The organism is Sphingobacterium sp. UGAL515B_05 (assembly GCF_033097525.1).
Classification (GTDB): domain Bacteria; phylum Bacteroidota; class Bacteroidia; order Sphingobacteriales; family Sphingobacteriaceae; genus Sphingobacterium.
In genome coordinates, this window is record NZ_CP109907.1 from 5,996,779 (window position 1) to 6,227,464 (window position 230,686).

Annotated in this window: 170 protein-coding genes, 1 tRNA gene, 1 other RNA gene and 1 pseudogene (2 of these 173 running past the window's edge); 69 read left to right on the plus strand and 104 right to left on the minus strand. The window is 40.4% G+C overall.

What is annotated here, in order from left to right; genetic code table 11:
• Window positions 1–1,269 carry the 5' portion of an inositol-3-phosphate synthase gene (locus tag OK025_RS25135; RefSeq protein ID WP_046675789.1) on the minus strand. Its footprint begins 60 nt before the window's first position, so the window shows 1,269 of its 1,329 coding nt (coding positions 1–1,269); the start codon lies at window positions 1,267–1,269; its stop codon lies off the left edge, out of view.
• Between the two features lie 637 nt (window positions 1,270–1,906).
• Here OK025_RS25135 and OK025_RS25140 point away from each other — a divergent pair.
• Window positions 1,907–3,766 (plus strand): CocE/NonD family hydrolase, encoded by a 1,860-nt coding sequence (locus tag OK025_RS25140; protein WP_317667480.1) that lies wholly within the window; start codon window positions 1,907–1,909, stop codon window positions 3,764–3,766.
• Window positions 3,767–3,850: 84 nt separating this feature from the next.
• On the opposite strand, the gene OK025_RS25145 is transcribed toward OK025_RS25140, so the two are convergent.
• A complete protein-coding gene (locus OK025_RS25145; RefSeq protein WP_317667481.1) occupies window positions 3,851–5,059 on the minus strand; it encodes an MFS transporter in 1,209 nt (402 codons plus the stop codon).
• Window positions 5,060–5,148: 89 nt separating this feature from the next.
• On the opposite strand from OK025_RS25145, the gene OK025_RS25150 reads away from it, so the two are divergent.
• A complete protein-coding gene (locus OK025_RS25150; protein ID WP_317667483.1) occupies window positions 5,149–5,943 on the plus strand; it encodes an AraC family transcriptional regulator in 795 nt (264 codons plus the stop codon).
• Between the two features lie 402 nt (window positions 5,944–6,345).
• Window positions 6,346–7,653: an NYN domain-containing protein gene (locus tag OK025_RS25155; RefSeq protein WP_317667484.1), complete on the plus strand. Its 1,308-nt coding sequence runs from the start codon at window positions 6,346–6,348 to the stop codon at window positions 7,651–7,653.
• 666 nt (window positions 7,654–8,319) lie between these two features.
• On the opposite strand, the gene OK025_RS25160 is transcribed toward OK025_RS25155, so the two are convergent.
• Window positions 8,320–8,985, minus strand: coding sequence for a DUF2625 domain-containing protein (locus tag OK025_RS25160; protein WP_317667485.1), 666 nt, complete (start codon window positions 8,983–8,985; stop codon window positions 8,320–8,322).
• 203 nt (window positions 8,986–9,188) lie between these two features.
• Here OK025_RS25160 and OK025_RS25165 point away from each other — a divergent pair, with 203 nt between their 5' ends.
• Window positions 9,189–9,719: a YfiT family bacillithiol transferase gene (locus OK025_RS25165; protein WP_317667486.1), complete on the plus strand. Its 531-nt coding sequence runs from the start codon at window positions 9,189–9,191 to the stop codon at window positions 9,717–9,719.
• 77 nt (window positions 9,720–9,796) lie between these two features.
• On the opposite strand, the gene OK025_RS25170 is transcribed toward OK025_RS25165, so the two are convergent.
• Genes OK025_RS25170 through OK025_RS25180 form a run of 3 tightly spaced genes read right to left on the minus strand, consistent with a single transcriptional unit; the run spans window position 9,797 to window position 15,080 of the window.
• The gene (locus tag OK025_RS25170; RefSeq protein ID WP_120334747.1) at window positions 9,797–10,024 is read right to left on the minus strand and encodes a hypothetical protein; all 228 of its coding nucleotides are present in this window, start codon (window positions 10,022–10,024) and stop codon (window positions 9,797–9,799) included.
• Window positions 10,025–10,027: 3 nt separating this feature from the next.
• Entirely contained in the window at window positions 10,028–12,577 is a 2,550-nt protein-coding gene (locus OK025_RS25175; protein ID WP_317667487.1) for an SEL1-like repeat protein, read from the minus strand.
• A 25-nt stretch (window positions 12,578–12,602) separates the two neighbouring features.
• Window positions 12,603–15,080 carry an SEL1-like repeat protein gene (locus OK025_RS25180; protein ID WP_317667488.1) on the minus strand — a complete coding sequence of 826 codons (2,478 nt, stop codon included), beginning with the start codon at window positions 15,078–15,080 and terminating at the stop codon, window positions 12,603–12,605.
• 174 nt (window positions 15,081–15,254) lie between these two features.
• Between OK025_RS25180 and OK025_RS25185 the strand changes: the two genes are divergently transcribed.
• Together OK025_RS25185 and OK025_RS25190 are read left to right on the plus strand one after the other, a co-directional pair.
• Complete coding sequence (locus OK025_RS25185; RefSeq protein WP_317667489.1) at window positions 15,255–15,812, plus strand: hypothetical protein; 558 nt, start codon at window positions 15,255–15,257, stop codon at window positions 15,810–15,812.
• A 48-nt stretch (window positions 15,813–15,860) separates the two neighbouring features.
• Window positions 15,861–16,421: a hypothetical protein gene (locus OK025_RS25190; RefSeq protein ID WP_317667491.1), complete on the plus strand. Its 561-nt coding sequence runs from the start codon at window positions 15,861–15,863 to the stop codon at window positions 16,419–16,421.
• A 163-nt stretch (window positions 16,422–16,584) separates the two neighbouring features.
• On the opposite strand, the gene OK025_RS25195 is transcribed toward OK025_RS25190, so the two are convergent.
• The 5 genes from OK025_RS25195 to OK025_RS25215 all read right to left on the minus strand — a co-directional run bounded on the left by OK025_RS25195 (window position 16,585) and on the right by OK025_RS25215 (window position 21,459).
• A complete protein-coding gene (locus OK025_RS25195; RefSeq protein WP_317667492.1) occupies window positions 16,585–17,289 on the minus strand; it encodes an NUDIX hydrolase in 705 nt (234 codons plus the stop codon).
• A gap of 3 nt (window positions 17,290–17,292) precedes the next feature.
• Window positions 17,293–18,204 carry a hypothetical protein gene (locus OK025_RS25200; protein WP_317667493.1) on the minus strand — a complete coding sequence of 304 codons (912 nt, stop codon included), beginning with the start codon at window positions 18,202–18,204 and terminating at the stop codon, window positions 17,293–17,295.
• Window positions 18,205–18,373: 169 nt separating this feature from the next.
• Complete coding sequence (nadE, locus tag OK025_RS25205; protein WP_317667495.1) at window positions 18,374–19,156, minus strand: NAD(+) synthase; 783 nt, start codon at window positions 19,154–19,156, stop codon at window positions 18,374–18,376.
• Window positions 19,146–20,636, minus strand: coding sequence for a nicotinate phosphoribosyltransferase (locus OK025_RS25210; protein WP_317667496.1), 1,491 nt, complete (start codon window positions 20,634–20,636; stop codon window positions 19,146–19,148). Before OK025_RS25210 ends, nadE begins: the two co-directional genes overlap by 11 nt.
• A 10-nt stretch (window positions 20,637–20,646) precedes the next feature.
• The gene (locus tag OK025_RS25215) at window positions 20,647–21,459 is read right to left on the minus strand and encodes a hypothetical protein (protein WP_317667498.1); all 813 of its coding nucleotides are present in this window, start codon (window positions 21,457–21,459) and stop codon (window positions 20,647–20,649) included.
• 684 nt (window positions 21,460–22,143) lie between these two features.
• Here OK025_RS25215 and OK025_RS25220 point away from each other — a divergent pair.
• The 3 genes from OK025_RS25220 to OK025_RS25230 are packed head-to-tail and all read left to right on the plus strand — an operon-like array spanning window position 22,144 to window position 24,288.
• Window positions 22,144–22,635, plus strand: coding sequence for a hypothetical protein (locus OK025_RS25220; RefSeq protein WP_317667500.1), 492 nt, complete (start codon window positions 22,144–22,146; stop codon window positions 22,633–22,635).
• A gap of 2 nt (window positions 22,636–22,637) precedes the next feature.
• A complete protein-coding gene (locus OK025_RS25225) occupies window positions 22,638–23,594 on the plus strand; it encodes a hypothetical protein (protein WP_317667501.1) in 957 nt (318 codons plus the stop codon).
• Window positions 23,595–23,610: 16 nt separating this feature from the next.
• Entirely contained in the window at window positions 23,611–24,288 is a 678-nt protein-coding gene (locus OK025_RS25230; protein WP_317667502.1) for a YiiX family permuted papain-like enzyme, read from the plus strand.
• Between the two features lie 14 nt (window positions 24,289–24,302).
• On the opposite strand, the gene OK025_RS25235 is transcribed toward OK025_RS25230, so the two are convergent.
• Genes OK025_RS25235 through OK025_RS25265 form a run of 7 tightly spaced genes read right to left on the minus strand, consistent with a single transcriptional unit; the run spans window position 24,303 to window position 32,754 of the window.
• Window positions 24,303–25,274 (minus strand): Gfo/Idh/MocA family oxidoreductase, encoded by a 972-nt coding sequence (locus tag OK025_RS25235; protein ID WP_317667504.1) that lies wholly within the window; start codon window positions 25,272–25,274, stop codon window positions 24,303–24,305.
• Window positions 25,267–26,478: a M20 family metallopeptidase gene (locus tag OK025_RS25240; RefSeq protein WP_317667506.1), complete on the minus strand. Its 1,212-nt coding sequence runs from the start codon at window positions 26,476–26,478 to the stop codon at window positions 25,267–25,269. Before OK025_RS25240 ends, OK025_RS25235 begins: the two co-directional genes overlap by 8 nt.
• A 40-nt stretch (window positions 26,479–26,518) precedes the next feature.
• The gene (locus tag OK025_RS25245) at window positions 26,519–28,084 is read right to left on the minus strand and encodes a sodium:solute symporter family transporter (protein WP_317667508.1); all 1,566 of its coding nucleotides are present in this window, start codon (window positions 28,082–28,084) and stop codon (window positions 26,519–26,521) included.
• Complete coding sequence (locus OK025_RS25250; RefSeq protein WP_317667509.1) at window positions 28,065–29,456, minus strand: hypothetical protein; 1,392 nt, start codon at window positions 29,454–29,456, stop codon at window positions 28,065–28,067. The genes OK025_RS25245 and OK025_RS25250 overlap by 20 nt, the downstream gene beginning before the upstream one ends.
• A 3-nt stretch (window positions 29,457–29,459) precedes the next feature.
• Entirely contained in the window at window positions 29,460–30,227 is a 768-nt protein-coding gene (locus tag OK025_RS25255) for an SDR family oxidoreductase (protein ID WP_317667510.1), read from the minus strand.
• Window positions 30,228–30,243: 16 nt separating this feature from the next.
• On the minus strand, window positions 30,244–31,422 hold the full coding sequence (gene dgoD, locus OK025_RS25260; protein WP_075991901.1) for a galactonate dehydratase: 1,179 nt from the start codon (window positions 31,420–31,422) through the stop codon (window positions 30,244–30,246).
• A 9-nt stretch (window positions 31,423–31,431) separates the two neighbouring features.
• Window positions 31,432–32,754, minus strand: coding sequence for an aspartate aminotransferase family protein (locus OK025_RS25265; RefSeq protein WP_075991900.1), 1,323 nt, complete (start codon window positions 32,752–32,754; stop codon window positions 31,432–31,434).
• A gap of 160 nt (window positions 32,755–32,914) precedes the next feature.
• Here OK025_RS25265 and OK025_RS25270 point away from each other — a divergent pair, with 160 nt between their 5' ends.
• A complete protein-coding gene (locus tag OK025_RS25270; protein ID WP_317667512.1) occupies window positions 32,915–33,712 on the plus strand; it encodes an SMP-30/gluconolactonase/LRE family protein in 798 nt (265 codons plus the stop codon).
• A 33-nt stretch (window positions 33,713–33,745) separates the two neighbouring features.
• Here the strand turns inward: OK025_RS25270 and OK025_RS25275 are convergent, their stop codons facing one another.
• The 6 genes from OK025_RS25275 to OK025_RS25300 form a co-directional block, all read right to left on the minus strand.
• Window positions 33,746–34,384, minus strand: coding sequence for a GntR family transcriptional regulator (locus OK025_RS25275; protein ID WP_201670606.1), 639 nt, complete (start codon window positions 34,382–34,384; stop codon window positions 33,746–33,748).
• A 66-nt stretch (window positions 34,385–34,450) separates the two neighbouring features.
• Entirely contained in the window at window positions 34,451–37,099 is a 2,649-nt protein-coding gene (locus OK025_RS25280; RefSeq protein WP_317667513.1) for a hypothetical protein, read from the minus strand.
• 4 nt (window positions 37,100–37,103) lie between these two features.
• Window positions 37,104–38,096 (minus strand): DUF4466 family protein, encoded by a 993-nt coding sequence (locus OK025_RS25285; RefSeq protein ID WP_293955354.1) that lies wholly within the window; start codon window positions 38,094–38,096, stop codon window positions 37,104–37,106.
• An 8-nt stretch (window positions 38,097–38,104) separates the two neighbouring features.
• Entirely contained in the window at window positions 38,105–38,500 is a 396-nt protein-coding gene (locus OK025_RS25290; RefSeq protein ID WP_046676362.1) for a hypothetical protein, read from the minus strand.
• Window positions 38,501–38,525: 25 nt separating this feature from the next.
• Window positions 38,526–40,358 (minus strand): RagB/SusD family nutrient uptake outer membrane protein, encoded by a 1,833-nt coding sequence (locus OK025_RS25295; RefSeq protein ID WP_317667516.1) that lies wholly within the window; start codon window positions 40,356–40,358, stop codon window positions 38,526–38,528.
• An 11-nt stretch (window positions 40,359–40,369) separates the two neighbouring features.
• The gene (locus OK025_RS25300) at window positions 40,370–43,555 is read right to left on the minus strand and encodes a TonB-dependent receptor (protein ID WP_317667518.1); all 3,186 of its coding nucleotides are present in this window, start codon (window positions 43,553–43,555) and stop codon (window positions 40,370–40,372) included.
• A gap of 376 nt (window positions 43,556–43,931) precedes the next feature.
• Between OK025_RS25300 and OK025_RS25305 the strand changes: the two genes are divergently transcribed.
• From OK025_RS25305 to OK025_RS25330, 6 genes are all read left to right on the plus strand, one after another.
• Window positions 43,932–45,452: a PQQ-dependent sugar dehydrogenase gene (locus OK025_RS25305; protein ID WP_317667520.1), complete on the plus strand. Its 1,521-nt coding sequence runs from the start codon at window positions 43,932–43,934 to the stop codon at window positions 45,450–45,452.
• Between the two features lie 5 nt (window positions 45,453–45,457).
• Entirely contained in the window at window positions 45,458–46,690 is a 1,233-nt protein-coding gene (locus tag OK025_RS25310) for an Nramp family divalent metal transporter (RefSeq protein ID WP_294184576.1), read from the plus strand.
• A 7-nt stretch (window positions 46,691–46,697) separates the two neighbouring features.
• The gene (locus tag OK025_RS25315; protein ID WP_294184578.1) at window positions 46,698–47,720 is read left to right on the plus strand and encodes an NAD-dependent epimerase/dehydratase family protein; all 1,023 of its coding nucleotides are present in this window, start codon (window positions 46,698–46,700) and stop codon (window positions 47,718–47,720) included.
• Window positions 47,720–48,781: a dihydrodipicolinate synthase family protein gene (locus tag OK025_RS25320; protein WP_317667523.1), complete on the plus strand. Its 1,062-nt coding sequence runs from the start codon at window positions 47,720–47,722 to the stop codon at window positions 48,779–48,781. The genes OK025_RS25315 and OK025_RS25320 overlap by 1 nt, the downstream gene beginning before the upstream one ends.
• A gap of 172 nt (window positions 48,782–48,953) precedes the next feature.
• Window positions 48,954–49,862: a helix-turn-helix domain-containing protein gene (locus OK025_RS25325; RefSeq protein ID WP_317667525.1), complete on the plus strand. Its 909-nt coding sequence runs from the start codon at window positions 48,954–48,956 to the stop codon at window positions 49,860–49,862.
• Between the two features lie 146 nt (window positions 49,863–50,008).
• Entirely contained in the window at window positions 50,009–51,202 is a 1,194-nt protein-coding gene (locus OK025_RS25330; RefSeq protein ID WP_317667526.1) for an MFS transporter, read from the plus strand.
• Window positions 51,203–51,462: 260 nt separating this feature from the next.
• Here the strand turns inward: OK025_RS25330 and OK025_RS25335 are convergent, their stop codons facing one another.
• The 8 genes from OK025_RS25335 to OK025_RS25370 form a co-directional block, all read right to left on the minus strand.
• Window positions 51,463–55,638 carry a two-component regulator propeller domain-containing protein gene (locus tag OK025_RS25335; RefSeq protein ID WP_317667527.1) on the minus strand — a complete coding sequence of 1,392 codons (4,176 nt, stop codon included), beginning with the start codon at window positions 55,636–55,638 and terminating at the stop codon, window positions 51,463–51,465.
• A gap of 62 nt (window positions 55,639–55,700) precedes the next feature.
• A complete protein-coding gene (locus OK025_RS25340) occupies window positions 55,701–58,400 on the minus strand; it encodes a glycoside hydrolase family 88 protein (RefSeq protein WP_317667529.1) in 2,700 nt (899 codons plus the stop codon).
• 58 nt (window positions 58,401–58,458) lie between these two features.
• A complete protein-coding gene (locus tag OK025_RS25345) occupies window positions 58,459–59,646 on the minus strand; it encodes an alginate lyase family protein (RefSeq protein WP_317667531.1) in 1,188 nt (395 codons plus the stop codon).
• A gap of 17 nt (window positions 59,647–59,663) precedes the next feature.
• Window positions 59,664–62,234: a glycoside hydrolase family 95 protein gene (locus OK025_RS25350; protein ID WP_317667532.1), complete on the minus strand. Its 2,571-nt coding sequence runs from the start codon at window positions 62,232–62,234 to the stop codon at window positions 59,664–59,666.
• Window positions 62,235–62,240: 6 nt separating this feature from the next.
• Complete coding sequence (locus tag OK025_RS25355) at window positions 62,241–64,712, minus strand: glycoside hydrolase family 2 TIM barrel-domain containing protein (protein WP_317667534.1); 2,472 nt, start codon at window positions 64,710–64,712, stop codon at window positions 62,241–62,243.
• A gap of 35 nt (window positions 64,713–64,747) precedes the next feature.
• Complete coding sequence (locus tag OK025_RS25360; protein WP_317667536.1) at window positions 64,748–66,193, minus strand: alpha-L-fucosidase; 1,446 nt, start codon at window positions 66,191–66,193, stop codon at window positions 64,748–64,750.
• 25 nt (window positions 66,194–66,218) lie between these two features.
• Complete coding sequence (locus OK025_RS25365) at window positions 66,219–67,787, minus strand: RagB/SusD family nutrient uptake outer membrane protein (protein ID WP_317667537.1); 1,569 nt, start codon at window positions 67,785–67,787, stop codon at window positions 66,219–66,221.
• Window positions 67,788–67,814: 27 nt separating this feature from the next.
• Entirely contained in the window at window positions 67,815–70,904 is a 3,090-nt protein-coding gene (locus tag OK025_RS25370) for a TonB-dependent receptor (RefSeq protein ID WP_317667538.1), read from the minus strand.
• A 271-nt stretch (window positions 70,905–71,175) separates the two neighbouring features.
• On the opposite strand from OK025_RS25370, the gene OK025_RS25375 reads away from it, so the two are divergent.
• The 5 genes from OK025_RS25375 (at window position 71,176) to bglX (ending at window position 82,782) form a co-directional block, all read left to right on the plus strand.
• Window positions 71,176–74,061 (plus strand): triple tyrosine motif-containing protein, encoded by a 2,886-nt coding sequence (locus OK025_RS25375; protein ID WP_317667539.1) that lies wholly within the window; start codon window positions 71,176–71,178, stop codon window positions 74,059–74,061.
• A 265-nt stretch (window positions 74,062–74,326) separates the two neighbouring features.
• Window positions 74,327–77,428 (plus strand): TonB-dependent receptor, encoded by a 3,102-nt coding sequence (locus tag OK025_RS25380; RefSeq protein ID WP_317667541.1) that lies wholly within the window; start codon window positions 74,327–74,329, stop codon window positions 77,426–77,428.
• A gap of 20 nt (window positions 77,429–77,448) precedes the next feature.
• On the plus strand, window positions 77,449–78,879 hold the full coding sequence (locus tag OK025_RS25385; RefSeq protein WP_317667543.1) for a RagB/SusD family nutrient uptake outer membrane protein: 1,431 nt from the start codon (window positions 77,449–77,451) through the stop codon (window positions 78,877–78,879).
• A 76-nt stretch (window positions 78,880–78,955) separates the two neighbouring features.
• Window positions 78,956–80,341 (plus strand): glucoamylase family protein, encoded by a 1,386-nt coding sequence (locus tag OK025_RS25390; RefSeq protein WP_317667544.1) that lies wholly within the window; start codon window positions 78,956–78,958, stop codon window positions 80,339–80,341.
• A 164-nt stretch (window positions 80,342–80,505) separates the two neighbouring features.
• Window positions 80,506–82,782 (plus strand): beta-glucosidase BglX, encoded by a 2,277-nt coding sequence (bglX, locus tag OK025_RS25395; RefSeq protein ID WP_317667545.1) that lies wholly within the window; start codon window positions 80,506–80,508, stop codon window positions 82,780–82,782.
• Window positions 82,783–82,866: 84 nt separating this feature from the next.
• Here bglX and OK025_RS25400 read toward each other — a convergent pair whose 3' ends face one another.
• From OK025_RS25400 to OK025_RS25420, 5 genes are all read right to left on the minus strand, one after another.
• Window positions 82,867–84,201 (minus strand): sulfatase-like hydrolase/transferase, encoded by a 1,335-nt coding sequence (locus OK025_RS25400; RefSeq protein ID WP_317667547.1) that lies wholly within the window; start codon window positions 84,199–84,201, stop codon window positions 82,867–82,869.
• A gap of 73 nt (window positions 84,202–84,274) precedes the next feature.
• Window positions 84,275–85,885: a RagB/SusD family nutrient uptake outer membrane protein gene (locus tag OK025_RS25405; protein WP_317667548.1), complete on the minus strand. Its 1,611-nt coding sequence runs from the start codon at window positions 85,883–85,885 to the stop codon at window positions 84,275–84,277.
• Between the two features lie 34 nt (window positions 85,886–85,919).
• The gene (locus OK025_RS25410; RefSeq protein ID WP_317669788.1) at window positions 85,920–88,790 is read right to left on the minus strand and encodes a TonB-dependent receptor; all 2,871 of its coding nucleotides are present in this window, start codon (window positions 88,788–88,790) and stop codon (window positions 85,920–85,922) included.
• Window positions 88,791–89,015: a hypothetical protein gene (locus OK025_RS25415; protein WP_317667549.1), complete on the minus strand. Its 225-nt coding sequence runs from the start codon at window positions 89,013–89,015 to the stop codon at window positions 88,791–88,793.
• 438 nt (window positions 89,016–89,453) lie between these two features.
• On the minus strand, window positions 89,454–90,440 hold the full coding sequence (locus OK025_RS25420; protein WP_317667550.1) for a hypothetical protein: 987 nt from the start codon (window positions 90,438–90,440) through the stop codon (window positions 89,454–89,456).
• A gap of 310 nt (window positions 90,441–90,750) precedes the next feature.
• On the opposite strand from OK025_RS25420, the pseudogene OK025_RS26870 reads away from it, so the two are divergent.
• Window positions 90,751–92,009, plus strand: a pseudogene (locus OK025_RS26870) (cytochrome ubiquinol oxidase subunit I).
• Window positions 92,010–92,015: 6 nt separating this feature from the next.
• Window positions 92,016–93,092, plus strand: a complete 1,077-nt coding sequence (cydB, locus tag OK025_RS25435; RefSeq protein WP_317667554.1) for a cytochrome d ubiquinol oxidase subunit II — start codon at window positions 92,016–92,018, stop codon at window positions 93,090–93,092.
• A gap of 9 nt (window positions 93,093–93,101) precedes the next feature.
• Here the strand turns inward: cydB and OK025_RS25440 are convergent, their stop codons facing one another.
• The 5 genes from OK025_RS25440 to OK025_RS25460 all read right to left on the minus strand — a co-directional run bounded on the left by OK025_RS25440 (window position 93,102) and on the right by OK025_RS25460 (window position 97,742).
• Entirely contained in the window at window positions 93,102–93,728 is a 627-nt protein-coding gene (locus OK025_RS25440; RefSeq protein ID WP_317667556.1) for a response regulator transcription factor, read from the minus strand.
• 12 nt (window positions 93,729–93,740) lie between these two features.
• Entirely contained in the window at window positions 93,741–95,708 is a 1,968-nt protein-coding gene (locus OK025_RS25445; RefSeq protein WP_317667557.1) for a sensor histidine kinase, read from the minus strand.
• Window positions 95,709–96,062: 354 nt separating this feature from the next.
• Complete coding sequence (locus tag OK025_RS25450; RefSeq protein ID WP_317667559.1) at window positions 96,063–96,617, minus strand: NADPH-dependent FMN reductase; 555 nt, start codon at window positions 96,615–96,617, stop codon at window positions 96,063–96,065.
• Entirely contained in the window at window positions 96,617–97,114 is a 498-nt protein-coding gene (locus OK025_RS25455) for a DUF2480 family protein (protein WP_317667560.1), read from the minus strand. Before OK025_RS25455 ends, OK025_RS25450 begins: the two co-directional genes overlap by 1 nt.
• 1 nt (window position 97,115) lies before the next feature.
• Window positions 97,116–97,742, minus strand: coding sequence for a superoxide dismutase (locus OK025_RS25460; RefSeq protein WP_317667562.1), 627 nt, complete (start codon window positions 97,740–97,742; stop codon window positions 97,116–97,118).
• A 229-nt stretch (window positions 97,743–97,971) separates the two neighbouring features.
• Between OK025_RS25460 and OK025_RS25465 the strand changes: the two genes are divergently transcribed.
• From OK025_RS25465 to fabF, 3 genes are all read left to right on the plus strand, one after another.
• On the plus strand, window positions 97,972–98,556 hold the full coding sequence (locus OK025_RS25465; RefSeq protein WP_198386071.1) for a helix-turn-helix transcriptional regulator: 585 nt from the start codon (window positions 97,972–97,974) through the stop codon (window positions 98,554–98,556).
• An 85-nt stretch (window positions 98,557–98,641) separates the two neighbouring features.
• Entirely contained in the window at window positions 98,642–99,235 is a 594-nt protein-coding gene (locus tag OK025_RS25470) for a TetR/AcrR family transcriptional regulator (RefSeq protein WP_317667564.1), read from the plus strand.
• A 62-nt stretch (window positions 99,236–99,297) separates the two neighbouring features.
• Window positions 99,298–100,536, plus strand: coding sequence for a beta-ketoacyl-ACP synthase II (fabF, locus tag OK025_RS25475; protein WP_317667565.1), 1,239 nt, complete (start codon window positions 99,298–99,300; stop codon window positions 100,534–100,536).
• Between the two features lie 852 nt (window positions 100,537–101,388).
• Here the strand turns inward: fabF and OK025_RS25480 are convergent.
• From OK025_RS25480 to OK025_RS25490, 3 genes are all read right to left on the minus strand, one after another.
• Window positions 101,389–102,891 (minus strand): SusD/RagB family nutrient-binding outer membrane lipoprotein, encoded by a 1,503-nt coding sequence (locus OK025_RS25480; protein WP_317667566.1) that lies wholly within the window; start codon window positions 102,889–102,891, stop codon window positions 101,389–101,391.
• A gap of 54 nt (window positions 102,892–102,945) precedes the next feature.
• Window positions 102,946–106,179 (minus strand): SusC/RagA family TonB-linked outer membrane protein, encoded by a 3,234-nt coding sequence (locus OK025_RS25485; protein ID WP_317667568.1) that lies wholly within the window; start codon window positions 106,177–106,179, stop codon window positions 102,946–102,948.
• Window positions 106,180–106,582: 403 nt separating this feature from the next.
• Complete coding sequence (locus tag OK025_RS25490; protein WP_317667569.1) at window positions 106,583–107,467, minus strand: AraC family transcriptional regulator; 885 nt, start codon at window positions 107,465–107,467, stop codon at window positions 106,583–106,585.
• 505 nt (window positions 107,468–107,972) lie between these two features.
• Here OK025_RS25490 and OK025_RS25495 point away from each other — a divergent pair.
• From OK025_RS25495 to OK025_RS25505, 3 genes are all read left to right on the plus strand, one after another.
• Complete coding sequence (locus OK025_RS25495) at window positions 107,973–109,361, plus strand: Xaa-Pro aminopeptidase (protein WP_317667570.1); 1,389 nt, start codon at window positions 107,973–107,975, stop codon at window positions 109,359–109,361.
• 78 nt (window positions 109,362–109,439) lie between these two features.
• Window positions 109,440–111,614 carry a S9 family peptidase gene (locus OK025_RS25500; protein ID WP_317667571.1) on the plus strand — a complete coding sequence of 725 codons (2,175 nt, stop codon included), beginning with the start codon at window positions 109,440–109,442 and terminating at the stop codon, window positions 111,612–111,614.
• 22 nt (window positions 111,615–111,636) lie between these two features.
• On the plus strand, window positions 111,637–113,310 hold the full coding sequence (locus tag OK025_RS25505) for a M1 family metallopeptidase (protein WP_317667572.1): 1,674 nt from the start codon (window positions 111,637–111,639) through the stop codon (window positions 113,308–113,310).
• Window positions 113,311–113,558: 248 nt separating this feature from the next.
• Here OK025_RS25505 and OK025_RS25510 read toward each other — a convergent pair whose 3' ends face one another.
• The 13 genes from OK025_RS25510 to OK025_RS25570 form a co-directional block, all read right to left on the minus strand.
• Complete coding sequence (locus OK025_RS25510; protein WP_317667574.1) at window positions 113,559–115,790, minus strand: S9 family peptidase; 2,232 nt, start codon at window positions 115,788–115,790, stop codon at window positions 113,559–113,561.
• A complete protein-coding gene (locus tag OK025_RS25515; RefSeq protein WP_317667576.1) occupies window positions 115,777–117,201 on the minus strand; it encodes an APC family permease in 1,425 nt (474 codons plus the stop codon). Before OK025_RS25515 ends, OK025_RS25510 begins: the two co-directional genes overlap by 14 nt.
• Window positions 117,202–117,207: 6 nt before the next feature.
• Window positions 117,208–118,980, minus strand: a complete 1,773-nt coding sequence (locus OK025_RS25520) for a DUF885 family protein (RefSeq protein ID WP_317667577.1) — start codon at window positions 118,978–118,980, stop codon at window positions 117,208–117,210.
• Window positions 118,981–119,011: 31 nt separating this feature from the next.
• The gene (locus OK025_RS25525) at window positions 119,012–120,274 is read right to left on the minus strand and encodes an NAD(P)/FAD-dependent oxidoreductase (protein ID WP_317667578.1); all 1,263 of its coding nucleotides are present in this window, start codon (window positions 120,272–120,274) and stop codon (window positions 119,012–119,014) included.
• A gap of 40 nt (window positions 120,275–120,314) precedes the next feature.
• Window positions 120,315–121,313 carry a 4-hydroxyproline epimerase gene (locus tag OK025_RS25530; protein WP_182332804.1) on the minus strand — a complete coding sequence of 333 codons (999 nt, stop codon included), beginning with the start codon at window positions 121,311–121,313 and terminating at the stop codon, window positions 120,315–120,317.
• 35 nt (window positions 121,314–121,348) lie between these two features.
• Entirely contained in the window at window positions 121,349–122,806 is a 1,458-nt protein-coding gene (locus tag OK025_RS25535) for an aldehyde dehydrogenase (NADP(+)) (RefSeq protein ID WP_317667579.1), read from the minus strand.
• 169 nt (window positions 122,807–122,975) lie between these two features.
• A complete protein-coding gene (locus tag OK025_RS25540) occupies window positions 122,976–123,875 on the minus strand; it encodes a dihydrodipicolinate synthase family protein (RefSeq protein WP_317667580.1) in 900 nt (299 codons plus the stop codon).
• A 407-nt stretch (window positions 123,876–124,282) separates the two neighbouring features.
• Window positions 124,283–127,378, minus strand: coding sequence for a CusA/CzcA family heavy metal efflux RND transporter (locus OK025_RS25545; RefSeq protein WP_317667581.1), 3,096 nt, complete (start codon window positions 127,376–127,378; stop codon window positions 124,283–124,285).
• A gap of 1 nt (window position 127,379) precedes the next feature.
• Window positions 127,380–128,486: an efflux RND transporter periplasmic adaptor subunit gene (locus OK025_RS25550; protein ID WP_317667582.1), complete on the minus strand. Its 1,107-nt coding sequence runs from the start codon at window positions 128,484–128,486 to the stop codon at window positions 127,380–127,382.
• Window positions 128,483–129,757 carry a TolC family protein gene (locus OK025_RS25555; RefSeq protein ID WP_317667583.1) on the minus strand — a complete coding sequence of 425 codons (1,275 nt, stop codon included), beginning with the start codon at window positions 129,755–129,757 and terminating at the stop codon, window positions 128,483–128,485. Before OK025_RS25555 ends, OK025_RS25550 begins: the two co-directional genes overlap by 4 nt.
• A gap of 90 nt (window positions 129,758–129,847) precedes the next feature.
• Complete coding sequence (locus OK025_RS25560; RefSeq protein ID WP_317667584.1) at window positions 129,848–131,194, minus strand: HAMP domain-containing sensor histidine kinase; 1,347 nt, start codon at window positions 131,192–131,194, stop codon at window positions 129,848–129,850.
• 2 nt (window positions 131,195–131,196) lie between these two features.
• Window positions 131,197–131,877 (minus strand): response regulator transcription factor, encoded by a 681-nt coding sequence (locus tag OK025_RS25565; protein ID WP_317667585.1) that lies wholly within the window; start codon window positions 131,875–131,877, stop codon window positions 131,197–131,199.
• Window positions 131,878–132,157: 280 nt separating this feature from the next.
• Entirely contained in the window at window positions 132,158–132,688 is a 531-nt protein-coding gene (locus OK025_RS25570) for an NAD(P)H-dependent oxidoreductase (protein ID WP_317667586.1), read from the minus strand.
• Window positions 132,689–132,842: 154 nt separating this feature from the next.
• Between OK025_RS25570 and OK025_RS25575 the strand changes: the two genes are divergently transcribed.
• Window positions 132,843–133,205 (plus strand): winged helix-turn-helix transcriptional regulator, encoded by a 363-nt coding sequence (locus tag OK025_RS25575; RefSeq protein WP_317667587.1) that lies wholly within the window; start codon window positions 132,843–132,845, stop codon window positions 133,203–133,205.
• A gap of 29 nt (window positions 133,206–133,234) precedes the next feature.
• Here the strand turns inward: OK025_RS25575 and OK025_RS25580 are convergent, their stop codons facing one another.
• From OK025_RS25580 to OK025_RS25595, 4 genes are all read right to left on the minus strand, one after another.
• The gene (locus tag OK025_RS25580) at window positions 133,235–133,732 is read right to left on the minus strand and encodes a DinB family protein (RefSeq protein WP_317667588.1); all 498 of its coding nucleotides are present in this window, start codon (window positions 133,730–133,732) and stop codon (window positions 133,235–133,237) included.
• A gap of 368 nt (window positions 133,733–134,100) precedes the next feature.
• The gene (locus OK025_RS25585; RefSeq protein ID WP_317667589.1) at window positions 134,101–135,783 is read right to left on the minus strand and encodes a glycoside hydrolase family 32 protein; all 1,683 of its coding nucleotides are present in this window, start codon (window positions 135,781–135,783) and stop codon (window positions 134,101–134,103) included.
• A 244-nt stretch (window positions 135,784–136,027) separates the two neighbouring features.
• A complete protein-coding gene (locus OK025_RS25590) occupies window positions 136,028–137,443 on the minus strand; it encodes a Gfo/Idh/MocA family oxidoreductase (RefSeq protein ID WP_317667590.1) in 1,416 nt (471 codons plus the stop codon).
• Window positions 137,444–137,454: 11 nt separating this feature from the next.
• Window positions 137,455–138,846: a DUF1080 domain-containing protein gene (locus OK025_RS25595; protein WP_317667591.1), complete on the minus strand. Its 1,392-nt coding sequence runs from the start codon at window positions 138,844–138,846 to the stop codon at window positions 137,455–137,457.
• Between the two features lie 855 nt (window positions 138,847–139,701).
• On the opposite strand from OK025_RS25595, the gene OK025_RS25600 reads away from it, so the two are divergent.
• On the plus strand, window positions 139,702–140,187 hold the full coding sequence (locus OK025_RS25600) for a hypothetical protein (protein ID WP_317667592.1): 486 nt from the start codon (window positions 139,702–139,704) through the stop codon (window positions 140,185–140,187).
• Window positions 140,188–140,219: 32 nt separating this feature from the next.
• Here the strand turns inward: OK025_RS25600 and OK025_RS25605 are convergent, their stop codons facing one another.
• Entirely contained in the window at window positions 140,220–140,792 is a 573-nt protein-coding gene (locus OK025_RS25605) for a Crp/Fnr family transcriptional regulator (RefSeq protein WP_317667593.1), read from the minus strand.
• A 288-nt stretch (window positions 140,793–141,080) separates the two neighbouring features.
• Between OK025_RS25605 and OK025_RS25610 the strand changes: the two genes are divergently transcribed.
• Entirely contained in the window at window positions 141,081–141,575 is a 495-nt protein-coding gene (locus tag OK025_RS25610; protein WP_317667594.1) for an STM3941 family protein, read from the plus strand.
• Window positions 141,576–141,781: 206 nt separating this feature from the next.
• Here OK025_RS25610 and OK025_RS25615 read toward each other — a convergent pair whose 3' ends face one another.
• A complete protein-coding gene (locus OK025_RS25615; protein ID WP_317667595.1) occupies window positions 141,782–142,933 on the minus strand; it encodes an AAA family ATPase in 1,152 nt (383 codons plus the stop codon).
• A complete protein-coding gene (locus tag OK025_RS25620; RefSeq protein WP_201665078.1) occupies window positions 142,891–143,589 on the minus strand; it encodes an RNA ligase family protein in 699 nt (232 codons plus the stop codon). Before OK025_RS25620 ends, OK025_RS25615 begins: the two co-directional genes overlap by 43 nt.
• Window positions 143,590–144,063: 474 nt before the next feature.
• Between OK025_RS25620 and OK025_RS25625 the strand changes: the two genes are divergently transcribed.
• From OK025_RS25625 to OK025_RS25645, 5 genes are all read left to right on the plus strand, one after another.
• The gene (locus OK025_RS25625; RefSeq protein ID WP_317667596.1) at window positions 144,064–144,717 is read left to right on the plus strand and encodes a hypothetical protein; all 654 of its coding nucleotides are present in this window, start codon (window positions 144,064–144,066) and stop codon (window positions 144,715–144,717) included.
• Between the two features lie 197 nt (window positions 144,718–144,914).
• Window positions 144,915–145,313 carry a hypothetical protein gene (locus tag OK025_RS25630; RefSeq protein WP_317667597.1) on the plus strand — a complete coding sequence of 133 codons (399 nt, stop codon included), beginning with the start codon at window positions 144,915–144,917 and terminating at the stop codon, window positions 145,311–145,313.
• Between the two features lie 19 nt (window positions 145,314–145,332).
• On the plus strand, window positions 145,333–145,902 hold the full coding sequence (locus OK025_RS25635) for a hypothetical protein (protein WP_317667598.1): 570 nt from the start codon (window positions 145,333–145,335) through the stop codon (window positions 145,900–145,902).
• Window positions 145,903–145,971: 69 nt separating this feature from the next.
• Window positions 145,972–146,505 (plus strand): GNAT family N-acetyltransferase, encoded by a 534-nt coding sequence (locus tag OK025_RS25640; RefSeq protein ID WP_317667599.1) that lies wholly within the window; start codon window positions 145,972–145,974, stop codon window positions 146,503–146,505.
• A 558-nt stretch (window positions 146,506–147,063) separates the two neighbouring features.
• A complete protein-coding gene (locus OK025_RS25645; protein ID WP_075991829.1) occupies window positions 147,064–147,597 on the plus strand; it encodes an NADPH-dependent FMN reductase in 534 nt (177 codons plus the stop codon).
• Window positions 147,598–147,997: 400 nt separating this feature from the next.
• On the opposite strand, the gene OK025_RS25650 is transcribed toward OK025_RS25645, so the two are convergent.
• The 7 genes from OK025_RS25650 to OK025_RS25680 all read right to left on the minus strand — a co-directional run bounded on the left by OK025_RS25650 (window position 147,998) and on the right by OK025_RS25680 (window position 157,939).
• Window positions 147,998–149,146, minus strand: a complete 1,149-nt coding sequence (locus OK025_RS25650; RefSeq protein ID WP_317667600.1) for a TlpA disulfide reductase family protein — start codon at window positions 149,144–149,146, stop codon at window positions 147,998–148,000.
• Between the two features lie 8 nt (window positions 149,147–149,154).
• Window positions 149,155–150,345 (minus strand): thioredoxin family protein, encoded by a 1,191-nt coding sequence (locus OK025_RS25655; RefSeq protein ID WP_317667601.1) that lies wholly within the window; start codon window positions 150,343–150,345, stop codon window positions 149,155–149,157.
• 76 nt (window positions 150,346–150,421) lie between these two features.
• Window positions 150,422–151,870, minus strand: coding sequence for a RagB/SusD family nutrient uptake outer membrane protein (locus tag OK025_RS25660; RefSeq protein WP_317667602.1), 1,449 nt, complete (start codon window positions 151,868–151,870; stop codon window positions 150,422–150,424).
• Between the two features lie 12 nt (window positions 151,871–151,882).
• A complete protein-coding gene (locus tag OK025_RS25665; RefSeq protein WP_317667603.1) occupies window positions 151,883–155,491 on the minus strand; it encodes a SusC/RagA family TonB-linked outer membrane protein in 3,609 nt (1,202 codons plus the stop codon).
• A gap of 94 nt (window positions 155,492–155,585) precedes the next feature.
• Window positions 155,586–156,725, minus strand: coding sequence for a FecR family protein (locus OK025_RS25670; protein WP_317667604.1), 1,140 nt, complete (start codon window positions 156,723–156,725; stop codon window positions 155,586–155,588).
• A gap of 96 nt (window positions 156,726–156,821) precedes the next feature.
• Window positions 156,822–157,415 carry an RNA polymerase sigma factor gene (locus tag OK025_RS25675; RefSeq protein WP_317667605.1) on the minus strand — a complete coding sequence of 198 codons (594 nt, stop codon included), beginning with the start codon at window positions 157,413–157,415 and terminating at the stop codon, window positions 156,822–156,824.
• Between the two features lie 176 nt (window positions 157,416–157,591).
• Window positions 157,592–157,939 carry a helix-turn-helix domain-containing protein gene (locus OK025_RS25680; RefSeq protein ID WP_317667606.1) on the minus strand — a complete coding sequence of 116 codons (348 nt, stop codon included), beginning with the start codon at window positions 157,937–157,939 and terminating at the stop codon, window positions 157,592–157,594.
• Between the two features lie 112 nt (window positions 157,940–158,051).
• Here OK025_RS25680 and OK025_RS25685 point away from each other — a divergent pair, with 112 nt between their 5' ends.
• The 6 genes from OK025_RS25685 (at window position 158,052) to OK025_RS25710 (ending at window position 162,640) form a co-directional block, all read left to right on the plus strand.
• Window positions 158,052–159,116, plus strand: coding sequence for an NADH:flavin oxidoreductase (locus OK025_RS25685; RefSeq protein ID WP_317667607.1), 1,065 nt, complete (start codon window positions 158,052–158,054; stop codon window positions 159,114–159,116).
• Between the two features lie 150 nt (window positions 159,117–159,266).
• A complete protein-coding gene (locus OK025_RS25690; protein WP_317667608.1) occupies window positions 159,267–159,920 on the plus strand; it encodes an alpha/beta hydrolase in 654 nt (217 codons plus the stop codon).
• 318 nt (window positions 159,921–160,238) lie between these two features.
• Window positions 160,239–161,297: an SMP-30/gluconolactonase/LRE family protein gene (locus tag OK025_RS25695; RefSeq protein ID WP_317667609.1), complete on the plus strand. Its 1,059-nt coding sequence runs from the start codon at window positions 160,239–160,241 to the stop codon at window positions 161,295–161,297.
• A gap of 331 nt (window positions 161,298–161,628) precedes the next feature.
• Window positions 161,629–161,943, plus strand: a complete 315-nt coding sequence (locus OK025_RS25700) for a hypothetical protein (RefSeq protein ID WP_317667610.1) — start codon at window positions 161,629–161,631, stop codon at window positions 161,941–161,943.
• A gap of 32 nt (window positions 161,944–161,975) precedes the next feature.
• Window positions 161,976–162,296 (plus strand): hypothetical protein, encoded by a 321-nt coding sequence (locus OK025_RS25705; RefSeq protein ID WP_317667611.1) that lies wholly within the window; start codon window positions 161,976–161,978, stop codon window positions 162,294–162,296.
• Window positions 162,297–162,307: 11 nt separating this feature from the next.
• Window positions 162,308–162,640 carry a hypothetical protein gene (locus OK025_RS25710; RefSeq protein WP_317667612.1) on the plus strand — a complete coding sequence of 111 codons (333 nt, stop codon included), beginning with the start codon at window positions 162,308–162,310 and terminating at the stop codon, window positions 162,638–162,640.
• A 12-nt stretch (window positions 162,641–162,652) separates the two neighbouring features.
• Here OK025_RS25710 and OK025_RS25715 read toward each other — a convergent pair whose 3' ends face one another.
• Window positions 162,653–163,423: a DUF72 domain-containing protein gene (locus OK025_RS25715; RefSeq protein WP_317667613.1), complete on the minus strand. Its 771-nt coding sequence runs from the start codon at window positions 163,421–163,423 to the stop codon at window positions 162,653–162,655.
• A 196-nt stretch (window positions 163,424–163,619) separates the two neighbouring features.
• Between OK025_RS25715 and OK025_RS25720 the strand changes: the two genes are divergently transcribed.
• A complete protein-coding gene (locus tag OK025_RS25720) occupies window positions 163,620–164,729 on the plus strand; it encodes a glutaminyl-peptide cyclotransferase (protein ID WP_317667614.1) in 1,110 nt (369 codons plus the stop codon).
• A gap of 64 nt (window positions 164,730–164,793) precedes the next feature.
• On the opposite strand, the gene OK025_RS25725 is transcribed toward OK025_RS25720, so the two are convergent.
• Together OK025_RS25725 and OK025_RS25730 are read right to left on the minus strand one after the other, a co-directional pair.
• The gene (locus OK025_RS25725; RefSeq protein WP_317667615.1) at window positions 164,794–165,669 is read right to left on the minus strand and encodes a hypothetical protein; all 876 of its coding nucleotides are present in this window, start codon (window positions 165,667–165,669) and stop codon (window positions 164,794–164,796) included.
• A 26-nt stretch (window positions 165,670–165,695) separates the two neighbouring features.
• Complete coding sequence (locus tag OK025_RS25730; protein ID WP_317667616.1) at window positions 165,696–166,196, minus strand: hypothetical protein; 501 nt, start codon at window positions 166,194–166,196, stop codon at window positions 165,696–165,698.
• A gap of 386 nt (window positions 166,197–166,582) precedes the next feature.
• Here OK025_RS25730 and OK025_RS25735 point away from each other — a divergent pair, with 386 nt between their 5' ends.
• The 3 genes from OK025_RS25735 (at window position 166,583) to OK025_RS25745 (ending at window position 167,743) form a co-directional block, all read left to right on the plus strand.
• A complete protein-coding gene (locus OK025_RS25735) occupies window positions 166,583–166,831 on the plus strand; it encodes a redox-active disulfide protein 2 (protein WP_317667617.1) in 249 nt (82 codons plus the stop codon).
• A gap of 7 nt (window positions 166,832–166,838) precedes the next feature.
• Window positions 166,839–167,069, plus strand: a complete 231-nt coding sequence (locus OK025_RS25740) for a hypothetical protein (protein WP_317667618.1) — start codon at window positions 166,839–166,841, stop codon at window positions 167,067–167,069.
• A 113-nt stretch (window positions 167,070–167,182) separates the two neighbouring features.
• Window positions 167,183–167,743, plus strand: a complete 561-nt coding sequence (locus OK025_RS25745) for a GNAT family N-acetyltransferase (protein ID WP_317667619.1) — start codon at window positions 167,183–167,185, stop codon at window positions 167,741–167,743.
• 90 nt (window positions 167,744–167,833) lie between these two features.
• On the opposite strand, the gene OK025_RS25750 is transcribed toward OK025_RS25745, so the two are convergent.
• The 3 genes from OK025_RS25750 to OK025_RS25760 form a co-directional block, all read right to left on the minus strand.
• On the minus strand, window positions 167,834–170,080 hold the full coding sequence (locus tag OK025_RS25750; protein WP_317667620.1) for a GH92 family glycosyl hydrolase: 2,247 nt from the start codon (window positions 170,078–170,080) through the stop codon (window positions 167,834–167,836).
• A gap of 34 nt (window positions 170,081–170,114) precedes the next feature.
• Window positions 170,115–172,400, minus strand: coding sequence for a GH92 family glycosyl hydrolase (locus OK025_RS25755; RefSeq protein WP_317667621.1), 2,286 nt, complete (start codon window positions 172,398–172,400; stop codon window positions 170,115–170,117).
• A gap of 357 nt (window positions 172,401–172,757) precedes the next feature.
• The gene (locus tag OK025_RS25760) at window positions 172,758–175,895 is read right to left on the minus strand and encodes a GH92 family glycosyl hydrolase (protein ID WP_317667622.1); all 3,138 of its coding nucleotides are present in this window, start codon (window positions 175,893–175,895) and stop codon (window positions 172,758–172,760) included.
• A gap of 809 nt (window positions 175,896–176,704) precedes the next feature.
• Between OK025_RS25760 and OK025_RS25765 the strand changes: the two genes are divergently transcribed.
• Window positions 176,705–177,466, plus strand: coding sequence for a response regulator transcription factor (locus tag OK025_RS25765; RefSeq protein WP_317667623.1), 762 nt, complete (start codon window positions 176,705–176,707; stop codon window positions 177,464–177,466).
• 2 nt (window positions 177,467–177,468) lie between these two features.
• Here the strand turns inward: OK025_RS25765 and OK025_RS25770 are convergent, their stop codons facing one another.
• A complete protein-coding gene (locus OK025_RS25770) occupies window positions 177,469–178,161 on the minus strand; it encodes a hypothetical protein (protein WP_317667624.1) in 693 nt (230 codons plus the stop codon).
• Between the two features lie 117 nt (window positions 178,162–178,278).
• Window positions 178,279–179,028: a ThiF family adenylyltransferase gene (locus tag OK025_RS25775; protein ID WP_317667625.1), complete on the minus strand. Its 750-nt coding sequence runs from the start codon at window positions 179,026–179,028 to the stop codon at window positions 178,279–178,281.
• A gap of 273 nt (window positions 179,029–179,301) precedes the next feature.
• Between OK025_RS25775 and OK025_RS25780 the strand changes: the two genes are divergently transcribed.
• Window positions 179,302–179,652 (plus strand): DUF2200 domain-containing protein, encoded by a 351-nt coding sequence (locus OK025_RS25780; RefSeq protein WP_317667626.1) that lies wholly within the window; start codon window positions 179,302–179,304, stop codon window positions 179,650–179,652.
• Between the two features lie 33 nt (window positions 179,653–179,685).
• On the opposite strand, the gene OK025_RS25785 is transcribed toward OK025_RS25780, so the two are convergent.
• Both OK025_RS25785 and OK025_RS25790 read right to left on the minus strand, forming a co-directional pair.
• Window positions 179,686–180,945, minus strand: coding sequence for a PQQ-binding-like beta-propeller repeat protein (locus OK025_RS25785; RefSeq protein WP_317667627.1), 1,260 nt, complete (start codon window positions 180,943–180,945; stop codon window positions 179,686–179,688).
• A 95-nt stretch (window positions 180,946–181,040) separates the two neighbouring features.
• The gene (locus OK025_RS25790) at window positions 181,041–182,249 is read right to left on the minus strand and encodes a DUF1343 domain-containing protein (RefSeq protein ID WP_317667628.1); all 1,209 of its coding nucleotides are present in this window, start codon (window positions 182,247–182,249) and stop codon (window positions 181,041–181,043) included.
• Between the two features lie 224 nt (window positions 182,250–182,473).
• Between OK025_RS25790 and OK025_RS25795 the strand changes: the two genes are divergently transcribed.
• Together OK025_RS25795 and OK025_RS25800 are read left to right on the plus strand one after the other, a co-directional pair.
• Window positions 182,474–183,340, plus strand: a complete 867-nt coding sequence (locus OK025_RS25795; RefSeq protein ID WP_317667629.1) for a helix-turn-helix domain-containing protein — start codon at window positions 182,474–182,476, stop codon at window positions 183,338–183,340.
• Between the two features lie 175 nt (window positions 183,341–183,515).
• Window positions 183,516–185,036 carry an acyl-CoA dehydrogenase family protein gene (locus tag OK025_RS25800; protein WP_317667630.1) on the plus strand — a complete coding sequence of 507 codons (1,521 nt, stop codon included), beginning with the start codon at window positions 183,516–183,518 and terminating at the stop codon, window positions 185,034–185,036.
• An 82-nt stretch (window positions 185,037–185,118) separates the two neighbouring features.
• Here OK025_RS25800 and OK025_RS25805 read toward each other — a convergent pair whose 3' ends face one another.
• Window positions 185,119–187,032: an AAA domain-containing protein gene (locus tag OK025_RS25805; protein WP_317667631.1), complete on the minus strand. Its 1,914-nt coding sequence runs from the start codon at window positions 187,030–187,032 to the stop codon at window positions 185,119–185,121.
• Window positions 187,033–187,245: 213 nt separating this feature from the next.
• Between OK025_RS25805 and OK025_RS25810 the strand changes: the two genes are divergently transcribed.
• The 3 genes from OK025_RS25810 to OK025_RS25820 all read left to right on the plus strand — a co-directional run bounded on the left by OK025_RS25810 (window position 187,246) and on the right by OK025_RS25820 (window position 188,704).
• Window positions 187,246–187,584, plus strand: a complete 339-nt coding sequence (locus OK025_RS25810) for a cupin domain-containing protein (protein ID WP_317667632.1) — start codon at window positions 187,246–187,248, stop codon at window positions 187,582–187,584.
• A gap of 124 nt (window positions 187,585–187,708) precedes the next feature.
• Window positions 187,709–188,410 carry a BlaB/IND/MUS family subclass B1 metallo-beta-lactamase gene (gene bla / locus OK025_RS25815; RefSeq protein WP_411567710.1) on the plus strand — a complete coding sequence of 234 codons (702 nt, stop codon included), beginning with the start codon at window positions 187,709–187,711 and terminating at the stop codon, window positions 188,408–188,410.
• 220 nt (window positions 188,411–188,630) lie between these two features.
• Window positions 188,631–188,704 (plus strand) — tRNA-Ala (locus OK025_RS25820).
• 62 nt (window positions 188,705–188,766) lie between these two features.
• Here the strand turns inward: OK025_RS25820 and OK025_RS25825 are convergent.
• Window positions 188,767–189,195 (minus strand): nuclear transport factor 2 family protein, encoded by a 429-nt coding sequence (locus OK025_RS25825; RefSeq protein WP_317667634.1) that lies wholly within the window; start codon window positions 189,193–189,195, stop codon window positions 188,767–188,769.
• A 342-nt stretch (window positions 189,196–189,537) separates the two neighbouring features.
• On the opposite strand from OK025_RS25825, the gene OK025_RS25830 reads away from it, so the two are divergent.
• Window positions 189,538–190,740 (plus strand): hypothetical protein, encoded by a 1,203-nt coding sequence (locus OK025_RS25830; RefSeq protein ID WP_317669789.1) that lies wholly within the window; start codon window positions 189,538–189,540, stop codon window positions 190,738–190,740.
• Between the two features lie 3 nt (window positions 190,741–190,743).
• On the opposite strand, the gene OK025_RS25835 is transcribed toward OK025_RS25830, so the two are convergent.
• Window positions 190,744–191,868 carry a lipid II:glycine glycyltransferase FemX gene (locus OK025_RS25835; RefSeq protein WP_317667635.1) on the minus strand — a complete coding sequence of 375 codons (1,125 nt, stop codon included), beginning with the start codon at window positions 191,866–191,868 and terminating at the stop codon, window positions 190,744–190,746.
• A gap of 260 nt (window positions 191,869–192,128) precedes the next feature.
• On the opposite strand from OK025_RS25835, the gene OK025_RS25840 reads away from it, so the two are divergent.
• Both OK025_RS25840 and ybaK read left to right on the plus strand, forming a co-directional pair.
• Entirely contained in the window at window positions 192,129–193,805 is a 1,677-nt protein-coding gene (locus OK025_RS25840) for a helix-hairpin-helix domain-containing protein (protein ID WP_317667636.1), read from the plus strand.
• Window positions 193,795–194,271 carry a Cys-tRNA(Pro) deacylase gene (gene ybaK, locus OK025_RS25845; protein ID WP_317667637.1) on the plus strand — a complete coding sequence of 159 codons (477 nt, stop codon included), beginning with the start codon at window positions 193,795–193,797 and terminating at the stop codon, window positions 194,269–194,271. The genes OK025_RS25840 and ybaK overlap by 11 nt, the downstream gene beginning before the upstream one ends.
• 1 nt (window position 194,272) lies before the next feature.
• On the opposite strand, the gene OK025_RS25850 is transcribed toward ybaK, so the two are convergent.
• From OK025_RS25850 to OK025_RS25885, 8 genes are all read right to left on the minus strand, one after another.
• Complete coding sequence (locus tag OK025_RS25850) at window positions 194,273–195,040, minus strand: methyltransferase domain-containing protein (protein WP_317667638.1); 768 nt, start codon at window positions 195,038–195,040, stop codon at window positions 194,273–194,275.
• A 42-nt stretch (window positions 195,041–195,082) separates the two neighbouring features.
• On the minus strand, window positions 195,083–196,066 hold the full coding sequence (locus tag OK025_RS25855; RefSeq protein ID WP_317667639.1) for a lipoate--protein ligase: 984 nt from the start codon (window positions 196,064–196,066) through the stop codon (window positions 195,083–195,085).
• A gap of 132 nt (window positions 196,067–196,198) precedes the next feature.
• Window positions 196,199–197,203 (minus strand): glutathione synthase, encoded by a 1,005-nt coding sequence (locus OK025_RS25860; protein WP_317667640.1) that lies wholly within the window; start codon window positions 197,201–197,203, stop codon window positions 196,199–196,201.
• 13 nt (window positions 197,204–197,216) lie between these two features.
• Complete coding sequence (locus OK025_RS25865; protein WP_317667641.1) at window positions 197,217–199,049, minus strand: flavohemoglobin expression-modulating QEGLA motif protein; 1,833 nt, start codon at window positions 199,047–199,049, stop codon at window positions 197,217–197,219.
• A complete protein-coding gene (locus OK025_RS25870) occupies window positions 199,039–199,818 on the minus strand; it encodes an N-formylglutamate amidohydrolase (RefSeq protein ID WP_317667642.1) in 780 nt (259 codons plus the stop codon). The genes OK025_RS25865 and OK025_RS25870 overlap by 11 nt, the downstream gene beginning before the upstream one ends.
• Before the next feature lie 818 nt (window positions 199,819–200,636).
• A complete protein-coding gene (locus OK025_RS25875) occupies window positions 200,637–201,923 on the minus strand; it encodes a Glu/Leu/Phe/Val dehydrogenase dimerization domain-containing protein (RefSeq protein ID WP_317667643.1) in 1,287 nt (428 codons plus the stop codon).
• Window positions 201,895–203,022 carry a 4-hydroxyphenylpyruvate dioxygenase gene (gene hppD, locus OK025_RS25880; RefSeq protein WP_317667644.1) on the minus strand — a complete coding sequence of 376 codons (1,128 nt, stop codon included), beginning with the start codon at window positions 203,020–203,022 and terminating at the stop codon, window positions 201,895–201,897. The genes OK025_RS25875 and hppD overlap by 29 nt, the downstream gene beginning before the upstream one ends.
• Window positions 203,023–203,053: 31 nt before the next feature.
• Window positions 203,054–204,211 carry a homogentisate 1,2-dioxygenase gene (locus OK025_RS25885; RefSeq protein ID WP_317667645.1) on the minus strand — a complete coding sequence of 386 codons (1,158 nt, stop codon included), beginning with the start codon at window positions 204,209–204,211 and terminating at the stop codon, window positions 203,054–203,056.
• A 317-nt stretch (window positions 204,212–204,528) separates the two neighbouring features.
• On the opposite strand from OK025_RS25885, the gene OK025_RS25890 reads away from it, so the two are divergent.
• Complete coding sequence (locus OK025_RS25890) at window positions 204,529–205,503, plus strand: fumarylacetoacetate hydrolase family protein (protein WP_317667646.1); 975 nt, start codon at window positions 204,529–204,531, stop codon at window positions 205,501–205,503.
• A 10-nt stretch (window positions 205,504–205,513) separates the two neighbouring features.
• Window positions 205,514–206,413 (plus strand): flavin reductase family protein, encoded by a 900-nt coding sequence (locus tag OK025_RS25895; RefSeq protein ID WP_317667647.1) that lies wholly within the window; start codon window positions 205,514–205,516, stop codon window positions 206,411–206,413.
• A gap of 93 nt (window positions 206,414–206,506) precedes the next feature.
• On the opposite strand, the gene OK025_RS25900 is transcribed toward OK025_RS25895, so the two are convergent.
• The 5 genes from OK025_RS25900 to OK025_RS25920 all read right to left on the minus strand — a co-directional run bounded on the left by OK025_RS25900 (window position 206,507) and on the right by OK025_RS25920 (window position 211,843).
• Window positions 206,507–208,264: an aromatic amino acid hydroxylase gene (locus tag OK025_RS25900; RefSeq protein ID WP_317667648.1), complete on the minus strand. Its 1,758-nt coding sequence runs from the start codon at window positions 208,262–208,264 to the stop codon at window positions 206,507–206,509.
• Between the two features lie 133 nt (window positions 208,265–208,397).
• Entirely contained in the window at window positions 208,398–209,597 is a 1,200-nt protein-coding gene (gene tyrS / locus OK025_RS25905; RefSeq protein ID WP_317667649.1) for a tyrosine--tRNA ligase, read from the minus strand.
• A 240-nt stretch (window positions 209,598–209,837) separates the two neighbouring features.
• Window positions 209,838–210,677 carry a hypothetical protein gene (locus OK025_RS25910; RefSeq protein ID WP_317667650.1) on the minus strand — a complete coding sequence of 280 codons (840 nt, stop codon included), beginning with the start codon at window positions 210,675–210,677 and terminating at the stop codon, window positions 209,838–209,840.
• Window positions 210,678–210,904: 227 nt separating this feature from the next.
• Entirely contained in the window at window positions 210,905–211,324 is a 420-nt protein-coding gene (locus OK025_RS25915; protein ID WP_046675658.1) for an SH3 domain-containing protein, read from the minus strand.
• Window positions 211,325–211,336: 12 nt separating this feature from the next.
• Entirely contained in the window at window positions 211,337–211,843 is a 507-nt protein-coding gene (locus tag OK025_RS25920; RefSeq protein WP_313183466.1) for a BON domain-containing protein, read from the minus strand.
• 233 nt (window positions 211,844–212,076) lie between these two features.
• Between OK025_RS25920 and OK025_RS25925 the strand changes: the two genes are divergently transcribed.
• Window positions 212,077–213,180 carry a DUF695 domain-containing protein gene (locus OK025_RS25925; RefSeq protein WP_317667651.1) on the plus strand — a complete coding sequence of 368 codons (1,104 nt, stop codon included), beginning with the start codon at window positions 212,077–212,079 and terminating at the stop codon, window positions 213,178–213,180.
• A gap of 60 nt (window positions 213,181–213,240) precedes the next feature.
• Complete coding sequence (locus OK025_RS25930; protein WP_317667652.1) at window positions 213,241–213,864, plus strand: murein L,D-transpeptidase catalytic domain-containing protein; 624 nt, start codon at window positions 213,241–213,243, stop codon at window positions 213,862–213,864.
• A gap of 36 nt (window positions 213,865–213,900) precedes the next feature.
• On the opposite strand, the gene OK025_RS25935 is transcribed toward OK025_RS25930, so the two are convergent.
• The gene (locus OK025_RS25935; RefSeq protein WP_317667653.1) at window positions 213,901–215,403 is read right to left on the minus strand and encodes a hypothetical protein; all 1,503 of its coding nucleotides are present in this window, start codon (window positions 215,401–215,403) and stop codon (window positions 213,901–213,903) included.
• Between the two features lie 141 nt (window positions 215,404–215,544).
• Between OK025_RS25935 and yiaA the strand changes: the two genes are divergently transcribed.
• Complete coding sequence (gene yiaA / locus OK025_RS25940; protein ID WP_046675653.1) at window positions 215,545–216,012, plus strand: inner membrane protein YiaA; 468 nt, start codon at window positions 215,545–215,547, stop codon at window positions 216,010–216,012.
• 110 nt (window positions 216,013–216,122) lie between these two features.
• On the opposite strand, the gene OK025_RS25945 is transcribed toward yiaA, so the two are convergent.
• The gene (locus OK025_RS25945; RefSeq protein ID WP_411567684.1) at window positions 216,123–217,460 is read right to left on the minus strand and encodes a sigma-54-dependent transcriptional regulator; all 1,338 of its coding nucleotides are present in this window, start codon (window positions 217,458–217,460) and stop codon (window positions 216,123–216,125) included.
• Between the two features lie 228 nt (window positions 217,461–217,688).
• Between OK025_RS25945 and OK025_RS25950 the strand changes: the two genes are divergently transcribed.
• The 3 genes from OK025_RS25950 (at window position 217,689) to OK025_RS25960 (ending at window position 221,945) form a co-directional block, all read left to right on the plus strand.
• Window positions 217,689–219,284, plus strand: coding sequence for an ABC-F family ATP-binding cassette domain-containing protein (locus OK025_RS25950; RefSeq protein ID WP_317667654.1), 1,596 nt, complete (start codon window positions 217,689–217,691; stop codon window positions 219,282–219,284).
• A gap of 287 nt (window positions 219,285–219,571) precedes the next feature.
• The gene (locus tag OK025_RS25955) at window positions 219,572–221,308 is read left to right on the plus strand and encodes a GMC family oxidoreductase (RefSeq protein ID WP_120334875.1); all 1,737 of its coding nucleotides are present in this window, start codon (window positions 219,572–219,574) and stop codon (window positions 221,306–221,308) included.
• A gap of 4 nt (window positions 221,309–221,312) precedes the next feature.
• The gene (locus tag OK025_RS25960; protein WP_294184724.1) at window positions 221,313–221,945 is read left to right on the plus strand and encodes a gluconate 2-dehydrogenase subunit 3 family protein; all 633 of its coding nucleotides are present in this window, start codon (window positions 221,313–221,315) and stop codon (window positions 221,943–221,945) included.
• Between the two features lie 54 nt (window positions 221,946–221,999).
• Here OK025_RS25960 and OK025_RS25965 read toward each other — a convergent pair whose 3' ends face one another.
• Window positions 222,000–222,899, minus strand: a complete 900-nt coding sequence (locus OK025_RS25965; RefSeq protein ID WP_075994703.1) for a flagellar motor protein MotB — start codon at window positions 222,897–222,899, stop codon at window positions 222,000–222,002.
• Between the two features lie 103 nt (window positions 222,900–223,002).
• Window positions 223,003–223,527 carry a hypothetical protein gene (locus OK025_RS25970; protein ID WP_317667655.1) on the minus strand — a complete coding sequence of 175 codons (525 nt, stop codon included), beginning with the start codon at window positions 223,525–223,527 and terminating at the stop codon, window positions 223,003–223,005.
• Between the two features lie 487 nt (window positions 223,528–224,014).
• Here OK025_RS25970 and OK025_RS25975 point away from each other — a divergent pair, with 487 nt between their 5' ends.
• The 4 genes from OK025_RS25975 to OK025_RS25990 all read left to right on the plus strand — a co-directional run bounded on the left by OK025_RS25975 (window position 224,015) and on the right by OK025_RS25990 (window position 229,071).
• Window positions 224,015–224,389, plus strand: a complete 375-nt coding sequence (locus tag OK025_RS25975) for a hypothetical protein (RefSeq protein WP_317667656.1) — start codon at window positions 224,015–224,017, stop codon at window positions 224,387–224,389.
• 65 nt (window positions 224,390–224,454) lie between these two features.
• Window positions 224,455–226,428 (plus strand): transglutaminase domain-containing protein, encoded by a 1,974-nt coding sequence (locus OK025_RS25980; protein ID WP_317667657.1) that lies wholly within the window; start codon window positions 224,455–224,457, stop codon window positions 226,426–226,428.
• Window positions 226,425–228,326: a DUF3857 domain-containing transglutaminase family protein gene (locus OK025_RS25985; protein WP_317667658.1), complete on the plus strand. Its 1,902-nt coding sequence runs from the start codon at window positions 226,425–226,427 to the stop codon at window positions 228,324–228,326. The genes OK025_RS25980 and OK025_RS25985 overlap by 4 nt, the downstream gene beginning before the upstream one ends.
• 28 nt (window positions 228,327–228,354) lie before the next feature.
• Window positions 228,355–229,071 carry an HAD family phosphatase gene (locus OK025_RS25990; protein ID WP_317667659.1) on the plus strand — a complete coding sequence of 239 codons (717 nt, stop codon included), beginning with the start codon at window positions 228,355–228,357 and terminating at the stop codon, window positions 229,069–229,071.
• Window positions 229,072–229,194: 123 nt separating this feature from the next.
• On the opposite strand, the gene OK025_RS25995 is transcribed toward OK025_RS25990, so the two are convergent.
• Window positions 229,195–230,586 carry a sigma-54-dependent transcriptional regulator gene (locus tag OK025_RS25995; protein ID WP_153846152.1) on the minus strand — a complete coding sequence of 464 codons (1,392 nt, stop codon included), beginning with the start codon at window positions 230,584–230,586 and terminating at the stop codon, window positions 229,195–229,197.
• Between the two features lie 67 nt (window positions 230,587–230,653).
• Window positions 230,654–230,686: RNase P RNA component class A (gene rnpB, locus OK025_RS26000), an RNA gene on the minus strand (it continues 347 nt past the right edge of the window).

Sequence of the window (230,686 nt, forward strand, 5' to 3'; positions counted from 1 at the left end):
TTCACCCATAATGTGACGCAATGTATTTTGCAATTTCATCAATTGTTTGAAGATATCGTGTTCAGGAGGTAATCCCGGAGCTGTTTGAGGAGATTTCAAGTAAAATGATAACCACTCTTGAATACCCGACATACCCGCACGTTGAGCCAAATCAATAAACAAAGCCAAATCCAACGCAACCGGAGCTGCTAAAATTGAATCGCGACACAAGAAATTGATCTTAATCTGCATTTTGTAACCCAACCAACCGAAGATATCGATGTTATCCCAAGATTCTTTATTATCGCCGTGTGGAGGATAATAGTTGATACGTACTTTATGGTAAAGATCACCGTATAACTCAGGGTTCTTTTTCGCATCCAGAATTTCTTCCAATACCGATAATTTAGAGACCTCTTTTGTTTTGAAATTTTCAGGATCATCTAATACTAATCCATCCCGGTTACCTAAGATATTCGTCGAAAACCAACCTTCAACACCCAAAGCTCTCGCTTGAAGACCAGGTGCAACAATTGTTTTCATCAATGTTTGACCTGTTTTAAAATCTTTACCTGCAATTGCCACACCGTTTTCATGCGCCAACTCAACAATAGCTGGAACGTCACATGTTAAATTTGGTGCACCATTTACATACGGAGCTCCCTCTTTCAATGCCGCATAACAATAGATCATGCTTGGTGGAATGCGTTGATCATCATTGTCTAATGCTTCCTCTAATTTAGCTAAAGTTGAAAAAGCTTCGTTTGTTTCAATATAACGCTCAGTAGATCCACACCATACCAATACAACACGATCTAATCCGTTTTTCTCTTTAAATTCACGAATATCACGTTGCACGGCATCTGCCAATTCACGGCGAGTTTTTTCAGATTTGATGTGCGTTCCGTCCAAATTTTTCACAAAATTACGGTCAAACACAGCTTTCATTGGTTGGATTGCCTCCAATTCGGCCTTAACAGCATCCAATTGGCCTTGCTCCAATACCTGTGCTTTTGATGCAGCCTCGTATACGTTATCCTCATATACGTCCCATCCACCAAAAACAACATCTTCCAATTTTGCTAAAGGGACGAAATCTTTAATTAATGGATTTCTGTTCTCAGTGCGTTTACCCAGACGGATTCTGCTCAATTGAGAAACAGATCCGATTGGTTTTGAAAAACCTTTGTTTATAGATGCCACACCAGCGATTAATGTTGTAGCCACAGCACCTAATCCCGGAATAAGAATACCCAATTTTCCATTGGCATCTTTCACTTGTTGTCCCATATTAATTCTATATACTTAAATTGTTATTTAATTGATGTATTATGATAAAATAATTCTTAAAATTAGCTTAAAAAAACATATTTCATACCACCGCCCACTTAATTTATAAAATCGTGACAAATACCAATACAAACCCCATTCGAAACCTAAAGAAATAATCTGAAAATGAATTATTATTTAGTGTTCTACTAATCCATCTGATTGAAATTTAACGTTTTTAGCTAAAGCTGTTAACCCAAAAAATAATTCTCCTTAATTTTACTCAATATATTAAGATTCGAAAACTAATCCAAATTCCATCCAAAAAAAGTTTTTCTTTCTTAAAAATTGGTCAATTTTTCTTTTTCTATTCGCTATAAATATGACAATAAAATTGGAAAATGGTTTTGGTAGCACTAACTTTAGCCTAAAATCTAAATACAGGCAATGAATCTATCGTTCAATTTATAAACGAACAGCTGTTGATCCGCTCATTGTAGCTGGAGAAATGGTCTGCCAAACGATAACGCGATGACAAATTTAATTGTATCGCATAGCGCCTAAGGTGCATAAGAGTATCCATAGCATTGCAAAAACTGAAACCAAGTGTAAAATTATAATTTACACCAAAGAATGTACTGAACAAATAATTATCTGAATGAAAAATACAATTTCGTGCCTAACTTTAGCGCTTTTAAGCGCAAGCCAGTTACATGCTCAAACAGCTGCCGACTCGGCTTATGTTAGAGATCATTATGAAAAGACCGAAGTAGCAATCCCCATGCGAGATGGGAAAAAATTATTTACTGCGATCTACAGTCCAAAAGACAAATCCAAGAAATATCCAGTTTTGCTCAATAGAACGCCCTACACGGTTTCTCCTTATGGACAGAACGAATACAAAAAAAGCTTGGGAAACTTTCCCCAAATGATGCATGATGGCTATATTTTCGTTTACCAGGATGTCCGTGGCAAGTGGATGAGCGAAGGTGATTTTGAAGATATACGTCCGACCACGTACAGCAAAGATAAAAAAGCAATCGATGAAAGTACGGATACCTATGATGCGCTTGAATGGTTACAAAAAAATCTCAAAAACTATAATGGCAAAGCCGGGCTCTATGGGATTTCCTATCCAGGATTCTATTCTACCGTCGGATTGGTCAAAACACACCCGAGCTTGAAGGCAGTCTCCCCACAGGCTCCCGTAACAGACTGGTATATCGGCGACGACTTCCACCATAATGGCGTATTGTTTCTTCAGGATGCATTTACATTCATGTCAACCTTTGGTGTCCCTCGTCCAAAACCCATTACACCGGATCAATTTAAGGGCAAAATTCAGATTAAAGAAGCCGATAAATATAACTTTTTTGCAGAAGCAGGAACAGCACGGGAACTCAAAGAAAAATACTTTGGTGACTCCGTACAATTTTGGAATGACCTGTTTAAACATCCCGACTATGATGATTTTTGGAAATCGCGTGTGATCACCAATTCTTTACAGGAGGTAAAACCAGCTGTGATGGTGGTTGGTGGTTTCTTTGACGCGGAAGATGCTTATGGAACATTTAAGACCTACCGATCGATTGAGGATAAAAGCAAAAAAAACAACTCGATTTTAGTCGCGGGACCTTGGTATCATGGCGGCTGGGTTCGTGCAGAAGGAAACTATTTAGGTGATATCCAATTTGAGAAAAAAACCAGTATTACTTATCAGGAACAATTTGAACAACCGTTTTTCAAATATTACCTAAAAGATGAAGGAAACTTCGCCCCTTCCGAAGCTAACATTTTTGTCTCAGGCAGCAACGAATGGAAACATTTCGAACAATGGCCGCCAAAAAATGTAGAGACAAAAAAACTATACTTCCAACCTCAGGGGAAACTTGGATTTGACAAAGTTCAACGTACAGACTCCTGGGATGAATATGTAACAGACCCTAATAAACCTGTTCCGCATCAAGGTGGGTTAATTCAAAACCGAACACGGGAGTATATGGTAGATGATCAACGTTTCGCGGCTAGTCGCCCTGATGTCATGGTTTATGAAACAGAACCGTTGACCGAGGACCTGACGATAGTAGGCCCAATCAAAAACTTTCTCAAAGTCTCTTCAACAGGCACAGACGCGGACTATGTTGTCAAACTGATTGATGTATACCCGAACGATGCTGCAAGTTATCAAGGAAAAACAATGGCTGGATATCAAATGATGGTACGTGGTGAGATCATGGCGGGGAAATACCGAAATGGTTTCGATAAAGCGCAGGCCTTGACTCCAGGTATGGTCGAAAAGGTGAATTTTGAAATGCCAGACGTTGCGCATACCTTCAAAAAAGGACATCGCATTATGGTTCAGGTACAAAACTCATGGTTTCCGCTGGCAGAACGAAATCCACAGGTATTTTTACCGTCTTATACAGCCACCAAAGCTGATTTCCGTAAAGCTACCCAACGTATTTTTCACGATGTGAACAATGCCACATACATCGAATTTTCTGTCCTCAAAGATTAACAGGTAAATTCGAAAGCCAGCGCTTAAGAGCTAACTGAAAAAGGCTACATCAGCTAAACACCTATGCCTGATGTAGCCTTATCTTTAATCTTCCGCTACATACTTATCTTCGCCGGCCTTCCATCCTGCAAACAATAAAAGTACGATACTCCCCGCCAAAAAGTAGAACGAGTAATTCCAGGTAGCATCTATTTCGTGCAGCCTACCAAAGACCGGCGGACCAAAAGCCGCAATAAAATAGCCAACAGACTGCGCCATGCCCGATATTTTGATCGCATTTGCCGTTGATCTAGCTCGCAGGGTAAAGAAGAGAATAGACAAACTGAAAGACAGTCCATTGGAAAGTCCCAACAATATGGCGGCAACATAAATTCCCTGAAGCTTGTAATGCCAGAATATAAAGATACTTCCAAGCATGCCTATCGCAACAGCAGTTGCCATTAAACGTTGATCCTTCATCCGATGAGCCAAAATAGGTCCGATGAACATAATGGGAATCATGGCAATTTGGATCAAAAACAGCAACCAGCCCGTATCCTCCTTTGGCATACCATAATCGACCAATACTTTGGGCAACCAAGAAATCAAGCTGTAGTAAATCAGGGACTGAATACCCATGAATAGGCTGATATACCAGGCCAATCTAGACTTAAAGATATGCCCGATTCCACTTGCCGCTTGTCTATTTTCAGTAGTACCTTGAGCTTTCTTTCGGCCTAAACCATCAAAAAAAACAACAATAAGGGATAACAAGGCTAAGATCACCCAAACACCCAGTGAGCCTTGCCACCCAAGACCGGTCCATTCACCCAATCGTAAACTAAAACCCGAAGCGAAAGCAGCAGTGAGATTCATTGCTACCGCAAAAATCCCTGTCATCAGCCCAATCTGCTTTGGAAAACTGGTTTTTATATAACCAGGTGTAACGACATTGCCCACACAGATCCCAAGTCCAATTAAAAAAGATCCCACAAACAGCGTTGGCATATTGCCCCAGACCCGAAGCACAATCCCAACACTCAATAGCATTAAACCAAACAATAAAAAACGATGCATGCCCAGTTTATGCGAATATCGACTTACTGCGACAGAACAGCTCGCAAACATAAAAAGGGGAATTGCCGTCAATAGGCTGCTTTGAAAGCTATTTAATTGTAAATCTTCACTGATTTGCCCCAGTACAGGGCCAACGGCTGTAATTGGCGACCGCAGATTGGTTGAGACCATAACAACAACTAATATGGATAACCAGGTCCAAGAAATAGCTGTGGATACTTTTATATTTTTTTTCATAATAAAATCGCGCTATACATGTAATGATCGTTCGCAAAGATATACCTGAAATTTTAATTAAATTTGCCATTAATTTAATTTAAAACGACATGGATCAAACAAATCATACATTGACAATTGAACGCATTCAGAAATCAACCTTTGTCTGGTTTGAAGAAAACTGGATACACGACAACGAGCTGCACAGTCATCGCAAAGGCCAGTTGATTTATGTCGAACAGGGTTTTCAATACCTTACCGTCGCAGGAAAAATGTATTTACTCCCCCAAAATCACGTTGCCTGGATTCCCTCTGGTGCATTACATAAAACCAACTCCCACTCTGAGCGCATCAAGCTTATGGTACTTTTTTTTGATACTCCACAATTTGACAGCGCACAAGACCAGTTGTTTTTCAGTCAGGTGCAGCTATTTTCTGCGCCTAAAGTATTACGGGAAATGATTTTGTATTGTGAAAAATGGTCGAAATTGATTGAAGCAGATAAACATGAAAAAGTTTTCTTGGGTGCTTTACTCCATGAACTGCCCTATTTCGCCGCACAATTGCTCCAACTTGGGATCACCCTTCCTCAGGAGAATAGACTTCAAGCCGTCTTAAATCACCTACATGACCATTACACAGAAGCCTGCACCTTAGACGAGATTGCCCTGTTGTCCAATCTTTCGCTCCGAACTATTGAGCGCCTTTTTAAAAAGGAAACCGGAATGACACTTGCAAAATATCAGCAGTTACTCCGCATTATCAAGAGTTTGGAACTTCTTAGCACAAAACAATTCACCATCTCCCAAATTGCATATAAAGTCGGTTATAAAAGCGTACAAGCGTTTACCAATAGCTTTTATGCTGTAATGAAATATAGACCTTCGAGCTTCATGGTGGACTAGTTTCAGCACAGCTACAGGCAACTTGTAGCTGAACAGCCACAAAATCCAGAACGTTTTAAAAAAATAGTAATGAATAGTTGCACAGGTGTAATATTTACACTATCTTTGTATCATCATAATTTAGGTTTATAATTGGTTATTTAAGGTTTTCATTCTCCCCGTTTGAAAACCTTTTTTTTTCACCGCCCCTCAAATCATTTCACCGCTCTACAAACGTAATAAATCCCCCCTACACCCAAACAAAAGCAGCAGATAGCATGTTCTAAAAAATAGCATTCAAATTAATTCTAAAAAATTAAAGAAATTCTTTAACAATACTGTATTTTTAACAAATATATTCAGATCAGAAAGGTCACACGAATAGAAATGAGTTCAAATATTGAAAAAATAATCTAAACATATATGGCAGAACATGGGGATTTGCAAATCGCAATACTAATCGATGCGGATAATGTATCTTATCGAAAGATCGAAGAGATTTTGAATGAAGTCAAAAGATACGGGATTCCAACCATCAAACGCATCTACGGAGACTGGACCAACCATTATGTTGAAAAATGGAAGGACAAACTTCTTACCCACGCGATTACCCCCATACAACAATACAGTTATACCCAAGGCAAAAATTCTACTGATTCCGCATTAATTATTGACGCCATGGATATTCTGCATTCAGACAGAGTGGGCGGATTTTGTATTGTATCGAGCGACAGCGACTTCACCCGCTTGGCCACGCGCCTCCGGGAATCAGGCAAACTTGTAATCGGTATAGGTGAGAAAAAGACACCTAAACCCTTTATCGCCTCTTGTGACAAGTTTATCTATGTGGAAATTTTCGAAAAAAATCAAAAGAAAGAAATAGTCATAAAGAAAAAACAGCTAATTCAACCCAAATCTGCCCCGGTTGACAACCCGGCAAGTATAGCGGTACTGGATGAAGACACCCTAGAACTTTTAAAAGACACTGTCGATGATACAGCTGATGAAAATGGCTGGGCTTTCCTAGGTGAAATCGGAAGTCTTTTCAATAAAAGGAAACCTGATTTTGATGCGCGAAATTACGGATACGACAAGATGTCCCACCTTTTTAAAGCCTACAAGGAAGATTTTGAAATTGAAGAGCGGAACACCGACAAATCCCGCATAAAACACTATTATATCCGTAATATCATTAAACGTCCTTTATCGGCTGTCGCACCTACTCCGCCGATAGAAACTACGAACAAAATTATTCCGGCCGTGGCTGTAAATACAACTGAAAAACCAGCGAATCAAAACAACAGAAAAAAAGGAAGACAGGAGAAAAAACATCAAGATAAAACAGTCCCTCTAACAACAGAAAAAGAGGTTACGCAAAGCGCAGAGTCACAGGAACAAAAAACAGAAACGACAGCCCCAGCAGCAGCTATTTTACCAACAAGCATGCTGTTTCCTTCTGAAGGCAACAAGATTACTGCAGATGATGTAAAAAAGTCACAAATAAGAATCACAAAAGAATTCAAACCTTTATTTCCGACCAAATCCCAAAAATTAAGGATTATGATCAATGCTGGAGAATACGAATGTAATTTTACCTATCGGGGCAGAGGTTTTCACGTCCTCAAATTAGGAAAAGAAGCGGCCACCCAACTAGGACTCATCGAGGGGATCCAAATACAAATTGTCAGACTAAACGAGGTTAGCTTTAGTCTCCAGAATAAATCTGCATAGATTTCAGTTCGCAAATCCCCTTAACTACTTAGGCGATAGGACAACAACACATTTTCCTATCGCCTAATAAAAGAATAAAAACAGTACGCTTGACTAGCTTTCCAGACTTTGTAAGATCATCTTCCCCAACCGGATAAGATCTTTGGATTCAAATCAATTTGCCCACATCATGAGCGCATATCAAGCACCCTTTTCAAAAGACTTATTATATCCCCTACTTCTTCCCTGTAACAGTAATTAGTAGACAAACGCCAATTGCTCGTCTATTGTCCCTTCATTGAATCACAGATTCAAAAATCGTCTATAATCTGTACGCAAAAAAATGGAAAATCCAACTTCTTTGTGCATAGCACAAGGTATTACGATTTTATTATCATCTTATCTTTTAACAGCGGGATAACTAGGGGATAACAGGGGGTTAACAGGGGGTTAGCAGGGGTAAATCCCTGTTAACCCCCTGTTATTACCTTGCAAAAGTAGTGTAACAGCGTTATTAATGAGGAATCTGATAGGAGATTGGGAATAAGCTAAATTCCACCATTGAAAATAAAAGCGATAAAAAAACGGCCAGGAGTGCTTCCGTGGCCGTCATATTCGGTCTTCGTCATATTCGGTCTTATTTACCATAAGCTGCCTGCTTATCGTATTAGAATAACACGACAAGGGTTAGCGTCTTCCTGCAAATTCCATCGTAAAGTGGTAGTTCTCATCGATTGCCATTGGCTTGCGATCTACTTTACGAAAGTCGCGTGCTTCTTCAGTCCATAGAAAAGGATAAAACGAAAAAACTTGATTACCAGTCAAGGATTTGACGTCTTCACTCCAGTCTTTCCATTTAAATGTTTCATAAAACTGTCTGATATCCCCTTTCAAAGCCCAAAAAACAAAGTCCGAATAGCCACATTCCAAACTTTCCCATTGCAAGGTATCTTGAGCAAAATAATAGACCTGTCCAATAGCATCTCCCAGAGCGCCGGCATTGATGGCAAAATAACCACCCAAAACATCGTCAGCTATAAGAAGAAATCCTCCTTTTTCGCCTTCCTTGTCAAAACTCTTGCCCTTATTCCACTCCATAATTCCACGGTTCAACTTTGGCGAACCGGAGCCTAAAATCCGCAGCCAGCCACCATCGATTAGTATACCACCGCTCCGATGAATAATGGCTCCCATCGGAGATTTTGTCGTAATTTGTGCCCTTAAAAGTTCCTCATCGGCCCGCTTAGGGTTTTGAGGAAGCACTTCATATGAATTTGTCGCTTCCTTCAACCAGCCCTCAACCAGCTTCCATCCCGAATTACTTGTATCAATCAGTTCTTTTAGACTTTTCATTTCTTGTGCTTTTATATGCCCTGGTCAACTATCCTCCAACCGACCGGGAGACTTCCTGTTTCTATCAATTTTGCCGAAATTACCACAATTCTTTATCGCATCCAAATTACAGCCTGCACAAGAACGTATCGAAAAAAAATATTCATCGAAAACATGAACATAAAGATTAGGAACCTTGCATCTATTTTAAGTAATTTTAGATTATGCAACATGAATTAGAAAAACTCAGATACCCCATAGGTCGTTTCGCGATACCCGATGTAATTGACAGCTCCCTGTTGAATGACTGGATCAAGACAATTGCAGATTTTCCGGCTCGGTTAAAATCCGAAGTCGGCGACCTTACGAACAGTGCGCTAGAGAAGCGTTACCGTCCTGACGGCTGGACGATACGTCAGGTCGTTCACCATTGTGCCGACAGCCATATGAATAGCTTTGTCCGCTTCAAATTGGCCCTAACGGAAGAAGATCCAACCATTAAATTATATGAAGAAAAATTGTGGGCCGAACTTCCCGACGCCAAAATAATTCCCATAGAAAGTTCGGTAAAATTGCTTGAAGGTCTACATGAACGTTGGGTCATACTGCTGAAAAGCCTTTCAGCTGAACAACTTGAAAGGGGATTTATTCACCCTGTTACCAAAAGACTAATTTCTTTAAAGGTCAATATAGGCCTGTATGCATGGCATTGTAACCACCACCTCATGCATATTGTCAACGCCAAAAACCATTGATGGAATTAAATAGCACAATGAACCTTTGACTGGCAGTCAAAAGATCATTGTGCTAAATTCACTTTATTGCCTTCACTTTACGACAATGACATCGCCCACAAAAAGGCCAGCAATCCTGCAATCAGGAGTCCAATAAGGCCCGACAGAAAAAACGACAGAAAATAATACCCCGCGGTTCGTGTTTTCTTCTTTACGATATGAACAATACCTACCGTTAACGTATAAATCGTTCCAAATCCAAAAAAAACAATCATGATCAAGTCGATCAGAATGCCACTAAAATCAATATTTGCTGATGATAACATGATTTACTTTTTCTTTTTAAATAGTTTACTAAAAAAGGAAGAACTTGCATTTGAATCTTCGGACTGATTATCCCATTGCAATAAATCCTGTTCGATATCCAGTTCATTGGTTTTTGCGAAACCTAACCAATGGACAAATTTTTCCTGATTTCTAAATGTAGGATCATTCTTATAATAATCCAATAAGCGCGCTGTGGCACTTTCGTAAACGCCGTAGTCATTGGCACGCTCAAAATAGTGGATCGCTTTTTTACTGTCCTTTTTAAATTTCAGTCCCTGATCATAGAGCAATCCATAATAGATATTGGAATAACTATTTTCCTTATCTCTTTTCAAGTAAACCAATAGACGATCGTAATCTTCCAAACTGTAATAGATAGCGGCTATATTGCTGTTGTTTTCAACTAATTTTAATTCCGCTTTCTGATAATAAGTGAGGGCTTTTTCCAGATCTTCTTCAACATAGGTCCCACTTGAATAAAAGTAACCTAAGTTGGACAAAGCATAGCCATTCCCCAACTCGGCTCCTTTTAGGTAAGCATCAAATGACTTTTTCAAGTCTTTGTTATAGCCGATTCCATACTGAAAGAGGTAGCCAATTGCATTCCAGGCAGGGGCATATTCTTTTTGGGCGGCCTGTTCATAATATTGAATTCCCCTGTCCAAATCTAAAAAACGATTGTCTTCGCTATCGGTATCCGTAAAGATATTCCCAAGTTCATGCATGCTGCTTTCATTTCCCTGGTCGGCAGAAAAGGTAAAATAGCGCATCGCCTTTTCAACATCGCCCTGCCGGTAGCAGTCTAAGGCCATATGATACAAGGTATAACTATCATAGCTGGATTCAAAATTATCGCCCTTTGCATTCTTCCATCGTTCAAAAAAACGGCTACATACATCAAAATCTTCCCCTGACAATTGATCCAGCTTCTTCAGAAATTGGCCATATTGTTCTTCCTGAATTACTTCCACACCATCGTAGCCTTTTTTATATAAGAGGTCACCTTGCAATAACATCAGATCCTGATAGTGATTGACGCTTGCACAGACATAATCATAGGCGGAGCTGAGGGCCCTTTGCACTGCGTCAAAATAGTAATATCTTCCCGCATGGTCTTTCAGAATAAAATAATCCATCACAGCAGCATATACAATTTTCACATAGTGCGTTGAGAGCGGGATCAGCCAGGCCTTTTCAGCAGCCTGATAGATCCCACTTCCGGCAGCTGTTTGGATGATATAGCAATCCCAGGCACCATTACCGAAATCAGTTCCCCCTTGAACGGATTGCATTACCAAGTCTTGCAGTACATAGGCACGGGCTTCCAGATCGTACAAACGAATGCTGCCGGAATCGGCAAAGAATAATGCACCTCGACCGTTTCCAGCATTGAGTATATCAACATCTTTGACCAGGATAGTTCCATCTGGAGACAAAACAGATTTTTTCTTTTTGTTATTCAAATTGACCGCATAAAAATCAAACAGCAGTTCGCTCAGTGCACCACTGGCAAAAGCACCAAGTAAAATACCACTGTTGGAATAATAATGACGCAGTTTATTTTCGGGAATATCTTGATAGATAAATCCATCATAATCTATGTCAAACGGTTTGTCTGCACCAACCACATTAAAGAACCGACCTTGGGCGTCGATAATGTAGTATTGCTGATCTTTCTTTCCCTGGTAATAACCGTAAGCAAAATCTTCGAGTTCATCATATTCAAGCGGTATGATTATTTCTGCGTTCCCGATGTTGATCAATCCGTATTTTTTAGCTAAGCTCACCTTACCAACGGTTGATCCAGCCCCATATTGGGCTGGCGCTGCCGAAGAATAAATACAGGGAATAGTTTCTTCGCCGCCCCTATTCAAATAACCGAACAGGTCATTTTTCTTTATGGCAGCGATCCCTTCATAGTCAAAATCACCAATTTCCTGATAGCTTGCTTCGACCTTCACCTCCCCTTTTGCATTGCGTATCCCCCAAAGCCCCTGATCTTCAAAAAATTGATTATCCAGACTATTAATCGCTTCGCTATTCCACCAGCCCAAGCCATAGTTGCCCCATTCCAGCTCGAGCATCGCTAAAAAAGAGGTATAACCAGCGGGTACCAAAATAGATTCGAGCTCAGCTATGGACTGTTTTTCGATTGCTTTTTCATAGGGCAAATTCTTCTCATAGATTTCAAATGCAAAATCTTTTGCCTGTTGACTATGTTTAACATCGCTCATGTTAAATACATCACTCGCGTTTAGCTGGAAGTAATCAAAGGGCAAACCGTCCAAAAAATCGAACAGTTTCCCGATAGCTGCCATGGCCAACGCATCTGAATTTAACCTATATTCATGAATGAGCAAATCATAAAAAGCGCGAAGCTTACGGATTCCAAGCTCCTTTTCGGAATAAACCAAGGTACCTTTTGCCTTCGGATTAGCAGCAAATAAGGGTAAAAAAAGCGGCGGAATCACATAATTCCATTCCCCTAAATAATGCGGAAAGTAATCTTGATCCTTCTTATCTGTATTGTAAATATATATGCGATGAGCCATTTTCTATGGGATAATAATTCTCTTCCTATTGATCAATTTCAACAGTATTTTCTTTAGCAAAATTTAACCAAAACTCGTATTTATCCGCGTTTGCTGCAGCTCCATGCGCAGCATACAGCTGCAGCAAACGATTGACAGCATAGGCATACACGTTTTCTTCATTGGCTTGTTCATAGTAACGGATCGCTTTTGGCAAACTTTGTTTAACGCCCAGTCCTTCCTCATACAAAATCCCATAATAAATAGCAGCAAATTGATTTGTGGTATCCCTTTTTAAATAACGCAATAAGTTCGCGTAATCTTGTTTTTGATAATAGATTTCTGCCATTTGCGCATCGTTGGGGATACCCGCTTTTTCAGCTTGTTTAAAGTAATCTAAAGCTAAGGCATAGTCCTGCTCCACATAGGCTCCTTCGTAATACCAATTCCCTAAGTTGCTCATGGCTTGTGCCTCTCCAAGCGCAACAGCTTGCTGATACCCTTTTAAGGCCTTCGAAATATCCAATTCAACACCATGCGCTGTCGCATAGAGAAAGGCCCAGTTATTCCATGCCTGAGCATGGTTCTGCGCCATTGCCTGTTCATAGAAGAACTTTCCCTTTGCGATATCCATCCCTTCGTAGCTTGTGTCTGTATAGATATTTCCAAGGAAATATTGGCAGTCTGCACTGCCCCGATCGGCCGCGATTTTGAGCAGCCGAATGGCTTCGGATACCTTCCCTTCAGCATCGAGCTTCTTCCCCTTTTCAAGAAGTGTGTCATTATCGAAATACTGTTCATATCCATCACCCTTGCGTTTCGTCCAGGCTTGATAAAACTGCACAAAATAGCTTTGATCACGCCCCTGTAACTGATAACGTTCTGTATATAAATGCCCAAATGCTGTTTCGGGTATCTCTATCACATTCCGGTTTAGGTCGAGATGAAAGATCTTCTCTCCCTTAAAAAGCAACAGGAGTTCGCCTGAAATTGCCTCAGGTGCTGGATAATGAAAAGGCGAACACATATAATCGTAATGCTCACTGCAAAAGTTTAGCTTCGTATCGAAATAGCGCATTCCAGCAGGACAGTGTATGCGCATAAAATCCAAAAAGCAATGTTCGATTTTCTGATGGTCAATAACAGGTTCAAGTAACCATTCCCCTCGAAGAGCATCATAAATCCCCTGTCCTTGAGCACAGCCTACGACAAAAATATCTTTACGGTATTGCTGTATGCTATCTACAGCTACTTTATCTATCAGGCTATCCATCAGTCGAAATACCCCCTGCTCAAGCGAGTAAATCTGCCATCTTTTATTTTTGAGATAGGCAATACTTCGATAGCCATCCAACACGATGATCCGGTCAATTCCTTCATCCAAGATATTACCATCGGGTTGAATGACGGCAATTTTTGGCTGTAGCTTATTGGGTTTAATCCAAAAATATCGATTGGCTAGCGGCTCCAGACTACCTTCCAGAAAAGTCCCTAAATACTGACCGTCCATTCGATAATATTTCCTTTTTATCGTTCCTTTTTGCCGGTTATAGAACAGCTTGTTATAGTCATACATAAACGGCTCGGGTGCAGGATCTGAAATAATCAATCGTCCTTCAGCCGAAAGGAGAATGTGGCTATCTTCTTGTCTTGCGTTTATAAATCCATAGGCGATCCAGTCGAGTTCATCATAGATTGCAGGTATACTCAGCTGTTTGGCATCCAAATGCAGTACCCCACGTTTTCCTGCCACTTCCACTTCAGCGTAATTGTTCCCATTGATATGCCGGGCATCGAAAGCGTCACTATATCGACAGGACAGCAGTTCAGCGCCACTAGCATTAATATAGCCATATAGTCCATTTGATTCAACGACCGCAATCCCCTGGTCATTGAATTCAAATATCTCATCGTAAACCGCCTCAACCAAAATATCACCTTTGGCATTTTTTAATCCTTGTTTTCCTTCCACTTCGAAAACCTCCGCTCCTTTCTCCTGCACAAGCTCCTCTGCCCATAAGCCCAAGCCATAATCAATCCAATCGGTTTGAAGAGCGTCTAAAAATGAAGTATAACCAGACTCTTTCACAAGCGGGGCCAGCAGATCTAAGGACTGTTCTTCGACCGCTTGTTCATACAAAGCGGCCTTCATTCTTATTTCTGACACCCAATCTTTGGCCTGCTCCGCGTCATTTTCTTCATTCATGGTAAAAACATCGCGTCCATCGATTTGAAAAGTATCGAAAGGCAAAGCCTCCAAAAAATCAAACATCCTGTTGACAGGCTCAAAATATATTTTTTTATAATGCAATTGATACCTATCAGCCAACAACGCATAAAAATAGCGCAGTAGTGCGATCCCATCTTCCTTGTTTGCATAAAGCTGGCTGCCTTTGGACCGGATATTGGCGGAAAATAAAGGTAGCATCAGGAAAGGAATTTCATAATTCCATTCGGCCAGATAAGAAGGATATGTTTCTTTGGTCTTGAGATTTACATTATAGATATAAATACGATGTGCCATGTGCTAATTTTTCTGTTTGTCGTTGTATCGCAGTAATCCGTTCCATACGACAAGAATCATGCGAATGCTGTAAAAATACCGTATTTATCATTTTTTTTATTTAGCGGAAAACAGGGATTTTTTTCTCAGCCTATTTCAGGCAACTTTGGTTTGGATTTTGTAACGGAAAGAACAATGAATCATTTCAAATACAGTTATTATATCGGCGCATTGATACTTCTTTCATTGCAAATTGCCTGTCAGGAAAAATCAAAGCCACAGGAAGCACACCTAGCTCCCGCAAAAACGACGGAAAGGCCAGTCAAAGATACTGTCTTAAAAGACACCGCATTGCCAATACACGCCAAACTGGATAGTATTGACCATGCCAATGCGCAAAGTGTACTGGAATCTGATGAAGTCACCAAAGCTTACGTGAACTTGACTGCTAAAGACAGTATTATACGCCTGCATTCCAATATACGTATAGATCATCGCTTCTTTGGCTATGAGCAAGCAGACACACAGGCTAAGAAGCTGCTTTTATTTTCCATCTTTACCAACGATGTGGCAGATAATCCTTACCAACTTAAACTGGGTGCATATTACGATACCTCTGGCTTAGACAGTAAGGGCTCAAAACTAAAATATGTGGACACAAAGGGTGATTTTGTGCAAGCTAAATTCATCGATTCGACAGATATACCGGTATGCACGATCTATTTTGAAAAAAAATGGGTCGATATCGAATAAAAAACAAGTAAAACCTATTAAAAAAAGTTCAACTAACCTAAAACAACCATGAAGTTCACTATAAAAACTATTTTTCTACTCTGTATAGCATTGCTTTTTAGCTGCCAACAAAAGAATGAGGCTAAAAAAACAGCCATTGCAGTTAGTACTCCCGCCAGTATAGACACTTTACAGAAAAAGGAGGCGATGAAATTCACATCCAATGATGACCTGGCTCTTTTTAATCAGCTTTATCCGATTGCTATTCTTCAGCCGGAGAGCAAAAATAGTTTCAAGAAATATGGTATCGAATTTTCAGGAATATGTTATGCCTGTGATCTTGCAGAAATCAAAATAAATAAAAGACAGCTGCTTTTGGTCAATGTCTGTGATTCCAATGAAATCTATCAAATTAAAGATTTCACGTATAATGTTCGTGATAGCAGTCTCACGATTAAGACCAAAAATCATGAGTTTTCCTTCAAGAAAATAGAGAAAGAGCCTATTTTCGAATTACAAATCAAAGGGGATTCGTTGTTGCTAAAGAATAAACGTATCGCAAAATACTACACCCAAAAATCTTTGATCGATCAATTTGAAGTACATGATTGTGGTGATTTTCAGGGTTAGCACCGGCTTGATTTCGTTGGTGTTCACGAATAGCAACAGATCAGGAGAATAAAACAATCCCGATTATTAATAGATTGACCTTATACGAATTAGACAGGATAAGAACAGGCAGTATTTCATTTCTGCCTGCTCCACCTGTTCTACTTATACTTCAAAATAAAACTTATACTTCAAAATAAAACCCCGATTCAGTAAGTTCTTTATATTTTACCCTGTCAAAACTATAAATCTTCGCAGCCCTGGCACGCCGATCTTTCTGCTTATCACTGTGGTCGATCAATAAACCCATGCTGAGGATTTTTTTTCGAAAATTCCCACGGTCAATTGACCGTTGCAAAACAGTTTCATACAAATTGTGCAAATCGGGCAAGGTAAACTGTTCGGGCAGAAGCTCAAAACCGATCGGCTGATAACGTATTTTCCCTTTGAGCCTTTCGATGGCGGTATTCAAGATCTGTTTATGGTCAAAAGCGAGGTCTTTATTTTCATCAATGCCAAACCATTTTACAGCTTCAATATCCGCACCCGCTTCCAAGATATACGTTTCAGGCTTGACAAGCGCATAATAAGCAATACTGATCACTCTTCCGCGCGGATCACGTGTTAAGTCTGAAAATGTATAAAGCTGTTCAAGGAAAATATCCTCGAGACCGGCCTCCTCCTGCAGTTTACGTAGCGCACAGTCGTCGGCGCTTTCATCTTCCCGAATAAAACCTCCAGGAAACGCCCATTTTCCCAAGAAAGGTTCTATTGCACGTTTGGTCAATAATACCTTAAGCTGGTTTTTATCAAAGCCGAAGATCACACAGTCAACCGTTACCGCAGGTCTCGGATATTCATATACATATTTTTTTGCTGAGCTTGCCATGTACTACAAATTTACTTCGGTTGACAATTTGATCTGTATCCCATATTTTTCTTTTAAAGCGTCAAACTGCAGAAGGGTTTGCTCTTCAAATCCGGCAATCGGCGACATGCAGTCGATCAACAAGGTGATACGGGAGGTGATGGACCAATCATGTTCAAAATATTCCAAAATCTGCACCGCCGAAGCCAATACGCAATGGCTTGAGGCCTCTCCCGCAATATAAATGGCATCGTGTGCCCGTATTGCTTCAAGCACAGCATGGTTGACAAATTTATTACCATCATACTCGGCTTTAATAATACCATACATTTCCGTATTCGGATCCTGTCCTTTGTAAACCAAAACTGGTTTTACCTGACGCACAGCACTATGAAAATAGAGCATATTCGTAAATTGACTCTCAAGCTGTGCGCCAGAGGTCCCCTCCAAACAGTGGTATGGCCAGATACATAATTGTTTTTTTCCCTCAGCTTCCAAATGCTGAAGATAATCCAGCGCTAAGGCTGTATGGCCATTCACAGCACGCCAGATACCGTCGCGGACATCAGCATAGCGAATGATGGTAAATGGCTCCGGATGATTTCCTTCCATATTCAGCCACCAGTCGGCATGGAAAATCTGCATCATCGAATGGCAATCAAGACTGCACATCACTTGTGTCAGAGAGCCTAAATTACGGTACATCCATTGTGTTAGACGCTGAACATCTGCTTTGGAACCATTGACCGCAAGACTCCCAATAGATTCCATAAAATCGTTCTGAACATCTATTGCCAAAAGCAGCGTCCGTTTCACGTCTAAAGCTGCAGGCCGGACCTGCTCCTTTTCTGCCAATGCCAGCATTGCCGGTATATTATCCCTTTTGCCGCTGGCAATATGCTGCACATCGACAATCTGATCAAATGGTGTTATCATGCTATTCATTTTATTTAATCAATATCTATTTCAACGCCGCATTTTTTACGCAAAACGATGAAGCCATTAAACTTTTCTTCCAGTTAAAAATCATTTTCATTAAAACATTGTTTTTGTCTCCTGTTAGCTGCTATGGAGTGCTTGCGTCGATTGCCTTAACTAGTTAAAATTAACCCTTGAACGTAGGCACTGCTGCAAACTTGTGCGCAGATTGTTGTATACGTTTACGAATAAGTTCATCTATAACCGGGTCGCCCGATGTACCTTTCAAAATAAACCCATCGATTTGCGCATAAGTCATTCCCAGTTCATCTTCATCGGTCTGTCCTTCCCAAAGGCCGGCAGACGGACTTTTATACTGAATAGATTCGGGTACGCCCAGGTATTTTGCCAAGGTATATACTTCCTGTTTGGTCACCATTGCCAACGGATTCAGATCGTAGGCGCCGTCGCCCCATTTCGTAAAATAACCTACTGTAGCTTCGGCCATATTCCCCGTACCAATAACAAATCTACTGCCCAGTTGCGCAAATTGATACAAATATGTCATGCGCACACGTGGGCGAATATTTGCTAGGCTCAAGGCGCGGTTAGCGGCTGTGGCTCCGGCGACAAATTGTTCTTGATGAATTGCCAAGGCATCCACAGCAGGCTGAATGTCAAACACATGAAACGGAAAATCAAACTTCTGAATAAGCTCCATCGCATGCTGATGGCTTTTACTATTATTCATATCGCTGCCATAGGGCATCATGATCAAGTGAACATCCACTTGTGCCAGACGGCATAAGCAGGCCACAACACTGCAGTCGATACCACCGCTCATTCCTAGTACAAGTCCCTGACGGCCGGCAGATTTCACTTGCTGAGCAATCCAGGATGCCATCAATTGTGCATACTGTGCAACGTTTTCATCCTGGATGAAAAACGGTTTGTTTACGCTATTTTCCATATACTCGAATTGTTTCAGTTTTCAATCTATTCCTTATTTCTTCAAAACGCGTTGTGTGTGTAAATTCACCGTCCAAATAACAGGTTTGGAGTAGGTTTCTACTTTCCAGTTCAGCTATAGTTTGTGGATTCAGGTTATCTATTAAACGAAATTCATCATTTTCAAATACCACAGCCACCATACCCTTTTGTGACTTCTTAAAGTTTCCCGTATCTGTAGCCGGACGTTTCTGAATTGCTTTAAATTCTCCATTGACAATTTCGGCAGTTCCTTTTAACGCAAAACCAAAAGTATCGCGTGTAACATATTGATAGGTATAAGAGCCTATTCCCAATATGGTATTGGTGGAAGCAAAGCCCTTATCGAGCAGACCTTGACATATTTTATCGGCTCTATCCACTGTAATGGAATCACCATAAACCACTCCGATATGTGGATCCAGCTCCTTAAATCCCTTGCTGTTGGTCGTACCGCCAAAAAGTTCAAATAAACGTTCGACAATACCTTTCTGAACAGTACTGCGATCAGATGCCACATCACCACAGATAATTTTTACAGGATCGCCACTATCGGGGCGAATAACAACTTTTCCTTCCCTAGCCATAATAACATCTTTCAGTTTCGGCAATACATTGTCAACTACATTCCAGAGGTCATACGTATCCGATACGATGGAAATATTTCCACTTGGGTATACCTTGGTAATCAGATGCCGAAATGCTTCCAATTCATCCTCACCGTAGGAACACATCACACTGTGCTCCGTAGACGGAGTGTACATCATCACATCACTTTCTGCATGATAGTAGGATTTCAGATACTCCCTAACGGAAAGCGTAGCTGAGACACCGAAGCTCAACAGATGCCCCCCAGCTGTACGATAAGCCGTTTCAGGAGAGCCCATGCCACGCATGGAAAAATCACCAGCTTGGGTAAAGACTTTATTGACGTCGCCCGTTTTCTCGGCAAAACCCGTCAATAATCTTTTATAGCGATCTGCAATTGTCGCTGCTGTCATCGGTGACCAGATATAGGCCGATAATTGTGTCTCCAGATAACCCGGAAGCCAGAAAAAATTGGGATGTGTATTTTCAATGGTAAACATTGGCACGCCAATAGGCACCAGGCTGCCTTCCGGCAAAGCATTTACTTTGATTGGAAGGTACCCCAGTCGATGTAGGTCGCGAATATGTTTCGATTCATGCATCGAGGCGAACTTTGCGTTTGTATTTTCAAAAACAGCTGCTATTGCCTCTTCGTAAGCCGCCACGACCTCTTCTTCCGGTTGAGCAAAAAAGTTTGCATCAAATGAATTCGTGATTTCGGCCAAGGCCCCCTGTAATCCAAAAAACACAACATGACTAATGCCTTCTATGCGTGACATGCGTGGCGTCCAAGTCTCATAAACCCATTGCGTATGTGCAGGGTATTGATCCTTATGGCACAATTTATAACCATCTGTCCAAAGTATTGGATTCATGCTCATTGATTTAAACATAACTTTCAGTCGTTAAGTTGATATAATTTATTTTGGGGTGCTCGGTATCCATCATGGAATTGGTGGTAAAGACATTGGTTATGGGTGAATCATCATCCAGCAGATTCCCTTTAAAAATTCGGGGTTCGCAATGTGTGACCAAAAGATAGACTGCACTGGCTCCCATTTCTTTCAATATTTTCCCGGCCCAAAGAAATGTTCCCCCTGCCGAACACAGATCATCGACAATAATACATTTTGCGCCGAGCGGAATATCTCCGGCTTTAAGTTCCATCCCTTCGATCCGGCCTGTTTGTGGATTCCGCTTTTTCTCAAAAACACAGCTATTTTCATAGCCGCTGTTGATGTAACGTGCCGCAGCTCCTTTATCCGGGAAAACAATCCGATCTGATTCCGAAAAATCAAGTTTTTCCATTAATTGTGGCAACCAGTCCAATGCCGGATAAACCCCAACACTGTTCGCCAGCAGCTCCAGCGTCACATTGGAATGCGGTTCGACAACAGATACTGCATCAAATTGCAAACTATTGATAAACTCCGACACATATTTCAATGTGAATAAATCACCTTCAATTTTGCGATCCATACGGCTATAAGGCATATAACGGATCAGTAACCGACAAGTTTCAGCTTCGGTTTCATCCAATCGCTTTTTGACAAAAAGCAAGCGGATTAAATCCCCGTCCTCCTGATAAGTAAATTCAATGAGATTGTTCTTTAAGATCAACTGATCAAAATCTTTCACTTTTGTCTCCCCATTTGGAAATTGCTCTGTGACTATCTGATGCTTATTTAATACAATCATAGTTTTTAATTTTGATTTTCACTATTGAGTACTTTTTACTCAACAAATATGAAGATTAAATTTAAGCTTGCAAAATATGTTGAGTACTTTTTACTCATAAAATCAAACAACAACACATATAACACTGTATATCAGTAAAATAATTTAAATAAAACAACGTAGCAAAAAATTCATCCCCCATTTCTAAATAGTGAACATGAAACTGATTTCCTGATTAGCATATAGCTAATCAGGATAAGTATTAAATCGAAACATACGGATACCAACTCATATCTAATAACAATTTTTAATCACTATTTAGACAGTCATTAGTCATTGATTATACAGTATATACTGAGCCATCACTGAACAAGCAATGAACAAACAATGTTAAAAGGTAAAATTTGATGCCGCTCTGATCCCTTTTTTTGCTACTACGGCTTTCCGCTCTTCGTTTGATAACGGGTCAAAAGAAAAACACGTACTACAAGACAGAAAAATGCGATGCAAATGTTGACTACACAGGCCTATAGGAAATGTTCAGATGATAAAAAACCGCTGAGAGACAGTTTCAATAAAAATTAGCTGATTATAGGGATTGAAATTTTGCGATAAAACATGATCTTTGTCTATACCAAAGTCACAAAATTCTTTGTCAGCCCACAAATGTGCTAGCAAAGAATTTGAATTACTTAAGCATAAAGCATGGAATTAGCCAATCTTATCAAACAGGATATTGAGTCAATCTTACAAATTGAATCTCAAGACATCAAACAATTGGTCGAGGACTATCGCGAAGACTTAATGGATGCGGATACCTATGACGCCATTGATGCGTACAATATGCTCTATTCGAATATTTACGAAATGTCCGAGGAAGAATACCTGGATGCTTTTCGTACGCTGGGAGAAGCCTATCCAAACTTTGGCAAGGCCGATGAAAATGACGTCAAAAAATCCATCGCTGAATTGGAACGATTAAAAAATGCTTTTAATGAACTACAACTCCATACAACAGAAGGCAAACAGCTTCTAGCATTGCAATTAGCGGTTTTGGAACTGGACATTCAGGTCTATCAAAAACAAATCTTGTCGCCGACTACACTTGAGATACAAGCTGAGATCAACTTACTGGAAACCGAATCGTTTGGATTAACCAATCAGATCAATCAGTTTTTAGAACAATACCACGATTAGTCATGCGATCATTTTATCCAATGAATCGCTTAGGGTTAAAAAGAGGTCTTTGCCTTCTTTACTTACTAGCCGGCCTTGCAACATCGTTGTTTGCAGATCAAAACAAGATCGTTTTTCAGTCACAGCAGCAGCCAGGAAACAGTCTACCCTTTTACATTACGGACCAAGGGACGCTTTGTTATAATTTGCCTGTGGACACCATGGGCGTATACGCTATACAGATCAATCTCAACAGACTTTTCCCGACCGCAACTGCGGAGCATCTTCGTTCAAAATATTATAAACTATCAGACAGCACAATAACAATAATCAACTATGCCGAACCGGCTATCTCCATCAACTATAGGGTTACTGAAAACAACTTTGTAATACCAAAATCCTCCAATTGGCTCGCGGACTATCAACCTGAATTTCAATTCATCGCTTTGGACAGCCTCAGACACATGGAGAACTTATTCGACACGAACGATTTGAACGGCCTAATGCAGCTGGAAGCAACCAAGCTCCCTTTTGAAAATATACTTTTATTTTTTAGTCAGCTGCATGGATTTTCTACAGTGGAGGAGTTTAGCAGCAATGCCATTCATCGGATTTTAGAAAAGGATCAGTATGCTATTGCCAAACAATTTCATCACTTATTTCTGACCAGAAACAGACAAGTCGATGATTTCGAAGTACTGAAGGCGGCGATAGAAAAAAACGACATGGATTTTATCCGTAAAAGCTCTTTAAATAGTCTGAACCGTCTGGGTATAGATGAAGTTAAAGCCGATTATAGCTTCACACAATGTACACTACTAGGAAAAGCGATCTTAATGAAAAACAACATAGCCATAGCGTATCTTTTGCAGAAAGGTGCCGCTAAAGAGAAAGTATATCAGTATGGATCCGACGTATTATCTGCTTTTCAACTCGCCGAAAGGACCAAGTCGAAGAAAATCATTAAACTATTTCAGTAAATTCAGAAATAAAACAATGAAAAAGACACTTATTTACCTGATATCCCTTGTTCGTTATCTTGTGATCACCGCAGCGCTAACACTGCCAGTTCATGCGCAAAAAAAGCCAATGGGTCCTAAGCAATCGAAGGCTAATTCAAAACTACCCCAATTCAACGATGGCGATATGATCTTTCAGTCTTCTATTTCACCGCAATGCAAGGCCATCCAATTAGCAACGCGTTCTCTGTATTCCCATTGTGGGATTATTTTTTACGAGCAAGGCAAACCCTACGTACTGGAAGCCGTACAGCCCGTAACTGTTACGAAGTTAGAACACTGGATTCAGCGTGGCGAAAAGCAGCATTACGCGGTCAAGCGCCTCAAAAACGCAGATCAGCTACTGACCAATTCGAAACTGGCCAAAATGAAAGCAATCGGCAAAGATTTTATCGGCAAAAATTACGACGCGACATTCGAATGGTCAGACGATAAGATCTATTGCTCGGAATTGATCTGGAAAATATACCAGCGTGGAGCAGGCATCGAAGTTGGGAAACTTGAGAAACTGAAAGATTTTGATTTAAGCAGCCCCGAAGTGAAAGCTAAGCTGAAAGAGCGTTATGGTAACAGCGTTCCGCTGAATGAAACGGTCATATCACCCGCCTCAATTTTTAATAGTCCATTGTTGATTACGGTGACGAGTAATTATTAAGCAGGCTCGCCCCCCTATTTTTGAAGTTGAACAACATTTCCGCCATTTAATTTACTTTCTTCGGCTGCATCTATAAATGCGCATATTGCCAGGGTTTCCTTTTCGTCAACCGGACTTACACCTGTTTCGAAAAACGGAAGGATCTTATCCAACAATGGGCCGTATCCCATAAATTGTCCCAAATGGACAATCTGATCTTTCAAAAAAACCGTTCCGCCAAAATCATCCTTTCCCTCGCGAATGCCCCGAAGTGAGGCAATTCTTCCATCCGCCCACTCCCCAACATAAAACGAGGTACCTTGTTCCTGAATCGTTTTTACCGAGCGGCATCCCGGTCCCATCAATGCAAATAACATTTCGACCCCATGGATTCCATACCAATACAGATCCTTATGCGAAGGCTCCGTTACTGCCGGACAATAGACATCTGCGCCTATTACCTTAGTCCTATCCAACTCCTGAAGTCCGGTAATATAACGCAAGGAGCTTGATGAAAAAACAGGGCAACCGTAGTTTTTTGCCGCCTGAAAAATTTGGAAAGCGTCCCTATAGGAATTCGCTATTGGTTTATCGATAAATAAAGGTTTTTTAGCTTTGATTACTTGAAGTGCCTGCTCCAGATGAAGATTTCCATCATTTGTCTCCAAAAACACATAGTCTACTTTTTTCAATAGCTCGGCAATACTTGATACAATCGAAACACCGAGCTGTTGCACTTCAGCTGTAATTTTCGGAATACGCTCAATACTTAAGGGAATTGTTTTGCTTCCGTAGGGATAAGCCGCAACAACCCTGTATTTTCCGTAGGGATGGTTGCTAGCAGCCGTATTAATCGCTCTTGTAAAAGCAACAGCGTGTGTAATGTCTAGCCCAATGATCCCTATCTTTTTTACGTTATCATGCCCAGAGAACACCTTATTATTCGCATTAACGGCATAGGATAATCCAAATGCAAAGGAGGACATCAAGAATTTTTTTCTATTCATTTGATTCATTCAAAAGGGAAATAGCTGCATTGACTAAAACAGCGATTGATGTTTCGAAAGCCTTTTCATCCAGATTGAACTGTGGATTATGAAGACCATATTGTGTGGTATAATCGTCATTATTTGTGCCTATCAACATAAACAGCGCGGGATAACGATAAGAATAATAAGCAAAATCCTCGGCTGCCATCCAGATTTCGAGATCTTGTGGCACACTATTCCCCATCGTCTCCGCAATAATTGTTTTGACTTTTTGCGTTAACGCGGGATCATTATAAAGCGCGGGATAACCATGCCGGACTTCAACTTCTACCTTTGCACCAAGCGATACAGGAAGCGTTGCCGCTATTTCAGCAACCATTTCCAGCGCCTCCTTGCGCCACACCTCATCCATTGTACGAAATGTTCCGGCTAATTTAACTTCCTCGGGAATAACATTGGCAGCACCATCTCCAATAAAACGACCAAAGGTCAATACAGACGGTACATCAGGGTTGGCTTTCCGACTGACAACTTGCTGTAATGTGGTGAGTAACTGCGCGCCGATCATAATGGGATCAACAGCCCGATGTGGCTCCGCAGCATGGCCACCACGTCCCTTAATGGTGAAATAGAACTCGTCGCTCGAGGCCATAAATCGCCCGGAACGTAAACCGACTTTTCCTACAGAAACACGGGGACTTACATGTAAACCCAGCACAGCTTTAATCGTTCCACCAAAAGATTCCAGAATCCCGGATTCCAAAACCTGAATCGCTCCGCCAGGAATCTTTTCCTCAGCAGGCTGAAATAGCAGAACAATTTTACCGGAAAACTCCGTTTTATAATCATTTAATATGGACGCCGCCCCCAATAGATTAGCCGTATGAAAATCATGGCCACAAGCATGCATGACACCACTATTCTTCGATTTATATCCCACATCATTTTGCTCGTCTATCGGTAAAGCATCAATATCTGCCCGTAACACCACAATATCATCACTCGCCGATTTTTGACCGGTTAGCACAGCCACAACACCTGTTTGAGCGACAATCTCAAATGGTATACCCAATTCCCCGAGTTGTTGCTGAATATAGGCGCTTGTCTCGTATTCTTGAAAGGACAATTCAGGATGCTGATGGATATGTCGGCGTATTGCAACGATTTTCGGAAAAATGGTCTCTATCTTGGTATTTAATTCTTTCAGTATTGGCTCGATCATCTGGATAAGTTTTAAAAGTTTAACACTTCAACAAGTTAAGCTAAAAATAACGTACATAAAAATAGAGCACCAATACCGTTATAATTATCCACCATACCGTCGGATTTCGAAATCCACGGTAAGCGGCTTTATCCTGAACCGGTACCTGAAAAGAATCGCCGGTCAACACAAGATTTTTTAACCTTGCTTCTGAGACCGCAGGTGTCAACAAACTGACTACTGCGCAAGCAATCATACAAGTCCAGAATACAATACCTGTTCTATTAAAAAACGGCATTTCAGGTAAGGCGTATTCCAAAAGTAAAGAAAGCGGAATTGTCAGTAAACCTGCTGTCAAAGCACCCTGCGATGTGGTTCTTTTCCAAAAAACCCCCATTAAAAACATTGTTGCAATGCCTGGCGTAAAAAGACCGTATAGATTCATCAAATAAAGGAAAACTGGTTTATCCGAATAACTGATCAATACAACCGCACTTATGATTCCGAGCACGATAATAGCGACTCCGGCGCGCTTACCAAAACGGACTGCTTCGTAGTCACTTGCATTTTTATTAATATACTGGCTGTAGATATCGACGGTCAGAATTGTTGTACAGGAATTGATCGCTCCTGAAATATGGGACATGATGGCCGAAATTAACCCTGCCATCACCAAGCCAACCAAACCTTTGGGCAATAAGGTTTCCACGAGTGTCGCAAACAGTAAATCGGGCTGATCGAGATGCGGTAGGAATTTTGGAGCCACCAATGCCGGAATAGTAATAATCAAGGGAACCAAAAATTTAAGATAGTCACCAAAGATGACCCCCATGCGCCCATGCCATTCATTTTTTGCAGCCAATACGCGCTGCACAATAAATTGGTTCGTAGCGCAATAAAACACGCTGATACACAACAGTCCGCCTAAATACATCGTCCAGGGAAAGTCAGGATCAGATGCGGGATAAAACATTTTCCAATCCTTGGAGGATTCTACCACAGACTGAAAACCTCCTGCCGCATCAATGGTGGCAAAAGTTAATACTATTCCGCCCAGCACCAAAATGACAAGCTGTACCATCTCCGTCCATATCACCGCTTTTAGACCGCCTAAAACGGTATATAAACCGGTCAAAATTGCCATTCCAAAAATACTGTATAAAATAGGAATGCCGAATAAAGCGTGCAGCGACAGACCGCCCAAATAAAGAACGGCGCCAATCTCCACAAAAACATAGGTAAACAGGATCAAAATAGCGTACAACACGCGGGTAGCGTTGCCGTATCTTTTTTCGAGGTACTCAGGAATCGTATAGAAACCGTTGCGGATATAAAAAGGGAGAAATATCCATAACAATGCATTAAAACCGATGAGAATCGCTCCCCATTCCAGGGTGATCGCCACAAAACCGCGACTATAAGCGGCCCCCATAGCGCCAACGAGATGATGACTGCTGATATTTGCGGCGATGATACTTCCGCCAATTATCCACCAGGGCAGCTTATCACCCGCAAGAAAATAATCCCGCTTCGAGGCGGAGTTTTTTTTCGAAGCGTATAAGCCCAATACCACTATACCAATAATATATACGGCAAAAATAACGACATCAATCCAATCGAGTTTCATCGGTCAATAATGTTTGAATTCCTAATTTAGTTTGTTCAATAAGTATTTCAAGACCGCCGCTGGCATAGGGGCTTTGCCACACAGCATAAATATCCTTATCATAAAGCTCCTTCGGTGCGAGATACCCCACATAGCCATTCGCGATATTGATAAAAACGATCGTATGATCTGGAAATTGGGCTCTCACTTCGATTTGATAACAGGAATAGGCTTCGTTGGCCTGCGCCACCAACACGGCATCGCCCATTTTCCAGATCCACACCGGAATAATAGCTTCCTGTTGATCTCCAATGGATTTACGGGTATTATATTTCCGCCAAAGGCGATCTTTCATAACACGATCCGTACAGCGTTCGTATTCACTCAAAATTGCTTCGGGACTAGGCAGTTTTTTGTAAGGCACTTTAACAGCTAATACCCTTTGCTTAAAATCGATTGGAGCGGTCTGTTCCCGAAATCCCCAACAGGCCAGTGGAGCCCCCGAAATCAAGGATTCCTTAAAAACCCAGTTTTTATGACTATGCTGTTCCTGGGCCAGCGTCGCGAGAACAGCATAACCCAACTGCTTTCCGTTAGCTTCGACCAGTGCTGGATCCTTTACATACTGTCTCCGTGGAGCTAAATCACCTGATGCGCCCTGTAAAAAAAGACAAGGCACGGATAACGAGCGCTCTACAGTATTTCGCATTTCGCCCACAAAATCAGGCGAGAGCAGATCATTCTCGTGAGCAAAGCTTGTTGGGTGGCAGGCATAATTACAAATAACCGCTTTCAAGCTTTCAGTTTCATCATACAGCCGTCCGACCAACAAGGTTGTATCTGCTGCTTTCAATGGATTGTAACCAATCAAATAATGAGAATCTACCTCCAGATCGCGGTTGCTGGCCAAATCGCATACACCATAGTTCCAGGTTAAACTTCCCTTAAATAGCCCATTTTGTGCCATTTCAACACAAGATATCGCCTGTTGTTTGAGGAATTCAAGGTACGGCAAAATCAGTTCACCTCCAGGTTGCGCTGCATCTGCCGAACAGATACTAGGCCCCGCATGAGTATGCGATAGCGCAAAAATCAGCTGCGATTCAGCCAGATTGAAATGACTGAGCAATGCTAATCGTAAATTTTGTTCATCAGCGGCATTTTTCCACCAGCCTAAATCAGCGGTTAACAGAATTGCAGGCAAGCCATCGCAGGATTTCATATATAGACAATGCATCATCAAAGGCTGATGAACAGCCGTTGCCCGGTCAAATGCAGCCGCCCCCCAATTACGGGAATAGATGCCGATCGGAGGAGTAATATCACATTGGCTAAGTCCAAATCGTCCGTACAAACTACCCGTCGTTTCTTTCAAGAGGTCTTTCTGTTTCATACACTAAGGTCTAATCAAAGACAGTCCACCATCCATTACAATTGCGGTACCAGTCATATGTTTACAATTGTCCGAACAGATCCATAGCACCTGTTTAGCAACCTCTTCGGCTTCTATAATCTGACCAAGTGGCACCACAGCCTTTGCTTTCATTTGAAGTTCGGCGTTTGATGACCAAACCACTTTGCTCAACCCGGCATTGACATAACCTGGTGCAATCTCGTTGACACGAATTCCGTATGCTGCATATTCAAGAGCCATGGCCTGGCAAAGCATCCGCAGGCCCGCCTTAGAGACACTATAGGCCGGTAAATTTTGATGTACGGCATGTGCAGCCCAGCTACCCATAAAAATGATCGAGCCCGCAAGCTCAGTCTCCACAAATGACTTCGCACAGGCATTCGCCAGGAAGAATGAACCGTCGAGATTAACGGCCATTTCATTCTTCCATTCCTCGTTGCTTAACGTGCTGAAGTCTTTAATAGTGACACATGCGGCATTCGCGATACAGATGGATATTGCGCCCAACTCCTGCCTTATGCGTTTCACCCAGGCGTCCACCTGCCTGGCGTCTGCAACATCGACCTGATCATAAAACAAACGTGCTCCAGCATCATCCAACAAGGGCCACTGCGCTCTCGCCGCCTGTGGTTCAAACCGATCCGAGATGCATACAATTGCCTGCTGGGTCAAAAATGCTTCAGCCATAGCCCTTCCGATATCACCAAGTCCCCCACTGATCAATACGACTTTATTCTTATATTCCTCCATGATCGCTATTTTTAGACTACCAATCCCCTACACTACCGTCTTTATAGAAGGTTCGCTGCAATATTTCCTGTTGAAAAGGATGCTTCTTTACCTCTTCTTCATTAATTTCAATACCCAAACCGGCGCGCTTATTCGGCAGAACAATCCGCCCTTTCTCTTGAACTGTAAACCCTTCGGTAACCACGTCCTGGCGCCATTCAACGTCCTTATGCACACTTTCGCAAATAATATAGGATGGTGTTGCAAATCCCAGCTCAATGGAGGCGGCCGTACTCACAGGTCCCTGCGGGTTATGTGGCGCCATAGATACACGGTAAGCATCAGCCAAAGCTGCGATCTTACGCGCTTCAGAGAGACCGCCACAATGGGTAATATCAGGTTGAATCACACTCACTGCCCGCTTCTCGAGCATATCCCGAAATGCATGCACTCCGATCAAACGTTCGCCTGACGCAATAGGTGTCGTCACTGCCCGTTGAATCAAGGCAATATCTTCCATGGTTTCTGGCCAACATGGCTCTTCAAAGAAATACAGGCCATATGGCTCCAATGCTTTCGCAAATTGCATCCCCATACGTGGGCTTGGCCGCGCATGGCAATCCACCATAATATCAATATCGTCGCCAACAGCGTCACGCATGGCCTTCACGCAAGCTTCAGCATATTTAATTGGACGGAGACCTTCCAACGACATGGTCTCTGGGACAGCCATCGATTTAAAAGCGGTAAAACCCTCATCAACAGCTTTCAGCGCAAGATCACCAAACCGCTTGGCATCATCCGGAGCAGTCTCATAAAAATCCTCCATGCGACCTCCACCTAAATGACAATACAAACGGATATAATCACGCACACGGCCTCCCCACAGCTCGTGACAAGGGACATTGTGAATTTTACCTAGAATATCCCATAAGGCGATGTCAATACCACTGATGGCCGTGCCACGAACGATCCCGTTTCCATGCCAGAAGTGTTGTCTATACATCATCTGCCACAGGTATTCAATACGACGCGGATCTTCACCGATCAACAATTGAGAAATATCTTTGATTGCTCCGACCACACTTTGCGTATGCCATTCCAAGGTGGCTTCGCCCCAGCCCCAAAGTCCGGGCTGATCGGTAATAATTTTGACAAAAATCCAATTTCGCATGCGCGCATGGCACACAAAGGTTTCAATAGCGGTTATTTTCATAGTTAGGGTTTACAAACTTTTTATTACGCGTTCAGTTGCTTCTAAAGTCCGATCAATATCATCCTCCGTATGCGCAAAGGAGATACTGCCTTGTTTAATTGGTGCCGGGAAATTGAAAATCCCCTCCTTAATAAGCTTTTTACGATATTGGGTATCCAGTTCAAAGTTGTGGTTATCCAAAATATCATGAAAATTGACTGGCGCATGGTCCATAAAATATGTACAGAAGGCAGATCCTTGACGTGCGACATAAAATGGTACGCCTAATTTAGGAAATATTTCGTTATATCCCTGTTCCAAACGCGCACCAAGTGCTTCTACGTGCTCATAAACTCGATGCTCCGAGCTGCCTAATTTTTTCAATGTTGCAATTGCAGCGGCAGTCGTTAAAGGAAAAGCATTAAAAGTACCGGCAATCATCACCCGCTTCGACTTATCAGGATCTACAAAGTAATCCATGTATTTTTTCTTTCCTGCAATAACACCCAATGGGTAGCCGTTTGCAACCGCCTTTCCGAAAGTTGAAAGATCCGGCTGAATACCACAGATCGACTGATAGCCCCCCAGCGCATGTCTAAATCCAGTTTTCACTTCATCAAAGATCAACAGAAACCCATGCTCGTCCGCCATCTTGCGTAAGCCTTCCAGGTAACCTTCCTTTGGCTTTACAATACCGATATTCTGAAGAATAGGCTCCAACAAAATACAGGCAACATCATATTTTTGAACCACATACAGCACACTTTCCAAATCGTTATAGTTGACAATGTGGACTAAATCGCTGTGATTTTTGGGAACGCCAGCACTTAATGAATCGAATGGATATTCTCCCGGACTTTGATATGAGCCAACATCTGCACGTTGACTGATCACATTGCAGGCCACATCGTTATGCCAGCCATTGTAGCCCCCCTGCATAACAATCACATGATCACGCCCTGTTACTGCACGGGCAATACGGATCGCATGGTAAGTCGCTTCCGATCCTGTAGTTGTAATCTGCACACTCTCTACCGACGGAACAGACTGACAAAAAAGCTCCGCAAACTCACCTTCCAGTAACGTTGGCCCAGCCCCCATCAATACCTGCTGCTCCTGCAATGTCTGTAACACTGCGGCGTTCACATCAGGATCATTATGCCCCAAAAAGGATGCAGCAAATCCAGCCTGATAATCGATGTAGCTGTTCCCGTCAATATCTTCGACCAAACTACCATTCCCTTTGACGAAGCAGATATTCGGATCTGACTTCCGATTTAACGATACCACTCCACCAGGTATCCATCTTGCATTCTCCCGCAGTATCGCGGCTGATTTTTCATTTTCTTGCATGCCTATTAAAAGTTTTGCTATTTGTTATTGTTATAATTGGGCGATCACCGCCACACATGTTGCAGTCATCAATAATTTGTATTTTAATACACCTTATTTTATGTATACCAAATTACAATATTTTTGTATACATTTAAAATAAATTTTAAAATTTTTAAAAATGAATATTCTCATTGAAGGACTTCTTTTTCCAGAAGGCCCCACTTTCGACCGGGAGGGTGGTATATGGCTTGTGGAGAAAGAAGCAGGAAACTTGATCTATTACAAAGACAATCAGTATAGCAGAATAGCTGTGAATGGACATCCCAACGGAATTGCAATCGATAAAAACGGGATAATATGGTTTTGCGACTCACAACAAAACAGCATCCGTTGCTATGATCCCTTCGACAAAACCACGACGACAATAGTCACGGAAATCGCAGGAAAGCCATTAAAAATGCCCAACGACTTATGTTTTGATACCGAAGGGAACCTACTATTCTCCTGTCCGGGAAGTGACCTAGAAGATGGCACAGGTTACATCTGCTGTCTACATAAACATGGTGCGCTTACGAAGATCCACACAGGCCTTTTTTACCCAAACGGATTGGCCTTTGCAGCAGACAACTGCACACTTTTTGTCGCTGAAACAGGCACAAAATGGCTCTGGAAAATGCACTGGAACAGCTTGACACAACAGGTGGAAAACATCGAAAAATTCATAGAAACAGGCGGTAGTATCGGTCCGGACGGCATAGCTCTCACGCAGGACAATTATCTTTTTGCAGCGATTTATGGATCGCAACATATCCTATGCATTGATACCAAAAACAAGACGACCGAGAAAATACCTACGCCGGGGAAGAATCCAACAAATTGTGCTTTAGACCCAAAAGGCATTCAGGGACTTATGATTACAGAAGCTGAAAAAGGGCAATTGTTGCAGTGGGACAGCACAAAAAAGGGTCTATTGTAAACAATAGACCCATTATAAAAATCCAAAAAAATATTAAACCAGTTCCAAGGCTTCTTGCTCGCCCCGATCCAGATGATGAACCAAAGTGGTATAAGCTTTATTCCAGTCATCCGCTTTCAGCGCATCAACAATAGCCCGATGCTCCTTCTCCGTATCCAGGTAATCTTCCATCTGCCCCATAATAGCCCCAAGCTTCATATGGAATAAGGGGATGTTACTATTCTTGTAAATAGCAATCAACCTTGAATTGCAAGTTCCCTCAATAATACGCTCATGAAAACGAACATCCGCCTCGCAAGCACCCCCATAATAACCTTTACTGACCATGTCAGAAAAATCGTTGCAGATCAGTTCCAAATCTTCGATAAGCTCTTTACTTTTCTTTGAAAACAGAATCTTTAATGCACCTATCTCCAACAGCTCACGCAGCTCACGAATATCCTTCACATCTTCGACCGTCATTTTCTTCACAAAACAGCCACCTTTTTCACCAAACTCAACCAGACTCTCCCCTGCTAAACGCATAAAAGCCTCACGAACAGCCACTCTACTCACCGCCATCTTATCCGCCCAAGCACTTTCCACCAATCTTGCCCCGCCAGCCAGCTGACTGGACAAAATTTTCTTACGTACTTCTAAATAAACTTTATAGGCAAGCGAATCCTCTTTCATATTGTATACAATTTTATGCAAAAATAAGAATACAAAATCATTAAAAAAATTTAAACAATGTATTCTTTAATTAATCTTTCCCTCTTGGGCTTCATACGGCCTTCCCGGCGACAAATAAATAGTTTCGGCTTTAGATTTCCAACTGGTGGTATGATTTCCTTTCAGGACATTTATATTAAAGCTACTATTTTTTAATGAACTTTTCATATTCCAGAAACCATCTTTCAAACCGACCACAACAACTTCATACTGTTGATCTCCCGGCACCACAAATTCAATGGGCTCATCAAGATATTGATTTGGTTTGGCCACCACCAGTAGACGATCAGCCACTCTTATGAGGTAATAATTCGCTTTTTCCTCCGAATACACCGGTAATTTTGAAGAGCCACTCTCTGTCATCTGAAAAACCGAAGCGTAACTGGCCTGATCACTTTCCTGCTTGGGTGAAACCATAATCCGTGTTCCCCTAGCCTCCGGCCAAGGAGACTTGACCTGATAAAGATCACCAAAAACAAAAGCAGTCGAATCACCCGAATACAATTTCACTGCACACTCTTTTAACTGTGGCTTCAGCAAATCAACATAAGTAGAACCGGCTGCGTTTTTAAATTTACTAGTTAACACAAAACCTGTTTCACTTCGTACCGGCTTTTCAAGCGTATTGATCTGCCAATAGGGTTCGAATTTCTTATCATTGGTCTTAAGCTCATCCAATAAGACAATGACAGCAGGCACATCCTTTCTCTTCAAATTCAAAAACAGGAAACTTTTTGCATAGGATTTTACTTTAGCTGTATATGCCGCCGTTAGATCCATATTGAAATAGCTATAGCTCGGCTGAATGGGATCGTTACCAAATGCGGATGCCCTGATCTCTCCCGTATGGTACCAGGAATCATTTAACACCTCGTCAACCGTGCGCGGAAAACGCTGACTAAACCGAGTCCCACCATCATTTGTTTTGGTCCTGAATAAAAGCGGTTCCGCAGGATCACGCACCAACAGCATGCTGTGTGCAACCGAACGCTTATTAAAGTTAAAATCATAAGGGGAACCATACGAAAGATACAAACCAAGATCACCAACCTGAATACCATGATGATAAATCTGCAGTGCACCTGCATCGGCATGCTGATGATTGCCAAAATGATAACCGCCACCTTTAATTTCTGCAACCACATCGGAACTTCCGTTCTCTTCGCTCCAGCCTGTCCGGGCAACCATAGACCCTAAAATAGGTCCAAAATCTTTCGTCAACGGCATTTTCTGGCGATCAAAATCAGGCTTCAATTTTGGATCATCCAAGAGGAGAAACAAGATTGGATTGTCGGGCAAACCGCCCTGTTTGACAAACTCAGCCTTAATTACCGGATTGCCTGAATAGGCATAACAAAGCAGCATGGTCTGTGGATTTTTCCAATAAAAATCAGCACTGCTGTTGTACTTTACATTGAACATATCGCCGTCGCGTAACATTTTTCCATCAGGCGTGCGCATATACAGCCAATAATAGGGCATATTCTTGATATTATCGTCAAAAACCGGATAACCGAGCATGCGATAATACAACCAGGCTCCATGCATTTCCCACCCAAAACGATAGCCACCGTAATCAACACCTTGATTATGGCGCGGAGACTGATACTCAAACTTGCGCATGGGCACCAACTCTTCCAAAATAGAATACGAAGTATACTTGTAAGGTACCGGATCCTCGTCATATAAAGCAATACTCATTGCCAGCAGATCGCGCGACACCTGCGCCTCATTCCCATGCCCATTGATAATACTTTCGATACCAAAAAAGGGAGGCCAGCCAATTTCCATATCTTGCGCCAGACGCATCATATTTTTATGCAGACTGGTCTTAAGGTGCACATCCAATAATGCGTAGCACCAGTCATACACCAGTGCACCCGTATAAATTGCACGTCCCAACTCGCGTGTAATATCACCATAGGAAACATTCCCGAACTCCAACATCGTCAAGTATTGATCGGCCAGCCTGACCGCTTCCCTGCCTATTTTTTCGTCACCGGACATGAGGTAATAAAACGCTTTTGATTCAATAGCACGTTCGAGCTTTTCATCGTAAAACATTTCCTTATTCGAATCAAAAACAAATTGAACAGGTTGTTGCGCAAGTGTTTTCACTTTCCCCCAAGCTTCCAGATGCTCCGCTTCTTCCAACCGCCCTTTAACGACCGGCAAAGACTCGTTGTTAACCCATAGTCTCGGGTGACCTGCGGGCGGAACAATCTTTGGTTTATAGTTTTCTGCTACAGCTGGTGCAACCGGAGGCACAAAGGCATTAATCGAAACAGCTTTCATCTTAAAATAAGCGGGCAATCGCATGCCCACCGTCTGCTTCCCTTTCTCAAAATAAAATTTACCAAGATCTTGCTTCGCACCTTTAAAACTATCAAATACAATTCTTTTGGTCGATCGTGCAGCGCGAACATCAATACTCGCGTACAGCGTCATCATACCTGTTTTATCTGCAGCCTTAATTTTATCCAAATCGGTAACCTCACCTTCAGAAACCAAGGTATAGACACCTGCTGTCGGAACATCCACCTGCACCCGTAGGCGCTGTCCATTTCCTTTTATTGAAGTAACCTTTGCCTGTTGTCCATAGGAGGTTCCAAGGATCGCTATAAAAGCGACCCCCAGCATAGTACCTTTAACTTTTAGCCATATCCTTACACCCATATCCTTATTTTACTTGCAGCCTTTTTACACTGATCTTCATTTCTTTCGTGGTATTATTGACGCTATTTACATATACATAAGCATTGTATTTGCCATCAGCCGTTTGTACCCATATCCCGGATTCAGCTTTTAGATTAATCGCAAAATCTGGCGCATCAACAAACGATTTATCTTTCAAATCCACATCGTCCACAAATACACTGTATTGCAATCGCGCCAGTTGCTGGTCGCGCACCGTCCAAGCCTTCACGATCTTCGTTTTATTTGTCAACCCTACAGGTAAGGTGAAGCTCGGCAAATAGCCAGCATCCGTCGTGGGAGCAACCAAAGAATGTGCATAAGTCACCGTTGGCAATGCCCGGTACAAATAGACCAAATCAATCTTATCCGGGTTTGCTGCCGCTTCGGTAGCAGTATACCATTTTAGGTCGGCCACAGAAAAAAAGCAGGCCGCGCCGTCTTTTCCGATCAAGTCCAAAGCCATATCCATATTACGAATCGCATAAGCTTCGGTCTTCAACGCAATTTCCTGCCCATTACTGGACCTCGCCCTGAACGTAAAAGTGACCGATTTACCTTTTGCTGCTGCCGGTATTTTGTAGCTATAACGCAGCGTTGAAGCGGAGGTATCTTTTGTAAATTTCACCTCCATGCTATTCCCATTTACTGTAGCAGGGTCGCCAACAACAACACCCACATCTGCCCCCGTACTACTGGTGTAGTACGATTTGTTTTCAAGTACAGTACCTTCATCGCCCGCAATACTGGCTTCTACAGAAATTGATGTAAGTTTCCCCTGATCCGGCAAAATCGCCGCAGCATAAGCAAAGTCCATGGTAGCCCCAACCACATTTGGTCCTAAAGAGCGCTTAATAATATCGTTTTGCAAACCATCTTTTGCTGTTGGAATTTCATAAGCCTCTTCTTTACAGGAACCGAACAACAAGAGCCCAAATCCGATGGACAACAGCCCTATTTTTAAATAATTTGTTTTCATCAGCTTACTTATTTTTGTACTGTCAAATAAACTTTATACGTCTTACGAACCTTTCTATTTCCAGACACGACAGTCCATTCACGTGGCGTATCCAAATTGGAAAAATCTTGTTTTCCTAAAATCTTAGGATCTAACACCGCATCGGTGACCAATGAAAATTGTGGGTATAGATTTTTCAAATCCGTACCAAAGAGCACCTCCACTTTTATGGTTTGCTCAACGGTATCCACCAACGCAGCTTTTGTACGTACCGTCTGAAAATCGGCGCCCAACAGTTCAAAACTACTGACATAACATTCCGACCTGGTCGTGATCAACAAACCATCCTCATCCATTGGATAATCATCCTTACAACCGGACAAGCTAACGAACAGCATACCGATTAAAAATAATGTATATTTCATTTTATTACAGTCAAGTGTTACCATATTATTTCCAAGGTATATTTTGTGTTAAATTCGGATTCCGCGAACGTTCTGTTTCCGGAATTTGATAGATATAACACTTTTGATAAGTCAATTCAGACTCATTGAAGAAAAAGCGTTCCCAATTATTTCCAAAACTATCCTGGAACCATTTTCCATCACCATAAGGTTTGCCAAACACTGTTTCCAGTTTACGCCATCTCCTCAAGTCAAATGCGCGCTGCCCTTCGCCAAACAACTCAACAATTCTTTCCTGCTCTATGGCATCGAAAAATGCATCACGAGACGAGGTTTTAGCTCCAGCAAGCGCAGGTAGGTTACCACGACGCCTAACCTTATTAACCAAATCAATTGCGTCCGCCTGTGGACCACCAATCTCATTGGTCGCTTCAGCATACATCAGGTATACGTCAGCAATGCGCATCAAAGGCCAATTGTAATTTCCATCACTACGTGCCACACCACCATAATTGCGCACAAATTTACGCGATTGCAATCCCGAGAGATTTGTGGTATTATCGGTAAAGGAAGTTTTGTAGGAGACACCGTTAACCGTCACCGCAGCTCCCCAAGTTTTGTAGATAAAGGGAATATAACCTGTGGTCTCCGTAGGGCTCATACTCATAATCAATTCGTAATCCCACAACAAAGTCGCTTTCATGCGATAATCGCGGTTACGGTACGACTCAGGGTTCACCGCTGAATTTGCCGTAGTACGTGCTGCAGGATTTTTCACCGGATCTAGCTGAACCATCTTTGGTAAGAAATCTCCTGTAATGGTAGATTGGTAACGATCGGCCAATTCATAGCGCGGAATCGCCTGATTCTGTCCTAAAGACACCAATGGCCCCGTCCATACCCGCTGATATTCCTCACTTTGTTTTGTTCCCACACCGCCATGGGTAAGCACCATGACCATTTCCTCATCTTGGCTCAAGTTGCCGGTAGAAGGTATAAACATGTAGTAATAATTTGGGAGCACATCAGCCTTCCCCAATTCACCCCATTGACCTGGATCACCATTTCTAAACATTTTGATGCCAAAATCATTGATTACACGTTTAAAATCAGCAGCGGCCGCAGTATATGCCGTTTTAGCCTCTGTAGCAGATTGTACAAATCCATCCAATTCAGGCCATCCGTTTTTCTTCCACGAACCCCAATACAATTGAAACTTACCACGAAAGGCCAATGCAGCAGGCTTACCGGCACGACCAATTGCAGACCCCTTTTTGGGCAATTTGTCCACCGCATAGTTCAAATCAGCCATAATAGAATCTTTCAGCTGTGCAATAGGCATTCTCCGCACCGTATCAGCCTCTGCGGGAGCTGGTGCCGATTTATAAAAATAAGGCACATCACCCCATAGGGAAATCAATCTAAAGTATGCAATGGCGCGCAACAACTTGGCCTCCGCCACGATAATTTCCAGGGTTTGTTTTACAGCATCAGTTTTTGCTACGGGCAACAAACGCGTATTGGTATTTTCGATCACAAAGTTAGAACTGAATATAGATCCATACAATGCTCTATACATTGCCGATGCACCGGAGCCATAATTCATCGGACTATTGACCGTTAATGAAATAGGTGCCGCACCAGTATTGTACATTTTAAGGAAATCTCCATGTCCATCGAAATGATAGTCGCGATCAAAACAAGGCCTAAATATGGAATAGTTCGCCATTAACGCAGCAAGCGCGTCATTTTCGTCCACCCAGAACGTTTCGGAGCTTGGCGTTGTTGTTGGATTCTGATTCAACAAATCTTTGCGACATGCGGACAAACCAAGAAGCAGCAAAGAAGAAATAAACAATATGTTATATATCGATTTCATAAGTTCAAATATTATAAGTCAACATTCAGTCCAACCACAAAACTCTTCGTCATCGGATAAGCATCATTGGTATAGGTACTTTTCTCCGGATCTAAGCCTTTAAAACTTGTCAATACCGCTAAATTATCGACCGAACCAAATACACGTAACTTCTGGATGCCCAGCTTCATCAGTAATTCTTTCTTAAAAGTATAGCCAAGCTGCAGATTTTTCACCCTTAAATAAGACATGTTTTGCAGCCAAAATGTGCTCAAATACGCATTTGGACTCGTTGATCCTAATGTACTTGGAAGCAACTTAGGATAATCAGCATCGCGATTGTCCAGGCTCCACATATTATTCCACTGGTCCTCAGTAATAGCCTGATTTGCCGTTCCTAAAAAGTTCGAATTCGCTTTGTTCATCCAAAATTCCTTTCTTCCTGTGGCAGCCTGCAACAGGAAAGAAAAATCAAAACCTTTGTAGTCCACCGAACCTCTAAATCCGTAATTCACCTTTGGTCTACCCAGTTGATAAGCTGGATATGCTACACGGTCATTCGCATCCAATTTGCCATCACCATTGACATCTTTCAACAAAATATCTCCCGGGGAAGCGCCCTGAGGAACAGCATTATAGACATCCTGCCAAGACTGAGCAATGCCCAACGATTCGAAAGCATAGATAAAATTATAAGGCATATCAATAAATACCGAACCTCTTTGCAACTGCTCATTCCAGGACAGCAGCTTGTTCTTGTTATACCCAACATTAAAGTTCAGCATGTAACCCACATCGCCCTTTCGGTCATTCCAGGTAACATTTGCTTCCAGCCCTTTATTCATCATATCACCAATATTACGTCGGGGGGCAGTGAATAAACCCGTCAGATGCATAGATACATCCGAAGGCCTGTTCATACCAATCGTCTTTCTTTCGTAATAATCCAGCTCCGCAGTCAGTTTATTTTTAAAGAATCCAAGATCCAAACCAAAATTAAACACACGTGTCTTTTCCCAGGTAAGGTCATAGTTGATCAGTTTCTTATTGATCAACCCTTTGACAACAGACCCTGTTCCTGTACTATTGTCAATCAAATAATAAGGACTAGAGACCAAAGATTGCTTCTGCTCATACAATCCGACACCACTATTATTCCCCAAAGAACCATAAGAAGCTCTAAATTTGGCCGAACTCATCCTGATCTTTTCCTTAAATGCCGACATAAATACCTCGTCTGAAATCCGCCAGCCCACTGCCGCTGATGGAAAAAAGCCATATTGATCACCCGGCAAGAAACGTGATGAACCATCTACCCGGAAGTTCCCTTCAAACATATACTTTCCGAAGGCCGTATAATTTAATCGTCCAATATAAGAACGCAAACCTTCTGCCGATGATGATCCCGACACATTTTGCACGTCTTCAGAAGCGCCATCAATTTCATGTAAACTAGGATGCAAACGATCTAAGCGACTACCTGCCAAAACACGATTGTTCCAATATTCTTCTGAATACACGGCCAAAGCAGAGAAATTATGGTTAGCGCCAAACTTATGATCGTAACTCAATTTGAAGTTCAGCTGGGTTTTGTAATTGTTTCGGTCTGTATTATATATCCCATCATTTGTCGGCACAAGATCCCGGATAGACAATCCCGTCCGGATGTTATATAATTTTGTCGGCATATCTGCCTTCCATTGAAAACGCGTATCATAATTTAGGGCATAATCCACTTTAGCCTCAAATCCTTTAAATGGCTTCCAGTTTAAATAACCATTCACCAAAGCCTGCTTTTGATTCATGTGGTTTTGGTTGCGCGTCATGTAATCTGCATAAATATTATTGGCCTGCGGACTTTCATTGTAAGACATTGCACCGCCATAAAAACCGGTAATAGGATCATAAGGCAATATACCTGCTGGTGAGGTAAACAGATCCATCCCACTTGTCGAGTTGGCAGTCATACCGTCTTCGTAGTTATAACGGTAATCGGACCAGTTTCCGGAGAACCGCACTCCAGCACCGATGGTGTTGGTTACTTTGGTTTCGAAGTTAAATGCAGCATTATAACGTTTAAAATCATTATTGATCTGTATCCCCTTCTCATCCAGCATACCGACAGACAAATAGTAATTATTATTTTCAGTCCCCCCATTAATGGAAACATTATAATTCCCACTTTGACCATTGCGGAGAATAACATCCCACCAATCGGTACTTGGATATAATCTCGGGTCGATCATACTCAATGCCAACCATTCGTCGATGGTTCCATTCTTAAAATTGAATGCAGATGCGGCCGTATTATAGGCCTGTGCCCTTTGAGTAGCCGTCATCGCTTTTGCATAATTATTGACAAAATCAAAAGAGCGGGTAGGTTTCACCAGCGATTTGTTGGCACTAAAGGAAATAGCCGTCCTACTGTTTCTTTTACCAGACTTTGTCGTGATCAATACAACCCCATTGGCCGCTCTGGAACCGTATACTGCAGCGGAAGAAGCATCTTTTAGTACGGTCACACTTTCAATATCATTCACATTCACACGATTCATATTGACATCGGGCATTCCATCAACCACGATCAGCGGTCCAGCACTGTTGACCGTCCCCAATCCCCGAATCAAAAGATCCGCTGCATTATTTCCGGCCATTCCGGAGTTTTGACTTACGGCCAAACCAGGAATAACACCTTGCAATGCCTGCGAGGCATTGGAAAGACCCCGACTCGAGGTCGATTGATCAAAATTGACACTGGCCACAGCACCAGTCAAGTTGCCTTTTTTCTGCTTACCATACCCCACCACAACAACCTCATCCAGTGCATTTTCGCTCGCATCAAGCACCAAAGCCTGCACATCTTTCCCCGACACCACTTTTGTATTAAAACCGATTAACCGAAATTGAATCTGATCGGAAACGGACCCCGTTAATTTAAAACGACCTTCTTGATCCGTAACGGTAACAGTTGCATTTTTAAGGTTACGCACTTCTACACCGGACAGTGGCTGCCCTTTGGCGTCCAGCACCTGCCCGACAAGCTGCTGCTGAAATTTAGCTAAACCCGACGAAGGGTTTAAAACATCCGAGATCGGAATCTTTCCATTGTTAAGGGAAGAAGGTACATTTGCCAATGCAGCCATCGAAATAAAAGGTAGCCCCACCAAAAGGCAACTCCTGTTTATTACATCCCGGATTTTAATCTGCTTTAGTATCATGAATACTCAGGTTAAAGTGGTTAAATAAATGATTTATAAGCTCTTTAGTTTATTGGTATTTTTTCAGGAAACATAACGCTCGACCCTAATATGGTCTAAATTGTATTTCCATCGCTATCATAGTGAATACAATAATATATATTTTTTGTATACAATTCAATATTTTTTTTACTTTTTTACAAAAATAGGCTGGCTAACAAGTTCGTGACAATTCCACAACACCGCTCTTTTAGCTGTGTAATTATAAACTAAATCGTATTTAGCCTAGGCTGATAAAATATTTTTGTATACAATTTTACTTATTTTTTGTATATTTATTTTTATTCAACTACATTTGACTAACCAAATAAATCAAAGGAATAACCGTAGATCCTATATGAAAAAACAAACCTATATTTGGCTTGTATCGCTGATCCCGCTACTATCCTCCTGTTCTTCCGAGACGGAAAGGGAAAGTAAGCCAATAAATAACATCCAACTGGAGCACAGCATACTATCGCTATCAAAAGAAGCTACAAAACTCCATGTGCCATGGGATTTACAATATGACCGGATCAACGATGCCATTCTGTTTTCTGAAATTGGAGGAAGTATACGAAAACTGGATACTAAAACAAAAGCTGTTACTTTAGTGGACAGCCTCACCGACGTTTACCACCAGCGCACGTTGGGACTATTGGGAATGGCACTGTATCAACCCGAACAGCAACAGGCCTATCTTTACCTTTCTTACACCAGCAAAAAGGACAGTCTCATTTTCTCCAACTTATACCGCTACGATTATAGTCCGGTGGGCAAGTTGTCAAACCCAAAATTGCTTTTACAGATTCCTGGAAACACCGGACACAACGGTTCGAGGGTTATTGTTTCGACAGACAAAAAAGTATATTGGGCTACAGGAGATGCAGCAAGTGATACCTTTGCGCAAGACAGCACCTCATTAAATGGCAAAATCTTACGCCTCAATCTCGACGGGAGCATCCCAAAAGACAATCCAATTGCAAACAGCTATGTCTATGCATGGGGATTTCGGAACATGCAGGGACTTACCCATGATGCAAAAGGCTTAATTTACACATCCGAACATGGCGATGCCATCGAGGATGAAATTAACCTGATCCAACCCCTAAAAAATTATGGCTGGCCGCAGATCGAAGGTATGATTGATACGGAAAAGGAAAAAACTATTGCCAAAAACTCCCCAAGACAGGAGCCTATTAAATCGTGGACTCCGGTCGTTGCACCATCCGGTATGGCGTATTACAGTTCCAATGTTATCCCTGAATGGCAACATAGTCTATTGCTCGCGACTTTAAAAAATCAGTCTTTACGTATCCTAAAATTATCCGCCGATGGTCAACAGATCATCGATGAGAAGATCCTATTCAAAGATCAACTTGGCCGGCTAAGATCCGTATTGACCTTACCCAATGGAGACATTTACTTCTGTTCAAGCAACCGTGACTGGAATCCGCAAAGGGGATTTCCAAAACCCGATGACGATGTGATCTATCGTCTCCGTATTACCGATAAAGCCTCTGCACCAATGATTAAACCCCTTGCAGCCAACACGGCCAACTCCCCTGCCAAAAGTGGTCAGGCATTATACGAAGCCTATTGCGCATCTTGTCATAAAGCAGATGGAAAGGGACTTACAAATACCTTTCCCCCATTAGCCAATTCATCTCTTGTCAAAGGCGACCCAGCACCGCTATTGCAGGTTATCCTCCATGGACTGAAAGACAAAACAATAAACAACGTCAAATACGAAAGTGCAATGCCATCTTTTTCATTCCTGAAAAATGAAGAGGTCATTGAAATCACCAATTATATCCGCACACACTTTGGAAATTCTGCCCCTAAAATCAACCAACAGCATTTAACCTCATTACGATAAATTTCATGGAAAATAACCTCGAGCCAAAACCCTCTTTATTGAAAAGTTGGCTATCCATCTTGGGTCCAGGCATCATTACCGCCGCCCTGGTTTTCGGGCCCAGCAAAATGACCATCACATCAAAAATGGGTGCAGACTATGGCTTCTCTCTATTATGGGTTGTCGTCGTCGCCATCTTTTTTATGATGGTTTTCACCAATATGGCGGCACGTATCGGTATCGCGAGAGACGAATCTTTACTTGTTTTAATTCGCCAGAAATTTGGTAAAACAACATCCATCATCATTGGCCTCGGAATCTTCCTCGTTGCAACCTGTTTTCAATCGGGGAACGCGACAGGTGTCTCTATTTCCGTTTCGGAAGCAACGGGGACAAACCCCAAAATATGGATCATCGTTTTTAATGTCATCGGTATCCTACTGTTGTTCTTCAAGTCTTTCTACGCGCTATTGGAAAAGCTTATGCTTGGACTTATCATCCTGATGTTATTTGCTTTTCTTTCTACAGCCATTATGATAAAGACACCCGCACAGGACTTTTTCTTAGGTTTTATTCCCAGCATCCCACCTTCATCAGTAGGTTTGATCATCGCTTTTACGGCTTCTTGCTTTTCGATTGTGGGCGCATTTTATCAAAGTTATCTTGTTCAATCAAGAAGAAAATTATCGGCCAACAAACAACGTACTGAACGACAGATAATCGGTAGCCGAATAGGTATTATTATTCTTGGCATCATGAGTGCAGCCGTTATGGTCTGTGCGGCAAATACGCTTCATCCCCAAGGGATCAAGTTAAATTCTGCCGCTGAGATGGGCCGTGCACTGGAACCGCTTTTGGGAACCTATGCTTCACACCTCTTTTTTATCGGTCTCTTCGGTGCCTCCTTTTCCTCCTTGATCGGCAATGCCGTATTAGGCGGATCCTTACTGGGCGACACCTTTGGCTTCGGCAACGATCTCAATCACCCTAAAGTGAAACTCTTTATTTCTTTGGTCATGATTTTTGGATCTGCCATCGCGCTTATCTTCGGAAACCTTCCCTTGGAGCTTATTGTTTTTGCGCAAAGCATCACCATTTTTTTAGTTCCCTTTATTGGTATCATCCTCTTTCTGATCGCGAACGACAAAGAAATTATGGGCACGCTCAGAAACAGCCCCTTAACGCGATTATGGGCTATACTCGGACTCATATTACTCGTTTTTCTTGCTTTTAGTAATCTCTATAATTTAATCAAATAATTCAGACATGGACCATAACAATTTAGCGGAATTGGAACAGCAGCTGCTTGCACCATCATTAGATCTAATTGAAGATATAAAAAAGATACAAGGTGATATCCTTTTCCTAGGTATTGGCGGAAAAATGGGGCCAAGCATGGCAAAACTAGCCATGCGGGCTATTCAAGCTGCAGGAATAGACAAAAAGGTCATTGGTGTTTCGCGTTTTTCAACCAAGGAACTTCAACAGGAACTGGAGGATCTAGGCATAAAGACAATCGCCTGTGACCTATTGAATGAGGAAGAACTCAAAAAGATCCCGCAGATTCCGAACGTCATTTACCTCGCAGGACATAAATTCGGCACCACAGGAAATGAAGATTTTACCTGGGCGATGAATACCTATCTTCCCGGAATGGTGGCTTCTCATTTTCAAGATTCCAACATTGTTGCTTTTTCTTCGGGTAACGTACTTCCATTTGTACCGATAAGCAATGGCGGCGTTTCTGAGGAAAGAACTCCGGAGCCTGTCGGCGAATACGCGCAATCCTGTTTGGGAAGAGAGCGTATATTCGAGTATTTTTCGAAGAAAAACGGTACACCTACCCTGATCTACCGATTGAATTATGCGGTGGATTTTCGCTACGGTGTGCTCGTAGAAATTGCCAAATCGGTCAAAGGGCAGCTCCCAATAGATTTGACAACCGAAAACGTCAACGTCATCTGGCAGGGAGATGCCAACGAAATTGCCTTAAGATCATTACTGCACTGTCAGTCTCCAGCCAAAATACTGAATGTCACGGGACCGGAAATCCTTTCTACACGATGGATCGCAGAGCGTTTTGCTGAGCATTTCAACACAAGGCCGATATTTGTAAATGAACCCGCCGGAACCGCTTTACTCAACAATGCGTCCGAATGCCATCGTTTATTTGGCTATCCGAAAACAACCATACGCGAAGCGATAGACATTACTGCCAAATGGTTGACCCAAGGCGGCGAACTATGGAATAAGGACACGCATTTTCAAGAACGAAAAGGAAAATTCTAATGAAAACTTTAGACAACAAATTACAACAGTTGCTTTGGGAAGGAACGGTTATTCCGGCACACCCCCTTGCCTTAAATGAGGACCGCAGCATTGACGAGACGCATCAACGGCTCCTGACGCAATATTACATAGCCAGTGGAGCCGGTGGAATCGCCGTAGCTGTACATTCAACCCAATTTGAAATCCGTGACCCCGAGATCAACCTTTTTGAAACCGTATTGAGATGGGCTAGCGAAGAAGTCGAGAAAGCGGCACTCCAACGACCATTTATCAAAATTGCGGGCATCTGCGGTGACACAGAACAAGCTGAACAGGAGGCAACGACTGCACTTAAATACGGTTATGATATTGGACTATTGAGTATGGGCGGCCTGCAGAGCTGGACTGAAAATGCCATATTAGATCGAGTCAGAGCAATAGCAGCCATTATTCCTGTCTTTGGATTCTATCTTCAACCCGCCGTTGGTGGCCGTATTTTCTCCTATTCCTTTTGGCAGCAGTTTGCCGAAATCGACAACGTTGTCGCTATCAAATGTGCGTCGTTCAACCGCTACCAAACATTAGACGTTATGCGTGCTATAGCCAACTCCAGCCGACGAGATCAAATTGCTATGTACACGGGCAATGATGACAATATTGTCAACGATCTGATGAGCGTGTATAATTTCCCCGTAGCGGGAGAAAACGTCGCCATAGAGTTTAAAGGTGGACTATTAGGCCACTGGGCTGTTTGGACGGCAAAAGCTGTTGAACTCCTTCAGGAAATAAAAACATACAAACAGGACCCCAATAACCTCCATGCGAGTCATCTCCTGAGCAAAGCGATTGCTGTAACAGACAGCAATGCAGCTTTTTTTGACCCAGCAAATGCATTCCATGGCTGTATACCAGGCTTACATGAGGTGCTCCGCAGACAAGGCCTGATGAAAGGGACCTGGTGCCTAAACCCCAACGAAAATCTATCCATCGGACAGCAAGAAGAAATTGATCGTGTATATAAAGACTACCCAGACTTAAACGACGATGAATTTGTCAAGGAATTTTTAAAATCGAGATCCTAATAATCGCTTCCTTATAGTCGCTTCCTTTTATAATGTCTCATCACCCGGGCTAGTCATAGCTAACGAGGTGATGGGACCTTTCTTTTTGTTCCAATTCATATTTTACGAATCAATGACCGATTAGGAGAAATAGTACACTGCATGAAATGTTTGATTTTTATAACTTTGCATCATGACAACTTCCGAAAATATTATTGATTTCTATCAGCGGGTATTTCGAGAATCCAATTACCCATTTGGCTCCTCGCCCGAACAAATTTCTCATTTTAACATATTTTCACGTGAGCATTGTCCCTTAAAATCACCTTACAATAGAAAAGATTACTTCAAAATATCCCTCATGATCGGCCAGGGTCAATTGCATTATGGCGATCAATGGATCCCTATTGACCGTCCCGCACTTGTATTTTCAAGTCCGCTCGTTCCCTACTCTTGGGAAACAGACAATCCGGATCAGAAAGGATGGTTCTGTCTTTTTACGCAAAAATTCATTCAGGAAGACAAACATTATAACCATAACATTCTCGAAAGCCATTTTTTCAACCCTAGTGGTAGCCCAGTCTATTTCTTAACGAAAGAGCAGGTCGATCTTTTCGATCACATTTTTCAGCGTATGAATACCGAACTGCGCTCTGATTTTGCGTTCAAATATGAAATTATCCGGAATCAGTTACAGTTACTCGTTTTAGAAACGTTAAAACTAGCACCAAATGAGGGCATATCACCTTACCAAAATGCAAACCAGCGTATTTCCCATCTTTTCCTAGAACTTTTGGAACGTCAATTTCCGATTGACACCGAAAATTTACTTCGTTTTAAAAATGCAACGGATTACGCGCAACAGCTCAACATCCATGTCAATTCGCTAAACAGGGCTTTGAAACAAAATACAGGAAAAACTACGCAAGAACTCATCGCACTGCGCATCACACAGGAAGCAAAGGCACTCCTTCAACATAGCAGCTGGAACATCAATGAAATCGCTTATGCCTTAGGTTTTGAAGAACCGGCGAACTTCAGTAATTATTTCAAAAAACATGCTGGTGTACCACCTTTAGCCTTCCGCAATAAGTCTGTTTGATTTTCACAATAATTTGTTTGAATTCTATATCTTTCGAAACAGGCAATGATACTACTTTTGTCGACATCATATTTACATGGCCAAAGAGAAAAAAGTGGCTGGTAGCATAAACGTCCATAGAGACGGGAAATTTAAAAAATTAGAGGATGGAAAAAAACACTAAACCACAGCAATCTTTTATCCCGACGATACTAGCATTTGCACTTGTTCCGATTACGGGACTTGCCACCGACATTTATCTTCCGTCAATGCCACAAATGGCCCAGGAGCTTGGCTTGAACGAAAGCAAAATCCAGTTAACACTTTCGCTTTTTCTAATCAGTTATGGTGTTGCACAGTTCTTTACAGGGGCACTGGTTGACGCTTGGGGAAGATATCGCATCAACCTCATATCGCTTTTCCTTTTCATTGTCAGCTTTTGGATCACAGCAAGCACACACGATATTTGGGTTATTTACCTGATGCGCATCCTTCAGGGAATCTTATCGGCATTTGTGGTCATATCAAAACGAGCCTACTTTGTGGATGTCTATGAAGGCGAGCAGCGCAAACACTACCTCAGCATTATGACCATCGTCTGGTCGATCGGGCCCATTGTCGCTCCTTTTATTGGTGGCTACCTCCAAACACAATTTGGTTGGCGTTCTAACTTTATGGTTCTGGCCGTTTACAGCGCCCTACTTTTTATCCTTGAACTGATCTTCTCTGGCGAAACAATCAAACAGAAAAAACCACTCCATATCAGCTACCTGATCGGCGAATTTAAAATGATGCTTAAAAGCAATGATTTCACCTTTGGTATAGTCATGTGTGGTATATCCTACGGTCTCGTTATGTTCTACAATCTCAGCGGCCCGTTTTTTATTGAACATCAACTGGGATATAGTGCAATTACAACCGGTTATACCTCACTTATTATGGGTTTGGCTTGGATGTGTGGTGGTTTTATTGGTAAAGCCCTTATTAAAAGAGCCTTGGTTCCAAAATTGAGAATCGCCAATTTTATTCAGATCAGCCTGATTGTATGTATGCTGATCGTCTCACCTTACCTGTCAAACTTATATACATTGACATTTTTCGCATTTGCCGTACATTGCACTGCAGGATTTATTTTTAACAATTATTTCAGCTACTGTTTGGGCAGGTTTCCACTGTCTGCAGGTATCGCCGGTGGATTGGTTGGCGGAATTACCTACCTCCTTACCTCTTCACTCAGTTACATCACCGTCAGCTTGGTAAACCCTTCTTCGCAGTTTCAGATTGGATTAGGTTATGGCATATTTGCGCTGTTGGGATTGACCACTTTATACGTTATTCGTAAGCTGGTCAAAAGCGTATAAACTATGCGCTGGTTCTTCCAGCGACAGGTCAACAACAACCTGTAGCTGACCAACTACAAAACAGTTTTTAAAAGGTGAATTATTTTTAAAATAGTATTAAAAACAACTATATTTGTTGCATCATAATTTAGGTTTATAATTGGTTATTGAAGGTTTTCATTCTCCCCGTTTGAAAACCTTTTTTTTGCCTCCAAAAAAACCTTCGGTCTGCTTTTAGGGCTGCTGATGCTTACCCAATCGTGGAGACCTTTGCTTATTTTTTAATTGCTGCTTTCCTTGATACCGAATTTTTCAACATAGGTACGTGGACTCTCCTTATAGAATTTCTTAAATGTTTTGCTAAAATATTTTGGATCATTAAACCCGACCTGATAAGCCACCTCACTGATACTCAAACCAGTATCGTTCACTAAAATATAGGCTGCTTTCTTAAGACGTACCATATTAATAAATTCAACCAAATTCAGTCCCGTTTGCTGCTTAATCTTGCGGTACAAAACAGAGCGGCTCACGCCGATGGCTTTTGTAAGATCCTGCACTCCAAAATCTTCACAGCCCAGATTTTCTTCGACAACCTTCAATACCTGATCCAAGAAACGTGTTCTTTCGGGCAGATCTGTTCCTTGTGCTCCAAGAAGATAATTCTGCACAAATTTTTCCTCCAATCGTTTCCGCGTCTGTATGATGTTTGAAATTTTCTGAATGAGATGTGGCATACTGAAGGGCTTGGTAATGTAGTCATCTGTACCGATTTCAAACGCCTCTGTGATATAAGGATCAGCTGTACGGGCTGTCAAAAGAATCACAGGAATATGATTTGAACTACTATCGTTTTTAATCTGCTGCAAAAGTGTGATTCCATCACAGTTGGGCATCGTTACATCTGAAATGATAATGTCGGGCTGTCTTGCTTGTACCAATTCCAGCGCCTCAATACCATCATTAGCTTCTAAAACAATATATTTTTTCCGTAAGTTTTCACACAGAAAACAACGAAGCTCCACATTGTCCTCGGCAACAAGTATGATTGGCTTATCTTCATCCGCTGCAGAAGGCTCAATTTCTGTTTTTGTAGCATCCACATGTGGCATATCGGCATCCGCAGGGTCTGAGCATATCGTCGCTGCAGTACCGTCTAAAACCATAAGCTCTTCGACGAGGACATTCCCTTGGGGCAGGCTGATCCGAAATACTGTATTGAAGTCTGCCGGCTCCTGTGCCATATTACTTTCAACAGTGAGTTTTCCGCCGTGCAGCTGTATGATCGAACGACAGAGTGCTAAACCTATTCCGCCATTGGTAGCCGATAGGCCTTTTGCATTGGCCTGATAAAATTGTTCAAATACAAAAGGTATATCTTTGGATGGGATTCCACGCCCCGAATCCCAAACGGATACAAGCAGTTTCTCCAACTCGCCTTCTCCTTCTAGCTCAACCTGTATCTTTATTTTACCCCCCTTGTCCGTAAATTTAAACGCATTATAAATCAAATTGACAAGGACTTTTTCAAATTGCTCCGGATCAAAACCTCCAACATAATCAGGGCTTACCTTATTATCCAGGAAAAACTGAATATTATTTTTCTCGGCAATAAAGTGAAAATTCTGGCGAATGTTTTCCAAATACGTAGCAACATGAACCTTTTGGCAAAACAATTTCATCTTTCCGCCTTCATGTTTTCTGAAATCAAGCAGCTGATTAACCAGATTCATCAAGCGATCCGCATTTCTTGTTGCATAACCGAGATGCTCCTGTGCATATGCTGAAAGCGAGCGATCGTCTTTTAATTGATTTAACGGCCCAATAATTAATGACAATGGCGTACGGAATTCATGGGAGATATTGGTAAAGAAATTCAGTTTTGCTTCATGAAGCTCCTCCTGTTTTTCCGAATCTATTTTCCGAATCAAAAGGTCTTGTTTCAATTTATTTCTACCGTGGAAAAATCGGATCACCAAAAAACTGACCGCAGCAAAAAGAAGAAAATAGCCGCTATAGGCCCACCATGTCCTCCATGGCGCTGGCAGCACTTTAATCTTCAAAACCGTTGCCTTTTCGTTCCATACCCCGTCGTTGTTGGCCCCTTTAACCCAAAGCTCGTAAGTACCGGGGTCTAAATTGGTATAAGTAGCCACGGGATTGCTCACATAATTCCAGTCTTGGTCAAAGCCTTTTAGATAATAAGCATATTGATTTTTCTCCGGATGAACATAATTCAATACACTGAATTCCAAACTAAAAACATTTTGATTGTGATCAAGAATTAATTCATCCATCATGGATATATCTTTAGGAATAACACCATCGAGGCCCGGGAGAACTGTTTTATTGAATAATTTCAACTCCGTAAACTGAATGGGGGGAATGTAATTATTGACACTTAAACTATCCGGATTAAATAGGGTGAAGCCCGAGAAGCTTCCAAAGGCAAGTTTTCCGTCCCGCAACATTGCTGCTGCATTTTGAATATATTCGTTACCGGGAAGACCATCGATCTTCGTATAGGTTCGTACATGACCAGATAGGGGATCGAAACAAGAAATCCCCGTATTTGTGCTCAACCACAATTTGTTTTTCAGATCACTTAGAATAGCAAAAACATTGTTGATCGGCAATCCGTTTCGCTCATTAAACCTTTTGAACGCTTTCTTCTCTGGAAGATAAAGATTCAGCCCGCCCATGTACGTACCGATCCAAATATGTCCTTTCCGATCTTCATGGATACTCACAATATCATTTCCGCTAATTGAAAGGGAATCCTTCTTGTCATTTAGAAAGGAAACAAATTTATCGGTCCCTGCTAATTTTAGATTTAAACCATTTGAAGTACCAATCCATAGATTACCTTTTGAATCCTCCAGTAAAGCGCGCACCATATTGGAACTCAACTGCTTTCTGGCAACGTTAAATGTCTGGAAAGTTCCTACTTTCTGGTTTTTACGAAGTACCTGTAGTCCTCCGCCGAAAGTGCCAATCCAAATATCGCCATTGCGATCCTCTAAGATCGCATACACATTATTATTTGCCAGGCCATTACTTACATTGGGGTCGAAACGAAAATGTTCATAGCCTTGCTGTCCCTTTCGTCTTAAATTCAACCCACCATCATAAGTACCTACCCATAAATTCCCTTCCTTATCTAAACAGATAGACTTCACATTATTATGACTTAGGCCATTCAGGTTATTTTTATCGTGACGTTCACTAAAAAAAGAATTCGTACGCCGATTAAAATAATTTAATCCTCCCCCCTCAGTTCCAATCACCAGTTCTCCCATAGCATTTTCAACAAATGCACTCACCACATTGTAACTTAAGCTATTGCGTTTAGATTGATGGGTGAAATTCTGAAAATTAGGAATATCCTTGTCATAAATATTAACCCCTCCAAAATAGGTTCCAATCCAAATAGACCCCCGCTTATCTTGAAATATAGGGCGAATGGAATTATTGCTTAAGCTATTGGGATTTCCATCGTCTGCCTGGATAAAAAGCAATTTTCCGTTTTGATAAACATATAGGCCATTGAATGTTCCAATCCAAATCTTTCCATCATCTGTTTTTTTTAAGGACCGCACATCTTGATTAGCCAAACCTGTATGATTTCCCTCTTCGGTTAACGAGGATATTTCGTCTGTATTCTCATTGATAATCCGAATACCATTATATTTTGTACCTACCCAAAATATACCTGGACTAACTTCCAAAACAGCCTGAAACCGTTGATTAACCTTATTATCTACCGATTTCTCTTTGAAGTAAGTCCGTAGCACCTTTAAGCTATTTCCATCTTTCGATGCGGCTTGCATGAGTACAATGGCATCATCGGTACAAAACCATAATCGCTTTCTGCGATCCTCATACATGGTGCGAAAATTACGATAGTATTCTTTTCCCTGGCTTCTTTCAACGGTAATCTCATTGAAGACCAATTCCGCTTCAGGATGCCGGCCCTCTTTGATCTTATACAAGCCTATATTTGTCGCAATCCAAATCTTACCGTTGGAATCCTGAAAAATCTGGTGAACGTTGACATCCATTTTCCCACTGCTACTCTCTACCGTAGGTAATGGTATACGGCTAAAATTGTCTGATTCTCGATTGTATAAATTCAGACCTGTCATTGTCCCTATCCAAAGCCGCCTTTTGTTATCTTCCGTAATCGCTTGAATAAAGTTGTGCTCTAAGGAAAGGCTATCTTGCGGATTACTGCGATAAATTGTAAACTTTCGGGCGTCGTATTTATTTAAGCCATCACGGGTACCAATCCACATAAAACCCAAATGATCTTGGGCTATAGCGAAAACACTGCCTTGAGACAAACCTTCGTTGACATCCAAGTGTAAAAAACGATAGTTTTTTTCCTGCGCATGCAAAATAGAAATTAAAGCTAACGCACAGCAAAAACAGCGCATAAAAACACGTAATGGCATCATAAGGTATATAATTGAAATGGATGATAAAAATAATCATTCCATTGAATAAATACGAACAAGAATCACTTTAATCGATCTTTTAATTGTTGCTCATAAAGTGAGCCGATCGACATTATTCTGTTTTGATTTTCCCAGTAACCAGCATTTCTATTTTTCAATCTTCCAGCTACTTTTTCTCCCTTTACTCCTATGGCAAAATTTTGTCCGGAAGCCCAGGGCTGTTGTACTGCAGCACTTTTGACCGTACAATTCCATAAGACTTGTGTCACCCCAGCCCAGCCATGTCCACTTCCCCAGTTACCGCGGTCCTGAACATTAATTTCACCATCCGTTACGATTTGATCGTATAAGGTTCCAACAGCCCATCGATGATGTGGACCGATATCCGCATGTGTTCGCTCCGCGCTAGAAAGGCTAAAAACGTTTGGACCGAGGGTCCTAGCCCCTGTTACGTAATCATGGCGTCCTTCCGTGGTATAAAGTTCTTTAAATAAATTAAGCTGACCGTCATTATTGAATGAATACCTTCGGCCACCTGTAATTTGAGATTTTCCATCCAGACACCGCGACTTCATTACTGTAATCTGTTTGGCAAAAGCGCCAAGACTCACCGCCGCATAACCAAAATAACGCGCGGTAATATTGCGCACCCAACCATTCGCTATTTTATCCATATCAATTGCAATCCAGCCGTGGTTTTCGTCTTCATCACTTACAAAATCGGATTCGAAACGTATATTTTCGATTCCAACTTCACTTATACGTCCGTCAAAGGTGTAAGGAATGACAGCCACTTTTCCATACCTCGGATCAATCGCCATCACCAAGGGATTATCAAAAAATACAGAGTCACCTTTAATGGCCAAAATAGTACGTTCAAAATTTAGCTTATATTCCCGCGCGGTCCACTGTTTCGTCCCTTCTCTCTTTTCAATTTGGTTCATTCGAAGCGCTTCGATCCAGGCATCGTTCATCTCATACGAGAGCAGTACCTGCTCGCCCACTTTCCTTTCCTTCGCATGATCGATTAGGACATATTTAGCCCCTACAGGTCCATATCCATTCTTAACAAACTGTTTTCTTGCCTGGTCCACTGAATAACTACCTGTACCTGAAATCTTCAATAAGCTCCGTTGGTGCTGGCCTGTAGCTTTAAGCAGGGTTTGCCCTATTGCATCGCCCTCCCCTCTCAACACGACACCGCTGGCGTGAATTTCCAAGCTTCCAGGTATATTGTACAGGCCTTTTTTCAACAAAATAGCCCCTCTATAACCATTTTTATCAAGTGGTTTTGCCGATACAGCATCGATAGCCTGCTGTATAATTTGTTGATCATCGCCATTTACGCTGGGTTTTACAGTAATCACAACAGGAACATTGGGCAGCTTTTGATCACCTTGATGATAGCCCACATGGCTAAAGTCGGGGATTAGATTTCCCTGTGCATCTGGAAAATAGATCAATTGTCCCGCTGGATTTTTCCGGACCAGATCCGATTGAACTTTTCCGGACTGTAGATCTTCTTGCCGATGCAGTGCTTCCAAAAAGTAATAATCGGCATAACTCAATGGTTTATCCACTTCAGTATTGGAAGGTTTCGATCCTGTACTGTGTAATAATATAAAACCTCTACTTTTATTTGGTGGCGACATGTAATTGTCTATCAGATTCGCCAATATGGTCTGTGCTTTTGCACGATAATCTTTCCCTTGGTTGCTATACGTGCTTAATTCCAACAGCCCCGACGCTATGACTGTCGCTGCCGACACATCCCGTGGTTCATTTGGAATATTCGGCGCATCGAAATCCCAGTAAGGGATCAAGTCTTTCGGCATATTGGGATGTGAAAACAGCCAATGCGCAACTTTTTCGGCTTGCTGCAGATATTTCGGATCTCCAGTTTCTCTGTAACACATCGTATAGCCATACAGTGCCCAGGCTTCACCCCGCGACCATGTCGATTCATCACTTAAGCCCTGATGGGTGTTTTTATGCTGCACAGCTCCTGTTTTCGGATTATAGTCTATTACATGGTATGTGCTGTAATCTGGCCTAAAATGATTTTTTAGCGTTGTATTGGCGTGGCTCACCGCAATATGATAATAAGTAGAATCTCCCGTAAGTTTGGTTGCTTCAAACAGCAATTCTAGATTGAGCATATTATCGATGATGACCGGAAAATCCCAGCGATGGCTATTGTGATCCCACGAACGTATACAGCCGACTGTCGGATTGAAGCGGGTTGCCAGCGTTTGGGCAGCCTGAACAAGCACCTCCCGGTACTGTGGATTTGCGGTTAACCGATAACCGTTTCCTACACTACAGTAGATCTTAAAGCCCATATCATGGGTCTTTCCATTAAATTGCTCCGCTTCGATCGAACGTGTCGTTTCTGAAGCAAGATCTCTCCACGTTTGTTTTCCCGATTTTTCGTAGAGATACCACAGGACGCCAGGGAAAAAACCACTGGTCCAGTCCCCCCTTTTCACGGCGACCAGTTTGTTATCTGAGGAAAGCGTACGTGGCGATACCAAGGATGAATCACTTTTTTTCAAGAGCTGCAATTCTTTATAAAGTAGCTCAGCTTGTTGATCTGCAAGCCCCCAAGCTTTTTGCAGCTGCTTTGTGCTCTGTGCCTCAACATGTTGAAAAGCACACAAAATTCCAGTCAAAAAGAGTGCTTTGGCAATAGATGACCTTTTTAAATTCCGAAAGCGCAAAAAGAGGGTATATCTTCGCAAAGACGTCGCATTAACATTCATGTTATCTGTAGGTTTTTAAGGTGAAATGGTTAAATTATTTTATAAGGGGGCTAGGAAATCAAAGCCATATAATTGGGTTGCGAATGGGTAAATTTCGAATAACCTCTTCTTGTTCGGGTGCATGATCAAGCTTTTCCCAAAGCTGCAGATAGTCTTTATTCTGGAAAGCCGCTGCCGAAAAGACAAGTGCCGGATGTGCAATTGGCCATTGATCCCAATACATGACATCTTTCTGGTAAGGCCATTTTTCTTTAGCTGCAATATAGGGGACCATAAAATCAATTCCCGTTTTTATGTTCCGCCCATCAGACAATGTATACTGCCAAAGGGAGGTGTTGGTCTTGGACAAAATCTGGCAGATCATGGCCATCGCATCCAGATTAAACAACGCGTATCCATAAGGTTTTGTCCGCTGTAATTCCCTCGGGAAGCTACCATTAGCGTCCATTTGATTCGGCAGCAGCACATGCGCATAACGATCTGCACATGTATTGAGTAATACAGTGTCTTGCACTAAACTCGAAAATGCGGCTACCTGCATCACCCAACATGTACCATGGTTGTTGGCGGCATTCATTTCATCGATACCATATTGATGCGTTGTAAGCCAGCGTAAATAGGCCGCAAACCAGCGATGTATGGCATCCTTGGCTGCCTGTGGAAAATTGGGGTCGTTTTCAAATATCTTTACGCCCTGTGCAACTTCCATCAGATGAATGGTATCAATAATGCCTATTCCGCGCCCTGTAAAACGCCCTTGTATAGCCTGCGCATAAAGAAGATTCGGATTCATCATCGTTTCTGCATCAACGAACCAAGCCTTTAAATGACGAAGTGCCTGCTGTACATATTTTTTATCCGGATTCAAACGATAGGCTGAGGCCAGTGCGCCCACGATTCGGCTGAAGCGGATCATTGCTTTACGATGTTCAACGAAATTGGCCGGATTAGTCATCCCATCCCGTTGGATATAGGGTGCAGCTGGATCTTTGGGATCGGGCCACCAATAATCGCCTTCAGAATAAAAATCATGAATACCCCCGGCACTCCGGACCGCGCTATATGCTGTCACAGTCAATGGTTTCTGCTTCATCGCCCATTTGGACTGCTTTAGAATAACAGGACGCAGCGTCTGGATGATCTCCTGCTCAAAAACACCTTCCTTAATTTTTGCCTTCAAAAATAAGGGGGAAATTACGATCCCGAGAAGACAGCCCATGATGCGAACAATTGATTTAGATTTCATTTTTCCTGTATTTTGATTTATAGCGGAACAATACGATACCGTTTACCTTTTATGGTCTCAAATTGAACTTCGAATGTTTTCGCAACTGCTAACGATGGCAATTTGGACGGATCAGCGATCGTATACGGTAGTTGTTCCGGTTTATATAATAGCGTATTGTCTGTGACAACTGCCTGATTTGATTCGATGCCGACAACTTTAACGGGTAAAGGTGTACGCAAACGACAAACACCTCCAATATTGGATATGATCATTGCTTCGGTCAATCCGTTATTTTTCCAGGCAATGTCTACGGTAAAGTTTCCCCTGGCCTTAATTCCTTTAATCGTCCCAGCAGACCATTCATCAGGTAGAGCCGGCAATAAATGAACAGCACCATCGTGACTTTGCAGCAACATTTCAGTCATTCCGGCCGTAGCACCAAAATTACCGTCAATTTGAAAAGGTGGGTGTGCATCAAATAAATTCGGATAGGCTCCACCACCGCTCATCTGAGCACGATCCAATTTAGGATCGATAAAATTTAAGGCATCCTTGAGGATTTTATAGGCATGATTTCCATCCTGAAGCCTCGCCCACCAATTTGTCTTCCAGGCCATCGACCAGCCGGTACTGACATCGCCCCTTAAAAGCAATGAACGCTTGGCGGCCGCAGCCAAAGCCTTGTTTTCCGCAAGACTGATCTGATTGCCCGGGTATAAACCAAATAAGTGGGAAATATGCCGATGCTGATCTTTTGGATCATCCCAATCTTTAAACCACTCTTGTAATTGTCCATATTGGCCCAACTGATAGGGATAAAGCTTTTCCTTCGCTTCTTCTAGTGCAGTTTTAAATTCAGGATCAACACCCAATATCGTACATGAACGAATAACAGCGGTAAAAAGCTCACGAATGATCGCCATATCCATCGTAGAGGCCATGGTCAATTGATATTCTTTACCTGCTATTTTAATTGTATTTTCAGGTGAAGTGGAAGGATTGGTCACGAGATATTTACTTCCTGGATCTGCAATCAGCCATTGCAGCATAAATTGGGCCGCCCCTTTCATCAATGGGTAGGCCTTCTCCTTCAAGAAAGTTTTGTCACCCGTAAAGCGATAGTGTTCCCATAAATGTGTGCTCAACCAGGCACCTGCCATAGGCCATGCCGACCAGCGTGGCATTCCTTTGGGATCCCAATCATATCCGCCCGGAGGGGAGGTTTTAGCCCATAGATCGGAATTATGATGCACAACCCAGCCCTTATCGACATGATAATTTATCGATGCTGTTTTAGCCCCGTTGATCGCCAGCTCCTCCATAAAATCAAACAAAGGCTGATGACATTCTGCAAGATTGGTATTTTCCGCAAGCCAATAATTCATTTCTGTATTGATATTGGTCGTGTAATTACTTCCCCACGGTGGCTGCACATGATCATTCCAGATCCCCTGTAAATTTGCAGGCCTTCCTCCTTGCCTGGAGCTGGCAATCAACAAGTAGCGTCCAAAATGATAATACAGCGTCAGAAGCCCCAAATCGGCAGGTCCTTTGGAAAACTGCATGACACGCTGGTCTGTAGGTAATTTATCATGAGCAGAAGTACCGGTCAGCGCAAAGGCTACACGATTGAATAGCGTTTGATAATCCCTTTGATGGTTCGCAAGTAAGGTCTGAAAATTCTTTTTGGAGACCGTATTCATGCGTTTTTTTGCGAGCAGCGTAGCATCTTTACCTTCCTGACTCGGAGACTTATCAAAACCGTTAAAGCTTGTCGCTTCTGTCAAAAATAAAATCACCTCATCAGCGCCTATAATTTTAAGCTTATCCGGCTCTTTTTTCACCAGACCACCGGTAGTTTTTACACTGACCTGCATCGCAAAGGTCATCCCTCTTCCGCCAACACTATCGTACACCACCTGTTGGGGTTCATAATCCCTATTGGCGACAAAACTCGGCGCCTTACCCTGAAGGGTCAGTTGATTATCCCCTTGGGTCGAAACGCTATATCGGAGCTTACTGGTCAAGGAAAGATCCAAGGTAATTGATTTTTTCTTGTCTGCTTTCAATCGAACCACCAATGCTTTATCCGGAAAGCTGACAAAACTTTCCCTTTGGTATCGAACACCTTGATACGAATAGCTCACCTGATTGATCGCTCGTTCAAGATCCAGCTCCCGTTTATAATCTTTGACCTTTTTTTCGTCCTGATGAAAGTCCAACCATAAATCGCCCATGGGTAGATACCGAGCAGAATAAGGTCCTTGCATTTTCTTCCAAAGAACTGCTGCCTCTTCATATTTTCCAGCAAAGATGGCTTGGCGCACTTGGGGTAAGACCTGCGGGCCGTTTTGATTATTGCCCGCATCGGGTTCACCCGACCACAGCGTATTATCGTTAATTTGAAACCTATCTTTACTTAGCCCTCCAAAGACCATCGCTCCTGTTGTGCCATTTCCAAGTGGCAGTGCCTCTTCCCACAGTGTGGCCGGTTGATTATACCAAAGCTTCAGCTGCGGCGAATTGCTTTGTGCACGGCATGGAGCAATCGTCCCCAGGAGGCCGAGCAGTAAAAAGAAGTTCAAATGATTCGTTGCTTTTAACATCTTGTGTTATTTTTCTATCGTTAACAAGGTACTCTTTGATCCTTCCATCCGGCCCGATATCACTGCGCTCCCCGAAGGCAGTCGAAGTTTAATTAATGCACGACCATTGTAGGCCTGTACTTTTTTCGACCCCGTAGAAGTGCCTTGATCGACGATCAACTGACCATCGCCTGTTGAACCAAAATAGATCCAATCCTTTGCATCGAGACAGGGGGTATTGGTATCGTCCACAATTTGGGCTTGCACAGTGATCACTTCGCCTTCCGCAGCAATCTGTTCGACAAGCAATTTGGCTGGTTTACCCCATTTTTTTGTCTGATATTGCTGTTCAATTTCATCCACTAGAATTTCCCGTCCGTTTTTCGCGACAGCTTTAATCTGATTGTTTCCTTCGTTCAGTTTCACCATCCAGCGCAAACCTGCCGCTGGAAAATCTTGGCTATTCCTTTTCTTTAATCCTTGACTTTCTCCATTGACAAAAAGCTCAACCTCACTGGCATTGGAATATACCTTTATCATTTTCAACTCCTCTTTTTCACCCCAACGGACCGGCCAAGTATGACCATAAATATGCAGCATTGGTTTAGCGGTCCAATACGACTGGAATACGTAGTACGATTCTTTTTTGGTAAAATCCCGTTCAACAACACCCTTCTGATTGACATAAGGCACCGGATTGTCTGGCCGTACCGGAGTTGAAAAATCTTTAAATGGCCAATAGGCTGTTCCCGTGAGCCAAGGCATTGTTTCTTGTTCCTTTAAGTGCCAATCGATGAGATTACAGATGTAGCTTTCACTCCAATCGCCATCTTTAGAAACCCGTGCTGCACCACCAATGAGCGACGCATCGCCTGCCCGTTCATCTGTTGTGCCATCACCTTTGATTTTAGCTAAAGCGCGATCAGGGTCTTCTGCATGTCGTCTTGCATGACTATCCCCGCCCCACTCCACATGAAGGAAATGTTTTACCTTTTTCATTTCTTCTTCGGACGCTGTTTTATAGTCGGTATAAACACCTCTATACCAACCCGCCCAAATGGAGGGCGAATAAACATCAACAATATCTTTACAGAAATCACAACGTCGTATCGCTGTTTTCCGGCTCGGGTCCAATTGATGAGCTAAGCCATTGAGTTCACTCATATAAGCCCTTATCTTCGCCTGATCAAACTCCGTAAAATCACCGGGCCAATCATTTTCATTACCAAGCCCCCAGATAATGACCGATGGATGATTATAATGCTGTTCAATCATATTGGTTAACATCCGTTTTCCCTGAAGTTGGTAGACCTCACCACCTAATCCACCTCTGCACCATGGAATCTCTTCCCAAACCAAGATACCCAGACTATCACAGGCCTCAAGCACTTTACGACTCTGCTGATAATGTCCCAAGCGTATAAAGTTTACGCCCATCTCTTTCATCAGGGTCATCTCTTGTAGAATCTGATCGTCAGTCATTGCTGCAGCAACACCGGCATGGTCTTCATGACGATGGGTACCGCGAAGCAAAAGCCTTTTCCCGTTCAGCAGAAAAGGACCTTTTTCTTTAAACGCTACATGTCTAAAGCCAAAGATGCTCTCTTCTTTAAATACTTGTCCATTGCTTTTGATTGTCGTAACTAAGCGGTATAAAGCCGGTTGATCAGGACTCCAAAGCTGTGGCTTCTTAACCAGGAATTGTCCAAATTCAAAATTTAATGCTCCCTTATTAACTTTTGGTTGCTGGGTTTGCACGATTTTTCCAGCAGGGTCATAGAGCTGCGTTTCGACTTCAAAATTTGCCTGAGCCGAAAATGGCATCAGCCGTCCGCGGACGTTGACCACTCCCTGCTTACCATCGGCCCCTACCGACGCCTCAACAAATACACGCTCCAAAGCTGTCTGCGGAACATATTTGAGGTTTAGATGTCTGTAAATACCTCCATAGACGTTAAAATCAGACAGATCAGAAGGGATCATTTCGAGATCACGTGAATTATCCACACGAATTGAAAGCGGTATTTTGCCCTTAAACTGTTTTTTAAAAGCAGCTGTTTTTTTAAACTTTTCAACGGCATCTGTAATGTCCACAGTCCATTCGTCGTATCCGCCAACGTGCTCCCCAACTTTAATTGTATGGATATAAACAGCTGTCTTTTGTCCGGCTCCTTCAAAATGAAGAAGGGTGTGACCATTTAAATAGGGGTTATCGATCTCCAGCGATTTTCTGTACCAGCTTGGCCCCTGATAATAATTGATAGCTGGATCAACAGCGTCCAGCGCATTATAACAGTGCGGCAGATTTATCTGCTCCCAAAGTGGGACAGACTCGGGATTACCGGCTCCCACCGGTCTTACAGCTTCCCAGATCCCCCCCAGATCGCTCTTTAAGAAATCCCAGCCTTGATCAATCCGCTTAACTTCCTGAGCGTGGAGCTGAGGAACTCCAAAAGTCAGCAACAACGCAACTATTTTATTCAATCTACTTTTCTTCATTATGCTATTTTAGTATCTGCTTTTCATCTTCGGCCTTACTCGTCCAAAGCTCCAGTTTTCATGTTCTTTGCTCCGGGCCCTTTTTCGCGCTTAAATTTGCCAGCCACTTCGATCTTAATCACTGTAGCAACAGCATCAATGGCTTGCTCAGGCACGGCAATCTGAATACCATTGGCATTCGATTTTACCTTTAACACTTGATTATTGGCTAAAAGACGAGCTTTTAAAACTTTATTTTCAATCGGAAGTTCAACTATCCCATTTTTTGGCCAGTCAAATACAGAGACATACAAATAAGTCCGCTTTCCATCTTCCTTCATGGTACATCTCCCCCATTCAAATGGCTGTAAAGGACTACTCTTGGTCGCGTAGACTGCTTCACTATTGGCTTTCATCCATTGGCCAATTACAGCCAAACGTTCTATACTCTCCTTTGGAAAGGATCCATCGGGTTTTGGACCAACGTTCAACAGGTAGTTTCCACCTTTGGAAGCAATATCAACGAGATTGCGGATCAAGGTTTCGGCAGACTTCCATTTATGATCCGATGTGCGGTAGCCCCAAGTGCCATTCATGGTCATACAGGTTTCCCAATGTTTGCCTTCGAGTTCACTCCAATCTGGAATTTTTTGCTCCGGCGTTTTTGTATCGCCGGGAAAATTAGGCCGTTTCAATCGATCATTTGTGATAATATTGGGTTGTAATGCCAATTGGTCCTGAAGCATATTTGCGGCTTCGTCGGTCATATTGGTTGGTGTATCCCACCATAGCACAGCAATATCCCCATAGTTACTCAGCAATTCTTTGACCTGAGGAACAGATACATTTTTGATATAGTCACTAAAACTCGCTGTTTCTTGTTTGGGATCCCAATGGCCATGATGTGCTAGTGTGTAATCATCTATACGGGTTGAATCTGGATTAGGCCAGCCTTCTCGCATTAATTTACGGGCAGCCGATCCACCAGCGTTATTCCAATCCTGCGCCTGTGAGTAATAAAAGCCAAGTTTCAGGCCATATTTTCGGCAGGCTTCGGCCAAAGGTTTCAAAACATCTTTTCCGTAAGGCGTCGCATCCACCATATTCCACTTACTCGCTTTTGTTTCAAAGAGCGCAAAACCATCGTGGTGTTTGGCCGTGATAATCAAATATTTCATCCCGGCATCTTTCGCCATGCGTACCCATTCGTCTGCATTATACTGCGTGGGGTTAAATTGCTTTGCCATCGCCTGATATTCATCAACCGGAATTTTAGAGCGGTTCATAATCCATTCTGCTCCACCACGTGCCTGTTCGTGCCCCTGATAAACACCGCCAAACTGCGCATATACTCCCCAATGGATAAACATGCCAAACCGGGCTTCCTCCCACCATTTCATACGTACACTATCGGGCAAGCGATTTACTTGCGCATACAATAATTCCTTACTCATTCCCATGATGAGGACAAGTGTCAGCAACATTTTATATAGAGCTTTCATACCTTAATTTTTCACAGTTCTTCATTTAGAAACCTGGTGTTTGTTTAAAATTGTCATTACCTAAACTTTTGGCCATATCTACCTCAGATTGAGGTACTGGCCATAAAGTATCTCTGGCCATAAATAACCGTGAAGCTCCATCTGGATCCTTGGTTTTATCCATCACCTCTTTGATCATCCCCCAGCGTTTCAAGTCAAAATAACGTTGCCCTTCCAAAGCCAATTCAATCCTCCGCTCATGACGGATAATATCGCGGAATTCATTTTTTGTCAAGGAACCGCTAAACTGTACGAGCGGCATTTTCACATCAGCCCTGGATCTTACCTTATTCAATGCGTCTACGGCTGTCTGATCAGGCCCGGAACTTTCATTTTTCGCTTCTGCGTACATCAATAAAATATCTGCATAACGTAAGAATACCCAATCCTGATCGCTTTGTGTCGCGTAACTTGTTGGCCATTTCGATTCGTTGATATATTTTCTCGGTAAAAAACCACCCAAAACCCCTTCGGCAACCGGATCAAAAGCAGAAGATGCTGTGGTACCTCGCCACACACCGCGGTACATGATTGTCGACTTCAACCGTGGATCTCTATTTTCGTAAGGATTTTTAGCATCGTAAACCGTCGATTCTTTAATATCCTTTCCATCAATGGCGTAATAAGAATCCACCAGATACCCCAACGGTTGTATCGTCTTCAGATAAGAATACATCATATCTGCCGGGCTATACATATTGGGTGGTAAAAATCGAGCGGAGAACATGATTTCAGGATTGTTATTTTGTCCAGGTTTTCGGAACAGATCACGGTAACCACCCTGATAGATCGAAAACTTGTTTTCATCCATAACAATCTTCGCTGTTGCCGCTGCCTCGGCCCATTTTTTTGCAGTCAATAACACCTTTGTTTTGTAACCTAATGCAGATCCTCTCACCGCATGTCCCTTATAGCCTGTATTTGGCAGTTTTTCACTCGCGTAATCTAAATCTGCTAAAATCGCTTCGATAACGTTGGTTTTAGGTGTTCTACCCAGCCGAATACTCGCATCGTCCATACCTAGGGGTTCTAAAGTCAATGGCACATCACCGTACAGATTGGTCAACAAAAAGTAGTAATGGGCGCGGATAAAACGAGCCTCTGCTTTATATCGGTCACGGTCCTGCTGGCTCATGCTTGTAATGCGGTCAATATTGGCAATCAATTTATTACATGCCGCAATGGCCTGATACGAAATCTCATACCCCTCAGATTGCATTCCGCCGGTTGTTGAGGAGATTCCGGATCGCGAAATAATATTGAAGTTATTGGAGGTACTGGACACAAAGGCATCGTCTGAAAGCCCATCCCAAAACATACTTGCTCCCCCCCAACCACCGCGTGCATTCGATGAAGATGTCGAATTGTATCCCCGGCAAAGAAATTCATAACAGCCCGATAGTGCCAAATCAGCATCAGTCTGCGTTTTCCAAAAGGTTGATTCCGAAATTTTATCCGTTGGGTTTTTATTTAAAAAATCTTTTGTACAACTACCTAGTGAAGCTAGGGCAGCTAAGCTTAGGTATAGATATGTTTTTTTTACGCTATTTTTCATCTTTAATTTTTTTTAGTTACCACTAGATTAGAATGTGATGCTCGCTCCAAATGCGAATACTTTATTCTGAGGATGAGTCACATAACGCCCTGATGTTGCACCACCGCTTGATGAAACGCCGCGTTCGGGATCTAAACCGGGGAACTTGGAGAATGTGACCAGGTTATCCGCCGCAAAATAGATGCGAAGGCCAGAAATACCAGCTTTGGACAAGGTGCTCTGTGGAATAGAATAGCCTACCTGAATATTTTTAAGACGCAGGAACGATCCATCTTTTAAAAAGAAAGTCGACGCGGTCCGTACGTTATTTGCGGCAGGGGTATTTTCAGCACCAACGATTGGAAGCGATGCATTGGGGTTTTCTGGAGTCCAAGCGTCCATCCAGTCGCGGGTGAATGTACCACCTTGCCTGAAAGGGACTATTCCCCATTCACTTACAAATATTTTTTGCCCCTGAGAACCGAAGAAAAAGGCTGTAAAATCAAAATTCTTCCATACAGCCGTCGCATTAAAGGAATAATCGAAATCTGGATAAGCGCCCGGCACGACAATACGATCATTATTGTCCACAACTTTATCGCCATTTACATCGGCAAATTTCAGATAACCCGGTTGTGCTGGAATCTGTTGCACCGGAGAGGCTGCCACCTCTTCCTTAGATCGGAATATACCCGTGTTCTCCAAAAGATAAAAACTACCATAAGGTAAACCTTCCCGGATAATGGTATTGCCCGAGATACGTTCGGCTCCATATTTCATCACCTTATTGCGATTGGCCTGAATATTTCCATTGAGGGTCAGCGATACCGCTCCAATTTTATCACGGTACTGAAGACCGAGCTCTATACCTCTGTTACGCAATTCACCATAGTTTACGGTCGGTGCAGTCAGCCCAATATAAGAAGGGAAAGCCGTAGATGCGGATAAAATATCTGATGTTACTTTGTTATACCAATCGAAAGAAGCGGTCAATTTGTTGTTCCATAGTCCGAAGTCCACACCGAAATCCAGGACTTTGGTACTCTCCCATTTGATCCTGTCATTAGCCATGGCTACCTGACGAGCCCCCTGTTGGAGTGTTTCATCAAAAGGATAAGCAAAAGAAGAATTGTAAACAATCTGATAAGGATAGTTACCAATATTCTGATTACCCAGTGTTCCAATGGAGGCTCTTAATTTTAGTTCATTAACGACCGCCTTCAATTTCGGTCCATAAAAGGTTTCATCCGAAACTTTCCAACCTCCGGATAACGAAGGGAAAAATGCCCATTTTCTATTTTCAGGAAAACGTGAAGACGCGTCGTAACGCGCATTACCTTCGAGTAGATACTTACCTTTGTAGTCATAGTTTAATCGACCATAGTAAGACCTTAATGACCATTCATTGGTTACACCGCTATTAGACTGTTGGCCAGCTCCGCCACCATCAAGCTCAAGCAAATCATTGTTGGGAAATTGCAACCTACTTCCGAACAATTTTTGCGTTTTATTATATTCTGCCTGGGTTCCTGCCAGTACTTTCATGTTATGATTTCCAAAAGACTTATCGTAAGTCAGTTGTGTATAGCCCACCGGGTACACATTGTTGTCGTCCGTTACTTCTAGTCCTTGACCACCTACATCAAGCTGTCTGGCGGGTAGGTCATCGGGTTTGGCGAACCACATGTATTGATTAATTACAGGTTTGTTGGTATAGTTTTTTGTAAAGCCATACGTCAATCCGCCGCTAGTCTTCCAATCCAGTCCATCCAATATTTTCACATTTAAAAAAATATTGCCTTGCATAAAATAATTGTTCAGTCTTGTAAATGCATTTTCAGCAACTGCAACAGGGTTTTTATTTGGGGACTGAAAAGGATATGCCCTAGACGTATAACGACCACTACCATCTGGTAATACAGGTCCATAAAGTGGTGATTGACTAATGGTAGACAAAAACTGATCTTCACTACCATTTCTAGGGTATTTCCGATCGCCATAATTCAAGGTAATACTTGAACCAAAACTTATCCGTTCATTGATTTTAGAGCCTAGGTTAAGCTGTAGATTATACTTTTTAAAAGAAGTCCCGATCATAATATCAGGCTGATTGACGTAGCCCAGTATGACGTTGTAATTTGTTCCTCCGGCACCACCACTTAAGCTTAAATTGTGCGTTTGCACCGGGACAGTTCTAAAGACAGCATCTAGCCAATTAAAATCGGGATATAATTTTTTATCTGTTGTATTTTTGTAGGCATCAATCATCTCCTGGCTAAAGGAAGCATTTGGATTTGTGACACCGGAGTTTTTATTTGCCTGATTATACAGGTTCATATAATCAACGGAATTATACACGAGGTCTGGAAGAGCTGAGGCTTTGGTAATTCCGACATTATAATCGTAGCTCAGTTGTGTTTTTCCAGCTTTACCCTGTTTTGTCGTTACCAGAATAACCCCATTTGCTGCTCTTGCCCCATAGATAGCGGCTGAGGCAGCATCTTTCAATACGGTGATATTCTCAATTGCTTGAGGATTTAAATTTTCCAAACTCCCGGGAATACCATCTACGATAACCAATGGCGCAGACGAAGCCCCATACGACCCCAATCCGCGAACCTGGAGATTCACATTTTCATTCCCTGCTTCTCCTGATCCTTGCGTAACACGAAGTCCGGGCATGCGACCTTGAAGTAATTGCGTTGGATTTGTAGCGATACGTTTGTTAAGCACCTTTCCATCGACAGCAGCAACAGCACCGGTTAAATTACTTTTTTTCTGGGTACCATAGCCTACAACAACCACTTCGTCAATCAGACTACTGGACTCCTGGAGAACGAGATTAATGTGATCTTTCTTATTGACCTGGACTTCGGCCTTCTCTTTGCCTACCAGCGAAAATATCAGGACATCAATATCTCGCGCAAGAATCTGATAATTGCCGGCCCCGTCGGTTACAGTGCCGTTTTTCACCCCCTTTATCTGTACTGTAACCCCCGCAAGAGGCTCGCCTGTTGAGGAGCTTACTTTTCCGGATATCTTTATTTGCGACTGGGCAAGCACCACTGGTGCAGACATGCTCATCAACGAAAATAAAAGTAACCCCTTCCCTACCGTTTTGGTTATCGGTGTTATCATAGTTGTTTTGGTTTATTTGGTTATTTAACAAAGTAAATGAACTCAAATATCAAAAATCGTTCACAGCAAAAGGAGTATTTTTTGTTCAAATAGGTGGAATAAATAGCTTCATTCCTGATTTTCAACACAATTAAATGGTTCCATCGGTTCAGCTCCAAAATAAGATGGAGATCTGCCGGAGCTCCCAGCGCTCCGTACGACGAGGGAGATTATCAATTCTGCGATAAAATCGATATATTGTCCCCAAAATCAGTTTAAAGTGAGGGAGTCGATGACAACAAAAAAATATAGTAACGTCTATATCTTTTGGTTTTGCAGCATTTTATTTTTTTTAATGCACCCTGGCTATTGCCAGACAATCATACCTACAGGAACACCTTTTGTAAAACAATACAAAAAAGACCAATACAAGGCTGGAAATCAGAACTGGTCTTTGGCGGTCGATAAAGATGGTCGCATTTATAGTGCAAATACCGAGGGGCTGTTACAATTTGATGGACAATACTGGCGTATCTTTCCACTACCAAATCACTCAACAGTCCGAAGTGTTGCAATAGGTAAAGACGGAAAGATTTACACAGGTGGAAGAGGTGAATTTGGCTATTGGACTTCCAAACCTTTCGGAAACTTGACCTATCATAGTCTCTCTAAACTTGTGCAGGACAAAACCTATTTTCCAAACGAAGAAATCTGGAAAATCATTGTTGAGGGCCAACGGGTATTTTTTCATACATTTTCCAAATCCTATATTTGGGAAAACAATCGTATACGGCAGCTAACGGCTAAAGGTGAACCCTTTTTATTTCCGCATCAGCTCAATAACAAGCTATTTTTCGAACAGCTGCCAAGTGGTCTGCATGAATTTAAACAGGATAAACTTATCCCTGTAAAAGGAAAAGATGCCTTGAAAGACAAAAATGTACTTGCCATCTTACCTTTCGACGCAACGACCTCGCTTATTGCTACTTCGCGAAACGGCCTTTACCTGATGAAAGCCGATGGAACCATCCTACCTTGGTCTGTTCCGGCAAACCAGCTCTTGAGCCAATCACAAATAAACAATGGCTTATACCTCTATGACGGACAATATGCTTTTGGCACCATCCAAAACGGTGTTATTGTCATCAATAAAAATGGTCAGGTCATTCAGCATATCAATAAAAACAATGGTCTCCAAAACAATACCGTACTCAGTATTGTGAAGGACAATCAGAAGAATATATGGGTGGGACTGGATAATGGTATAGACCGCATTGAAATCAACTCGCCTTTATCATTTTACACAGATTTTATCGGAAAAATTGGTACGGTTTATACATCAATTATCTATCAGGGAAAAATCTATCTTGGAACTAATAAGGGATTATTTACAAGTGAATGGAAAGGATTGACCAATTACAATTCATTGAATTTCTCCCAGATTCCAAATTCTAATGGTCAGGTTTGGACATTAGCGCTATTTGGTGATGAGTTGATTTGTGGACATAATGATGGAACCTTCAAATTGGTTAATGGGCGACTCGAAAAGATTTCACAGATCACTGGCGGCTGGATATTCAAGCCTATATTTGGCACGAAAAACATCCTTCAAGGCAACTATACAGGTCTTTCGAAATTCACTTTCGATGGCATTAAACTCCAGTTCGTCCAGCAATTCGCTGGCGTTAAAGAACCGGTTCGGTTTTTAGCGCAAAAAGATAACCATACCTTTTGGATTGGCGATTGGGGCCAGATACAACTACTCGGATTTGATGCGAATTTCCAACAGGCAAACATTTTATTTTCCTCCAAACAGGACAGTATCGCTTCAAAAAGGCAATTTACGGGGATTTACACATTAGAAAATAATCTTGTATTTGCGACAGACAGCGGATTTCTCCAGTTCGACAATATTGTAAAAAGATTCAGCTATGCCGATGAATTAAACACAGCATTAGGCACCTATAAAAATTCAAATAAGGTCATACCGATCAATACAAACAGCTACTGGTTTATTCAGAAGACTAAAATTGCTAAAGTAGATTTTGACAGTAAGGGCAAACTTCATATTGACTCCAATCTGCTCAGTCCCTTACAGGATCGAATGATGAATAACTATGAAAACATCCTCCCTATTGAAAACCAATACTATCTCATCGGTTTAGATGATGGATTTGCGATCTATCGTCATTCCGATAAATCACAAAAATATCGGTTGCCACTTCCACAAATAGCACAACTTATCAACTTGACAACAGGACAGGTTATTATTCCAGATTCAGCGTTTAAACTATCATCATCGGACAATAATCTTAGAATTAGCTTTTCAAGTCCATATTATTCGTCATCTCCGATTCAATACCAATATTATCTCGAAGGTTACTCGGACAATTGGTCCGAATGGAGTGAGACTGCTTATCAAGATTTCACGAATCTACCTTATGGAAAATTTCAAATTAAAATAAGGGCGAGGGACAATATGGGCTTGGTTTCAGAAATCCAAACTTTTTCCTTTACTATTCGGTATCCATGGTACCTCTCCTGGTGGGCAAAGACATGCTATGTACTGGCTATGCTAGCGCTCATCTATTTAGCTTATCGACTTAATCTTCAGCGGGAGCGCAAGCGTCAGTTTCAAATACGGCGAAAATGGCTGGAAGAGAAAAAGATTGCCTTGGAACGCGAAACGGAGCAAAAAGAGAAGGCCTGGATCAAACTTAAAAATCAGCAATTAGAAGATCAGCTTCAATTAAAAAATAAAGAACTGGCCAATGCGGCACTCAATATCGTTTACAAAAATGAGATGTTGAACAATTTACACGACGAGCTAAAACAACTTAGAGATGCTGACGGCAACAAACTGAGTTCAGATGAATTGAAAAAAATAAACAAGCTCATCGACGATGCCCATAATGACGATCGTGACTGGCATATTTTTGAAAGAAGCTTTAACGAATCACATGAGAATTTTTTCAAGAAACTGAAACAAGAATTTCCTGATCTAGTCCCCAATGATCTCAAATTATGCGCCTATTTAAGGCTCAATATGTCGAGTAAGGAAATTGCCTCATTACTTAACATTAGTACGCGCGGTGTCGAGATTAGACGCTATCGATTACGCAAAAAGCTGGGCATTCCCACAGACAAAAACCTCTCTGAATTCCTGATGGAACGTTAAATTCCCATCACAATCACTACATCATTACCACACACGAGCTTTAGTGTATAAAACACACTAAAGCTCGTATTATTTTGCATAAAAAAGCAACATAAAAAACTGACTATCAAAAATATAAAATACAAAAAAAGATAAACTGAGCAAGCTAAAATTTCATGTAGTAGTGATGTGAAAATGTTAAACTTTGGCAAAGTTGTACTACATCAACATATTTGCTTCAGGGAAATAACCAACGTATTTTAAACAAACACCAAAAATTAACGATATGAGGAATCTATCCGCATTATTTTTGACATCCATGGTCGTATCTGTTGCCTATGGACAAACTTCCATACAAGGAGTGGTCAAAGATGGCTCAAGCATGATCTCCATGCCAGGCGTCACCATCAGTATCAAAGGGAAAGCAGTAGCTACAAAAACCGACGCAACGGGGAAATTTCAGATCAACGCCTCTCCTACCGACTCATTGGTCTTTAACTTTCTGGGTTATCGCACACAAACCGTCTACATTGGCAATCAAACGCAACTCAATGTATTCTTAGAAAATCAAAACCAAGCACTGGAAGAGGTTGTGGTTATCGGTTACGGTACGCAAAAAAAAGCGGATCTGACCGGATCGATCAGCTCCTTGAAATCATCCGATATTACAAAGCAACCGGCCATGTCTGCTATGCAGTCCATACAGGGTAAAGCTGCCGGTATCAATATTATTGCCAACGAAGCTCCAGGCTCCTCACCCAACGTTATTGTCAGAGGTCTGGGAACAGCTCTAGGCGGAAGAAATCCACTCTATATCGTTGACGGTATCGCACAGACGGACATCAATAATATCAATCCATCCGATATCGAATCCATGGATGTTTTGAAAGATGCATCTTCGGCTTCAATTTATGGTCTTCGGGCCGCAAACGGTGTGATCCTCGTGACCACGAAGAAAGGTAAAACTGGGACTCTTAGTATTAATTATGAAAGTTATGCTGGGATGAAGAAGATTCTTAACCGGGTTAAGATGGCTAATGGAGAACAATTCCGGACTTTCTTTAATGAAAGTCAAAAATATCAGGATCAAGATAAAAGGTGGTTACTGTCAGAAAACCAGCATAATGATACAGATTGGTATGATGAACTAATAAAGACGGGGACCGTTTTTAATAACTCCATCAATATATCTGGAGGAACTGAAAAAGTAGATTATTTTGTTTCAGCAAACAACTTTACCGAAAACGGTATTCTTGACGGCTCGAAATATGTTAGAAATACGATCAGAAACAACAACATCTACAAGTTTTTGGACAATAGACTTAAGTTTACCCAAAATCTGAATCTCACCATTACAAATTCTACACCAAAACCCAATGGAGCTTTCACAACAGCCTACAAACAATCCCCATTAGTTCCTGTAATGTATGATAACGGGCGTTATGGAAAGGGTATTGTAAATCAAACTACCGGTGTTGTTGGCTATGAAAGAAATCCAGGTGAGATCGTTGGTAATATAAACTCTATTGGAAATCCGGTCTACGAAGTACTTAGAAACAATGAGAAAATCAATACATTAAGACTACAAGGTAGTTTCGAAGGTGAGTTTAAAATTACAGATTATTTAAAAGTAAACTCCCGTATTGGTGGAAATAAATTCTACTCGAGAAATAGAGTTTTTTCGGATATAAAGGATGCATGGCTCAATGGTGATCCACTTCGTACAGCTCAACAATTTGAAGAGTTTAAAGCGAAAAACACCGAATCCTTAGAGTATGCTAATAATAGTTTGAGTTATGAGACTCTGGAACAGTTCCGTTGGTCTTGGGAGAATTTCTTAACATTTAACAAGAAATTTGACAAACACAGTGTCGAAGCTGTCTTAGGTATGTCGCGTGAAAAGTATGACATCAACAGCATGATGAGCGACAAAGGTTATGATGTCCCTCAAAAACCACAATACTGGAGTATAGATCATGGTTCGGGCGCATATAAAGTGGAAAGCAGACAAATCTATTATACCCCGCGTGCCCTGGCATCTTACTTCGGTCGCGTTCAATATAATTACGACAGTAAATACTATTTAACAGCTACTTTACGTCGTGACGGTTCAAGCGTATTCCGTAACACCGGAAAATATTGGGGTACATTTCCATCCATTGGTTTAGGATGGACAGTAACAAATGAAGGCTTCATGAAGGATGCTACATGGATTAATTTGTTGAAAGTTCGCGGAAACTGGGGTAAATTAGGTAATCAAGATATCCCGTTAAATGTTTCAACCATATTAACGAGCCCTACAAGTTCTTCTTACAACTATGTATTTGGCCCTGAGCGAGATATGGTATTTGGAAGTGCGTACGGCACACCGGCAAAAAACTTAAGCTGGGAGGTGACGGAAGAAACTGGCGCCGGATTGGATTTCGCATTTCTAAACAACCAACTTTCAGGTTCCATAGACTATTATCATAAGATGAATACCAATGCGATCTTGTTAGTCACACCGACATATACCTCTGCCTATGAAGATAAGTTTTATGATCATGGCGCAAAAATCCTAAATCAAGGTGTGGAAGTCGCCTTAAATTGGAACAAACCCATTTCTCCAGAATTTAGCTATTCCGTCGGTGTAAATTATTCTTACAACAAAAACACTGTTAAGGAGGTTAAAGCGGCTTACGATGGGGACCAAGGCGGAAGTCTTAACAATGGTGAGCTTACAAAACAGCTTCGTGTTGGACAGCCAATATACGGATGGTGGATGTATGAAATGAACGGTGTTTGGCAAAATCAAGATGAAATAAATTCAAATGCGAGACAAGGATCTCCAAAACCGGGATATTTGCGTTATACAGATGAAAACGCTGACGGCGTTATTGACTCCAGAGATCGTAAATTTTTCGGATCGTTTCTACCTAGTTCTACTTACGGTATTAATTTAGGAATTAATTACAAAGCGATCGATTTTAACGTTTCAGGATATGGGGTCGCGGGCAATAAAATCTACAACGGGATGAAAAGTACGCGCATCAATGGCGGAGAAAACATCGCTTTAAGTACTTTTGAAAACCGCTGGACAAAAGAAGGTTCTACTAACTCACATCCTGGAGCAGAAAGAGATTTTCTACCTTCCAACTATTATCTGGAATCAGGCAGTTATTTTCGTATAAATAACATCACATTGGGCTATACTTTTAATAATCTTTATAGTTCTAAATCAAAGCTACGTTTGTATGTGACTGCACAAAATCCGTTTATCTTCACCAATTACAGCGGTTTCTCTCCTGAAATTGCGGGAGATGGTAGTCCAAATCTAACTTCTGGCATAGAGCTATCAGCCTATCCTACAACGCGTAATTTCCTATTCGGACTTAACATGCAGTTTTAATCCTTTTAAAAATCAACGTAATGAAAATCAATAAACTTTATATAGCAATTCTACTTAGTGCGGGGATCGCACTACAGGGTTGCAAAGACAATAATTTTTTGGATGTTCCTTCTAGAGAAAGGGTTGAGGCCGATGATAGCGAAACTCCTTATACCCCAGAGCAATTCGTAAATGGTATCTACGGTATGTTTACGGAGTGGGACTACAGCTTCTCTTTCTTAGGAATCACTGAAATCATATCGGATAACGCTGACAAAGGCAGTTCATCCACTGATGCGGGAGGTGATAAGTTGCTTTTGGATAACCTGACTTATACCTCAACAGCTGGTTCGTTCCAAGCCCTTTGGGTTAGATGGTACAAATCAATCGGTCGTGCTTCTCAAGCAATTGAATTTATTGAAAAAGCCGGACTGACAGATGCTGCTTATAAAAATAGATTAATTGGTGAAGCTCGGTTTCTTAGGGCGTTAAATTATTTCTACCTTGTACGTGGATGGGGTGATGTGCCTATCCAAGACCGTGATTTGATAAAGAGAGAACCCGCAGCTGAAGTTTACGCCTACATTGAAGCAGACCTACAATTTGCTATTGATAACTTGCCCGTCAAATCTGCCTATGCAGCAAAAGATTTGGGCCGAGCAACCAAAGGTGCGGCACAAGGGCTGCTATCGAAGGTATATCTGTACCAAAGTAAATGGCAACAAGCTGCTGATATGGCAAAAGCTGTTATTAATTCTGGGGGCTATAGCTTAGAAACTGATTATGCAAAAATCTGGCGATTAGAAGGGGAAAATGGTCCCGAATCGCTCTTTGAATGGCAGGCCCGAGGTAGTTCAATTGCCCATGGCATCCAACAATATAGTCAAGTGCAAGCGCCTCGTGGTGGAGCAGTCAATTTAGGCTGGGGTTTTAATATCCCAAGTCAAAATCTATTGGATGCATTCAATGCAGAAAAAGATAATATCCGCCGTGATGCTACAATTATTTTCAGAGGTGAAACACTGTACGATGGCCGTCTGATTGACAATGGTGTAGAAAATCCAATGTACAATGAAAAAGCGTATTCATCTGCCAATGGGGGGGCCGCAGATGGCGATAAAAACGTGCGCTATCTCCGTCTAGGCGAAATTTATCTTATTCTGGCCGAAGCCGCAAATGAGGTTGGTAATAGCAGCGAGGCGCTGAATGCACTAAATACTGTCCGTACACGGGTAAAATTAGCCAATGTAACGACAACTGACCAAGCACAGCTACGCCAACTGATCTGGAAAGAAAGACGCCTTGAATTAGCATTTGAGCACGACCGATGGTTCGATCTGATCCGTACAAAACAGGCTAAAACGGCCATGGCTGCAAACGGAAAAACATTCCAGGATAAGATGATGCTCTTCCCAATTCCGGAAAATCAACGTATCCAAACACCAGAAATGCCGCAAAATACCGGTTGGTAACTATATAAGTAAAATAACTCCGTTCAAACGACCTATGGTCGTTTGGACATTTTTTCAAGAATTAAACAACATATCCATGAGAAAACGAATAGCATATCCAGCACTTAGCGGTATAGCTTTGGCGCTTATTCTCAGTAGTTCGTGCCAAAACGCTACTAATAGCAGTCCAGACAGTCCCTCAAAAATTGATTCAACCAGCGGAAGCAAGATCAATGAAGATTCGCTATTGACCAATATTCAGCAACATACATTTCAATATTTTTGGGAAGGTGCCGAACCTACTTCCGGTCTCGCCAGGGAACGCATCCATATGGATGGTGTTTACCCTCAAAATGACCGCAATGTCGTGACCATAGGTGGTAGTGGCTTCGGACTCATGGGTATGATTGTCGCGATGGAACGCGGGTTTATCAGCCAGGATCAAGGCGTTCAAAAGCTGGATCACATCATGGATTATCTAGGCAAAATCGAACGGTTTAAAGGAGCCTGGGCACACTGGTACGATGGAGAACTGGGTACAGCGAAACCCTTCAGTGAAAAAGATAATGGCGGTGACATTGTTGAAACTGCATTCTTAGCCCAGGGCCTAATCGCCATTCGGGAATATCTAAAAGATAAAGATGATTCTGCCCAACTAGTTGCCAAAAAAGCAGATAAACTATGGAAAGAAATCAATTGGAATCATTATACAAATGGGCAAAATGTTATCTATTGGCATTGGAGTCCTAAATTTAACTTTCAACAAAATCACCCTGTCAGAGGATACGACGAATGTCTTATTACCTATATTTTAGCAGCCTCCTCTCCTACTTACCCTATTGCACCCCAAGTGTATCATGAGGGTTGGGCAAGATCTGGTGCAATTAAAAGCTCCGCTAAAAAATATGACATTCCGCTCGTACTGAAGCACAATGCCAAAGAAGGTGAAGTGGGACCGCTATTCTGGGAACATTACTCCTATTTAGGATTGAGTCCCAAAGGATTAAAAGACCAATATGCAGATTATTGGGAAGCGACAGGCAACCATGCTAAGATAAATTTGGCTTATGCAGATCTAAACCCAAAAGGCTATAAAGGTTACGGTTCGGATAAAGGCTGGGGCTGGACGGCCAGCTATTCCATCAACGGCTACAATGCACATCACCCAGACAACGACCCTGGTGTGATCTCGCCGACAGCAGCTTTGTCATCCATGCCTTACACCCCACATGAAAGCATTCAGTTTGCACAATACCTAGACAAACAACTCGGCAATAAAGTCTGGGGTAAATATGGCTACTATGATGCCTACAGTGAAACAGCAAATTGGTATCCACAACGTTATCTAGCCATCGATCAGGGGCCTATTATTGTCATGATCGAAAACTATAGAACAGGTAAAATCTGGGAGCTATTTATGCAGGCCCCAGAAATTCAACAAGGACTAAAAAAACTCGGTTTTACAAGTCCTTATTTAAAATAGTGGTCTGTGGAATCATTTTCAATCCGTCACACGTTGAGAATGGTTCCTTCCACGAAAACAACAGGACATCCCATCAAAGACGTTCAAGAGTCATCTTGAGCGCTTTACATAAACTTACCATGTAGCGAGGGAAGCAAAATCCATGCGCACAAAAAAATAATACGATGAAAAAAGTAGTAGGTACTTTCCTTCTTGCATTTCTCGCCTGGCATACCAGTCCAGCGCAATCCAATCAGAAAATGGACACGTTCATTGATCAGCTTATGGCTAAGATGACTGTTGACGAAAAGATTGGACAACTTAACTTGGTAACCGGTGGTGAAGCGACCACTGGAACCACAGTATCCACGGGTGTAGAAGCGAAAATTAAAAATGGTCAAATCGGCGGGATTTTCAGCATGAGTACACCAGCGAAAATCCGCAAAACACAGGAAATAGCGATCAAGCAATCCCGGTTAAAAATACCCATCATTTTTGGGATGGATGTTATTCACGGGTATCGTACGGTGTTCCCAATTCCTTTAGGTCTTGCCGCTACCTGGGACATGAACTTGATTCAACAATCTGCACGTATAGCAGCCGAAGAAGCGACCGCCGATGGAATTAATTGGGCATTTTCGCCCATGGTAGATATCTCGCGCGATCCACGCTGGGGCCGTATTTCCGAAGGTGCGGGTGAAGATACCTATCTAAGCTCTCGGGTTGCTGAAGCCATCGTCCATGGCTTCCAAGGGGATAACCTGGCAGCACACAACACCATGATGGCCTGCGTGAAACATTTTGCCTTATATGGTGCCGCTGAAGGTGGCCGTGATTACAATAGCACCGATATGAGCCTCCACCGCATGTACAATGAATACTTACCGCCATACAAAGCGGCTTTAGATGCCGGTGCAGGAAGTATCATGACATCCTTTAACGATATCAATGGTGTCCCTGCCTCGGCAAACAAATGGTTAATGACTGATGTCTTACGCAAGCAATGGGGCTTTAAAGGATTGGTCGTAACCGATTACACTGCGGTAAACGAATTAACGGCACACGGCCTCGGTGACCTCCAGCAGGTTTCTGCCTTAAGCCTCAATGCTGGGGTTGATATGGATATGGTCGGTGAAGGATTTCTGACGACGCTAAAAAAATCTTTGGATGCTGGAAAAGTCAAAATTGCGGATATTGACAGGGCTTGCCGTTTTGTTTTGGAAGCCAAGTATAAATTAGGCTTATTTGACGACCCTTATCGCTATTGTGACGAAAAACGTGCAAAAACTGTGATCGGATCGGCTGCCAATCATGCCAAAGCCAGAGAAATTGCAGCAAAGTCATTTGTTTTGTTGAAAAACGAAAACCAAACGCTTCCATTAAAAAAAACAGGAACAGTTGCTGTCATTGGCCCGTTAGCCAATTCAGGTCCAAATATGCCCGGAACCTGGAGTGTCAGTGCTGAATTGGACAAAACAGCCTCTTTAGTTGAGGGAATGAAGGCCGTGTTAGGCAATAAAGTAAATATACTCACCCATCTCGGAAGTAATCTGTTGGAAGATCCTATTTACCAAAACCACGCAACCATGTTCGGCCGTACCATCGCACGCGATTCCCGAAAAGAAGAAGAGATCATTGCAGATGCACTGAAAGTTGCCCAACAATCAGACGTCGTTGTGGCCGCGCTTGGTGAAGCGTCTGAAATGTCAGGTGAAAGCTCAAGTCGCTCAGAACTGGATATTCCGAAAAATCAACAAAATCTGTTAAAAGCACTATTAGCAACAGGAAAACCAGTTGTACTGGTATTATTTACAGGTAGACCGTTAACCCTTACCTGGGAAGATGCTCACGTGCCCGCAATATTAAACGTTTGGTTTGGTGGAACGGAAACAGGAAAAGCAGTTGCCGATGTTTTATTTGGGGACGTCGTTCCTTCAGGAAAGATTACGGCCACCTTCCCACGCAATGTCGGTCAGATTCCGATCTATTATGCGCACAAAAACACGGGCAGACCTTATGGAAACTCGGGTGATTTTGAAAAATTCAAATCAAATTACCTGGATGTAAGCAATTCCCCACTCTATCCTTTTGGTTATGGATTAAGTTATACAACTTTTACCTATAGTGACATCCGTCTTGACCGCAACACAATTGACGATAAAGGTACTCTTCAAGCAAGTATCGACATCAGAAATACCGGAAATTATGATGCGGAAGAAACCGTGCAACTCTATATCCAGGACTTAGTTGGCTCTGTCACTCGTCCCGTAAAAGAATTAAAAGGATTTCAAAAAATATTCCTCAAAAAAGGCGAACAAAAAACTGTAAACTTTAATATCAAAGTAGACGATCTTAAATTCTTCGACAACAACCTCAATTATGTTGCCGAACCAGGGAATTTCAAAGTCTATATTGGTTCGAACAGTCGCGATGTAAAAGAAAAAGAATTTGAATTGCTTTAAATCTATTGCATCTGTATAAAAAAACAAGGCGGCCTTTAGGAAATAAGGGCCGCCTTGTTTATGTTAGGTTGTCGTTATGTCTACCTATTTCATATTTCCATCAAAGCTTTCAAACAATACACGTAATTCCGCCGCTTTTTCGGGATAGTCCTTTAAAATATTGGTTCTTTCACTCGGATCCCAGGCAATGTTATGTAATTCTTCAATAGCATCATAGGGTTTGCCCGAAATCTGATTGACTCCGGCTGCTATCCGCCGATACTTCCAGTCGCCTGACCGAACAGCCTCAACATGTCCATAATTCACCAAAAATATCGGTCTATGTGCTGTTTTTAAGTCTTCCGATTTCCCGTTCAACAAAGAATCGATCGCTTGGCCATCAATGGATTTCTTCGGCAAGGATGCACCAGTCCATTTGGCTATCGTAGGCAATACATCCAAGTTGCTAATTGCCTGCCGAATAACTTTTCCTTCTTGTGCATAGCCTTTGCCATAAACAATGAAAGGTACACGGACACCACCTTCTGTTGTTTCGGCTTTCGAACCTTTGAAGACTCCAGCAGTACCCACATGCCAATTTTTTGTGGCATGATCGTCAGACATCCGCGATGGATAGGATATCCAGGGGCCATTATCACTTGAAAAAATCAAAATGGTGTTATCGGCGAGGCCTTTTCGCTCAACCGTTTTCCAGAGCTCCGAAAAATTATGATCCAACTCCTGCATCACCGCACCAAGTGGGCAAGCATTTTGCTGATCTGCAAATCGGTTCTTTTTATTGGCAAATGCCAAAGGAAGATGCGGAAAATTATGTGCATAGTATAAAAAGAATGGATGATCTTTATCTTGATCTTCTATAAACTTCACTGTTTCTTTGTGATAAAGTGAGCTCAGGTCCGAATCATCGGGCGCAACGACTTCGGGTTTCCGATTCCTGAAGATTTTAATGACAGAATCTGTCTTTACATAAGGATCGCGGTAGTCGTGGCTATACAGCATGCCATAAAAAGAATCGAAGCCTTGCTGATTAGGATGATGGTAAGTCTGTTTATCCCCTAAATGCCACTTCCCGATTAACGCAGTTCTATAGCCTACCTTTTTTAATAATTCAGCAATCGTTTCCTCGTCATCAGGCAAACCTAAATTGGAGCCCGGACCGATCGGTGCGGGAAGATTATAACGGGAAGCATATCTTCCTGTTAATAAAGAAGCTCTTGACGGTGTACAGGAGGGCGTAGAAACCATAAAGTTTGTTGCTCTCACGCCCTTACTGGCGATCGAATCCAAAAAAGGGGTTGAGATATTCGGACTTCCATAACAACCAATGTCGCTATAACCAAGATCATCGGTCAGAATCAAGATAATATTAGGCTTTTTTTGCTGGGCATTGGCAAAAGCCACCAGTAAAAATAAAGCCATAGAGGTCATAAGTTTAGTGTATCGCATCATATTTGTATGAGTTAATTGGATTCGTGCCACAAGATAACAATTTTTACCAATTTGGATTCTGTTTTAGATTCGGATTGAGGTTAATTTCCCGTTGAGGAATGGGCCAGAGATAATGCTTTTTAGAATCAAAAACACGGCTTTCGGAGGCTGCTTCAACGACAACTGCTTCGCCGTTATTATTTTGATACGTGATGCCATACACTTTACCAGGAACAACCTTTTCGGCCGTTTTCCATCGTCTTATATCCGCGAGATGCAATCCCTCAAATGCCAGTTCAACCGTACGCTCGCGACGAACCAACTGGCGGAGTTGCTCTTGATTTACTTGATTACTTATTATAGGAAGTTTTACATCAGTGCGTGAATTTCTAATTTGGTTGATGGCTTCGTAAACACTGCCATCAATTTCGCCAAGCTCAATCTTTGCTTCCGCATAGGTCAATAATATCTCAGCATAACGCAGTAGCATGATATTCAATCCACTTTTTGAAGGGTTTGCCAAATCTTTTTTATCAATATACTTCTTTATATTGAAACCTGTTGTGGAAGCAATATAGGTACTCCCCACAGCATCAGCAGTGCCACTATTGGGTGCCGGATGAAAAATAGCACCATTGGGAAGCGGATCGCCATCCAAAAAAATTGAAAAAGTAAGCCTCGGGTCGCGATTTTTATAGGGATTTTTGGGATCATAACCACTATTGGGATCCGTAATTACCAACCCACTGGAAGTCTCGTAACTATCTGTCAAGGCTTTGGTAGGCACATAGGTACTCTGCCCATTTTGCTGGCTATAGGGGGCTAAGAGGTTAAAAACACTTTGCGTGTATATATTTTCCAGAAATTGCTTATCCAACAGCACCTCTTTGTTATTTTCAGCCGCATACGTAAACAGATTTGCATACAAGGGGTAAAGCTCAAATCGTTTGCTATCGATAATCGTTTTTGCGGCTTTTGCTGCTGCTGCAAATCGTCCTGCATATAAATCTGACCGTGCTTTCAGGCCCAATGCGGCCCAACGGGTTATGCGCCCGATATCGTTACTGGAGTAGCTTTCAGGCAAACTTGCCGCAGCCAGTTCTAATTCGGTGTCAATAAAATCGTAAATTTCTTTAAGGTCAGCGCGTTGTACCGCCCTTCCCTCTTCCAAGGTCAGCGGTGCTTTTACCAAAGGTACCCCACCAAATAAATAGGCCAATTTGATATATTGATAGGCTCTTAACACACGAGCTTCGCCGATAAATCTGGCGATTAGTGCTTCATCCCGGCTGCCCTCGATTTTACCAATATTCGCTAAAAAGTAATTGGCCGCCCCGATTCCTTTATAGGCGCTACTCCAGGTATTGTACAATCGGGAGCTTGAAGCGTCATAAGTACCAAGCTCGATATACGCATCCACAGCGAAAGGCTGATTGACATGCGCTATATCCGTCAATGCATCCGAATAGAAGATTTCCGCTCCATCAAGATCATTGTAGAGCGCATTTACAGCAAGCTCCGCATCGGCTTGGCTCTTCCAAAATATATTTTCTGACAGACGGTCTGTTGGTACGGAATCCAACAGATTCTTATCACAGCCAATCAGCATAAGCAAAAACAGTCCGAAACTGAAAATCCAGTTTCCTTTTTGATATAGATATTTGTAAAAATTCATGAGTTTTCAATTAAATAGTATAGTAACATTCACACTACAGGGTCAAATTCACACCCAGTGTATAAAGTCCAGTTTGCGGATAATATACTGCCCGTCCAGATTCCGCTTCGGGATCCAAATTCCATTCGTTCAATTTTGAAATTGTCCATAAATTTGTCGCGGATAGGTATACCCGTAGTTTGTTGATTGCTGTCTTTCCGATTGCATTTAGGGGTATTGTATACCCAACCTGTATATTTTTCAGACGCAGATAAGAACCATTGACCACTAAACGGTCCGACGTTGCGACATTACGCAAATCATATTTGACCACGCGTGGAAAGCGTGCATCGGTATGTGTCGGTGTCCAATAATTGCCTGTGAATATTTCATGTGTAAACCCTTCCTGATTTCCCATCTCCGCCAAAGCACCTGACAAACGCGTATCGACTTTCGCTGCTCCTTGAAAAAGGAGATCAAGATCAAAATTTTTAAAACTGAAACTCCCATTAATTCCGAAGGTATATTTGGGAAAGGAATTTCCGATGGCGGCCATGTCATTTGCATTTATTATACCGTCGCCATTCAAATCCACATATTTCACATCTCCGGGCTTCGTATTGGTGGCATACGTAGCACCATAAGCTTTAATTTCCTCCGCAGACTGGAAGATACCGTCGGTCTTATATCCCCAAAGGGTATTGATCGGTAGCCCTTTGGCAATGATATACCTTGGGTCGATATCCGACCCTGCGATATAGGGTCCTGTACCTTTTAGATCTGTTACTTCATTATGGTTGATACTAAAATTTGCATTTAATTGGTAAGCAAAAGCCCCAGGAGCACTTGGTCTTTTCTGATAATTTGCACTAAATTCCCAGCCACGATTCAGTACCGTTCCAGCATTTTGGGGCGAAGGTTTTAATCCCAAAACGGCGGGAATATCCAGATTCAGTAAAATATCGTCGGTAACCTTGTTATAATAATCCAAGGTAAATGTCAAGCGATTGTTTAGGAAAGCGGCATCCAGACCCAAGTCATACTGTGTCGTAGACTCCCAACCCAATTGCTGATTGGCATAACTGTCCAGCCGATAGCCCTGTACAGATTTACCCCCAAAATCATATCCTGCAGCGATCAAGGCCGAATAATAACTATACAAGTCGACAGATTGGTTTCCCGTCTTTCCCAAGGAAGCACGCAACTTAAATTCGTTCAACCAACTTCCTATGGGTTTCAAAAACTCTTCCTTGGATAGTAGCCATCCCGCTGATGCCGAAGGGAAAAAACCATATTGTTTGTCTCCCGTAAAACGGGATGAACCATCATAGCGACCATTCACTTCAAGCAGGTACTTGCCCTTCCAATCGTAGTTTACCCGACCAAAAAAAGAGCGCAAGCCATACTGCACATCATAGCCGCTATTATTTTTTGTAGGGTCGTCAGCGCCCTGCCCAATAGAGGTTATGTCATTGTTGTAGAATCGTTCACGATAGGCCGTAAGATAATTTTGGTAATTGTGAATCTGCGAATACCCAGCTAATGCCTTGATATGATTTGGCCCTGCCGTCAACTGATAGGTCAACAGGTTGTTCCATGTATACTCGCTGCTATTATCACGAATTTCGGTTAACGAATTGATCGGAAAGCTCTTTACGATCCCTGTATTTCGGTCTTTATTGTCAAAAGCGTTCAAAAAGGTTTTGCTGTTATTGAGGTTTACCCTAACACCAAATTGGGAAGTAAACAACAAGTTTTTCGCTAATTGAATGTCCGTTTTAACGATGGAGCTTAGGTAGTTTTCATTTACCTTTTTAAAACCACTTTTTTCAATCAACATTAAAGGATTATTTCCTTGTGTACTTAATCCGTAGGTACCATCATCATATTTAGGCACCACCCACATCGAGCCATGGAGAAAGTTATTGATCGGATCACGTCCGGGCTCGGCGGCTTTGCTATATCGGTAGTTTATACTTCCCGTAAAATTAAGCCAAGAAGTTGCTTTGTAATCGTTGTTTAGCCGAATATCCGCCAATTCAGCCCCATAATGCTCAATAATACCATCCTGCTTGTTATAACGAACCGCCAATCTAGAGCGCAGGATCTCATTTCCACCAGCGAATGACAAAGCGTGGTCTTGCTGAGGAGCCGTTTTCAACAACGTGTCAAACCATGTATTCGGTAAAGGATATTTTTCACGATCAGTTGCCGTTTGGTAAGCCGTAATGGATTCATCACTAAATCGTGCTGGTACCGTCAGTCCCGCATTACGGTAAGCGTCCTGTTGCAGTTGGAGGTAGGATACGGCATCCATTTGCTTTGGCTTATTAATTGATTTCTGTAAAGCGTAATAACCATTATAATCAATCACAACATGTCCAGATTTTGCACTTTTGGTGGTTACAATAATGACACCATTGGTCGCGCGTGATCCATATATAGCCGTGGAAGCAGCATCCTTCAGGACTGAAATTGAGGCGATATCATTGGGGTTTAACTTGGACCAGGGTTGTTCGATTCCATCCACGATGACCAAAGCATTATTCTTGCTGAGATCATAGCCACTGGTGCTGCTCGAATTGGTATTAAATGTAGTCAGTCCTCTGATTCGAATATTGGCAGCTGATTGTCCTGGTTTTCCACCAAGGTCTTGTACAGTTACCCCCGGCAATAGGCCCTGTAAAGCTTGCTGCGTATTAGAAACCGGTCTTTTCGTCAGTTTATCACCATCAATACTGGCGATTGAATTGGTCAACGAGATTTTTTTCTGCGTTCCATAGCCAACGACGACCACTTCATCAAGGTCCTGTGTAACTGGATCCAATTCAATTTTCGTGGGAGATTCGGAAACTAACACGGTCTTTTTTTTGTAACCAATGCGCGAGAGTGTAATCGAAAAGGGTAATTTCTGTCCCGTTACAATTTAAAAAAAACCTTTTTGATCTGTTGTAACAACGTGAGTTACGGCTTCGAGTTGAATGGTTACGCCTTCAAGAGGTTGTTTAAGCTGGCCATCATATACATATCCCGATAAGGATGCATTGACAATCGGTCTAACATCTGTTTGCGCATATACCTGATGCCCAACGCCAGATAATAGTAAACATAGCGACAAGGTAGAATACCGGAGTACCCTAAGATTTTTCATAGATAAAGTATTAATGGTGAATACGAACAAGTGCCAACGCCAATCGAAAACTTGTTTTTATTTTGAAGACATGGGGGGAAGCGAGCGCTTCCCCTGCTGTCAGTTTGAGAAAAGATAAGGGAAATTATCCTATATGCACATTCGCATCTTTCTTACATCAGGGGATTTAGCCTTCAAAGACTTTACAGTAATACTTACGAAAAATGTGCTTTTACTAATTTTGATATGTTCCATAATAATGTGTTAATTCGCCACGCTGAAAAGTAATACATGTTTTCAACCGCGACCTGTTATCTTCTCACAAATATAGAAGTAATTTCAATATAATCTACCAATTCTATAGATTTTATTAAAAGAAATAAATAGGATATGCAGCAAGGCTATAAAAGCGAGCTGGTAGGCTTAAAAGATTGTCGATTAGGGATAAGCAAGAAGCTTCTATTGTAGTGTTTTTAGATAGGTTTTAATCAGCAGTATTCCTTCCTCATGAAGTACAGTAGTTCCCTTTTGAGGCATATGCATCTCTCCCAATGTAGACATCCGTCCAATAATCTTAGCTTGTTTCAACCAAATTCCAGTTTCATTGAACGGACTTTCATACCTCAGATCCAGCATGGTCATATAAGCGGTTCCTTTAGGGTTATGACAATGGGCGCAATTGATCTCGAGATAAGCTCGGGCACGATTTGCAGTCGATTGTCCAATATCTTCATAACCGGGTAAACTATTGGAAACTTTCAACGATTTCAGATCGAGCGCTTCCATCTGGGTCAACCGGACCAGTTGTTGGATGCTGTCACGATCGTGAACGATTATCCGGTTTAGATTTCTGATCTTCGGACCTATCGGGAGCAGCTGATTTCCTAGTCGATGGCATGCCATACAATCCTTTCGCGAAGGAATAATATAATTTGTTTGTCGCTCGACACCTTTGTTGTCCAAAAACGAGACATGCATGGAAGCACTGTCCATCAACAGAAAAGCTTCATCTTGGGTCGCATTCCATTGATAGGTAGCTGCGTTCCACTGTCCGTCTTTATGAATCAAAAGACGCGTTTCAAGCAGCCGCTGTCTCGAATCGCCTACCGCATCTCTCGGGGGATAAAAAAAAGTTTTGGCAATGATGGTACCATCGGGGAAGCTGGGCAAACCATCGTCTGAGGCGATCATTTTTCCTCCCTTAGGAAGAAAGATGACACGCTTTTTATCGGTATAGTCTGTAAATAAGGCCGAAGCTAATTCATAAGAAACCCCCTGGTCATTTGGAACAAGATCAGCAATTTTGCCCTTGAATAAATTGTAATCAGATAATTTATCCCGAAACACAATATTATCTTTAGCGACAGTTCCCCGCCCCGTATTATTCAGTATAATAAAAAGTATGGGGATCAATAAAACACCCATCAAAATTAGCACTTTTTTCATTTCCCTAATGCTCTTCTACCCTTCCGTCATTATCTTAAATTCGGACGAAGATAAGATAAAAAAGAGATTACAGCGGTGGATGCCTTGTTTTGATTTTCAGATTTTACTCTTAAGACAGAAAACAATAAAAAAACAGTTATTTTATCAAAATAAAAAACAGTTTCATGGATATGGATATATACGCAAATAAAATGGCTATATTTAACTGTCTTTTAACCAAAACTTCGGCTACATGGAAGATATGATTCTCTATAATCGACTTCAGTTCGCATTTACAATTACATTCCATTATTTATTCCCTCAATTGACCATGGGTTTATCCTTAATGATCGTCTATTTCAAATGGAAATTTCTGCAAACAAAAAATGAAGACTACAACCATGCTTCCAAGTTTTGGATGAAAATCTTTGCGCTAAATTTCACCATGGGCGTTGTAACAGGCATTCCCATGGAATTTCAGTTTGGTACCAACTGGGCCAAATTTTCTGAACTTACCGGTGGTATTATCGGACAGACCTTAGCCATGGAAGGTATGTTTTCCTTTTTCTTGGAATCTTCATTTCTAGGGATGTTTCTTTTTGGAGAAAAGTTGCTGGGGCATAAACTCCATTTTTTATCTGGACTCATGGTCTTTATTGGATCTTGGGCCAGTGGTTTCCTGATTATCGCCACGCATTCCTGGATGCAGCACCCTGTTGGGTATGAGATTCTCGAAAATGGTAAATTTGTACTGAACAATTTTAGTGCATTATTCAGTAATCCATGGTTATGGCCATCTTATCTACATAATCAAGCCGCTTCATTGGTGACCAGCTCGTTTTTCGTTGCTTCTATTGGAGCCTTCTATCTGTTAAGTGACAGGCATAGTAAGTTTGGAAAGATCTTCGTTAAAAGCGGCGTTATTTTTGGCGCTATTTCCTCCGTTATGCTGGCGTTTCCTACCGGAGACCTTGCAGCCAAAAATGTAGTCAAATATCAGCCCGCAGCCTTTGCTGGCATGGAGGGAATTTTCAAAACTGAAAAAGGGGGATCAGAGATTATTCTGATCGGTCAACCGGACATGGAAAACAAAAAATTGGACAATAAGATAGCCGTGCCGAATGTATTGAGCTTCCTGACCTACCAGCGTTGGGATGCAGAATTAAAGGATTAAATGAATTTGACCAATCTTTACATCCAACGAACGTGCCCGGACTGTATTACAGTTATCACATCATGGTAGGTTTGGGTACCATATTCATTGGCATTATGGTCCTTGGAGCGCTACTGCTTTGGCGGAACAGGTTGTATCAAACGAAATGGTTGTTGTGGATCATTATGTTTATGATTCCTTTCCCCTACATCGCGAATACTGCAGGCTGGTATACGGCGGAACTGGGACGACAACCTTGGCTAGTTTATAATCTCATGCGCATGGTAGACGGTGTATCCCCTACCGTATCTTCTGGAAATACATTATTTACCTTTCTCGGCTTCGTTGGTTTATACATTCTTTTGGGTTTGTTATTTCTGATGTTAGTCTTGAAGATTATTAGAAAAGGTCCTGAAACGACAGTTGCATTAACCTAATTAGCTATGGAAATATTCTGGTTTATCGTATTAACTTTCATGCTGGGAATTTATATCGTACTCGATGGGTACGATTTTGGGGCGGGAATTGTCCATCTATTCTTTGCTAAAACCGAACAGGAGAAAAAAGCTGTTACTAACGCGATTGGGCCGTTTTGGGATGCCAATGAAGTCTGGCTCATCGCTTCCGGCGGTGTCCTATTCTTTGCTTTCCCAACGCTTTATGCCTCCTCTTTCAGTGGATTTTACTTACCGCTCATGCTTGTATTATGGTTGCTTATTTTTAGAGCGATAAGTCTTGAACTCAGGGGGCAGGTTCACCATCGGCTTTGGGAGGCTTTATGGGATAAAGCTTTTGGTCTAGCAAGCCTGTTGCTGGCACTTTTCTTTGGCGCTGCCCTAGGCAATGTCGTTCGCGGAGTAAACCTAGGTATGGTAGAAAATGGTGTATCGACCCAAGAGCCATATTATTTCTTCTTAGCACTTTGGAACCCGACATTTGACCCATTAGCCCAACATCAAGGCATTATAGACTGGTTCACCATCATATTAGGTTTAGTTGCCGTCGTTACATTAACAATCCACGGTGCAGGCTGGGTCATTCTGAAAACATCCAGCACACTAAATACCAGATTAAAGAATATTGTTTTTAAACTCAACTTTGTCTTGCTTATCCTCGTCCTACTATCGGCCTATGTATGGCATTATGTGAAACCCATCTCCTTAAACAATCTTCAAAATCATTATTGGCTGTGGATATTTCCTTTGATTGCTGCTGTTGGATTACTTGGACAATTTTGGATCAAGACCTTTAAGAAAGATGGTATTGGCTTTCTATTTTCATCCCTGTTTATACTGGGGAGCTTTGCCACGACCGTTGCTTCCATGTTCCCTATATTATTGCCTTCAACGAATGACGTAAATCCATCCTTGACGATTCAAAATGCTGCAGCACATGAATATGGTCTTTCAGTTGGTTTAGGCTGGTTTATGTTTGCAGCAATTCTGGTGGTTGCTTATTTTATTATCCAATTTAGGGTCTTCAAAGGTAAGCTTGATGACGTCGGTTACGGTGACCACTAAGAGCGGCCTCTATTCGAGTCCCAACAACTTATGTTTCATCGCATGCTGTACAAGTTCAATCATATTTTTAACTTTAAATTTAGTCAGGAGATTGCGCCGATGCGTCTCCACGGTAACTGGACTTAAAAATAACTGCTCGGCGATTTGGTTCGTAGTAAGTCCATTAGAAATCAACCTCAAAATCTCTTTTTCACGCTGTGTAAGCCTGGGGAGACTGCTGATCGTAGAAATTGCACCGCGATAAAGTTCTTTTGCCCGATCACAAATTGCTTCTTTGCCGTCCAGGCCGAGCTGTACACAGCCCAGAAATTCTTCGTTGCTAACATCCTTTAAGATATAGCCATTTCCGCCAGCCTGCATAAACTGAAAAATAAGATTACCATCGGCCAAATTGCTCAATGCAACAATAGGAATTATAGGAAACAGCTTCCTCACCTGAGTACAGACATCTACTCCATTTGTCTGCAACAGTTGCATATCCATAAGTAGGAGATCCGCTTTCGTGGCCTTTAAAAATTCAATTAACGCAATTTCTTCCAAAAAGGGATATACAAGATACCCATCCTGATTATTGAGAAAAGAGGCAACACCTTCCAACAATAAAGGATGATCGTCTAACACTGCAATTATCTTCATGACTCAGCCTATTTAAACAGTTACACCAATTTCGATTTGAGTTCCAGATCCGAGCTTACTCTGAATATCAATTGATCCATTGATCCATTTCACTCTATTGACCATGTTATTTAAACCCAATCCATAATTTAACACAGCGGAATCAAAGCCTTTGCCATTATCCTCAACGAGGATATGCAGTACTTCGTCCGATTTACTTACCTGAACGATAATTGCATCTGCGTTTGCATACTTTAATGCATTTGAAATGGCCTCTTGAACAATTCGATATATGGCCAATCCTTTTTGAAAATCCACATTCAATTCAGGTTCATAGTTTTCAAATTGGATCGAAACATGACTATTTTTCATTGCTATACACAGTTGCTCCAATGCTGCTATCAATCCAAACTGACGCAACGATTCGGGCATTAGATTATGGGATATGCGCCTTACTTCGCCTAAGATATCGTTTAACTTCTGCGGCACTTCATCAGTCAAGAGTGTACTCTTTCCTACATCACCAGCAATCTTAAATTTTAGACCTGTTAACATACCACCTATGCTATCATGCAGATCTTGGGCTATACGCTGACGCTCCTGCTGCTCCCCCTTGAGCATAGATTCCGAAATTTGCAGCTGTTTTTCCTTTTCCAATTTGTCCAACACGATTTCGTGGTTGAGCTGAATCTGTGTATTGAGCTTCCGTTGTTTTCGATAGAAAAAAGCAACAAAAAGCACAATACAAAAAAGCAAAACGGCAATACCCAAAACGAGAAAAATCCGAAATTGGTTACGGTCCTTTTCTGCGCGTAGATTCAAAATTTCTTTTTCTTTTTCAACGGTCTTATATTTCGTCTCCATCTCATTCATTTTTTCCAGCAATTGGACCTTCTGAATGCTATCGGATAGTTTATTTGCCATATTGGACATCTTCAGCGCATCCTGATAATTACCCATCAGCTCATTCACACCCGCCAGTTGACTGTACACAATTTTACTGTTGTAGAGATCTCGCGTTAATAATCCATTTTTCACGATTTCCTCCAACTGCAGTTTAGCATCAGCATACTTTTTCTGCAAGAGATAAACATTAAATTTTCTGAACCGCATCATCTGAAATAATTTCCAATTGTTCATTTTCACCGACCAATCCAAACCGATATCCAACAGGCGAAGGGCTTCATCAGTTTGTTGCTTTGTGGTAAAATAAAGCGCCTCATTGTAATAGTAGTTGGGTAATTGAGAAGAATTCGGGTAATCGTTCAGGAGCTGTTTGACTTTGTCCAACAGTACTCTTGCTTCTTTGGATTTCACCTGATAACAATAATTACTGACTGTATTGAGATAAGCCACCACAAGTGCAGCACTCGGCGGTTGCTGCTCGAGCTGTTTTATGGCCAATTGATGGTATTCATCGGCTTTTGCAAGCTGATTGGACGACATAAACGTCATGCCGATCATCGTATTTATACTACCTTCCATGATGGGATCATGTGCTTTCGCATAAGGCAGACACTTCCCGTTAAGGATATCCAGAAAATCAGCAAATCCTTTTTTAGGAAATCGAATTAAGCCCAGATTATACCAAGCTTTGGCCAAAAGCCCCTGCTGAAAAGGCTTTTGTGCATTTCCAAGGAGGTCTACACATCGTTGGGCTTCAACTCCTGCATTTTTACTATCCAGAAATTGCCCATAATAAAAGCTTTTGTAAAGTGCCCCCATCGCCTGTAAGCTCCGGAACGGTTTGGCTAACCGCTCCCCCTGTTGCATATGATCCCAAAATTTGCTCGTATCTCTAAATCTATAATAATCTGCCAAATAAAAATGCTGCATTGCTTTCACACTGTCCCCCGAGCTCGATAGCAATAATTTTTCCGCATCAGATCGATATTTATTTTCATCCAATGGCAAAAAACTCTGTGCAGCTACAGCATGTACAGTAAAGTATACTATAAAAAATGCAATTATCTTCGTTAACTCTTTCAACTGAAACATCATTAATCCAATATCTTAATCATTTAAACAATTAAACTAAATGGGGCCTTTTCAGCCAATGGTTTCATAATATGTAATAAGAAAGTCTTACGGTGGTTAAAGACTTCTCTCTACCTCTAAATTTGCCGTCGATGAGGCTTCTTCAAAGTCGACAATAGAAAATATAGATCGGAAAACCGCGTAATCAAATGGCGGGTCCAAAAAACAAAGATATATCTCCGCGATGAATTGCTAAAGACATTCTTTTACTTTTTTGAAATTAATTGTCCAGATAGGGCTTGGCTAATCTATTTAAATATAGGCTAAAACATCTCTCGTTAATAAAAAAGCCTCTCGATAATTCGAGAGGCTTTTTTATTAACGATATTCGCTACTCTTTTTCGTAGCAATATCGATCAGCAAGTCCAGCTTACACTGGTAAGCCGAAGACAGCACATTTGGATTGTCGGACTCAAAAAGCGCAGATTTCATGATGGGCACACTAAAGGGCAATGTCCAGGCGCGGAGCGACTTCGCGATAGCATCCATTGCATTAATGCCCTGTAGTGCATGTACACCATCGGCCCAACAAACCAGTCCGATATGTTTATCCGTCAGGTAAGCCGGTTTATTTTTAGCACTGACTTCAAGCCAATCCAAACAGTTTTTCATGACACCGGGAATACTTCCATGATAAAGCGGAGACAACCAAAAATGTATATCTGCCTCAAGAAATAAGTTATTCATAATCTTGACCGCATTGGGTACCCGATTGAGGCTCAAATCAAATAAGGGTATTCCGCTATCAGCCAAATTAAAAATAGTATTTTCAACACCCCTTTGGTTCAGTTGGTCGGAAAAATAGTGTGACAATTTTCCCGATGTAGATTCTTGCCTTCTTTCCAAGGCGCCATTGAATAGTAATGCTTTCATTATACTTTCCCTTTTTTAAAAATAACTTTTGGCATACCAACCTCACCATACATCAACGTCTGGACAATAGGAATCAAACGTTCTGTCGCCAACATATAAAGTGACGCCGGAATATTAGGGCGGGCCCTTATGACAACTTTTTGCTGCTGAAAATGCGACAAATCCATCGCTTGCAAAGCCTGCATCCACAGGTCTATTTCCAAATCCTCCATCGCCTTAAAATCGTAATACGCTGCAACAGGATGAAGTTTTTCCGCCAGGGCCATATAGACCCAAGGCGGGATAATTGCGTCCACAGAACAGCTAATGGCAACCGCCTTATTTCGAAAAGCAGACCAGTCCACCGCCGCCAAAGCTTCTCTGAATTCTTTTTCTTTAACGATTGCTTCCTGATACAACAATGTTTTGATATCAAAACTTAGGATAGCAAGATTGGTCTTAAAATCAATTAGATCTAAAGCCAATATACCCGTGTTTTCAACTTTATTGATAAACATATCAAACCAAGCCTGCAATCACAGTATCGTATTTTTGTTCAACAACAGACCAATCCAAAAGCGACCAAAATGCATCCAAATAATCGGCTCTTTTATTTTGATATTTCAAATAATACGCATGCTCCCAAACATCGACCCCCAAAATAGGGAAACCTCTGCCGATCGATTGTGTATCCATCAGCGGATTATCCTGATTGGGAGTAGCTACGATAGCTAAGGCGCCGGAATGTTTTACATAGAGCCAAGACCAGCCCGAACCAAACTGCCCAAGTCCAGCATTTTTGATCTGGGCTTTGAGCTCTTCCAAAGAACCAAAGGCAGCGTTTATCTCATCGGCTAACTTCCCTGTGGGTACCGTTTTTGGATTGGGCGATAAAATTTCCCAAAATAGCGTATGGTTAAAGTGACCGCCGCCGTTATTGCGTACTGCTGGGCTATATTTACTTACGCTTGTTAATATATCCAATAGATCGTCAGCTTCGCCTGCTGTTCCTTCCAATGCCTTATTTAGATTGTCAACATAAGCTTGATGATGCTTTTGGTGATGAATCGTCATGGTCTCGCGATCAAAATATGGTTCAAGCGCCGCATAGGCATATCCTAACTGGGGTAATTGAAATTTGTGCATAGTTTTATTGTTTTTATGATAAGTCAAAACTAGAGAATCAAACTTAATAAAACAACTAAATAGTTGTTTTATTAAAGTCATAAAAATAAATCAAAAAGGATAAACCTATTTTTGAAACACATTTTAGGACAAAAAATAAAAACACTATCTTTGCTGATGTTATATAAAACAACTTTTTTATTGTCAAATGCAGAAGAATCCAGCTGATCGAATATTAATGTTATTAAAAATGCGCCGAGAAGCCACTGCAGCTTTGATTGCAACAGAGTTGGCTATAACAAAAGAAGGGGCCCGTAAACATTTATTGAACCTCGCGAATCAAAACCTGATTGTCTCCAATGCCCGGAGCGAAGGTATAGGCCGCCCCTCGACTTATTATAGTCTGTCACCACAGGGCATGGCAAGATTTCCAGATAGTCACGCCGACATTACAGTACAACTGTTGCAGTCGATTAAACAAGTGCTTGGCGAGAATGCTTTGGATCTACTTATTAGTGATCGGGAGTCCAAAGTATATCAAAAATATACTGACGCGCTATCGGATATTGAATCCATCGAAAAAAAACTTGAAGTTATTGCCGCAAAAAGAACGGAAGAAGGCTATATGGCAGAATGGAAAAAAGAGGCCGACGATTATCTGCTCATTGAAAATCATTGCCCCATATGTGCAGCAGCAACAGAGTGTCAGGGTTTTTGCCGTTCAGAACTGAATAATTTTCAGCAACTTATCGGTCCGGCTTATCGTATCTGTAGAACAGAATACATCATCGAAAACGCCCCACGCTGTACCTATCGCATTTCAAAGGCGAAATAAATCCAATTTATAAGGCATTCCTGCACAAATTATTAATATACCAAAAAGTATTTTTTATATTTGCATTAAAAGAACAGGAATAATCATGTCAAAAGCAGAACAGACACGGCAATTTATCATTGAGAAAACCGCGCCCATCTTTAATAAAAAAGGTTACTTTGCAACTTCTCTCTCGGACATCACTACCGCAACAGGCTTAACAAAAGGAAGTATTTATGGTAATTTCAAAGACAAAGATGACCTAGCCACCCATGTCTACACCTATCAGAGCAGAAAAATATCAGAAGCTGTTAATCAACAGATTACTCAACAAAAAACATCCTTAAAGAAGCTATTGTCTTTTATTGATTTTTACAAAGATAATTTCAAAAACATCGCAGCTTCAGGAGGTTGTCCCATGATGAATGCGGCCGTGGAAGCCGATGATTCGCTATCTTTTTTAACCCCCAAAGTCAGACGTTCCTTTGACCTTTGGAGACAGCGGCTAATTCTAATTCTTGAAGAAGGAGTTGCCAGCGGTGAATTTAAACAGCATATTTCTGCTGAAAATTATGCCATCACCTTTATGGCGATGGTCGAAGGCGGAATCTTGCTTTCCAAGATTTCCGGCCGAGGAAAAGATCTTGCCATTGTATTGGATAAAATGAAGGAAATGGTGGATCGGGAGATCAAGGCTTAATTTTTTTTACCAAAACAAATACCAATTGGTATATTCATAAGTTTATATTAAAATAAAAAGAGATGAAAAGAGTTGTAATAACTGGCATGGGAACAATTAACCCGCTGGGAGAAAACATAGACATATTTTGGGATAACATTTTGCGAGGCGAAAACCACACAACACTTATTAGCCGTTTTGATGCTTCGTTGTTTCGAACGCAGATTGCAAGTGAAATTAAACACTTTCAACCTGAAAAATACTTAGATAGAAATGAGATTAAACGGAGTGATCTCTTTACGCAATATGCTTTATACAGTGCAGCGCAGGCAATGGAAGATTCGGGACTAGATCTCGATGCCATGGATCCATTTGATATCGGTGTCATCTGGGGTGTTGGTCAGGGCGGCATGGAAACTTTCGAAAAAGAAGTAGAAGGCTACGTGACAGGAGATTACAAACCACGATTCAGCCCTTTCTTTGTTCCTAGACTTATCGTCAATATGGCTTCAGGCATGATTTCAATGAAGTATGGTTTAAAAGGAATCAATTACACGACCGTATCGGCTTGCGCCACATCCAATACGGCCTTTATGGATGCTTTTAATTACATTAGGCTCGGCAAAGCCAAAGTCTTTATAAGCGGCGGTTCCGAAGCCCCCATTACCCCGGCTTCCGTTGGCGGCTTTTCTGCCATGAAAGCCATGTCAAGCCGGCATGATAGCCCACAGACCGCAAGCAGACCCTTTGACCGGGATCGTGATGGTTTTGTTATGGGTGAGGGAGCTGGAGCACTCATCTTGGAAGAATACGAACATGCCAAGCAAAGAGGTGCAAAAATTTACGCAGAGCTTGTCGGAGCTTCAATGACCGCAGATGCTTACCATATGACCTCACCCCATCCAGAAGGGATAGCGGCAGCAAAAGCCATGTCTCTGGCTTTGGAGGAGGCTAAAATTAATACTAGTGGGCTCGACTATTTAAATCTTCACGCGACTTCAACGCCAGTTGGAGATATCGCCGAACTTAAAGCCGTACAACGGGCTTTTGGAAAGCTAAATAATCTATGGGTCAGTTCCACCAAATCAATGACAGGACATTTACTTGGGGCAGCCGGCGCTATCGAAGCGATCATTGCCATAAAATCCATCAACAATAATGTAATTCCGGCAACAATTAATATCGAAAATATCGATCCCGAGATTCCCGAGGGAATTCAAATTGTAATCAATCAGCCCTTAGAAAAACCTGTTCAGACTGCGATGAGCAATGCTTTTGGTTTCGGTGGGCACAATTCGAGTATCGTTTTCAAAAAGATTTAATTTTTTTTGAAATAACTCTTGACAAAGTGTAATAAACACACTATCTTTGTACTATCATAATTTAGGTTTATAATTGGTTATTTAAGGTTTTCATTCTCCCCGTTTGAAAACCTTTTTTTATGCCTATTTTTTTCACCAACTGTTATTTTTATATCTGCTTTTTTGGATCGCCATCCTTGTTAATGCCCAAATTACTTTAACCCTATTTCTGGAAGAGCCTAGGTTGACAATCAATTCCACATTTATTCAGTTAAGTTTGCTCGCGCCTTGAGAACAGCATGCTGGAGAGCACATTCTGTGGAATAAGAGATACCGCCCTTTTAACCATTGGCGCGGTCCTTTATAAATAATTAAGATAAACACTAAAGCAGTTACATAGGTATATCAACGTTTAACTAATCACAATTTTCAATCAATGTTTAAACAGTAATTAGTCACTAATTATTCAGTCCCTACTGAGTCATCACTGAGCAAGCACTGAACGAGCACTGAACGAACACTGAACAAGTATTGTCGAAAGAGATAAATTAGTACCTACTTGATCTCCATAGTTGCTTCGAAAAAATCGCATTACTTCCTATTCATTCTTGCATGCTACAGAATCCCTTTGGTATTACTAAGCTTGGTCGTGGAATTAGCCCGCATGGTTAGTTATCCGCAAAAGGTCTGCCGTGGATAGAACGGGATCCACTATTGGTCAGTATCAAAAAGAAGACATTCTAACTGATACACGCACATTTGAATTCAGAATGTAGTAAACAAAATATCGATTTACTGATGCGATTTAAGGGCTATAAAAAAAACAGCGAGACAACCGAAGTTGCCTCGCTGCATAAAAATAAACATATGAAACTAAAATTTTCCTGTTCGTTTATCCCACCACATCTGTTCACCCCACACATAATCTTTTACTTTAGTAGCGGCCGCTTCCACATTTGCTGTATTGTTTACATATTCACTGTTCGGATATGGTACACGCCAAGGTTGATCGTTATGATCCTTTCCATAAATGGAATTAAGGGATGGATAATTTGTTGATGGAATCCCTGTTCTTCGATATAAACTCCAAGCTTCGTAATTCTCCTTGAACAGTGCAACCCACATATCCCACCAAATACGTTCCTTTGTATTATTCCACTCTCCTGCTCCTTTTAAATACTCATTTGTAGCGTCTTGAGAAATACCATTTTCAGCCATGGATAAATTCACTGCCTTTTCATAGGCATCTTTTGCTGTAATCTTGACGTTGTACCCCAACATTGCGGCTTCAGCTAAATTATAGTAGGTTTCACAAGATTTAAAAAATGGTACGGATCCAGCAGGATCGCGTATATACTTATCACCAATCCAAGAAATAGTATCTAATTTTTTAGGTCCCGATGTTAATCCATTTTGATAACCAAGATATGCTCCGACATTATTTTTTGTCGCTATCGTAGCTATTCTAGGATCCGCTGTTTCAAGCATATGGTCAATAAAAATATCAGACAAACCCCAATTGTCAATGCGTTTTCCATAAACTCCGGAATTATACCATGGTTCTAGATATGGAAGTGCTCCGGGGAACTGAACCGCAGTATTTTCTCCATTGTTCTCAATCAGCGGATATTTAGTTGGACTGGCTGCAATTTCTTCTATAGTGGTTTTAGCTAAACTAGATGATACTCCGGAAATACGTATTGCCATTCTAAGCCGTAATGAGTTACAGAATTTTTGCCATAAAAGCATCTGATCTTTGAGAGATCTATCTTTGTTCCAGTAAACAATATCGAATTCTCCAAGTTCATCTTCACCAATCCCAGCAGCCATTTCATCAGCGATACTTTTCAGATCTGCCATCACTGCAGGATAAATATCCTCCTGTTTGTCATATTTTGCCAATAATATACTCCCATCTTCCGGCTTACCTTTCAATGCTTCAGAATAGGGAACATCGCGCCATCCCTCAGTTAATAAAAACCACATGTAGTCCCGCCAGATTCGGCTAACAGTTCTTATATTTTTATATGCATCTGCTTTTGCTTCTGTCTTTGCAAGAATATCTTTAATTTGTGTATTGTTATAATAACAATTATACCATCGATTACCATATGTATTATTCGTTGGATTTAATCCACCCAGGTAATCCATGTATTGAATCTTAACAATATATCCTGCAAATGTTCCATATCCATCGATATCACCTCCAAAAGATTCCGCAGTGTTACGGAGTATATTGGTCAACATATTTGCAGGTGGAACATCCGGTAAAGCATCGGGATCAGTATTGATCTCGGCAAATTTTTTAGTACATCCAGAAAAAATCACCATAGAGATTATGACTGGCATACTTAGTTTCTTTAATAAACTTTTCATAGTTTCTTATCTATTTTAAAATAATAGAATCGATTTTATTATTCTCTAATTCTGTTAAAATGAAAATCCTAATTTAAGTCCGATACTTCTCGAAGAAGGAACTGTAGCTTGTTCAAAACCTATTCCTCTGCTATCACTGGAAACACCGCTTGTTTCTGGATCAAGGCGCATCGTGTTTGATTTATGTACCCAAAGCAATGCTAAATTAGAACCGATCAAAGATACATTGGCACGTTTGATCCCTTTAATCCTGCTATAAATATGAGAAGGAACAGTATAGGTTAGATAGGCTTCACGTAATTTAAGGAATGAGCCATCAAAGACGTAGCTTTCTGAAATTCCGCCTGATTCGAACCAATCTTGAGCATTGGTCTCAATGGTGTTAGTTACCCAGCCACCATTACCATCCGACATAACAAAACGCTCGTTGGTCATTACATCCTTACCAGCGACAATTGCTCTTTCGCGAACACCGTTTGCTGCGGTAACTTCTGCTACCCCTGTTGTATAGGCATGAGCCATAGTCTGGGACCAAATATCCCCTCCTTTTCGGAAATCGAGCATAAAACCAAAACTGAAATCTTTATACCTAAAATCATTTCGGATACTTGCTAAAAAATCTGGAGTGACATTACCAATGACTTGACTTGCCTTTGAAGCCACTAGACCACTGCTATTAACTTTAATAGCTCCTTTCATTGGGCCGTCTTCAACGCGATCATATCCCGTACCTTTCAATGCGCCCCATGCCTCACCGACTGTTGCTGTATTTGCGATTCCCCAGGTCCAACCCACTTGATAGGTCTTTAAATTCAATTCTGGATATAACTCTAAAATCTTATTTCTATCTCTAGAAAAATTAACTGTCGTAGTCCAATTTAAACCATTCTCATTTTTTAAAATGTCGCCTCTTAATTGTAACTCTACCCCCTTGCTTTCAATATTACCCGCATTCAATACCATATTACTAAAACCAACTACATTCGAGGTCGTCACTGGTAGAATTTGTTTTTTCGCATTTTTATGATAATAAGTAAAATCAGCATGGATACGATCTTTCAAAATACCAATCTCAGTTCCTACCTCCCATGTATAAATCGCTTCTGGTTCTAAATTGTCTATTGCAAATGTCATACTCTTATACATTTGTGCTAAACCATTGAAGGCATTGGGTTGGGCATAATAGTAATTCCCATTACGATAAGGTGTGGTAGCATTACCTACCTTAGCAACGTTCAAACGTAATTTCCAAAAAGACAACACGTCGCTTCTTAGATTAGCAAAAGAGGTGGTTGGAAGCCAGCTTAAACTTGCCGAAGGATAAAAAAATGATTTTGTTAATGTGGATGACCAATCATTACGGGCTGTTGCATCTAAATACAATTGATCTTTCCAACCAATGGAAGCCTGACCATAGATTGAATTTGAACGATTGTGTGCATGATCCATATTGGTAACAGCATCGCCTATTTTATTTGTGATCGTATACACACCTAAAACAGTTAAACCACTGGCTCCTAAACTATTTGATTCAAACTGATTATCCCTATAGTTTAAACCAACCAATCCCAAAACATCGAAATCACCATATTTTTTATTAAAATTTGCGAGAAAATCAGCATTAAATTCAGAGTTACTGCTCTTAATTTCATTGAAACTTCCAAGCGGGTGATCGTAGTTATAATAATTCCGTTCGAAAATATTTGTATGATAGTAGTCCAAGCCTACTCGCCCCTCAAATTTTAGAAATTCGAAAGGTTGGTAGTACAGGGATGATTTACCAAAAATGCGATTTGTCTTTAGGGAATTCAACGAATTATACATTGAATAATAAGGATTCATATGATAATTGGAATTCCAATTATAATAGGTGTAATTTCCCTGTTCATCTCTTTGATTCCAATTTTTCTTCAAATCTTGCATGTCAACTTGACGCCCGAACCAAATCAAACCGTTCATAGGATTAGCACCATCATACCCCTGCATAATTAAGTTTCCACTTTCAGTCCGTGTGAAAGTAGACATGATATCATATGAAAACTTATCATTAATTTGATAAGTATTATTTAGTTGTGCCGAATATTTTTTCTGATCGGTGTTAGGTACCGTTCCTTTTTGATCACGAAAAGATAAAGAGGCACGAGTTGAAGATCGATCATTTTTTGCCAAAAGAGAAAGGTTGTGATTCTGCGAATAGCCCAATTGAAAAAAGTCTTTTACATTATTCGGGTGCGATATCCAAGGCGTTGCCTGTCTTACGCCATTCACTACTGGACTGTTAAACTGAGGTAACTGTAGTCCAATATCCAACCTCGGGCCCCATGATTCGTCAAAACCGTCATTAATACCACCTCCGGCACCATTTACATAAGAAAACGAACTATCTTGCGCAAACTGTTGATATGTTATTCCCTTACCTTTTGCCAGTAGCCCATAGTTATATTCATCACCTCTAGAACCCTGGCCATATAAATTCTGATACTTAGGAATTGTAGATGCCTGATCTACAGTAAAATTTCCATCATAAGACAATACAACACCATTTTTTGCTCTTTTTCCTGATTTTGTTGTAATCATTAGTACTCCCTTACCAGCCCGCATACCGTATAAAGCTGCAGAGCCCCCCTTCAAAAGGGTAACACTTTCAATATCTTCTGGATTGATATCATTTAACCCTGATCCGTAATCCACCCCGCTATACGTGTTATCACCTGTACGTTGCGTCGTATTTGACATTGGTACCCCATCTATTACCACCAATGGTTGTTGATCAGAAAGTAAAGAGGTATTTCCACGTACTGAAATCCTTGCTGACGCCCCTACAGCTCCCCCAAATTGATTAACTTGGACGCCAGCAACTTTTCCAGATAGTGAACTTGTAAGATTCAACTGACCCGCATCTGTCAATTCTTTAGCTTTAACTTCCTGAATTGCTGCTCCTAATGATTTTTTAGAGCGCGTAATCCCCATCGCTGATACGACTACTTCGTCTAGACTCGTTTCATCAGGTTCAAGCTTAACCTGAATTGTACTCTGATTGGTTAAGTTAACTTCTTTACGACCATAACCGATAGCCGACACACTTAAAGTACCAGCTTGCTTATAGTTAATCGTAAATTCACCATTTTGTCCAGTCTGTGTTGCTGTTCCATCCCGAAGTGTGATTGTAACCCCGGGGATAGGTTTCCCGTCTTGGTCGACCACCTTCCCCTTTAAAACTGTTTGCGCATATACTGCCGAGCTTACCAAGACAGTAGCGGCTAGCATAGCAATGCTTTTTCTGTTCATAAGTTTAGTTTCAGATGTGTTAGTTTATAGTGCTTTTTATAACAACTAAGTTAGAGGTACGGAGCTTTTCTTGTTAACCGAATTTTGACAAGTATTGCCCAGTTCTTAACCCAAAGTGTTAAATATTTAAGACTGCGGTCCCGCCAAGAACTATTCATTTAAAATACAGCTAAAACCTTAAACCTGAAATCTGCGGATTTTTAGGATGGTGGTCTATTCAAAAAATATCAGCGGTAAAATCCCAAAAAAGTTTTATACTCTTTTAGAATTTTACCGCTGATACAATATATATTCCGGTGCCTATGGAATCAGATTGATAGCTAAATTGATTAGAACACGAGACTTATCTAATATCGCGATCTGAAGTTTTCCGCGATTTAAATCCCGATTGGAATTTCATACACTAAATGACAGAATACAATGTTTGTTTATACTGCTGCACATATTCCTTTGGATTACAGCCCACAATTTGCTTAAAAACCCGATTAAAATTAGTGATGCTATTAAACCCACAGTTGTAGGCAATAAAAGAAACGCTATCCAAGTGATCCTCATTTAACTGGTTACAAACTTCCTTCACTCTTATCCGGTTAAGATAAGTCACAAAAGTAACACCGCAATGCTTTTTAAAATATCGACAAAATGCCTGCGGAGTAAGATTTGCATGATCAGCAACATCTTCCAGCGTAATTTCGTCTTTATAGTGCTCCTTAATATAATTACAGATGAAATTAATGCGGTTTGATCCATGCATTGTATCAAAGGCCACTTCTACCCGCTCGTTACATAGCGCATCTGCCTCCCGTGAAATATTTGCCAATGCTCTTAGTAAATAAAAAAAGTGCATTAACTTCTCCATCTGATCAGCGGAATTCAATTGACAAACCCGTTCCGATATCTGCTCAAAATACCTCTCCGGCACCTTAAATCCTCTGGAATTATTATAGATAAATTGATTCAGCGATTCAAATTCATCCAAAGAAAATAGTGATTTCAGCTTACCATTGGGATCAAAAAAGATAGAAACAGAACGTGATTCATTGGAAAGACCGTCTTGGGACGCTGACTTAAAAACGTGAGGTTGATTCGCCCCTAAAAAGAATATATCATTTTCCTTAAAGGGATGTAGCGTATCTTCAACAATCAAAATTCCACTACCTTTTTTTATCCACATTAACTGAGCTTCCTGATGACGGTGAAAATAAGGATAGAAAGTTTCCAAAACATCTTCTTGAACAGTTAAACTTTGCCCTCGGGTTGTTGGCACGTTAAATTGAAGCGTTTTCATAGTTTATTTAGTTTTATGTTTACTGTTTAGTAATATAAATATAACAACTACAATGGAAGATTACTTCTTGCAAACAAAACATAAAAATACTATACCAAAATATGTTTAGAATTCGACAATATTTAATAATCCCTAAGAAATATGCAAACCAAAACAAAGAATTCACATTAAAAATTCACCAGCAGTAAAAAAATGGGTTAAAATACAATTAGACTTTGATAAATTGTGCAAATTATTATTCAACAGAAAGGCTGAACTTTATTTAATTTCGTTGTTTGACCTTTTTAGAGACAAAATGGCGAGCATATTCATTTGTAACAACAGCAAACACTACACTATCAAAGATAGACCTTTAAATAAATGATTTTGACATGCATAAATTTTACGATATTCGTATTAGACAATAACCCGCTAGGTAGACAATTCTACTTCAAGCCGAAGCAGATTACAAACAATTCATGATTCTAGCACAACAAAAACAGTACTTCCTTTAATTTCCAAACTTATGTTCAAAAAAGAAATATTTCTTAATCGCCGAAATAATCTGTTATCAACGTTCACAACTGGCAAAATTCTTTTGTTAGGCAACATTGAAAATCCGATCAATTTTGAGCACAATACTTATCCGTTTCGCCAAGACAGCAGCTTTTTGTATTATATCGGTATCAAAAGTCCACGTTTGGCGGCTGTATTGGACACCGAAAAAAACGAGACCATCCTATTCGGCGATGAAATGACCATTGACGATATTGTGTGGATGGGGCAACAACAGACTTTAGCTGAAAAGGCTGACCTTTCTGGTATCAGCAAGGTCCTTCCTTTCAATCAACTCTTCGACTACCTTAGCAAAGGAAAACAGGAAGATATTCACTACCTTCCTCCTTATCAGTCGCATAATAAGTTATTACTTGAGCAGCTAACCGGCCGTCCCGCAAATCAGCTCCAACCTTCTGAGGCTTTGATTAAAGCTATCGTTGCACAACGGAGTATCAAATCGGCCGAAGAAATTATCGAAATAGAGAAAGCCGTAGATATTGCTGTTGATATGCACCGCATTGCTATGCGAATGACAAAACCTGATCTTTACGAATATCAGATCAGCAATGCCATGCAACATTTTGCGCAAGATCAGGGAACCTCCTTCTCCTATCCGCCGATAGTCACAAAAAGGGGTGAAATTCTACACAATCATATGCAATTTCATCAGCTTTATGAAGGTGATATCCTGCTTAATGACTCGGGCGTGGAAACAGCTATGGGTTATGCTTCGGACCTGACCAGAACCTTTCCCGTAGGAAAACGTTTTACGGCTTTACAGGAGGAAATTTACCAGATTGTCTTACATGCGTTTAAATCAGCAGAGCAGCTGCTGACATCCGGAATTCGTTTTAAAGAAATACATTTAAAAGCCTGTGAAGCGCTTGTAGATGGACTTATACAAACTGGCTTCATGAAAGGCAACGCGCAAGATGCAGTCACGAATCACGCGCATGCGCTTTTCTTTCAATGTGGATTAGGCCATATGCTCGGTCTTGATGTGCATGATATGGAGGATCTTGGTGAACAATATGTAGGCTATACCGAAGCTGAGCCAAAAGATACCAAGACTTTTGGAATCAAATCGCTGCGGCTAGGTAAGAAATTGGAGGCTGGCAATGTGCTAACCGTTGAACCCGGCATCTATATTATCCCGGAATTAACGCAGCTTTGGGAACAGCAAAATTTACACAAGGACTTTATCAATTATGATTTCTTAAAAAAACATCTCGATTTCGGTGGGGTCCGTATTGAAGATAATTATCTTATTGAAACAGATGGATACCGTCGTTTAGGAAAATACCTTGAACGCGAGATTCAGGAGATCTATCAACTCAAAGACAATCCAATTGATTAATTAACGAACAACTAACATAATGATAAACCCAAAAAGTAAACTTAAATTCTTTTGGGGTCAACTCAAACAGATAAACAAATGAACAGCATTAAACAGTCGATCTTTATTATTCTAATACTGATTTTTCAGGTTCCAGCTTCCCTTTTTGCGCAGCGACTCTGGACAGATCATGGTGATCAATATTATGAATTTTCCGACAAGGGAATAGAAATGGTCAACCCTAAAAATGGGGTGCGCTCCATCTTCCTTTCACAGCAATCGCTTATTCCGAAAGGCGCAACGGTCGCCTTGAAAGTCGAAAATTTTTCCATTTCCAAAAACAAGGAGCTTATATTGATCTATACCAATAGTAAAAGAGTTTGGCGCGAGAATACAAGAGGCGATTATTGGGTTTACAACAAGAAGACCAATCAGTTGCAGCAACTAGGCCAAAAATTCCCGACCTCACAACTGATGTTTGCGAAATTTAACCCACAAGCAGATAAAGTCGCCTACGTTAATAAAGCCGACCATAATGTTTACGTGGAAGATCTCGCTAATGGCAGCATCGTTTCCGTTACCAAAGATGGAACAGACCGTTTAATCAATGGTACTTTCGACTGGGTATACGAGGAAGAATTTGGCTGTAAAGATGGTTTCCGCTGGTCGCCGGACGGTGCTTCCATTGCTTATTGGAAGCTTGATGCCCGCAACATCCGTAATTTTCTGATGATCAACAATACGGATAGCCTCTACTCCTATACCATTCCCGTGGAGTATCCTAAAGTTGGACAATCGCCGAGTGCCTGTTCGATATGGACCTATGAAATTGCCACTGGAAAAAATACCATGCTGAATATCCCGGGAGATCCCAACCAGCACTATATTCCCCGCATGGAATGGTGTCTTGATAGCAAGCAGGTTATCCTAGAGCAGCTCAACAGAAAACAAAATGAGAGCAAAATTTATACCGTCGCTCTCTCCGATAATAAAGCGCAAAATATACACCAGGAGCAAAGCGACTCGTGGATTGATATCAAAGCACGATGGAACAACAATGATCCTTCGGGATGGGACTGGGTTCAAGGTGGCAAGGCCTTCATCTGGGTCTCGGAAAAGGACGGCTGGCGCAAAATCTATCAGATTGATTTATCGGGCAACGAGAAGCTGGTTATGAAAGCGGACTATGATATGATCAATCTTGACTTTTTCGATCCGAAAAATGAAACGATTTATTTTACCGCCTCTCCAAACAATGCAACGCAGAAGTATCTGTATAGTGTATCAACGAAAGGCGGAATTCCAAAAAGACTGACCCCGGCCTCATACGAAGGCACCTGCGATTATGATATTTCAAAAGACGGTAAAATTGCCATCTTCAGCTTTAGCAACCGGGCAACCTTAAAACACAATGCCGTTATTGAGTTACCGACACACAAAATACTCGTAGACTTTGATTTTAAACGTGAAAAGAAAGTCAGCGATGGTATTGCCGAGTTTTTTAAAGTTAAAACAACGGACGGTATTGAGTTAGACGGCTGGATGGTAAAACCACTTGATTTCGATCCCAATAAAAAGTATCCTGTCGTCTTTATGGTCTACGGCGAACCAGCATCACAAACTGTATTAGACAATTTTGGTGCAGGTTATAACAGTTTATATAAAGGAAATATGGCGCAGGATGGCTACATTTATATTTCTTTGGATAATCGCGGAACTCCTGCTCCTAAAGGCAGCTTGTGGCGAAAAAGCATCTACCGCAATATCGGACAGCTCAATATTCGCGACCAGGCTTCGGCAACACAAGAAATTCTGAAATGGCCTTTTGTCGACAGTTCACGCGTGGCCGTCTGGGGCTGGAGCGGTGGCGGATCAAGCACGCTTAACCTACTGGGACAATATCCTCAAATCTATAAAACGGGTATTGCTATTGCAGCTGTAGCAAATCAGCTCCTTTACGACAATGTATACCAAGAACGCTACATGGGCCTCCCTCAGGAAAATCTTGCAGACTTTGAAAACGGCTCGCCGCTGAAATATGCAAAAAACATCAAAGGTAACTTACTCTATATCCATGGAACCGGAGACGACAATGTGCATTATCAAAATGCAGAAGTCCTGATCAATGAACTGATCAAAAATAACGTGCAGTTCCAGTTGATGTCTTACCCCAACCGCAGCCATTCGATCAGCGAGGGACAAGGCACGCATGAGCATTTAAAAACATTATTTACAAACTATCTAAAATTACATTGCCCTCCGGGTGGAAGATAGACCGAATAGTTATCATTTACAGATGAAAAGAATACTATTATATGCACTGGGAACCTGTGGTCTACTGACCGCAGGTATACAGCAATCAGCAGCACAGCTGATGAAAGAAAAAAATGACTTCACAAGAGCGGATTCACTGCGCGGATATCTGTCACCGCTGCGAACCTGCTACGATATCCAATATTATCATTTGGATGTTAAGGTAGATATAGACAATAAGTTTATTTCGGGTTCAAACCTTTTCCGTTTCAAGGCCACAACTGATTTTAATCGCCTGCAATTTGATCTTTTTGCAAATCTCAACGTAGACAAAGTCGTATATAAGGGGAAAGAACTTTCCTTTACCAGAGAACACAATGCTGTCTTTGTCGAATTTCCTGCGACTATCAAGAAAGGAATACAGGAAGAGTTTACGGTATATTACGAAGGCCATCCTACAGAAGCGGTCAAAGCTCCCTGGGACGGCGGCTTTGACTGGAAAAAAGATAGCAATGGAAAGCCATGGGTGGCAACGGCCTGCCAGGGTATGGGCGCGAGTGTCTGGTGGCCAAACAAAGACCATCAATCCGATGAAGTGGATAGTATGCTGATTTCCATCGCTGTCCCAAAAGAGGTGATGAATGTATCCAATGGACGTTTGGTCAAGGTAGAAAAGATGAAGGATGGTTACACCAAATACCACTGGAAAGTTGCCAATCCAATCAACAACTACAATGTCGCCATCAACATCGGCGACTACGTTCATTTTAAGGAAAAATACAAAGGTGAAAAAGGACCATTGGATATAGACTACTATATTTTGCGCGAAAACGATACGGCAGAAAAAAAAGCCCATCTTCAAAAAAACGCCAACCAGACCTTAGAAGCCTTTGAACATTGGTTTGGTCCATATCCCTTCTATGAAGATGGCTATAAACTTGTTGAAACCTACCATACCGGCATGGAACACCAGAGTGCCATCGCCTACGGTAACCATTACCAGAATGGCTATCGCGGCGGAGATGCGTCTGGAACCGGCTGGGGACATAAATGGGATTTTATTGTGGTCCACGAATCTGGTCATGAATGGTTTGGCAACAATATTACTTCAGCTGATCTGGCAGATATGTGGATCCACGAAAGCTTCACTAATTATTCCGAAGGCTTATTTATCGACTATTTCTATGGTAAGGAAGCCAGCCAGGCTTACGCCCATGGTATCCGGAGCGGGATCCAAAATGATAGCCCCATCCAGGGCCCCTACCACGTAAATAAAGAAGGATCTGGGGATATGTATCCCAAAGGCGGTGTTATGCTCAACATGATCCGTACGATGATCGACAATGATGAAAAGTGGCGGAATATTCTCAGGGGATTAAACAGCAAGTTTTATCACCAACAAGTCGATTATACTGATGTTGTCAACTACGTAAGCCAGCAGTCCGGTCTAGACCTGTTAAAAGTATTTGAACAGTATGTAAAACATACTGGCATTCCTACACTGGAGATCAAACAAGATCCTTCAGGCAGAATATTGGGTCGCTGGATCAGCGAAGTCAAAGGCTTCCATATGCCCATACATATTGGCGTAAAAGGTCAAAAAAGAGAACTTATCCAGTTGGACCAACATTTCAGACCGATTAAAGTGGCCGGTTTAACAAAAGAGAATATCGATATTGATACGTTTAACTATTATGTCGGCGTATTGGTCGAATAAAAACAGCTTCAACGTTACCAACATGAAATAAACACAGCGCCCCAGAAAGTTAGCTACTTTCCGGGGCGCTGTGTTTTTGAACCACTCTTATCGCTTCATACCTATTCCCAATTGAAATAAAACCTTCATGACTTCGCAGACTCCAACAGCAATAAAAGCATACCGAAGGTCCTTTCAATAAGATCCAGACTCGTTCAGGAAAAACAGGAAATAGGCCTGCATTAGCGGATTATTGTCCTGATGAAAGATCAATACTGATTCCAGGCAGGCGGATCTACGCCAAGAAGATGTTTTACAAAATAGTCCCTTCTTTTTCGTTCACCATAATCTCCCCCGGAAGAATGCCCCATCCCAGGAACCATGATAAAATCATGATTCTTACGCGCTTTGATCAACGCATCAACCAATTGGAAAGTGGATGAAGGATCCACATTATCATCAAGTTCTCCAACAATCAGCAAAAGATTTCCTTCCAGCTTAGCGGCATTTTCGATATTCGAGCTAGCCGCATATTCAGGACCTACAGGCCAGCCCATCCATTGCTCGTTCCACCATATTTTATCCATTCGGTTATCGTGACAGCCACAGGAGGAAACGCCAACTTTGTAAAACTCGGGATGGAATAACAACGCGCCGGTTGAACTTTGCCCCCCAGCAGATGTGCCATAAATCCCTACCCTGCCGATATCCATGTATTTATATTGCTTTGACGCGGCCTGCATCCAGGCAATTCGATCCGGGAAGCCCGCATCTTTCAGATTTTTCCAACAGACATCATGAAAAGCCTTTGAACGATTTGAGGTCCCCATGCCGTCGATCTGTACCACAATAAAGCCCAATTCGGCGAGTTCGTACATCCCGCTCGGGTTGCTGTAAAATGATTTTGGTACGAAAGAACTATGGGGTCCCGCATAAATGTATTCGATGACAGGGTAGCTTTTAGCGGGATCAAAATTCGTCGGCCGAATAATAATCCCCCAGATATCCGTTACGCCATCACGTCCCTTGGCTTTAAAAACCTCTGGTGCACGCCACCCTGTAGTTTCGAGCAGACTACTGTTTGTTTTCTCCAACTCCATGATAATACCGCCATTTTTGTCGCGCAATACTGAAATTGGCGGCTGATCGACCCGGGAATACGTATCCACAAACTGCGAATAGTCTTTATTGAAAAAAGCTTGATGATTTGCATTTTCTTCGGTCAGCAGTTTTAAGCCCTTTCCGTCTAAACCGATAGCGTAATAGTGGACCAAATAGGGATCTTCTGCGGCATTCATTCCGCTGCCTTCGAAAATAACCGTTCGTTTTTCAGCATCAACATGCACAACTTTCCGAACAACCCAGTTTCCTTTCGTTATCTGGTTCTTTACTTTTCCAGTAATTCCATCATAGAGATACAGGTGGTTCCATCCATCACGCTCAGAGGCCCATACAATCTCCTTTCCATCGGCCAGATCCTCCCGGTATTTCTTGCCGCTATAATCAATAAAGGTCTTATTCTGCTCTTGAATTAGAAAACTCGAGTTACCGCTATTTGCATCCATCTGCATGACGCCATAGACTTGATGCCCCCGTTTGTTATACTCGAAGGTAAATGCTCTGCTGTCATCGCGCCAGGAAAGATCCGAAAGGTAAAATTGATTTGGTATGAGTGCAGCATCAAACACCGATAGTCGATCTTTTTCAAGATCATATAAGATAGGTAGTTTTTGCGCAAGCTCATCTCCGGGCTTCACGTAATCGCGTGTCTGAATTTTAGGCTGCAGTTGATCTTTAGGAGAAGATTCAATAAGCGTCAGTTGCCTGATCTCTATTTTTTGAGTTTTTACTGTAGCCAGCTTACGACTATCAGGTGCCCATTGAATATCATTGCTATAATAATTTGCCGTGTTGCCGTCAAAGGTAATTTGTCGCGCTTCTTTTGTGTTTCCCTTTATTGCCAGGAATACATTATTATTGCGGATAAATGCCACATGTTTTTTATCTGGAGACTCAACTTCCCTATAGGCATTTCCCTGTTCACGCTGCCCCCAATAGCGCGTATTTCGATCTTTATTTCCACTTGCAGCGCCCTGGCTCAATTGCGAGGAACGACGGTTCCAGATCCACAGGTAGCCCGCGATATCGAGCGACACTTGATCCTGGTCCAGCAATTTTATCTGATCATTGGAAATAACACGACTTTCGATTTTCCGCCCTAGTTTTTCATCCACTAACGAAAATACTTTCGTCAGATCAAACAGCTGTTCTTTTGTTTTTGCCTGGGGATTGACCAAAATATACTCTTTTCCCTGCAACGTATTTCGATCATACCAAAAGAGATCCCCCTTATCATTCCAAGAAAACTGGCCGGGCAGATTTTCAATTTTGTTGGTCAATTGTTTTTTTAGGTTTTGTGCACGTGTATAATCTGCCAAAGTTCCTTGACCAAACAGAAACTGTGCCGACAACAACAAAACCGCTGTACTAAGAAACTTCATACTTTCTTCGCTTAGGATTGATTAAATAATAGATCGGGATACCCAATAGTGCAATGATAATGCCTGGCCAGGTATAGTTGGGTTTGAAAATGACCATCAACCCAATAAAGGCAAGTCCCATCAGAATATAAAGAACGGGAAGAAAAGGATAGCCAAATGCTTTATAGGGTCTGTTCAAATCTGGACGTGTGATACGGAGACGAATAATACCCGCAATCGCGAGTACATAAAATATGACTACCACGCAGGTAATCATGTCCAATAAATCACCATATTTTCCGCTTAAACACCATATTGACGCAGCGGCACATTGTATCCAGAGTGCCCAGGCAGGTACCGCATGCGCATTGAGCTTACCCGCCCTTTTAAAAAACAAACCGTCTTTGGCCATAGAATAATACACCCTCGCTCCTGCCAGGATAATCCCATTATTACAGCCAAAAGTGCTGATCATGATCATAATGGCTATAATAGTAATCCCAAAAGGACCAAAAACCTCTTGTGCGACACTCATGGCTACACGATCTTTTGGTGCATTGACCATAGCTTCCAAAGGCAATATGCCGGTATACATCAAATTAGTCAGAAGATAGATCACAGTAACTAGCAAAGTCCCTAATGCAAGACTCAAGCCGATATTACGCTGTGGATTGTTAATTTCGCCAGCCACTGCGGAAGATGAGTGCCAGGAATCGCTGCTGAAGAGCGCACCGACCATAGCCGCAGAAAAAGCACCCATTGCTGAAAATCCATCATAGGATGTGTAGGTTCCATCCGTATTTAAACGGCGCATTGACCAAAGAGATATATTGTCCCAGTTCCAAGTCCAAACTTCATGTTTCAAAGCCAGGAATCCAAAGAGCAACAAGAGCAACAGACTCCCGATCTTGATCAATGTGATGGATGTCTGTACGCGCTTTCCGCTATTTACGCCTCTTGAATTAATATAGGTTAATACAATAATGACGGCAATTGCCAGCAGCTGCGCTGCCGATACCCGATAATCTGACCATTCTAGCAGGTAAACATCTTCATCCATAGAAGGGAAGAGATAGGCTGTAAATTTCGCAAAAGCTACCCCCACAGCCGCTATAGTCGCAGTTTGTATAACGGCAAAAAATGTCCAGCCAAATACAAAACTTAACACTGGCCCATAAGCCTCCCGTAGGTAAATGTATTGTCCTCCTGCCTTTGGAAACATCGCACTCAATTCTCCATAGCTCAACGCTGCAGTCAATGTCATAAAACCACAAATCAGCCATACGACCATCATCCAGCCTGCAGACCCCGTGTTGCGCGCAATATCCGCAGATACAATAAAAATCCCAGAACCGATCATACTTCCAACCACCAGCATAGTGGCATCCAGTAACCCGAGAGACTTTTGAAAAGTTTGTTTCGACTCACTCATAAACACCTAGTTATTAAAATGATAAAACTTCCAGTTTGTCTCATAATCGGGGGTTAACTTCTCGCCCTTGATAATCGCTCTCAACATTTCCATCGGTAGATAATTTTCTTTGATCACACGGTCATGGAATGCAGCAAATGACATTTTCCCTTGATCTACGACCTCCTCTTTGATACGCATCAATTGCAAGCCGCCTACGAGATAGGCCAGCTGATATAGAGGATCATAGGAACCTTCAAACGATCTCTTTACTTCACCGTGCGCATTAGCCGACTCAAATCCCACGCGGTTTACCAGATAATCGATGCATTGCTGCGGCGTCCACTCCCCTAAATGAAATTTAATACTAAAGGTTATTCTTGCACAGCGATGCATGCGCCAAAATAACATCCCGATTCGCTCCTCCGGAGTTTTTGCAAATCCCTTGCTATACAGCAGCAATTCCCAGTACAATGTCCATCCTTCCGTCCAAAATGGCGTATTAAAAGCCTCTTCGCGGTAAGGCTTGTAACGCCTATTCATGAAATATTGCAGATGATGACCGGGAATCAATTCATGCTGGACTGTGCCACGGGAGAAATAAGGATTATTGCCACGCATACTCATCAGTTTCGCCTGCTGATCCATCGTGTTTGTCGGATAGGATATGCTAATTTCCCGTCCGCCTGTAAAAAAGGGGTTGACCCGCTGCCGTTCAGGTGTCATCATGATCATGCCCCAAGTCTCATCTGCCAGCTCAGGAATAGTCATGAGTTTATTTTGTTCAATAAATTGCTGTGCATCGTTATACAATCTCATGATGAGCTCCGGCTGTTCTCCAATGGGTACGTAGGAGTTTTTAACCTTTTCCTGTGCAGCCCGCCAGTCATCGCCGAACCCCATTTCACGGCTCGCTTTCAATAACTCGGCCTCACACCATTTAAACTCCTGATCAGCCAATTTTAGAAGATCGGCAGCTGTATAACTGATCATTTCTGCTTTGAGCCTTCGGTTTATCTCTTTTTCCCCAATAGGCCAACCAGCAATCTGGCTATCATCATCAAACACTTTCCAATCACTTTTTGCGGCCAATTTCTCTTTATAATCCGAGAGCTTGCCTTTCACCTGCTGAAATATAGCCGGTACCCACCAGGTAAATTCAGGGTCGTATCCATTATAGAAATCGAAGGTGCTGGTGATCCTTAAGTCCAGTGAATTTAATAAGGCAACCAGAAAGTTAACATCTGAATAAGGAATATTGGTCTTTTCCTGAAGCGCAGCTATTGACCGATCGATTTCACCGGCGACCAGCGTCAGCTCTTTCGCGACATCTTCTCCTGCCAGACGCTTCCCCCTACGGCGTTCCTTTTCAAGTGCAAAAATTCGCTGTGCGAAAGGTAAATACACGGATAACCGGTTGTAATTCGACTCATCTTCTTTCAATGAAAGCAGATCACTTTTTAGTTTGCGCTTCAGTAAGATAAAATCTACCTGCCCCGATGTTTCGAGTTCTTCATAGGGGAACTTGTCCAGCTTCTTCAAATATTCGTTATCCAAACGCTGAAGACGTGCTAACTGTTCGGGCGAAGCGGCAGCCCGCTGATTGCCCCAGCCTTTGGGCATAGGGCCATAAAAATAGTTTATCGCCTCAACATCATGCCCATATTGCACAATATAAGGCTCTATAGGAGTTGTATGGTCGTATAATTTCATCTTTTGTGCATGCATGGAGACCGGGAATAGAAAGAGTAGTCCATAAAACAATGTTTTGGGAGCTATAAAAGAAAAAGAACGATTCATAATTCGGGTGTTGGTTTACAGCATAATTTTATCAGTCGAAACGATCAGGTCTAAAACCAGCGATTTCAGACTCTATTTTCTGTCCTGCCAATAAATCTGCAACAACTTTCCCATAGGCAGGGCCCAAGCTCAAGCCCATCATACCACCCCCACCGGCAACTAGGACATTATCAAATTTTTTCAATCTTCCCAGATAGGGCAATCCATCAGGCGAGCAGGGTCTGTAACCATACCATATTTTTTCGCTTGGGTAATCGACCTTCAATTCCGGATAATATTTTGGAATGGATTCCACAATTCCGCGGACACGATTTTCATAAATTTTGTCATTTGCTGGTCCCAATTCCATCGTACCGCTGAATCGGATCTGGCCATTCATGGGTGTTACAGCAACACGAGCCTCCAGTAATAATGCCGCATGATTCAATGTATTCTCTTTCTCGGGTTGATACATAAAGGAATACCCTTTTCCCGGCATAAGCGGTGTATTTACGTGCAACTTTGATGTGAGCTGCGGCAAATAAGCGCCACCAGTCAAGACAAAAGCATCCGCCTGAAAACTCCCTTTGTTGCTGATCGCCTCTTTCACCTTATTTTCGGCTGTTATAAATTTACTGACCTCAGTTTCTTCGAAAAAAGCTACGCCTGCGGCTTTCAAATATTGAATCAATTGCCGCATTAACTTTGGTGGATATAATTTTCCGTCACAGCGATAAAGTATAGCACCTAAAACATCCAGCTTCAGATTAGGCTCCAGTTCTTGAACGGCATTCCCCTCCAAAATATCGACATCAAGTCCAAGATCCTGGGCACGATGGGCCAATTCAATTTCTTCATGCTGCATTTCCTTGGATTTATACATCATCAGGATCCCGTTCTGCTTCAGTTCAAAATCAAACCCCTCCTCCTGCGCCAATTCATCATATAATCTGCTGCTGTAAAGATTCAAATCACGTATTGCAGTCGCATGCTGTTCTACGTGTGAGCGATTAGCATGTTTTAAAAACTTCAATCCCCAATTGATCATTCGTGGATTTAGCGAAGGCCGTACATAAAAAGGGCTTTTACTATTGAACATCCACTTTATCCCCTGCGCTACAATACCGGGGGCAGCCAAGGGCGTAAAATGACTGGGGACAATCATGCCGGCATTGCCATAAGAACAGTTATTGTCCAAGGTATTTTTTTCGAGGATTTTCACATCCCATCCGTCTCTTACAAGGTAATAGGCGGAAGCAAGTCCTGCAATTCCTGCACCAACGACGACAACCGTACCTCTATTATTTTCTTTCACGTTGCTCTTGTCTTATTAATTTTTTAAATCACCTGAACTATTAAATCACCTGAAAACCGCCAAAATAAGGATCCTCATCATCCAAAAAAATGGTATTATAGCCTGTTATCCGTGCCCAGCCTTCGATGGATGGGACAATGGCCGGTTTGCCATCCACGGTTGTTTCAGCCTCAATTTTACCGGTAAATTGTGAACCGATATAACTTTCATGTATAAACTCCATCCCTTTCTTGAGTTTCCCTTTAGCATACCATTGCGCCATACGGGCTGATGTACCTGTACCACATGGTGAACGGTCCAATGCATTGTCGCCAACCAGTACTGCATTGCGACCCGACGAGTTGGGTAGTTTAGGATCCCCTGTCCATTGGATGTGAGTCAATCCATGTATATTAGCATCTTCGGGATGAACAAAAGAATATTTTTCGTTCAGCAGCTGACGGATTATTTTTCCATAATGAATGAGCTGGCTGGCTGAATAGGAACTGATATCTTGAAAATTAGTCTGCGGATCAATAATGCCGTAGAAGTTTCCACCGTAGGCAACATCGACGCTGATGTTGCCTAGATCCGGGCAATCGACCGTTAAGGCTTCAGCATATAAAAAGGACTTGACGTTCGTAAGCTTTACACTTTTCACCTTAGGTCCCTCTTGAACATAATCGATATGTACAAGTCCAGCCGGAGTTTCCAGCCTTAATTTTCCGGGAACTTTAGGTTGAACGAGCCCCTCCTCAATGGCAATCGTCACCGTACCGATCGTTCCATGTCCACACATCGGCAGACAGCCGCTGGTTTCAATGTAAAGGACACCAATATCATTTTGCGGATCAAAGGGCGGATAAAGCATACTGCCGCTCATCATGTCATGCCCTCTTGGTTCAAACATCAATCCCATACGGATCCAATCGTACTCACGTATAAAATGCAACCTGCGCTCCATCATGGAATTCCCCTGTAATAATGGGGCTCCTCCTGCCACCAATCGAACGGGACAACCACAGGTATGCGAATCAATGCAAAAAAAAGTCTTCTTCATTTCTGATCACTTGTTTATATGGTCATTTGTTTCTATTATGCTTTAGTCCATTGCTGGTTGACCAAACGGTCAATTTGTAATGGGTTTCCGTCTTGTAGTTCTTTAGGCAAAAATTCATTTGGCCAATTTTGAAAACTAATGGGGCGAATAAAGCGCTTTACCGCATCGGCCCCTACAGAAGTAAAACGCGCATCTGTGGTTGCCGGATACGGTCCGCCATGATGCATAGCATACTGTACTTCAACCCCAGTTGGCATACCCTGAAACAAAAGCCTTCCGCATTTGTCCTGTGCAATTGAAAAGAGTGCCTGGCATTCGCGGATGTCCTGCGCCGATGCCGCAAAAGTGATGGTTATCTGTCCTTCGAGCTGCTCCATTACATTTTTCATTTCATTGAGGTCCGCACAGGATATAATTAGCCCAAAAGGTCCAAAAACCTCTTCCAATAACTTAGGATTAGCCAAAACTTGGCTTGCTTCCGCCTCAGCAAGCAGGGCCTGCGCAAAATCTTGCGCTGTATTATCCTGCCCTTCTTCCAATATACTGACACCATCGTATTGAACCATTTCCCCTTTTAAACGGTTGTAGCTATCCAATATTCCTGCGTGCAGCATTTTGCCGGTAGAAGCAGCTTGAAGTTCCTTCTTCAACTCCGCTTTAAATCGATCCAGCTGTTCGCCGCCGACACTTACTAAAACACCTGGATTGGTACAAAATTGGCCAACACCTAAAAGCAGTGAGGCAATATACTGCTTAGCAAAAGGTTCCAGATTATTCCCTAAGTAGTCCGGTAAAAGAAAAACCGGATTTACGCTCCCCATTTCGGCAAATACAGGAATAGGATCAGGTCTTGACTGGCCCAGGTCAAATAAAGCTTTCCCGCCACGGAAAGAACCTGTAAATGCGACTGCTTTTACGAATCTGTGGCGGACCAATTGTTGTCCAGCAGCAAATGAATCCGACAACACATGATTAAAAACGCCACTTGGGGCTCCTTGTTTTGAAATCGCCCGATCAATAGCGTCAGCCATTAATTGCGAAGTTTTAAGATGAGCGGGATGTGCTTTTACGATAACCGAACAGCCGGCACCAATGGCACTGGCTGTATCCCCACCTGCCGTTGAAAAAGCAAAAGGAAAGTTGCTTGCGCCAAAAACCACAACAGGACCTAGCCCTTTATTATACTTCCGTAAATCAAATTGACCATTTGGGTCACGATCTATCCGTGCTTCACTGTATAAACCAGTTCGCACAGCATCGGCATATCGACGCCATTGATTGACCGTTCTCGCTTTTTCACCTTGCAGTCTACCCAAAGGAAGGGCCGTTTCCAGATGGGCCGTTTCAATCAGGATGTCTCCCAATGCCTCAATTTCAGCGGCAATGGCATACATCAATTCCGCCCGTTCAATGACATCAGTTTTTTGAAGAAACTGAAATCCAGCCTCCGCCTGTTTTACGACGTAATCAATCTCATTTTCGTTTCTATCCATTCCTTTTGTTTTCATTGTAAGTATCTATCTTCAAAAATCAATAAAAACCTTCCTGATATCTTTATTCCTTGCGGCTTTAAATATAATAAGAAGGTCCTTTTCGCTTATTTTTACCCGGTCCTAAAAAGGAAATTTTCTGAACCTTCGTCCAGAAAGTTCAGAAGCATTCCTATAATTGTGGTCTAGTTGCGATTGAATCTGCAATAATTTTTTTAACACGTTGTTCTTCCTCGCCGATCAATGGCAATCTGGGAGCGCGTGTATAAGGTGTTGAAATTCCTTCTGCTGTCGCCGCCAATTTAATATATTGGACCAATTTAGGATGAATATCCAATTCCAATAAAGGCATAAACCAACGGTATATTTCTACAGCTTTACTGTACTCGCCAGCCTTTACAAGATCGTACATGGCCACAGTTTCTCTTGGAAATGCGTCGACCAGTCCAGCAACTAAACCATCAGCCCCTAACATCAAAGACTCAAGCCCCAACGTATCTACACCAGCCATAATCTTTAATCGATCACCAAAACGATTTTTCAAACGCGTGATATTTGTTAAATCTCGTGTAGACTCTTTCACTGCCTGAATATTTGGTTCCAATAAGAGTTCCTCAAACATATCCAGCGATACATAAGTACTATAGTCAACAGGGTTGTTATAGATTAAGATTGGCAATTTGGTGCTTTGTGCAACAGCACGAAAATAAGCGACCGCTTCTCTATCATCAGCTCTATAGCGCATCGGTGGCAATAACATCAAACCATCTGCGCCCAATTCTTCACTAGTCTGGGCCACTTTGATCGCTGCAGCAGTTGTATTTTCGGCAATATTTAGCAACACCGGTACACGTCCATTAACAAGTTTCAACGCATATGTCAATAAATCATACTTTTCTTCTGTACTCAAAACACTTGCTTCACCCAATGATCCAGCGATAATCAAACCGTGAACACCTCCATCCAATTGTGCTTCAATGTTTTTACCAAACATATCAAAATCCAAATTTCCATTTTCATCAAATGGTGATAACATTGCAGGATAAATTCCTTCCCATTTAAATTGTGCCATAGCGTATTATTTTAATATTTCTTTATCACAAATCTATTTGGAATAGCGAGGTCAATCTTCTTATGAATTAATCAACACTGACCTAATATTGACCTTTTCTAGTAAACACAACTCATGAAGAAGCGGAAGAATGGCTTTCTAATTTTAAATACAGATTTATAACTTATTTCAGCAAAACTTCGGATTAATGCTTTTAACGTTGAAATTTGATTTCAGTAACTTAAATGTAAGTTCAACATTTATAACAAGATTTACAAAAAATAGCATGTAAAAGATATATATACATGTTTATCGGCGTAAAATTCTGACAGCTATTATGGAATGAATAGCTGCAGATTAGAAATAACAAAGGTTGCACTGTCTGACAGGCAACCTTTGTATCGTATATAATAATTAAAAATGGGTAACTAATCGCGGCTCTCCTTTTTATAAGAGAAGTAAAAAACGATTGGCAGTACGGAAAACGATAGAATCATACAAATAATCAATCCGCCGACAATCATAATAGCCAAGGGTTTTTGGATTTCAGATCCCATTCCGTTTGAAAGTGCAGCCGGCAACAGTCCCATTGCCCCCATTAACGCAATCATTAGGATGGGTCTGATCCGGCTTTTTACAGCTTCATAAATAGCGGGTTTCAAGCTCATTTTATTCAACAGATTTTCTTTCATTATCCCTATTAAAACAATGCCGTCAATCGTGGCTACGCCAAAGAGAATAATAAATCCGATACCCGCCGAAATTCCAAATGTTGTCCCAGTAACCCACAGCGATACAAAACCGCCTATAAAAGCAAATGCCAGTGTCAGCGAAGAGATCAACGTATCTTTGACGTTGCCAAAATTGGCATACAGCAAGAGTAAAATCAAAATAAGAGAAATTGGCACAACATTCATCAACTGTTTTGTAGCCCGTTCCTTGCTTTCGAATTCTCCGGCCCACACGACCTTATAAGATTTGGGCAATTTAACATCTTTTTCTATTTGTTTTTTTGCATCTGTAATTGTACTTCCCAAATCCCGCCCTTCAATGTTGAAGCCAACACCGATATAACGGGAATTGCCCTCTCTGTAAATAAATGCCGGACCGGTATGATAATCTATTGTTGCGATCTCCCGAAGCGGTACTTTCTGATCATTCATTGTGGGAATGATGATATTTCCGATCTTCTCAGGATTATCACGATACGATTTTTGGAAGCGGAGACGTACATCAAAGATGCGTTCGTTTTCATAGAAATGTGTCACAGATTGCCCGCCGATAGTCATTTCGATCACAGATTGCACATCCTTGGTCGAAACACCATATTTGGCCATTTTTGAATCATGCAGCTGAATCCTTAGTTCAGGCAAACCGATATTTTTGAAAACATTGATGTCCGTAATACCGTTCACCTTTTTAAGTGATTCGGCAAACTTATTGGCTTTATTTTCTAAATCTTGCAAATTCTCACCAAAAATTTTGATGACCAGCGGACTTTTTACTCCAGCTACGTACTCCTCTACATTATCCTGGATCGGCTGGCTAAAACCAAAATTTATTCCCGGAAAAGTCTGTAGACTATCCCGCATCTGACTGATCAATTTCTCTTTTGACAGCTTTCTTTTCCACTCGCCTTCGGGTTTCAATTCAATATTGAATTCAATATTGAAAAAACCGGTTGGATCTGTACCATCATTGGGGCGGCCTGTTTGCGTCATGATAAAATCAATCTCGTCAAATTGCTTCATCAATTTTGCTTTCATGGTTTTGGTCAGCTTCACAGATTCCTCCAGGTTGACACTATTGGGTAAGGTTGCGCGGACATAAATTGCACCTTCATTCAGTTTCGGAAGAAACTCTGAGCCATAATGGCTAAACCGAAAAATACAGACGAGCAAAGCTGCAATAAAAATCGACAATGTCCATTTTGGATGGTCGAAAGCTTTCCTAAAACCTTTAAAAATGGCATTGCGGCTGACCTTGGTGATCTTATTCTCATCTTCTTTGATATTCTTTTTCAATAAGTATTTACACATCGCGGGCACATAGGTCAAACTCAGGATCAAGGAACCCAACAAGGCATAACCGAGCGTAAAAGCCAACGGTGAGAACATCTTTCCTTCCACCTTTTGAAAAGAGAAAATCGGCGTCAATGCGACAATCAAGATCAGTAGGGCAAAAAAGATATAGCCTGCTACAGAGCCGGCACTTTTCTTAATGATTCCTAGTTTGGAGATTTTATTAAAGCGTTCCGTCCCGAGCCGATGAGCCTCTTTTTCCAAAGAGACAAAAACAGTCTCCACGATGACCAGCGTTCCTTCGAGCAACAATCCGAAGTCCAATGCCCCCATGGAAATCAAATTTGCAGGGAGCCCCTGTATTTTCAAACAAATAATCGCAAATAGGAAGGCCAATGGGATCACCGATGCAACGATAAAGGTTGTCTTCCAATTGTTTAAAAAGATAAAGACAATAATCGAAACCAGAAGAACTCCTTCTATCAGGTTTTTGGAAACCGTATGCACGGTATTATTTACCAGTTTTGTGCGATCAATAACGGGTTCAATCTTGACATTTGCAGGTAAAATACGTTCATTCAGCTCCGCTATTTTTTCTTTTAACTTTGTCACAACTGCAGATGGATTTTCTCCCCTGAGCATAATGACGATTCCCTGGACAAGATCATCTTCCTGGTTGAGTCCCACCTGCCCAAGTCGCGGTTTTGCCCCCAGTTCGATTTCGGCTACATGCTTGACTAAAATCGGTGTATTGCCGACCACCTTGATCAAAATATTACCGATATCATCAATCTTATCCAATAGGCCTACCCCACGCACAACATAGGCTTGATTTCCTTTCTGGATCACATCGCCCCCCACATTGATATTCGAACGCGAAACGGCTTCATAAACATCCAGTGGCGATAGGTTATAATTGGCCAATTCTGTTGGATTGATCTTTATTTCGTAGATCTTTTCCTCGCCCCCGAAACTGACGACATCCGCCACGCCGGGCACACCGACAAGCTCCCGTTCAATCACCCAATCCTGAATAGCGGAGACTTCCTTGATCGGAAGATTACTCTTGATAACATAACGAAAAATTTCTCCTGTCGCACCAGATGGTGGTTCGATGGAGCTTTCGGCCCCTTCTGGTAAATCAATGGAGCGCATCTTATTACCCGCATATTGCTGCGCATAGAAATCCGCTACCCCATCCTCAAACTGAATTGTTACCACAGATAGACCAAACAAAGAGATAGATCTTACATCCGTCTTCTTTGGAATGGTATTCATTTCTTTTGTAACAGGCAGTGTAACGAACTTTTCTATTTCTTCAGCACTGCGCCCGGGCCACTGCGTGATAATCCTGACCCGTGTGTTGGTCACATCCGGGAAAGCCTCAATCGGCGTATGGAGGTAGGCATATATCCCGCCGAACAATAATGCCAGCGTAAAAAACAGGACAACCAAGGAATGTTTCAATGAGAATGAAACAATATTTTGTACAACTTTCTTCATCCTATCTATTTATCAGTTCATCAAATACGATCAGCTCATTTTCGGTCAGCACCTGATCTCCCTCGGCCACACCAGATTTGACAAAAGCATATGTTTCATTCTCAGCGACAATATCAACTGCTTTAACCGACAAGTCGCAGTCATTTTTGTAGCGTACAACGAAATTCTGATTGTTATGGAGGATAATGGCATCCTTCGGAATTGCCAGCATACGCTCTTCCTGTCCCGAAACGGCCTTTTCGACCAGTACATCCACGCTCATGCCCGGCTTCAATCTCAGGTCTTTGTTCAACAACTTTACGCGCGCTTTGACCACACGTTCTTCCGGATCAAAGAAGTTGGCTACCTGATCAATATAACCGTCAAAAGTTTCACCTTTATAAGCCAGTGTAGTGATCTTGACAGGAGCCCCATTTTTGACAAAAGGTAAATTATTTGCATAGATATTGACCGAAACCCACACCTCATTCAGTTTACTGACCGACAGCAAATCGGCGTCATCGCCAACAGTCATACCAGGACTCACCTTTTTATCTACGATATAACCAGCTTTGGGTGCACGGATGTAAAACACACCATTTTCCGAGGAGCCATTCAGCAAACTCATGTTCGCTTTCACATGGCGGATTCCAATCTGCACGGCTTTCAATTCACTTTCCATCTCCTCCAGCTCCCGCTGGGAAGCCATACCATCTTTCAGCAGGCTACGCAGGCTAAGCAATTTACTCTCCGTCAGCCTCTTGCTATTTTCCAGCTCCCGCAGCTCCTTTCCTAAGTCATTGACCGAGGTCCCTTTAAGCGATACCAGAATCTGTCCTTTTTCTACATAATCACCCATCTTGACCGAAACAGACTGCACGATACCGGGTATAGGGCTCTTTAACGCAGCAAGTTCATCCTGATCGTATTGAATGACCCCATTTAAAGCGATCTGTTCAAAGACAGTCCGCTTCTGTATCGAATCAATTTTAATTTGATTTTTAAAGTCGGCGCTAAGACAAAAGCCTTTAGCAGCAGGAATAGGCTGCTCATCAGTTTTCGCCGGCTGACAGCTCCACAATAAACAAATAGATAGCAGTGTCAATGGCGTTAAAAAATTACTTTTCATGAGACAATATCCTTTCCGATCAAGTACGTCAGTTCCTCCTTATACTGAAGATATCTCGCCCTGCGTTCCAATATTGATTCTTTGTTTTCCATATAATTATTGATAAAATCTATAAATTCAACGATGGTCAGTCTCCGTTGTTGGAAATTGCGCACATAGCGTTCTAGCGCTAGGTCCAATTTACCATCAAAGCCCATATCCGTTGTCTTCAAACTCAGTTCAAGGTTGCTGAGCCGCTCCGAAAGGAAGTCGATCTCCCGTTCAATGTCGATACGAAATTGCTCGATTTCCACTTTATTTTTATCAAGCTCCAGTTTAGCGATTTTGATATTCCCCTGGTTTCGGTTAAACAGAGGAAGGTCCATAGCAACCCCAAGCCCTATAAAATCGCGCATGATATTTCCACCACGGTCGTAATTCATGGAGACCTGCAAATCTGGTATACGTTCGGCCTTTTCTATTTTCAGCTGAGCATCGCTTTTTTTCAATTCGTTATGGATGATTTTATAGTCGCTGCGATTGTCGAGGGCCATCGTTTTCCACTCTTGTGTTTTTCTCTGGAGAAAATGCGGTATGCCGATCGTATCTGATATAGTGAGTGCGGTCCCCTTGTCTCCGAGATAGCGCGCAACCTCATTCATTTTTGTGATTTTTGCCTGTTGGATTTCATTCAGTTTGTTACCAAATGCGATAGACTCGCTTTGAATCCTGAGATAGTCCATCTCACTTACATTGCCTTCTTTCCACTGATTTTGGTATGATTTTGCCAACGTCTGAAAGATATCCACCTGACTATTGTATAACTTCTCCTTTTCCTGCAGGATCTGCAATTCGAGACATTGGCTCCGGAGATCATATTTTAGGTTCCGCAGCAATTCCTCAAATTGGAGCTGGGCATTTTCTTTTTTAAGAAGCTGCAATTGCACCCTTTTTTTTCGTTTGCCAGCCATTTCGATGGTCTGTTCCAGTTCGATCGCCACCTGCTGGTACCTACCGTAATTTCCGATCAGTGCCGGAAAGGATTCGCTGGAAGGGTTTTTCCAAAGATTGACTTCGGAGATGGAAATCGTTGGATTGGGCCACAACTTTGCCTGAAGCACGGCAGCTTCGGCTTGCTGCATATGAAAACGCTGTGCCATTAAGGTCAGGTTATGAGCAAGGAATACCTGCTCGATCTCCGCCTTTCGCAAACGGTTTTCAACCGCCTCCTGCGAAAATAGCTTGCTATTCAGGCCAAGAAGTAAAAATAATGTAATACGTAGTTTTCTCACTTAATTTTGAATTTCCACAAAACTAAATGACAGGGATTACAGGCAACTTTAGGTTAAATTAAAGTTTGATTAGAAGGGATTAGAAAATGATTAGAATTGAGGGAATAATAGGGATACCGTTGTACCTAGATCATTTGAACGAATATCAAAGTCTACCCCTTGATCCTTAAATACAATCTGCGCAAAAGAGAGACCTATGCCGCTGCCCTTAACTTTACCAACATTTGATCCTCGATAAAAAGTCTGTTTCACAGACTCCAGTTCGGCTTGTGGGATACCAATACCACGGTCTATGATTTGCAAAGACAGTCTGCCATTTACACCTGTCATTCGGACAAGAACTTCCTGCCCATTTGCATATTTAAGTGCATTTTCGATTAAATTGGAAATAGACAGGCTGACGAGCATCTTATTGCCGCGAAAATTAAAGTATTGTGGTTCTTCTACCTGTATATCGATTTTCAATGGCACGGCAAATGATCTCGAAAACTTAGGAACAAGATCCCATACGATCTCGTCTATGCGAAAGGTTTCCAGTGAACGTTTCAGGGCCTGATCTTCGGTCAGCAATAGAAAATTACCAATAAGCTGATTCAGAAAATTCACATGCTCAGTAATGGTTTCGGCCAATTCATGATATTCTGCTTCACTTCTGACCTTTGTACCGAAGACCTCCATTGAGCCCAAAATTCCCGCCAAAGGTGTTCGAAACTCGTGTGAAACATAACTGACAAAGTTCTTTCTAATAATCATGTTTTCACTGATCCGACGTAGGAGCGCATTATAACTTTCAATAAGATCTTGTAGTTCGTCCTTCGTTTTTATAGTCGTTAGAGGCTCCTGAATCGTGTTTAAATCCTTCTGCTGAATTTCTTGGATCACTTTACGAATGGGTAGATAAGCATATTTACTCAACCAAACCGACAGCAAGGCAATACTGATCAATGCAACGAGAAAAACAAAGACAAGTGTAATGAGCAAACGATTCAACTGATGATCAAAGTCAGCACTAGATTCTTTGACAAACACAAAGAAATCGCCCTGATTATCTGGATAATACAAACCAAAATAAAAGCTATCTTCTGTTTTAAAATAAATCGTTTTGTCTGTTTTCAGCTGGTTCAGTAAATCCTTATTAATTTGACTATCAAAACGCATACCGCCATAACTTACTTTTCCTTCGGCATTATACACAGCTACCATCGCACGCTTGACCAAACTTTCATATTGATTTTTGGACTCTAGGTGCTTTAGAGGACTCTGCTCATCTGCCTCGAGGTAATAAATGCCGGCTATTTTCGCATTTTTTTCGAGGGAACTGATCAGATGTCGTTCCGAGGAATTATAAAATATCCAGTAGATGACTAGCGTTGCAAGCCCAAAAATAATGGTGAATACCAGCGTAGAAAAGAGTGTAAGCCGAATTTTTAAATTCATTGTCAGTCCGTTGTAAGCATATAACCGACTCCTTTCACCGTTTTGATAATGGAGGTATTGCTCCCCTCATCAACCTTACCTCTTAGATAAGAAACGTACACATCGACGACATTGGTGCTGTTATCAAAATCGATTCCCCAAACGGCCTGCAAGATTGCAGTCCGTGAAAGCGTTTTATTCCGATTTTCGATCAGATACTTAAATAGTTTAAATTCTTTGGGGGAGAGATCGACATTTTTACCATTCTTATGAACTTCATAACGTTCAAGATCCACTTTTAAATCACGAATTTCTACGCTGCTATCCTTTGGCACGTTTTTATAATTGTCCCGACGTACCAGGGCTTTGATACGGCTCACCAATTCCTTAAAGGAAAACGGCTTGACGAGATAGTCATCGGCACCACTTTCCAAGGCCTCGACCTTATCTTCAATCTCCCCTAAGGCGCTCAAAATCAATATCGGAATATGATTTTTTCGATACCTGACCATCTTCGTAAACTGGATACCATCTATTCCGGGCAGCATGATATCAAGTACAATAATATCCAAAGAATCTGCATTGATCCATTCACGTGCAGCTTCCGCAGATTCAACTAAAATGACTTGGTGCCCCATTTCTTCCAGACCTTTCACCACAAAGCTGCTAATCCGGCGATCGTCCTCTACTAAAAGTATCTGCATATTATACGCTGTTTATTTTTATGCGGGATTATAAAAATTGCGAATTCCTCCCGGAATTCTACAAGTATACGAATTTACAATTTAATCACTCAGTGCCCCATAGCGGTTTGGTTACGACATCACGACCAATACCAAGCCAATTCAGGGGTAAAATATTGCACATCTTATAATTTGTTTATATTTAGCTTAACAATTCGGCAAGGAATCAATATGAACACAGTATTGCGCTCCAACAGGAAAAGAAGTCATGAGAGCAGTTGTTGACATATGAATTCACTGACTATAACTGCTCCAAAAAACTGAGATACTGCGAAACACTTTGCGCTATCCATTCTTTGGATGACTCTTTTTCTATTCCGTAAAAGACGAAAGGCTTTTGATAATTCGCTTTAACATAGTCAAAAGTAATTTCAAAAGGACTTGTTAATTGCTCCATACTATATTTATACTTACCCGTAACCCCATACTCCTGCTCGTCTATCCCAGCCGAAATCGCTAATGCGATTTTCTTTCCTTCCAGTTTATACCCACTTTTTTTACCGTAAGCCCATCCGTAGGTAAGCACCTCATCCAACCACTGCTTAAAAAAAGGCGGGCAGTTAAACCAATAAAAGGGGAATTGAAATACAATTTTATCATATTTCTCCATCATCTGCTGTTCTGCCACGACATCAATTTTACCATCCGCATAGACTTGGTGCAAGTGATGGATATCATAACGATCGGATTGGTTTTGCAATGCCTCAACCCAACTTTTATTCACGAGGGAGGTGGCAAAATTAGGGTGAATAACGACTATTAATGTTTTCATATTTTTATTTATGTATCTATGCACAAGTCAGCAGGTCTAGCCAATTCATTGCGGCAATTTTAATAAACGACATGACTGTGATTTAAAAGTAGCGACATAATTCTTATTTTGCCCTATCTGTAACCCAATGTTAGGTACTATAAAAAATGTGCGTATGACTAAAATCAAGACGAGTTCCACTAACTTTTCAAATAAAAAGCAACTTGAGCGTAATTGCCCCGAAGTCTTTGCCGCTAATGTGCTTGGTGGTCAATGGGCACTAGCCATTTGTTGTTATCTCATCAATGGCGCGCTACGTTATTCTGACATCAAAAGATGTTTACCTGGTATCACTGAACGGATGCTCACCCTACAATTGCGAAAGCTGGAAGAGGATCACATTATAAAACGTACTGTATATGCAGAGGTACCGGCACGCGTACTCTATGAGCTGACTGCGCTGGGTTATGAACTCAAACCAATTATTCAAGAACTTGGGAAATGGGGAGAAAAGTTACAACAAGTTCAAAAATCATAACCTCTAGCGGACAAAAATATAGTTTGTTTTTAATTGATACATCGTGCCGTTACCAGTAATTGGCCAACATGGCGCTGTGCATGCTCGGCAGCGTGGAACAACAAACCAATCAAGGTCGTAGGAATTCGTTTTCTACCCAAAAAACGCACTTCCGTCAAGGTTTCCGGATCAATTAACGCTAGTTTTTGCACAGATTGCTGAATCTGTCGGTGTAAGTTTTCTACAAGCGCTGTTACGCTCACATCGCTATTTTCTATACCTTCCCTATGGAGGTCGTCAAATTGCTCATCCGACAAGGATTTGTTTTCGGCATAAGTAAACATGCGATCGATTACCCCACGAATATGTTGCAGGTGAAAACCTATACTGGCATTACCTCCCGGTTTTGTCCAAAGTTGGGCTGAAGATAGTTGTGCAGTATACTTTAAAACATCTTCTTCAACCTGCAAGAGTGTATGAGCAACAGGTTGGAGAAGAGCAGGAACCCCTTCAATAGGTCCACGCATCCATACTTCTAAATTTTCCATGCTTCTAAAATAGCTAATTGTCTGCAACTGATGCTTTTTAAATTCCACGAAGCCAAAGCGTGCAAAAAGAATACAGAAGGCAGTCTGTTTTCGGTAAAAATACAGTTTACTCCTATAAAAATAGGTACTTCCAATAGCTTGTTTAAAGAAGATTAAATTATTTTTTAAAATAAATTTGCATAGTGTAGGAAATACACTTACCTTTGTATCATCATAATTTAGGTTTATAATTGGTTATTTAAGGTTTTCATTCTCCCCGTTTGAAAACCTTTTTTTATGACCAAAAAGTATAATCTTCCAGCACCATTTTTATCAACTTACCGAATTGAGAGAAACAGTCTCTCCATTGTCGTTATATCATACAAGTATTATTTAAGCCATATACTGTCAAGCGTATAGAGGTCGGCAGATTCCAATACGGCTTCACCATTAAAAGCGAGGAGCTCATAAGTTATATTATTCCGATCAAAATTATAATTTATGGGCATGTAAACTTCTCCATTTTGCGCAAAAAGTTCGAGCCCAGTCCGATCTACAAACAACTTGAATACTAACTTTTTATTTCGTAAAGGTACTATGGCCCTCACATTATCAACAAGGAGCTCTTCCGTCGAAACGTTATAATTAATTGCCAGGCCCCGCACATTGATCTGAATATTTTTGGCTTGTTGTGGATCGATGACCAAATCCAATTCAGCAATTTCAGCGTTGAACTGCTGAAACAAACTTGAATCGTTCGAACTAATTTTCTTTCGGTTGATGCTGAGTTTTTCTTTTCTTAATTTTTGCAATTCTGTCACCGGCTCCCGAAAAAGGCGAATACCCTTTTCCGTACTTTTCAATTTGAGTTCCATTGGAATACTCATGGATTGATTAAAAGCGGAGTTCCCTTGATTTGTATGTGTGCGCCACCAGCCGATTTCAATGCGTCGCTTCTTCGGTTCATTGCTAAAAGTTTGCGCGGCATAATAATCACGACCATATTGACTAAACAGGCGTTCGATCTCAAGATGAAAAGATTTTCCATCAAACTCTCCGATCGCATATTGGCTATTAGCCCCCGTCAAAACCCATTTTTTATTGTTCGGGTTACCGTCTACCGCCAATTCAAAGAATTCGGGACACTCAAATAAATAACGGTCATTACCCCGCCCGCCTTTTATTTTGCTCGCAAATGTCCATATTTTTAAATCCTTTGAGGTAAAAATCTGCATCGTGTGTTGTTCCTGTTCCTCTTCAACATAAAGCACAAGAACCCATTGCTTTGAGGGGGCATGCCAAATTACTTTTGGATCTCGGTTTCCTGCTGTTATTTTATCCAAAATATGGTTTGGCATTTTCTCAAATTTCTGACCATCCAAGCTGTATGCCAATCCCTGTCCCCATGATTTCTCCGCAGCCGTATAAAACAGGATCATGGGGTTTGTTACCCCATTTTTTCCAAAACCAGCGGTATTGTTACTATCCACGACAGCTCCACCGCTAAACATGACGCCAGATTCGTCTGGATATAAAGCCTCTCCCAATTCCTTCCAATGCAACAGATCGGAGGACACGGCATGCCCCCAATGCATATTGCCCCAATTGGTTCCATAGGGATTATGTTGAAAAAACAGGTGATATTGTCCATTAAAAAAGACCAGACCATTCGGATCGTTCAACCAACCTCTCTTGGCCGAAAAATGAAATTGTCCCCTTCGATCTTCAGCATAGACCTTATCGTTATCATCGGTATCGCTCTGTGCAATAGGATTAAACAAAGGAATTTCTTTGTCTGATGTATTTGCCACCACCTTAAGCTGATGTCCCTTCCACTTCCCTATATCAAGATAGGCTATCCAATCATAGGTACTATCTGCCAGTTCGACATCAAACCACCTTACTTTATCGTTTCCCAGCCATACCTCAACATGACGTTTGGGAGCACCATTTTTAATTGGAATTTTAAGATACCGATGGGTTGCCTGAAAAGATTGGGTTGATAAATTTTGACCATTGGTATTAAGGACCAATGCTACAATGCTTATAAAGAGCAGGGATACTTTATACATGACGTTAAGGTTTAAAAATTGAATTGCTGCATCACAAATATACCTAAGGGAGGAGAATTACTTTCTACTAGGACTGATCAAAATAGCGCTGATCTGTCTCAATTTGTTTGGGATTATCATGCTTTTCCCACCTTTTCTTTTATATAATGAGCAAGCAAATCGTACATTTCAGGAAAGACTTTTCAAAAATAAAAAGGGCAATGTGAACATTGCCCTTTACTTTCTATAACCAGTTACTGGTCCATTACATCTTATAATACTGCTCCCAGCCTCTTGCAGGTGGAGGACCTGCTAAGAGTGCATTGGCAAACTTATCATTCGTCACTTCTTTTGTCTGTGTATTCAAGATCAACTTACTGTTTAAACGTTGTGCAATTACACCTAAGCAAAACACCTGGCTCAAAGGACCTGCAATTTCAAAAGCCGAGCGGGTTTTTTCTTCGCCTTTACAACCTTTTAAGAAATTAGCAAAGTGGTTTGATGGTGATTTTGGCACTTCCGGCAGCCTAGATTCCATGTCCTTGGCTTTCGCTTCGGGAATAATCTGCAAGGTACTGGCATGGGAACCACCTTTGAATATCAAATCCTTGCTATAGATAATTTTCCCAGGATTTAGTTTGGCAGGCTCCAATTTTCCTGTACTCGGTGCAGGAATATTAGGATCCAATCCAGAAACACCATAGCCTTCGGGTATAGGTGGCAAATTATCCAGTCCATCGTACCAATTGATATCTACAGCTGGCATCTTTTTCCTTTTTGGGAAATGAAATTTTAAGGTTGAAGACATGGGGAAAAAATAGGAATTATACCCATCGAGCTTCACCGCGGACACTTCTGTCGGAAGCCCCAAATCTAAAAATTCATGCGCTGTATCCAATATATGTGCACCCCAATCGCCCAATGCCCCCATTCCAAAATCATACCAACAACGCCACTGACCATTTACAAAATCCTTATTATAATTATGACCTATGGTCTGCATTTGCCAAAGATCCCAATCTAATGTTTCGGGAATCATCTCTGCGGCAGGAAAACCCTTCATATTCACATCCCAACCATGCCATCTACGCGGCATATTCATGTGTGCATCAATGCGCGTCACATCCTTAATAATACCGGCATCTTTCCAGGCTTTAAACTGAAAGTAATTGGCTTCGGAGTGCCCCTGATTTCCCATTTGGGTAGCAAGTTTAGGGTTTTTCCGGGCTTTATTTGCCATCAGTTCAACTTCTAGGAATGTTCTCGCCATAGGTTTTTCCACGTAAACATGTTTACCCAAATCCAGTGCAAGCATTGTTATGGCAAAGTGCGAGAAGTCGGGAGTCCCGACACTTACAGCATCGATCTGATTTCCCATTTTGTCAAACATCACCCGAAAATCCTTAAACTTAGGTGCATCGGGAAACATTCCCAAAATTTCCTGCGTATGTTTCGCACCAAGATCAACATCACAGAGCGCAACAATATTACAAAGTCCTGTTTTATAGAGCTCTTTAATGATGTCGGCAGCCCTATTTCCCAAGCCTACACAGGCCAGATTGACACGCTCATTTGGCTTGGCCAAATTGATATTTCCCAAGACGCTATTAGACAACATCACAGCTCCTGCAGCGATAACAGACTGTTTAACAAAGCTTCTGCGCGATAAATAATGATTCATAAGAGATAAGCTTAATTCGGTGTATTGATTTTGATACTGCGAAATGACACACGATCACCGTGGTCCTGGAGAAGAATAAAACCTTCCTTCGCTTCGCCAAAGTTTTCCCAATCTTTATATTTGCTGATCTGAACCAAGTCTTTAAACGCTTTTGAGCCCCGCTCATAAGACAGCATCTTAATTCCATTTAAATAGTGTTCAACTTTGTTATCTGCTGTAACAACAACCCGACCTCTATTCCACTCACCGATCGGTCTACGTGCGCGATCATCACGATTGGACGTAATGAGATCATAAAGCGATGCCAACGTACGATTTCCATCGCGTCCCAACTTCGCGTCAGGGTGTAAAGCATCATCCAGCACCTGATATTCCAAACCAATAGCAGATCCTTTTGATTTTTCTTTTAAAGTCACAAAATACTTAACGCCACTATTTGCTCCCGGACTAAGCTTAAATTCAAATGAAAGATCAAACACAGCGTATTTATCTTTTGTGACGATATCACCACCATTGGTTGATTCTCCACCGTCGGATTTCTGAACAGTCATTTGTCCATCCTTAACTTCCCAGCCACGTTCCGGAAATTTATCGCCATGTATACTCCGCCAGCCCTTATTGGTTTTACCGTCAAACAAAAGCTTAACCCCCTTCTTCTTTTCAGCATCAGCCAAGTCATTTGGCTTCAAGTTCACGATATAAAGATCTTTTGGAAAACCTTTTGATTTGAGGTCGGTTGTTTTTATTTTAATATTCTTAAAGTACACTTTCTTTCCGTCCAGTTTAGGTGGAATACCATGCACCTGCAAGCCGATAAAACCAGACCTATCGATCGTATCAACGACATAAGCAACAGGAATATCATTGATCCAAGTGCGCAGTTCATCACCAATGGCTTCAATTCGAATATGATTATATTCCTCTACTTTATAGGCTTTTTTAGCATTTTCATTTAAATCGAGTGGATAAATCCATCCACGACGCGCCTCATCATAGATTCCACCTGTCCATGCACGGGCAGAGGGGTCTATTTCTACTTGCCTTCCATATACACGTCCGCGCCCATCGTTAGCCTTTGGATCAAGATGGCTTCGGGTCTGAATACCTGAGTTTGTTTCATTACCCTCAAGTTTAACATCCAGCTCCAATATGAAATCACCATATTCTTTTTCCGTGATTAAAAAAGAATTGGGCGTACCTTTTGTCATTCGACCTACGATAGCATCTCCCTCTATAGAATAAGGAGCTTTTCCTCCAACAGATTTCCAACCATTTAGCGTTTTTCCATCAAAAAGGTTTGTCCAACCTTTCTCATTACTTTTATCTGCCTGAGCATACGACAAGACAGCATTGCTGACCATAGCTGCCATTAAAACAGATTTAAATAGTGCATTTCTTTTCATTGTAAAATTTAATCTTGGGTCTATCAACCCGGTTTATTTATTCATCATTGGTTCGTCAATCAGAACAAAATCGAGACCTCCTAAATTGAAAACCTGTAGACGGTGCTACGTGTAACTTTCAAGCCGGATAGGACTTTATTTACTTATTGGCTATTGATTCAATTGACTTAGTCAAACAATATATTAATTAATATAAGCGAAATGAATTAAATGATATGATTTATTTACGAAAACGTTTGAATCAGTATAACAAACAGATCATTTCATTCAAACATAGAGCGAGCACAGTCAAGCCCAATTATTTATGACCTGTCAAATAAGGGACACAACAATGTTCCGGATAAATTATGCAAAATAGGCCTCGGTTACTACCTATAATAGCGTATGGACAAATTAGGTTCAACACCCCTATGCTCCTACTATGTAAGTAATATGGATCCACAGTGAATGCACAGTTAAAAAGTGGAATCACTGTGGACTCAACCTGCTTACAGTACGAATTTGATCATACCAAAGTAATGAGATGGTACCTAACTAATCCCCCATAAATATGGAGAGATGCTACAAACTTCAAATAAAATGCGATAATTCGTTCATTGAGGTACTTATACGAGCAATTTATATTATATTGGAAAAGCAAATAAAAACAATCAGTAAAAAATTTGGAGAATACGAAAATTATACACAACTTTAAAGCACAAACACCTGCTCTAAACAGGGTACAAGTTAACAAAGGAAATTTTTTATTTTAAAACGAGGATTTTATCTTAGAATCGCTCATAGACAAAAGTCTAAATTAGTTTTTTTGCAGAAAAACTTACTTTTACTTAATGTACAAACAGTAGCATATAAAATATGACAACCAACCCCATTAAGGTATATACAGTAGTTTCAAAAGAAGTAAAAGAAGATCCAGATTTATTCACCAATCTGGAAGGTGTCTTCTCAACATATGAAAAAGCACAGGAATATATTGATCACTTTTTTGGTAATGCTAAATATGGTTATCGATCTATTGTTACGACCTATTTAGACCCCTTTCAAGAAGAAATCCAAAATAACGATTCTTATTATAGCATTTCATCTCAATTAATGGGGCCACATTTAGAAGTTGAGATCTGTAAGACTTCTTTTGCCGTCGTCCTCTCTGAAGTTGAGCAACTGCGCATCGATCCAGCAACCTCTGAGAAACCGCTGGAATTAAACCTGCATTGTTTTGCAGTTTCGGAAGAAAAGGCAATGGAAAAATTCGAGAAATTAGCTAAAGATTATGCTAACGAACACAACATTCAATTTCAAATTCAACCCTTCCGTATTGCAGATTCGGACCAATGCTATTAACCTGTAATAACAGTAAGATTTTAGCAGGTTTTTCAGAAGTTTATTTTTTTTCGGATTTCACTTAAATATTCTGGTGTGAACCCCAGGTATGAGGCAATGAGGTATTGCGGAACACGTTGGACAAATTGGGGATATTTACGGCGCATATCATGGTAAAATTCCTCTTTGGATAACGAAAATAGGTACTTAACCCGCATTTGTGCCGCAGCATATGCTCTTTGGTACACAAAGCGAAAATATCGTTCCATGACAGGAAATGCCGCGAGCAATTTTTCCTGATTTTCTTGGCTGATATAAACCACATCGGACTTTTCCACCGCCTGAATGTAAAACGAAGTGACAAGCTTATGTTCGAAAGCCATATTATCTGTCATCCACCAATTTTCTATAGCGAATTCAGTTGTTTGTTCAACACCTTTTTCATTGACAAAGAATTTACGTAAAACACCTTTCAATACAAAAAAATGATATTTGCAAACCTGACCTTCTTCCAGTATGTTTTCTTTTTTCGCGACCGATTTCATCTTAAAGTAACTCAATATTTCCTCTAATTCAATCGGATCGATATCGATAAATTTCTTCAAATGTTCTTTAAGTTCTTCCAACAGTCCATCAATTTATTGTACAAACAAAGCTACTCATTCATTTTATCAAAAAAAAGACACGCGGTACCATTTCAATTAAGCCAATACGGAAGGGATGACAAGATAAATTCAAGTAATACGAATAATCATTCAACAAGCACGATTCATAAATCGGAATAGTTTCAATGCCTTTTACCCCCTACCTTTATAACAGGTGCTCCAATAATATGATTAACAGATTGGAGCTATGATGAAAATGGCAGGCTCCATTTTTTGCAGAGTTTGTACTTTTTGAAAAAAGAGAAAGCAATGATCAAAATTAATTTTAGCAAAGGAAAAATTATCATTAGCATGCTGCTATGTTTTCTTCCAGCAGTCATTGGGTTATATGCCTGGTTATACTATGATTTTATTTTTAAACTAACCTCGACGATATGGGTACTCGTGGCCGCATCGGTTTTTTATCTTAGACTACAACAGTTAAACCGCTATCGAAGAGGAGAGGCCGCACTCATTATAGATGAGCATATATTACTAAACAACAGCATATTGAAACCGAAGCAAATCCCATGGACGGATATCGATTATTTTGTTACTGGTTTATATCGGACAAATTCTATTTTTATAAAACTAAATGACCTTTCATCGCTAAAAAAAGAAAAAACAAGCCGTCTAATTCATTTATTAAGCTTTATTGACCGTAATCTATCAACAAAACCTGCATCTTTTTGGATCGATATAGATGTCATCGATATCAAAGAAAAGGAGCTTATGGCTCTGTTGCTACAGCGACTAAAAATGTAGCTGTACATCGGCGTTCCCCAAAAAAAGGTAGTCTAAAAAAATCAGCCCCTTATCCATATAAGTGGGCTGATTCGCATTTATTATATCTAACACGGTTACATCAGAAAATATCCTTGCTATAAAAACGCAAAATTTTGAGATTTAGTACTTTATTTAATTCTTAAAATCAATTCAAAAATATTAGCGGTTCAACCGTAAAAAACCATCTACGCGGTAATATAGATAACCTCATGGGCTTCTGTTAACTGGGGAACTTCCAAATTATGAAGCATTTTATCCAAGACAGTTTCTGGTAGTGGGTACTCTCTATCGCTATTCTGCGCGCGCCAAATCTTATAGGGTTTTTCAACGTATAACAATTTCACATAAGCTTGATAGCTGACAAAAAGATCGATCAATTGTTTTCGCATCTGGGAAGTTATATTGGTGGCATTCCAGATAAAATCCTGTCCACAGCGTAAGTATTTTTTTGCCTGCTCTTTTGCTTCCTGTACAACCCATCCGTTTCTCTTTTTATCAGTAGGATCAATGCGATATTTGCGTCTGATGTCATCCAAACTAATAACAGGGAGGTCAGTATTCATCGCTAAAATCTGATAATCTTTGCCCATTCCCGGCAAACCTGAAAGTACAGTCACGGTGGATTTGAATGTATCAAAAGGCACATAATCAACATAGCTATTGTTTCCATTAAAATATGTAAATCGTGCATTTTCGGACAAAAAAGAACGTGTGGCATCCCAGCAGCCAATCTCTTTACTATACAGTTCGAACATATCCAATGCGTAGAGCAAAGCATCCAAATCGGCACAGTACCTTCCTTTAGCATCTGCTTCGGCCAACAACTTAAGTTGGGCCATATTGACACTCAATGACGCCTCCAAGGCGCTCTTCATTGGATCGACTTTTTCCATCAACCACAATGGCAACCCATGATAGCGTACCAATGCGACAATTTCCTCCCGTAATGCAAAAGGGGTCTCCACATCACGAAATAAAATCTCCCGTGCGGTCTGTGCTCCTCTTTTGGCATGATTTGGAGAGCTGATACGACCATCTGCAGCGACAATTGTCGTTGATCTCTTCTCGACATCATGCAATAAAGCGGAAGCCCAGAGGAGCTCCTGCTTTTGATAATCCAGATTCCGGTATTCAGGCAATCCTTCCAGCTGCTGTAATACCATTTGGGTATGAATCGCGACATTCCCTTCGGCATGATGTAAAGGGTCTTGTTGTACCTGTTCCATATCCCTGACCCAAGAAAATTGCTTCTCTAAAGCCGACCAATTCTTATTTACTGCTATTGTCCATTCCATTAGAAATCCCTCCTTTCCCAAATCATTTTTGTTCTTCGCCATGATTTTGTCCAATGTTCGTCGGTCTGCACATGTCCTTTTCTAACATATTTAAAAACATTGTGCTGAAATTCACTGACAGTATACGCATCAGCATTTCTGCAGACTAACCCCTCCATCGTACATGCTTCTCCAGTTTTAGGGTCAACCGATCCAAATTTAGAAGACTGCATGGCCAAATTTTCGACTGAACGCCGAAGTTCCAACTCAGTCAAACCCTTTACAATTTCAAGTTTTAAAACAGGTACAGTAGGCAAATCAAATAAACTGGCATAAAAAGTAACTTCTTCCCATGAAAGCCACTGATCTTTAATTCGAGCAGCAAAAACATAATAATAGTGCTCAAGTTGCACATATTCGATAGAATGCACAGCATAAAGATTTTCACCAAAAAACTCTAAATCATCCAGATCGTTTTTTAATCTAGACCAATGCTCCCGAAGCTGAGCCGTCCATGGCGACGTGGTCGGAGCTGCATGGGATCGTGCAAATACTCCACGCCGTGAAAGGCAATTATTTTCACCATCTAATTTTTCTGTAAATAACAATTTATGGAAAGATTGTATATCCTTCCAATAATGTTGATTAAAACGATCGTCGCTGCTTGTCCCTGGCGAAAATGGGAAATGATAGGTACGACCATATTTTGTTGATTCCATTTTTAAAATTTAAATCCATATTAAAAAATTGAAGACATAGGTATAGGGTAAACAAATCGGGTACATCCCGTTGTTTACTTTCTTCCTAAATATCGACAATGCATTACATGACTTTAATTTTAAAAAATGACAACACAAATGATCTATTGCTGCAAAAGTATTAAATTTATTTTAAAAACATAAAACAGAAAAATGTGACGAATACCAGCAAAAATGTGATGAATCAAATGTTTCTTCATCTTTTAGCTGGGATTCTATTTTTATTTCTATAAAATAGAATTTGATTTTACTACTTTAAGCTGAAGAGTATCAAACCGGCTTTATTAACTTTATTCAAAAAAGACACTACATAATTAATCCATTATTTAACCATTCACGTCCGATTTTGCGGTGTTGCGGCAAATAGCCAAGATTGCATACAACATTGGACTGTCAAATGATCATAAATACAGGGATTAAAAAATAATTGATCACATGGATACATATATCGTGTTAAAAAGGTTCTCTAGTTTAGAAGAAGCTCAAAAATGTCATAAACTACTTTCGGAAAAAGGTGTAACAACGCGGTTGGCAGATAATGTACCCCCTGTGGATATTACATTTTCTGGAAACACGGTTGGATTTCAATATGAGATTCAAATAGATCCTGCCAATTTTGCAAATGCAGAATCTATTTTAGAAGAGCAGGAAATGCAGTCTCTCCCCTTGGTTGAAGACGACCATTATCTGTATCAGTTTTCCGACCAAGAGCTCTTAGAAATTCTTCAAAAACCCGACGAATGGAACAAATTAGACTACGCACTGGCTAGAGAAATTCTATTAAAAAGAGGGAAAGAGATCGATCAGCAAAAGCTTGATCTTTTGAAACAGGAACGGCTCATGCAACTACGGGAACCGGAACCGCAGCAGAAGTATTGGGTTATTTTCGGCTATATTTCAGCCCTTCTAGGTGGACTTTTAGGAATTGCAATCGGCTATATGTTGTTTAGTTCCAGAAAGAGCCTACCGAATGGCGAACGGATATTTTCCTATTCAGATCATGACAGAAAACATGGGACGAACATATTCTATATCGGATTATTCGTATTCACAATATCCGTTCTCATCAAAATGCTCTGGGGATGGTAACATAAAATGAATACGATTTACATTTTTTAGCGGAGCAGGTCAAGCGTCCCTTTGTAACTGTGGTATTTTGTATCCTATTGCAAGCTAATTAGCGCTAACGTTAACTGTAATTTTTAATACTAAAAAAAATACCTATATTTAAGATGACATCTTTATTCTTGAATTATTTTTTGTAAACCTACAAACAAATTAACTTTATGAATAGTTTAAAGACCACAGCCACTCATTTCCGTTATAAAAAGCATCCGGGAGATCTATTCAGAAATACATCTGTTCAATTATTACCGCATCCCTATAAAAATCAAGAAGACTTTTGGGTATGGTTTCATCCCTCCTACCACCGCAGTGAAGACATTTCAGATTTAGGCGACCTGTACAAGCAGCTTCACGATACACCTTGCCAAGAAACGATAACAACATCAAAAAATGAGCTATGTTACGCTGCAGTAGCGAAAGAACATCTCTTTGAAGAAATAAAATCATTGGAACAAAAGATCTATCAGGATTGTTTTGAAAACTTTTATTTATTGGTTATTGAAGGCCGCATCGAGCTGTTTGAAAGTCATCAGATTGAAAGTGAAGAATCTAGCTCCTAATGTTTATCTTTAAACCGTTATGCATTATTTGACTTGTGCGATCATAAGGAAGGACGATAAGGTACTCATTTGTCAGCGCCCGCCATCGGCGACGCATGCTTTAAAGTGGGAATTTCCTGGTCGCATAACCGAATCCCACCTGCCAACGAAAGCAAATTTATCGCTCAAAATCAGGGAAGAGCTAAGTATAGATGTTCTTGTCGGAAGGCCCTTAGAAATGACGCAACAAGGCCATAAAAATCTGGCACTATGCCGCTATCCTGTTCTCTGCACCTTTTCTTCTGGCGAAGTTGCCATGCTAGAATATGTCCAAGCAATTTGGGTCTCCTCTGTAGAACTATCGCATTTTGATTGGACCGATACCGATCGACCAATTGTAGAAGAGTATACCCGATACCTTGAGAACTCAAATCCTCCGTCCCGTATAAAGGAAGCTTTTTTAGAAATCCTAATTGGACTCATTGGTTTTACACTGGTCCATATGTTCTTCAACGTATATATAGGCTTATTGATAACTTTGATCTTAATCACTATTACTGGAATTTATAGTTATCACACCCGAAAAAATATTAGTAAAAGAATCTCATAAAACTTTCCTACATTTATAAAAACTAAATAACCCCTAATTTCATTTTAGCCATACTGAAGACTTAATCAGATGAAAGATTTCCCACAATTAGAGACAGAACGACTTATTCTTAACGCAATAGACCCGACTGATATTCCACAGATTGTAGACTATCTGCAAGATAAGGTCTATTCGGACTTCACATCGAACATCCCCTATCCCTACCGAAAGGAGGATGCTGAATACTGGCTTAAATTAGCGGAAGAAGCATTTGTCAATCGTAAAGGATTCACCTTTGCTATTCGAAATAAAGATAAAAAACTGATCGGAGCTATTGGTCTGCATGATGAAGGCTCGGATAAGGCTGAGTTGGGATACTGGATTGCTATTCCTTACTGGAATAAAGGTTATGTCACTGAAGCTGCAAAAGCAATCATTGATTTTGGGTTTAAAGAATTAAACTTTAACAAAATCTTTGCGACCTACTTCCCCCATAATCCAGCATCGGGAAAAGTCATGGAAAAAATAGGAATGAAAAAAGAGGCACTGTTAAAACAACATTTAAAGAAAGATGGCCGGTATTACGATATCCCATTATACGCTATTTTTAAATCGGAAAAATAAAACAGCAATTTCTCATGGATAAAAAGAATATCAAGTTGCGCTGTGATCATACATTTCCTATACTTATTCTTCTTTTTGGTTGTATTGCTATATTCCCAATAATAATTTCTAAGTATTCTATTTCTCTGTTAGGAATAATATGGGAGACTTGCTGTGGGCTCATCATATTTACAGGCGTTTGGAGATTTGAGCACTTCGAAATATCTGGAGATACACTTACCAAAGTAAACTTAGGTGGATTATATCGAAAGGATTTAAATATGTGTCATATAACCAGATATACAAAAAAAGTGATTGATATGAATCACTTTTGGAATCCGTTTAATATCATAAAGTTATTTAGTAAGGAGAAAAAATATTTTAAATTCAGAACCATAAAACTTCAGGCAACAGATAATTTAATCATGATAATAAATGAACGAAATATGCATAGCGAGGACTTCAAAAAATTATACCATATAATCAAAACCTATCAGAAACGACAAGTCAAGTCTAAATCTCTAATTGTTTCGAGAAATTGACTAAATTTAAACAACCGATAATCATAAAGGATAAAACATGAAAATATTTGCATTCGCTGGGAGTAATTCTTCCACATCAATTAACAAACAATTGGTCAAATTTGTACTCAAAAGCTTCGAGGGGCACGAGATTAATTTGATCGACCTGAATGACTATAACATGCCTGTCTTTTCTGTAGACCTAGAAAAGAATGGATTCCCACAGGAAGCACAGCTTTTCCTAGATCATATAGCCTCCAGTGACATGATCATTTGCTCTCTCGCAGAGAACAATCGCTCCTATAGCGTAGCATTTAAAAATGTATTTGATTGGGCATCTAGAATAAATGTTAAAGTTTTCCAGGATAAACCCATGTTGCTTATGACAACTTCACCAGGAGGTTATGGTGGTGGAAATGTGATGGCCGAAGCGCAGAAATTTTTCCCGCAGTTTGGAGCAATCATTAAAGAAACATTTTCGCTTCCCAAATTTTACGAAAATTTTGATCAGGATAATGGCGTAATCAGTCCTGAACACCTCAATAGTCTAAAGGAAAAAATAGCGGACTTTAAGCAACAAATTTCCTCCTAGCGGCATTCCGCTAAAAATCTATTTCCCTTTTGTGGGTTTTGCACAACTAATGTTATGTACTAGGTACATTTTACTTTGCATATGATTGACTTTTTGCTTACCCTTTCTTTGCTTTGAAAGCAAAGAAACACCAATAAAACACCAATAAAACGACAAAGAAATAGCAAAGAAGAAGCGAATCAGGCCCCTAGCAATCCCAAAGGAATAGCGAAGAAATAGCAGAGAAACACCGAAGAAACAGCAGAGAAACACCAAAGAAATAGCAGAGAAATGGCGAATAAGCTGCAAGCCTTTGCCTTAGCCCCCCAAAGAGCAGCGCTATAACAGAAAACTGACCCCATAGCGATAACAGCTATCAAAGGTTCATAATTAAGGAGGGGCGACTTGCCCCTCCTTAAATTTATTTAAGGAGCTCTTCGAGTTTTTCTATCAACTTTACTCCTTTTAAGTTGATTCCAACAATCTTACCTTCGGGAGAGATGAGGTAATTTTGCGGGATAGCCTGAATACCGTACAATTGAGCGGCTTGATTTTGCCAGCCATTTAGGTCCGACACCTGGGGCCAGGTTAATCCATCTTGTTCAATCGCTTTCATCCAGTTGTCTTTCTTCCCTGGTTTATCTAGTGAAACACCCAGTATCTCAAATCTTGATCCCTTAAACTTTTGATAAGCTTTAACCAAATTAGGGTTCTCAGCACGGCAAGGACCACACCATGACGCCCAAAAATCCAATAGCAGGTATTTACCTTTAAAATCTGAGAGTTTTAACTCTTTACCTTCAGGAGTTACTTGTGCAAAATCTAAAGCTGGCTGTCCAATTCCTAGCTTTTTTGCCAGTTGAATATCTGCTTCTAATTTTTTCCCGATTGCTGTCTGCTTTAATCTTGATGACAAATTGAAAAACAAAGGTTCAGTGGTAACCACATTATCATCGTAGCCGGCAACTTCCTGCAAGGCCAATAAACTGAAGTAATTGTCTGGATTATTGACTATAAAATTTCGTTGCGCCTTCTTACGCTCTGTTTCGATCTTATCTATTTCTAGCCCAATTTGGTTTATTGCATTTTCATCACGATTTTTTGCTTGATACAGATCAGCTCTTTTAGATTGCTGAACCATGAGCTTCTTCTCATAGGTGCTTAGATAGTCTTGATACTGCTTATAGGCTACCTGCAGTTTCCCGCCTTGTACCTGTGAAGACCCGAAAGGACTTTGAACGGTGATTTGCGTATTGGGTTCCTGAGGGTCTACATAAAATGTGAGACGCTCCATCGGTCCACCTTTGCGATTAAAGAAGGAAGCGCCATCTTTGGAATAAAATAACATCACTTGCGTTGGTTCCATGATTTCCCCTTTATAGATAACATCATTGGGACCAAAATTAATAGAGTCAATTGTCAATTTTCTATCCACGATGTAGCGAACAAATGCTTTAGATTTTGCGGGAAATTGTTTCCCCTTTATTGTTAATTGAAAAGGCTGTCCTTGAGCGAATACTGTCCCGAGACAATTTAAAACCAAGAATAAGGAAGTAGCTATTTTTTTCATGTTGATAATTACAGTGCTTTAGCACGCGCCACAAGAGCATCGGCAAGTTTAATAATTTTTGAAGTTTCCAGTTCAGCCAAGCCACGTGCAGCTTCTGCCGCCTGAACGGCTTCTTTCTTTTTCTTTAATGCGATGCAAATATCGGCCAATGTTCCTTGATTGGAATAACTTGATGGATTCAATACTACGGCCTGTTTAGCCAGTACATAGCATTGTTTTAGGATAACTGGATTTGCAACAGTTCCCTTCGCATTGGCATTGCGGCGGGCAATAAAACTCAGCCGTTCATCTTCATTCTTGAGCAGGCCTTTTCTCAATGTATTCGTAAGGACAACAAACTCCTTATCGGTTCCATGTGCGGCGGTCCACTCTACTTTATACAATGCAGCTTCAATTTTTTGTTCTGGATCTTTTAACCCTTCAAAGTAGGCTACCCCAGCATTAAATTCATCTACTTTACGCTCTCTAATATAGCCATACATGGCATAACGCAGCAGTTGCACTTCTTTTTTCGCAAAATCTGCTGGCACGGCTATACTTTTAAAATAAGCTTTGTTCGACTCAAAAAATTTCCCATAGCGATCATCCAGACTTTGTGCCATCATTTTTATGGTCTCCCATCCATTTGGGCTCTTCAAGAATTCATCGGTAGCTACACTGTCCAATGCCTTTTTTGCTCCATTTGCCGCTTGATTATCGGTTTGTTCCATCACTTTAATATAGCGGATCAGGAAATTCGATTCCCGCATACCCAAATCATACGATTTACGCAAATTGGGGATCTGAAAATTAGGGTCATTAGCTTGCTGTGCCTGTTTCAGGAACAAATCGGCTTCCATGCGAGACTGGGTTCTGTAGATCAATGTTCCCTGTCCATCTAAAAATAAATAAGTAGGAAAACTTCTGATTTGGTATAATTTAGCAATATCTACGCCCTCTCCTATCTCACAGTCAAATTTAGTATTGATAAACCTGCTGTTAAAATAACGAGCCACTTCAGGCTGTGAAAACACATTCCCTTCCATCCATTTACAAGGAGCACACCAGGAGGTAAATCCATCTAGGAAAATCAGCTTATTTTCCTGCTTGGCCAATTCCTTTGCCTGATCAAAAGTGATCTTCTGAAACCGTATATGTTCTTGTGCAAGCAATAGCATCGACTGTGAAAAAGCCAGTGCTGTCAATAGTATCTTTTTCATTTTTTTTTATTAAGATCCTAATCAATTTCTATGATGATAGAAATTGATTAGGATGAGCGGTCTACATCTAATTTTGTTATCGTTCGTATTGAGGAATTCCGGGATTCAACGAAAGTACCTTGGGCGGAACTGGAAGTATCATCCGGGCATCCGTGGATTCCATTTCGAAAATTTTCCCTGCCAATGGATGTTGGATTGACTTTTTAAAATTGTCTGCTATAGCGAGTCGTTTCAAATCAATCAACCTATCGGATGCCATAAATGGCATTTCGCGACGTCTTTCGTCAAGTACCGTCTGTAAAACCAATTTTGGATCCGTTGAGGTTAACGCTTTATTATTCTCTATTCGACTATTTCGTAATGTATTCAAGAAACCTAGTGCCTCTGTCGCATTACCTGTTCGAACAGCTGCTTCTGCAGCAATCAAAAACAATTCAGGTGTATTAAATCCAGTACTAAATTCGACGTATGGAGCAAAAAGAACCCGCCCTGGAAATTTTACAATAGTAGCGCCTAAAGAAGCCTGATCGCGACAGAAAAATAATTCATAACGTTTGTCCTTTGCACCTGCAGGCAAATCTTTTGCATAAGTGTCAATCAGCTCTTTAGAGGCATAAAATTCGGCATTCGGACTACCTAAGGAACTTGTTCCTAACCGAGACCATACGGCCTCCGTATTCGTTCTGGAGTCGGGAAATTGGACAGAATTATCTGTTTTTAGGCAAACCCGTCCCCAAGTTGTCTTATCCTTATTGGTATATAAACTATAATCGATGAGCGTTTTATTGACCGCAAGTGCTTGTTTTGCATTCTCAAGGGCCTCTTTGTATTTTCCCTGATAGAGGTAAACACGGCTTAGAAAAGAGAAGCCGACTGAACGCACTGCCTGAAATCTATTTGACTGCACTGTACTCAAATTTGGCAGCGCATCATTAAGATCGCTAATTACCTGATCATAGATCGCCTGAACAGACACACGCTCATATTTTTGATTGATATCCTCTTTCAGCACCAAAGGTACCCCTAGATCTTTTGTTGCACTTGCAGGATTATAATGCGCGGCATAGATATTCACTAGACTAAGGTACTCAAATGCACGACCGACCTTAGCCTCAGCCCAAACCCTTTTCTTTTCTGCCTCGGAGCCCTCTGTTGCTGCCAATACATTATTAATAACAACATTGTAAGTGAATATATGGCTATAAGCCGATTCCCAGTATGGATCATACTGGCCATCTTCAAATATAGCACCGTGGGCAAAGCTATAGAGTTGTTTTTTCACATAGTCATAATAGTCATAGCTTGCTGCTGATTGTACATCCTGAGGGTCTCCGGACTGTAAATTATCTACTAAATAGTTCGGATAAACAGCGGAAGCTCTTACTAAAGATTGATCGTTTAGCAGCAATTTGTAATCATTCAGATTCTCTGGAATTGTAAAACCTTTTGGTTTGATATCCAGATATTTACTACAGCTATTCAATGTCAATAACCCGAATAGCAATCCTATATATATTTTTCTCATGATATTTTCTTATTAAAATCCTATAGATACACCTAAATTGTAAATTATTGGTGCTTGTATACCTCTACTTGGACTCGTTACCGTACTATACCCAGCCCAAACCTCGGGATCGAGATTATCCTTGTTAGCGACCCAACGCCATGCATTCAATACCTGTCCTGTTAGACGCACATAAGAAAGTTTTGTCGGTGCAATCCATTGTGCAGGCAGGTTGTAGGATAATGAAATATCGCGCAATTTAATATAGTCAGCCTTCTGAACAAATTTATGTGCAGCATTGAAAATATCGGAAATATTGCCTGAAGCAGCAGAAACAAATGCAGGAGCAATATCAGGGTTACTTTCATCACCTGGGTTCTTCCAATAATTCAACCATAATTTGTCGAAGTTACTATTGTAGTTAAGCTCCGCGTATTTACTCAGGAACTCTGGATGAACTCCCCGCATCACATGACCACCATTGAAAATGAACATAAAGGAAAGCGTCAAATCTTTATATCGAAATCCATTTCTGAAAGAAACAGTGTAGGGAGGTACAGTCGTACCTTCATAGATTAAATCATCGACAGTCAATTTTTGCGTTGTCTCGACCAGACTACCATCAGCCTTTCGTGCCAAAGGTCGTCCCTTATCATTTAATCCCGCATAATCTATACTATATAAACTACCCATTGGGATTCCAACACGATTTTGAGGAGCATAATAGTAGTAATACGGTGTATTCTGCTCAACGTAGAGGTCTGTGATCTTGTTTTTGTTGTAGCTAAAATTTATTGTGCTATTCCAGCTGAAGTTTTCACGTTGAATCACCTTACCATTCAGCCCCAACTCGATCCCTCTATTCTGCATATCCGCATAATTAAGCAACACCATATCCCATCCCAAGGTTGGATCCAACGGCGTATTCCCCAATAAATCAGAAGTTTTCTTATTGTAAATATCAAGGGTAGCTGTAAGTCTATCTTTAAATAGTGAGAAATCAAAGCCAACATTGAATACTTTTGTTCGCTCCCATCGCAATAATGGATTAGGCGGAGAATCAATGTAGGCTTGCATTTCACCGTTAAAGTAGTTCAGATTGTTATTCACCCTTGAAATCAAATATGGTCCATTATCCTTTGGCACATTTCCATTTACGCCATAAGTCGCACGCACCGACCAACGATCTAATGGTTCCCAATCAATTTTTGGCAGATGATATAAAGCGCCTATGGACCAAAGAGGTTTGTATTGATTTTTGATATTTGTGCCAAACAAATTAGATTGATCCATCCGGATGCTTCCACTCAAAGTCAACTTACGATCATAGGTATAAGATCCATTGGCATAGAAGGAAACAAATCTATCGACTAGATCCTTAAATCCAGTCTCTTTTTTCGAAATAGTATAGCTATTAAAAAGTGCCTGTGTATTTTGGATCTGAATACCAAAAAGCTCTTCATTAATCCCCTTATAGACTAAACTGCTTTCATCGTACCCGTATTTATAAATATTTGTATAACGATTGTTAATTTGCCTGCGCTCAGCACCTGCAATAGCTATAATTTCATGTTTATCCCGACTGTTATATTGATAATTGAATTGACCACGTAAGGTATAGCTGTTGACATCGTTACGTTGTTCGGCAAATTGTCCCCCCTGCGGAATATTGCGCTTGATTGACCCGTCCTTTCCAATTTGGGTCGCGTCATTGACCATACCTACAACGGACTGGGAATTTTTCCGGTTTAAAGTACCGTTGTATCCTTCTGTTCTTTCACTTTGATAGGATAGATCGAAGTCCAACCCTTTAAGTAGCTTAAAGTTAGCAGCAAAATTTAAATTAAGGTATTTATTATAAAACTTTTCATGAATCGCTGCTACGTGCTTTAAAGGAATATAAGTTTCATCTTCCAGTCCCATGGCATTCAAACGATCAATCTCAAATTGCGATTTTGAATTATACCATTGCGCCGGAGAACCGTTTTCATTCTCAAGAAGATAATAGGATGCCTTGCCCCCCATATAGTTATCGTAGAAATTGAAGCCGATATCGCCTTCTCTATTTTGATTTTTCCCTAATACGTTTGCGCGTAAACTAAACCAATCGGTAAACTTAAAATTATTTTTCAGACTGAATCCCAGTTCCTTATTTGTTGCACGGCCTTTATTATAATCTCCTGGTTGGGTATAATTGAGGGAATAATGATAGGTATAACGATCGGAGCCTCCCGAAACAGCGAGGTTATGTTGCTGATCGAATCGAGTAGTGTTCAGAAACTTATCCATTTGACTGAAGCGGTCACGATTTCGGTATACATCCAGACGTTTTTCCATCTCTTCTTCCGAAATCACGCCACCTTTACGATCGTACAAAATCCGATACACATCATTCATTGCTTTTCTAGGATCAATAACAGCATAATCGCCCGAACGATAATTAAACATTTCTTTTTGAAAGTTGACCAGTTCAGCACTGCTCATCTGATTAAGATAGCTACGGCTTGGAAGTCCCCTAAAAGAAAGGGTATTGCTATAGTCGATCTTCGTTTTACCTGCGGAGCCTATTTTTGTTGTGATCACAATGACACCATTGGATGAACGTACGCCGTAGATAGAGGCTGCCGACGCATCTTTTAAAACGGTTATGGAAGCGATATCATTGGGATTGATTGCTGTTAAGTCGCCTTCAAAAGGCATACCGTCAACAACGATCAGAGGCGCAGCCTGCGCATTGATTGTAGATCGTCCGCGAACCTCGATACCCAGATTATTTTTATTATTCTGCGGACTTGAGGTATTTCGCACCAAATTTAGTCCTGGCAACAATCCATCGATCCGATCCAGCAAATTAGGCTGGAGCCGCCCTTCCATGTCTTTGGCAGTGACCTGCGCAATTGAACCTGCTGCTCTTTCTTTGCTTATTTTTTGGTATCCTGTATTGACCGTAATGTTCACTTCCTGCAACTGCTCATCCAAGGCTCTTAAGGTAATCCTATTCAAATCGGACTTAGCTGCAATCGTAAGCGGAGCAAATCCGACCATGGTAATGTCCAAAAAGCTATTTGAACTAACACCGTTAATTTCAAAATGTCCATTTTGATCTGTAACGGTCCCTTTTGGAACACCTTTAACACGAATGGTTGCACCTTGAAGCGGTCTGTTGTTATAATCGACAATAAAACCTTTGACCGTCATTAACTGATTAGCGATCGAACGTTGTGTTTGTTGAGATTTCTCATGTACGACAATAATCTTCCCCTTGATCTCAAAATCGAGATCCAAATCGTCCAATAACTTCCCAAGTGCATTTCCCAACGATTCTTTTTTAACAGTTAAGTTAACCTTTGTATCTGGATCGATGGTTGTCGCTGCCCATACATAAGAATAGCCGGTCTGCTTATTGATCTCTGAAAAAACCTTTCTCAATGAAACTGATTTCTCATGTATCGATATGTCCTGTCCATACGTTTTAGCTCCAACATGAAGCAGACAACAAGACATCATGATGGTTGTAAGCGATATGCGCATAATGTTTCCCCTCCATTGCGGCCTACCCCAAATATCTGGGCGATCGCTGTTTTTCATTTGTTGCGTTTGATCGTGTAGGGCACGAACAAGTTGTGCATAATTTTTATACATTTGTTTTAGGTTAAGAATTAAAATTCTGTTACAGTTAGAATTACTTGATCTGAAGCCCTAAATGTTGCAAGCGTTTAGGGTTTCTTCTTTTCATTTAGGTTGTTTTGTCTACATAAATGGTCTTTCCTTTAAATTTAAACTTAATTTTTCCTGTACTCTCCAGTACGTTGATGATATCTTTCAGGCTGCTGTCACGCGACAACATCGCTTCAAATTTTTCCGATTTTATTTTGTTATCAAGATAGACGACATCTACGTTATACCAGGATGCCAACTCATCCATAATAACCCCTAAAGTCTCCGAATTGAACACAAAATATCCGTCTTTCAATGCATTACGCACGTCAAGATCAATTATTCGTCGTTCGATCTGCCCAAGTTTGATATAAGATTCTTCCCCTGGCAACAGTATAATTTGCCTGTCGCCCTGTCGAACCCGAACTTTACCTTCGTATAATGTCGTTCTAAAGTCTTCTAGATTCTTGGTTGATTTCACATAAAAATGTGTCCCTAATACGGAAATATTGATCTTCCCTGCTTGCACCACGAAAGGTTTCAGTTTTGGGACCTCACCTCCCCATGGCAAATGTTTCTTGGCAACTTCGAAGTAAGCCTCTCCCACTAGACGAACTTCCCGCATGCTATCTACTTCATAGTAATCTAACTGCGTTTTGGCATTCATCCACACTTTGGTTCCATCAGGTAATACCATGGTCATTTTCCCTCCCTTGGGTGTTACAGCGAATAAATTACCCACTCGTGCCGCTTTATTTTTACCGGGTGATGCAAACGATAATAAAGTATCTCCTGGAACCATCGAAATTGAATGTCCATCTCCCAGACGAACTACCCCCGTCATTTGAGCGGGTTGAATATCTTTATCCGGAGTCTCCTGATATACCGTATCCGAAAGATTATGGATAAAAAACAACACGAGTAATCCAATCAGCGCCGCAGCGATACCATAGGATAACATGCGTTTATAAAAAGGTTTAATGTATGAGGTATTGAGGTAATCTTGTTCAAAGAGGGCAAATGATTCCTCCCAATCATAACGGGCTATCCCGTCTAAATCCGCTTGCATTTGAACTTTGTTGTCAATCAGATCACATAGCCCCTTATTTGCATCCGTTTCGGACCTCCATAAGTCCAACTGCAATTTTTCGTCATCGCGCAATCCTTCCAGCTTGGATTTGCTCAGTAAATAAATGATATGTTGGGGTAATTGCTCCATATTGCTCTATATACTTAAAACAATATTTTGATTTCGTTTCTCTAAAAAGAGGGTAGATATTTTCACAAAAACCTATGTATCAGAAGTATAAATTTTCTAATAATAGAGTAAAAGCAAAAGTAGGCAAAAAAACTGGTCAGGCTTGAGTCTTAATCTCAAAAGTTCAATTCCCCTTTTCTTTTGATTGTAGATCGTACTAGTGGTTAGTCCTAAGGAGATTGCTGCTTCCTGTGGGCTTAGATCTTCAACAATCAACTTACGCATCACTTGCTTACACTGCTCAGGCAGCGTATCAATGGCATCATGGATCGTTCGAAGCGTTTCCATATAGATCATTTGATGGCTGATCGGTAAATCGACCAGATCAACCTGTGACGTATAAAAACTGTTTTTTTGTTGAATCCGATTTTCTTGTTGAATCATGTTTAAAGCGGCGTTTCTACAGCTTGTGTAGAGAAAACCACGGATTGATTCAACATGATCAAAATCAATCCGGCGCTCCCAAAGCTTTAAAAATACATCCTGCACTATTTCTTCGATGGTACCTTTATCAAGATTCATCTTTTCTAAAAAATAGCACATTGGACTATAGAAAGTTTTGTACAGAAACTGTAAACCATCCCTTCTGCCCTCTCGAAAAGATTTTAAAAAATCTTGCTTGCTAAATTCTTGGTTTACCTTGTTTTTCACAATTCAATATTACTTAAATTTTAAATAAATATGAAAATTTCATTTATTGTGATCAACAATGCCGCGCTGGCAAGTGATAGAAAACGTACTAGCCAAACGGGTTGAGACGATACTATTGTATTCGGCAGCGATTAACGTAAATGCGAAGCAAGATCTATGTATTTAAATTAAAATTTCTACGCGATCAATTCTGTTGACGCAGGCTCTTGGTAGTAGGCTTCATTCCATTTTGCCAATTGGCACATAATAGGTATTAATGCCTTGCCTTTTTCTGTCAAAGAATACTCTACACGTGGTGGAAGCTCCCTGTACTCTTCTCTCAAAATTACACCATCCTCTTCCAATTCTTTTAATGAACTGGTCAGGACTTTCCGAGAAATGTTTTCGATAAGCGCATCCAATTGACCAAATCTGGCTTTTCGATCGCGCAAAGTATAGATAATCACAGGCTTCCATCGGGTACCTAAAATTGCCATAGAACGCTGCATGGCGCAGGAACAACTTTTAAATTCAGTCCTTTTCATTTGAATATATTCAAAATAGTTACGCAAAGGTAACTAGTTTATACCAATAATAGTTACAAATATACACTATTTAAAATATCTTTGTGAAGATTCACGATTTAAAACAAGAAAAATGAGCATACAAACACTTTTTAATCCATTTGAATACAAAAACTTAACGCTCAAAAACCGTTTTGTAATGGCGCCAATGACGCGAGCATTTTCTAAGGATGGGGTTCCCGACAGCGCTGTAGCGGGTTATTACGAGCGTCGTGCCGCGGGGGATGTCGGTTTAATTTTGACGGAAGGTACAGTTATTGAAAGACCTTCATCAAAGAATTTAAAGGATATTCCAAACTTTTACGGTGACCAAGCATTGGACGGCTGGAAAAATATCGTCGACGCTGTGCACGAAAAAGGCGGAAAAATAGCCCCTCAACTATGGCATGTTGGCTATACCCCTATGCAATGGACTCCGCCTGCTGCGTTTGAAAGCCCAGATACAATGACATTAGCGGATATAGAGGCCACAATACAAGCTTATGCTGACGCTGCAAAATCTGCAAAAGACCTCGGTTTTGATGCTTTTGAAATCCACGGGGCCCATGGTTATCTGATTGACCAATTTTTCTGGGAAGGGATGAACCACAGAACAGACGAATTTGGTGGAAAAACAATTAAGGAGCGTTCTAAATTCGCTGTTGAGGTCGTAAAAGCAATGCGAAAAGCGGTCGGACCTGATTTTGTGATTATTCTACGTTTATCACAATGGAAACAGCAGGACTATACAGCCAAGCTTGCTCCTACCCCTGCAGCGATGGAAGATTGGATCCTACCATTGACCGATGCCGGTGTCGACATTTTTCATGGAAGCCAACGTCGTTATTGGGAGCCGGAATTTGAAGGCAGTGACTTAAATTTTGCTGGATGGCTCAAAAAGATTTCAGGACAGCCAACAATCACGGTTGGATCTGTAGGTCTTGACAAAGACTTTGGTGAAGTATTTACCAATTCTGAGTTCAGGTCCTCTCCCGCCTCACTGGACGAACTGGTTCGTCGTTATGAACGTGGCGATTTCGACCATGTAGCAGTAGGCAGAGCCATCTTACAAGACCCCAATTGGGTGAAGAAAGTGCAAGCCGAAAAATACAACGAATTATCGACTTTTGAAGCTAAGAGCTTGGCGAGCTTATCTTAGTAAGCTCGCGCGATTAGGTGGATTAAAATTACGTTATTCAATATTATAAAACAGGGGCAAAAAATTGATTCGAAAATCAATTTTTTGCCCCTGTTTTATAGCGATAATTCAGTAACTTGTCTCCAAAAATGGATACAAACACTTGCTTAAATGAAAATCACTGCAACCAAAGTATATGTCATCAGCGGTTTGGGTGTAGATCAACGTGTATTCAGCAAGATAGACTTTGGCTCGCTTGATATAACCTATCTGGATTGGATTACACCAAATCCTAATGAACCACTATCTATTTATGCAAAAAGAATATCTGCTAAAATTACCGCAGAGCAACCCATCCTTATTGGGCTTTCTTTCGGCGGAATGCTTGCAATGGAAATTGCCAAAATTATAACTGTTCAACGGGTTATTCTGCTAGCTTCGGCCAAAGGACGACATGAATTACCCATACTGTATCGATTAGCGGGTAGACTCAAGCTGAACGTGTTTGTCCCTAATTCATTGCTCAAGACCCATAGCTTTCTGTCGGATTATTTTTTTGGTATACGCCGCAAGGAAGATTCTTTACTGCTAAAACAAATCCTAAAGGATACAGATCCAATCTTTATGGCCTGGGCAATACATCAAATTCTACAATGGAAAAACAATTCGGTTCCGGACAATTTAATTCATATACACGGTAGTAGCGATCGTATTATCCCCATCAAAAATGTAAAGCCCAACTTTATCATCAAGGGTGCGGGACATTTTATGACGGTCACTCATGCCCAGGAAGTTGAAAAACTCTTGCAAGAAATTTGTTCGTAAATCACCAACTTTTAATCACCGAGACCTATCCCAACTTTTCTAGTCGCTCAGAAAATTAAATCCACGTGGATTCGTATCGGCATTAGTCGCACGACATGCTGATCAGTGTAAAAAATTATTATTTGGAGAAAAGGACAAACAATAATTGAGAATAGAAGGTTCTTCTATGAGAGCGCGGTCTCTATATGGAAGCTAAAAGTCTCACTTTATTACTTAGTGGGAACAGTCAAAAGCGATATAGTTAGGTTAAATTATAACAAGAATATGCGAACACGGCTCATATTAAGTTTTTTATTCTGTCACATCTTTTTTCTCACTATGCTGGCACAAATCAATAATACTACAGCCCCGAAACTGGAGGTAGCAGCAGCCTTGGGTCCGTACCGTCCGATCGGTGTGAGCGTTACATCCAACAATCGATTATTTGTTTCCTTCCCAAAACAAGCGAAAAATTATCAGTATGCACTTACTGAAATCATCAATGGAAAACCTGTTCCTTATCCAAATGAAGAATGGAATTTAAAAGGAAAAGAGAGTTCCCACTTTGTAAATGTCCAAGATATATTTGTCGATACCGAGGACAATCTCTGGGTATTGGATTCTAAACCATCTTCTGCCGGATCAATTTTTGGAAAAGATGAAAAATCGACTCAAGGCCAATTTAAATTGTTAAAAATCGATACAAAAAAAAATAAAATTGAGCATATTTATCGTTTCGACGACCTTGATAAAACCAAATCAGGTCTAAATGATATGCGCATTGACCAGAAGCGAAATTTAGCCTATCTCTCCGATCCCGGCCAAGCGGCCATCATTATTTTAGACCTCAAAACTGGACAGACTAGAAAGGCTTTAACTGGAAGCCGTTTTACGCTGGCTGATCCTGATATAATATTAAGCTATAATGGTATTGAAATGCGCAGTGAAAATGGAAAGCCTTTTTCTTCCAACGTGAATGGCATAGCATTGAGTCCCGATTTTAAATATTTATATTTCAAACCGATCAATCAAACCCATCTGTATTGTATTGCAACAGAATTTTTAGCAAACAAAAGGCTGACGGATCAAGAATTGGAGGCAAAAGTGGAAGACAAAGGAGAAGTGGGAATCACGCATGGCTTACTAGCAGACATTGATGGAAATATTTACCTAACATCGTCAATAGATTATAGTATTAAATATTTAAATCCTGATGGAAATGTGAATACCCTGGTACAGGACTCCCGAATACTTTGGCCCGATTCTATGGGCATCGGCGGAGACGGATACCTTTATTTCTCTTGTGCACAACTCTTTAAAGACCCACAATGGAATAAAGGAGTTGATAAGGTAGAGTTGCCATATTATGTCTTTAAAGTCAAATTACCGAAATTTTGAGAAGAATGTTACAACAAGTGAAGTTCTGAAGCATAAAACTCGCGCTAACACATCTACTTTTTACCTAGGTATTATCCCGTGCGAAGCCTTAACAAAATTCCCTTCGAATAGTTCCCCTTTCTATTTATCCACCCTTTCCACTTACAAGATAAGACACTGAAATTCAACGCCATAAAAACAATTAAATCGGAGTAAAAGCACAAATCACCAAGACATGCCTCCAATTATAAAAAACAAAGGCCTCTTAGATAAAGTATAAAATTTTTAGCAAAAAATTTGTAATACTAATATTTTTAGTATATTTGAATATCAGTTTTAGACAACGCTTTTTATGGAACACAGCGCAGCATATGACAATAAGGATTTACACGTAGGTGACATCGTTCGCTTTCATACCCCCTATCCCGATGAAGATCCGAATACGATTTTCATTGTACTGTGGTCATATTACGATCCCGCTGGAAAATCCTCACGAGCGGAACTAGTTAAATTTGACCAAAGTTCCAAACAAACGCCTGTTATTCAGAAGTGGTTTATACGAGATTTAGAAAGAGTTCCCGAAGTAAGTCCAGAATTGCTGAAACAAATTGAGCTATTTATGAAAAGTAAACTTGGTAATGCTATTATCAGTAAGCTAGTCATCTAACAAATTTTAGATCTTCAAATTCGACGTAAAATATGGAAAACAAATTCAAAGAGAAGCGAGGTATAGTGTCAGGTCCGATCTGGTCTGACTGGCGCGAACAACTTCGGGAAAGTGAATTAGTCGGCTTACATCAGAGACTCGAGAAATTAGAAAGAGAAATACTCCTTGATTGGCTGCAATGGCATGATCCAAAAGGAAACTATACAGATCGCAAATGTATTGAAAATGGCGTGCAGCAGCTTTCCAAATTAAAGGCTGTCGCGTATGTACATAAAGAAATCCTGCGCATCCACATGAAAAGAAAATATAATGACTTTTCGAATACGCACGCACAACTCATCTTTAACAATTAAAATCTCAGATTATGGAATATCTTATTAAACAGATCATAGCGCATCAACTTCCAAAAATTCTAACCATGGAATCGCATCGCAAGGATTGGCGTTATCAGCTTATGAGCTTAAAAGATAAGACACTATTCGATAGATTAACGCTTATGAAGAGACAAGAATTACTTGCGTGGCTACAATGGTACGATAATACCGGGACTTACGCTGATCACGACTGCATCCGGAGAGGTATTCCCTTATTTACGAAGGTTCAGGCATTGACCGCAGCTTATCAGCGGATTATGCGTGAACATGAAGGCTGGGACGGCTACATGGGAACTGAATATATCCGTGGCAGTGCACTTTAAAAAAGACACTTTTTAAGCAGGAAATATTTTACTCGCTGTGATATACTTGGCTAATGTATTCAGATTAGAAAGTGCCGCTCCGATTGTATTATTAAAATAAGTATAGACTTCTTTTCCCTCTGCAATCCAGTCGTTAATATAGGTGCTGTATTCAAACAATATGTTGTCCGTATAGCTACCTTTATAGTCACCATTTGGGCCATGGAATCGCATATAGATTATGTTTGCATTTGCATCTGCGTATTGAAGACGCATACCTTGCATATTCTTATCATGAATAACCAGATTCATATTAAAAGATTTTAACAGTTCAGAAGTTTCTTCCCTATACCAAACGGGATCCCTAAATTCTACACAGATCGACCACCCTTCACTTCTATTGTTCTGAGCAATACAATCCAGCAATTCAGCAAGCAATCCAATAGAAGCAAATTTAAAAGATGGTGGTAATTGTATGAGCAAACACCCTTTCTTTTGGCCGACAGCGTCAATAACGGATAGAAATCTGGCGACATCCTGTGGATCAAATTTGAGTTCTTTTTGATGTGTAATTCCTTTCCATAGTTTAAACGTAAAACGAAAATTATCGGTCGTTTCTTCGGACCATCTTCTGACGGTTTCTTCTCTGGGAATTTTATAAAAAGAGCTGTTTACTTCCAATGAATTAAATAATAAGCTATATACAGCCAATCGACTTTTATCCTGAAACTCCTCAGGATAGTAGCTTTTATTCTTGTAAGGCAAAAGGATACCGCTCGTTCCAGTAAAATATAATCTTTCCATACCTTTATAACAATCGGCTAGCATATAATTGTTCATTTTTTTTTCAAAGACAAATTATCTTTTGTATTGATCAGCAATTGAATTGCATATAAAAAACAATTTATCTAAGTTTGAGAAACGAGTATTAGCAACAGCTATTTATAATCAACTCGTTTTCTAGTTTATTAGCGGATAATTAATCAATCACTCTCTATCAATGCACAAAAAATCTTACCTCATTTGTTTCGTTATTGGCACCATTTTGGGCAGTTGTACCGGAAATAAAAGTAACAATACAAATACAACTTCAAGCTCTCAGCCCGAATATGCCGATGAAAATCCGACATTTACCTTTGACAACATTAAACAGAGCTATTCGCAGGGCGAGGATCTGATCTTAAAGATGGACAGCGAAAAAACGCCGAAAATAGACTCTGTTATTTACACTATAAACGATAAAAAGATTGGTCAAGTAATCGGAAATGAACCTTTCCATTTTTCATTAAAACAGGAGAAATTTGGCAAGCAGATTATTAAAGCTGTCGTATTTAGTGATGGAAAACGAGAAGAAAATTCAGTCAACATCGATCTATTCGCGTCCACTCCTCCGCTTTTGCTAAGCTATAGCATTGTGAATATTTACCCCCATGATATCAAAGCTTTCACACAAGGATTGGAGTTTTATGGGGATAATTTGATCGAAAGTACTGGGAATGGGGTTGGTCCAAGCGGAAATAAGGGTAAATCGAGTGTTCGTATTGTTAATCCAAAAACGGGTCAGCCCACCAAAAAAATTGAATTGGATGATTCAATTTTTGGCGAAGGTGCCACCGTACTAAATGGAAAATTATATCAGTTGACTTATAAAAACAATCTAGCCTACCTATACGATATAAACAGCCTTTCTGTTATTAAGACACTTCCTTACTTTCAGCCAATGGAAGGCTGGGGTTTAACTTCTGACGGTAAAAACTTATACATGTCCAATGGTTCTGATTATATCTATACGCTTAATCCAAATGACTTCTCAAAAATGGACTATATCCGTGCAGCAACGAACACAGCCATGGTGGATCAAATCAATGAAATGGAATGGGTAAAAGGAAAAATCTATGCAAATTTCTTTATGGAGGATGTCATTGGACGGATCGACCCTAAAACTGGTACAGTGGAAGCTTTAGTCGATCTATCTAAATTACGTGAACATGTAACACAACATGAGGATTTAGATGTATTAAATGGTATCGCCTACAATAAAAGATCAAACACTTTCTTTGTTACCGGTAAAAACTGGGATAAAATGTTCGAGATAAAGCTAACAGAATAGCTTTATCTCCATTAAAAAAACAACATATTGTTCCAGAAACATCCAAATTGCGGTATCGCTAACTTTATGGTAATTCTTTCATTTTGTTAAAACCTTCGGTTACCATAGGTACAATTTGCGGTGTAAATAACTGTGGCATAAACGCCCCTGCCTCCATATCTTTATTGACAATCCATTGCGCATATTTATCTACTAAAAATTGTAATCGCTGTGCTGAAGATAATCCTGGTAAGGTATAATAGATACTTTTTTCGCCTTCTTTCCCTTCCATCTGCACATACCTCCCTTTGGTCACATTCAGGTGACTGCGGTGTTCAAAATCACGTAGAAAGAGCTCATCTTTATCGACATTATCCCATTTGGGGTCACGTGGGCAACAAACCGATCCGTAACTTTCTCTTCGATAAACGGTAAGCATGCCTTTTGGGGAAATTGGTTTAACAAAATCGAACCTCGCGTTATCTTCGCCAGAAAGCCGGATGCTGTCGACTTTAACCCCACCATCCTCTCTTTTTATGGAATAATAAAAATTGGTCGTCGCAGGTTCTATACACATTCCGTTTTTCGAGGCTTCTTTGGCAACCTCATCATAATACCTCCAATCGGGGACAATCAGTACAAAATGCTGAAGATCGGGATAGAATTCAGTTGACCTCTTTAGTAACTCCACTGGAATTCTAGTACTCAAAAAGAAAACGTAAGTGGAATCTGGGACGATCTGCAAAGGAAGATCTATTAAATAACTGCCATTTTTCTGAGTCACAAAATCATTGTCGATCATCACAACCTGACCATAGTATTCGCGATACCAATCGGGTTTCACAGTATCAGCTAATGAATACGGGGGTATTGACTGATGCGCAGCTATTTTGCTCTTACAGGACAATGCCATCATGGGTAAAATGATAAGCAAATACCACTTATTTTTTAGTGTTAACATTGTTATAAAATTAAAATATATTTCAACTACTTTCCTGTTTGACTATCTACTTTTATTCCAGCTTGATTCATGAAGGCTATTTGATGTCCTAAACACGACTCAGCTAAGGCTGCAATTTTCTCTTTTTCATCAGTAATCTCCCGCAACAGACTTTTCCGACCCCCTTTTTTCTGTTCATCAATATATTTAATTAATAAAACACCATATCCATCAACGATCTCTGTCATGTAACCAACTGTAGCGATGTGAAAACTTTCGGCAGTTTTACTGTATTCCAATTGAGAGGCTTCACATTTTATTCCTTTTATGTAACTACTCAAAGCGCGTGCCTCATTCAATTTCATAGGATAAGAATAGTCTGATTTATCGACATCATATTCACCTTCCAGCAATTTTCCATAGCTCTCATCCATTTTTTCTCGACAGCTATGCAATAGCTTAGCCATTTTCTCGTTGTACCCCGATTCCAAATTACCCCTACAGGAACACATGGTAAATATCATAAAGATTAAAGCTAGCATTCTCATTTCTTGATTTTTTTTACAAAAAAAAGCTTTTTAAAACAGTCTTTCCGTTTCGTTTAATATTCGTGGTCTTTGTTTTAAGATTCGTTATTTCCCGCACAATCTACTTGCTCAAAACAATACGCTTATACCTACTTTGTACAAAATGTTCGTTACCCTGAAAGATGAAAAGGTTGCTCTTTTAAAAAACGGAATCCATAAAAATCACCTTATGCTGTGTTATTAAGAAAAAAGACCCTTCGAAACCGACTATTTTAGCATTTAATTAACCGTTTTTAAAAAAAAACAAGAAAAAGACTATATTTAACAAGATTCACACATCATTTAACGCAGAAAACTTTGTTTCTTAAAAAGAATTACGGAACTTAGAGCGAATAAACCACCGAAATATGAATAATAGACCTTTAAACGGAATGACCAACGAAGAGCTTCAAACCAACAAAAAAAATGCTCAGGTAATTACTTGGATGCTCACAGCCATGCTCTTGATCTTATTAGGCATGGGAATCTACACCTCAATTAGCAAAGGATTCAGTGCATTAATGGCTATTCCTTTCGCCTTATCTCCCATTGTTATTCTGAATTTTAAAAGAATAAAAGAAATCAATGAAGAACTCAAAATAAGAGGAGCTCAATAGCGTCGTCATGAAGCACCTCTCATTATTCATATTCTTTATTCTCATCGCGGATATCGCATTTAGTCAAGAGATAAGTAAATCGACGACACAGACGATCACACAATCGGGTATTGGACTCGGTTCCGTAATTGCCGTTGTCACCTCATGGGATCGCAACAAATCTATACTTTGGGCTTTAATTCATGGAATACTAGGTTGGTTATACGTCATCTATTATGCCTTCACCCGCAACGAGTAACGATTATTAAATATAATTCTCACCAGAAGAGCCAAGCCGATCATGACCAAAATGTCTTTTCTTAATAACATCGCGATCAATTCCTTTTCTATATCTCGTCCCCAATCAAACACATGAGTTCCTCACCTATTTCCCATACAGATTTTGTCATTGAAGAAGTCAAAGAATCTAGCATTAACTTAATTTCCGAACTAGTAGACCTGACATTTAATATTGTCCAAGGAGGTGCCTCCGTAGGTTTTATGGAAGATCTAACAGTTAAGCAGGCAAGAAAATTTTGGACTGAGGTACTGAGCAAAGTCAAACTACAGAAAACAGTATTAATTGTCGCTAAAAATACTTTTACAAATCGAATCGCAGGCACTGTTCAACTGCAAATAGACCTCCCATCAAATCAGACACATCGTGCAGATGTTGCCAAAATGTTAGTCCATACTGAATTTCGAAGAATGGGTATTGCACAAAATTTACTTCAACACATTGAAAATATAGCCATTGATCTAAATAAGACACTACTGGTACTAGATACTGTAACCGATAGCCCGGCTTATATTATGTATCAAAAATGTGGCTGGACGATAGTCGGAGATATCCCAAATTATGCGCTCTTCCCCAATGGAACATGGTGTAGTACGACATACTTTTACAAAAGCTTAATTCTGCCGGCAAAATAAAAAAGCCTCCAAAATAATTAAATATTCATTTGGAGGCTTCTCTTAATTATTTGGGCGTTTCACATAAGAAACTCCATCTACCTATAGACCCTATCTATTTTTGTACCATACCGGTCCCGGTTTTTCGCCCATTTCTAGCACCAATGTCGCTCCGGACATAATTTGTTCATGTGTGATATAACTTGTTTCAAGAGGCTTACCATCGATCGTAATGGCTTGTATATAAATATTGGATTTACTGACATGCTTAGCTTTCACGGTAAATTTCTTTCCATTGGACAATTTCAATTCAGCTTTTTCAAATAAAGGTGTACCGATTTCGTATTTTCCACTGATGGGATCTACAGGATAAAATCCCAATGAGCTGAATACATACCAAGCCGACATCTGCCCGCAGTCATCATTTCCACTTAATCCAGAAGGTGTATTCAAGTAAAGCTTGTTCATTACCTCCGCTGCATATTGCTGCGTTTTCCAAGGCTGTCCAACCGCATTAAATAAATAGATTGCATGATGGCTTGGCTCGTTACCGTGTGCATATTGGCCAATCATTCCTGTACTAAAAATTGGTAGTTTGCTGGTGTCAGAAGGATGAAATGTAAACATGCTATCTAACTTCTGTCCAAAGCGCTCTTGTCCACCAACGAGTTTAATCAATCCAGGGATATCATGTTGTACAGACCAAAAATATTGCCATGCATTACTTTCACAGATATGCGCGCTATATTCCTCCGCATCAAATGGGGTAATAAACTTACCATGGCTATCTCGAGGTTGCATAAATGAAGTAGCCGGATTATACACATTTTTATAATTTTGAGCTCTTGCAAAAAATGTTCCCGCAATCTCTTTCTTTCCCATCTTATCGGCCATCATTGCGATGCAATGATCGTCATAGGCATATTCAAGTGTTCTTGATAGGGACCAGTTTTCGGCATTGTATTCATCTTTGACATCATAAGGCACATAGCCTAGCTTTTTATACAGACCTATACCCCGGTAATTGTCAATATTAGCTGTGGCAACACAGGCTTCTAACGCTTTTGATGCATCAAAATCACCAATTCCTTTTAAATATGCATCTACAATGACAGGAATGGCATGATTCCCAATCATCATATCCGTTTCACTTCCGTAAATATTCCATACCGGTAATCGGCCGTGCTGTTCATAAAAGGCTATGAAGGACTTAATCATATCATTTACTCGGCTAGGGTCGATATAGGTAAATAACGGATGGGAAGCTCTATAAGTGTCCCAAAGTGAGAATGTGCTATAATTAGTCCAACCTTCGGCCTGATGTACCTTCCGGTCAGCCCCCATATACGCACCATCAACATCACCGAAAATCGTCGGTGCTAACATGGAATGATATAACGCTGTATAGAACTTAACCTGCTCCTCTTTGTCTTTGGTCTCGATCGATACCCTACCCAATTCATGATTCCAATTTTGCTCGGCCTCCTTTAAATAATAATCAAAGTCATCTTTTGGAACTTCTGCCTTTAAGTTCTTGGAAGCGCCTTCCATACTTACTCCCGAAAGGGCCGTACTTAAAGTCACTTGTTCTCCAGCTGCTGTCTTGAAATCAAAACGTGCTTTGAATGCTGTACCAATTCGTTTTGCGCCTTTTGCCGTTGTATCAGCGCTGGATAATATTGCTGAACTATCGATATGAACGGCCATAAAAGGCTTAGAAAACCGAGTTTCAAAATAAACGCGTTGGCCTCTTGCCCAGCCCTCCGAAAAACGATAACCACGAATAGTGACAGAATCAACTACTTCGATGTGTGAATCCGTGGTAGCATCCCAATTCATTGCTTTCTTTAAGTCTAAAAATACAGCAGACTCGGCTTTTGGAAAGGTATAACGTTGAATACCACAGCGTGCCGTTGCTGTCAGCTCCACATTTATATCGTAATCAGTAAGTTTTACCTGATAGTATCCGGCGTGAGCCTTTTCGTCTTTATGCGAAAATTTGGAATGTATACCTAAGGGAGCAGCAGCTTCATGATATGGTAAGGTAACCGGCATGAAAGATATGTCGTACAAGTCGCCGGCACCAGTTCCACTTAGATGTGTATGGCTAAAGCCGGAAATCGTACTGTCGGGATAAAAGTATCCGGAAATACGGTCCCAGCCAGGTAGTCCATTATCTGGGCTGAGCTGCACCATCCCAAAAGGCGACTGTGCTCCAGGATATGTATTGCCCGTAAAATCCGTTCCGATAAAAGGATTTACATATTCTACATAAGAAGTCTCATTGGACTTTTTTATTGAAGCGCAACCAATTAAGGACAAAAGGCCTGCACAGACCGCATAATTAATATATTTCATCGTGTAGATCAGTTTTTCAATTTAGTTTGCCTAATTATCTATTTCCAGTAACGATTAGAATATCTTTACTGTTGACCAAAGTCTGATGGTTGATTTTAAATCCATTGAATGGTTTTCCATCGATAACGATCTTTTTGATATAATCACCAGCACCCGCTTTTTGACGTCTTATCGTCACTTTGTCGCCGTTTGGATAATATTTCTTATCGAGTTGGATGGTCACTTTGTCGAATACAGGTGTTACAACGGTATAATCTGGTCTACCTGGACAAAAAGGATAGATTCCAATCATGTTCATTAAAGCCCATGTAGACATTGTTCCCGTATCGTCATTTCCTGGTATACCTCCGGGACTGTTTGTAAAATGTTTCTCCAGAATTTCTTTAACCAGTTTTTGGGTACGCCACTCTTCTCCTTTGATTTCTGAAAACACATGTGGATACAGCATATCTGGTTCGTTGGTAACATCAAAATACCCTTTATCAAACGTTGCCTGCAGTCTATCCACAAATTTTTGCTTTCCACCTATCAATTTCACCAAACCAGGTATATCAAATGGTATGGCAAAACTATAGTTCCAAGCGTTACCTTCATGGAAACCATGATTAGGTTCAAAATTGGCGCCCATCAATGGGCTAAATGGACTTAAAAACTCGCCGTTAGGAAGAATAGGTCTGAAAGTCCCATACTCCGAAGAATAATAATGTTTATATCCCTGCGCTCGCTTAGCAAAAAGCTGGGCATCTTTGGTTTTCCCCAATGAACCGGCCAGTTGGGCTAAGTTCCAATCGGCAACATAATATTCTATGGCATGAGATACCGAATTATCGAATGAATCGCGCAGTGGAACATACCCATACTTCACATAGTCCGCATTGTCGGGTCTAATTTTATTCGTGGAGTCCGTAGTCGTTGCCGATTTCAGAAACGCTTCATAAGCTGTATTGATATCAAAATCCCGAATGCCTTTCATCCATGCATCAACGATCACTGGAACTGCCGGATCGCCATCCATGGTATAGCTTTCTCGGCTATACAACTCCCATTTGGGCATCCAACCACTTTCCTTATAAATATCGATCATGGAACGTATCATGCCCACCTGCTTATCGGGATAAACCAGTGACATTAAAGGCTGAACATTTCGGTACGTATCCCATAGCGAAAACACGGTGTAACGCTTGTGATCTGCAACAAGTGTTTTCCGACTTTCCATTGCCGGATATTCTCCGTTTACATCCTGCAAGATATTTGGATGAATCATAGCATGATATAAAGCCGTATAGAACACTGTTTTTTGGTCCTCTGTACCGCCTTCTACCTGTATCTTTGACAATGCATTGTTCCAAAGCGAAGCTGCGTGCTTTTGTGTTTTTTCAAAGCTAAAGTCTGCTTGTTCAGCATCTAGATTTTTACGCGCATTCTCAACGCTCACAAATGATACGGCAAGCTGTACTTCTAAGCTTTCATTTTCTTTGACATCAAAACTAAAATATGCGCCAAGATCATCGCCGGAAAGCTGATCGGTATAGTCCGTAAAAATTTTATATTTTCCGGCATCTCTATTCCAATCGTTTTCCCATTTTTCTCCGGCACGCTGGAATTTCCAATATCCTCTTTTTGATGGTTTTTTATTGACACGCATAACAAAAAAGATCGGGTAAACAGCCTGATTGTTCGTGTAACAGAAGGAGCCCAACAATTTAGATCCTTCTATTTCGGTATCACTTACATAACGAACTGTTGCTCCCGTTTCATTTGTTAAACCTTCGCCCAAATTAAGCAGGATATTTGCCTGTCCTTTTGGAAAAGTAAATTTAGAAACACCTACACGGGTTGTCGCTGAAACTTCGGTCTTGATACCGTATTTCTTTAACACATTGCTATAATACCCCGGATGGGCAACCTCCTGCGTATAGGTACTTCCATATTGATGATAATCAACCTCTAATTTACCTGAGGTTGGCATCAACAACAGACTTCCCATGTCTGGACATCCTACCCCACTTAAATTAACATGAGAAAAACCTGTAAAATAACTGTTGCTATGTTCATAGGGGGTAGACCACCATCTTGCATCCTTATCAAATGCATTAAGTGATGATCCCATTACATTAAACGGAGAAACATTCATCAAGCCGTTGGGAACCTGAGCACCCGGATTAGTTGTTCCATAATTGCTGGTACCGATAAACGGGTTGACATAGTCTGTAGGAAGCTTTTGGGCAGAAACGTTCTCCCAAAGAAATAATCCTAAAAGTAAAAAACGAATAGATTTGATCATATAATCTTGATAGACGACATTGTTAATTGCTTTCATTCAAGCAAACACCATAGGCCGCTCATTTTAGCGTGTACCTACAATACTACAGATAATCGCAAAGATTTACAAATCTTACAACTGGTTATATCGATGATTTTACGTTTGTTAATAGGATTTAGCAAAACTATACATGTTAAGCAAAGAGATTTATGATGACCAATAACAACAAAAGCCTGAAGTGGGGAACTTCAGGCTTTTACTAACTAACCAATTATTAACCTAAATTATGAAACTACTGATATAACGTCATCAAAAACGAGTTTCTTATATCGGGCCGCTAAGTTTAACCAAATTTTAACAAATCATTGTTATCGTTCAACTCGCTCTATTTTAATCCAGCAGTAAACATATTTTTTATTGATACAGTCCCCATTGTTTATTCGGTGTAGCGCCCATTTCTAAGACAAGCTCTCCTCCTTTTAGCAGTTCGGAAGCATCAAAATAAAAGGTATTGAGCGGTTTTCCATTTAACGTTGCGCGTTGTACATACATATTTTTCTTATTTGCATTTTTCGCTTTGATAATAAACTGTTCACCTCTTCCATATTTACCATCCAATCTAATCTTAACCTCCTCAAAGAGTGGGCTTCCTATTTCATAAATTGGTTTGACCCTTGTTCCGCCATCGATCTGAAATAAACCAATAGCATTCATGATATACCAAGCACTCATTTGCCCTTGGTCTTCATCGCCGAGATAAGCATTCGAAACCCCTTGGCCATAATAGCGTTCACCTATGGAGCGGCTCCATTTTTGTGTCAACCAGGGCTTATTCAACCAATTAAAAATATAGGCGAAATGCATTGATTGCTGATTTCCCTGAACAACAGGATAATCCCAATATTGATCATTAGGGCCATTATAACGCCATTTTTCACTTTCTGGAAATCCCCATTCCAATCGTTTTAAAAACACATCCTGTCCGATCATTTTAGCTAGTCCAGGAATATCCTGTGGCACAAAAAAGGTCAATTGCCATGCATTTCCTTCTACATAATGATGGTTAGCCCCCGATTTAAAAGGGTCAAAATCTTTATACCATTCTCCTTTTGAATCCTTCATCCGAGCATAGCCACTACTGACATCTATCGCATTTTTCCACCAGTTTCCGCGATCATTGAAATAGCGATATTCCTGTTCCTTTCCTAACGATTTTGCAAACTGCCCAACTGTCCAATCGTCAAAACTATATTCCATAGAATTGGAAAACCGCCCCAAATCATAAGGAACGTACTTATATTTTAAATAGACATCCAAATCCCTATTACCCGCAAAACCGCCTTCAAATTTCAATGGACTTGTTGTCTGCATTTTTTTAACAGCTTCAAATGCCTTTTCAGCATCGTAGTCTCTAATCCCCATCTGGTATGCCCCAACAATTAACGGTATTTCATGTTCAGCAACCATGACCGGAATATACTCCATTCCGGCCGGCCCTTTCGCCAGCCAGCCATTTGCGTCATACATCGCAAGTTGCGATCTAACCCATTTATTGGACCACTCCGGCGTAACCAAGTTCCAAAACTGATTTAAATTCCAAAAGGTATTCCAGAAAGCATCACAGCCTAAAGCGAGATCCCCTTTATGGGCTAAAGTTCGTATCACTTCATCCGAAGACCTCCATTGACCGTTCACATCACTAAATGTGTTTCGGCTTGCCAAAGTGCGATACATATTGGTATAGAATTTCTCTTTTTCAAAATAGTCTGAAGACTTTATCGCCAATCTACTTAAAAGTTCATCCCAAACTTTATGCTGATTTTCCACGACCCGATCAATGGACCATCCGAATGGCTCCGAAAGTTCCGTTTTTAAATTCTCCTCTGCATTGGCTAAGCTCACATAAGAAATCCCAGTGCGCAGTTGTACAGCCTTATCTTTATGCACATCAAATTCCACGTACATTCCCGCAAATTGAGCGCTATCAGCAACCAAATCAGCCCGTTCAGTCAACCGATCATTATGCCATGTGCCATAGTTTATGATAGGTTTATCAAACTCCATCACAAAGTATACGACATAATCCTGTTTTGCATCCGTGGACCAAACGTTTTCAGATAATTGATTACTGTATCCCACAACCTTATAGTCAGAAACCTTTTTCAGCGAGAAATCTTTAATTTTATAATCATATTCTCCGTTAACCTTAAGATCAATCATGATACGTCCTGTATCCGACTTATGATAGGTATATTGTTGAAAACTGGAACGTGTACCAGCCGTCAATTTTACGTCGATATCGTGATCAAGGAGATGAACAGCATAATATCCCAATGGAGCCTTTTCGCTGGTTTTATCTATTGCAGATCGATATCCTGAATTTGTACTGTACTGATCTCCGACCCGAGTTTTCAATTGACCTGCTGTCGGAAATGTTCCCAATCCAGCCATTGTCCATTCGTGAATATGGCTAAAAGTACCAATAGATTCGATAGAAGGTTCATAACCTGCCTGCCAGCCAATATTTTGGTTATCTGGACTGATCTTTACCATGCCAAAAGGCATCCATGGTCCCGGGGCTATCATCCATCTGGAATGTGCTGCACCCATCATCGTGTTCACATAATCTGAAACTCCACCAAGTCTTTTTGGGCCCCGCTTGATTGTTGAAGACTGTATTAATTGCCCATTATTATAAATTTCATACTTACTCCAGATATCCTTAGCGACATAGGGCATTGGTATTTCCAATTTCGCTGCACCTTTTTCAAGTGTTTTCTCATAAATTTTCTTTCCATCCAAGACTACTTTCAACTGTTCATCATCTTTCAATTTCAAGAGATCAACCAGCATATTTTGGACGGGTTTTCCTGCATTTAGGATCTCAAAATCAGCTTGCTGTACATTTTTAACAATTACAGATCGATTGGCTATTAACTTTACTTGCTGTGGACCAAGCAGTTTAAAGGAATCAAATTCAACCCAACCTCCCTTTATGACAGTTAGGGTAATCTGATTTCCGCCTTTCTTAATGAGATCAGCTGATACCGGTATATTTATCGTAGAATTTCCAGATTTTAAAGGATTCTCTAGCGGCTCACCATTTCCTGCTCCCCGCTCCACCTCAAAATTATAGGGCTTGCCATTGATTACGATCTGTAGTGTAGGTTTATTTTTAGGGTCACTATTGGCCAATTTAACCTGAAGTGTGCACTGACCATTTTTTATACTATTGTTTAACACATAGTATAAATTCAAAAAATGTGTTCTCAGACCAGAGGTTCCTCCAGTCCCGCCCCATTCATTGGCCGGACCGGGCAATACATAGGGTAGATCCTTTGTTAAAGAAGATTGACCGATGATAAACGCATTGTCTTCATAACCAAAATCATGTTCCAAAAATTTCTTATATCCATTCGGGGACAAGGCAAATTCGCTGCTTGAACCGTCTGAATTCCCCAATTGCCAAATTGCGTGCTCCTGGCCAACTACAGACTGTACACATAGAAGCAACAGACCGGCGGCAAAAGAAAGTGAGAAACGTAATTTCATAAGTATCAGATTTTATAATTTTTAATTACATCAGTTTCATTTTCCATAAATTGGTCAAAATTATTCGTTAGACTTATTCAATTGTACATACATAACAGATTAACCAAAAACCTATGATAAACAAAACAATAAACACAATATTACTATAAAAATCACAAATATCAAACGAATAAAATCAAATGTATATACATACAAAGTAAAAACAGAGGAAAATGATTTCGATATAAACACACAAATTTGGAGCGATGAAAGGTTTTGATTCTTAGAGAGAAGTGTTAGATCAATGGATAATTTCTTTCATATTGGATTTTTTCCTGAATTGGGAAACAAGTCTGATTAACCTACAAAAGTGTTGCTGAAGGCTATTTAAGATAAACAAAGCTTTAATAAGAATGTACAAATTGAAATAATTTCCCGAAAGTTTAATATTCTTGCACTCTAACTTTGTCAAAAACTCAGGTAAAGCAATAATTACTATTGGCAATTTGGATTCAAAAAGTTATATTTATACAATTATTTGCTTTGAAACCATAAAGATAAGAGTATTATCTTTAGTATTATCATTATAAACAATATTCTACCCATTTGTGTAGAGCCTTATTTCATTGCTGGATAGAGATTTAATATTTTGAACAAGTTCAACTATTAGCTTTGACAACGATTACATTGTAAGGATAGGAACGTAAAAAAGCTTGTTTCTAGTGCATAAATTGACATTATGTGCTTATTTTTGTAACTTGCAAGCCAAGACAACATCGATTTTACGTGGTATTCAAAAGCGATTACGGATCATCTTTGTAATTTACACTATGAAAATTAAGATTGAAGATTTTTTCAAGCCGGTACAAGTTAAAGACGACTTTAGCAAAGATGATTATGAGATTGTCGAAGCCTTTATAAATTTCGCTAAATCCTTAAGCAGATTAACCTATCAAAGTATATATTTAATTGATTATTCAAAGAAAAGCTTTCTATTTGTTTCTGATAACCCAATCTTTTTATGTGGAAGTACCCCTACTGAAGTAATGCGTGAAGGTTATTATCATTATGTGAATAATGTCCCTGAGAACGATTTACATTTACTAAAAAAAATAAACGACGTTGGTTTTGACTTTTTTGGAAATTTAGATGCCGAAGATCGTCTAAAATTCTCTATATCTTATGATTTCCATTTAAAACAACCAGGGAATAAACCGCTTTTAGTAAACCATAAGCTAAAACCCCTGCTATTGGACAAGTTTTCCAATCCTTGGATCGCGCTCTGCCTGGTTTCTATTTCCTCGCATGCAAACTCAGGAAACATTAGATATAAATCGGATGAGGACGGAAAACAGTTTGAATATGATTTGGCTAAAGATATTTGGGTAGAAACCCCTCGTATTAAATTGAAACCCCGTGAAAAGGACATTCTTCTTTTTTCCGCACAAGGTCTTACCATGGATCAAATAGCAGATCAGCTTTATGTATCAATTGACACGGTTAAATTTCATAAAAAACAAATATTTTCAAAACTAAAAGTCAAAAGCATTACAGAAGCTACAGCACTAGCAATTGAACTATCTCTTTTCTAATGTTATTCACTATTTTTTGAACATAACAGCATTAACTTAGACATCTCAACAAATTTTTGAATATCGACCTGGTTTCCCATACTAAACTGAGAATATTTATTTTTCTCAATAAAAGTCTCCAGCCATTCCGATTTGATATAGATCGGAAGTGTCTCAGAATAGAGGTATATAATTGGATCTCCAAGTTCAAAAGATTCGATTTCTAATTTCCGGAGCGTATTGACGACTTTTCGATCACATTCAGCGATGACTAATCCACTCCCAAGACTGTAGGGTCCATAAAATGCGTCAAAAAGCATTTTTTTCAGAATATTGATCCGATTACCAATTATCTTTCCTGAAATCACAAAACGCCCAATGTGCCAAAAGTTCTTTATATGCGGAATTAACAAGCTTTCTGTTTCAATATCAAATAATTTCTGAATCGGCAAACTTGTTTCCTTATCCCAAAATGTAATTCTAATAGAGGCCTGAATACCACCATCAAGCTTACTTCGAAGGACATAATAAATGGAACGATCAAAAAAAATCTGATCCTCTCCTATTAATGACTCGAAATCAAACTTATACTCCTCTTCGGAATAGCTATCCAGTTTGTAGTGCTCTTGAGTCGTTACTAAATAAAAATGAATAAGTTCAGGAAGTTCGTTTTTATTAAGCTTGGTAAAATAATAGTTTTCAGGCGTCCAGTTCATGCAAATGTTATTCGATATGCAATTATAAAAATAAAGACTTTTCGTTTAAATTCCCACAGTAACAAATTTACTACATAAAAGTGTAATGGAAGGAATGTTTTTTCAGTTATATTTTGTTCAACTCATCATGGACAAATAATAGGAATCTGGAAAGAATTTCACTGGTTTTGTTGTTGCCAAATTAAACACAATATGACTTACCATCCCAGATAAGAGGTATAACCCCAAAGATAACTGTGGTGGTGGAGACGTTAACGCTATTTTACCATATTCTACCAAAAACTCCTCAAGCCATTTCGTTTCTATACCCTTTGTTTTTAAACTGTCCACAATAAATTTACCGACATTTAATTCGAAGGTCTCGTGGGCTTTTTCCAATGAATGCAGATTGAGCCCCTCGGGCGGGAGGACCGTTAAAAACCCAGCCCAACCCAAATTATAGGGATGTACTACGGGTATATTTTTTTTTGCCATATATTGATCAAAAACAAAGGGAATATCGGAAGAAAAATCCAAAGCATTAATAGCAACCTTATGGTCGATACCAATACCGTATAGATTATCTTTGTTAATAAATTCCGGAAATACCGTTATTTTGGCTTCTGGATTAATTGTCCGTAAGCGATCCTGCAAAGCAAATACTTTCTTTACACCGATATCTTTACTGGTATAATTTTGTCTATTTAAATTTGATAATTCGACAATATCCCCATCAGCAATTGTCAAATTTTCGAATCCCATGCGCAACAGGCATTCGGCAATGTAACTTCCTATTCCACATCCTCCTATCAACACGGGGAAATCCTTGATACGTTGTTGTTCTTCTTCTGTAATATGTATGTTATTCCGAATATACCTCAAATCCATGTAATAATATTTCAATAATTTTGTATCACATAAAGATAGAATTATAATTTATATTATTATTAAAGAAATTGCTAAGCATTTTTTCACATTCACCTCGGGTCAATTAACCATGATTTTCCTTATTTTCAAATATAAGTTACCGCGCATGAAAAGTAAATTATTCAAAATAAACATTACAACTAGTAAAGAATCTAAAATCCACGATATTAGTCAGCTATCGCTTGTTTTTATTTTCGTTCAAAATGAATACCTTTAATGAAATTAACTTGTAAAATGGATAATACAAGAATATATCGTATGTCATTTGCTGGTGTGTACCCGCTTTATATACAAAAGGCTGAAAGAAAAGGACGTACAAAAGAAGAGGTCGACGCAATTATTTTTTGGCTAACTGGCTATAATCCGGTATCCTTACAACAAACAATTGACGATAAAATTGACTTTGAACATTTCTTTAAACAAGCACCTTGCTTAAACCCGAATGTTTCCAAGATCACAGGCGTAATCTGTGGTTATCGCATTGAGGATATTGAAGATCCGCTGGTTCAGAAAGTTCGTTATCTCGATAAATTAATTGATGAACTGGCCAAAGGTAGATCCATGGAAAAAATTTTAAGAAAGTAAGCCCTGCTACGATTTGTAAATAGCGCGTACTTGCTATTCCAACGCATAGATGGCTCCATCAGCGGAACCAAAATAAAGCCTATTATCTTCGATCCATAGCGTTGAAAAAACACTTCCCATCTGTAAATAATCTGCAAACAATCGCGTAATATCGTTTTTGTATTTTTGCTGCAGATCGGCATGGAGCATATTTTCACCATTGAGAAACAATTGTCTGTTCTTTTTACTCGACTCCGTTTGGAATATTGGTACAACTTCTCCTTTTTTTATATTCAATCTATAAATTACACCATCCAGTGTCCCAAAAAAAGCCGCATCGCCAGCAATTGTGGCACTACTAAATGTGTTTAAAGGCACCTTGGGTTCGGCTATTTTCATTCCGTCAATTCTATTTAAAACAAGTATACTATAGGAATCCGACATGGTTACAACAAGCTTATCGTCAAAAATACTAGGAACACTTGTCCAGCTTCCCGGTTGATGATATACCCAAAATCCACTTCCATTCGTGGTATTTAGCGCATATACATTAAAGTCACGCGCACCAAAATAGACTGTACTATCAGCAACAACTGCGTTGAATTGGATCTCACCTTTGGGAAAATAACGTTCGCCAATTGTTTTAAACCTCCAATCTAAGGTGCCATCTTTTTTCAAACAATAGAAATAACCATCAAAACTACCAATAAAAACATGCTCTCGTGTCAACGTTGGGGCTGCATGCACAATTCCTCCGGTCAGGAATTTCCAAACAAGTTTCCCCGATTTAGCACCTACAGCGTAAATATGATGATCTCCAGACCCAAAATACACTACGCCATCGACCACTGCGGGAGATGAAAGAAAATAATCCCATACATCATAGCTCTTCTCACCATTGGTTGAAAACTGCCATAATTTTCGTCCAGTTTGAGCATCCAGGGCATACAAGTAGCCATCTGCGCTTAAAAAATACACTATTCCAGCATCTACAGCAACAGTTGACCGAATTTCACCAGCAGTTTTATACGTCCAAAGTACATCTCCGCTAGTTTTGTTCAACGCATATAAATTACTGTCACAAGAACCCACAAAGACGACATCACCCCAAATAATGGGTGAAGAAAACAATTTTCCTTTTGTTTGGAATTTCCATTTCAATGATGGCTTTAAACCGACATTGGAGGAAGCTGCATAATTTTGACGATCTAGGCTTCTAGCGAGAGCCAGATGCTGCCCTCTTAATTGATAAAAACATCCCACCGCAATAAATAGGATAATAATGGGGCGCCAATCATATTTTAGTCTAAACATCGATGTTTTTTTAAGGTTATAGGTTATGCTGTCGCGCTCAAAAAATAGCTGAGCTATCGACTATTATCTCTCGGTCGCTAAGTGTCCTTATCATATTATGGATAGATAAGGTATTTTTCCCTAACCTTTCTATAACTCTTTAATCTCGGTTCCCAGCTTTTTCGGATTTCTTCTTCCGAAACACCAGCTTCGATTTGCTTGCGAAATAAACCTACGCCCACGAGCCTTTCGATACTGCCAATCTGTTTCGAAAATGATTGATCAAAAAACTTGTCTTTTTCCGGAGAGTTCTGATAAAGTGCTATCATCCAGGATAAGTTTATTTTTTTATTATCTACAAGCTGCTTTAGATCATATTTACGCAGGTCTATTCCATAGCATTCTTCATTCATAAACAGTGGCGATTCACTCATCCCTTTTTTACTGACGGGGACAAATGAGAAATCATATATACCCTTATAGATTGGACTACCGATCACAACAAAGGGATAATCGGTGCCTCTGCCATGATTCACTTTCACACCTTCAAAGAGGCAGGTACTCGGATATAATAGTATGCTTTGTTCCGTATTTAAATTGGGTGAGGGATTGACTGGTAATTTATAAAGCATACTGTGGTCATAATTTGCTACAGGAATAATCTTCAATTTACATTTCTTTTTGGTATTCATCCAACCTTCTCCATTGATCATCTGGGCAAATTCAGCTGTAGTCATCCCATGTGCAATAGGAACAGGAAATTGCCCAATACCCGACTTATATTTTTCCTCCAAAATAGGGCCATCAATTAGATAGGCATTGGGATTGGGCCTGTCTAAGATCAAGAGCTCCTTATCATTTTCAGCGCAGGCTTCCATAATATCCCGAAGTGTATTAATATTGGTATAAAATCTCACCCCCATATCCTGCACATCATAAATAAACAGATCGATATCTTTTAACTCCTCCGCTGTCGGCTTTTTCTTATTACCATATAGAGAGACAATAGGAATTTTAGTTCTTGGATCGATTTCGTCGCCCACTTCAGTGCCGTTACTTGCATTGCCTCGAAATCCGTGCTCAGGTCCAAAGATCCTCACAATCTGAACTCCTCTTGCCAGCAGACTGTCAACAAGGTGACTTCCCTTAATAACCGTAGATGGATTGCCCAATATACCAATGCGCTTATTCAATAAATAAGGTACATAACGCTCGGTCTGTTCGGCTCCTGTCCGTATACGATCATTACAATAATCCAAAAAGGTCTGCGCTTTCACATCGTTGAACAGGAATAGCGTTAATATAAAAATGAGCACTGGTTTCATATTCGTTCGGTTTATATTTAAAAAATACCCACTGAGCATCAGGCTATTCACACGATAACAAAAAACTAAACTAAGGATAAAGCTTTATTTTCACAAATCGTTTGTTAAAATTGACAAACAAGTTTTATCACACTACCTTTGGAATATTATTGAGCATGATTTCCAAATGAACAATGGATGGCATGAGGAAGCTTTAGCGTGCTAAATTTTTATAATTATTAATCATGGAAAAGCAGGTAAATGCAGGTGAATTTGTAGATCGTTTTATGACAGGTAGTCTGGAGCATCTGCGTTATCAACAATCCCCGATCAAGATCTTCCAGCTCAGTGAAATCGCACCCTACATTAAATTTCCGACCCCACCTATTTTCTTAGGCTATAATCTTCTTGTTCACATCACGGAAGGTTATTTTAAACATCAGATTGGTGCCAAGGAATATGTTGTAACAGCTCCGGCAATTCTTATCAGCAACTACGGCAATATCTCAACAATAAAGTCGGTCGATAAATCCGCGAAAGGACATTGCGTTTTGATCAACGACAATGCGATGACTTCCATCTTCAGGGAACAGGAGATTTTGAATATTTTTAATATCTCGCCCTTACTAAACTTAACTGCGCGAGACAGCGGCGATCTTCAAGAACTTTTCAGATTACTTTATGATGAATTGCTTTCCGAATCACCTTATAAAGAACTATTTGAAAATTTATTAAAATCTGCAATTCTAAAAATTATCAAGCTATCTTCATCCAACCTTGCGCTCAATCGGAGACAGGAAATTGCAATGATGTTCAAACAGCTTGTGCACAAAAACTTCAAAAAGCAAAAAAATATTTCATTCTACGCGGATAAACTCGCGGTATCTACAAACTACCTTAATCGGTGCGTATTTTCTGTATTCAAGAAATCGTCGAAGGAACTCATTCTTGAAGTACTGATTATGCACAGTCAATTTCTATTGTTTGAATCCACTAAAAGCATTGCAGACATTTGTTATGAATTGGATTTTTCCGATCCTTCTTACTTCTCACGGCTTTTCAAAAAAATAGTTGGTGTTTCTCCTACTTCTTATCGAAACAGAGCAACTTAGATTTTCAATATGCACGATTTGTCCTATCTTTTATGCTGAAGTACACAAGAGAATCAAATTGATTGGAGTTATTTTTGTGTAAGTGATTGAAGCAAAAGAGAATTTTTTGGTCAACGGGCAGTTCTTCTTCATGTTTCGATTTACATTGTTCCATCATTTAATCACATATTTAAAGATGCTTAAGGTTTCAGAACACAACAATATAACCCAAGATTTCGATTTGTTTATTGCGGATTTTAAAACTAGGCTATCAAGCTTATTTAATAAAGAGTATGATTACAACTCGCTCAGTTTAACGCGTGGGCTACCGCCTGAGTTTTTAGCTGAGATCATGAAAATGCAGCCCTTGTCGGTTGCTATCCCAGAACACCACGGTGGTCGGGGCCTTCATGTGAAAGAATGCTTGGGTGTACTGGCGGCAGCTTCTTATGAATCACTATCTTTATCGCTCATTTTCGGGATTAATATTGCGCTATTTTTGGAGCCCTTTGCCAAATACGGCGATACCTTACTTCAAGAGAAGATATTCCATCAATTTTTGGAAAACCAGGCAATGGGAGGATTAATGATTACCGAACAGGCTTACGGCAGTGACGCCCTCAATATGCGAACATCTTACGAACAAAAGGACGATAAGTACTATATAAAAGGTGAAAAACACTGGCAAGGTCTCACTGGAGCTGCTGACTTTTGGCTCGTGACAGCACGCAAGAAAAATGAAAACGGAGAACTGGTGCGGGATATAGATTTCTTTGTCACAGAGAACGCCGTCGAAGAACAAAAGATTACTGTTACAAAGAAATACAATAGCCTTGGTCTTTATGCAATTCCTTATGGAGTGAACGACATCGACATCAATGTTCCCATGGATCACAAATTAAATCCGGAAAGTACAGGAATTAAATTGATGTTAGACACCCTCCACCGCAGCAGATTACAATTCCCTGGAATGGGCATGGGTTTCATAAAACGGATGTTGGATGAGGCCATGACACATTGTTCCGAACGCCGTGTAGCGGGTATTAGTTTAAATGAATTAGACGCTGTTAAATTTCAGTTGTCGCGCATACAGGCTGCATTTACCTTATGCTCTGCAATGTGTTCATACAGTGTCTCGATCAGCTCTATCCATAATGACCTTTCGGCCTATGGTGTAGATGCCAATAGTGTGAAAGCATTTGTGACAGACTTAATGCATGAAGCCGCGCAAACATGTGTGCAATTATCCGGTGCAAATGGCTATAGGTTAGACCATGTTGCCGGTCGTGGCCTCGTAGACAGTAGACCTTTTCAAATCTTTGAGGGATCAAATGAAATGCTTTATTCTCAAGTTGCTGAAGCGATCGGTAAACTTATGCGCAAAACCAAAGAAAGTAACTTGTTGTCTTTCTTAAAAAAATATAGCTCAACTGAATTTGCAGCACCATTTTTCTCATCAATCTTGAGTTTTGACTTTCCGCTACAGCCCAAACAACGTGAACTGGTTACACTTGGAAAGATAATCGCCCGCGTCATCTGTTTTCAGTATGTTTTACAAATTAACAACGCCGGGTTCAATGATAAGATGACAGAAATAACACGTCAACATGTGAGCATGGATATTTATATGTTGGTAGGCCAGTTATCAAATAACAATAATGCCGAACCACTTATGAACTACGACGAAAACACAGATTGGATGAAGTTCACTTCTTAATAAGGAGACATTACAGGAATCAATCTGGTCAGTAAGTTTCAATAAAAGCAAGAGGCTACTTCCTATGAAGTGGCCTCTTCCATTATATTGCTGAAATATCCCATTCCCACACACTATGATAGTGCCCTATCGACTCGGTATAGGCAATAAATTCTCGGTAAAACGGATGTGAACCTATTGTAGCACTATCTCCAATAACAACCAATTTCTTCTTAGCCCTAGTCATTGCCACATTCATCCGGCGAACATCAGACAAAAAACCAATCTGCTGTTCAGCGTTACTTCTGGTCAAACTGATATAAATAACATCCTTCTCCTGCCCTTGAAAACTGTCTATTGTCTGTATTTTAATCAAGTCGTTAAAAGGTCGTAGCACTTCTTCCCCATCCAATACCTCCTTCAATAAAGTGGCCTGCTTTCGATAGGGAGCAATCACCCCGACGCTCAGGCTTTCATCGAGGCTCAAAGACGCTGTCCAAGCTCCAATATGGTCGTTCAGATGAGCTTTAATAAAATGAGCTTCTCCTAGATTAAAGATTGCGCCGTCGCTTTCGGTTTCTTCAAACCCCGCTCCCGCTGTATCGATAAATAAGACCGGTTCGGTATCCACTGCTAAGCTCCACTGTGCCACTGTACTATCTGCTCTCAACAAACCATTATACAAGGCTGTGGACGGGTATTGCATAATTTGTTCATTCATGCGATACTGTACATCTAACAAAGAAACCAATTGCGGATTATGATCTACCAATTTTTCGAATAATGTATGGCTCAGGCCATGGTGAGGTACATTACTGGATTTTACAGTAGGAGGCAATTGATTGTGGTCTCCCGCCAAAATAACTCGATGTGCCTTTAATATCGGGATCCAGCAAGCAGGCTCCAATGCTTGTGCGGCCTCATCAATAATGACTGTTTCATAGCTGCGATTGCGAATAACCTCATGATTCGATCCAACCAAAGTTGCAGTAATTACCTGCGATTTATCCAAAACATCTGCACTGATAAAATCTTGAATCTTATCGACATCTTTTCTGATTCGATGAGCTTCATCAAACAACGCTTTTCTTTGCTCCCGCTCAGCTTTTCCAAAATTACGTTTATATTTTTGAGCCATCTCTGTATACGTCCGCACTTGCTTTTGAAGTGTTTTAATATCCTTATTTGCAGGATGTCGATCAATCTTTGCATCGAGTGTCAATTCCTGGAGATGCTCCGAAACCTTCACAGGGTTTCCTATTCTTGTTACTGCAATTCCAGCAGCATCTAGACGTTCAGTTAACAAATCAACGGCAGTATTGCTCGGTGCAACAACCAACACTTGCTTGTTGTATTGTTTTAGCAATGCCTTCACGGCCTGAACCAATGTTGTTGTTTTCCCTGTCCCCGGCGGCCCATGCAAAAGAGCTACAGTACTTGCTTCCAATAGCTGTTGGACCGCTTTATTTTGCCCCGTATTTAAGTTGGGATGCTCAAAGAATTCTGCAATAGATTCAGTTGGAATCAACTCTTCACCGATTAATCTTCTCACAAAACTACCTTGCTTTGCATCACGGCTCAATTCCTTTCCTTTCTCCAAGGCATTGAACATCTCCCGATAGGAATACTCATCAAATAACAAATCAACACCAAGCTTCCCTCTTCTGCTCCATTCTGGAAGTTCATCGACACGAAATGAAATTCGCATCCCATCCCTATTGATCGAAGATATGATGCCCTCTATTCGATCTCGGTCGGGATCGTGATTTGAGAACAGACAAACTGGCATACCAAAGCGAAACTTATGTTCGACCTCATAATAATTTGTTCGATTTAAATTAACGGATAAATAGTCTCCTCTCCCAAGCTCCGTATCTGTTATCTGAATCGGAAACCAGGTGACACCTTGCATTCTTCGTTCATTCAAACTACTTTTCAACAACAAATTTTCATGTTGTAATCGATCAAATTGGTGCTCCTGACGTAATAAAGTAATAAGCTCGTCGAAATAATTCATCGTGTAATATACAAATTGCTCAGGCGCAAAATAACTGTTTTTTTACTTATTTGGACCATTTGGTTTTTAATTCATCTCATATGTAGTCAAATTTTGTAAAGCAAATTGATATGTTCCAAAAGAAGCATTGGATCTAACCGTAAATTCATATTTTTTTACTATAATTGGAAAAGAGAGCGTTTTCCAATCGAAGCTCCATAAATCAACAATTAGATGAGCGAAATATTCTTACACGACAGCGAGCAGCAATGGACAGACCTGGGCGAAGGTGTTATGCGAAAAATACTCGTTTTTAATGATGAACTCATGCTCATGAAAGTTCGTTTTAAAAAAGGGGCTATCGGTGCACTTCATCAACACCCCCACACACAGATTTCTTATGTTAGTGCAGGAACATTCAGATACCATATTGATGGTGTTGATCGCATCTTAACCGCTGGCGATTCTTGTATCATCTATTCGCAATTGATTCATGGATGTGAATGTTTAGAGGAAGGAGAACTGATCGATTCGTTCACCCCATATCGTGAAGATTTTGTTCAATCTACCTAAAAAATGTATTAATCAGGTTTTGAAAAAATAATAATCATTTTGTTCTAACGTTAATGCAATAACATTCAAAAATATGATCTCACTTCTTTCTCCTTATATTCGCGCAACATTTGCTGCCGTATGCATGAGCATTAGTTTATTCGGTCTTTCTCCATCTCTACAAGCGCAAGAAAAACCTCTTTTAATAGAAAAGATAAATCCGCATCTGTACCTTTACACGACCTTTAACACCTTTGGAGGTGCCAAATATGCTGCTAATGCGGTATACCTAATTACAAAAAAAGGCGTTATCCTTTTTGATACACCATGGGATTCCACACAATATCAACCCTTATTGGACAGCATCAAACAGAAACATAATTTACCCGTCATTGCTGTTTACGCGACACACTGGCACGAAGATCGGGCAGGTGGCTTTGCTTATTACAACGGTATTGGTATTCCAACCTACGCAACAAAAATGACGAACGACCTGCTAAAGGTAAATCACAAAGCCCAGGCCACTCATCTTGTTTCCACCAATAAAACCTACACCGTCGGCGGACAATCTTTTGTTTTGAACTTTTTTGGTGCCGGACACTCCATGGACAATGTTGTTGTCTGGTTTCCCCAATATAAGATCCTAGACGGTGGTTGTTTTATAAAAAGCTCCGAAGCCCAAGATCTAGGATTTACGGCAGATGGGGATATAAAATCCTGGAAACCATCCCTAGCGAGGTTATTGGCAAAATATCCCGAAATTAATATGGTTATTCCTGGGCATGATGCCTGGAAAGATAAAGGTCAGATAAAGCGAACCGAAGCGCTGCTTACTGAGGGACACTAATACATTGTTCATGTCCTCCTTTACGCCGGTAAACTCTCTTGTTTTTCAACGAGATAAAAACACCTTAAGATATCCAAATAGAAAAATAGAGTGGTCAGCTCGAGCGTATTTGTGTATCAAAAAAAACGACTAGATGACATACGTAGAAAATATGTAGAAAAATAAAAAAGAGGCTTTGTTTATCCAAAAAAGTGCTATCTTAGCGACACCAAATAAAGCAGGGGCATTAGCTCATTTGGCTAGAGCGCTTCGCTGGCAGCGAAGAGGTGATCAGTTCGAATCTGATATGCTCCACAAAAAAAGGGTACTTAAGTACCCTTTTTTTATTTTTAATCAGCTTTTTTTCTAAAAAACCTCTATTTATAAGAGTTTACAGATTTAGAAATTTTCCAAGTTCCGTTTTCTTTAACAAGTGTGATCAGATCTGTTTTAGCAAAACCATCAAATTGCATCGTAACTTTCGCTATTGCATAATCAGGTAATTCTTCAACGATCTGTGTTGTTGTTTTGCAGTTCATCTTGATTCCTTTTTGTTTTTTCAAAAACTCCACCATCTCAAGACGGCTAAATTTCAAATCTTGTTTGCCACAAACTTTTTGGTTAAAATCAGCTGTAAAAAGCTTATCTAAATTAGCTACCTGACCTTCGGTCATTGCTCCAACGTATTCATCGATGGCTAAATCAGCAGTAATTAAATTGCGTTCTTCTGGTTTAACTGAAGCCATTGAGCAAGTAGAGATTGCAATCATTGCCGCTGCTACAAATGTTTTTACTAAAGTTTTCATATCTTTTTCAATTTTATAATGTATTAGTATATTTTCTTATTCTACTGTCGCTTACTATATAAATTTGTTGCGTACTTTTTTTATTTATTTTCTGATTCAAAGTTAAGACAACTCATATATTGATTTCATTACATTTAGATTAACATTACATTAAAATCGGTAAATGCTCTTTTTTTCTAGGCGAATGAAATTTCCAATCAATTCTCTTTATAGCCAAAACGTGACAGAATGAATAAATTATTGGTTTGAATATTGTTATTCTATCTATTTCCTGCTAGATTGCATTCTTTCATGACACACTACGATAGCGCATATATTTTTTATATTAAATGGTCTATTTTGATGGTTCTACTTGTACTTGGCGATACTGTATATGCACAACGTCCCGTCAATGAAATAGAAACCACCAAACATCTTGCTGATACAAGTAAACAACGTGATCTGATTGATATTGGAAAAGAAATATTAAATATCAAGCCACCCCAAACTGTCGATAGTACAGGAAAGAAAATCTATTTTTCCTTTTTACCCTTTTCGACAAATGTTCCCGGAGGGGGGCATGCTCTAATTACAAGTACAACCGCAGGATTTTATTTAGGAGATCGTTCCGACACCTATATGTCTAAAATGACATTTACGCCTTACACAAATTTTGGCAAACGATTTGGTCTGCCAATACGTTCTTACATCTGGTTAAAAGATAATACATGGGTGATTGATGGGGATATCCGTCTACTAAAATATCCGCACGAAACTTGGGGAATTGGCAAAGAGCATCATGGTGATCAGCAGATTAATTTAGATTACACCTACTTTCGTTTATACCAACATGCATTAAAAAGAATTCATGGAGGCCTTTTTATGGGCATTGGTTATGATCTGGATTATAGAATGAATATTAAGTCTACGAGCAATACCAAGCTCGAAGACTACACGTCCTACCCTTATGGAACAGATTTAAAAGACAATACCATGTCTTCAGGAGTCAGCTTCAATTTAATTTACGATACGCGCGCCAATTCGATCAATACCTGGTCGGGTAACTATGCCAATTTACAGTTCCGTGTAAATCCGACATTTTTAGGAAGCGATCAGAACTGGAAATCGCTATTTCTCGAAGTTAGACGATACCATAGGCTTACCCAAGACAGAAATCGCCAAAATATGATTGCCATAAGGAGTTTCTTCTGGACGGTATTTAATAGTAAAGCGCCCTATCTTGATCTTCCGAATTTAGGATGGGATCCATACAATAGTTCGGGAAGAGGCTTTCCAGTCAGTCGTTTTCGTGGTAAATCACTTTACTATTTAGAAACGGAATATCGTCGTGATATCACCCAAAATGGCTTATTTGGATTTGTTGCATTTATGAACTTTACGACATTAAACGGGCCAAAGAATTCCATGTTCGAAGACTGGAACGTCGGCACTGGTGCTGGTGCACGAATTAAGTTTAACAAAAACTCGGGCACCAACATTGGAATCGACTATGGTATCAGTAAGAATCACCGTGGCGTTAGACTCACCTTGGGTGAGGTCTTCTAGTTTCTAACTTAAATGATAGCGCTGGTTTTTAAACTCCATTGACGCATAGTACTGATATTTCCTATTGTCCAAGGGATAATCCCAACAGCCCATACGGTGGTAGATTTCACCACCAAATCCTGTTTTGAAACGATAAAGTCCATATAAAGGGTGTGAAGGATCTGCCTGTGGCGATACTCCAAAGAAATCATATTCTGTACAGCCTTTTTCTTTCGCAAGCTGCATCGCACGCCATTGCAAAGCGTATGTCGCCATATAATTACGATTTTCGGAAGCAGAAGCTCCATATAGATAAGTCCCCCGATTTGCTGCAATTACCAAAAACATCGCGGCCAAAGGCTGGCTATCCACTTCGGCTACTAAAAGATATACATCTGCGGGAGATAATGTATCACTTGCCCTTGCAGAAAGAACGATCTTAAAATAGCTTATATCATGTAAGAAAAAGTTATTTCGAAGAGCTGTCTGCCGATAAAGCTCATACCAAACCGCCAAACTTTCAAGCCCCAGCGAACGCACACGTACTCCTTTTCGCTCTGCTAAATTGATATTATATCGAGTCTTAGATTTCATATTTCCAAGCAACATATCCTCCCCCTTTCTAAGATCCATAAAAATAGTATTTGAAGGAAGTATGTCCGTATTGGCTTTATGAAAGTTCCAGTTTTCTGTGTTAAAATTAAAGCGCATTTCCTGAATCCGTTTCTCCGGCACCCCTAGCCAGTTACCATGAAGATCGTAACAATCGTCCTCTTTAGCCCAATGTGATTCCCAAGATAAATCATAGCGTATCATTATACAATTTGGTGGCAGATGGGAACGTAAACTTTCCGATAACTGTTCTAAAAAATAGCCCTGGTTTTCATCTGAAGGTTCAATCTCAGGTCCATAAGGTACATAGGCTATGCTATGTTCCTGATCTATGGCTTGTATAATAATTAATAGATCACCGATAAAATAGGTATCGTCGTCGACTCCGACATACAGATCGGATTGTTTGGATTTAAAATTAAATGCCTTCGATTGTATACCTTGCATTTTTTTTACTGCAGACCAGTAAGCAGTTTGTTGAATAATACCTGTTTTATAAAGCCCACTGATTTCTTTGTCACTAATGTCTGCTATCATGATATTTTACTATTTAATAGGGTTGTTTTTATAAGATATTCACAAAATCGCTGCAATTTTAACACCCAAAAACGGCAAACATAGCCAAAATGTTTGGTTAAGCGCACATGCATTTGTCACTTTGTTGTTAATTTCAAGAAATAGAGAAAAATAGGCATTCAAAGTCGATTTTTTACATTATTTAACGCCATAATATCCGCGTTTGAATTGTTATTTTGACCTAAAATTTAAGATATTTGTAGCTTAACAATTCAAATACGATGGACAATAAAGCGATCTCAAAAATTTTCAAATTATGTAGCCAATTGATGGAGCTTCACAACGAAAATCCTTTTCGAACAAAATCCATTGCAAGTGCCTCTTTTAAGTTGGATAAGCTACCTTTCCGTATTGAAGAGGCCAGTCTTGAAGATTTGAGTGCACAGCCTGGAATCGGAAAAAGCACGGCTGAAAAAGCCAAAGAAGTTGCCGCTACAGGAACTTTCAAAGAGCTTGAGGATCTTATTGAAAACACACCATCCGGTATTATTGAAATGTTAAATATTAAGGGCCTTGGCCCTAAAAAGATTCAAATTATCTGGAAAGAACTCGAGATTGAAAGTGTGGGCGAATTACTGTACGCCTGTAATGAAAACCGTCTCGTAGAAGCAAAAGGGTTTGGTCTTAAGACACAGGAAGACATCAAAAAATCCATTGAGTTTTCTATTTCCAACAAAGGATGGTTTTTATATGCAAAAGTACTTCCACTGGCAGAAAAATTTTTCAACGACTTGAAATTGCATTTTCCTTCTTCACTGCTGTCATATACAGGAGATTTCAGAAGAAAATGCGAGGTTTTGAGTACCGTAGATCTTTTAATATCGGAAAGTATAGACAATGTCGAAAAATTCCTTGATGGATTTACTTTAGTGGAAAAAACAGAAAACTCCATAGAACTGACCGATGAATTGGGGTTTACTTTCAAAGTATTCAGCAGTAATATCAATGATTTTTATCGCGACCTGATTCTTAGTACCGGATCCACTGCACATCTCGATCATCTATTTAATATTCTACCGGATCTCCCTTCACTTTCCAGTGAAGAGGCCATTTACCGTAACTTGGGTTTAGATTATATTGAACCCGAATTACGAGAGGGGTTGAATGAAATAGTGCAGGCTCAAACACATACACTGCCAAAGCTGATTCAATACAAAGACCTCAGGGGAACACTCCACAATCACTCCACCTATAGTGACGGCGTACATAGCCTCGAGCAAATGGCATTACATTGTAAAGATGTCCTGGGGCTAGAATATTTGGGTATATGCGATCACTCGCGAACTGCAGTCTATGCCAACGGCCTCTCCATTGAGCGATTGGAACAGCAGTGGAATGAGATTGCTACATTAAACGAAAAATTGGCTCCTTTCAAGATTTTCAGGGGAATTGAATCCGATATTCTAGGTGACGGTTCATTAGACTATCCCGATGAGGTATTGGCTAAGTTTGACTTCGTTGTCGCCTCCGTACACTCCAATCTGAAAATGGACGAAGACAAAGCCACAACAAGACTAATCAAAGCGATCGAAAATCCGTATACAACAATCTTAGGCCATCCGACAGGAAGACTATTATTAAGTAGGGCCGGATATCCCTTAGATTTTAAACGGGTAATCGATGCTTGTGCGGCAAATGGCGTTGTCATTGAGATAAATGCCAATCCTTTACGATTAGATCTGGATTGGAGATGGCACCGTTATGCAGTAGAGAAAGGAGTTTTGCTTTCCATCAATCCCGATGCCCATCGTACAGAGGGATTGCACGATATGCAATATGGTGTATTGGTGGCTCAAAAGGGTGGTCTGCAAGCAAGCAACTGCTTGAATGCATACGCGCTAGATGCTATAACGACCTATTTTAATAAGAAAAAAACAAGGCTAGGATATGTCGAGTAAAACAAATGCTGTTCGGCTGTTGGACACAGCAAAAATTAAGTATGAACTCAGAGCATACGAGGTAGACGAACAGGACGTCAGTGCTGAGCATGTCGCTGAAACCCTAGGTTTGGCACCCGAGACGCTTTATAAAACCCTGGTCTTAAAAGGCAACAAAGACCCTTATATTGTTGCCGTAATTCCCGGAAACGCACAGCTCGACCTTAAAAAAATAGCGAAGGCCTCTGGGAATAAAAACTGCGAAATGCTTCCAATGAAAGACCTTTTAACGGTGACCGGCTATATTCGTGGTGGCTGTTCACCTATTGGCATGAAAAAACAGTTCCCAACCTTTATTGAAGAAGCCGCACAATTGGAATCAGCGATTTCCGTCAGCGCGGGAAAAAGGGGGCTTCAGATTATTTTAGACCCAGCGGACTTAGTCACAATTATAGATGCCAGTTGGTCGGACCTAATCGGCATGTAGATTACATTTTACGTCCGTATAATAAAATACGCTTGAAAGAATAGATCGCCGGAAATTTAGTAAACTGTTCTTTGATGCGTGTTTTATATTCAGTTATAAACACAGACTTCTTATCTTCCTCCAATTGTTCCATGTAAGGAATCAAAGCAGACCCAGCGATAAAATTGTAAAGCATTTCTGCATCAGCAGCAATGAGTGGATATACACGAAGAGAAAGGTTTAATTGATCCAGGCCATTATCAAATAGCAATTGCGCATAAGTATCCATATCCAATACCGAAGAAGGCCTATTCCAGCCCCCTAAATAGGTTCGATAGGGTTCTTCCGTCGCCAATTCAAATAAAATTTTATTGAGTATATTTTCGGGCTGATAAGGCATTTGTATCGCCAATTGTCCGCCAACATTAAGCTTAGAAATAATTTGAGGGAAAAGAACCTGATGATCTTCCAGCCATTGTAAAGCAGCATTACTGAATATAAGATCCCAGGTTTTTGGCTCTGCAAGGAAGGCCTCGACGGAACTTTGCCTAAATTTTAGACGCTCCGTTTCCAACTTATGGCTTTTAGAAAGCATTTCAGCAGAAGAATCTATCCCAAGAAAGGTCGCTTGAGAAAATTGTTCACTTAAGATAGCTGTCTGTTCACCTGTACCGCAACCTAAATCGACTGCATGCTCCATTTTATCGGCAGTGATTAGCTCAGATAAATCATAAAACGGTTTAAAACGGATATCTTTAAATTGATTGTATATAACTGGATTCCAAGGCATATATTTATTAATTAACACCCATATCGGGCAATACTACATTTTCTAGTTAAACAAGGTAAGAATTTCTGCGGGTTCAACTTTACCAAAATACGTCGTCAAATCAATTGATTTCAGTAAGGCATCAATCGCTCCTACTTCATGCTTTTCACCAATCAATAAATTTTCAAGTTCATGAATTGATCGGGATGCAAAAAAATCACCGAAAATTTTAGCCCTTTCAATGTATCCTTTGTGTACATCCAAATGCAACTCGATGAATCCTGCAGGGATCTTAATTGCTTTTTTAAAGTTATAATTTGGTGAAAAACCGAAGTTCCAATCCCATGTTTCATACTTCTCTTCGACCAATTTTTCTATATTTTCAATGTCCGAAGCCGTAAACTCAATCATTTTGGCTGCCGGATTCTCACGTTTTATTTCTTCAATCAGCAATTCCTTAAAATCTCCAGTCGTAAAACCAGCAGGTAGATATTCAATTAAATTTGCGACACGTGCGCGATTCGATTTTACCGCCTTATCTACAAACTTCAATGGATTAACCTTTAAAGCATCACTTAATACCTGCATCTGCGAATCAATCAATATCGTACCATGTTGAATCATCTTCCCATTTTTTGCAAGCTTGGCATTTCCACTAAACTTCTTCCCATCTACCAGGAGGTCATTTCTTCCCTCTAATTTTGCAGGGATATCCAATTTGTTCAAAATATGCACAATCGGCTGGGTAAAGGTCGAAAAATCCATAAAATCATGATTTCCCAATAAGGTATGAAAAGAAAAATTTAAGTTTCCAGCATCATGATAAACAGCACCACCGCCAGACATTCGTCGCACAACCTTAATCTGATGCTCGTTGACATAATCAAGATTGATTTCGGCCAAGGTATTCTGAAATTTACCCACGATAATTGAAGGGTCATTTACATAGAGTAAGAAAATATCCTCTTCCGGAAATTTACCCAACAAATACTCCTCTGAAGCGATGTTAAAATAGGCGTTGCTGGATGGAGAATCGATAATTAGCATATTTTTCTTTTTTCAAAAGTAACAAGAATTTAATTCCTGTAATTCATTTCAAATTCATAATTACTGCAAATCATTAGCTTAGCAATCCCGCAGCGATTTCAACAACATCATTTTTCATCGATACAACTGTCATCAACCTCGTTTTCTGAAAGCAACCTTCTCCGCTAATTTTTCAATAATAAGCGCAGAAAAATCCTCTTTTACAATTTCTTCCGTCTGGCATAATGCTCCCGGACTAAATACGTTGATTTCCATAATACGATCTCCTACCACATCCAAACCGACAAAATACATTCCGTCTTGAACTAATTTATTCCGGATCTTATCGACCATAAGCAATAACTCCGGTGAAATAATAGCTGCTTGGGTCTTTGCACCTTGATGCACATTGCTCCGAATCTCATCCCCTTGTTGCACGCGATGAACAGCAGCATATTTTCCATTGATCGAAATAGGCTCTCCATTTAGTAAAAAGAATCTTATATCACCGCGGGCAGCTTCCGGAAGATATTCCTGGCCAATTACATAACCATCTCGGGCAATAGCTTCTACCGTTTGCTTGAGGTTTTGCTGATTATCCTTGTTGATTAAAAATACGTTTTTACCACCGGACCCCTTCAAGGGTTTCAAAATAATAAGCTTATTCTGTTGTTCAAAAAATTCAATGACATCGGCATAGTTTCGGGTTACAATTGTTTTAGGTCGAATAGATTCATCAAATCCCTCGAGATATAACTTATTACTAGCCCGACTAAGGCTATCGGGATCATTGATAACCAATACACCTTTTTCTTTTAGGAGAGCGGCAAATTGTAGAGCTGAAGCGGCAGCCCAAGGTCGGTTAACCATATCCAGGACTGGATCAAATCGTAGCCAGACCACATCCATTTCTTCCAACATCATCTTCGTTTTTTCTGTTGCGCGCAATACTTCCATGAGGCTATTGGTAGAAGTAAGCATCTGATCAGGGAGTACTTTTCGCACATGGGCGGCGATATGGGCCGACTCATAGTAGAAATCGGCCAAGCCAATATAATAAATTTCATGTCCCATTTGATGGGCTTTCAATGCCAAAACAGTCGTCGTGAAACGAGCAGTTTCCTTATGGGTTTGGTTGATCACGAATGCTATCTTCATATAAAATATCTGATTACTGAATCATTTGAAATATTCCATTACTTTTTTTGAGATGTAACAAGGCATCCTTGTATGGATCCATTAGATACCTTGGTGTCAGGACCGGAGCCTTCAAGACGCCCTTTAACATGAGTTCTTCAACGATTGGTATATAATCTTCGCGGATTTTGCCCATCGTCAACAGGGATAGATCTCGCCCACTCTTGATATAATTAGTCAATTCGATTAAACCACTCAAGTATAATGCATCTTTGGTAAGCCCACCACTTCGATAGACCCGCATCGTCATTTGAAAAGCTGTTTCGGTCAAAAATTGGTACTTGTCTACCAATACTGAAAATGTATCAATAAATGAACTGCCCTGCTGCATGTGATGGACAGCGATAACTCTTCCTGCCAGAATACGTAGTCTATTATTTGTGAGCCCCCCCACCAAATACTCAGCAAGTACAGCGAGGCCTTCCTGAAGTTTTTCATAACCGGGAACCCCCAATCTAAAGAGACTGAACGGCTGTTGCTTCCCATTATAGTAAGTAACAATATGTGTACCGACCTCATGTTGAATCAATGCCTTTACCCTATTCCTTGGCAAACTATACTGCTTACTTATATTGAGTACGCCTTGATTTACCATCACGCCATAAATATCATCCCGCAGCCTCACTGTGGTGCCAAAGCTTGGATCTTGGTTTTTCAGATAATCCAATTCTTCCTGGGCGAGCTTAGCGAACTCTTCGGCATAGACAATATCCTCTTCTTTCGTTCTCACTTCTCGATCCGTTGTCGTAATTGTCAAAATTGCCTGAGCCTTTTCCAACAATTTTTCATTGACAGTACCAAAAACCTGCATACTGCCCAACAAAAATCCTTCTTTTCCCCGCTCACTCAACATGGTCATCATCTGATCAAGCTCCTTGCGTTTATCACGAAACAAATAAGCAATGGAAGGATCAAATAAATCTTCGATATGCAAGTTATAGAGGTTTCTCTTGATAATATCTGGATCAATCGGCATGGGCCTATATCGAAAAACAGGAGTCTTTCGGTAATTTCCCTTTTTAAATTGCTGCCAGGCATCATAAGAATTTGTTGGTGTTACCAATAATAAAAAATCAAATCGTTGACTTTCCCGTGCTAATTTCTGATCAATCTCCCAAGCTAAAGGAATCATCTTTTTAGGCTGGCTTATTTTAAATGCCGTAGGTTTAGATAAGGTATGTATACGAATGAATTCGAAGAATGTTTTCGACAGACTCCTAGATATGGCTTCACGGAAATGACGCAGATCGATCGGTAAAATTTGCTGGTCTACCCCTAAAAGGTATTTCGGTTTTATCTCTAGCCCCATGTAAAATATATTGGTGTTCAGATTATCCAACTGTACACTCGAAGGGGATAAACTTTGCGTTGCATTTGTTTTGGAATCTGTCAGTATCTCCACTTTGGAAATCGATTCCTCTGTTGTCAGTTGCTTACCTAGATACTGAGCGATAGCCTGTACATTTTTCCGCGCAATATGAATTTGGATATCTTCCTCCTGTGCTGAATCTGATGCCCAAGCTTCAATAATCAAACAAGCACCAAACTCTTCGACAAGTTGATTGAGGATTGGAGCGATCCATTCAGAAACATTCATCTGCGGATCTCTTACCCTAAAATAAGCTGGTTCTGATTTAACCAACTCTGCCAGCATAGGGTCTTGACTAAAAAACTGTCTGTATAAAAACAGATAAGGAACAACTTGATTAAATACCAGTTTGTTTTTTGGCGGAATCTGTACGTGGAAAACCTCCTTATTTTTGATCATTTTTAAAATGCCAGCAAGTTGTTTCGCATTATCTTTCATAGGCAAAATAATTTTCCAGTGTTCCAATGCTGTGCAAGAGAAGTTGTTTATACTCCTGAAGCTTTTGCGGATATACTTCCCCAGTCCATTCGTCCATAAAGTCTTTCCGAAATTCGATAGAAAAAATACAGCCTTTATCACCAAACTTATCATTCAAATACGCAGAAAGGAATCCGCCCTTAAACTTGACATTCTCACGTACGTCGTAAACTTGTCCATCTTTTCCAGTCTGTAGCGCTTCCAAAACCTGATCAGTCAGCGTTCGCCATTTTTTGTGATTATGTTGCGTACCAATATTGATCTGAGGGTCGGTTTCATTATTTAAACTAGTGTCAGCCCCACCGCGACGCATATTATAACTATGAATATCATACACGATAAAATAGCCATAACGATCAATCGTGCGCTGAATTGCTTGGCTTATTTCCTCATATATGCGATCATAGGCTGCATACAGCTGATCTTTTAGTTCATTGGGTAGATCCGTTCGCCATACCCGCATCCCCCAAGATTGCTCGGGTGTAAGATAAATAGCATCTTCTCGTTTTCGATTAAGATCCAGTTGAAACCTGGAAGTTCCCGATACAAATCGATTACAGGGTAATTCGGCCAAAATAGCCGTATAAGGATCCTCTTCGCGTAATCGTTCCTCGTCTGAAATATTTATGTAGGGCATCAAATGCGCATCGACCTGATGGCCATCATGAATGGCAAAAGCCCAAAATGGGCTATCGTAATTTTCAAATTGATAGCGATATGTTAAAGACATGTACCTTTTTTTAAACAGTTTACGTCAAATAGACAGCATTGATTGCTGACCTTTTTGTTTAGATAAACGCTTATGAGCAACAAAAGGTTTGAAAATTAACTGGATTGTCTTAGAATTAGGGGCTCCCCCTTCTTATCCGAAAAGAGGCTGTTAAAAATCGTTAAACAGCTAACGGGTTGAGTACATTGGCATCCTTCTTGAATATTATTTTGTAGTTTCATAAATTTAGGTTAATAATTTAGTTAGTTTATAAAAAACCTGTTAGTCCCCGCTAACAGGTTTTTTATTTCCCCTAAAAAGAAAACAAAATAAATAGTAGTATATTTTATTGGAAATCAATAGCAAATAGTCAAAAAATGTTAAAAAGTAAAAAAAACTCCAATCAGTTGAAACATTTCTTGAACTTACTACGTTATATAGGTACTTTTCATAAATTTAGGTTAATAATTGGTTAGGAAAACTCCTGTTGCTCCCCGCTTCAGGAGTTTCTGTTTATCAACATCTTAAAACTATAAAAAGACAAAATATTTCATCAAGAGGACCAGTATTTGAAAACTGCAGGATGAAATTTGTTTTTAGCCTATGCTGTTTTGATCTTTCAACAAAACTTCAAAAAAATCAAATTTCAGGCAGAAATTTTAATAACAAAAAAATGACAATATGTTCATGCTAAGAAAATAAGTTTTGGCATAGGTATTGCACTGTTTTAAGCATTCATAAATTTAGGTTAATAATTGGTTAGTTAAAACACTTGAAGTTCCCCGCTTCAAGTGTTTTTTTTATAGCATTATAGCAGAAGTAAATTAGCGTTTAGCCTCTTATTCTTCGTTACCGATTTCCACCAACTGTTTCAATGCAATTTCATATGCTCGCGATGATATATGTGTCTTTTTAGAAGAAACGGTCCTAATTTTCTTTAATGCTTCAAAAATCACACTGGAAACATCCGAAAAAATTGCGTCATCACTAATTTCGATATTACGTTGCATTAAATAAGCAAATACTCTCGCCATACCACAATTCGCAATAAAGTCAGGTATAACTGCAACATGCTGATCTGCGAATTCCATAACAGGCCCATAAAATATTTCTTGATCTGCAAATGGTACATTGGCACCTGAAGCGATCACCTCAAGCCCATGATTTATCATGTGTTGGATCTGATCTTTTGACACTAAGCGGGAGGCCGCAGCAGGCACAAAAATATCTGTTTCCAAACTCCATATTTCTTTTTGTATCTGATCAAAAGGAATCAGGTCCGGAGAACAAAGCTCATTGCCTTTGCGCTCTAAAAACAAACGGGTAATATCTTCCTCTCCAAATCCTTCCGGATTGATCAGTCCGCCAACTCGATCAATTATACCAACTATTTTTACACCAAGTTTAGACAGATAAAATGCCGCTGCGGCAGCAACATTACCCCAACCTTGAATTACCGCTCGCTTCCCAAAGCAATTTTCGCCAAAAAGTTCATAATAATGACGAATTGACTCTGACACGCCATATCCCGTGATCATATCTGCCACTTTGTACTTGCGCTTCAGATCCGGGCTGTAGGAGCTATCTTCCAATACTTTAGAAACCCCATAACGCAATTGTCCAATTTGATGAATACGATTGCTTTCATTCACCTTAAAGTGACCATTCAAAATGCCTTCTTGCGGATGCCATAGTCCATATTCTTCCGTCAACGGGATTACATCATGAATTTCATCGATATTCAAATCTCCACCTGTCCCGTAATAGTTTTTCAATAGCGGTGTGACAACTTTAAACCAACGTTCCAAGACTTCATTTTTCCTTGGGTCATGTGGGTCGAAATCAATTCCAGATTTTGCTCCTCCTATTGCAGGGCCAGATACCGTAAATTTGACCTCCATTGTTTTTGCCAAGGATTCTACCTCATGCCTATCCAATCCAGCCCGCATTCGGGTCCCCCCGCCAGCTGCACCTCCACGTAAGGAATTGATAACAATCCATCCCCTGGCATCAGTTTCACTATCTTTCCATTCGAAAACAATTTCCGGACTTTTGTGCTCAAAAGCCCGCAATAATTCCTTCATCCCTTCCATACTCCTATAAATTTCCTCGACGTTCTTGTTCACGTTCTATTGCTTCAAAAAGAGCCTTAAAATTTCCTGCTCCAAAACTTTGTGCCCCCTTACGTTGGATGATTTCATAAAATAAAGTTGGTCGATCCTCTACCGGTTTTGTAAAAATTTGCAGCAAATAACCTTCTTCATCACGATCAACTAGAATACCCAGTTCTTGGATGATCCGGATCTCTTCATCAATTTTTCCAACTCGTTCAGGCAACATATCGTAATATGCTTCGGGAGGAGCACCCAAAAATTCTACTCCCCTTGCTTTAAGTTCCCGCACGGTGGCCACAATATCTTTGGTTGCTAGAGCCGCATGCTGTACACCTTCACCCTCATAAAATTCAAGGTATTCTTCTATCTGCGATTTTTTCTTTCCTTCGGCAGGCTCATTAATTGGAAACTTAACAAAGCCATTTCCATTGCTCATCACTTTACTCATCAAAGCTGAATATTCTGTATTAATTTGCTTGTCATCAAAAGATAAAATATTGACAAACCCCATCACATCCTGATACCATTTTACGGTTTCATTCATCTTATTCCAGCCAACATTACCCACACAATGATCAACATAAAGCAGTCCAGTTTCCGTTGGATTGTAATCGCTTTCCCATTTTTCATATCCTGGCATAAACGGGCCAGAATAATTGCGGCGTTCAACAAACATGTGGACCGTTTCGCCATAGGTATAAATGCCTGCTGTCCAAACTTCTCCATTTTCATCCTTCAGCAGTTGTGGTTTCTGATAGACTTTCGCCCCTCTATTTGTTGTTTCTTCAAATGATTTTCGTGCATCGTCTACCCAAAGCGCCAATATTTTGACACCATCACCATGTTTTTTAACATGTTCTGTTATAGGGTGGTCAGATTTCAACGCTGTGGTAAGCACTAAACGTATTTTATTTTGTTTTAACACGTAAGATACCCGGTCTCGAACACCTGTCTCTGGTCCGGCATACGCATCCGACTGGAAACCAAAAGCTGTTTTGTAATAATGTGCGGCCTGTTTGGCATTGCCAACATAAAATTCAATATAATCTGTGCCATTAATAGGTAGAAAATCTTGCGCTTGGGCAATCTTTTCTGCAAATGTATTTGCCATAATTTATATAAAGGTTATTCTTTTATTTTTCCTAACTCATCCAAGATTTATAATAGTCTGGATCTTCTATATCGAGTGCTTCTTGGGTCAACATCAGTGGTCGAAAAGGATCGATCATCACGGCCAACTCCTCGGTTTTCACTTGCCCAATGCTTTTTTCCACCGTCCCTGGATGAGGTCCATGCGGTATACCACCTGGATGTAACGTTATCTGTCCCCTTTCCACGGATTTTCGACTCATAAAATCGCCATCCACATAATATAGGACTTCATCTGAATCTACATTACTATGGTTATATGGTGCCGGAATCGAATGCGGATGGTAATCATACATACGCGGGCAAAAACTGCATAACACAAAATTGTCTGTTTCAAAGGTCTGGTGAACGGGTGGTGGTTGATGCAATTTACCTGTTATCGGCATGAAATCATGAATCGAAAATGCCCAGGGAAAATGATAGCCATCCCAACCCACAAAATCAAATGGATGGCTCCCATAAACATACGGATAAATCATCCCTTGCTTCTTGATCTTCACTTCAAAGTCACCCAGTTCATCAAAAGTTTCCAAATTTTGAGGTACCCGAATGTCCCGCTCAAAAAAGGGCGCGTGTTCCATCAATTGACCAAATTCATTGCGATAACGTTTGGGCGTACGTACTGGAGAGAATGATTCAACAATAAACAGTCGATTATCTTCCTGTTCAAATTCCATTTGATAAATCGTTCCTCGGGGGATTACCAAATAATCTCCATACTTGAAGGGGATACTCCCATATCCAGTCTTGAGTTTTCCCATCCCCTGATGGATGAAGACAATCTCATCTGCCTGGCTATTTTTATAAAAATAGTCACCCATCGACCGACGGGGAGCTGCTAAGGATATATGTAAGTCCTGATTAACCAACACAGGTGTCCTGCTTTCGAGGTAGTCATCTTTTGCCTGTACCTGAAATCCCTTTAGACTGGTATGTTTAAGATGTTTGTCGCGGGCAATCCGGGGAGACACATCATAAGGCGCTCTTATTTGTTTAACGAGTGTGGGTGGATGACAATGGTACACTAAGGAATAAAGACTGGAAAAACCATGTGTGGATACTAATTCCTCGGCATAAAGCGTGTTATCGGGCTTTCTAAAAACAGTATGTCGCTGCATTGGAATTTGCCCTTGTTTAACATAAAATGGCATAATTCTACGATTTAAACGGTTATAAAATTAAATGAATATCCAAATTGCCAATAGAACGATCGGCAAGTAGTAAAAGAGAAGATTAGTATTGTGCAAAAACGATATCAGCTATGATTGCTTTATTAAAAGCAACATAGGGCATGGAGGACGCAAAGCGATGTACACCACGATTGATCATTTTTTATAGTTTATAATGCTTTAATAAAGGTAAGAATATTTTTCTATTTTCAAGAGAAGAAATATTTTTTTCAAATCTTATACAATATATTTGTGTCGAATGCTAACAACATTGAATAACCAAATAGAACACTTCATATATGAGAATTGTCACTAGCACTAAAAATGGTCAACAAGAATTGGGCATTGTTATAGACGACCGCTTTTATAGTTGCTCAGTCATCGATCAAAACCTTCCCACAACGATGTCGGACTTCCTCAAAGGTGGCGAAGAGACCATGAATCAGCTACAAATCCTTGAAACAGCTTTGCGTCAAGGAGCTATGAACAGGCCCTATCGTCTACTAGACGATATCCAACTCATCGCCCCTGTGCCACAGCCAACATCTTTTCGTGATGCTTACGCTTTTCGACAGCATGTCGCAACCTCGAGAAGAAACCGCGGATTAGCTATGATCCCTGAATTTGATGAATTTCCCGTTTTCTATTTCTCCAACCATCAGTCCATACAGGGACCTGGTCCCGTTCAATGCATGCCCCTACATTTAAATCAACTGGATTTCGAACTAGAAATTGCAATAGTCATCAACAAACCAGGAATCAATATCCCCGCCGCTCAAGCGGATGAGTATATTGCTGGCTATATGATTATGAATGATTTTAGTGCCAGAAAACTTCAAATGGAGGAAATGAAATTGAGTTTGGGCCCGGCCAAGGGCAAAGATTTTGCAACAGCAATTGGACCTTACTTGGTGACAAAGGATGAATTGGAACCTTATAAGGTTCAACCTGCAGCAGGACATATTGGCGACTGTTATGAGCTCAATATGACTTGTAAAGTAAACGGCAGGCAAGTCTCAGCGGGTAATTTTGCGAGTATGCACTGGACTTTTGCAGAAATTATTGAACGTGTTTCCTATGGTGTGCAAATTTTCCCTGGTGATATAATCGGTTCTGGGACAGTTGGAACAGGCTGCTTTCTTGAGCTCAATGGCACGGCACGCATAGCCGATCCTAATCATAAAGACCAATGGCTCGACCTTGGCGATGAGATTGAACTAGAAATCACGGCGCTCGGAAAACTTTCCAATTCTATTGTATTATACCATTCATAAATCTACGGATATGACCTCTTCCTTTGAAACCATCACCTTTGAATCTGTTAAAGACAAAGCTATTATTGATAATTTAATTAAGTATGCTGTTGCACCGCGGCCAATTTGCTTTGCAAGCACGATCGATAGCAATGGAAACATAAATTTAAGCCCCTTCAGCTATTTTAACCTGATGTCCCATCAGCCGCCAATCTGTGTTTTCTCTCCATTGCGGCGCATGCGTGATGGTAGTACCAAACATACATTGGATAATATACAGGAGGTTAATGAAGTTGTCATCAATATTGTTAACTACGATATGGTCCAGCAACAATCACTTGCCAGTACCGAATATGGCAAGGAAATAAATGAATTTGATAAGTCGGGTTTTACGCCCATTCCCTCTATTCGAGTTGCACCACCTCGTGTAGCCGAATCTCCAGTCCAGCTGGAATGTCGGGTCAGAGAGGTTGTCGCATTAAGCGATGAGCCAGGAGCTGGAAATCTCGTTATCGCCGAGATCCTCTATATGCATATCCATAAACACTTGTTGGGCAAAAACAATACCATTCAACAAAAAGATTTGGATCTGGTAGCCCGGCTCGGTGGTGATTGGTATTGTCGCGTAACCGACGAAAACTTATTTATTGTACCGAAGCCCCTCCGTAGCCTGGGAATTGGCATAGACCAACTTCCAGAAAAAATTAGATTTTCGAATGTATTAACCGGAAATCACCTGGGGTTGCTGGCTAATGTAGAAACACGACCAACATTAAAAGACCCACAACAAGAAGATAAGTACTTCAACTATTTGAAGCTAAACTTTGAAGACAGCCCATCAAAGTTCACACAAAAAATTCACGAATATGCTGCCCAACTATTAGACGCGGGCAAACTTAATGAAGCCTGGCAAATACTTTTGCAGGTATAGCTTAAATAGACCGTAAAAAAGAGAGCTATACTTAGGTTTAATAGCTCTCTTTTTATATCGCTTTTTTAAAGCCAATTTCACATATAATACTTTTTAGTGGTTATTTAAATCTTCCTCCTTAGCAACACGTAATCCATCATCAATCAGTTTTTTCAAATTTGGATATCGGATAATAAATTCCAAGAGCCTCTGTTCGGCCTGAGTCGTTAATTCCGCTCCGTCATTAGCCCGGGCAATTTCAAATAATTCAACCAAACCTAACCAATGATCTGCATTTTCCGGTCCCAATTGACTGAAAATCTCCAGCCAGACTTTTTGATCAAAACCGTTGTCCCGCAAATTCCGTATCGCAGCATGACAATTCACTAGTTTTACATCTTCCGTTTGGGTAGATATTGAAGATAGATCCTGATCTAAATGCCCCTCCAGCGCATCATAGGCATCTTTATCTGCAGCACCCGCAAATACAGATACTATTTCTGCTCCGACAGCCATATCGTATGTTCCCCATTCAGGTTTAAAATACACCTCTTCCTTAGCGCTACGGTATACCTCACATCCTATAAATGAAATCAAAACAATCTTGCCAAATTGACGTACAATCTTTTGAACAATTCCCGATACAATAATCCCTGAAGCAAAGTTTAACGAACACTGCTGCCCTTCCACTATACCATATTGAATCAATGTTGCTTCATCAAAATCGGCTAAGTTACGATCTGCACCGCACAAGTGTCCTACTGGAGAGCCAAACCCTTCGCTATGATAAATGATACCGTGGCCTTCAAGCTGTTTACCTGCTACCGCCAAAGCTGTAGGTCCTTGTGTTTGAATATAAGAGAGATCTTTATCCGCGTTGGCCAACTTAAAAACGCCCGACACCTGTAAACCGGAACTATATTCCACCGTGCAAACAGCTTTACAGTCTATTGCCTTGTCAAGGCTCTGTTTGCCCCCTACGCGAAAAGCCATGGTATCAGCAAATTTATCCAATACTAGCTTTAGGTATTCAAAATCCGGTGTAACAAATAGCTGTGGTTGTGGTTTGGTAATATCATAAGGATATTCGATTGCATTTAAACCATACGCCAACTTAGGCACATCTTCCTGCATGCAGCTTGCGCTTTCTCCAATGGAAGACAGTAAACCAGCTCCATAAATTTTGGGGTTATGAAGATCTCCAATAAGTCCGTATTCCACAGTCCACCAATGCAACCTACTCAACAATGCCATCTCCGAAGGCTCGCCCATATTATCTTGAATGATCTGCAAATTTTTTTCTGCTTCCGCCAACTCCGCTGCCGTTGTTGTAGCGTGTTCTTTTAAAATAGATAGGTGGCGAATAGCTTCGTAGAGTTCAAAATCTTTGCCCGAAGAAAGTGCTTTCGTACCAACCTCCCCAAAGTACTGCAAATATGTAGCGTAATCTGGCTCACCGATTATAGGTGCATGTCCAGAAGATTCGTGAATAATATCTGGTGCCGGTGTATATTCGATATGTTCCAATTGACGTATGTCTGCAGCAATAACTAGTACGCGGTGCGCCTGAAATTCCATAAAAGCAGCCGGCGGAATAAATCCATCCACAGTCACAGCTCCCCAGCCAATTAATTTTAGACTATCGTTCATGTCCTGTAGGTTCGGGATGGTCGCGATGGATAATCCTGCTTTCTTCAATCCCGGAATATAAGGGTAATAGGCTACATCTTTCAAAAAAGAATAATTCTGACGCATGACATAACGCCACAATGCCTGATCCAGCGCGGTGTAACGTTCATATCGTTGGGCTACTACATAGCGTTTCAAATGTTTGGGCAACCGCTCCAAAACAATGTTATTATATGTTTCCATCTATAATTGGTATGAAAATAAAGTATGAGACTCCTATATGAAGGTAGAAATTATTTATGGTTTAAGAAAGAACCAAGATATTATTTTACTACTTTTAGCAAAATATTAAAAAAGTATACCCTCGCAAACCTTACTAGATAACTCTAAAATAAGCTCTTTTACCTAATTTAATTTTAAAACACGTATTTAAGTCAAGCATCAGATCCGGATTCAGCTGTTTTATTGAATCGATCTGCACTGCACCGCCTATAATCAATCTTCGCATCGCTGACTTTGTTGTCCCCTTTAGGAAATGACATAGATCGACCAGTTTAATCTGTTTACCAAACTGTTCGCGCAATATTTGACCCGACACCTCCTCAAATGCCTTTTCTTCTAATTTCTTGCTCTGAAATTGCTTAACAAAAAAATCAACCGCACTGGTCGCAAACTCTTCGCCATGGTATTGAGCAACTAGATTATGTGCAATAAGTTTCTTAATTTCCATTGGATTTTCGCCCATTTCAATACGGGTCTTCATGCCAAGTTTGGTTTCCTGATTGAAATCAGTTGTCAAGTCAATATATTCTGGAATTAAATGATCAGGAATAGACATCGTTTTACCAAACATTTCATTCGGTTCATCCAAAAGACCGATCGTGTTGTTTAATGATTTGCTCATTTTTTCTTTTCCGTCCAGCCCGCGCAACAAGGGCATACACAGTACTATTTGTGGATCCTGTCCAAAAGATTCCTGTAGCTGCCGGCCCATCGTGCAATTAAACAGTTGGTCCGTTCCCCCCATTTCGATATCACTATTGACATGTACAGAGTCAAAGCCCTGCAATATCGGGTAAAGCAATTCATGCATGGCTATTGATTGGTTTTCGTTAAAACGCTTATTAAAATCATGCCGCTGCATCAATTGAGCGACGGTGACTTTCGATACCAGCTGGATAACTTCTGTAAAATTTAGTTGATCCAACCAGTCTCCATTAAAAACAACTTTCGCTTTTGAAACATCAATAATTTTAGACAACTGCGCAATGTAAGTTGCCGCATTGTGCGCTATCGCATCCTTGCACAAAGGTTTACGGGCTTTATTTTTTCCTGTAGGATCGCCGATCCGGGCTGTAAAACTACCAACGAGGATCACGACTTCGTGCCCCAGCCGCTGAAACTGCCGTAGTTTCTTTAACACTACAGCGTGCCCTAAATGAAGGTCCGGCGCTGTTGGATCAAAACCAAGTTTTATAATCAATGGTCTGTTCTTTTCTTCAGCCTCCTTCAGCTTCGATGCAAGCCCCTCCTTCGGTAAAATAATTTCGATATTTTCTTCTAACTCTTTTAACATGATGTTATATAAAATAAAAAAAGCCCGAACGTTATGTTCGGGCTTAGCTATAAATAATAATTTGAATTTCTTAATTTAATAGGCATAGGGGTCCCGAACGATTATCGGGCGATAATAATTAAAGAAAAATGGAAGACGTAATATGTTGTTCATTTTCTTCATTGCTTGACAAAGGTAGTGCTATATTTTTAAAATGCAAAAATATTGGCATCCATACTTGATTCGATATGCATTTTTAAATTATCCGCCGGTATTTTTGTTTATCAATTTTCCGGCTCCATTGTAAACATACTTTTCTGTATTCCCTTTATCCTTTTTCTCCACGACCTTTTGCACTAACAATGAATTCTTAAAATACTCATGGTAAAAGCAGTTATTAAGGTTATATTTCCGCTCAACGAGATTATTATTCTGATACAGATCAGTGTAATCAATTTTAGCTTTCCGATAGGTATGTTTTAGTAATTGACCATTGGTATCAAATGACTTTGATTCCTGTATCTGCCCACCACAATTCAATTTGGCGCTATACATTAAGGTATTGTCTAATCGATAGTCAGCTCGGGTATGGTCAAAATCATTTTCAACCGTATAATAATTATCAAAGAAGACTTTTGTCACTTTTTTACCACTATTTGCAGCTCGGTAGAATACCGTTTTTTCCTGACTGATTTTCCCATTCTTAAAATTACGCTGCACACTTGAACTATCCGTTATGGTGTATTGAAAGTCTGGCAATGCAGCAGATTTCACAGTCATTTGCTGCAATACACCATGTCTTACGATAACATCACCGGTACGCCCATCTTTTTCAATTTTAAAATCACCATCGACAATGCCATCCTGATTAATCGTTATAAATGCATTGGAAAGTCCCATAAATTGATTCTTTTGCAGAATATATTTCCCCTGTTTCAACTTCGTTTCTTTACCTTTTTCAAGTACCCGGATTGTATCTTTTGGATATTCTGACAAATGCAATTGATAACGATCTTTGTCCAAGCGAACATACTCTTGCGCAACTCCCAACTGAACAGCTAAACACAAGCATAATAATAGGATAAAACGTGATTTCGACATAATGTAATAAAATTGTTGCAATTGTAATAATACAATTATTACACCAAAAATTAAAATACGGTTGATTTTCCAAATAATTCCCCAATACGATAGATACTGTAGTACCTCCATATTACAGAACAGACAAGCTTAAGCGTGAAATGAAAAAAGGGAGTTATTTATCCATAACTCCCCTTTTTTCAAAGCCAATTGGTACGGGTACCCATCATGCGAATAACATTCGAGAACTAAACAGACTCTAAATATTGTGCATAACAATACCCTTCTTCATTATCTTTGGTTCTCACCAACCACCATTGATCATTAGCCTTACTAATCAATGTGATGATTTCTCCTTTAGCTGCTTTTCCCACGATAGGCTGGTCTGTACCGGGGCCTTTTCGAATGTTCAAATTGCTATTTTCTGTTATAACTTTCACCTGGCTTCCGGGCACTTCCGTGGCCACATCTACATTTAAGACCACATCTCCAGTTTGGAAATTAGGATCTATATTACCGTAGATTTCCCAGAGCTTATTTTTCACATCTGCTGTTGGTGCTGTACCACGAATTTGCAATACTCCATCCATTTCGGCGTAGTTCAGGTCATTTACACCTGAAGATTGTGCCGTATCTAAAAGAACCTTATATTTTTCCTGCAATGACATAATTTCACTATTTTATTTTTTGACAACAATACCGCTTAGATCCACTTTTTTTGGATTTAAGTTATCCAAACCTTGTTTTAAGGTGATTATCTTAGGCTGCTCCAAAGTACCTGTAACAGCGATCACACCGTCCTTTACACTTGCCTGTACCGTAGGAAAATCCTTCATAAACGTATTTACTGCTGCTCCAAGTACCGCATCATTATTGGATACCTCAATAGGAGCTGGAGTCGACGACACTGGGGCGCTAACGATAATATTGTTTTGAAGAGACTTGATGTCCTTATCGCCTGCTGTTTTAGCAATAGACTCCACTTGTTGCTTTTCTTCTTCGGAAGCAACCGTACCACTTAAGATAACTTCCCCTTTTTTAACGTCTACGTCCACGGTTTTACGACCGGTAAGTGCATTTTCGATCTTTTCTTCCAACTTCTCATCAGATAAACCTGATTTGCAAGCCGTAAAGGAAAGCACAACTGTAGTTGCCAATAGACAAAATGTTAATTTGCTAAATTTCATAAGACCAATTTTAATTTATAATTCCAACAATAATCCTAACAAACTCCATACGCAATTGTTTGTCCAATTATTTTTAAACTTAAATTCCCTTGCCGGATCGTAATTATATAATTAAATTTAGGAACAGAGGTATTCATGATTGTTTCATTCGGATCATTTAATCCTCTGTGGTTATAAAAACGCTTTAAGTAACAGATACGCACTTTGATGATTCAATCAAACAGCTATTAATTATGGGATTTTTGAACAATATTTTTGGTAAAAAAGAAATTAAAAAGGACAGTATAGCGGATTTTTGGGATTGGTTTACAAAAAACGAACACGCATTTTTTCAAATCGTCAAGACTGGAGAACAAATTGATCAGAATTTTTTCAGCAAACTTTCGCCGAAGATCGATGCTCTTCGCAAGGAACTGTATTTCTTAACGGGAATGTACGATGATGACACCGCAGAACTTGTTGTTACCCCAGATGGTGTCATCAAAAATGTTGCGTTCGTAGAACATCTGATCGCTTCTGCTCCAGTATTAGCACATTGGAAATTTACTGCATTAAAACCCGCTATTGCGGATATGGAAAAATTCAAAATCACGATGTATGGATTCACTTTTGACATCAAGGATATGTTTTTTTACCCCATTCAACATAAATACCATCCGGATGAAGTCGATATTGTTATTGTTCACCCCGATTTTACAGAAGAGAACAAAGCCAATATTTCCCATGGGATAGAAATATTTCTCGACAATTACATTGGTGAATTGAACTCGATCATAGCCATAGATAACTTGAATGTAACCTCAAAAGAGCTTGCAACAGAAGAGCTGATTCCTCTACTTAAATTAAAAGACTATTTGATCTGGCGGGAAAAGGAATTTGTGGAAAAATACACCGACGTTAGACACTGGGCCGCAGATGACACATACACTGCTTTTGAGGGTATCCTGGAGAACGACTTACCTATCTTTGCTATCATCAATACGACGTTATTAGACTGGGACGGAAAAGCTTCTCACCCTTGGATAGTTACATTAAAGATTAATTATGACGGAACAGCAACCAATGGCATGCCCGATCAGGAGACTTACGATTTAATGGATAAATTTGAAGAAGAATTAATGGACAGTCTTCCAAATGATATTGGATTTCTTAATATCGGTAGAGAAACTGCTGATAACCTCAGGGAAATTTACTTGGCTTGTACAGAATTCCGAAAAGCCTCACGAACGGTTGATCAATTAATCGAAGAATACAGGGACAATCTTCAAATTGATTATAGCATCTACAAAGATAAATACTGGAAAACTTTCGAGCGATTTTATAAACAAATAGAATAGGTCTCTCAAACAGCAGACATAAATTTAATAAAAGTACTTTATGAAATATACTTTATTTACATGAATAAAATCATTCTTTTGGTTATTATCCTTGGAATTGGCTTTATTACATACAAAACCATTCAAAAAAACACGCTTTTAGCTGTTGTTGATAAGGAAGAAAATGCTCCTTCAGACGCCTTTCGTTATACGATGGCAATAAAGAACGTAAAAAAACGCATCATAAACAACAAAAAGTATAATAGTGACATATCCTTTCTCTTGGATATGAAAAGACCCTCGGGAAGAAATCGTTTTTTTGTCGTAGATCTAAAAACAGATCGGATTCTAGATCAAGGGCTAGTGGCGCATGGATCCGGCTCCGAAACCGGAAAAAAGAATCTTTTGCAATTTAGCAATACAGATAACTCTCATGCGACATCGCTAGGTAGTTACGCTATCGGCAGCTCGTATAACGGTAAATTTGGAAAAGCATATAAATTATATGGCTTAGATAGCTCCAATAGCAATGCATATGCTAGAAACATCGTTCTACACAAATATGACCGCATGCCTTACGATGAACAAGTAGATCCAGTATGTCTCAGTGAAGGCTGTCCTATGGTAAACGTCGAATTCTACAAAAGACTACAGAACCTGATTGACTCCTCAAAGAAACAAATCGTCTTACATATTTACTATTGATCACCTTTATTATTGATCACCGGCTATCTTCTTTGATCACTGGCTATCTTCTTTGATCAAATTCAATAAAACCTGATACGGACTTTGAGAAACAGTAAGAGCTTTCAACCAAGCAATAAATCCCATGATAAATAAATCTTTATTTTCTTTGTCCTCCGCCATAGTTTGAACAGCTGCCCGAAAGGATTTCCCTTGAATAACTGCTGGATTTAAAAGATATTTCTCTACCAATTTGGCAAAATCAATCACTCTGTTTTCCTTGACATTCAGCAAGTATTTTTTATACCTACCGACAAAGCTTTTTAATTTCAAGGTTGCCAAATCGATGTGATCGAATTGAATATGGATCAAGATTTCAAGCAGACTCTTCCGAATCGTCCACAACATGCCCATTTTCTTCTCGTACCAAGCATCTGTTCGAATCAACTGTCGAAGCTCAATCAATGCTGTTTTATCTTCAATTTGCGTTAAAAACATCACCAAACACAACTGTAGATCCGCAAGATCAACCTCACTTGATTTTGGTGAAGCTTGTTTAATCCCCGCCCTTAACACGGAAAGACCTTTTACTCCATCGCCAAGGTAATGGAAATTCAATGCCATCAACAAATGGCACCGCAGCTGAAACTGGACTCGAAAAACCGCATTTCCTTGAGATAAAACTTCATTCAAGCGTTCTAAGTACCCGATGCTCTCATTAAAGAATCCGTTCCTCAAATTAAAATTGGCCAGATAATACAAAATATGAAGATAGTAAAATAGCTGATGCGCTGATTGTTCATCGTACTTCATCAAAAAATTATCTGCTGTTTTTAAAAAAGAACGAACCAGTGTATAGTTTTGATGTATTGCTGCATACTCATTTGCAATATACAGAAGTTGATAAAGTGATTTAAATGATAAGAGATCATCCAAAGAAATACTGTATTTACTCAGCACACTCAAAATCAACTTATTGATATCAATTATTTTTGCTTTCAAATGAATATCCTGCAATGCTGAACGCAATAGCGCATAAGCAATCTGAAATTTTGCTTCTTGTTGCAGTTTTTGCTGATTTTCGGTAAAACGATCGATAAGTAATTCCAAATTGACATTGAGATCTAAATGTGCATATTGTAGTCTGATTTGCAAGATTTCGTTCAGCAGACTAAACTGTTCCAGAACAAGAGCCTTGTCCTCAGCCCGTTGAAGGCATTTGAATCCAATCTTAATGAACTGACTTTCCAATAGAAAACGGCCCACAACAAATAATCTCAACGCTTCGTGGGCTTCACTGTTGTCTCGTTCAAAAACCTTATTTGAGAGAAAAAACAAAAGACTATCATGAAGCCTCTTCCTCAATGCGTGATAAGCATCCCGGTTTTTAATAGGATTATATAACTTTTTTAGCTTATTTATATCATCAGTTTCTATAATCTCAAGTAACTTGATATTTTTCACATCATTTCGCTTATTCTTTTGTTTCAAAAAGGTCTTAAAATCCCTAATATCATCTTTATTCAATAATAATAGGAGATCCGATATCGCGTCCGCCATAGCTTAAATTTAGAATTAAACAAATATATTAAACAAAATTATATCGTCAGTATTCTTATAAATTCAAGTTTTAAAATAATTAGTTCCTATCGATATTTGAATCATAAAACAACAACAAATTAAAACTAAAACAAGAAAATTATGGAACCGCTAAAAAACATGATCGAAGAAAAAAAGGCTGAAAGAAATTTAGACAAAAGAAACCCATTTAAACCAACAGGAGCATTTATTGGAGCCTCATGGACTGCATTATTGGTTGGCACCGTTGGCTATTGTGTAGGCTTATGGAATGCAACAATGGCATTAAATGAAAAAGGGTATTATTTTACAATTTTACTATTTGCGCTATTTGCGGTTATCTCCGTTCAAAAAAGTGTAAGAGATAAAGCAGAAGGACTAGCTGTTACCGAATTGTACTACGGTTTAAGCTGGTTTGCCACAATTGCTGCCGTCGTGCTATTAACTGTAGGCCTATGGAACGCGGACCTGCTGTTAAGTGAAAAAGGATTCTATGCAATGTCCTTCTCATTGAGTATTTTTTCAGCTATCGCAGTACAAAAAAATACACGTGATGCAAAACTTATCGATGACAATGAAATAAAACTTTAGCGGGTGCCGATCCTGCAGCCTCTGCGTAGCAAGCTGCAGGATCTTTCAATCCCAAACGAACCGAATACTGACGCAAAGAATTAATCATGTTGAGAAAACTAACAATCAAATTATTGGATTTTATATTCTTCGATTTTTCGATACAAAGTAGCCACACCGATTTCTAGCAGTCGAGCGGCCTCAGCTTTATTTCCATTCGTATGTTTCAATACACGTTGTATATGCTGTCTTTCCATGTTAGCCATCGAAAAGTTTGACAAGACACCCGAACCTTCCCTAACATCACGCTCACCGAAAGGAAGACTCTGAACATCCAGTACACCGCCCTCACTCAAAATCACACTGCGTTCAATTACATTTTTCAATTCGCGTATATTCCCTCGCCATGGGTTACTTTCCAATGCCTGCACAAACTCAGGGGTCATCTGCAGAGGTTTCAAGTTGGATTTTAAAGCAAAGATATCAGCGTAATATTGTGCCAAAGTCGCTATATCTTGAGTACGTTCGCGCAATGGCGGTAATTCAACCGTAAAAACAGACAACCTATAAAATAGGTCACTCCTAAAATGGTCAGAAGCAATTTCGGATTCGAGGTTTCTGTTGGTCGCGGCTATGATACGTACGTCCACTTTAGTTGGTTTGGAATCCCCTACTTTCAAAAACTCGCCCGTTTCCAAAACACGGAGAATTTTGGCCTGAAGTTCCAAAGCCATCTCTCCGACTTCATCCAGAAAAATAGTCCCCAAATGCGCTTCTTCAAACAGGCCCCGCTGATCTTTAGTAGCACCGGTAAAGGCTCCGGATTTATGGCCAAACAGCTCGTTTTCCAACAGATCTTTCGTAAATGCGGCACAGTTAATAGCCACAAAACCACGATCTCTTCGCGCACTTGCCTGATGGATCGCCTGCGCAAAAACCTCTTTGCCGGTCCCCGTCTCGCCTGTTAGTAAGACCGTCGTATTTGTAACAGCAACCTTTTGTGCCATGCCGATGGCGGCCTTTATTGCACTAGATTTTCCAATAATCTTATCGAAAGAAAGTCTATCTCCCAATCGCTTTTCTAACTGCTGTACCCTTCTTGCCAATGCAACCTTTTCACTGGCTTTATAAAGCAGGGGTATAATGCGATTATTGTCATCTCCTTTGGTAATATATTCAAAAGCACCATTTTTTATCGCCCGAACACCATCCGGGATATTCCCGTATGCCGTCAATAGAATAATCTCTACAATTGGATACCGTTCTTTAATTAATTTGGCCGTTTCTACCCCATTACCGTCAGGCAGTTTGACATCACAAAGTACAACGTCTACATCACTGACTTCAAGCTTTTTCAACCCCGATTTAATATCAGCTGCTTCAATCACATCAAAACCTTCCAGGCTAATAATTTTGGCCATCAATTTCCGAAGTTTCTCTTCGTCATCTATAAGGAGAATTCTATTCACAATATTCGTTTTTTCAAAAGTACAATTTGTCCGAAGCAAATAGTAGAAAAATAAACAATTTGACTATTTCTCAAAAACTTTCCCATCATCAAAATAAAAACGCTATATTTGCTTCTCTCAACATCCTTAAAACTGCATGTAAGATTAAAATTCTTTAGAACGAAATAAATACCATCCATTGACAATACCTGTCCAAATGGTCTTTTCTAACATTTAAAGAATTTCAACATGCTTTCATTACAACAACTTTCTTATATACATCCGAATAAAGATTTATTGTTTGGGAACATAAATCTACACATCAATGCGCAAGAGAAAATAGCGCTCATCGGCCACAATGGTATCGGTAAATCAACTTTATTGCGACTGATTGCCAAAGAACTATCGCCTTCCAGTGGCAGCGTACAAGTCAGTACCAGCACCTATTATGTTCCTCAAGTTGTGGGACAATTTGAGGATAACACAGTCGCCGAAGCACTTGGCATTGCCAAAAAATTAGATGCACTCCACGCGATATTAGCTGGCGATGCGTCTGAAGAAAATTTCAATAGACTTCAAGATGATTGGACCTTGGAGGAACGATGCCAAGAAGCTTTCGCGCAATGGGATCTGCCCCACATCCAGTTGACACAGAAGATGTCTTCCCTTAGTGGTGGACAAAAAACAAAAGTCCTATTGGCCGGAATCCACATTCACCGATCCGAACTTATTCTTCTTGATGAACCCAGCAACCATTTGGATATGGATAGCAAAACGCTACTATACGATTGGATTCAATCAAGCAAAAACACAGTGATTATTGTTAGCCACGATAGAGCCCTGCTTAATTTATTGGATGACATGGCCGAAATGACCCCAAAAGGTATCAAGCGGTATGGGGGGAACTATGCCTTTTACGAAACTCAAAAAGAGACCGAGCGCCATGCGTTACAACAAGATATTCACCACAAGGAAAGGGCGATTAAAATTGCAAAGGAGAAAGAAAGAGAAACAATCGAACGCCAAAATAGATTAAACAACCGCGGTCAAAAAAAACAGGAAAAGGCAGGTGTAGCGCGTATTATGATGAATACACTGCGCAACAATGCTGAAAAAAGTACCGCCAAAATAAAAAGTGTGCATCAGGACAAAATTGGAGATATCAAATCCGATCTACAGGAACTCCGAGGTTCACAATCTGCACTGGACGAGATTAAAATAGATTTAGGAAACAGTGCTTTTCCAAACGGAAAGAGTATGGTCAAAGTCGAAAATGTCAATTTCAAGTATGACTCACAAGGACTCTGGCCAGCTAATATCAACTTTCAATTATTCAGTGGAGATCGTATCGCACTACAAGGACAGAATGGATCTGGTAAAACGACATTGGTCAGACTTCTACTCGGCCAATTGACACCTGTACAAGGAAAAATTGAACGTCAATCATTTCGTTCGATCTATTTAGATCAAACATACTCCATTTTGTCTTCGCATCTAAGTATTTATGAACAGGCCCAGCAATTCAATAGCGACGCACTACCTGAACATGAGATCAAAATTAGGCTCAATCGGTTCTTATTTGGAAAAGACGATTGGGACAAGCCTTGCCAATTGTTGAGTGGTGGTGAAAAAATGCGTCTGATATTATGTTGTCTCACCATTCAGCAACAGTCGCCGGATCTAATTATCCTTGATGAACCAACAAACAATTTAGATCTTCAAAATATCCGGATTCTAACCCGAGCGATTCAGCTTTATAAAGGTACGCTACTCGTCATTTCACATGATGCGGTCTTTCTACAGGAGATCCATATCAACAAAGTCATCAAACTAAAAGACCTGTAAATGACAACTGCGTTTATTTCGTTGCAACGGAATAAACGCAGTATTCAATGACTGCTTCCTATAAAATTTTAATAAAACACGGTATTTTTTGTAACAATCCCATATTCTTTATTTAAAATCTGCTAAATCGATAAATTAATTTAAAAAAAACGAATTTTTATCGATATATTCACGATGATTTTAAACATGAAACAATAACCATTAAATTAATTGAACCTTCTCATTTACATAGCAGCCTTAGGGCAGATGTATCGCACAGGCCTCTCAATTAATTACTTCATTTAATTATGTCAGATTATCAAATTAAAGAAAATCCCGAATTATTTGACGCCATCGTAGTTGGTTCCGGCGCAGGTGGTGGTATGGCAGGTTATATACTTGCACATGCGGGGCTTAAAGTATTGATGCTGGAAGCAGGTCCTTTTTATGACCCAGCAAAAGATTCGTTACAACTACGCTGGCCTTGGGAATCTCCAAGAAGAGGAGCCGGTACCACAAGACCATTCGGGGATTTTGACGCAGCCTTCGGTGGCTGGCAAATCGAAGGTGAACCCTACAGCAAGGTAGCGGGAACTGAATTTGAATGGTTTAGAGCACGTATGCTGGGCGGCAGAACCAACCACTGGGGTCGAATTTCATTACGTATGGGACCTGACGATTTCAAGCCAAAGGATGGAGTAACAGACGAATGGCCTATCACTTATGAAGAAGTTAAGCCATTTTATGACCGTGTCGATCGAATGATCGGAATATATGGCACGGCAGAAGGTATTCATAACGAACCCGATGGTATTTTTATGAAACCACCTAAGCCACGCTTAAACGAATTATATATTGCAAAAGGCGCCAAAAAAGCTGGAGTTCCAGTGATTCCTGGAAGAGGAGCCGTGCTAACCGAAGTATCAAAAGATATTAAAGATCGAGGTACCTGTTTCTACTGTGGCCAATGTGGTCGTGCATGTAAAGTTTATGGGGACTTTTCTTCTTCATCTTGTCTGGTTATTCCAGCGATGAAAACAGGTAACCTAAAGGTGATAGACAATGCAATGGTAAGGGAAGTCATTACAAATGATGAAGGAATTGCAGTTGGTGTTTCTTATGTAAACACCAAGGATTTGCAGGAATATACCGTTAAAGGGAAAACCGTTATTTTGGGTGCTAGTGCCTGTGAAAGCGCGCGGATCATGTTAAATTCCAAATCAAAATCGCATCCTGGGGGTGTTGGTAATAGCAGCGGTTTAGTCGGAAAATATCTCCACGATTCTACAGGGGCCAGTTTATCGGGCTTTTTACCACAACTACTTGACCGGAAGCGTTATAATGAGGATGGCGTTGGAAGTGTCCATATTTATTCACCATGGTGGGAAGATAATGCCAAGTTGAATTTCCCAAGAGGTTACCACATCGAATATGGCGGTGGTTTACATATGCCCTCTTATGGATTTTTGAATTGGGTACCGAAAGTAAATGACCTGGCAAAAAATTCGGATGGGAAGTCAAAAGCCAAAGGCGGCTATGGTACTGCATTAAAAGAAGATTTCCGTAGCTATTATGGTGCAAATGTAGGTATGGCAGGCCGGGGAACGGCATTGGCAAGAAAAGACAATTACTGTGAAATTGACCCCGATAAAGTCGACAAATTCGGAATTCCTGTGCTACGTTTCAACTACAAATGGGCTAATGAAGAAATAGCACAAGCCAAACATATGCAAGAGACATTTCAGTCTATTATGCACGAAATGGGCGCTGTAATTACTTCTAAAATACCAGGAGCAGATACATTGTATGGCCTGGAAGCTCCCGGAAAAATTATTCATGAAGGTGGTACCACAAGAATGGGAAATGACCCTAAAACCTCCGTTTTGAACAAATGGGGACAAGCGCACGATTGTAAAAATCTCTACGTCGTGGATGCGGGACCATTTGTACAACAAGGTGACAAAAATCTAACCTGGACAATACTCGCCTTATCAATGCGGACAGCAGAATATATACTTCAAGAAAAGAAAAAATTAAACGGTTAAAAGCATGAATAGAAGAGAATCTTTAAGAGCATTAGGATTAATTGCAGCTGGATCTGGTCTTTTAACCGCAGCTTGCAATTCAAAAGATGCTAAAAATGCAGTAGCAGACAATAGCAAAAAATTACCTGGAGTCCAGGATTTTGAATACGAACGCACGGAACAATTATATGCCGAAAAGTTTTTTGACGAACATGAAATGGCTACAATCACTGTTTTGGCAGATATTATTATTCCTAAGGATAACATTTCAGGAAGTGCTTCGGAAGCGGGAGTGCCCGATTTCATCGAATTTATCGTAAAAGATTTGCCTGATAATAAAATCCCTATGCGTGGCGGACTTCGTTGGCTTGACCTCCAATCCAAAAAGCGTTACGGAACAGTATTTATCAAATGCAGTGCAAAAGATCAACTTGCATTGGTAGATGATATTGCCTACCCTGATTTGGCAAAACCGGAAATGAAACAAGGTGCAGCCTTCTTTTCATTGATGCGCAACCTGACTTCCTCGGGATTTTACACGAGTGAAATGGGTGTGAAAGATATCGGCTATGCCGGAAATAAACCTGGAGTCTGGAATGGTGTACCAGATGATGTGTTGAAAGAGCACGGTTTTGACCCGACTAAATTCTTTGGATAATAAAAAAATCCTTTCCGAAAACGGAAAGGATTTTTTTATTTACCTCATTAAAATCTATTGTGCCGATGGTACCTCAGTAGCCTCCGGAGCCTTATCAATCAACTCCATAAATTGATCCAATTTAGGGGTGATAATAATCTGCGTTCTTCTATTCCGTTGCTTACCTAGAGCCGTTGTGTTATCTGCAATTGGATTATATTCTCCCCTACCACCTGCAGTTAAGCGTTTAGGATCCACACCATATTTATTTTGTAAAGCCTGTACCACAGAAGAAGCCCGTAATGTACTTAAATCCCAGTTATTCCGAATATTAGGTTTAGAAATTGGATCGGTATCGGTATTACCTTCAATCAATACTTCATAATCTCTGTAATCTTGGATAATTTTCGCAATTTTACTTAATGTCTGGTCGGCTCTATCATTAATTTCATAGCTGCCGGATTTGTAAAGCATATTATCAGCAAGTGAGATATAAACTACCCCTTTTAATACCTGTACATCAACTTCCTGCAATTCCTCACGGCTAAGCGATCTTGTCAAATTATTGGTCAATACCAGATTCAAGGAATCGGATTTGTTTTTCGTCTCAACGAGATGCTTAATATATTTATTTGAAGCGTTAATTTCATCAACCAACTTGGAAATATTAATATTTCCCTGTGAATTCTGATTAATACTGTTATCGAGCGATTTCTGCAAAGCAGCATAAGCCGATCGGAGATCCGCATTATTTTGCCGTTCAGAGGCCAACTGATCTTCTAAACTCTTGATCCGTGTCCGACCTTCAGCCAATTGAAGCTGTCCATCCTGATATTGTTTGGTCAATTGACTGTGCTCCGTTTGTAATTTACTATAGTCAGACTGTAAACCAGCATATTGCTTTTTGCTAACACCACATCCGATAACAAACAAACTGGCCGTTAATACAGTCATTGGAAAAACTAAATTCTTCATGATATACTCTTTTTGTAGATGTTGAATTAATTCATAGAACAAGATACGCAATATTCTCGCCAAAATGCCCCACAGCCTTGTCAAATTAACAACCTTTAACGTCCTATTGGGCTAGCTCCTTCAGCTCTGTGGCGCTAAATACTTGCGCACCTTTAAGATAGGGATTTGCGCCTTTGAGATAATTATAAATAATTGATTTAGCCTCTTCATTGGGTAATTTGTAAAGATTTTTAACAAGAAAATTTTTATCCTCAAGGATATTATTGTTATATCCCAAAAAAGAAGGCGCATGGACCTGTACGCTCCAACGTATAAACCGTGCTTCAATATGATTTGGATTTTCCTTAATCACTTCTTCCAAATGCTTTTTGCCCTCTTTGAACTGCCCAACTTTCTTAAAAGGATTGCCGATATGTTTCGCTAAAAGTATCTGATAGGCGGCCAGGTATACTTTCTCGGTCGGTGATTTGGCACCTTCCGTCAGCACCTCCAAATTATGTTCACATAGATCTTCGTCCTTCACGGCCTCCGCATATTCTTTTCGAATTTTATCAATATTCACCTGTTGGCCAAGCCCAACTTTTGTTAAAGTAAATAGAGCAATTGTCAATACTATTCGTGTTATCATAATTATAAATCAGGCTATTTCAACAATTTCATTTTCCGACTTAAATTACTAAAAAAATCGAATTCAACTATTAATTTTCAATTATCATACCACAAAGCCAAAAATTCATGTCATCGTATCGCCACAGCTAGCTTTAAATAAGAGAAAAGTCTTCATTCCAGGATATTTTTAAAGCAATTTTGCGACATGAAACTGATTTTAGCAACAAGCCCAGTCTGGTTAAAAGTGATTTTGTCGATTTTATTTGGCGTTATATTAGGCTGCTTCTTAGGAGAGATTGTTTTCACCTTATTACAAGCCTAAGTTCTTCATCATGATTGACATCCTGTCATCTACCTAACGATCCGATGAATTTTATGCCTACAGATAATCCCGGATAATCCGCTATTGTAGCGCTTTTGAGTAGGCCAATAAGTTTCATTATCCTTGCCAAAAATCAAATTATTTTTGCTATATTGCTTATACCAATATAAATTTAAAGCGAGCTATGGAGACAAAAGCAGAGTATCAGATTTGGGACACTATTGTGAATAGCGCAAAAACTAAATTCGATTATAAGCATATTCGTGCTATGTTCAAAAAGGAAGATGACGAAATAACCGATAAGTTTCTATTCCATATTATTGCAGGATTTGCCTGTGGTGAAAATCATCAGACCATTTCGACCAATCTTTTCAATGAATTACAGAGCATCCATTTTGACTGTAATGAAGAGCAGATCGATAGGTTTATCGCCGATAAGCACGTAAAATTCAGTCCAGAGATCTACGCCACCTATCTCGCATTCTCTATGCTGGAAGATGGCGAAGATGTCGATACCATTACCGAGATCATCAATAATCTTTTGCAACTCGACAAATAATTATTCTGAAGTATCGTTTAATTTTGGCTAAAAACTTATATTCGTGAATTATTACACCTATAGTTATGCGCCAGTTTTTAACGCTATTTTTAATATTTTCTATTTATACAAATAGTATAGCCCAAACTTTTGATTTTGGTCAAGTTTCTATTTCGGATTTTTCACGAACAGATCTGGATAGTAACGCCAATGCTATCGTGCTCAATGAGTTTGGACGGAGTTCTGTTTTTGTTGATGATTACGATAATCGAATAAAACTTCAACATGAATACCATGTACTTATCCGGATCAATAACAAAGAAGGATTTAAAAAAGCTAATTTTGAAATTCCCTCGTATAAACGCGGAAGTTATATACGAGACTATTTTGACGAACTCAAGGCTGTTACCTATAACTTAGAAAATGGCAGGATCGAGAAAACGGAGCTTGAAAGTAAGAAAGTTTTCAGAGAAAATTATTCGGCCAATCTGGATCTAAATAAATTCACTCTTCCGAATATTAAAGAAGGATCTATTATAGAAGTGTCTTATCGGACGCTAGAGCAGGATTTATTTAACTTCAAGACATGGGAATTTCAGGATGATATTCCCAAAATACAAAGCCAATATGTTGCGATCATACCAGCTTCTTTCACCTACAATGTAGTCTTACGCGGCCCGTACAAGCTTACCGATCAAAAAGCAGAAGCATTGAGAGAATATATATTTCTGGATGGACTACGAATGGATTGTTCAAAATTGACCTATACAATGAAAAATATTCCAGCGTTTATTGAAGAGGACTACATGACTTCTCCCACTAATTTTAAATCTGCTATTTATTATGAGCTTGAATCCATCTTTTATCCAAGCACTGGTAGCAAGAAGACATTCAGCAAAACCTGGAAAGATGTAGACACAGACTTAATGAATGAAAAGGCTTTTGGTGGCCAATTAAAAAAAACAGACTTATTCAAAACCAGCTTAGCAGCAATTGTATCCCCTACTGACACCAAATTAGAAAAAGCAAAGAAGATCTATAACTATATCAACAAACAAATAAAATGGAATAAGTATTTAGGCAAATACGCAGAATCTGGCATTGAAAAAGCGTTGGAAAAACGGACCGGTAATATTGGCGACATCAATTTAGCGCTAGTAACCGCGCTATTAGCGGCAGATCTGGAGGCCTACCCTATTATTCTTTCAACACGACGGAATGGGACTCCCAATGCCTTATTTCCCGTATTATCTGACTTCGACTATGTCATCGCTTGCGTAGATGTAGATGGCGTAAAATATAAACTTGATGCCTCCAATTCATACTTACCTTTTGGGGAGCTGCCCTTACAATGTCTAAATGAACGGGGAAGAATTATTTACTCCAAAAAGAGCTCGGACTGGTTTCCCCTTACGGTAGAGGAATCTTCCGATGTGAACTACGTATTGGAAGGAGCTTTAGATGAACAAGCTAAAATTAAGGGAAAACTCACCATAAGTAGCAGGGGTAACAAAGCCTTTTTAAAACGCCAACATATCGCCAAATTCAATTCGCTGGAAGAATACTGGGAAAAACTGGACGAAGAAATGCCCAATGTAACTTTAACAAAATCAAGTATCCAAAACCTTGAAGAAATTGATCAAATATTGATAGAGGAGTTTGATGTTATCGTAGATGTTTCCAAACAGTTGGACCAAGACGTATTATTACTGGCACCCAATATTATTGACAGGATTTCCTACAATCCATTTAAAGCACAGGAAAGAACTTATCCCGTTGATATGGGGTTTAAATCCAAAACAATGTACGCCGTCAAATTGACCATCCCTGACCATTATGAAGTTGCCGAGAAGCCTCAGAATGCATCGTTAGCACTCCCGGAGTCAACTGCAAAATATAGATATGTAACGCAGGTCAATGGCAACCAACTTGAAATACTACAAAGCCTTGCGTTTAACAAACCCATCTTTTCCGTCGATGAATATTTTTCGCTCAAAGAATTGTATTCACGTATTATTCAACAACAAAAGCTAGACATAAAATTAATCGGTAAAAAATGAAAATCGTATTCATCAACTTACTATACTTCCTGCTTCCAATCCTCGCAATTGGACAAGATAACTACGACGTCGCCAATATTCCAAGTGCATTAAAGAGCAGAGCAGTAGCAACTGTACGCAATGATAAAACTGTGGTAGAAATGAAGTCTCCCGAACAGGTCATCACAACCATAACGTGTGCTATCACAGTTTACAATAAAAATGGGGACCGCTATGCTTCACTTCCGGTCTATTATAATAAATCTAGCGAAATCAAGAGCCTTAAGGGAGCCATCTATAACGAAATGGGGATATTACAAAAGAAAATTGCAACCAAAGATTTCAAAGATATAAGCGCTGTTGACAACAGTACGATGTTTGCCGATTCTCGGGTAAAATTATATGTTCCCGACTATCACAGCTATCCCTATACCGTCGAATACCAATACGAAGTTAGAAGTAAACAAAACTTGATCATTCCATCTTGGACTCCCGAAGTATCGAACAATGTATCTGTAGAGAAAAGCAGCTTTCAATTTATTGCACCAATTGGCACTGAATGCCGAATTGAAACAACGAACTATAAAGGAAGTATCAAGGAAGAGAAAAATGACAAGACTGAAAGTAAGACATGGAATACGGAACAGATCGCTGCAAAAAAGGATGAATCTTATAGCCCCAATCCTAACCTGAAAAGAATAAATGTACTCATCGTTCCCAAAAATTTTATTTATTATGGTAAGACTGGAAATTTCGGGGATTGGAAAGAATTTGGCCAATGGGTATCCAATAGCCTATTGAACAAAAAAGAAGATCTGACAGAAGCCTCTAAACAAAAGTTTATTGCATTAACAAAAGACGCAAGCTCAGATAAAGACAAAGCAAAAATTCTATACAATTATTTACAAAAAAACACACGTTACATCAGTATTCAGATCGGCATTGGAGGCTTAGAACCATTTCCGGCTTCTGAGGTTGACCGCTTGGGCTACGGAGATTGTAAAGCACTGGCGAATTACATGCGAAGCATGTTGTCGGCCGTCAATATCCCTTCCTATTACTGTATTGTCGAAGCAGGCAGACGCAAAGAAAGTTTTCGCAAAACCTTTGCAAACGCCCAGGACGGAAATCACGTCATTTTATGTATTCCATTTAAAAACGATACAACCTGGCTGGAATGCACCAGCCAAAACCTTCCATTTGGCTTTCTCAGCGACTTTACCGACGATCGAGATGTTGTCGCCTGCACGGAAAATGGTGGAGTTATTATGCATACACCGAAATACATTAACTCGACCAACCTTCAACTTCGCCATGCCGACCTAAAACTTTCGGAAGACGGAAGCATTCAGGGCACCCTAAACACCAAGTTCTATGGAACTCAATACGAGAACCATATGGACGTGCTTTTAGCCAGCAATAATGATAAGAATAAGCTTCTCACAGAATATTACAATATCGACAATATCAATTTCAATCAGGTAAACTATATTGAACACAAGGAGGAAAATCCATTTATTGAGGAGAACCTGAATATTTTTATCAAAAACTACGCTGTGAAAAATGGTAATAAACTTTTGATCCAGCCTAATTTATTCAACATACATTCCAATATTGCAGAAAGTAGAAATAGAACGGAAGATATTTTCATTGAAAGGGGTTACGCTGATATCGATAGCATTAGCATTGCCCTCCCGGAAAATATGCTCAAAAACATAACTCCTGAGAAGAAAATAATTGAGAAACCATTTGGAAAGTATGAATTTAGGTCAGAAATAAAAGACAATAAACTATTCACTTACAGAAAACTGGAACTATTTGAAGGCAGCTATCCTGCCAATACTTATGAAGACTTTTTCCAATTTCATAATGATGTAAGCAGCTGCGACAAGGGACGCTTTAACCTCAGCTTTCTCTAGTCGGAAGAAAATATTTACCAGAATATGAATGAGTAAAATCGATCAAATAAGGCAATTATTGTATATTAGCTCAATGACAGAATCCGCAGCGATATTTGACATGGACGGTGTCATAAGCCACACCAACCCTTTCCATGCGGAAGCTTTTAGAGCTTTTTTTAAAAACCACAATGTACAACAGGCTACAGAAGAGGAATTTGAGCAGCATATGTATGGTAAGCATAATAGTTACATTATGCAGCATTTCTTTCAGCGTCCGATATCCCCTGAGGAACTGCGAACGCTTGAATTTGAAAAAGAGCAGCTTTTTAGAGTGATCTATAAAGAACACGTTGCCCCTATTAAGGGCTTAATTGAGTTTCTAACGGAATTAAAAAATAACGGTTTTAAGCTTGCTGTGGCGACATCTGCTCCCCGAGAGAATATGGACTTAATTTTGGATGAATTGAACATACGTCATTTATTCTCTTCCACGCTAAGCAGCGAAGATGTAAAACTACATAAGCCACATCCTGAGGTTTATCTAAAATCTGCAGAGAATCTGCAAATTCCTGTTGACCGCTGTATTGTTTTTGAAGATTCTTTTTCGGGTATTACCGCGGCGAAAAATGCTGAAATGAAAGTTGTTGCCGTACTTTCAACCCATAAAAAAGAAGAATTACCTGCAAGTAATGATTATATAAATAATTATACAGAAATATCAGTTGCCAATATAAAGGCCATTTTAAAAACACAAGAATTATAACTCGGTTGAGGGGTTGACGACGATAAAAAAAGAGATTCCTTAAGGAATCTCTTTTTTTATCGCTTTGTCCAAGCGAACTGCAATTTTCGCTCACAGCTACTAGACTAAAATTTCACTAAACGGTTAATCTCTTTTTAGACCGAACTTCTCTATTTTACTATACAGGTGACTACGTTGAATATCAAGATCATCGGCCGTCTTGGAGACGTTCCAATTATTCTTTTCCAATTTATATTTTATAAATTCTTTCTCCGCATGATCTTTATAATCTTGAAACGAATCAAAGGAGTCCATATCTAATCCGTAATTCGTTGCACTTTTTTCATGAGCTATACCATTCACAGGTTCGCGGGAAGGGTTAGCAAAGGCAACAACATCTTTATCGGTAATCGACCTGTCGCTCAAAATGATTAAACGTTCAATCATATTGCGCAATTCCCGAATATTACCTGTCCAAGGAAGATGACTCAATTCCCGCATTGCAGCAGTAGTAATTTCCTTTACAGGTATCCCGTATTCCATACAGATCTCTTCACAGAAGTTTGTGGACAATAAAGGAATGTCATCGACACGATCAGTTAACGCTGGCACATGGATCAATATGACAGATAGACGGTGATACAAGTCCATTCTGAAATTACCATCTTCTATCTCTTTCAATAAATCCTTATTGGTCGCAGCTACTACCCTGACATTGACGTCAATTTCTTTGTCGCCCCCCACTCGCGTGATTTTATGCTCCTGTAATGCCCTTAGCACTTTAGCTTGCGCGGATAGACTCATATCTCCGATCTCATCCAAGAACAATGTTCCACCGCTAGCTTGTTCAAACTTCCCGATACGTTGTTTAATCGCCGACGTGAAGGATCCTTTTTCATGCCCGAATAATTCTGATTCGATTAATTCAGATGGTATTGCGGCACAGTTCACTTCGATCAATGGGCCTTGTCCACGATTTGACTTTTCATGTAACCAGCGTGCAACCAATTCCTTTCCCGAGCCATTCGCCCCGGTAATCAATACACGGGCTTCTGTTGGTGCAACCCGGTCAATTGTTTCCTTAATACGTTTGATAGCCCCCGATTCACCCAGTATATCTTTTGTTTTCGAGCTGCTAACTTTTCGTTTCAGGACCTTGGTTTCTGTGACTAGAGAACTTTTATCCAGTGCATTACGAACCGTTATCAATAATCTATTCAGGTCCAGCGGTTTTTCTAAAAAGTCAAATGCTCCTTTTTTCGCTGCTTCAACAGCTGTTTCAATCGTACCATGTCCGGAGATCATAATAAACGGGATATCCGGGCTGCTTTGGTGTGCTTCCGCCAAAACTTCCATCCCATCCATCGTATTCATTTTGATATCACAAAGGACAAGATCTATTTTTTCCTTTTTTAAAATATCTAATCCATCCCGGCCATTGTCGACATCCAAAATCGTATAATCTTCATATTCCAAGATATCACGCAACGAACTTCTGATGGCGCGCTCATCATCAATGATTAAAATTGTACTCATAAATCGAGAGTTATGCTATTTTTTCAATTATGGGAATCAATATAAGTTTTTTTTGGCAATTAGCGAAAAAGAAGCAAACCTTGTAAGCCGGGTTCTGTAG

What these genes read in the sequence shown, in the direction of transcription:
- OK025_RS25140 (WP_317667480.1), top strand. Translation starts at nt 1,907, where the DNA reads ATGAAAAATACAATTTCGTGCCTAACTTTAGCGCTTTTAAGCGCAAGC.
- OK025_RS25145 (WP_317667481.1), bottom strand. Translation starts at nt 5,059, where the DNA reads ATGAAAAAAAATATAAAAGTATCCACAGCTATTTCTTGGACCTGGTTA.
- OK025_RS25150 (WP_317667483.1), top strand. Translation starts at nt 5,149, where the DNA reads ATGGATCAAACAAATCATACATTGACAATTGAACGCATTCAGAAATCA.
- OK025_RS25155 (WP_317667484.1), top strand. Translation starts at nt 6,346, where the DNA reads ATGGCAGAACATGGGGATTTGCAAATCGCAATACTAATCGATGCGGAT.
- OK025_RS25160 (WP_317667485.1), bottom strand. Translation starts at nt 8,985, where the DNA reads ATGAAAAGTCTAAAAGAACTGATTGATACAAGTAATTCGGGATGGAAG.
- OK025_RS25165 (WP_317667486.1), top strand. Translation starts at nt 9,189, where the DNA reads ATGCAACATGAATTAGAAAAACTCAGATACCCCATAGGTCGTTTCGCG.
- OK025_RS25170 (WP_120334747.1), bottom strand. Translation starts at nt 10,024, where the DNA reads ATGTTATCATCAGCAAATATTGATTTTAGTGGCATTCTGATCGACTTG.
- OK025_RS25175 (WP_317667487.1), bottom strand. Translation starts at nt 12,577, where the DNA reads ATGGCTCATCGCATATATATTTACAATACAGATAAGAAGGATCAAGAT.
- OK025_RS25180 (WP_317667488.1), bottom strand. Translation starts at nt 15,080, where the DNA reads ATGGCACATCGTATTTATATCTATAATGTAAATCTCAAGACCAAAGAA.
- OK025_RS25185 (WP_317667489.1), top strand. Translation starts at nt 15,255, where the DNA reads ATGAATCATTTCAAATACAGTTATTATATCGGCGCATTGATACTTCTT.
- OK025_RS25190 (WP_317667491.1), top strand. Translation starts at nt 15,861, where the DNA reads ATGAAGTTCACTATAAAAACTATTTTTCTACTCTGTATAGCATTGCTT.
- OK025_RS25195 (WP_317667492.1), bottom strand. Translation starts at nt 17,289, where the DNA reads ATGGCAAGCTCAGCAAAAAAATATGTATATGAATATCCGAGACCTGCG.
- OK025_RS25200 (WP_317667493.1), bottom strand. Translation starts at nt 18,204, where the DNA reads ATGATAACACCATTTGATCAGATTGTCGATGTGCAGCATATTGCCAGC.
- nadE (WP_317667495.1), bottom strand. Translation starts at nt 19,156, where the DNA reads ATGGAAAATAGCGTAAACAAACCGTTTTTCATCCAGGATGAAAACGTT.
- OK025_RS25210 (WP_317667496.1), bottom strand. Translation starts at nt 20,636, where the DNA reads ATGAATCCAATACTTTGGACAGATGGTTATAAATTGTGCCATAAGGAT.
- OK025_RS25215 (WP_317667498.1), bottom strand. Translation starts at nt 21,459, where the DNA reads ATGATTGTATTAAATAAGCATCAGATAGTCACAGAGCAATTTCCAAAT.
- OK025_RS25220 (WP_317667500.1), top strand. Translation starts at nt 22,144, where the DNA reads ATGGAATTAGCCAATCTTATCAAACAGGATATTGAGTCAATCTTACAA.
- OK025_RS25225 (WP_317667501.1), top strand. Translation starts at nt 22,638, where the DNA reads ATGCGATCATTTTATCCAATGAATCGCTTAGGGTTAAAAAGAGGTCTT.
- OK025_RS25230 (WP_317667502.1), top strand. Translation starts at nt 23,611, where the DNA reads ATGAAAAAGACACTTATTTACCTGATATCCCTTGTTCGTTATCTTGTG.
- OK025_RS25235 (WP_317667504.1), bottom strand. Translation starts at nt 25,274, where the DNA reads ATGAATAGAAAAAAATTCTTGATGTCCTCCTTTGCATTTGGATTATCC.
- OK025_RS25240 (WP_317667506.1), bottom strand. Translation starts at nt 26,478, where the DNA reads ATGATCGAGCCAATACTGAAAGAATTAAATACCAAGATAGAGACCATT.
- OK025_RS25245 (WP_317667508.1), bottom strand. Translation starts at nt 28,084, where the DNA reads ATGAAACTCGATTGGATTGATGTCGTTATTTTTGCCGTATATATTATT.
- OK025_RS25250 (WP_317667509.1), bottom strand. Translation starts at nt 29,456, where the DNA reads ATGAAACAGAAAGACCTCTTGAAAGAAACGACGGGTAGTTTGTACGGA.
- OK025_RS25255 (WP_317667510.1), bottom strand. Translation starts at nt 30,227, where the DNA reads ATGGAGGAATATAAGAATAAAGTCGTATTGATCAGTGGGGGACTTGGT.
- dgoD (WP_075991901.1), bottom strand. Translation starts at nt 31,422, where the DNA reads ATGAAAATAACCGCTATTGAAACCTTTGTGTGCCATGCGCGCATGCGA.
- OK025_RS25265 (WP_075991900.1), bottom strand. Translation starts at nt 32,754, where the DNA reads ATGCAAGAAAATGAAAAATCAGCCGCGATACTGCGGGAGAATGCAAGA.
- OK025_RS25270 (WP_317667512.1), top strand. Translation starts at nt 32,915, where the DNA reads ATGAATATTCTCATTGAAGGACTTCTTTTTCCAGAAGGCCCCACTTTC.
- OK025_RS25275 (WP_201670606.1), bottom strand. Translation starts at nt 34,384, where the DNA reads ATGAAAGAGGATTCGCTTGCCTATAAAGTTTATTTAGAAGTACGTAAG.
- OK025_RS25280 (WP_317667513.1), bottom strand. Translation starts at nt 37,099, where the DNA reads ATGGGTGTAAGGATATGGCTAAAAGTTAAAGGTACTATGCTGGGGGTC.
- OK025_RS25285 (WP_293955354.1), bottom strand. Translation starts at nt 38,096, where the DNA reads ATGAAAACAAATTATTTAAAAATAGGGCTGTTGTCCATCGGATTTGGG.
- OK025_RS25290 (WP_046676362.1), bottom strand. Translation starts at nt 38,500, where the DNA reads ATGAAATATACATTATTTTTAATCGGTATGCTGTTCGTTAGCTTGTCC.
- OK025_RS25295 (WP_317667516.1), bottom strand. Translation starts at nt 40,358, where the DNA reads ATGAAATCGATATATAACATATTGTTTATTTCTTCTTTGCTGCTTCTT.
- OK025_RS25300 (WP_317667518.1), bottom strand. Translation starts at nt 43,555, where the DNA reads ATGATACTAAAGCAGATTAAAATCCGGGATGTAATAAACAGGAGTTGC.
- OK025_RS25305 (WP_317667520.1), top strand. Translation starts at nt 43,932, where the DNA reads ATGAAAAAACAAACCTATATTTGGCTTGTATCGCTGATCCCGCTACTA.
- OK025_RS25310 (WP_294184576.1), top strand. Translation starts at nt 45,458, where the DNA reads ATGGAAAATAACCTCGAGCCAAAACCCTCTTTATTGAAAAGTTGGCTA.
- OK025_RS25315 (WP_294184578.1), top strand. Translation starts at nt 46,698, where the DNA reads ATGGACCATAACAATTTAGCGGAATTGGAACAGCAGCTGCTTGCACCA.
- OK025_RS25320 (WP_317667523.1), top strand. Translation starts at nt 47,720, where the DNA reads ATGAAAACTTTAGACAACAAATTACAACAGTTGCTTTGGGAAGGAACG.
- OK025_RS25325 (WP_317667525.1), top strand. Translation starts at nt 48,954, where the DNA reads ATGACAACTTCCGAAAATATTATTGATTTCTATCAGCGGGTATTTCGA.
- OK025_RS25330 (WP_317667526.1), top strand. Translation starts at nt 50,009, where the DNA reads ATGGAAAAAAACACTAAACCACAGCAATCTTTTATCCCGACGATACTA.
- OK025_RS25335 (WP_317667527.1), bottom strand. Translation starts at nt 55,638, where the DNA reads ATGATGCCATTACGTGTTTTTATGCGCTGTTTTTGCTGTGCGTTAGCT.
- OK025_RS25340 (WP_317667529.1), bottom strand. Translation starts at nt 58,400, where the DNA reads ATGAATGTTAATGCGACGTCTTTGCGAAGATATACCCTCTTTTTGCGC.
- OK025_RS25345 (WP_317667531.1), bottom strand. Translation starts at nt 59,646, where the DNA reads ATGAAATCTAAATCAATTGTTCGCATCATGGGCTGTCTTCTCGGGATC.
- OK025_RS25350 (WP_317667532.1), bottom strand. Translation starts at nt 62,234, where the DNA reads ATGTTAAAAGCAACGAATCATTTGAACTTCTTTTTACTGCTCGGCCTC.
- OK025_RS25355 (WP_317667534.1), bottom strand. Translation starts at nt 64,712, where the DNA reads ATGAAGAAAAGTAGATTGAATAAAATAGTTGCGTTGTTGCTGACTTTT.
- OK025_RS25360 (WP_317667536.1), bottom strand. Translation starts at nt 66,193, where the DNA reads ATGAAAGCTCTATATAAAATGTTGCTGACACTTGTCCTCATCATGGGA.
- OK025_RS25365 (WP_317667537.1), bottom strand. Translation starts at nt 67,787, where the DNA reads ATGAAAAATAGCGTAAAAAAAACATATCTATACCTAAGCTTAGCTGCC.
- OK025_RS25370 (WP_317667538.1), bottom strand. Translation starts at nt 70,904, where the DNA reads ATGATAACACCGATAACCAAAACGGTAGGGAAGGGGTTACTTTTATTT.
- OK025_RS25375 (WP_317667539.1), top strand. Translation starts at nt 71,176, where the DNA reads ATGACAACAAAAAAATATAGTAACGTCTATATCTTTTGGTTTTGCAGC.
- OK025_RS25380 (WP_317667541.1), top strand. Translation starts at nt 74,327, where the DNA reads ATGAGGAATCTATCCGCATTATTTTTGACATCCATGGTCGTATCTGTT.
- OK025_RS25385 (WP_317667543.1), top strand. Translation starts at nt 77,449, where the DNA reads ATGAAAATCAATAAACTTTATATAGCAATTCTACTTAGTGCGGGGATC.
- OK025_RS25390 (WP_317667544.1), top strand. Translation starts at nt 78,956, where the DNA reads ATGAGAAAACGAATAGCATATCCAGCACTTAGCGGTATAGCTTTGGCG.
- bglX (WP_317667545.1), top strand. Translation starts at nt 80,506, where the DNA reads ATGAAAAAAGTAGTAGGTACTTTCCTTCTTGCATTTCTCGCCTGGCAT.
- OK025_RS25400 (WP_317667547.1), bottom strand. Translation starts at nt 84,201, where the DNA reads ATGGCTTTATTTTTACTGGTGGCTTTTGCCAATGCCCAGCAAAAAAAG.
- OK025_RS25405 (WP_317667548.1), bottom strand. Translation starts at nt 85,885, where the DNA reads ATGAATTTTTACAAATATCTATATCAAAAAGGAAACTGGATTTTCAGT.
- OK025_RS25415 (WP_317667549.1), bottom strand. Translation starts at nt 89,015, where the DNA reads ATGAAAAATCTTAGGGTACTCCGGTATTCTACCTTGTCGCTATGTTTA.
- OK025_RS25420 (WP_317667550.1), bottom strand. Translation starts at nt 90,440, where the DNA reads ATGAAAAAAGTGCTAATTTTGATGGGTGTTTTATTGATCCCCATACTT.
- cydB (WP_317667554.1), top strand. Translation starts at nt 92,016, where the DNA reads ATGGAAATATTCTGGTTTATCGTATTAACTTTCATGCTGGGAATTTAT.
- OK025_RS25440 (WP_317667556.1), bottom strand. Translation starts at nt 93,728, where the DNA reads ATGAAGATAATTGCAGTGTTAGACGATCATCCTTTATTGTTGGAAGGT.
- OK025_RS25445 (WP_317667557.1), bottom strand. Translation starts at nt 95,708, where the DNA reads ATGATGTTTCAGTTGAAAGAGTTAACGAAGATAATTGCATTTTTTATA.
- OK025_RS25450 (WP_317667559.1), bottom strand. Translation starts at nt 96,617, where the DNA reads ATGAAAGCATTACTATTCAATGGCGCCTTGGAAAGAAGGCAAGAATCT.
- OK025_RS25455 (WP_317667560.1), bottom strand. Translation starts at nt 97,114, where the DNA reads ATGTTTATCAATAAAGTTGAAAACACGGGTATATTGGCTTTAGATCTA.
- OK025_RS25460 (WP_317667562.1), bottom strand. Translation starts at nt 97,742, where the DNA reads ATGCACAAATTTCAATTACCCCAGTTAGGATATGCCTATGCGGCGCTT.
- OK025_RS25465 (WP_198386071.1), top strand. Translation starts at nt 97,972, where the DNA reads ATGCGCCGAGAAGCCACTGCAGCTTTGATTGCAACAGAGTTGGCTATA.
- OK025_RS25470 (WP_317667564.1), top strand. Translation starts at nt 98,642, where the DNA reads ATGTCAAAAGCAGAACAGACACGGCAATTTATCATTGAGAAAACCGCG.
- fabF (WP_317667565.1), top strand. Translation starts at nt 99,298, where the DNA reads ATGAAAAGAGTTGTAATAACTGGCATGGGAACAATTAACCCGCTGGGA.
- OK025_RS25480 (WP_317667566.1), bottom strand. Translation starts at nt 102,891, where the DNA reads ATGAAAAGTTTATTAAAGAAACTAAGTATGCCAGTCATAATCTCTATG.
- OK025_RS25485 (WP_317667568.1), bottom strand. Translation starts at nt 106,179, where the DNA reads ATGAACAGAAAAAGCATTGCTATGCTAGCCGCTACTGTCTTGGTAAGC.
- OK025_RS25490 (WP_317667569.1), bottom strand. Translation starts at nt 107,467, where the DNA reads ATGAAAACGCTTCAATTTAACGTGCCAACAACCCGAGGGCAAAGTTTA.
- OK025_RS25495 (WP_317667570.1), top strand. Translation starts at nt 107,973, where the DNA reads ATGTTCAAAAAAGAAATATTTCTTAATCGCCGAAATAATCTGTTATCA.
- OK025_RS25500 (WP_317667571.1), top strand. Translation starts at nt 109,440, where the DNA reads ATGAACAGCATTAAACAGTCGATCTTTATTATTCTAATACTGATTTTT.
- OK025_RS25505 (WP_317667572.1), top strand. Translation starts at nt 111,637, where the DNA reads ATGAAAAGAATACTATTATATGCACTGGGAACCTGTGGTCTACTGACC.
- OK025_RS25510 (WP_317667574.1), bottom strand. Translation starts at nt 115,790, where the DNA reads ATGAAGTTTCTTAGTACAGCGGTTTTGTTGTTGTCGGCACAGTTTCTG.
- OK025_RS25515 (WP_317667576.1), bottom strand. Translation starts at nt 117,201, where the DNA reads ATGAGTGAGTCGAAACAAACTTTTCAAAAGTCTCTCGGGTTACTGGAT.
- OK025_RS25520 (WP_317667577.1), bottom strand. Translation starts at nt 118,980, where the DNA reads ATGAATCGTTCTTTTTCTTTTATAGCTCCCAAAACATTGTTTTATGGA.
- OK025_RS25530 (WP_182332804.1), bottom strand. Translation starts at nt 121,313, where the DNA reads ATGAAGAAGACTTTTTTTTGCATTGATTCGCATACCTGTGGTTGTCCC.
- OK025_RS25535 (WP_317667579.1), bottom strand. Translation starts at nt 122,806, where the DNA reads ATGGATAGAAACGAAAATGAGATTGATTACGTCGTAAAACAGGCGGAG.
- OK025_RS25540 (WP_317667580.1), bottom strand. Translation starts at nt 123,875, where the DNA reads ATGGCACAATTTAAATGGGAAGGAATTTATCCTGCAATGTTATCACCA.
- OK025_RS25545 (WP_317667581.1), bottom strand. Translation starts at nt 127,378, where the DNA reads ATGAAGAAAGTTGTACAAAATATTGTTTCATTCTCATTGAAACATTCC.
- OK025_RS25550 (WP_317667582.1), bottom strand. Translation starts at nt 128,486, where the DNA reads ATGAAAAGTAATTTTTTAACGCCATTGACACTGCTATCTATTTGTTTA.
- OK025_RS25560 (WP_317667584.1), bottom strand. Translation starts at nt 131,194, where the DNA reads ATGAATTTAAAAATTCGGCTTACACTCTTTTCTACGCTGGTATTCACC.
- OK025_RS25565 (WP_317667585.1), bottom strand. Translation starts at nt 131,877, where the DNA reads ATGCAGATACTTTTAGTAGAGGACGATCGCCGGATTAGCAGCTTTGTG.
- OK025_RS25570 (WP_317667586.1), bottom strand. Translation starts at nt 132,688, where the DNA reads ATGAAAACATTAATAGTCGTTATTCACCCTAATTTTGCCACCTCCCTC.
- OK025_RS25575 (WP_317667587.1), top strand. Translation starts at nt 132,843, where the DNA reads ATGACTAAAATCAAGACGAGTTCCACTAACTTTTCAAATAAAAAGCAA.
- OK025_RS25580 (WP_317667588.1), bottom strand. Translation starts at nt 133,732, where the DNA reads ATGGAAAATTTAGAAGTATGGATGCGTGGACCTATTGAAGGGGTTCCT.
- OK025_RS25585 (WP_317667589.1), bottom strand. Translation starts at nt 135,783, where the DNA reads ATGTATAAAGTATCCCTGCTCTTTATAAGCATTGTAGCATTGGTCCTT.
- OK025_RS25590 (WP_317667590.1), bottom strand. Translation starts at nt 137,443, where the DNA reads ATGAATCATTATTTATCGCGCAGAAGCTTTGTTAAACAGTCTGTTATC.
- OK025_RS25595 (WP_317667591.1), bottom strand. Translation starts at nt 138,846, where the DNA reads ATGAAAAGAAATGCACTATTTAAATCTGTTTTAATGGCAGCTATGGTC.
- OK025_RS25600 (WP_317667592.1), top strand. Translation starts at nt 139,702, where the DNA reads ATGACAACCAACCCCATTAAGGTATATACAGTAGTTTCAAAAGAAGTA.
- OK025_RS25610 (WP_317667594.1), top strand. Translation starts at nt 141,081, where the DNA reads ATGATCAAAATTAATTTTAGCAAAGGAAAAATTATCATTAGCATGCTG.
- OK025_RS25615 (WP_317667595.1), bottom strand. Translation starts at nt 142,933, where the DNA reads ATGGCGAAGAACAAAAATGATTTGGGAAAGGAGGGATTTCTAATGGAA.
- OK025_RS25620 (WP_201665078.1), bottom strand. Translation starts at nt 143,589, where the DNA reads ATGGAATCAACAAAATATGGTCGTACCTATCATTTCCCATTTTCGCCA.
- OK025_RS25625 (WP_317667596.1), top strand. Translation starts at nt 144,064, where the DNA reads ATGGATACATATATCGTGTTAAAAAGGTTCTCTAGTTTAGAAGAAGCT.
- OK025_RS25630 (WP_317667597.1), top strand. Translation starts at nt 144,915, where the DNA reads ATGAATAGTTTAAAGACCACAGCCACTCATTTCCGTTATAAAAAGCAT.
- OK025_RS25635 (WP_317667598.1), top strand. Translation starts at nt 145,333, where the DNA reads ATGCATTATTTGACTTGTGCGATCATAAGGAAGGACGATAAGGTACTC.
- OK025_RS25640 (WP_317667599.1), top strand. Translation starts at nt 145,972, where the DNA reads ATGAAAGATTTCCCACAATTAGAGACAGAACGACTTATTCTTAACGCA.
- OK025_RS25645 (WP_075991829.1), top strand. Translation starts at nt 147,064, where the DNA reads ATGAAAATATTTGCATTCGCTGGGAGTAATTCTTCCACATCAATTAAC.
- OK025_RS25650 (WP_317667600.1), bottom strand. Translation starts at nt 149,146, where the DNA reads ATGAAAAAAATAGCTACTTCCTTATTCTTGGTTTTAAATTGTCTCGGG.
- OK025_RS25655 (WP_317667601.1), bottom strand. Translation starts at nt 150,345, where the DNA reads ATGAAAAAGATACTATTGACAGCACTGGCTTTTTCACAGTCGATGCTA.
- OK025_RS25660 (WP_317667602.1), bottom strand. Translation starts at nt 151,870, where the DNA reads ATGAGAAAAATATATATAGGATTGCTATTCGGGTTATTGACATTGAAT.
- OK025_RS25665 (WP_317667603.1), bottom strand. Translation starts at nt 155,491, where the DNA reads ATGTATAAAAATTATGCACAACTTGTTCGTGCCCTACACGATCAAACG.
- OK025_RS25670 (WP_317667604.1), bottom strand. Translation starts at nt 156,725, where the DNA reads ATGGAGCAATTACCCCAACATATCATTTATTTACTGAGCAAATCCAAG.
- OK025_RS25680 (WP_317667606.1), bottom strand. Translation starts at nt 157,939, where the DNA reads ATGAAAAGGACTGAATTTAAAAGTTGTTCCTGCGCCATGCAGCGTTCT.
- OK025_RS25685 (WP_317667607.1), top strand. Translation starts at nt 158,052, where the DNA reads ATGAGCATACAAACACTTTTTAATCCATTTGAATACAAAAACTTAACG.
- OK025_RS25690 (WP_317667608.1), top strand. Translation starts at nt 159,267, where the DNA reads ATGAAAATCACTGCAACCAAAGTATATGTCATCAGCGGTTTGGGTGTA.
- OK025_RS25695 (WP_317667609.1), top strand. Translation starts at nt 160,239, where the DNA reads ATGCTGGCACAAATCAATAATACTACAGCCCCGAAACTGGAGGTAGCA.
- OK025_RS25700 (WP_317667610.1), top strand. Translation starts at nt 161,629, where the DNA reads ATGGAACACAGCGCAGCATATGACAATAAGGATTTACACGTAGGTGAC.
- OK025_RS25705 (WP_317667611.1), top strand. Translation starts at nt 161,976, where the DNA reads ATGGAAAACAAATTCAAAGAGAAGCGAGGTATAGTGTCAGGTCCGATC.
- OK025_RS25710 (WP_317667612.1), top strand. Translation starts at nt 162,308, where the DNA reads ATGGAATATCTTATTAAACAGATCATAGCGCATCAACTTCCAAAAATT.
- OK025_RS25715 (WP_317667613.1), bottom strand. Translation starts at nt 163,423, where the DNA reads ATGGAAAGATTATATTTTACTGGAACGAGCGGTATCCTTTTGCCTTAC.
- OK025_RS25720 (WP_317667614.1), top strand. Translation starts at nt 163,620, where the DNA reads ATGCACAAAAAATCTTACCTCATTTGTTTCGTTATTGGCACCATTTTG.
- OK025_RS25725 (WP_317667615.1), bottom strand. Translation starts at nt 165,669, where the DNA reads ATGTTAACACTAAAAAATAAGTGGTATTTGCTTATCATTTTACCCATG.
- OK025_RS25730 (WP_317667616.1), bottom strand. Translation starts at nt 166,196, where the DNA reads ATGAGAATGCTAGCTTTAATCTTTATGATATTTACCATGTGTTCCTGT.
- OK025_RS25735 (WP_317667617.1), top strand. Translation starts at nt 166,583, where the DNA reads ATGAATAATAGACCTTTAAACGGAATGACCAACGAAGAGCTTCAAACC.
- OK025_RS25740 (WP_317667618.1), top strand. Translation starts at nt 166,839, where the DNA reads ATGAAGCACCTCTCATTATTCATATTCTTTATTCTCATCGCGGATATC.
- OK025_RS25745 (WP_317667619.1), top strand. Translation starts at nt 167,183, where the DNA reads ATGAGTTCCTCACCTATTTCCCATACAGATTTTGTCATTGAAGAAGTC.
- OK025_RS25750 (WP_317667620.1), bottom strand. Translation starts at nt 170,080, where the DNA reads ATGAAATATATTAATTATGCGGTCTGTGCAGGCCTTTTGTCCTTAATT.
- OK025_RS25755 (WP_317667621.1), bottom strand. Translation starts at nt 172,400, where the DNA reads ATGAAAGCAATTAACAATGTCGTCTATCAAGATTATATGATCAAATCT.
- OK025_RS25760 (WP_317667622.1), bottom strand. Translation starts at nt 175,895, where the DNA reads ATGAAATTACGTTTCTCACTTTCTTTTGCCGCCGGTCTGTTGCTTCTA.
- OK025_RS25765 (WP_317667623.1), top strand. Translation starts at nt 176,705, where the DNA reads ATGAAAATTAAGATTGAAGATTTTTTCAAGCCGGTACAAGTTAAAGAC.
- OK025_RS25770 (WP_317667624.1), bottom strand. Translation starts at nt 178,161, where the DNA reads ATGAACTGGACGCCTGAAAACTATTATTTTACCAAGCTTAATAAAAAC.
- OK025_RS25775 (WP_317667625.1), bottom strand. Translation starts at nt 179,028, where the DNA reads ATGGATTTGAGGTATATTCGGAATAACATACATATTACAGAAGAAGAA.
- OK025_RS25780 (WP_317667626.1), top strand. Translation starts at nt 179,302, where the DNA reads ATGGATAATACAAGAATATATCGTATGTCATTTGCTGGTGTGTACCCG.
- OK025_RS25785 (WP_317667627.1), bottom strand. Translation starts at nt 180,945, where the DNA reads ATGTTTAGACTAAAATATGATTGGCGCCCCATTATTATCCTATTTATT.
- OK025_RS25790 (WP_317667628.1), bottom strand. Translation starts at nt 182,249, where the DNA reads ATGAAACCAGTGCTCATTTTTATATTAACGCTATTCCTGTTCAACGAT.
- OK025_RS25795 (WP_317667629.1), top strand. Translation starts at nt 182,474, where the DNA reads ATGGAAAAGCAGGTAAATGCAGGTGAATTTGTAGATCGTTTTATGACA.
- OK025_RS25800 (WP_317667630.1), top strand. Translation starts at nt 183,516, where the DNA reads ATGCTTAAGGTTTCAGAACACAACAATATAACCCAAGATTTCGATTTG.
- OK025_RS25805 (WP_317667631.1), bottom strand. Translation starts at nt 187,032, where the DNA reads ATGAATTATTTCGACGAGCTTATTACTTTATTACGTCAGGAGCACCAA.
- OK025_RS25810 (WP_317667632.1), top strand. Translation starts at nt 187,246, where the DNA reads ATGAGCGAAATATTCTTACACGACAGCGAGCAGCAATGGACAGACCTG.
- bla (WP_411567710.1), top strand. Translation starts at nt 187,709, where the DNA reads ATGAGCATTAGTTTATTCGGTCTTTCTCCATCTCTACAAGCGCAAGAA.
- OK025_RS25825 (WP_317667634.1), bottom strand. Translation starts at nt 189,195, where the DNA reads ATGAAAACTTTAGTAAAAACATTTGTAGCAGCGGCAATGATTGCAATC.
- OK025_RS25830 (WP_317669789.1), top strand. Translation starts at nt 189,538, where the DNA reads ATGGTTCTACTTGTACTTGGCGATACTGTATATGCACAACGTCCCGTC.
- OK025_RS25835 (WP_317667635.1), bottom strand. Translation starts at nt 191,868, where the DNA reads ATGATAGCAGACATTAGTGACAAAGAAATCAGTGGGCTTTATAAAACA.
- OK025_RS25840 (WP_317667636.1), top strand. Translation starts at nt 192,129, where the DNA reads ATGGACAATAAAGCGATCTCAAAAATTTTCAAATTATGTAGCCAATTG.
- ybaK (WP_317667637.1), top strand. Translation starts at nt 193,795, where the DNA reads ATGTCGAGTAAAACAAATGCTGTTCGGCTGTTGGACACAGCAAAAATT.
- OK025_RS25850 (WP_317667638.1), bottom strand. Translation starts at nt 195,040, where the DNA reads ATGCCTTGGAATCCAGTTATATACAATCAATTTAAAGATATCCGTTTT.
- OK025_RS25855 (WP_317667639.1), bottom strand. Translation starts at nt 196,066, where the DNA reads ATGCTAATTATCGATTCTCCATCCAGCAACGCCTATTTTAACATCGCT.
- OK025_RS25860 (WP_317667640.1), bottom strand. Translation starts at nt 197,203, where the DNA reads ATGAAGATAGCATTCGTGATCAACCAAACCCATAAGGAAACTGCTCGT.
- OK025_RS25865 (WP_317667641.1), bottom strand. Translation starts at nt 199,049, where the DNA reads ATGAAAGATAATGCGAAACAACTTGCTGGCATTTTAAAAATGATCAAA.
- OK025_RS25870 (WP_317667642.1), bottom strand. Translation starts at nt 199,818, where the DNA reads ATGTCTTTAACATATCGCTATCAATTTGAAAATTACGATAGCCCATTT.
- hppD (WP_317667644.1), bottom strand. Translation starts at nt 203,022, where the DNA reads ATGGCAAATACATTTGCAGAAAAGATTGCCCAAGCGCAAGATTTTCTA.
- OK025_RS25885 (WP_317667645.1), bottom strand. Translation starts at nt 204,211, where the DNA reads ATGCCATTTTATGTTAAACAAGGGCAAATTCCAATGCAGCGACATACT.
- OK025_RS25890 (WP_317667646.1), top strand. Translation starts at nt 204,529, where the DNA reads ATGAGAATTGTCACTAGCACTAAAAATGGTCAACAAGAATTGGGCATT.
- OK025_RS25895 (WP_317667647.1), top strand. Translation starts at nt 205,514, where the DNA reads ATGACCTCTTCCTTTGAAACCATCACCTTTGAATCTGTTAAAGACAAA.
- OK025_RS25900 (WP_317667648.1), bottom strand. Translation starts at nt 208,264, where the DNA reads ATGGAAACATATAATAACATTGTTTTGGAGCGGTTGCCCAAACATTTG.
- tyrS (WP_317667649.1), bottom strand. Translation starts at nt 209,597, where the DNA reads ATGTTAAAAGAGTTAGAAGAAAATATCGAAATTATTTTACCGAAGGAG.
- OK025_RS25910 (WP_317667650.1), bottom strand. Translation starts at nt 210,677, where the DNA reads ATGTCGAAATCACGTTTTATCCTATTATTATGCTTGTGTTTAGCTGTT.
- OK025_RS25915 (WP_046675658.1), bottom strand. Translation starts at nt 211,324, where the DNA reads ATGTCATTGCAGGAAAAATATAAGGTTCTTTTAGATACGGCACAATCT.
- OK025_RS25920 (WP_313183466.1), bottom strand. Translation starts at nt 211,843, where the DNA reads ATGAAATTTAGCAAATTAACATTTTGTCTATTGGCAACTACAGTTGTG.
- OK025_RS25925 (WP_317667651.1), top strand. Translation starts at nt 212,077, where the DNA reads ATGGGATTTTTGAACAATATTTTTGGTAAAAAAGAAATTAAAAAGGAC.
- OK025_RS25930 (WP_317667652.1), top strand. Translation starts at nt 213,241, where the DNA reads ATGAATAAAATCATTCTTTTGGTTATTATCCTTGGAATTGGCTTTATT.
- OK025_RS25935 (WP_317667653.1), bottom strand. Translation starts at nt 215,403, where the DNA reads ATGGCGGACGCGATATCGGATCTCCTATTATTATTGAATAAAGATGAT.
- yiaA (WP_046675653.1), top strand. Translation starts at nt 215,545, where the DNA reads ATGGAACCGCTAAAAAACATGATCGAAGAAAAAAAGGCTGAAAGAAAT.
- OK025_RS25950 (WP_317667654.1), top strand. Translation starts at nt 217,689, where the DNA reads ATGCTTTCATTACAACAACTTTCTTATATACATCCGAATAAAGATTTA.
- OK025_RS25955 (WP_120334875.1), top strand. Translation starts at nt 219,572, where the DNA reads ATGTCAGATTATCAAATTAAAGAAAATCCCGAATTATTTGACGCCATC.
- OK025_RS25960 (WP_294184724.1), top strand. Translation starts at nt 221,313, where the DNA reads ATGAATAGAAGAGAATCTTTAAGAGCATTAGGATTAATTGCAGCTGGA.
- OK025_RS25965 (WP_075994703.1), bottom strand. Translation starts at nt 222,899, where the DNA reads ATGAAGAATTTAGTTTTTCCAATGACTGTATTAACGGCCAGTTTGTTT.
- OK025_RS25970 (WP_317667655.1), bottom strand. Translation starts at nt 223,527, where the DNA reads ATGATAACACGAATAGTATTGACAATTGCTCTATTTACTTTAACAAAA.
- OK025_RS25975 (WP_317667656.1), top strand. Translation starts at nt 224,015, where the DNA reads ATGGAGACAAAAGCAGAGTATCAGATTTGGGACACTATTGTGAATAGC.
- OK025_RS25980 (WP_317667657.1), top strand. Translation starts at nt 224,455, where the DNA reads ATGCGCCAGTTTTTAACGCTATTTTTAATATTTTCTATTTATACAAAT.
- OK025_RS25985 (WP_317667658.1), top strand. Translation starts at nt 226,425, where the DNA reads ATGAAAATCGTATTCATCAACTTACTATACTTCCTGCTTCCAATCCTC.
- OK025_RS25990 (WP_317667659.1), top strand. Translation starts at nt 228,355, where the DNA reads ATGAGTAAAATCGATCAAATAAGGCAATTATTGTATATTAGCTCAATG.
- OK025_RS25995 (WP_153846152.1), bottom strand. Translation starts at nt 230,586, where the DNA reads ATGAGTACAATTTTAATCATTGATGATGAGCGCGCCATCAGAAGTTCG.